Source organism: Campylobacter lari (assembly GCF_001017575.1).
In the GTDB taxonomy this organism is placed as follows: Bacteria; Campylobacterota; Campylobacteria; order Campylobacterales; family Campylobacteraceae; genus Campylobacter_D; species Campylobacter_D lari_C.
The window spans coordinates 573516-804201 of sequence record NZ_CP011372.1 but is presented as its reverse complement, the minus strand read 5'-3'; the positions used below and the strand labels follow the sequence as shown (position 1 = coordinate 804201).

Annotated in this window: 242 protein-coding genes, 4 tRNA genes, 1 other RNA gene and 2 pseudogenes (2 of these 249 only partly in view); 93 read left to right on the top strand and 156 right to left on the bottom strand. The window is 29.1% G+C overall.

Annotated elements, in window-relative coordinates; genetic code table 11:
* Together CD56_RS04270 and CD56_RS04265 are read right to left on the bottom strand one after the other, a co-directional pair.
* Nucleotides 1–293, bottom strand: the 5' end (the start) of a protein-coding gene (locus tag CD56_RS04270) for a response regulator transcription factor (RefSeq protein ID WP_039618324.1). Its footprint begins 382 nt before the window's first position; the window shows 293 of its 675 coding nt (coding positions 1–293); its start codon is at nucleotides 291–293; the stop codon falls past the left edge of the window.
* Between the two features lie 12 nt (nucleotides 294–305).
* Nucleotides 306–1724: a DegQ family serine endoprotease gene (locus CD56_RS04265; RefSeq protein WP_047208292.1), complete on the bottom strand. Its 1419-nt coding sequence runs from the start codon at nucleotides 1722–1724 to the stop codon at nucleotides 306–308.
* Nucleotides 1725–1873: 149 nt separating this feature from the next.
* Here CD56_RS04265 and CD56_RS04260 point away from each other — a divergent pair, with 149 nt between their 5' ends.
* The 17 genes from CD56_RS04260 (at nucleotide 1874) to CD56_RS04175 (ending at nucleotide 16837) form a co-directional block, all read left to right on the top strand.
* Nucleotides 1874–2746 carry a co-chaperone-curved DNA binding protein A gene (locus CD56_RS04260; RefSeq protein ID WP_039628332.1) on the top strand — a complete coding sequence of 291 codons (873 nt, stop codon included), beginning with the start codon at nucleotides 1874–1876 and terminating at the stop codon, nucleotides 2744–2746.
* Nucleotides 2747–2758: 12 nt separating this feature from the next.
* Entirely contained in the window at nucleotides 2759–3133 is a 375-nt protein-coding gene (locus CD56_RS04255) for a heat shock protein transcriptional repressor HspR (RefSeq protein WP_039618318.1), read from the top strand.
* Nucleotides 3134–3154: 21 nt separating this feature from the next.
* Entirely contained in the window at nucleotides 3155–4780 is a 1626-nt protein-coding gene (locus CD56_RS04250; protein WP_047208291.1) for a cation:proton antiporter domain-containing protein, read from the top strand.
* Nucleotides 4777–5109, top strand: coding sequence for a hypothetical protein (locus CD56_RS04245; RefSeq protein WP_047208290.1), 333 nt, complete (start codon nucleotides 4777–4779; stop codon nucleotides 5107–5109). The genes CD56_RS04250 and CD56_RS04245 overlap by 4 nt, the downstream gene beginning before the upstream one ends.
* Entirely contained in the window at nucleotides 5106–5732 is a 627-nt protein-coding gene (locus CD56_RS04240) for an HAD family hydrolase (RefSeq protein ID WP_047208289.1), read from the top strand. The genes CD56_RS04245 and CD56_RS04240 overlap by 4 nt, the downstream gene beginning before the upstream one ends.
* A 3-nt stretch (nucleotides 5733–5735) precedes the next feature.
* Nucleotides 5736–5999, top strand: a complete 264-nt coding sequence (locus CD56_RS04235; protein WP_039618310.1) for a DUF2018 family protein — start codon at nucleotides 5736–5738, stop codon at nucleotides 5997–5999.
* Nucleotides 5996–6436, top strand: coding sequence for an exporting protein (locus CD56_RS04230; RefSeq protein ID WP_069106908.1), 441 nt, complete (start codon nucleotides 5996–5998; stop codon nucleotides 6434–6436). Before CD56_RS04235 ends, CD56_RS04230 begins: the two co-directional genes overlap by 4 nt.
* A gap of 47 nt (nucleotides 6437–6483) precedes the next feature.
* Nucleotides 6484–7377 (top strand): polyprenyl synthetase family protein, encoded by an 894-nt coding sequence (locus CD56_RS04225; RefSeq protein ID WP_047208288.1) that lies wholly within the window; start codon nucleotides 6484–6486, stop codon nucleotides 7375–7377.
* Nucleotides 7377–8684 carry a glutamyl-tRNA reductase gene (gene hemA / locus CD56_RS04220; RefSeq protein WP_047208287.1) on the top strand — a complete coding sequence of 436 codons (1308 nt, stop codon included), beginning with the start codon at nucleotides 7377–7379 and terminating at the stop codon, nucleotides 8682–8684. The genes CD56_RS04225 and hemA overlap by 1 nt, the downstream gene beginning before the upstream one ends.
* The gene (locus CD56_RS04215; RefSeq protein WP_144412008.1) at nucleotides 8671–10371 is read left to right on the top strand and encodes a proline--tRNA ligase; all 1701 of its coding nucleotides are present in this window, start codon (nucleotides 8671–8673) and stop codon (nucleotides 10369–10371) included. Before hemA ends, CD56_RS04215 begins: the two co-directional genes overlap by 14 nt.
* Nucleotides 10368–10766, top strand: coding sequence for an FxsA family protein (locus tag CD56_RS04210; RefSeq protein WP_047208285.1), 399 nt, complete (start codon nucleotides 10368–10370; stop codon nucleotides 10764–10766). The genes CD56_RS04215 and CD56_RS04210 overlap by 4 nt, the downstream gene beginning before the upstream one ends.
* Nucleotides 10757–11683: a hydroxymethylbilane synthase gene (gene hemC / locus CD56_RS04205; protein WP_047208284.1), complete on the top strand. Its 927-nt coding sequence runs from the start codon at nucleotides 10757–10759 to the stop codon at nucleotides 11681–11683. Before CD56_RS04210 ends, hemC begins: the two co-directional genes overlap by 10 nt.
* A complete protein-coding gene (locus tag CD56_RS04200) occupies nucleotides 11684–13477 on the top strand; it encodes a menaquinone biosynthesis decarboxylase (protein ID WP_047208283.1) in 1794 nt (597 codons plus the stop codon).
* 120 nt (nucleotides 13478–13597) lie between these two features.
* The gene (locus tag CD56_RS04195; protein WP_047208282.1) at nucleotides 13598–13945 is read left to right on the top strand and encodes a FlaG family protein; all 348 of its coding nucleotides are present in this window, start codon (nucleotides 13598–13600) and stop codon (nucleotides 13943–13945) included.
* Nucleotides 13946–13947: 2 nt separating this feature from the next.
* Nucleotides 13948–16236 carry a flagellar filament capping protein FliD gene (gene fliD / locus CD56_RS08085; RefSeq protein ID WP_052768372.1) on the top strand — a complete coding sequence of 763 codons (2289 nt, stop codon included), beginning with the start codon at nucleotides 13948–13950 and terminating at the stop codon, nucleotides 16234–16236.
* A gap of 17 nt (nucleotides 16237–16253) precedes the next feature.
* Entirely contained in the window at nucleotides 16254–16625 is a 372-nt protein-coding gene (gene fliS / locus CD56_RS04180) for a flagellar export chaperone FliS (protein ID WP_039618295.1), read from the top strand.
* Entirely contained in the window at nucleotides 16622–16837 is a 216-nt protein-coding gene (locus CD56_RS04175) for a hypothetical protein (protein WP_039618292.1), read from the top strand. Before fliS ends, CD56_RS04175 begins: the two co-directional genes overlap by 4 nt.
* Here CD56_RS04175 and rnpB read toward each other — a convergent pair.
* The 8 genes from rnpB to CD56_RS04140 all read right to left on the bottom strand — a co-directional run bounded on the left by rnpB (nucleotide 16832) and on the right by CD56_RS04140 (nucleotide 23087).
* Nucleotides 16832–17155, bottom strand: an RNA gene (rnpB, locus tag CD56_RS08140) — RNase P RNA component class A. The genes CD56_RS04175 and rnpB overlap by 6 nt on opposite strands.
* A 26-nt stretch (nucleotides 17156–17181) precedes the next feature.
* Nucleotides 17182–17721: a hypothetical protein gene (locus CD56_RS04170; RefSeq protein ID WP_047208281.1), complete on the bottom strand. Its 540-nt coding sequence runs from the start codon at nucleotides 17719–17721 to the stop codon at nucleotides 17182–17184.
* The gene (locus CD56_RS04165; RefSeq protein WP_047208280.1) at nucleotides 17684–18694 is read right to left on the bottom strand and encodes a hypothetical protein; all 1011 of its coding nucleotides are present in this window, start codon (nucleotides 18692–18694) and stop codon (nucleotides 17684–17686) included. Before CD56_RS04165 ends, CD56_RS04170 begins: the two co-directional genes overlap by 38 nt.
* The gene (gene era / locus CD56_RS04160; RefSeq protein ID WP_039628319.1) at nucleotides 18684–19556 is read right to left on the bottom strand and encodes a GTPase Era; all 873 of its coding nucleotides are present in this window, start codon (nucleotides 19554–19556) and stop codon (nucleotides 18684–18686) included. The genes CD56_RS04165 and era overlap by 11 nt, the downstream gene beginning before the upstream one ends.
* A complete protein-coding gene (hslU, locus tag CD56_RS04155; protein WP_039618284.1) occupies nucleotides 19553–20872 on the bottom strand; it encodes an ATP-dependent protease ATPase subunit HslU in 1320 nt (439 codons plus the stop codon). The genes era and hslU overlap by 4 nt, the downstream gene beginning before the upstream one ends.
* On the bottom strand, nucleotides 20869–21411 hold the full coding sequence (gene hslV, locus CD56_RS04150) for an ATP-dependent protease subunit HslV (protein WP_047208279.1): 543 nt from the start codon (nucleotides 21409–21411) through the stop codon (nucleotides 20869–20871). Before hslV ends, hslU begins: the two co-directional genes overlap by 4 nt.
* Nucleotides 21411–21854 (bottom strand): 50S ribosomal protein L9, encoded by a 444-nt coding sequence (rplI, locus tag CD56_RS04145; protein ID WP_039618280.1) that lies wholly within the window; start codon nucleotides 21852–21854, stop codon nucleotides 21411–21413. The genes hslV and rplI overlap by 1 nt, the downstream gene beginning before the upstream one ends.
* A 12-nt stretch (nucleotides 21855–21866) precedes the next feature.
* Nucleotides 21867–23087, bottom strand: a complete 1221-nt coding sequence (locus CD56_RS04140; protein ID WP_047208278.1) for an argininosuccinate synthase — start codon at nucleotides 23085–23087, stop codon at nucleotides 21867–21869.
* A gap of 113 nt (nucleotides 23088–23200) precedes the next feature.
* Here CD56_RS04140 and CD56_RS04135 point away from each other — a divergent pair, with 113 nt between their 5' ends.
* Genes CD56_RS04135 through CD56_RS04115 form a run of 5 tightly spaced genes read left to right on the top strand, consistent with a single transcriptional unit; the run spans nucleotide 23201 to nucleotide 26442 of the window.
* Complete coding sequence (locus CD56_RS04135; RefSeq protein WP_039618276.1) at nucleotides 23201–23449, top strand: RNA-binding S4 domain-containing protein; 249 nt, start codon at nucleotides 23201–23203, stop codon at nucleotides 23447–23449.
* On the top strand, nucleotides 23446–23853 hold the full coding sequence (gene tsaE / locus CD56_RS04130; protein WP_039618274.1) for a tRNA (adenosine(37)-N6)-threonylcarbamoyltransferase complex ATPase subunit type 1 TsaE: 408 nt from the start codon (nucleotides 23446–23448) through the stop codon (nucleotides 23851–23853). Before CD56_RS04135 ends, tsaE begins: the two co-directional genes overlap by 4 nt.
* The gene (gene lptB, locus CD56_RS04125) at nucleotides 23846–24571 is read left to right on the top strand and encodes an LPS export ABC transporter ATP-binding protein (protein ID WP_039618272.1); all 726 of its coding nucleotides are present in this window, start codon (nucleotides 23846–23848) and stop codon (nucleotides 24569–24571) included. The genes tsaE and lptB overlap by 8 nt, the downstream gene beginning before the upstream one ends.
* Nucleotides 24571–25818, top strand: coding sequence for an RNA polymerase factor sigma-54 (locus tag CD56_RS04120; RefSeq protein WP_039628316.1), 1248 nt, complete (start codon nucleotides 24571–24573; stop codon nucleotides 25816–25818). The genes lptB and CD56_RS04120 overlap by 1 nt, the downstream gene beginning before the upstream one ends.
* A gap of 6 nt (nucleotides 25819–25824) precedes the next feature.
* Entirely contained in the window at nucleotides 25825–26442 is a 618-nt protein-coding gene (locus tag CD56_RS04115; RefSeq protein WP_047208277.1) for a YggS family pyridoxal phosphate-dependent enzyme, read from the top strand.
* Here CD56_RS04115 and CD56_RS04110 read toward each other — a convergent pair.
* The 9 genes from CD56_RS04110 to CD56_RS04070 form a co-directional block, all read right to left on the bottom strand.
* Nucleotides 26435–27466 (bottom strand): UDP-N-acetylglucosamine--N-acetylmuramyl-(pentapeptide) pyrophosphoryl-undecaprenol N-acetylglucosamine transferase, encoded by a 1032-nt coding sequence (locus CD56_RS04110; RefSeq protein ID WP_047208276.1) that lies wholly within the window; start codon nucleotides 27464–27466, stop codon nucleotides 26435–26437. The two genes, CD56_RS04115 and CD56_RS04110, sit on opposite strands and share 8 nt — an antisense overlap.
* Nucleotides 27463–28068 (bottom strand): serine O-acetyltransferase, encoded by a 606-nt coding sequence (gene cysE / locus CD56_RS04105; protein ID WP_047208275.1) that lies wholly within the window; start codon nucleotides 28066–28068, stop codon nucleotides 27463–27465. The genes CD56_RS04110 and cysE overlap by 4 nt, the downstream gene beginning before the upstream one ends.
* Nucleotides 28065–29894 (bottom strand): biosynthetic arginine decarboxylase, encoded by a 1830-nt coding sequence (speA, locus tag CD56_RS04100; protein ID WP_047208274.1) that lies wholly within the window; start codon nucleotides 29892–29894, stop codon nucleotides 28065–28067. The genes cysE and speA overlap by 4 nt, the downstream gene beginning before the upstream one ends.
* Nucleotides 29891–31117, bottom strand: a complete 1227-nt coding sequence (hisS, locus tag CD56_RS04095; protein ID WP_047208273.1) for a histidine--tRNA ligase — start codon at nucleotides 31115–31117, stop codon at nucleotides 29891–29893. Before hisS ends, speA begins: the two co-directional genes overlap by 4 nt.
* Nucleotides 31110–31694, bottom strand: a complete 585-nt coding sequence (gene tmk / locus CD56_RS04090) for a dTMP kinase (RefSeq protein ID WP_047208272.1) — start codon at nucleotides 31692–31694, stop codon at nucleotides 31110–31112. Before tmk ends, hisS begins: the two co-directional genes overlap by 8 nt.
* Nucleotides 31685–32164, bottom strand: coding sequence for a pantetheine-phosphate adenylyltransferase (gene coaD, locus CD56_RS04085; RefSeq protein ID WP_080956334.1), 480 nt, complete (start codon nucleotides 32162–32164; stop codon nucleotides 31685–31687). Before coaD ends, tmk begins: the two co-directional genes overlap by 10 nt.
* Nucleotides 32164–32742: a UbiX family flavin prenyltransferase gene (locus tag CD56_RS04080; protein ID WP_047208270.1), complete on the bottom strand. Its 579-nt coding sequence runs from the start codon at nucleotides 32740–32742 to the stop codon at nucleotides 32164–32166. The genes coaD and CD56_RS04080 overlap by 1 nt, the downstream gene beginning before the upstream one ends.
* Nucleotides 32739–33407, bottom strand: coding sequence for a flagellar basal body P-ring formation chaperone FlgA (gene flgA, locus CD56_RS04075; RefSeq protein ID WP_047208269.1), 669 nt, complete (start codon nucleotides 33405–33407; stop codon nucleotides 32739–32741). The genes CD56_RS04080 and flgA overlap by 4 nt, the downstream gene beginning before the upstream one ends.
* 71 nt (nucleotides 33408–33478) lie before the next feature.
* A tRNA-Gly gene (locus CD56_RS04070) sits at nucleotides 33479–33553 on the bottom strand.
* Nucleotides 33554–33660: 107 nt separating this feature from the next.
* On the opposite strand from CD56_RS04070, the gene CD56_RS04065 reads away from it, so the two are divergent.
* A complete protein-coding gene (locus tag CD56_RS04065) occupies nucleotides 33661–33957 on the top strand; it encodes an invasion antigen C (protein ID WP_039668370.1) in 297 nt (98 codons plus the stop codon).
* 30 nt (nucleotides 33958–33987) lie between these two features.
* Here CD56_RS04065 and CD56_RS04060 read toward each other — a convergent pair whose 3' ends face one another.
* On the bottom strand, nucleotides 33988–35148 hold the full coding sequence (locus CD56_RS04060) for a molybdopterin molybdotransferase MoeA (RefSeq protein ID WP_047208268.1): 1161 nt from the start codon (nucleotides 35146–35148) through the stop codon (nucleotides 33988–33990).
* Complete coding sequence (gene murA / locus CD56_RS04055) at nucleotides 35145–36401, bottom strand: UDP-N-acetylglucosamine 1-carboxyvinyltransferase (protein ID WP_047208267.1); 1257 nt, start codon at nucleotides 36399–36401, stop codon at nucleotides 35145–35147. Before murA ends, CD56_RS04060 begins: the two co-directional genes overlap by 4 nt.
* 306 nt (nucleotides 36402–36707) lie before the next feature.
* Here murA and CD56_RS08450 point away from each other — a divergent pair, with 306 nt between their 5' ends.
* A complete protein-coding gene (locus CD56_RS08450) occupies nucleotides 36708–36836 on the top strand; it encodes a hypothetical protein (protein WP_265183176.1) in 129 nt (42 codons plus the stop codon).
* A 2-nt stretch (nucleotides 36837–36838) separates the two neighbouring features.
* Here CD56_RS08450 and CD56_RS04045 read toward each other — a convergent pair whose 3' ends face one another.
* Genes CD56_RS04045 through CD56_RS04035 form a run of 3 tightly spaced genes read right to left on the bottom strand, consistent with a single transcriptional unit; the run spans nucleotide 36839 to nucleotide 39003 of the window.
* A complete protein-coding gene (locus tag CD56_RS04045) occupies nucleotides 36839–37207 on the bottom strand; it encodes a hypothetical protein (RefSeq protein ID WP_039628305.1) in 369 nt (122 codons plus the stop codon).
* Nucleotides 37208–37252: 45 nt separating this feature from the next.
* Entirely contained in the window at nucleotides 37253–38320 is a 1068-nt protein-coding gene (locus CD56_RS04040; RefSeq protein ID WP_039628304.1) for an integrase/recombinase, read from the bottom strand.
* Entirely contained in the window at nucleotides 38320–39003 is a 684-nt protein-coding gene (locus tag CD56_RS04035) for an aspartate/glutamate racemase family protein (protein ID WP_047208266.1), read from the bottom strand. Before CD56_RS04035 ends, CD56_RS04040 begins: the two co-directional genes overlap by 1 nt.
* Nucleotides 39004–39096: 93 nt before the next feature.
* On the opposite strand from CD56_RS04035, the gene CD56_RS04030 reads away from it, so the two are divergent.
* Nucleotides 39097–39297 (top strand): hypothetical protein, encoded by a 201-nt coding sequence (locus CD56_RS04030; RefSeq protein WP_047208265.1) that lies wholly within the window; start codon nucleotides 39097–39099, stop codon nucleotides 39295–39297.
* 421 nt (nucleotides 39298–39718) lie between these two features.
* On the opposite strand, the gene CD56_RS04025 is transcribed toward CD56_RS04030, so the two are convergent.
* Both CD56_RS04025 and CD56_RS04020 read right to left on the bottom strand, forming a co-directional pair.
* The gene (locus CD56_RS04025; RefSeq protein WP_047208264.1) at nucleotides 39719–40210 is read right to left on the bottom strand and encodes a SixA phosphatase family protein; all 492 of its coding nucleotides are present in this window, start codon (nucleotides 40208–40210) and stop codon (nucleotides 39719–39721) included.
* The gene (locus CD56_RS04020) at nucleotides 40207–40737 is read right to left on the bottom strand and encodes a rhomboid family intramembrane serine protease (RefSeq protein WP_047208263.1); all 531 of its coding nucleotides are present in this window, start codon (nucleotides 40735–40737) and stop codon (nucleotides 40207–40209) included. The genes CD56_RS04025 and CD56_RS04020 overlap by 4 nt, the downstream gene beginning before the upstream one ends.
* A gap of 114 nt (nucleotides 40738–40851) precedes the next feature.
* Between CD56_RS04020 and CD56_RS04015 the strand changes: the two genes are divergently transcribed.
* Complete coding sequence (locus tag CD56_RS04015; RefSeq protein WP_039618237.1) at nucleotides 40852–41262, top strand: PepSY-like domain-containing protein; 411 nt, start codon at nucleotides 40852–40854, stop codon at nucleotides 41260–41262.
* Nucleotides 41263–41266: 4 nt separating this feature from the next.
* Here CD56_RS04015 and CD56_RS04010 read toward each other — a convergent pair whose 3' ends face one another.
* Both CD56_RS04010 and ybeY read right to left on the bottom strand, forming a co-directional pair.
* Nucleotides 41267–42235 carry a DUF3298 and DUF4163 domain-containing protein gene (locus CD56_RS04010; RefSeq protein WP_047208262.1) on the bottom strand — a complete coding sequence of 323 codons (969 nt, stop codon included), beginning with the start codon at nucleotides 42233–42235 and terminating at the stop codon, nucleotides 41267–41269.
* Entirely contained in the window at nucleotides 42236–42646 is a 411-nt protein-coding gene (gene ybeY / locus CD56_RS04005; protein WP_047208261.1) for an rRNA maturation RNase YbeY, read from the bottom strand. It lies immediately after the preceding gene.
* A 52-nt stretch (nucleotides 42647–42698) separates the two neighbouring features.
* Here ybeY and queC point away from each other — a divergent pair, with 52 nt between their 5' ends.
* Together queC and CD56_RS03995 are read left to right on the top strand one after the other, a co-directional pair.
* The gene (queC, locus tag CD56_RS04000) at nucleotides 42699–43367 is read left to right on the top strand and encodes a 7-cyano-7-deazaguanine synthase QueC (protein ID WP_047208260.1); all 669 of its coding nucleotides are present in this window, start codon (nucleotides 42699–42701) and stop codon (nucleotides 43365–43367) included.
* A 60-nt stretch (nucleotides 43368–43427) separates the two neighbouring features.
* Nucleotides 43428–44000, top strand: a complete 573-nt coding sequence (locus tag CD56_RS03995; RefSeq protein WP_039618228.1) for a YceI family protein — start codon at nucleotides 43428–43430, stop codon at nucleotides 43998–44000.
* 41 nt (nucleotides 44001–44041) lie between these two features.
* Here CD56_RS03995 and CD56_RS03990 read toward each other — a convergent pair whose 3' ends face one another.
* The 6 genes from CD56_RS03990 to mobB all read right to left on the bottom strand — a co-directional run bounded on the left by CD56_RS03990 (nucleotide 44042) and on the right by mobB (nucleotide 49220).
* Nucleotides 44042–44785: a substrate-binding domain-containing protein gene (locus CD56_RS03990; protein ID WP_047208259.1), complete on the bottom strand. Its 744-nt coding sequence runs from the start codon at nucleotides 44783–44785 to the stop codon at nucleotides 44042–44044.
* A gap of 61 nt (nucleotides 44786–44846) precedes the next feature.
* Complete coding sequence (locus CD56_RS03985; protein WP_047208258.1) at nucleotides 44847–45788, bottom strand: hypothetical protein; 942 nt, start codon at nucleotides 45786–45788, stop codon at nucleotides 44847–44849.
* Nucleotides 45789–47675 (bottom strand): methionine--tRNA ligase, encoded by a 1887-nt coding sequence (gene metG / locus CD56_RS03980; RefSeq protein ID WP_047208257.1) that lies wholly within the window; start codon nucleotides 47673–47675, stop codon nucleotides 45789–45791. It lies immediately after the preceding gene.
* Nucleotides 47676–47688: 13 nt separating this feature from the next.
* Nucleotides 47689–47883, bottom strand: coding sequence for a hypothetical protein (locus CD56_RS03975; protein WP_047208256.1), 195 nt, complete (start codon nucleotides 47881–47883; stop codon nucleotides 47689–47691).
* The gene (locus CD56_RS03970) at nucleotides 47883–48731 is read right to left on the bottom strand and encodes a class 1 fructose-bisphosphatase (RefSeq protein WP_039628293.1); all 849 of its coding nucleotides are present in this window, start codon (nucleotides 48729–48731) and stop codon (nucleotides 47883–47885) included. Before CD56_RS03970 ends, CD56_RS03975 begins: the two co-directional genes overlap by 1 nt.
* A gap of 9 nt (nucleotides 48732–48740) precedes the next feature.
* Nucleotides 48741–49220, bottom strand: coding sequence for a molybdopterin-guanine dinucleotide biosynthesis protein B (gene mobB / locus CD56_RS03965; protein WP_047208255.1), 480 nt, complete (start codon nucleotides 49218–49220; stop codon nucleotides 48741–48743).
* Nucleotides 49221–49306: 86 nt separating this feature from the next.
* Here mobB and CD56_RS08270 point away from each other — a divergent pair, with 86 nt between their 5' ends.
* Nucleotides 49307–49801, top strand: coding sequence for a hypothetical protein (locus CD56_RS08270; protein WP_143297039.1), 495 nt, complete (start codon nucleotides 49307–49309; stop codon nucleotides 49799–49801).
* Here the strand turns inward: CD56_RS08270 and CD56_RS03960 are convergent.
* The 3 genes from CD56_RS03960 to gltX are packed head-to-tail and all read right to left on the bottom strand — an operon-like array spanning nucleotide 49689 to nucleotide 52911.
* Nucleotides 49689–51326 (bottom strand): lytic transglycosylase domain-containing protein, encoded by a 1638-nt coding sequence (locus CD56_RS03960; protein WP_080956333.1) that lies wholly within the window; start codon nucleotides 51324–51326, stop codon nucleotides 49689–49691. The two genes, CD56_RS08270 and CD56_RS03960, sit on opposite strands and share 113 nt — an antisense overlap.
* A complete protein-coding gene (locus CD56_RS03955; protein ID WP_012661430.1) occupies nucleotides 51327–51614 on the bottom strand; it encodes a YggT family protein in 288 nt (95 codons plus the stop codon).
* A gap of 1 nt (nucleotide 51615) precedes the next feature.
* Nucleotides 51616–52911 carry a glutamate--tRNA ligase gene (gene gltX / locus CD56_RS03950; RefSeq protein WP_047208254.1) on the bottom strand — a complete coding sequence of 432 codons (1296 nt, stop codon included), beginning with the start codon at nucleotides 52909–52911 and terminating at the stop codon, nucleotides 51616–51618.
* Nucleotides 52912–53044: 133 nt separating this feature from the next.
* Here gltX and CD56_RS03945 point away from each other — a divergent pair, with 133 nt between their 5' ends.
* On the top strand, nucleotides 53045–53467 hold the full coding sequence (locus CD56_RS03945) for a PepSY-like domain-containing protein (protein WP_047208253.1): 423 nt from the start codon (nucleotides 53045–53047) through the stop codon (nucleotides 53465–53467).
* Nucleotides 53468–53488: 21 nt separating this feature from the next.
* Here the strand turns inward: CD56_RS03945 and CD56_RS03940 are convergent, their stop codons facing one another.
* From CD56_RS03940 to CD56_RS03920, 5 genes are all read right to left on the bottom strand, one after another.
* Nucleotides 53489–54022 (bottom strand): HyaD/HybD family hydrogenase maturation endopeptidase, encoded by a 534-nt coding sequence (locus CD56_RS03940; protein ID WP_047208252.1) that lies wholly within the window; start codon nucleotides 54020–54022, stop codon nucleotides 53489–53491.
* Nucleotides 54019–54711, bottom strand: a complete 693-nt coding sequence (cybH, locus tag CD56_RS03935; RefSeq protein WP_047208251.1) for a Ni/Fe-hydrogenase, b-type cytochrome subunit — start codon at nucleotides 54709–54711, stop codon at nucleotides 54019–54021. Before cybH ends, CD56_RS03940 begins: the two co-directional genes overlap by 4 nt.
* 15 nt (nucleotides 54712–54726) lie before the next feature.
* Nucleotides 54727–56442 (bottom strand): nickel-dependent hydrogenase large subunit, encoded by a 1716-nt coding sequence (locus CD56_RS03930; RefSeq protein ID WP_039618199.1) that lies wholly within the window; start codon nucleotides 56440–56442, stop codon nucleotides 54727–54729.
* A 2-nt stretch (nucleotides 56443–56444) separates the two neighbouring features.
* Entirely contained in the window at nucleotides 56445–57584 is a 1140-nt protein-coding gene (locus CD56_RS03925) for a [NiFe] hydrogenase, small subunit (RefSeq protein ID WP_039628286.1), read from the bottom strand.
* A 159-nt stretch (nucleotides 57585–57743) separates the two neighbouring features.
* A complete protein-coding gene (locus tag CD56_RS03920; protein WP_047208250.1) occupies nucleotides 57744–60317 on the bottom strand; it encodes an ATP-dependent Clp protease ATP-binding subunit in 2574 nt (857 codons plus the stop codon).
* A 206-nt stretch (nucleotides 60318–60523) separates the two neighbouring features.
* Here CD56_RS03920 and CD56_RS03915 point away from each other — a divergent pair, with 206 nt between their 5' ends.
* The 10 genes from CD56_RS03915 to CD56_RS03870 are packed head-to-tail and all read left to right on the top strand — an operon-like array spanning nucleotide 60524 to nucleotide 68225.
* The gene (locus CD56_RS03915; RefSeq protein WP_047208249.1) at nucleotides 60524–61840 is read left to right on the top strand and encodes a S41 family peptidase; all 1317 of its coding nucleotides are present in this window, start codon (nucleotides 60524–60526) and stop codon (nucleotides 61838–61840) included.
* Nucleotide 61841: 1 nt separating this feature from the next.
* Complete coding sequence (gene purC, locus CD56_RS03910; protein ID WP_047208248.1) at nucleotides 61842–62555, top strand: phosphoribosylaminoimidazolesuccinocarboxamide synthase; 714 nt, start codon at nucleotides 61842–61844, stop codon at nucleotides 62553–62555.
* 8 nt (nucleotides 62556–62563) lie between these two features.
* Nucleotides 62564–62800, top strand: a complete 237-nt coding sequence (gene purS, locus CD56_RS03905; protein ID WP_039618190.1) for a phosphoribosylformylglycinamidine synthase subunit PurS — start codon at nucleotides 62564–62566, stop codon at nucleotides 62798–62800.
* On the top strand, nucleotides 62797–63447 hold the full coding sequence (gene purQ / locus CD56_RS03900; RefSeq protein WP_047208247.1) for a phosphoribosylformylglycinamidine synthase subunit PurQ: 651 nt from the start codon (nucleotides 62797–62799) through the stop codon (nucleotides 63445–63447). Before purS ends, purQ begins: the two co-directional genes overlap by 4 nt.
* On the top strand, nucleotides 63441–64646 hold the full coding sequence (locus tag CD56_RS03895; protein WP_052768371.1) for an SH3 domain-containing protein: 1206 nt from the start codon (nucleotides 63441–63443) through the stop codon (nucleotides 64644–64646). The genes purQ and CD56_RS03895 overlap by 7 nt, the downstream gene beginning before the upstream one ends.
* On the top strand, nucleotides 64624–65313 hold the full coding sequence (locus CD56_RS03890) for a lysophospholipid acyltransferase family protein (RefSeq protein WP_047208246.1): 690 nt from the start codon (nucleotides 64624–64626) through the stop codon (nucleotides 65311–65313). Before CD56_RS03895 ends, CD56_RS03890 begins: the two co-directional genes overlap by 23 nt.
* Nucleotides 65310–65678, top strand: a complete 369-nt coding sequence (gene crcB / locus CD56_RS03885) for a fluoride efflux transporter CrcB (RefSeq protein WP_047208245.1) — start codon at nucleotides 65310–65312, stop codon at nucleotides 65676–65678. Before CD56_RS03890 ends, crcB begins: the two co-directional genes overlap by 4 nt.
* A gap of 11 nt (nucleotides 65679–65689) precedes the next feature.
* Nucleotides 65690–67519 carry a molecular chaperone HtpG gene (gene htpG / locus CD56_RS03880; RefSeq protein WP_047208244.1) on the top strand — a complete coding sequence of 610 codons (1830 nt, stop codon included), beginning with the start codon at nucleotides 65690–65692 and terminating at the stop codon, nucleotides 67517–67519.
* Nucleotides 67516–67848 carry a rhodanese-like domain-containing protein gene (locus tag CD56_RS03875; protein WP_039628276.1) on the top strand — a complete coding sequence of 111 codons (333 nt, stop codon included), beginning with the start codon at nucleotides 67516–67518 and terminating at the stop codon, nucleotides 67846–67848. The genes htpG and CD56_RS03875 overlap by 4 nt, the downstream gene beginning before the upstream one ends.
* 2 nt (nucleotides 67849–67850) lie before the next feature.
* The gene (locus CD56_RS03870) at nucleotides 67851–68225 is read left to right on the top strand and encodes a rhodanese-like domain-containing protein (RefSeq protein WP_039618177.1); all 375 of its coding nucleotides are present in this window, start codon (nucleotides 67851–67853) and stop codon (nucleotides 68223–68225) included.
* Between the two features lie 12 nt (nucleotides 68226–68237).
* Here CD56_RS03870 and mog read toward each other — a convergent pair whose 3' ends face one another.
* The 18 genes from mog to CD56_RS03780 form a co-directional block, all read right to left on the bottom strand.
* A complete protein-coding gene (mog, locus tag CD56_RS03865) occupies nucleotides 68238–68765 on the bottom strand; it encodes a molybdopterin adenylyltransferase (protein ID WP_047208243.1) in 528 nt (175 codons plus the stop codon).
* Nucleotides 68766–68767: 2 nt separating this feature from the next.
* Nucleotides 68768–70366 (bottom strand): AAA family ATPase, encoded by a 1599-nt coding sequence (locus CD56_RS03860; RefSeq protein WP_047208242.1) that lies wholly within the window; start codon nucleotides 70364–70366, stop codon nucleotides 68768–68770.
* Nucleotides 70356–71612 carry a tRNA (N(6)-L-threonylcarbamoyladenosine(37)-C(2))-methylthiotransferase MtaB gene (gene mtaB, locus CD56_RS03855; RefSeq protein WP_047208241.1) on the bottom strand — a complete coding sequence of 419 codons (1257 nt, stop codon included), beginning with the start codon at nucleotides 71610–71612 and terminating at the stop codon, nucleotides 70356–70358. Before mtaB ends, CD56_RS03860 begins: the two co-directional genes overlap by 11 nt.
* Nucleotides 71609–73138 (bottom strand): mechanosensitive ion channel domain-containing protein, encoded by a 1530-nt coding sequence (locus CD56_RS03850; RefSeq protein ID WP_047208240.1) that lies wholly within the window; start codon nucleotides 73136–73138, stop codon nucleotides 71609–71611. The genes mtaB and CD56_RS03850 overlap by 4 nt, the downstream gene beginning before the upstream one ends.
* Entirely contained in the window at nucleotides 73135–74193 is a 1059-nt protein-coding gene (aroB, locus tag CD56_RS03845) for a 3-dehydroquinate synthase (protein WP_047208239.1), read from the bottom strand. The genes CD56_RS03850 and aroB overlap by 4 nt, the downstream gene beginning before the upstream one ends.
* 7 nt (nucleotides 74194–74200) lie before the next feature.
* Nucleotides 74201–75607 (bottom strand): COG3400 family protein, encoded by a 1407-nt coding sequence (locus CD56_RS03840; RefSeq protein ID WP_047208238.1) that lies wholly within the window; start codon nucleotides 75605–75607, stop codon nucleotides 74201–74203.
* Nucleotides 75608–75674: 67 nt separating this feature from the next.
* On the bottom strand, nucleotides 75675–77600 hold the full coding sequence (locus tag CD56_RS03835) for a ShlB/FhaC/HecB family hemolysin secretion/activation protein (RefSeq protein WP_235375845.1): 1926 nt from the start codon (nucleotides 77598–77600) through the stop codon (nucleotides 75675–75677).
* Between the two features lie 83 nt (nucleotides 77601–77683).
* A complete protein-coding gene (locus tag CD56_RS08080) occupies nucleotides 77684–81085 on the bottom strand; it encodes a two-partner secretion domain-containing protein (RefSeq protein ID WP_052768370.1) in 3402 nt (1133 codons plus the stop codon).
* 25 nt (nucleotides 81086–81110) lie between these two features.
* Complete coding sequence (locus CD56_RS03825; protein WP_052768369.1) at nucleotides 81111–83435, bottom strand: hypothetical protein; 2325 nt, start codon at nucleotides 83433–83435, stop codon at nucleotides 81111–81113.
* 501 nt (nucleotides 83436–83936) lie between these two features.
* Complete coding sequence (locus tag CD56_RS03820; RefSeq protein ID WP_047208237.1) at nucleotides 83937–85157, bottom strand: MFS transporter; 1221 nt, start codon at nucleotides 85155–85157, stop codon at nucleotides 83937–83939.
* Between the two features lie 2 nt (nucleotides 85158–85159).
* Complete coding sequence (locus CD56_RS03815) at nucleotides 85160–85957, bottom strand: cysteine ABC transporter substrate-binding protein (RefSeq protein WP_407712415.1); 798 nt, start codon at nucleotides 85955–85957, stop codon at nucleotides 85160–85162.
* A gap of 106 nt (nucleotides 85958–86063) precedes the next feature.
* On the bottom strand, nucleotides 86064–86801 hold the full coding sequence (locus tag CD56_RS03810; RefSeq protein WP_039618156.1) for a pathogenesis-associated glutamine ABC transporter, ATP-binding protein: 738 nt from the start codon (nucleotides 86799–86801) through the stop codon (nucleotides 86064–86066).
* 1 nt (nucleotide 86802) lies between these two features.
* The gene (locus CD56_RS03805) at nucleotides 86803–87462 is read right to left on the bottom strand and encodes an amino acid ABC transporter permease (protein WP_047208235.1); all 660 of its coding nucleotides are present in this window, start codon (nucleotides 87460–87462) and stop codon (nucleotides 86803–86805) included.
* Entirely contained in the window at nucleotides 87455–88102 is a 648-nt protein-coding gene (locus CD56_RS03800) for an amino acid ABC transporter permease (RefSeq protein WP_047208234.1), read from the bottom strand. Before CD56_RS03800 ends, CD56_RS03805 begins: the two co-directional genes overlap by 8 nt.
* Nucleotides 88103–88145: 43 nt before the next feature.
* Nucleotides 88146–88748 carry a nitrosative stress-response regulator, Crp/Fnr family gene (locus tag CD56_RS03795; protein ID WP_012661401.1) on the bottom strand — a complete coding sequence of 201 codons (603 nt, stop codon included), beginning with the start codon at nucleotides 88746–88748 and terminating at the stop codon, nucleotides 88146–88148.
* Nucleotides 88741–90564, bottom strand: coding sequence for an ATP-dependent DNA helicase RecG (gene recG, locus CD56_RS03790; protein WP_047208233.1), 1824 nt, complete (start codon nucleotides 90562–90564; stop codon nucleotides 88741–88743). The genes CD56_RS03795 and recG overlap by 8 nt, the downstream gene beginning before the upstream one ends.
* Complete coding sequence (locus CD56_RS03785; RefSeq protein ID WP_047208232.1) at nucleotides 90554–91774, bottom strand: M16 family metallopeptidase; 1221 nt, start codon at nucleotides 91772–91774, stop codon at nucleotides 90554–90556. Before CD56_RS03785 ends, recG begins: the two co-directional genes overlap by 11 nt.
* Entirely contained in the window at nucleotides 91774–92820 is a 1047-nt protein-coding gene (locus CD56_RS03780; protein ID WP_039618147.1) for a dehypoxanthine futalosine cyclase, read from the bottom strand. Before CD56_RS03780 ends, CD56_RS03785 begins: the two co-directional genes overlap by 1 nt.
* Before the next feature lie 105 nt (nucleotides 92821–92925).
* Here CD56_RS03780 and CD56_RS03775 point away from each other — a divergent pair, with 105 nt between their 5' ends.
* On the top strand, nucleotides 92926–94119 hold the full coding sequence (locus tag CD56_RS03775; protein ID WP_039618146.1) for an MFS transporter: 1194 nt from the start codon (nucleotides 92926–92928) through the stop codon (nucleotides 94117–94119).
* Here CD56_RS03775 and CD56_RS03770 read toward each other — a convergent pair.
* Nucleotides 94116–94898 carry a CheR family methyltransferase gene (locus CD56_RS03770; RefSeq protein WP_039618144.1) on the bottom strand — a complete coding sequence of 261 codons (783 nt, stop codon included), beginning with the start codon at nucleotides 94896–94898 and terminating at the stop codon, nucleotides 94116–94118. The two genes, CD56_RS03775 and CD56_RS03770, sit on opposite strands and share 4 nt — an antisense overlap.
* A 9-nt stretch (nucleotides 94899–94907) precedes the next feature.
* Nucleotides 94908–95459, bottom strand: coding sequence for an MCP protein-glutamate methylesterase (locus CD56_RS03765; RefSeq protein ID WP_039618142.1), 552 nt, complete (start codon nucleotides 95457–95459; stop codon nucleotides 94908–94910).
* Between the two features lie 140 nt (nucleotides 95460–95599).
* Here CD56_RS03765 and rpiB point away from each other — a divergent pair, with 140 nt between their 5' ends.
* The 6 genes from rpiB to ychF are packed head-to-tail and all read left to right on the top strand — an operon-like array spanning nucleotide 95600 to nucleotide 100042.
* Nucleotides 95600–96037 (top strand): ribose 5-phosphate isomerase B, encoded by a 438-nt coding sequence (rpiB, locus tag CD56_RS03760; protein WP_047208231.1) that lies wholly within the window; start codon nucleotides 95600–95602, stop codon nucleotides 96035–96037.
* Nucleotides 96034–96366 (top strand): hypothetical protein, encoded by a 333-nt coding sequence (locus tag CD56_RS03755; RefSeq protein WP_039618138.1) that lies wholly within the window; start codon nucleotides 96034–96036, stop codon nucleotides 96364–96366. The genes rpiB and CD56_RS03755 overlap by 4 nt, the downstream gene beginning before the upstream one ends.
* The gene (gene apt, locus CD56_RS03750; RefSeq protein WP_047208230.1) at nucleotides 96363–96902 is read left to right on the top strand and encodes an adenine phosphoribosyltransferase; all 540 of its coding nucleotides are present in this window, start codon (nucleotides 96363–96365) and stop codon (nucleotides 96900–96902) included. Before CD56_RS03755 ends, apt begins: the two co-directional genes overlap by 4 nt.
* 1 nt (nucleotide 96903) lies before the next feature.
* A complete protein-coding gene (locus CD56_RS03745) occupies nucleotides 96904–97497 on the top strand; it encodes a DedA family protein (protein WP_039618134.1) in 594 nt (197 codons plus the stop codon).
* Nucleotides 97494–98945: a leucyl aminopeptidase gene (locus CD56_RS03740; protein WP_047208229.1), complete on the top strand. Its 1452-nt coding sequence runs from the start codon at nucleotides 97494–97496 to the stop codon at nucleotides 98943–98945. The genes CD56_RS03745 and CD56_RS03740 overlap by 4 nt, the downstream gene beginning before the upstream one ends.
* Nucleotides 98942–100042 carry a redox-regulated ATPase YchF gene (gene ychF / locus CD56_RS03735; protein ID WP_047208228.1) on the top strand — a complete coding sequence of 367 codons (1101 nt, stop codon included), beginning with the start codon at nucleotides 98942–98944 and terminating at the stop codon, nucleotides 100040–100042. The genes CD56_RS03740 and ychF overlap by 4 nt, the downstream gene beginning before the upstream one ends.
* A 31-nt stretch (nucleotides 100043–100073) precedes the next feature.
* On the opposite strand, the gene CD56_RS03730 is transcribed toward ychF, so the two are convergent.
* From CD56_RS03730 to CD56_RS03665, 16 genes are all read right to left on the bottom strand, one after another.
* Nucleotides 100074–102005 (bottom strand): ShlB/FhaC/HecB family hemolysin secretion/activation protein, encoded by a 1932-nt coding sequence (locus CD56_RS03730; protein ID WP_235375844.1) that lies wholly within the window; start codon nucleotides 102003–102005, stop codon nucleotides 100074–100076.
* Nucleotides 102006–102157: 152 nt separating this feature from the next.
* Nucleotides 102158–105619, bottom strand: coding sequence for a two-partner secretion domain-containing protein (locus CD56_RS03725; RefSeq protein WP_047208227.1), 3462 nt, complete (start codon nucleotides 105617–105619; stop codon nucleotides 102158–102160).
* Nucleotides 105620–105644: 25 nt separating this feature from the next.
* Nucleotides 105645–107969: a hypothetical protein gene (locus tag CD56_RS03720; protein ID WP_052768369.1), complete on the bottom strand. Its 2325-nt coding sequence runs from the start codon at nucleotides 107967–107969 to the stop codon at nucleotides 105645–105647.
* Nucleotides 107970–108480: 511 nt separating this feature from the next.
* Nucleotides 108481–108918, bottom strand: coding sequence for a hemerythrin family protein (locus CD56_RS03715; protein ID WP_052768368.1), 438 nt, complete (start codon nucleotides 108916–108918; stop codon nucleotides 108481–108483).
* A complete protein-coding gene (locus CD56_RS08315; RefSeq protein ID WP_158339227.1) occupies nucleotides 108905–109066 on the bottom strand; it encodes a hemerythrin domain-containing protein in 162 nt (53 codons plus the stop codon). The genes CD56_RS03715 and CD56_RS08315 overlap by 14 nt, the downstream gene beginning before the upstream one ends.
* 8 nt (nucleotides 109067–109074) lie before the next feature.
* Nucleotides 109075–109308 carry a hypothetical protein gene (locus CD56_RS08185; protein ID WP_080956332.1) on the bottom strand — a complete coding sequence of 78 codons (234 nt, stop codon included), beginning with the start codon at nucleotides 109306–109308 and terminating at the stop codon, nucleotides 109075–109077.
* Between the two features lie 85 nt (nucleotides 109309–109393).
* On the bottom strand, nucleotides 109394–109666 hold the full coding sequence (locus CD56_RS08180; protein ID WP_080956331.1) for a hemerythrin domain-containing protein: 273 nt from the start codon (nucleotides 109664–109666) through the stop codon (nucleotides 109394–109396).
* 179 nt (nucleotides 109667–109845) lie between these two features.
* Complete coding sequence (gene cmoA / locus CD56_RS03705) at nucleotides 109846–110550, bottom strand: carboxy-S-adenosyl-L-methionine synthase CmoA (RefSeq protein WP_047208226.1); 705 nt, start codon at nucleotides 110548–110550, stop codon at nucleotides 109846–109848.
* Nucleotides 110540–111391, bottom strand: coding sequence for a bifunctional riboflavin kinase/FAD synthetase (locus CD56_RS03700; RefSeq protein ID WP_047208225.1), 852 nt, complete (start codon nucleotides 111389–111391; stop codon nucleotides 110540–110542). The genes cmoA and CD56_RS03700 overlap by 11 nt, the downstream gene beginning before the upstream one ends.
* Entirely contained in the window at nucleotides 111357–112079 is a 723-nt protein-coding gene (gene tlyA / locus CD56_RS03695) for a 23S rRNA (cytidine-2'-O)-methyltransferase TlyA (protein WP_047208224.1), read from the bottom strand. The genes CD56_RS03700 and tlyA overlap by 35 nt, the downstream gene beginning before the upstream one ends.
* Complete coding sequence (gene ligA / locus CD56_RS03690; protein WP_047208223.1) at nucleotides 112069–114024, bottom strand: NAD-dependent DNA ligase LigA; 1956 nt, start codon at nucleotides 114022–114024, stop codon at nucleotides 112069–112071. Before ligA ends, tlyA begins: the two co-directional genes overlap by 11 nt.
* A 2-nt stretch (nucleotides 114025–114026) precedes the next feature.
* Nucleotides 114027–115169 carry a dihydropteroate synthase gene (gene folP, locus CD56_RS03685; protein ID WP_047208222.1) on the bottom strand — a complete coding sequence of 381 codons (1143 nt, stop codon included), beginning with the start codon at nucleotides 115167–115169 and terminating at the stop codon, nucleotides 114027–114029.
* Entirely contained in the window at nucleotides 115156–115767 is a 612-nt protein-coding gene (locus tag CD56_RS03680; RefSeq protein WP_047208781.1) for a DNA polymerase III subunit delta', read from the bottom strand. The genes folP and CD56_RS03680 overlap by 14 nt, the downstream gene beginning before the upstream one ends.
* Nucleotides 115768–115808: 41 nt before the next feature.
* Nucleotides 115809–116345 (bottom strand): HobA family DNA replication regulator, encoded by a 537-nt coding sequence (locus CD56_RS03675; RefSeq protein WP_047208221.1) that lies wholly within the window; start codon nucleotides 116343–116345, stop codon nucleotides 115809–115811.
* A complete protein-coding gene (locus tag CD56_RS03670) occupies nucleotides 116346–117548 on the bottom strand; it encodes an aspartate kinase (protein WP_039618106.1) in 1203 nt (400 codons plus the stop codon).
* The gene (locus CD56_RS03665; protein WP_039618104.1) at nucleotides 117548–118018 is read right to left on the bottom strand and encodes an RNA pyrophosphohydrolase; all 471 of its coding nucleotides are present in this window, start codon (nucleotides 118016–118018) and stop codon (nucleotides 117548–117550) included. Before CD56_RS03665 ends, CD56_RS03670 begins: the two co-directional genes overlap by 1 nt.
* An 80-nt stretch (nucleotides 118019–118098) precedes the next feature.
* Here CD56_RS03665 and hemW point away from each other — a divergent pair, with 80 nt between their 5' ends.
* The gene (gene hemW / locus CD56_RS03660) at nucleotides 118099–119148 is read left to right on the top strand and encodes a radical SAM family heme chaperone HemW (RefSeq protein WP_047208220.1); all 1050 of its coding nucleotides are present in this window, start codon (nucleotides 118099–118101) and stop codon (nucleotides 119146–119148) included.
* On the opposite strand, the gene CD56_RS03655 is transcribed toward hemW, so the two are convergent.
* Complete coding sequence (locus CD56_RS03655; RefSeq protein ID WP_047208780.1) at nucleotides 119145–121205, bottom strand: TonB-dependent receptor; 2061 nt, start codon at nucleotides 121203–121205, stop codon at nucleotides 119145–119147. The genes hemW and CD56_RS03655 overlap by 4 nt on opposite strands.
* Nucleotides 121206–121398: 193 nt before the next feature.
* Between CD56_RS03655 and CD56_RS03650 the strand changes: the two genes are divergently transcribed.
* Entirely contained in the window at nucleotides 121399–122157 is a 759-nt protein-coding gene (locus CD56_RS03650) for a HugZ family heme oxygenase (protein WP_047208219.1), read from the top strand.
* Between the two features lie 14 nt (nucleotides 122158–122171).
* On the opposite strand, the gene arsB is transcribed toward CD56_RS03650, so the two are convergent.
* The 4 genes from arsB to CD56_RS03630 are packed head-to-tail and all read right to left on the bottom strand — an operon-like array spanning nucleotide 122172 to nucleotide 124900.
* Entirely contained in the window at nucleotides 122172–123185 is a 1014-nt protein-coding gene (arsB, locus tag CD56_RS03645) for an ACR3 family arsenite efflux transporter (RefSeq protein ID WP_047208218.1), read from the bottom strand.
* Nucleotides 123185–123592, bottom strand: a complete 408-nt coding sequence (locus tag CD56_RS03640) for an arsenate reductase/protein-tyrosine-phosphatase family protein (RefSeq protein WP_047208217.1) — start codon at nucleotides 123590–123592, stop codon at nucleotides 123185–123187. The genes arsB and CD56_RS03640 overlap by 1 nt, the downstream gene beginning before the upstream one ends.
* A gap of 1 nt (nucleotide 123593) precedes the next feature.
* Nucleotides 123594–123914 (bottom strand): ArsR/SmtB family transcription factor, encoded by a 321-nt coding sequence (locus CD56_RS03635; RefSeq protein ID WP_047208216.1) that lies wholly within the window; start codon nucleotides 123912–123914, stop codon nucleotides 123594–123596.
* An 8-nt stretch (nucleotides 123915–123922) separates the two neighbouring features.
* Nucleotides 123923–124900 carry a permease gene (locus CD56_RS03630; protein ID WP_047208215.1) on the bottom strand — a complete coding sequence of 326 codons (978 nt, stop codon included), beginning with the start codon at nucleotides 124898–124900 and terminating at the stop codon, nucleotides 123923–123925.
* 149 nt (nucleotides 124901–125049) lie between these two features.
* On the opposite strand from CD56_RS03630, the gene tatB reads away from it, so the two are divergent.
* Genes tatB through queA form a run of 3 tightly spaced genes read left to right on the top strand, consistent with a single transcriptional unit; the run spans nucleotide 125050 to nucleotide 127200 of the window.
* On the top strand, nucleotides 125050–125442 hold the full coding sequence (gene tatB, locus CD56_RS03625; protein WP_039618091.1) for a Sec-independent protein translocase protein TatB: 393 nt from the start codon (nucleotides 125050–125052) through the stop codon (nucleotides 125440–125442).
* A 2-nt stretch (nucleotides 125443–125444) separates the two neighbouring features.
* Nucleotides 125445–126185, top strand: coding sequence for a twin-arginine translocase subunit TatC (gene tatC, locus CD56_RS03620; RefSeq protein ID WP_047208214.1), 741 nt, complete (start codon nucleotides 125445–125447; stop codon nucleotides 126183–126185).
* Nucleotides 126172–127200, top strand: coding sequence for a tRNA preQ1(34) S-adenosylmethionine ribosyltransferase-isomerase QueA (gene queA / locus CD56_RS03615; protein ID WP_080956330.1), 1029 nt, complete (start codon nucleotides 126172–126174; stop codon nucleotides 127198–127200). The genes tatC and queA overlap by 14 nt, the downstream gene beginning before the upstream one ends.
* Here the strand turns inward: queA and mrdA are convergent.
* The 12 genes from mrdA to CD56_RS03555 form a co-directional block, all read right to left on the bottom strand.
* On the bottom strand, nucleotides 127193–129019 hold the full coding sequence (mrdA, locus tag CD56_RS03610) for a penicillin-binding protein 2 (RefSeq protein ID WP_047208213.1): 1827 nt from the start codon (nucleotides 129017–129019) through the stop codon (nucleotides 127193–127195). The two genes, queA and mrdA, sit on opposite strands and share 8 nt — an antisense overlap.
* A gap of 2 nt (nucleotides 129020–129021) precedes the next feature.
* A complete protein-coding gene (locus tag CD56_RS03605; protein ID WP_047208212.1) occupies nucleotides 129022–129513 on the bottom strand; it encodes a hypothetical protein in 492 nt (163 codons plus the stop codon).
* A complete protein-coding gene (yihA, locus tag CD56_RS03600; protein ID WP_039628248.1) occupies nucleotides 129503–130102 on the bottom strand; it encodes a ribosome biogenesis GTP-binding protein YihA/YsxC in 600 nt (199 codons plus the stop codon). The genes CD56_RS03605 and yihA overlap by 11 nt, the downstream gene beginning before the upstream one ends.
* Complete coding sequence (gene lptA, locus CD56_RS03595; protein WP_039628247.1) at nucleotides 130099–130557, bottom strand: lipopolysaccharide transport periplasmic protein LptA; 459 nt, start codon at nucleotides 130555–130557, stop codon at nucleotides 130099–130101. Before lptA ends, yihA begins: the two co-directional genes overlap by 4 nt.
* Nucleotides 130539–131045, bottom strand: a complete 507-nt coding sequence (locus CD56_RS03590) for a hypothetical protein (protein WP_047208211.1) — start codon at nucleotides 131043–131045, stop codon at nucleotides 130539–130541. The genes lptA and CD56_RS03590 overlap by 19 nt, the downstream gene beginning before the upstream one ends.
* Nucleotides 131036–131524 carry an HAD hydrolase family protein gene (locus CD56_RS03585; protein ID WP_047208210.1) on the bottom strand — a complete coding sequence of 163 codons (489 nt, stop codon included), beginning with the start codon at nucleotides 131522–131524 and terminating at the stop codon, nucleotides 131036–131038. The genes CD56_RS03590 and CD56_RS03585 overlap by 10 nt, the downstream gene beginning before the upstream one ends.
* Before the next feature lie 4 nt (nucleotides 131525–131528).
* Nucleotides 131529–132368, bottom strand: coding sequence for a septal ring lytic transglycosylase RlpA family protein (locus tag CD56_RS03580; RefSeq protein ID WP_047208209.1), 840 nt, complete (start codon nucleotides 132366–132368; stop codon nucleotides 131529–131531).
* Entirely contained in the window at nucleotides 132304–133455 is a 1152-nt protein-coding gene (locus CD56_RS03575) for a membrane-bound lytic murein transglycosylase D (protein WP_039628244.1), read from the bottom strand. Before CD56_RS03575 ends, CD56_RS03580 begins: the two co-directional genes overlap by 65 nt.
* A complete protein-coding gene (locus tag CD56_RS03570) occupies nucleotides 133455–134252 on the bottom strand; it encodes a TatD family hydrolase (RefSeq protein WP_047208208.1) in 798 nt (265 codons plus the stop codon). Before CD56_RS03570 ends, CD56_RS03575 begins: the two co-directional genes overlap by 1 nt.
* Nucleotides 134243–135487 (bottom strand): bile resistance response regulator CbrR, encoded by a 1245-nt coding sequence (gene cbrR, locus CD56_RS03565; protein ID WP_047208207.1) that lies wholly within the window; start codon nucleotides 135485–135487, stop codon nucleotides 134243–134245. Before cbrR ends, CD56_RS03570 begins: the two co-directional genes overlap by 10 nt.
* Nucleotides 135488–135549: 62 nt before the next feature.
* Entirely contained in the window at nucleotides 135550–137064 is a 1515-nt protein-coding gene (locus CD56_RS03560) for an AAA family ATPase (RefSeq protein WP_047208206.1), read from the bottom strand.
* Nucleotides 137064–137894, bottom strand: coding sequence for an NAD(+)/NADH kinase (locus CD56_RS03555; RefSeq protein ID WP_047208205.1), 831 nt, complete (start codon nucleotides 137892–137894; stop codon nucleotides 137064–137066). Before CD56_RS03555 ends, CD56_RS03560 begins: the two co-directional genes overlap by 1 nt.
* 85 nt (nucleotides 137895–137979) lie before the next feature.
* On the opposite strand from CD56_RS03555, the gene aspS reads away from it, so the two are divergent.
* The 9 genes and pseudogenes from aspS to CD56_RS03510 all read left to right on the top strand — a co-directional run bounded on the left by aspS (nucleotide 137980) and on the right by CD56_RS03510 (nucleotide 148262).
* Nucleotides 137980–139731, top strand: a complete 1752-nt coding sequence (gene aspS, locus CD56_RS03550) for an aspartate--tRNA ligase (protein WP_047208204.1) — start codon at nucleotides 137980–137982, stop codon at nucleotides 139729–139731.
* A complete protein-coding gene (locus CD56_RS03545) occupies nucleotides 139728–140300 on the top strand; it encodes an adenylate kinase (protein ID WP_047208203.1) in 573 nt (190 codons plus the stop codon). The genes aspS and CD56_RS03545 overlap by 4 nt, the downstream gene beginning before the upstream one ends.
* A 10-nt stretch (nucleotides 140301–140310) precedes the next feature.
* Nucleotides 140311–140829: an inorganic diphosphatase gene (ppa, locus tag CD56_RS03540; RefSeq protein ID WP_039618061.1), complete on the top strand. Its 519-nt coding sequence runs from the start codon at nucleotides 140311–140313 to the stop codon at nucleotides 140827–140829.
* 35 nt (nucleotides 140830–140864) lie between these two features.
* Nucleotides 140865–141896, top strand: coding sequence for an OmpA family protein (locus CD56_RS08075; protein WP_052768367.1), 1032 nt, complete (start codon nucleotides 140865–140867; stop codon nucleotides 141894–141896).
* 78 nt (nucleotides 141897–141974) lie between these two features.
* Nucleotides 141975–144587, top strand: a complete 2613-nt coding sequence (locus CD56_RS03530) for a valine--tRNA ligase (RefSeq protein WP_047208202.1) — start codon at nucleotides 141975–141977, stop codon at nucleotides 144585–144587.
* Nucleotides 144588–144590: 3 nt separating this feature from the next.
* Complete coding sequence (locus CD56_RS03525) at nucleotides 144591–145547, top strand: methionine ABC transporter ATP-binding protein (RefSeq protein WP_047208201.1); 957 nt, start codon at nucleotides 144591–144593, stop codon at nucleotides 145545–145547.
* Nucleotides 145548–145549: 2 nt separating this feature from the next.
* Nucleotides 145550–146206 (top strand): annotated as a pseudogene (locus CD56_RS03520) (methionine ABC transporter permease); the annotation flags it as partial.
* A 9-nt stretch (nucleotides 146207–146215) separates the two neighbouring features.
* Entirely contained in the window at nucleotides 146216–147421 is a 1206-nt protein-coding gene (locus CD56_RS03515) for a glycosyltransferase (protein ID WP_047208200.1), read from the top strand.
* Between the two features lie 70 nt (nucleotides 147422–147491).
* Complete coding sequence (locus tag CD56_RS03510) at nucleotides 147492–148262, top strand: MetQ/NlpA family ABC transporter substrate-binding protein (RefSeq protein ID WP_047208199.1); 771 nt, start codon at nucleotides 147492–147494, stop codon at nucleotides 148260–148262.
* 28 nt (nucleotides 148263–148290) lie between these two features.
* Here CD56_RS03510 and CD56_RS03505 read toward each other — a convergent pair whose 3' ends face one another.
* Nucleotides 148291–149475 (bottom strand): acetate kinase, encoded by a 1185-nt coding sequence (locus CD56_RS03505; RefSeq protein WP_047208198.1) that lies wholly within the window; start codon nucleotides 149473–149475, stop codon nucleotides 148291–148293.
* Nucleotides 149476–149483: 8 nt separating this feature from the next.
* The gene (gene pta, locus CD56_RS03500; RefSeq protein WP_052768366.1) at nucleotides 149484–150953 is read right to left on the bottom strand and encodes a phosphate acetyltransferase; all 1470 of its coding nucleotides are present in this window, start codon (nucleotides 150951–150953) and stop codon (nucleotides 149484–149486) included.
* Between the two features lie 85 nt (nucleotides 150954–151038).
* On the opposite strand from pta, the gene flgH reads away from it, so the two are divergent.
* Nucleotides 151039–151740 (top strand): flagellar basal body L-ring protein FlgH, encoded by a 702-nt coding sequence (gene flgH, locus CD56_RS03495; protein WP_039618049.1) that lies wholly within the window; start codon nucleotides 151039–151041, stop codon nucleotides 151738–151740.
* An 11-nt stretch (nucleotides 151741–151751) separates the two neighbouring features.
* Here flgH and CD56_RS03490 read toward each other — a convergent pair whose 3' ends face one another.
* The 6 genes from CD56_RS03490 to CD56_RS03465 are packed head-to-tail and all read right to left on the bottom strand — an operon-like array spanning nucleotide 151752 to nucleotide 157570.
* Nucleotides 151752–153152 carry a Mur ligase family protein gene (locus tag CD56_RS03490; RefSeq protein WP_047208197.1) on the bottom strand — a complete coding sequence of 467 codons (1401 nt, stop codon included), beginning with the start codon at nucleotides 153150–153152 and terminating at the stop codon, nucleotides 151752–151754.
* Complete coding sequence (locus tag CD56_RS03485) at nucleotides 153145–153888, bottom strand: alpha/beta fold hydrolase (protein ID WP_047208196.1); 744 nt, start codon at nucleotides 153886–153888, stop codon at nucleotides 153145–153147. The genes CD56_RS03490 and CD56_RS03485 overlap by 8 nt, the downstream gene beginning before the upstream one ends.
* A gap of 2 nt (nucleotides 153889–153890) precedes the next feature.
* Nucleotides 153891–154106 carry a type II toxin-antitoxin system Phd/YefM family antitoxin gene (locus CD56_RS03480; protein ID WP_039618043.1) on the bottom strand — a complete coding sequence of 72 codons (216 nt, stop codon included), beginning with the start codon at nucleotides 154104–154106 and terminating at the stop codon, nucleotides 153891–153893.
* A gap of 2 nt (nucleotides 154107–154108) precedes the next feature.
* The gene (locus CD56_RS03475; protein WP_047208195.1) at nucleotides 154109–155149 is read right to left on the bottom strand and encodes a D-alanine--D-alanine ligase; all 1041 of its coding nucleotides are present in this window, start codon (nucleotides 155147–155149) and stop codon (nucleotides 154109–154111) included.
* A gap of 16 nt (nucleotides 155150–155165) precedes the next feature.
* Nucleotides 155166–155717 (bottom strand): Holliday junction branch migration protein RuvA, encoded by a 552-nt coding sequence (ruvA, locus tag CD56_RS03470; RefSeq protein WP_047208194.1) that lies wholly within the window; start codon nucleotides 155715–155717, stop codon nucleotides 155166–155168.
* Nucleotides 155714–157570: a flagellar assembly protein A gene (locus CD56_RS03465; protein ID WP_039618037.1), complete on the bottom strand. Its 1857-nt coding sequence runs from the start codon at nucleotides 157568–157570 to the stop codon at nucleotides 155714–155716. The genes ruvA and CD56_RS03465 overlap by 4 nt, the downstream gene beginning before the upstream one ends.
* 125 nt (nucleotides 157571–157695) lie before the next feature.
* Between CD56_RS03465 and murJ the strand changes: the two genes are divergently transcribed.
* From murJ to rseP, 9 genes and pseudogenes are all read left to right on the top strand, one after another.
* A complete protein-coding gene (murJ, locus tag CD56_RS03460; RefSeq protein WP_052768365.1) occupies nucleotides 157696–159150 on the top strand; it encodes a murein biosynthesis integral membrane protein MurJ in 1455 nt (484 codons plus the stop codon).
* Complete coding sequence (cysS, locus tag CD56_RS03455; protein WP_047208193.1) at nucleotides 159150–160532, top strand: cysteine--tRNA ligase; 1383 nt, start codon at nucleotides 159150–159152, stop codon at nucleotides 160530–160532. The genes murJ and cysS overlap by 1 nt, the downstream gene beginning before the upstream one ends.
* Nucleotides 160525–162288 carry an ABC transporter ATP-binding protein gene (locus CD56_RS03450; protein WP_047208192.1) on the top strand — a complete coding sequence of 588 codons (1764 nt, stop codon included), beginning with the start codon at nucleotides 160525–160527 and terminating at the stop codon, nucleotides 162286–162288. The genes cysS and CD56_RS03450 overlap by 8 nt, the downstream gene beginning before the upstream one ends.
* A gap of 51 nt (nucleotides 162289–162339) precedes the next feature.
* A complete protein-coding gene (locus CD56_RS03445) occupies nucleotides 162340–163398 on the top strand; it encodes a quinone-dependent dihydroorotate dehydrogenase (RefSeq protein ID WP_047208191.1) in 1059 nt (352 codons plus the stop codon).
* Nucleotides 163395–164636 (top strand): M16 family metallopeptidase, encoded by a 1242-nt coding sequence (locus tag CD56_RS03440; protein ID WP_047208190.1) that lies wholly within the window; start codon nucleotides 163395–163397, stop codon nucleotides 164634–164636. The genes CD56_RS03445 and CD56_RS03440 overlap by 4 nt, the downstream gene beginning before the upstream one ends.
* Nucleotides 164637–164638: 2 nt before the next feature.
* Nucleotides 164639–165535: a 4-hydroxy-tetrahydrodipicolinate synthase gene (gene dapA / locus CD56_RS03435; RefSeq protein ID WP_039618026.1), complete on the top strand. Its 897-nt coding sequence runs from the start codon at nucleotides 164639–164641 to the stop codon at nucleotides 165533–165535.
* Complete coding sequence (locus CD56_RS03430) at nucleotides 165535–166314, top strand: enoyl-ACP reductase (protein ID WP_039618024.1); 780 nt, start codon at nucleotides 165535–165537, stop codon at nucleotides 166312–166314. Before dapA ends, CD56_RS03430 begins: the two co-directional genes overlap by 1 nt.
* Before the next feature lie 51 nt (nucleotides 166315–166365).
* A pseudogene (gene pgsA / locus CD56_RS03425) lies at nucleotides 166366–166897 on the top strand (CDP-diacylglycerol--glycerol-3-phosphate 3-phosphatidyltransferase).
* Nucleotide 166898: 1 nt separating this feature from the next.
* Nucleotides 166899–168005: an RIP metalloprotease RseP gene (gene rseP, locus CD56_RS03420; protein ID WP_047208189.1), complete on the top strand. Its 1107-nt coding sequence runs from the start codon at nucleotides 166899–166901 to the stop codon at nucleotides 168003–168005.
* Here rseP and CD56_RS03415 read toward each other — a convergent pair.
* The 16 genes from CD56_RS03415 to CD56_RS03340 all read right to left on the bottom strand — a co-directional run bounded on the left by CD56_RS03415 (nucleotide 168002) and on the right by CD56_RS03340 (nucleotide 186061).
* Nucleotides 168002–168832 (bottom strand): inverse autotransporter beta-barrel domain-containing protein, encoded by an 831-nt coding sequence (locus CD56_RS03415; protein ID WP_047208188.1) that lies wholly within the window; start codon nucleotides 168830–168832, stop codon nucleotides 168002–168004. The two genes, rseP and CD56_RS03415, sit on opposite strands and share 4 nt — an antisense overlap.
* A gap of 12 nt (nucleotides 168833–168844) precedes the next feature.
* Nucleotides 168845–169642 (bottom strand): methyl-accepting chemotaxis protein, encoded by a 798-nt coding sequence (locus CD56_RS08525; RefSeq protein WP_257939411.1) that lies wholly within the window; start codon nucleotides 169640–169642, stop codon nucleotides 168845–168847.
* Between the two features lie 550 nt (nucleotides 169643–170192).
* Nucleotides 170193–170696 (bottom strand): PAS domain-containing protein, encoded by a 504-nt coding sequence (locus CD56_RS03405; RefSeq protein ID WP_047208186.1) that lies wholly within the window; start codon nucleotides 170694–170696, stop codon nucleotides 170193–170195.
* Between the two features lie 66 nt (nucleotides 170697–170762).
* On the bottom strand, nucleotides 170763–172598 hold the full coding sequence (gene mnmC, locus CD56_RS03400; RefSeq protein WP_047208185.1) for a bifunctional tRNA (5-methylaminomethyl-2-thiouridine)(34)-methyltransferase MnmD/FAD-dependent 5-carboxymethylaminomethyl-2-thiouridine(34) oxidoreductase MnmC: 1836 nt from the start codon (nucleotides 172596–172598) through the stop codon (nucleotides 170763–170765).
* Nucleotides 172595–174598, bottom strand: a complete 2004-nt coding sequence (locus CD56_RS03395) for an N-acetylmuramoyl-L-alanine amidase family protein (RefSeq protein ID WP_047208184.1) — start codon at nucleotides 174596–174598, stop codon at nucleotides 172595–172597. The genes mnmC and CD56_RS03395 overlap by 4 nt, the downstream gene beginning before the upstream one ends.
* Nucleotides 174591–175688: a nitronate monooxygenase gene (locus CD56_RS03390; protein ID WP_039628221.1), complete on the bottom strand. Its 1098-nt coding sequence runs from the start codon at nucleotides 175686–175688 to the stop codon at nucleotides 174591–174593. The genes CD56_RS03395 and CD56_RS03390 overlap by 8 nt, the downstream gene beginning before the upstream one ends.
* The gene (gene tyrS, locus CD56_RS03385; protein ID WP_047208183.1) at nucleotides 175688–176890 is read right to left on the bottom strand and encodes a tyrosine--tRNA ligase; all 1203 of its coding nucleotides are present in this window, start codon (nucleotides 176888–176890) and stop codon (nucleotides 175688–175690) included. The genes CD56_RS03390 and tyrS overlap by 1 nt, the downstream gene beginning before the upstream one ends.
* Before the next feature lie 13 nt (nucleotides 176891–176903).
* Entirely contained in the window at nucleotides 176904–179093 is a 2190-nt protein-coding gene (locus CD56_RS03380; RefSeq protein WP_047208182.1) for a RelA/SpoT family protein, read from the bottom strand.
* Entirely contained in the window at nucleotides 179077–179295 is a 219-nt protein-coding gene (locus CD56_RS03375; RefSeq protein WP_039618002.1) for a DNA-directed RNA polymerase subunit omega, read from the bottom strand. The genes CD56_RS03380 and CD56_RS03375 overlap by 17 nt, the downstream gene beginning before the upstream one ends.
* A 9-nt stretch (nucleotides 179296–179304) precedes the next feature.
* The gene (gene pyrH, locus CD56_RS03370; protein WP_047208181.1) at nucleotides 179305–180030 is read right to left on the bottom strand and encodes a UMP kinase; all 726 of its coding nucleotides are present in this window, start codon (nucleotides 180028–180030) and stop codon (nucleotides 179305–179307) included.
* A gap of 55 nt (nucleotides 180031–180085) precedes the next feature.
* Nucleotides 180086–181261: a murein hydrolase activator EnvC family protein gene (locus CD56_RS03365; protein ID WP_047208180.1), complete on the bottom strand. Its 1176-nt coding sequence runs from the start codon at nucleotides 181259–181261 to the stop codon at nucleotides 180086–180088.
* On the bottom strand, nucleotides 181258–182064 hold the full coding sequence (locus CD56_RS03360; protein ID WP_047208179.1) for an ABC transporter permease: 807 nt from the start codon (nucleotides 182062–182064) through the stop codon (nucleotides 181258–181260). The genes CD56_RS03365 and CD56_RS03360 overlap by 4 nt, the downstream gene beginning before the upstream one ends.
* The gene (locus CD56_RS03355) at nucleotides 182051–182707 is read right to left on the bottom strand and encodes a cell division ATP-binding protein FtsE (RefSeq protein ID WP_039628217.1); all 657 of its coding nucleotides are present in this window, start codon (nucleotides 182705–182707) and stop codon (nucleotides 182051–182053) included. Before CD56_RS03355 ends, CD56_RS03360 begins: the two co-directional genes overlap by 14 nt.
* A gap of 33 nt (nucleotides 182708–182740) precedes the next feature.
* Nucleotides 182741–183931 (bottom strand): tRNA (guanosine(46)-N7)-methyltransferase TrmB, encoded by a 1191-nt coding sequence (gene trmB, locus CD56_RS03350; RefSeq protein ID WP_047208178.1) that lies wholly within the window; start codon nucleotides 183929–183931, stop codon nucleotides 182741–182743.
* Nucleotides 183931–185145 carry a fibronectin type III domain-containing protein gene (locus CD56_RS03345; RefSeq protein ID WP_047208177.1) on the bottom strand — a complete coding sequence of 405 codons (1215 nt, stop codon included), beginning with the start codon at nucleotides 185143–185145 and terminating at the stop codon, nucleotides 183931–183933. The genes trmB and CD56_RS03345 overlap by 1 nt, the downstream gene beginning before the upstream one ends.
* Nucleotides 185099–186061, bottom strand: coding sequence for an RluA family pseudouridine synthase (locus CD56_RS03340; protein ID WP_047208176.1), 963 nt, complete (start codon nucleotides 186059–186061; stop codon nucleotides 185099–185101). Before CD56_RS03340 ends, CD56_RS03345 begins: the two co-directional genes overlap by 47 nt.
* A 72-nt stretch (nucleotides 186062–186133) precedes the next feature.
* Between CD56_RS03340 and CD56_RS03335 the strand changes: the two genes are divergently transcribed.
* Nucleotides 186134–187243: an FtsW/RodA/SpoVE family cell cycle protein gene (locus CD56_RS03335; protein ID WP_047208175.1), complete on the top strand. Its 1110-nt coding sequence runs from the start codon at nucleotides 186134–186136 to the stop codon at nucleotides 187241–187243.
* A 52-nt stretch (nucleotides 187244–187295) separates the two neighbouring features.
* A tRNA-Ile gene (locus CD56_RS03330) sits at nucleotides 187296–187372 on the top strand.
* Nucleotides 187373–187611: 239 nt separating this feature from the next.
* Here CD56_RS03330 and CD56_RS03325 read toward each other — a convergent pair.
* Both CD56_RS03325 and CD56_RS03320 read right to left on the bottom strand, forming a co-directional pair.
* Nucleotides 187612–187687 (bottom strand) — tRNA-Met (locus CD56_RS03325).
* Between the two features lie 13 nt (nucleotides 187688–187700).
* Nucleotides 187701–187775: transfer RNA gene (locus CD56_RS03320), tRNA-Gln, on the bottom strand.
* A gap of 107 nt (nucleotides 187776–187882) precedes the next feature.
* On the opposite strand from CD56_RS03320, the gene CD56_RS03315 reads away from it, so the two are divergent.
* Entirely contained in the window at nucleotides 187883–188905 is a 1023-nt protein-coding gene (locus CD56_RS03315) for a bifunctional 3,4-dihydroxy-2-butanone 4-phosphate synthase/GTP cyclohydrolase II (RefSeq protein WP_047208174.1), read from the top strand.
* On the opposite strand, the gene CD56_RS03310 is transcribed toward CD56_RS03315, so the two are convergent.
* The 5 genes from CD56_RS03310 to CD56_RS03295 are packed head-to-tail and all read right to left on the bottom strand — an operon-like array spanning nucleotide 188895 to nucleotide 194261.
* Complete coding sequence (locus CD56_RS03310) at nucleotides 188895–189845, bottom strand: SAM-dependent methyltransferase (protein WP_047208774.1); 951 nt, start codon at nucleotides 189843–189845, stop codon at nucleotides 188895–188897. The genes CD56_RS03315 and CD56_RS03310 overlap by 11 nt on opposite strands.
* Before the next feature lie 2 nt (nucleotides 189846–189847).
* On the bottom strand, nucleotides 189848–190654 hold the full coding sequence (gene pgp3, locus CD56_RS03305; RefSeq protein ID WP_047208173.1) for a peptidoglycan metallopeptidase Pgp3: 807 nt from the start codon (nucleotides 190652–190654) through the stop codon (nucleotides 189848–189850).
* Nucleotides 190651–192645, bottom strand: a complete 1995-nt coding sequence (glyS, locus tag CD56_RS03300) for a glycine--tRNA ligase subunit beta (RefSeq protein WP_047208172.1) — start codon at nucleotides 192643–192645, stop codon at nucleotides 190651–190653. Before glyS ends, pgp3 begins: the two co-directional genes overlap by 4 nt.
* A 33-nt stretch (nucleotides 192646–192678) precedes the next feature.
* Nucleotides 192679–192819, bottom strand: a complete 141-nt coding sequence (locus CD56_RS08355) for a hypothetical protein (RefSeq protein WP_087685579.1) — start codon at nucleotides 192817–192819, stop codon at nucleotides 192679–192681.
* Nucleotides 192819–194261, bottom strand: coding sequence for an alanine/glycine:cation symporter family protein (locus CD56_RS03295; RefSeq protein ID WP_047208171.1), 1443 nt, complete (start codon nucleotides 194259–194261; stop codon nucleotides 192819–192821). The genes CD56_RS08355 and CD56_RS03295 overlap by 1 nt, the downstream gene beginning before the upstream one ends.
* 221 nt (nucleotides 194262–194482) lie before the next feature.
* Between CD56_RS03295 and CD56_RS03290 the strand changes: the two genes are divergently transcribed.
* Together CD56_RS03290 and CD56_RS03285 are read left to right on the top strand one after the other, a co-directional pair.
* The gene (locus CD56_RS03290; RefSeq protein ID WP_047208170.1) at nucleotides 194483–195235 is read left to right on the top strand and encodes an amino acid ABC transporter permease; all 753 of its coding nucleotides are present in this window, start codon (nucleotides 194483–194485) and stop codon (nucleotides 195233–195235) included.
* The gene (locus CD56_RS03285; RefSeq protein ID WP_047208169.1) at nucleotides 195228–195956 is read left to right on the top strand and encodes an amino acid ABC transporter ATP-binding protein; all 729 of its coding nucleotides are present in this window, start codon (nucleotides 195228–195230) and stop codon (nucleotides 195954–195956) included. Before CD56_RS03290 ends, CD56_RS03285 begins: the two co-directional genes overlap by 8 nt.
* Here CD56_RS03285 and CD56_RS03280 read toward each other — a convergent pair.
* The 15 genes from CD56_RS03280 to CD56_RS03210 form a co-directional block, all read right to left on the bottom strand.
* Nucleotides 195953–196420, bottom strand: a complete 468-nt coding sequence (locus tag CD56_RS03280) for a tRNA (cytidine(34)-2'-O)-methyltransferase (protein WP_047208168.1) — start codon at nucleotides 196418–196420, stop codon at nucleotides 195953–195955. The two genes, CD56_RS03285 and CD56_RS03280, sit on opposite strands and share 4 nt — an antisense overlap.
* A 185-nt stretch (nucleotides 196421–196605) precedes the next feature.
* Nucleotides 196606–198243, bottom strand: a complete 1638-nt coding sequence (locus CD56_RS03275; RefSeq protein ID WP_047208167.1) for a hypothetical protein — start codon at nucleotides 198241–198243, stop codon at nucleotides 196606–196608.
* Nucleotides 198240–198713 (bottom strand): hypothetical protein, encoded by a 474-nt coding sequence (locus CD56_RS03270; RefSeq protein ID WP_047208166.1) that lies wholly within the window; start codon nucleotides 198711–198713, stop codon nucleotides 198240–198242. Before CD56_RS03270 ends, CD56_RS03275 begins: the two co-directional genes overlap by 4 nt.
* A complete protein-coding gene (locus CD56_RS03265) occupies nucleotides 198700–198921 on the bottom strand; it encodes a hypothetical protein (RefSeq protein WP_047208165.1) in 222 nt (73 codons plus the stop codon). Before CD56_RS03265 ends, CD56_RS03270 begins: the two co-directional genes overlap by 14 nt.
* Nucleotides 198893–199234: a hypothetical protein gene (locus CD56_RS03260; RefSeq protein WP_047208164.1), complete on the bottom strand. Its 342-nt coding sequence runs from the start codon at nucleotides 199232–199234 to the stop codon at nucleotides 198893–198895. The genes CD56_RS03265 and CD56_RS03260 overlap by 29 nt, the downstream gene beginning before the upstream one ends.
* 239 nt (nucleotides 199235–199473) lie before the next feature.
* Nucleotides 199474–199941 carry a DUF5675 family protein gene (locus tag CD56_RS03255; protein ID WP_047208163.1) on the bottom strand — a complete coding sequence of 156 codons (468 nt, stop codon included), beginning with the start codon at nucleotides 199939–199941 and terminating at the stop codon, nucleotides 199474–199476.
* Between the two features lie 14 nt (nucleotides 199942–199955).
* Nucleotides 199956–201131 carry a hypothetical protein gene (locus CD56_RS08070; RefSeq protein WP_052768364.1) on the bottom strand — a complete coding sequence of 392 codons (1176 nt, stop codon included), beginning with the start codon at nucleotides 201129–201131 and terminating at the stop codon, nucleotides 199956–199958.
* Nucleotides 201128–201502: a DUF1353 domain-containing protein gene (locus CD56_RS03245; RefSeq protein ID WP_047208162.1), complete on the bottom strand. Its 375-nt coding sequence runs from the start codon at nucleotides 201500–201502 to the stop codon at nucleotides 201128–201130. The genes CD56_RS08070 and CD56_RS03245 overlap by 4 nt, the downstream gene beginning before the upstream one ends.
* Nucleotides 201483–201980: a hypothetical protein gene (locus tag CD56_RS03240; RefSeq protein ID WP_047208161.1), complete on the bottom strand. Its 498-nt coding sequence runs from the start codon at nucleotides 201978–201980 to the stop codon at nucleotides 201483–201485. Before CD56_RS03240 ends, CD56_RS03245 begins: the two co-directional genes overlap by 20 nt.
* Nucleotide 201981: 1 nt before the next feature.
* Nucleotides 201982–202620 carry a DUF4376 domain-containing protein gene (locus CD56_RS03235; RefSeq protein WP_047208160.1) on the bottom strand — a complete coding sequence of 213 codons (639 nt, stop codon included), beginning with the start codon at nucleotides 202618–202620 and terminating at the stop codon, nucleotides 201982–201984.
* A 10-nt stretch (nucleotides 202621–202630) separates the two neighbouring features.
* On the bottom strand, nucleotides 202631–205051 hold the full coding sequence (locus CD56_RS03230) for a hypothetical protein (RefSeq protein WP_052768363.1): 2421 nt from the start codon (nucleotides 205049–205051) through the stop codon (nucleotides 202631–202633).
* A gap of 1 nt (nucleotide 205052) precedes the next feature.
* Nucleotides 205053–205238 (bottom strand): hypothetical protein, encoded by a 186-nt coding sequence (locus CD56_RS03225; RefSeq protein ID WP_144411983.1) that lies wholly within the window; start codon nucleotides 205236–205238, stop codon nucleotides 205053–205055.
* Entirely contained in the window at nucleotides 205225–205623 is a 399-nt protein-coding gene (locus CD56_RS03220) for a hypothetical protein (RefSeq protein ID WP_039625773.1), read from the bottom strand. Before CD56_RS03220 ends, CD56_RS03225 begins: the two co-directional genes overlap by 14 nt.
* On the bottom strand, nucleotides 205620–206636 hold the full coding sequence (locus tag CD56_RS03215) for an SU10 major capsid protein (protein ID WP_039625771.1): 1017 nt from the start codon (nucleotides 206634–206636) through the stop codon (nucleotides 205620–205622). The genes CD56_RS03220 and CD56_RS03215 overlap by 4 nt, the downstream gene beginning before the upstream one ends.
* An 87-nt stretch (nucleotides 206637–206723) precedes the next feature.
* Nucleotides 206724–207449: a Rha family transcriptional regulator gene (locus CD56_RS03210; RefSeq protein WP_047208158.1), complete on the bottom strand. Its 726-nt coding sequence runs from the start codon at nucleotides 207447–207449 to the stop codon at nucleotides 206724–206726.
* Nucleotides 207450–207592: 143 nt separating this feature from the next.
* Here CD56_RS03210 and CD56_RS03205 point away from each other — a divergent pair, with 143 nt between their 5' ends.
* The 3 genes from CD56_RS03205 to CD56_RS03190 all read left to right on the top strand — a co-directional run bounded on the left by CD56_RS03205 (nucleotide 207593) and on the right by CD56_RS03190 (nucleotide 209377).
* Complete coding sequence (locus tag CD56_RS03205) at nucleotides 207593–207820, top strand: hypothetical protein (protein WP_002863613.1); 228 nt, start codon at nucleotides 207593–207595, stop codon at nucleotides 207818–207820.
* Between the two features lie 519 nt (nucleotides 207821–208339).
* On the top strand, nucleotides 208340–208546 hold the full coding sequence (locus tag CD56_RS03195) for a hypothetical protein (protein WP_047208156.1): 207 nt from the start codon (nucleotides 208340–208342) through the stop codon (nucleotides 208544–208546).
* 9 nt (nucleotides 208547–208555) lie between these two features.
* Nucleotides 208556–209377, top strand: a complete 822-nt coding sequence (locus CD56_RS03190; RefSeq protein ID WP_047208155.1) for a hypothetical protein — start codon at nucleotides 208556–208558, stop codon at nucleotides 209375–209377.
* A 117-nt stretch (nucleotides 209378–209494) separates the two neighbouring features.
* Here CD56_RS03190 and CD56_RS03185 read toward each other — a convergent pair whose 3' ends face one another.
* From CD56_RS03185 to CD56_RS03125, 14 genes are all read right to left on the bottom strand, one after another.
* Nucleotides 209495–213040, bottom strand: a complete 3546-nt coding sequence (locus tag CD56_RS03185; protein WP_047208154.1) for a putative barnase/colicin E5 family endoribonuclease — start codon at nucleotides 213038–213040, stop codon at nucleotides 209495–209497.
* Complete coding sequence (locus tag CD56_RS03180; RefSeq protein ID WP_047208153.1) at nucleotides 213037–214194, bottom strand: hypothetical protein; 1158 nt, start codon at nucleotides 214192–214194, stop codon at nucleotides 213037–213039. Before CD56_RS03180 ends, CD56_RS03185 begins: the two co-directional genes overlap by 4 nt.
* A 63-nt stretch (nucleotides 214195–214257) precedes the next feature.
* Nucleotides 214258–214617, bottom strand: a complete 360-nt coding sequence (locus tag CD56_RS08065) for a hypothetical protein (RefSeq protein ID WP_052768362.1) — start codon at nucleotides 214615–214617, stop codon at nucleotides 214258–214260.
* 13 nt (nucleotides 214618–214630) lie between these two features.
* The gene (locus tag CD56_RS03170) at nucleotides 214631–215272 is read right to left on the bottom strand and encodes a hypothetical protein (RefSeq protein ID WP_052768361.1); all 642 of its coding nucleotides are present in this window, start codon (nucleotides 215270–215272) and stop codon (nucleotides 214631–214633) included.
* Nucleotides 215262–215468 carry a hypothetical protein gene (locus CD56_RS03165; protein ID WP_047208152.1) on the bottom strand — a complete coding sequence of 69 codons (207 nt, stop codon included), beginning with the start codon at nucleotides 215466–215468 and terminating at the stop codon, nucleotides 215262–215264. Before CD56_RS03165 ends, CD56_RS03170 begins: the two co-directional genes overlap by 11 nt.
* Nucleotides 215465–216961, bottom strand: coding sequence for a portal protein (locus CD56_RS03160; RefSeq protein ID WP_047208151.1), 1497 nt, complete (start codon nucleotides 216959–216961; stop codon nucleotides 215465–215467). The genes CD56_RS03165 and CD56_RS03160 overlap by 4 nt, the downstream gene beginning before the upstream one ends.
* On the bottom strand, nucleotides 216951–217214 hold the full coding sequence (locus CD56_RS03155; protein WP_039625751.1) for a hypothetical protein: 264 nt from the start codon (nucleotides 217212–217214) through the stop codon (nucleotides 216951–216953). Before CD56_RS03155 ends, CD56_RS03160 begins: the two co-directional genes overlap by 11 nt.
* The gene (locus tag CD56_RS03150; RefSeq protein WP_047208150.1) at nucleotides 217204–218496 is read right to left on the bottom strand and encodes a terminase large subunit domain-containing protein; all 1293 of its coding nucleotides are present in this window, start codon (nucleotides 218494–218496) and stop codon (nucleotides 217204–217206) included. The genes CD56_RS03155 and CD56_RS03150 overlap by 11 nt, the downstream gene beginning before the upstream one ends.
* The gene (locus tag CD56_RS03145; protein WP_235375843.1) at nucleotides 218487–218864 is read right to left on the bottom strand and encodes a DNA-packaging protein; all 378 of its coding nucleotides are present in this window, start codon (nucleotides 218862–218864) and stop codon (nucleotides 218487–218489) included. The genes CD56_RS03150 and CD56_RS03145 overlap by 10 nt, the downstream gene beginning before the upstream one ends.
* Nucleotides 218854–219240, bottom strand: a complete 387-nt coding sequence (locus CD56_RS03140) for an endodeoxyribonuclease RusA-like protein (RefSeq protein ID WP_039625747.1) — start codon at nucleotides 219238–219240, stop codon at nucleotides 218854–218856. Before CD56_RS03140 ends, CD56_RS03145 begins: the two co-directional genes overlap by 11 nt.
* On the bottom strand, nucleotides 219237–219902 hold the full coding sequence (locus tag CD56_RS03135; protein ID WP_047208149.1) for a hypothetical protein: 666 nt from the start codon (nucleotides 219900–219902) through the stop codon (nucleotides 219237–219239). Before CD56_RS03135 ends, CD56_RS03140 begins: the two co-directional genes overlap by 4 nt.
* Before the next feature lie 7 nt (nucleotides 219903–219909).
* A complete protein-coding gene (locus tag CD56_RS03130) occupies nucleotides 219910–220899 on the bottom strand; it encodes a hypothetical protein (protein ID WP_235375842.1) in 990 nt (329 codons plus the stop codon).
* A gap of 179 nt (nucleotides 220900–221078) precedes the next feature.
* Nucleotides 221079–221249 carry a hypothetical protein gene (locus tag CD56_RS08310; protein ID WP_158339224.1) on the bottom strand — a complete coding sequence of 57 codons (171 nt, stop codon included), beginning with the start codon at nucleotides 221247–221249 and terminating at the stop codon, nucleotides 221079–221081.
* On the bottom strand, nucleotides 221246–221467 hold the full coding sequence (locus tag CD56_RS03125; RefSeq protein ID WP_039625743.1) for a hypothetical protein: 222 nt from the start codon (nucleotides 221465–221467) through the stop codon (nucleotides 221246–221248). The genes CD56_RS08310 and CD56_RS03125 overlap by 4 nt, the downstream gene beginning before the upstream one ends.
* Before the next feature lie 112 nt (nucleotides 221468–221579).
* On the opposite strand from CD56_RS03125, the gene CD56_RS03120 reads away from it, so the two are divergent.
* From CD56_RS03120 to CD56_RS03080, 9 genes are all read left to right on the top strand, one after another.
* Nucleotides 221580–222314: a S24 family peptidase gene (locus CD56_RS03120; protein ID WP_047208147.1), complete on the top strand. Its 735-nt coding sequence runs from the start codon at nucleotides 221580–221582 to the stop codon at nucleotides 222312–222314.
* 15 nt (nucleotides 222315–222329) lie between these two features.
* The gene (locus CD56_RS03115) at nucleotides 222330–223052 is read left to right on the top strand and encodes a S24 family peptidase (RefSeq protein WP_047208146.1); all 723 of its coding nucleotides are present in this window, start codon (nucleotides 222330–222332) and stop codon (nucleotides 223050–223052) included.
* Entirely contained in the window at nucleotides 223049–223819 is a 771-nt protein-coding gene (locus CD56_RS03110) for a hypothetical protein (RefSeq protein ID WP_047208145.1), read from the top strand. The genes CD56_RS03115 and CD56_RS03110 overlap by 4 nt, the downstream gene beginning before the upstream one ends.
* A 302-nt stretch (nucleotides 223820–224121) precedes the next feature.
* Entirely contained in the window at nucleotides 224122–224502 is a 381-nt protein-coding gene (locus CD56_RS03105) for a hypothetical protein (RefSeq protein WP_047208144.1), read from the top strand.
* Nucleotides 224499–225092 (top strand): hypothetical protein, encoded by a 594-nt coding sequence (locus CD56_RS03100; protein WP_047208143.1) that lies wholly within the window; start codon nucleotides 224499–224501, stop codon nucleotides 225090–225092. Before CD56_RS03105 ends, CD56_RS03100 begins: the two co-directional genes overlap by 4 nt.
* Nucleotides 225093–225107: 15 nt before the next feature.
* On the top strand, nucleotides 225108–225530 hold the full coding sequence (locus CD56_RS03095) for a protein-export chaperone SecB (protein ID WP_047208142.1): 423 nt from the start codon (nucleotides 225108–225110) through the stop codon (nucleotides 225528–225530).
* A 6-nt stretch (nucleotides 225531–225536) separates the two neighbouring features.
* Nucleotides 225537–226211: a DNA/RNA non-specific endonuclease gene (locus tag CD56_RS03090; protein ID WP_047208141.1), complete on the top strand. Its 675-nt coding sequence runs from the start codon at nucleotides 225537–225539 to the stop codon at nucleotides 226209–226211.
* 155 nt (nucleotides 226212–226366) lie between these two features.
* Entirely contained in the window at nucleotides 226367–226882 is a 516-nt protein-coding gene (locus CD56_RS03085; protein ID WP_047208140.1) for a Panacea domain-containing protein, read from the top strand.
* The gene (locus tag CD56_RS03080) at nucleotides 226873–227160 is read left to right on the top strand and encodes a hypothetical protein (protein WP_039625734.1); all 288 of its coding nucleotides are present in this window, start codon (nucleotides 226873–226875) and stop codon (nucleotides 227158–227160) included. Before CD56_RS03085 ends, CD56_RS03080 begins: the two co-directional genes overlap by 10 nt.
* Nucleotides 227161–227280: 120 nt before the next feature.
* Here CD56_RS03080 and CD56_RS03075 read toward each other — a convergent pair whose 3' ends face one another.
* Nucleotides 227281–227757: a hypothetical protein gene (locus CD56_RS03075; RefSeq protein ID WP_047208139.1), complete on the bottom strand. Its 477-nt coding sequence runs from the start codon at nucleotides 227755–227757 to the stop codon at nucleotides 227281–227283.
* A gap of 162 nt (nucleotides 227758–227919) precedes the next feature.
* On the opposite strand from CD56_RS03075, the gene CD56_RS03070 reads away from it, so the two are divergent.
* From CD56_RS03070 to CD56_RS03050, 5 genes are all read left to right on the top strand, one after another.
* The gene (locus tag CD56_RS03070; protein WP_047208138.1) at nucleotides 227920–228195 is read left to right on the top strand and encodes a hypothetical protein; all 276 of its coding nucleotides are present in this window, start codon (nucleotides 227920–227922) and stop codon (nucleotides 228193–228195) included.
* A 588-nt stretch (nucleotides 228196–228783) separates the two neighbouring features.
* A complete protein-coding gene (locus tag CD56_RS03065; RefSeq protein WP_047208137.1) occupies nucleotides 228784–228987 on the top strand; it encodes a hypothetical protein in 204 nt (67 codons plus the stop codon).
* Nucleotides 228987–229238: a hypothetical protein gene (locus tag CD56_RS03060; protein WP_047208136.1), complete on the top strand. Its 252-nt coding sequence runs from the start codon at nucleotides 228987–228989 to the stop codon at nucleotides 229236–229238. The genes CD56_RS03065 and CD56_RS03060 overlap by 1 nt, the downstream gene beginning before the upstream one ends.
* Entirely contained in the window at nucleotides 229228–230088 is an 861-nt protein-coding gene (locus tag CD56_RS03055; protein ID WP_047208135.1) for a lambda-exonuclease family protein, read from the top strand. The genes CD56_RS03060 and CD56_RS03055 overlap by 11 nt, the downstream gene beginning before the upstream one ends.
* A gap of 1 nt (nucleotide 230089) precedes the next feature.
* A protein-coding gene (locus CD56_RS03050) for a hypothetical protein (RefSeq protein ID WP_047208134.1) crosses the window boundary here: on the top strand, nucleotides 230090–230686 show its 5' portion. It continues 120 nt past the right edge of the window; 597 of the gene's 717 nt are visible here — the first part of the coding sequence; its start codon is at nucleotides 230090–230092; the stop codon falls past the right edge of the window.

Below are 230686 nucleotides of genomic sequence, written 5' to 3'. Positions count from 1 at the left end.
TAATCATCAGCACCCAAATCAAGCGCAGCAACCTTATCGCTAATATCATGTCTTGCACTTGAAATGATAATAGGTGTATCATATTTTTTACGAATTTCTTCACACACTTCAAGTCCATCAAGCCCAGGCAAGCTTAAATCTAAAATGATTAAATCATAAGGATTTAAAGCAAGTCTTGAAAGACCTATATAAGGCTCATGAGCAATATCTACTTTCATATCAAATTGCTCTAAATATTCAGCTATAATCTCTGCTAATTCTAAATCATCTTCTATCATTAAAATATTTGTCATTTTTTTCCTTTCTTAAAAAAGTAAAGCTCTAACCATACCGCCTCTATTAATCCAAATTTTAACATATTCTTTGCCTTTATTTAATTCTAAAACCTTAGATAATTCTTTAAAATTTGAAACTTCATATTGATCAATACCTATAATAATATCACCTTGCTCAAAGCCTATTTTTTCTGCTTTTGATTTTGGAGTAACTTCAGTGATTAAAATACCACTAATATTTTCAGGTATGCGGTATTGTTGTTTATTTTTAGAATCAAGCTCTACTAATTTCAAACCATCAATATAACCTTTTTCATATTGTAGTGATTTTTCATCTGTTTTTAGCATAAATTTAGCTGTTTTGATTTTATTATCTCTTTCATAAGTTACTTCTATAGCTTGTTTTGGATCAATACTTCCTATATAATTTTTTAAATCCATAGGACTTTTAATCACAGTCTTATCTACTTTTATAATCAAATCGCCTCTTTTTAATCCTGCATTATAAGCTGCTGAGTCTTTTTGAACTTCTGTTATTAAAGCACCTTCTTGATTAGTATAAGCTTTTTTAATATCTTGAGTTAAAGCGCCTATAACTACACCTAAATATCCTCTTTCTATTTTTCCATGTTCAATGAGTTTTTGCGCAATAGATTTTGCCATATTAGAAGGGATTGCAAAGCCTATACCATTGTTTCCACCACTTCTTGAAAGTATAGCTGAATTAATTCCAACTAAAGCTCCTCTGCTATCTACTAAAGCTCCACCTGAATTTCCAGGATTAATTGAAGCATCAGTTTGAATGAAATTTTCATATTGATTTAAACCTATATTATTTTTATTTAAGGCTGAAATAATCCCACTTGTAACACTGCTTCCAACACCAAAAGGATTACCCAAAGCAAATACTACATCACCTTCTAATAATTTATCCGAATCAGCAAAAACAACTGCAGGTAAATTTTTTGCTTCTATTTTTATCACCGCTAAATCTGTTTTAGGATCAGCGCCGATTAATTTAGCTTTATATTCAGTACTTGAATCAGGCAAATTTACAGTGATTTTTTCAGCACCTTCTATAACATGATTGTTTGTTATAATATAGCCATCACTTGAGATAATTACACCAGATCCAAGTGAACTTACTACTTCTTTTTTATTCTTTTTACTTTTTGGAGCTTGTGGAAAATCAAAACCAAAAAATTGTTTAAAATAAGGATCATTGAAAAAATCATCAATCCCAAAGGAATTACTTTGAACGGTTTTGGAAGTTGAGATATTGACAACTGAATTTTTAACTTTTTGTATAGAATCATGATAAGAAAGTATAGTATTTTGATTATCAGTTGGTAAAGATCTTTTTACATTATCATCTGCTTGCTTAAAATCAATACTAGCACCAAAAAGAGTAGTTGCTAATGCCAAAGAAAGAATCATAGTTTTTTTCATGTATTATCCTTTGTAAAATCAATTTATGCAAGTATAAAATTTTATTTTTACACAATTGTAAATAAAACCTTTAGTTTTAAAACTTATAAAAGTTGATTGACTAAGACTAAAGTTTATGATATAATCTTATAAAAAATAAGGGATAATAAATGAGTAATAGTTTATATGAAACACTAGGTGTTTCGCAAAATGCTAGCGCAGATGAGATAAAAAAAGCTTATAGAAAATTAGCAAGACAATATCACCCAGATATCAATAAAGAAGCAGGTGCTGAAGAAAAATTTAAAGAAATCAATGCCGCTTATGAGATTTTAAGCGATGAGAAAAAAAGAGCTCAATATGATAGATATGGTGATTCTATGTTTGGTGGGCAAAGTTTTCATGATTTTTCAAGAAATGCAGGCGGAGCTGATATTAATGATATTTTGAATAATATTTTTGGCGGGGGTTTTGGAGGATTTGGTAGAGGTTTTAGCTCTAGTAATAATTTTAGAAGTGGTTTTGGCGGCTTTGGCGGCTTTGAAGAGGATTTAGACTTACAAGCAAGTGTTAAAATTCCTTTTGAAAAAGGAATTTTAGGTGGTGAGCATACCATAAATATCAATAATGAACAAGTTAAAATCAAAATTCCACATGGTATAAAAGATGGCGAAAAGCTACGCATACGAGGTAAGGGAAAAAGCTTTCAAGGACAAAAAGGAGATTTGATTTTAAAAGTAGAGCTTGAAAAAAGTGATGAATATGAAAGAGAAGATGATGATTTATACAAAAAAGTTGAAATTAGCCTAAAAACAGCACTCTTTGGAGATAAAATCAGCGTACATACCCCAAGAAAAGAAGTTAAAATCACTATACCGCCAAATTCTAAAAATAATCAAAAAATCAGACTTAAAGGCTATGGAGTACAAAATAGAAAAACAGACCTTTATGGGGATATGTATTTAATTTTAAATGTAAAAATACCTGATATTAATAGTCTTGATCCTGAATTTGTAAAAATTTTAGAAGAAAAATTACCTTAAAAGGAGTATGCAATGGAGCATAGTTATGATGAACCGGTGTATCTTATAAGTGTTGTTGCAAAGGTCTTAAGCATACACCCACAAACTCTAAGACAATACGAAAAAGAAGGTTTAGTTGAGCCAAGCAGAACCGATGGGAAAATGAGACTATATTCTCAAAAAGATATAGATAGAATCAAAATGATTTTACGCTTAACAAGAGATCTTGGAGTTAATTTGGCTGGTGTTGATGTGATTTTAAAGCTAAAAACAAAAATTGATGAGTTTGAAAATACCATTGAAGAACTAAGATTGGAACTTGATAGAAGAGATAATCCTTCAAAATCAAGAGCAGTAGTTAAGCACAGAAGTAATTTTGATTTAATTTTTTTAGAAAAAATGAAATAATAGAATAAAAAAGGCTAATTAGTGGAAGAGTTTTTAAATGTCTTTTTAGTTGCAGTTGCTTTTGCTGTAATTTTAAATGTAATTTTAAAAAAATTTGGTATTCCAACTATTATAGGCTATATAGCTACAGGTTTATTTGTGCGTGAATTTTATGGTTTTAGTACTAATGAAATCATTATCCATGTAGCTGAGTTTGGTATAGTTTTTTTAATGTTTACCATAGGACTTGAATTTTCATTTAAACATCTTTTAGCAATGAAAAAAGAAGTGTTTTTAAATGGAAGTTTGCAAATGCTAACTTGCGGTTTGGTTTGTACTTTACTTGTAACTTATATTTTAGGTATAGCAAACCATATAGCAATGATAGCAGGTTTTGCGCTAGCTTTATCATCCACTGCTATAGTTTTAAAAATACTTAATGATAGTGGTGATATCAATGAAGAATATGGCCGAAAAGCTTTGGGAATTTTGCTTTTTCAAGATATTGCTGTAATACCACTATTATTAATGATTGATATATTTAGCTCTCAAAATGCTGATATTTCAAAGCTTTTACTTACAACCCTAGTTAGTGCTGTGATTTTACTTGTTTTGCTTTATTTTATAGGCAAGTATCTTTTTACTTATGTTTTAAAATTTATCATTAAGACTAATGCAAATGAAATTTTCATCGCTACAATTCTTTTTACAGTTATAGGAGCAAGCTTTTTAGCACATTCTTTTGGTTTTTCATATTCACTTGGGGCATTCATAGCCGGAGCTTTGATAGCTGAAACTAAATACAAACACAAAATAGAAGCAGATTTGGTTCCTTTTAGAGATTTACTTTTAGGATTTTTCTTTATTAGTGTTGGTTTGCAAATTGATTTTCACATAGTTTTTGAAAATTGGTTTTTGATTTTTGTTTTTGTAAGCTTGGTATTATTAATAAAATTTATTGTAATTTATGGACTTTTAGCTCTTTATACAAGAAAAAGAGTAGCTTTGAAAACTGCTTTAAGTATTTCTCAAATTGGAGAATTTGCACTAGCAGTGTTTTCACTAATGCAAGTTAATTCATTATTAGATGAAAAAACAGCACAAATTTTTATTATAGTTTCTATTATCACTATGGTTGCGACGCCTTTTATTTTAAATAATCTTAGAAAAATAGCCAATGTAGCTGAAGGTGAACAAAATGATATGGCTAAATTTTATCTATGCGATCAAAAAATGAAAGATCATTTTATTATTTTTGGTTATGCAAGATTAGGCCAAGAAGTGGTGCAAAAGATTAAAAAAACAGGTATTCCATATCTAGTTTTAGAAAGTGATTTAAATTTAGTTGAGCTTGGACGTAGTAGAAATGAAAATGTATTTTTTGCAAATGTAGCCCAAGTAGAAACACTAAAGGTAGCCAATATAGAAGAATGCTCAGTTGCTATTATAACCATAAGCAATGAAGCTAAACTTGATATGCTTTACCAAGTGCTTTCTAACTTTAATAAGCCCATACAAACGGTTTTAAAAATAAGTGGTACAGGTGCTAAGATCATTTTCCCACATACTGATAAACATTTACACATTGTGGATGCTGAAGCTTCAATAGCTAGAAATTTAGTACAAGAAGCATTACAATGTAGAATCAATACAAGTGCAGCAGAATGAAAAATGATGAAAAAGCTTTAAGAGTTAAATACGTAAGAGCTTTAGAAAAATTTACTAATTCTGCTGTAAGTGCATTAAAAAGGGAAGATTTTGATTTAACACTTTTTAGAGAAAGAATGCAAAAAAATGCTAAAACCTTTGAAAAAGTTCAAGCAGTGTTTTTGGATTCTACCTATACTAAGGCTTTGGAGATTTTTGTAAATGAGTGTTTAAATGAGAGTTTAGATCAAAAAACCTTGGCTTCAAAAGCCAATGCCTTATATAAGCTAAAAAATAACCAAAGTTACAAAAAAGACAAGCATAAAATTAAATTTAAGGATGAATATTGATAAATGTGATTTTTGATATGGATGGCACGCTTATAGATAGTGCTAATGCTATAGTATGTGCGGTAAATGAAATAAGAGCGGATTTAAATTTAGAACCTTTGAAAAGAGAGTTTATTTTAGATACTATCAACACTCCTGGGCAAAATTATGCTAAGATTTTTTACGGGGTTGATATTTACTCACATACTAGTTTTAAAGAAGGTTATGAGAAGTATTTTATCAAGCATTATGATCAAAGCGTGGTGCTTTTTGATGGTGTGCTTGAGGTTTTGGATTTTTGTAAAAAAAATGATTGTTATCTAGCTATAGCTACTAATGCGCCTCAGGAAAGTTTAGTACCTATTTTAAAAAAACAAAACATTCTTTCATATTTTGATAAAATATTAGGTGTTAGTTATGGTATAGAAGCTAAGCCTGATCCTATGATGTTAAGATTAATCGCAGATGAAGCAAAATATGAAAAAAGTATTTTTATAGGCGATAGCTTAAAAGACAGACTTTGTGCTAAAAATGCTAAGATGAATTACATACATATTTCTTGGCAAAAAGAAATTAAAGATTTAGATGAAGCTAACGATAAAACTACTTTAATAGAAAAAATTCAAACTCACATGAAAGGTTAAAAAATGGATATTTTTGATGAAATGTTTGCAAAAAGCCCTAAAGAAAAATTTATCGAAACAATAAAATATGCAAATTTAGGTGCATTAGAAAATGTTTTAGAAAAATTATTAGCCGATCATATCGCTATGATAGAGCTTTTAGAAAAAAATAATTTAAATGAAAGCGATGTGGCGCAATTTCAAATGGAAAATTCACTCTTAATAGATGAGAGAAAAAACGATTTTTACATAGGATTAAGCGCTGAAATTTTAGGGCATGAGGGTTGATTTTGCGTTTATTTTTATCTTTATTTTTGATACTTAATTTTTTAAAGGCTGAAGTATTTTTTGATTATACTTATAAATTTACCTTAAGTAAAGATGAAAAAGCAAGTGTAAAAATAAAAGAAATTGACTATCCTGATGAGATTTATTATTTTGACTTTTCATGGACTTTATTTGATCAAACTAATATCATTGTTCATTCAAGATATAAAAAATACCCTAGACAATTTGTGATGTCTTTAAGAAGAAATTTAAACTGGGTAGATCAAACCTTAGTACCTGATTATAAAAATCCTCATATAGATAGAGCAAGATTGATACTTGAATTTAGTGATTTTAAAAAAGGTGAAGCTATTTTTACTGTGTATATAGAAGATAAAGATAAAAGATTAGAAGTAGAATTTTTAGACCCTAGAAAAGCCTCTCTTAATCAAAACTAAAGTAAAATTTAATAAAATATAATTATAAGAAAACTAAGGAAAGCATAGTGCAAAAGATCGATCAATATATGCATGAATTTTTATCTGAATTAAACTACAAGCCTATTTTAACCATGAGTTCAAAACTTCAAGGTGGTAAAAAATTACGCTCAAAACTACTTTTAAAAATAGCTGGGGAAAGTGATATTAGCTATAAAATCTGTGCTATTATAGAGTTAATTCATGCTGCAAGCTTATTGCATGATGATGTGATTGATGAGGCAAAATTAAGAAGAGGAGTAAAGTCTATCAATGCACAATTTGGAGCTAAAAACGCTATCATGCTCGGAGATATCTTATACTCAAAAGCCTTTTATGAGCTTTCTTTAATAGATTTAAAATTAGCAAAAATCATTTCTAATGCTGTTGTTATGCTTTCTGTTGGTGAATTAATGGATGTAAATTTAAGCGAAACTTTCAATACCGATAAAAACGCTTATTTGCAAATGATATACAATAAAACAGCCATTTTAATCGAAGCTAGTGCAAGGTGTGGGGCTATACTTGCTAATTTAAATGAAGATGATTTCGCAGAATATGGTAAAAATTTGGGTTTAGCTTTTCAAATTGTAGATGATATTTTAGATATTAAAGGTGATGAGCAAACCTTGGGAAAACCTGCTATGAATGATTTTAAAGAAGGTAAAACCACTCTTGCTTATATGTATTTGTATGAAAAATTAAATCCACAAGATCAAGAAATACTTAAGTCTTATTACAAGAAAGATTTAAGTGTGGATGAGCTTGCTTGGATTAAAAATAAAATGCAAGGATATGAAATTTTTAATCAAGTTGGTCAAGAACTAAACACTTATGCAAATAATGCTTTAAAAGCTATAGCAAAATACAATATAAAAGATTTAGAAGATATTATTAAAAGTATGATAGAAAGGGAATTTTAATGCATTATTATTGTATCAGTTTTACACATAAAAATACAGATATTGCTACTAGAGAAAAACTTTCCTTTTCTAATGAAGATAAAAAAAGAGAGTTGTTAAAGCTAATTCATGCTAATAATAAAATTTTAGAAAGCTTAGTGCTTAGTACTTGTAATAGGGTTGAAATTTTTCTTTTTGTTGGGGATATTGAAAGCATTAATGAGCATATTTTAAGAACGCTTAGTTTGCTTTGTGGAGTTGATAAAGAAAATTTAAGCACTAAGGCTGATTTTTACGAAGATAGTGGGGCTATCCATCATTTATTTTCTGTGGCAAGCTCACTTGATAGCTTGGTTATTGGTGAAACACAAATTGCTGGACAATTAAAAGATGCTTATAAATTTGCTCTGCAAGAGCAAAGATGTGGTGTGCATTTAACTAGAGCAGTGCATTATGCTTTTAAATGTGCGGCAAATGTTAGAAATCAAACCGAAATTTCTAAAAATCCTATTTCAGTTGCTTCAGTAGCAGTAGCAAAAGCCAAAGAACTCCTAAATTTAGAAAATAAAACTGCAGTTGTAGTAGGTGCAGGGGAAATGAGCGAACTAGCCTGTAAGCATTTATTAAATGCTAAGGCCAAAGTATTGATATTAAATAGAGATATACAAAATGCCCAAAAGCTTTGTGAGGATTTGGGTGAAAATGCAAGTTGTGAAAGTATTGCAAATTTAAAAGAAGCGCTAAATCAATATGAGATATTTTTTAGCGCCACAAATGCTCCGCATGCTATTATAACTAATGATTTATTAGAAGAAAAAGATTATAAAAGATATTTTTTTGATATAGCGGTGCCTAGGGATATTGATGTAAAAGCAAATGAAAAAAATATAGTCTATGCTGTTGATGATTTAGAAGAAGTTGTAAGAAAAAATTTAACTCTAAGAGAACACCAAGCCCAAATTGCTTATTCTATAGTAGGAACTATGACAAATGAATTTTTTCAACATCTAAGCAAACTAGCAACCCTGCCTTTAGTGAAACAACTACGTTTACAAGCTGATAAAATTGCCAAAGAACAATTACAAAAGGCTATAGATAAAGGATATTTAAAACACTCAAACCATGAAGAAGCAAGAAAGCTTATAAGACAAGTAATGAATGCCTTTTTACATCATCCTAGTGTAAATTTAAAAAAGCTAAGTGGAACTATGCAAAATGATTCAGTAGTTAATGCTATGCGTTATGTGTTTGATTTAAAAAATGAAAATATGGAAGGTTTAAACCTTTATAAATGTGAATTTAATTTGGAGAATAATCATGAAATTTAGTAAATTTTATGCCATAAGTACAAAAGAAAATCCAAAAGACGCTACTTTACCAAGTCATATATTTTTAGTTAAAGGTGCCTTTGTAGAACAAATTGGAAGTGGTTTGTATAATTTTTTGCCTTTAGGAAAAAGAGTTTTAGATAAGATTAAAAATATCATCAAAGAAGAAATGGATAAAGCGGGAGCTTTAGAAGTAAATTTAAGTTTTAATACTCCAGCTGAACTTTGGAAAGAAAGTGGGAGATTTAACGTTTTTGGCAAAGAGCTTTTACGCTTTAAAGATAGAAAAGAAAATGATTTTGTCTTAGGGCCAACTCATGAAGAAGCTATGGTGGCTTTAGTAAGAAATAAAATAAATTCTTACAAACAACTTCCTTTACATTTATATCAAATAGGACTTAAATTTAGAGATGAAGCTAGACCTAGATTTGGACTTTTAAGATGTAGAGAATTTTTAATGAAAGATGGTTATAGTTTTCATGCTAATGAAGCTGATTTAGACAAAGAATTTAATCTTATGCATGAAACTTATAGTAAAATTCTTACAAGATTAGGACTTGAATTTAGAGCTGTTGAAGCTGATAGCGGGGCTATTGGTGGAAGCGGTTCAAAAGAATTTATGGTTTTGGCTAAAAATGGCGAGGATGATATATTATTATGTGAGCATTGTGATTATGCTGCAAATATTGAAGCAGCAAAAAGAGCTAAAAAAAGTTGCGAAGATGAAAGACCAGAAGCTGACTTTGCTACACAATTTCACACTCCAAATGTAAAAACTATAGAAGAATTAGCAGAATTTTTTAAAATTAATCCTTACTATACTATTAAAGCTATTGCTAAAAAAGCTATTTATGAAAATGAAGAAAAAATTGTAGTATTTTTTATACGCGGTGATGATGAATTACAAGAAGTTAAAGCACTAAATGCAGCAAATGCACTAGAATTAGTTGATGCAAGTGAAGAAGAATTAGAAAAAGCAGGTTTAGTGCCAGGATTTATCGGCTTTGTAGGATTAAATGGAGTTGATTTTTATATTGATCATGAGCTTGAAAATGAAACAAATATGATTATTGGAGCAAATAAAAAAGATTATCATTTAGTCGGAATCAATGTTGTAAATTTAAACAAAGAACGCTTTAAAGATCTTGCGGCGGTTAAAGAGCATGATCTTTGTCCAAAATGCCAGCACAAGCTTAAGCAAAGCAAGGGTATTGAAGTAGGACATATTTTTAAACTTGGAAATAAATACTCAAAAGCAATGAATGCAAGCTATTTAGATGAAAATGGTAAAGCTCAATTTTTCACTATGGGTTGTTATGGTATGGGTGTTAGTCGTTTGGTTGCGGTTGCCATAGAAGCAAGCCATGATGAAAAAGGCTGTATTTGGAATAAAACTTTAGCTCCTTTTGTTTTAGATATCATCGTTTCTAATATAAAAGATACAAAAGCTATGGAATTTGCTGAGCAAATTTACACTCATTTTAGAGATAAAGAAATTTTATTTGATGATAGAAATGAGCGTTTTGGTGTAAAGATTAACGATTTTGAATTAATGGGCTTTCCTTATGCTTTAGTTATAGGCAAAGGCTTAGAAAATAATGAAGTAGAGTTAATCCATAGAAATACCTTAGAAAAACAAGTTTTAAAAACCCAAGAAGTAATTTCACACTTAGAGAAAATTCTATGATAGCAAGAGTAAATATAAGTGCATTTTTGATTTTAGAATTGATTGCTAGTATTTTATTTATAGCTTTTTTTGGTTTTTTAAATTTTTTTATGATAGTTTTTGCAAGTATGTTTTTAGGAGCAATGTTTTTAGCAAAGACTTGGACAAATCTCATTACTATGCAAAATACTAACACGAATTTATTTGGTATGATTAAATTATTTTCCTTAACTATAGTAGGAATTTTACTTTTAATACCAGGAATTTTAAGTACATTTTTAGGAATTTTGCTTTTATTTTTTATGATGGCACTAAAACTTTTTACAAAACAAAAAAGAAAATATCATCATCATACAAACAATGAAGAAGAAATCATAGATGTAGAAATCATACAGGAGCATAAAAAATGCAATTAATTATCGCAACAAGAAAAAGCCAACTTGCGTTATGGCAAAGTGAGCATATAAAAAATAAATTATCGCAAACACATTCTGAATTAGAAATTTCTTTAGAGGGTTTTAAAACAAAAGGTGATGTTTTACTTGATTCACCTTTGGCTAAAATAGGTGGAAAAGGACTTTTTACAAAAGAACTTGAAGAAAGTATGTTAAGAGGTGATTCGCATTTAGCCGTGCATAGCTTAAAAGATGTTCCTAGTTTTTTTCCAAAAGGTTTGGTTTTAGCTGCTATTTCAAAAAGAGAAGTTGTAAATGATGCTTTTTTAAGTGATTATTATGAGAGTTTAAATGCTCTCCCAAAAGGTGCAAAAGTAGGTACAACAAGTCTTAGAAGAAGAATGCAACTTTTAGCGTTAAGACCTGATTTAAACATCATTTCTCTAAGAGGTAATATTAACTCACGCTTAGAAAAACTTAAAGCCAAAGAATTTGACGCTATTATTTTAGCTTTAGCTGGTATTAAACGCTTAGGTTTGGATAAAGAAATAAAATACATTAGGGCTTTTGAGCTTGATGAGATGATACCCGCAGCCTCCCAAGGAGCCTTAGGTATAGAAAGCATTGATGATAAACAAATTTTAAAATACCTTGAATGTTTAAATGATGAAAATGCCTTTATAGAAACCCACGTAGAAAGAGATTTTATAAAAACTCTAGAAGGTGGCTGTCAAGTACCTATAGGAATTAACGCAAAAATCATTGATGAAAAAATAGAAATTCGCGCCATAGTAGGCTTACCTGATGCAAGTAAAATTCTCAAAGAAAAAAGAGTGATTGATAAGCAAGATTACACTAATGCAGGCGAACTTTTAGCTAAAGAAATGATAGCAAAAGGCGCAAAAGAAATTTTAAAAGAAGCAGAGAGTATGATATAAATGCAAAAATTCGTAGAGCTTTTAGAAAAAAATAATTTATTAAAAACCATTCATGAGCCTGTTGATATTGATCTTGAAATGGCACATTTAGCTTATATAGAAGTTAAAAAAGAAGATTCAAAAGCCTTACTTTTTACTAATGCAGTAAAAAATGGTAAAAAATACGATTATCCTGTCCTTTTAAATACTTTTTGTAATGAAAAAGCTTTAAAATTAGCATTTGAAAAAGACTATGAGGAAGTAGCTAAAGAAATTAACTCTTTGCTTAAAATGCATATACCACAAAGCTTTGGTGCAAAATTAAATTTTTTCAAAACCTTACTTGATTTAAAAAATATTCCACCAAAACGCATTAAAAAAGATGGAGAATTTAACCACAAAAGTTTAAATTCTTTATATGATATACCTATTTTAAAAACTTGGGAAAAAGACGCTGCGCCTTTTATTACCATGGGGCAAGTTTACACTCAAAGCTTAGATAGAAAACAAAATAATCTTGGAATGTATCGTTTGCAAGTGGTTGATGAAAAAACATTGCTTATGCATTGGCAAATTCATAAAGATGCGAGCCATTTTTTCCATGAGTATAAAAAAGCAAATCAAAAAATGCCAGTAAGCATAGCCATAGGTGGAGATCCTTTATATATTTGGTGTGCTCAAGCACCTTTACCAAAAGGAATTTTTGAACTTTTACTTTATGGCTTTATCAAGAAAAAACCTGCCATTTTGGCAAAATGCAAAAGCAATCATCTTTATGTGCCTTATGATAGTGACTTTGTGATTGAGGGCTTTGTAGATCCAAATGAATTCGCACCTGAGGGACCTTTTGGAGATCATACGGGTTTTTACACTCCGGTTGAGCTTTGTCCTATTTTAAAAGTAGAAAAAATCTTTGCTAAAAAAAATGCGATTTATCAAGCTACTGTTGTGGGAAAACCACCTTTAGAAGATAAATACATGGGGCTTGGCACAGAAAGAGTTTTTTTACCTTTACTTCAGACAAATGCCCCAGATTTGATAGATTACAACATGCCTGAAAACGGAGTTTTTCATAATTTGATCTTGGCTAAAATAGAAGTAAAATACCCAGCTCATGCAAAACAAGTTATGCATACTTTTTGGGGAGTAGGGCAAATGAGTTTTGTAAAACATGCTATTTTTGTTGATGAAAATGCACCTTGTTTGAAAAATTATGACAAACTCATACCTTATATACTCAATCGCTTTGATGAAGAAAAATTACTTATTAGTGAAGGAATTTGTGATCAACTCGATCATGCCTCAAACACTTATTGTTATGGTGGTAAAGCGGGGCTTGATGCGTGTGGTGATGAGAAAAAAGTTGAACTTGAAATTCTAAGTGATGAGGCTTTACTCTCACTTTTTAAAGAAAAAGATCAAAGTATTTTAAAATTAAAGCAATTTTACACCCAAACCTTTGCTCCAATTTGTGTGATTTTGATTGATAAAAAAGAAAAAATAACTCAAGTTTTTGAAAGATTACAAACTTGTAAAAAGCATTTTAGAATCTTGGTTTTCTTAGATACAGATGCTATTTTAGAAAATCCTTATATGCTAGTTTGGCGTGTGGTAAATAATATCGATGCAAAAAGAGATATATTTATCAAAAAAGATTGCGTTGCGATTGATGCAACAAATAAAGGATCATTAGAAGATTATCATAAAGAATGGCCTTTAATGACAAATTGCTCCAAAGAAGTTATAGATAGACTTATTGCTAAAAATTTACTTCCAAATGATGAAAAATTATTCAAAAAGTTTGAAATTTTCTAATTTTAAACTTTTTGAGAACACTTTTTGCTTGTAAGAAAATATAGATTTTTAATCTAAATATTAAGTTTTTTTAAATTATGTCGATAGAGTATTTTAAAGTCTTTTAAAAAGGAGTTTAAAATGGACATTAGCAATAATATTCAAAGAGATGCAAATGTAGCTCATTTTAACACAAAAAGCGTTGAAAAAGCACCTCAAGAGAATAAGCAACAACAAGTTAATTTAAATGATCAAGATGAGAATTTAAATGAAAAACTAAAAAACGTGACAGAAAAGCTTAATAATCAAATGGAAACACTAGGAACAAATGTACGTTTTGCATTTAACGACAAAATCAATGAAATGTATATAAACGTAACTGAAAAAGACACGGGAAAACTTATACGTAAAATTCCTAGTGAAGAAGCAATGAAATTAATAGAACATTTTAAAGGTGTTATTGGTACTATTTTTGATAAGGAGAGCTAATTATGGCAGTAGGTAGTTTAGGTAGTTTAGGGATAGGTTCTGGTGTTTTAACAAGTGATACGCTTAATAAACTTAAAGAAGCGGAGATGAATGCGAATTTAAAATTTTATAATTCGCAACTTGAAACTAATGGATTAAGACAAAAAGATTTAGCAGAGCTTGAAGCTAAACTACTTGCATTTCAAACGGCTGTAAATAGTCTAGGAGATGCTTCGCAGTTTAATCAAAAGAAAGTATCTCCCAGTGTAAGCGGGGATAGTGCTGCTGCGAGTTTAACCGTAGGATCTTTATCTAATCTTACCAATATGAAAGTTATTGTGGATCAACTTGCTCAAAAAGATGTATATCAAAGTAATGGTTTCAGAGATAAAACTTCATCAGTACTTCAAAATTTAGGTCTAAGTGGCACTAAATCTTTTACAATCACACAAGATGGAAAAGAATATAAAATAGAAATTGATCAAAGCACTACAGTAGCTCAACTTGCTGAAAAAATCAACTCTGCTACAGGGGGTAAGGTAGAAGCTAAAATAGTTAATACTGGAGATAAAGAAAACCCATATCGTTTAGTAGTACAAAGTAAAGATACTGGAACGCAAAACAATATTTCTTTTTCAGGTGATGAAGATCTCTTAAAGGGTATGGGATGGGAGCTTGATAAAAATAGTATTAGCGCTGGTGGTTTGTTTGGTTTTAGAGAAAATGGAAATAGCGATAAAACTCAAATCGGTGGAAAAATTACTGGTAGTACCTCTGATAAATTATTAGCCTCTGGTGAAAAAACTTCTTTAACTTTTGTAGTTAAAAACGGCGATACTTATGATAGGTATACCATAGATATCGATGAAAATACCACATATGATAGCTTAGCTGAACAAATTAGTAAAAAGACTAATGGTAAGGTTAAATTAGAATTAACAGATACAGGAGCAACTTTCAAAACAACCAATGGGGCTGAGCTTGGAATTTTTGATGGAGGTTATGCTGTAGATGAAGATGGTAATATTGACAAGGCAAATTATACTAGAGATGACAAAGCTACAAAATTATTAAGTGAAAAATTTGGAATTAACTTAGATACTAGTACGCCACAAGGTTATAATGTTTCTAAAGATAATAAAAATCATATCCAAAAAGGCATGGATGCTATCTTTAGTGTAGATGGCGTTCAAATGACTAGACCAACTAACACTATCACAGATATAAGCCCAGATACTACTTTAGAGCTTAAACAAAAAGGTGAAATAAGCTTTAATGTAACTCAAGATACAGCTGCTATAGCTGAATCTTTAGAAAGTTTAGCAACTGCTTATAATGATTTGATGTTAAATCTTACAGCAGCTACAAAATATGATCCTGATGCGGGGACAAAAGGAAATTTTGTAGGTGTTAATGCAATCTCAAATATAAAATCTCAAATTAATAATATTTTACTTCAAACTATCACAGTTGATGGAACAATTACAGTTGGAGATAGCGAGACTTCGGAAGGGACAAAAATATCATCTAAAGTTAGTTTATCTTTGGCTGATTATGGGCTTACTATATCTAATGGAACCATGACTTTTGATTCTTCTAAATTTAATACCAAATTTAGTGAAGATCCAGAAATGGCCGAAAGATTTTTTGTAGGAAGTAATGGTTTTGAAGATATAAACTTAAGCGGAGAAAAGGTTGGAGGATTTGCAAGCAAAAACCCAAATGGTATTGATTTTAAAGACTCTGAATTTAAAATTATTTATAATGAAGAAACCATAGATTTAACCAAAACAAAAAATGGCGATCCTTTTGTGCTAACGGGAAGCACAGATGAAGAAATGGCTCAAAATTTAGTTGATCATATTAATAGCTTTGGTCTAGAAGGCTTAGAGGCCAGTTTTGAAATTATCAATCAAGGAAGTCCTGACCAAAAAATTCAATTTAAAATTAAAGGAACTTCAGGAAGTGATTTGGAAATTCAAGGCAAAGAAGACTTTTTAAAACAATTTGGATTAAGTCCTAAAACTATGTATTCAAATTGGAAAGAAGAAACCGGAACTTTTGGTGTGCTTAAAAACACCATGAGAGAGATGATGAGTTCAGAAGGTTCTTTTGGTGGGTATAAAGCTTCTTTAACAAAAGAATCAAAGAATTTGAATGAAACCATAGAAAATACAAAAAGCTCTATTGATACAAAATATGATACTATGTGGTCAACATGGGCAGCATATGATAGTATTATTTCTAAATTAAACAATCAGGCAAGCGTTATTGCTAATATGATTAATGCAGCAAATAATCAAAATTCTTAAAACAAGAAAGGATTTAAATGGTAAATAGTGCAGTTTACAATGCATATTCACAAAGCCAAGCAGGTGTAGAATCTCAAGAAAAACTTATAGAGATGTTATACGGAGGGATTCTACGCTTTGCTAGTAGAATAAAAATAGCCATACAAAATGAAAATATTGAAGAAAGAGTGTATTATGTAAAAAGAGCCAGTGCTATTTTTGTTGAGCTTATTAACTGTCTTGATTATGAAAAAGGCGGGGATGTAGCACATTATCTAAGTGGTTTATATACTAGAGAATTACAACTTCTTTCTTTAGCAAACATAGAAAATAATGAGGCTAGAGTAGATGAAGTAATAAATGTAGTAAAAGGCTTATTAGAAGCTTGGAGGGAAGTACATCAAAAATGAGCGAGAAAAAATGGATAGATGAGTTTAAATTAGCTGTATATACTGAAGATGTGGAAAAAATAGTTAAACTCATCGAAAAACCTGACTTTAAAGATTATCCCAATGAGGCTTTAGCGCTTACCAATGAAGCAATAGCTTTCATGAAAAAAAAGCAAGATGAAGTAGCTATTAATTTACAAAAACTCAAAAAAGCTTCTGCTTATATGAAGTAAAACATGGCGATAAGCCGAGTTCTGTCAAGAGCGATCATTTATCTAGACTTGTTTTTGCAAACAAGCTCAAGCGAAGGGTTATATTATAAGACTAAAACCACCCCTTCTTGCTGCAGATTGGGTTTACATAGCTAGCTTTGTTACCAAAGCTACTGGTAGGCTCTTACTCTACCGTTTCACCTTTTCCATAAAAATATGGTAGTATTCTTTCTGTTGCACTTTCCCTTAGGTTACCCTAGCCATCCATTAGATGGAATCTTTGTCTTATTGCAGCTCGGACTTTCCTCTTCAAAAAGAAGCGATCGCTTGCCATGTTTAGATAAATTCTACCAAAAAAATTATTTTTATACCAGAGCAAAAATAAGATTTAGTGTAATTTTTAATTTATTTTCATATTTTACAAGTTCTAAATTTTTAACTTTTATATAAGGATCTAGTTTTTGTAAAAATTGCATTAAAAAATAAAAATCACTAACAAAACTCAATTTTAATTCATAATAAGCAAAATATTCATCTTGATTTTTATAGCTTTGAATTTGCAAAGATTGCACTCCATTAAGATTCTTTTCTATATCCTTTAAAATATTTTGATAATCTTTATTTATACTTAAAAACGAGCGATCATTATAAGATATATTTTCATCTTCTTTTAAATCAGAAATCATTTCTTGTTTTTGCTCGTATTTTGTTTGTAAAACATATAGTTCATCTTTTGATAACTTCATTTGTTTTTCAAAATAGTCAAAAACACCCATATAAACCATGAAAAAACCAAAGACAAAGGCAACTATCAAAGCTAGTGTAAATTCACGATCAGATAACTTAGCAAAGATATTTTCTAAATTTTTATAAAGATTTTTCAAAAACAAGAGTGATTTTTCCATTATTAACTTCTTTATTTTTTAATACAAAATGATGCTTTTTAAAATCTTCATAAAATTCATAGTCATTTTTAAGCTCTATAATAAAATCATTATTTTTAACATGCAAAGCCTCTATATGAGCTTGATGAAAATTTAAAACTTTTAAAAAATCATAAAAATCTTTATAACAAAGTGTATTTGCATAAAATTTTTGCAATAAATCAACCTTTAACTCATTTTCTTCTTGTAGTTTTTTAAACTCATGATTTTGCTTTTGATTTATTTTTACCTGTTCTAAAATATCATCTTGCTTTTTTATTAAATTTTCATATTTTGTTTTCTCATTTTCATAAAATGATTTTTGTGTATATAAATACAAGGGATAAGCTAAAGCTAGCAAAACTCCACAAACAAAAGCCAATAAAATCTTAAAACTAAAAGATTTCAAATGATTTATTTTTTCTTTGTTGGTAAAATTAATCTTGACTTGATCGCATTTTTTTAACAATTTTTGATAAAAAATATTACTATTAAATTTATCAAAACCGCTAAGATTTTGAGTATCATCTATGCTTATAATGTGCTTATAGGTATTTTTTAATTTTTCTTCATATATTTTACCATAAACATTTAATGGTATAACTTTACAATTTTGAAAATCACACCCCAAATACTCCACTAAAACTATGTATTTTTCCTTAAACAATAATGCAAGATTTTCACCATTTGTATTATTTTTAAAATACACTTCAAAAAGTAAGGGTTCTGGGATTATATAATCAATATCTAGAATATCTTCATATTTGCACAAAAATACTTGAGTAAAAGATTTATCTTGAAAATACTTTAACTTATAAGAAAAATCATCTTTAAGACCAAGCTCTTCAAAACTCTTTTTTAAAATTTCATCTTCACTAATAGGATTTGCAAATTTAATATATAAAAGCTTTTCATAAGCAAGAAAATCTTTTAGAATTGTTTTCTTACTCATCATAAAGGATTTTCTTAAGGTTTTGCTCGTTTTTGTGCCAATTTTTCTCAAGTTGAACGAATAATTTTAGCATTACCTTTTTTTGTGCTAATTTTTCTATTTTAACCCTAGCTTCTTTACCTATACGCTTAATTGTAGTACCATCTTTACCTAGTATCATTCCTTTGTGAGAATTACTATCTGTAATGATAGTGGCATTGATATAATAAATTTGCTCTAGTTCTTTGATTTTTTCTATTTTGACTTCAGTACTATAAGGAATTTCATCACTTAAATTTTCATATATAGCTTCTAAGATAAAATCTCTATAAATGTCCTTTTCATTTGTTGTAGTAATAAACTCAGGATCAAAATAATACGGATGTTCAGGCAAATACTTAATCATCTCATCTAAAAGAATTTTTTTATAAAATTTTTGCTTTGCAGAATAGGGGATAATAGCACTAAAATGTGAGCTAAACTGAGAATACTCGCTTAATTTTTTAAGCAAAACTTCTTTTTTTACTAAATCAACCTTATTGATTAATACAATATGCGGTACTTTAGGGTTTAAACTTAAAAAATTTTCATAATCTTTAATATCATCATAAATACTAGCTACAAATAAAATCACATCACAATCTGCAATGCTTTTAATCGCCAAATCAATCATAAGCTGATTCATAGCCTTAGAGCTTGCATGCAAACCTGGTGTATCTATAAAAATAAGCTGATGATTTTCATGCATTATAATCGCATTGATCTTTCTTCTTGTGGCATTTTGCTTATGAGAAACCATAGCCACTTTTTCTTCTAATAAAGAATTTAGGATAGAACTTTTTCCCGCATTAGTTCTACCCACTATGCTTATAAAGCCACTTTTCACAAGATATACCTAGCTAAATCTTTATTTTCTATGATATCTCCAAGTTTAACTTGCACTTTAAAATCATCTATTTTATATACTTTACCTGCATATTCATCCGCTTCAAAACTAATATCCTCTAAAAGTTTTTCCACTACTGTATGTAAGCGTCTTGCACCAATATCTTGCATTTCTTCATTAGCCTTGCTTGCTATTTTTGCTATTTCTCTAATAGCCTCATCTTCAAAAACAAGCTCTACATTTTCAGTTTTTAAAAGCTCAATGTATTGTGTTAGTAATGAATTTTTAGGTCTTGTTAAAATAGCATATAAGGCATCCTCATCTAGCGAATCAAGCTCAACTCTTAAAGGAAAACGCCCTTGAAGTTCAGGGATTAAATCACTTGGTTTGCTTAGATGAAAAGCACCTGCTGCAATAAATAAAATATGATCAGTTTTTAAAGGACCAAATTTAGTTTGTATAGTGCTACCTTCAACTATAGGAAGCAAATCTCTTTGCACTCCTTCTTTGCTTGGATCTTGGCGGTTTGAATTTGAGCTTGAAACTGCTACTTTATCTATCTCATCGATAAAAATAATCCCTTCATTTTCAGCTCTTCTTAAAGCCTCGCCTTTAATACTTTCCATATCAAGAATTTTCTCACTTGCTTCTTGAGCTAAAGCTATTCTTGCATCTTTTACCTTCATTTCTTTTTTAACTTTTTTATTACCCACACCAATAACTTTTACTATATCTTGCATAGCACCCATTTCAGGTGGTAAATTTGGATTAGTATCAAATACACTTTGTGAAATTTCAACTTCTATTGTGCTATCATCTAAATCACCAGCTTTTAATTTCACGCGCATTTTTTCTAAAGAATTTTGATACTCTTCTTGTTTTTCTTCACTAACACCCTTTGGTAAAGGTGGTAAAAGTTTTTCTAAAATCTTATTTTCTATAAATTCATTAATCTTTTCTTTGTTTTTTTCTTTTTCTTCATTTTTTACTAAATTTAAAGCAGCATTAGCTAAATCTCTAACCATGCTTTCTACATCACGCCCAACAAAACCAACTTCAGTATATTTACTTGCTTCAACTTTTACAAAAGGAAGTCCCATCATCTTAGCAAGGCGTCTTGCAATCTCTGTTTTACCAACCCCAGTTGATCCTATCATTAAAATATTTTTTGGCATGATATCATCTTGAAGTTCAGGGCTAAGCTGCATTCTTCTATAACGATTTCTTAAAGCAATTGCTATGATTTTTTTGGCATTTTTTTGCCCAATTACATAATCATCTAAAAATTTTACAATCTCTTTTGGAGTTAAATTCATTTATCATCCTCAATTACATAAGTTTTAATATTTGTATTTGTATAAATGCAAATTTCACCAGCAATTTGCAAGCTTTCTTTAACTAATACTTCCTCATCTAAACTTGAGTGTTTAGCTAAAGCTCTTGCAGCAGAAAGTGCATAGTTGCCTCCACTACCAATAGCAGCTATAGCGCCATCTTCAGGCTCAACTACATCTCCAGTTCCTGAAAGTAAGAATATATGATTTCTATCTAATACTAGCATCATTGCTTCAAGTTTTCTTAGATATTTATCCTTACGCCATTCTTTTGAAAAATCTATTGCAGCTTTTAATAAATCACCCTTAGAACTAGAAAGTAGTTTTTCAAACATATCAAAAAGATTAAAAGCATCAGCAGTGCTTCCTGCAAAGCCTGCCAATACTTTCCCATTGTTTAATTTTCTAATTTTAACCGCATTGTTTTTTAAAACAGTGTTTCCAAAACTTACTTGTCCATCTCCACCAATTACAGACTTATTTTTACCTTTATAAGCTAAAATTGTAGTTGCGTGAAACATTATTCTCCTTTAACTTCTAGCTTAAACACAGCATGAATTGCATGGCCTAATTTTGCTGAAATTTCATGCACACCAAGTTCTTTTATAGTATCACATTCTAAGCTTTTTTTATCAAGCTCTATGCCTTTTTGATCCTTTAGTGCATGAGCGATTTCATCTTTAGTAACCCCGCCAAACAAGCTTCCATTAGCTCCTACAGGCTTAGCTATGCAAATAGTGATTTTAGATAATTCTTCTTTTAATTTTTCCAAATTTGCAAGCTCAAATCTTAAATTTTCTGCCTTTTTCTTTTGCTCTGCTTCATACTGTTTTAAAACTTCATGTGTAGCAGCTTTAGCAAAACCTTTAGCAATTAAAAAATTTTGTCCATATCCATCTTTTACTTCTTTAACTTCTCCTGCTTTTCCTAAACTTTTTACATCTTTAATCAATAATACTTTCATTGTTTTCCTTTTTTAAAATTTTCTTCCATTTTTACCTGCGATGATAAATCTTAAAGCATTTAATCTTATAAAACCTGCTGCATCTTTTTGATCATACACAGCATCTTCTTCAAAAGTACAATAAGCCTCACTAAATAAACTATCATTCGCACTTTCTCTACCTATTACCATTACATTACCTTTATATAATTCAAGTTTAACTTTACCATTTACATATTTTTGTGACTCATCAATTAAGGCTTGAAGCATTAATCTTTCAGGTGAGAACCAATAGCCATTATAAATCAAACTTGCATATTTTGGCATTAATTCATCTTTTAAATGCGCTGCTTCTCTATCAAGAGTGATACTTTCTATAGCACGATGTGCTTTTAAAAGTATGCTTCCACCTGGGGTTTCATAACAACCTCTACTTTTCATACCAACATAGCGATTTTCGACAATATCAAGACGACCTATACCATGTTTTGCGCCAAGTTCATTTAGCTTTGCTAAAAGCTGCGCAGGGGACATTTTTTCTCCATTAATAGTACATAAATCGCCTTTACTAAACTCAAGCTCTATTACTTCACTTTCATTTGGAGTTTCTTTTAAATCTTTCACCCAGCGCCACATATCTGCTTCGGGTTTAGCCGCAGGATCTTCAAGTACTAAACCCTCATAAGAAATATGCAATAAATTTGCATCCATAGAATAAGGTGATTTACCTGGTTTTTTAGCTATATCAATACCATGTTTTTGCGCATAAGCTAAGAGTTTTTCACGGCTATTTAAATCCCATTCTCTCCAAGGAGCAATGATGGCTAAATTTGGATTTAGCGCCAAAGCACCTAATTCAAAACGCACTTGATCATTTCCTTTACCAGTTGCTCCATGACTAATAGCATCTGCTTTTGTTTTATTTGCTATTTCTACTAAAGCTTTTGCTATCAAAGGTCTTGCTATACTTGTACCTAGTAAATATTCTCCCTCGTAAATAGCATTTGCTCTAAACATAGGAAATACATAATCTTTTACAAATTCATCTTTTAAATCTTGAATAAAAATATTTTCTTCTTTTACACCCAAAGAAAGTGCTTTTTTTCTAGCAGGCTCAAGCTCTTCACCTTGTCCAATATCTGCTGTAAAAGTTACCACTTCACATTTATACTCATCTTGTAACCATTTTAAAATTATACTTGTATCAAGTCCACCAGAATATGCTAAAACCACTTTTTTGATATCTTTTTTCATTGTCTTTCCTCTTTGTAAAAATAATTTTAAAATTTAACGAATTTAGCTTAATATAATGTAAAATATTTAGACATTTTATAACATTTTCTTGTATTTTTTGATAAAATATTTTTATGAGAATAGATAAGTTTTTAAATGTAGTTAATATTACTAAGCGTCGTGCTATTTCAGAAGATATGTGCAAAAGTGGCGTAGTAAGTATAAACAATCAAGTAGTTAAAGCTAGTAAAGAAGTAAAAATTGGCGATGAAATAAGCATTAAATTTATAGAATATACTAATATCTATAAAGTCTTAGACATACCAACAACCAAAAGCATACCAAAAGCTATGCAAGAAAAATATGTGGTAAAAATTCAATGAAAGAAATGATTTTAAGTCAAAATGAGCTTTATAAGCTTTGTGAAATTTTGCCTAAAAACGGAGTTATTTTACTTCAAGGGGATTTAGCAAGTGGTAAAACTACTTTGGTGCAAAACTATGCTCAATTTCTTGGAATAGAAAAAACACTTAATTCTCCTACATTTTCTATCATGCAAGAATATGATTTTCAACAAGGTAAAATGTATCATTATGATATTTATCAAGAAGGTTTTGATGGACTTTTAAAAAATGGTTTGATTGAAAATTTTTTTGAAGAGGGTTTGCATTTGGTAGAGTGGGGTGATGAAAAATTAAAAAAATACTTAGATAAATATCAAATTTTTAATATAATTTTACAAATCATTCCTTATGAAAGTAAAAGAAAGTATATAGTACATGAGTAAGCTAGAGGCTAGAAATTTAGAAAAAATCATTAAAAAAACTAAAATCATACACGATGTTTCACTAGAAGTACAAAGTGGGGAAGTTGTTGGACTTTTAGGGCCTAATGGGGCAGGAAAAACTACAAGTTTTTATATGATATGTGGGCTTATTTTACCAACAAGCGGGCAGGTGTTTTTAGACTCACAAGATATCACAAAAGAACCGCTTAATAAAAGAGCAAAGCTTGGCATTGGGTATTTACCTCAAGAAAGTAGTGTTTTTAAAGACTTAAGCGTAGAAGAAAATTTACTTTTAGCCGCCCAAGTAATATATAAGGATAAAAATTTATTAGAACAAAAGATAGAACAAATGCTAGAATTACTTAGCATAGAGCCTATTAGGCACAGAAAAGGTATGAGTTTAAGTGGGGGTGAAAGAAGGCGTTGCGAAATCGCAAGATCGCTTATGTGTGATCCTAAATTTTTACTTTTAGATGAACCATTTGCTGGTGTTGATCCTATCGCAGTGAGTGAAATTCAAAGCTTGATTAATGATTTAAAGGCTATGAATATAGGTGTTTTAATCACTGATCATAATGTAAGAGAAACTCTAGCAATTTGCGATAGAGCTTATGTGATTAGAAGCGGAAGGTTGCTAGCTAGTGGCAATGCTAATGAAATTGCGCATAATGAAGATGTTAAAAAATACTATCTTGGAAGTGAGTTTAGACTTGAATAATGCTTAAACAAAAAACCTCTATAACACAAAAAGCAAAACTATCACAAACCTTAAGATCTTGGCTTCCTATATTGCAAGCTAATATTGAAGATCTAAAAGAAAGCTTAGATGAATTTGCTAAAGAAAATCCTTTTATAGAGATCAAAGAAAACTCAAGTATTACAAACAATCAAAACAAGTATTATCAAGAATATTTTAGTAAAAATACCACCACGCAAATGATTGATACAAAAAGCTTAGAAGTAAAAAATGTGTATGAACTTTTAAGCGAGCAAATCATACCACCATTTTTTCCTACTAAAAAATCCCAAACCATTGCTGAAAAAATCATAGAATGTTTAAATCATGAAGGTTATTTTGAATATGATGAGGAAATTTTAGGTGAATTTGATCCTTTAGAAGTAGAAAAAATCAGGCAAAGATTTAAATACCTTGATCCCGTTGGAGTAGGGGCAAAAGACAATCAAGAAGCTTTTATTTTTGCATTAGAGCATTTTGACTTAGATGATGAGCTTTATGAGTTTTGCAAAATGTTGATTTTAAATTTAGAAAATGCAAAAGATTTTATCAAAGATCCTTTGTATAAAAAGGCTATAGCGATAATTAAAAAAATCTCTATTCCGCCTTTTTTAGAATATTTTGAAGAGAGTATGGAAATCATTCCTGATATATTTATTTATCAAGAAAATGGTGAAATTAAAATTAAAATTAATGATGATTATTACCCTGAAATTGCTTTTGAAGCAGATGGTTTAGATCATGAGTTTTTAAGTGCTTATTTAAAAGATGCTAAAAATTTAATCGATGCATTAGCTATGCGTAAAGCTACCCTTTATAAACTAGGGCTTATGATTATAGAATATCAATATGATTTTTTCATGGGCGGGGATATTAAACCTATGCAGCTTAAAGACTTAGCGCAAGATCTTGAAAGAAATGCTTCTACCATCTCAAGAGCAATTGCAAATAAATACTTAAGTTGTGACAGAGGCTTAATACCCTTAAAGTCTTTCTTTACCACTGCAGTGGATGATGGTGAAACTTCTAATGCAACTATTAAAGATTTTCTTAGTAATTTAATAAAAAAAGAAAATCCTAAAAAGCCTTTGAGTGATTTGAAAATTCTTGAACTTACTCAAAAAGAATTCCCAAGTGTACAACTAGGGCGTAGAACTATCACAAAATATCGTATGCAACTTGGCATAGGAAGCTCAAGTGAGCGTAAAAAATTATATGAATTGATGTAGGAAAAGATGAATTTAGAAAGTATTTTTGAAAAAACCATAAAACAAAATGTGCGTTTAGTAGCAGCTAGCAAGTATGTTCAAGATGAACAAATTCGAGAGCTTTTTAAGCAAGGTGTTGTAGAGTTTGGAGAAAATCAAGTCCAAGCTTTAGCTTTAAAAAAAGAAAAACTTCAAGACTTAGAAATCAAATGGCATTTTATAGGCAATCTTCAAAGTAATAAAATCAATCTTTTAATCAAACAAAACCCATTGCTTTGGCAATCTTGCAATGGTTTAAAAAGCGCCAAAGCCGTAGATAAAAGACTTGATTATAAATTAGATACTTTATTAGAAATTAACACTGCCAATGAAAGTTCTAAAAGTGGCATAGAGCAAAATAAGGCCATAGAAGAGTATTTGCAAATACAAGAAGAGTGTAAAAAATTAAATCTAGTAGGCATTATGTGTATAGGCTCTATAGATGAGGAAAAAGTTCAAGAAAGTTTTGAGCAAACTTTTAAAATCTATGAAAATTTACAAAAACACGGGGCAAAAATTTGCTCCATGGGTATGAGCGGGGATTTTGAACTAGCTATAAAATGTGGCTCAAATATGGTGCGTTTGGGGAGTATTTTATTTAAATAAACCCCATTTGTTTTGCTTTTTCTATCATAAAATCTGCACCATTTTCACTTTTTAATTCTTGTAAGGCTAAAGATTTTTCTTCTAGTGAGAAATTTTCTACCAAATTTAAAAATTGATGTTTTTCTTCTTGGGTTAAAATTTCACATAAATTACGCTCTTTTAAATACAAAGCATTAAAATACTGATGATTTTTAGCTGCATAGGGATAAGGTATGAAAATACAAGGAAGTAAATTTGCACTAAGCTCAAAAAGACTACTTGCACCTGATCTTGATATAGCTAAATCTGCTTTAGAAATTTTATCTATAATGTTTTTATCAAAGTCAAAAAGATCTGCATTGACATTTAAATCCTCATAAGCTTTTTTACATCTTTCATAATCATTCTTACCACATTGATGAATGATATTTATACCTTTTTCTTTAAAATATAAAGCATTTTCTAAAGCAAGATCGTTTATAAATTTAGCCCCTTGAGAGCCACCAAGAAAAATAATATTTTTTAATTCTTTTCTCACTCTTGCTTTTTGAGAAAAAATCTCGCTAATAGGATAAGGGCAAAAGAAAGTATTTGCTTTATTAATTTGATCATCAAAAGCAGTAAAAAAAGCTTTAGAAAAAGGCTTTAAAAGTGAATTTAAACTTCCCATTTTTGAGTTTTGCTCATGGATTAAAAGTGGGATATTTGCCATTAAAGCACCAAAAGCACCTGGAGCACTGCTATATCCACCCACGCTAAAAACTGCTTTAATATTATGTTCTTTTAAAATTTGTTTTGTTTTTCTTGCAAGTTTTATAATATGTAAAAACGATTGAACCTTAGCTAAGCCTTTTTTATTAACAACGCCTTGAGAGCTTAGAAAATATTTTTTATAAAAGCCATTTTCATTTTCAAACCAAAGTCTATCTTGGCCATTTTCACTTCCTATGTAAATACACTCTAAACCTTGTTTTCTTGCACTTTGCAATAAACATCTAGCTATAGCTAAATGCCCTCCTGTACCTCCACCTGTAATTGCTATCATTTATCCTCTTTATTTAGCTTTTCTTCTAAAATAGCAAGCCTTGCTTCTAATTTAGCGATTTTTTCTTCATAATCAATCTTGCCATGTTCTTTAATATAAGCAGGTATACCAATAGCTGTTAAATTTGCCTCAACATCTTTTAATACAACTGCATTTGAGCCTATTTTTGCATTTTTACCTATGGTAATATTGCCTAAAATTTTAGCACCAGAACCTATTACTACGCCATCTTCTATAGTGGGGTGTCTTTTGGTATTTTTATCTAAACTCGTTCCACCCAAAGTAACACCTTGATAAATCAAAACATCATCACCTATAATAGAAGTCTCACCAATCACAACCCCACTTGCATGATCTATAAATATCCTTCTACCCAAATGCGCCCCAGGGTGCAAATCAACTCCGGTAAAAAACTGCGAAATTCCACTAATCATTCTTGCTATTTTTTTAAAACCTTTTTGGTAAAAAAAATGTGCAAAACGATAATTTACCACAGCCCAAACACCAGGATAGTTAAAAACTAATTCCACGCAAGATCTATATGCAGGATCTTTTTGCTTTGGCATAGAAAAATCTTCTTTGATTAGTTTAAAAATACTCATTTAGAACCTATGCTTTTTAAATATCCATTATCATTTAAAAATAAATAAATTTCACCCAAAATATGCTTTTTTTGATTTTCATTAACAAGTTTTGAAGCATAAATTTTTTCATTAATATTATCCATAATTGCATGAATATCATAGTCAAGATCTTCTAAGGTATCTAAAATAGATTGAGCCTCTAGTACGCTTTCTATTTCAAAACCCTTTTCATTGATACTTATACAAGCTTCGGTTGGATGTGTAAAAAGATTATGCTTCATACCAAGGACTTCTTGATAAGCTCCCACTAGGAAAAATCCCAAAAAATAATCTTCAGCTTCTACATCAATATCATGCAAAAACAAAGGATTATCTTTAGAATAAGAAATTTCTCCATCACTATCGCAAGTTATATCCCATATACTTGCACTTCTAGTTGGCTTTTTATTAAGTCTATCAAGTGGCATGATAGGGAAATTTTGCTCCAAACCCCAAAAATCAGGTAAAGACTGAAATACTGAAAAATTCACTAAATATTTTTCTTGTACTTCATTTTGTAAACTTGATAAATCAGCTTGATCACCCACCAAAGAAATAGCTTTTCTCATAATCAAATGCACTAAAATTTCACTATTAGAGCGATCTTGTAAATCTACATAACCCAAATCAAACAAGGTTAAAATACTCTCCATATGATCAATACTATCATGTAAATACTCAAGTGCATTAGAGGCTTTAATGTTTTTATACAAATCATAAAGTTCATCAATAAGTTTTGGATTTTTATCTTTTAATAAAAGCTTGCTTTCTGTGTATTCTTGAGAAAAAAGCTCTAAAACAGGCGCTACTAAAACAGCATGATTAGCCGCTACAAAACGCCCACTTTCTATAAAAATATCAGGCTCTAAATCTTTTTTTTGCTCTGCAATGCTTTTTAAAATAAACACAACATCGTTTGCATACTCACTTAAGGTGTAATTTCTGCTTGTTTCGTTTTTAAACTGAGAGTATTCTACCGCTAAACCTCCACCAAGATTAATAGCTTTTAAATTTTTTGCCCCCATTTTTCTAAGCTCAGTGTAGATATTGCCCGCTTCATTTAGAGCTTTTTTTAAAGGATGAATTTCAGTAATTTGTGAGCCTAAATGAAAATGTATCATAGTAAATTGATCTAAAAGCTTATTAGCTTTTAGAAGATTTACTGCTTCAATAAGCTCAGTAGATGTTAAACCAAATTTTGAATTTATACCACCACTTTTTGCCCAAATTCCTACTCCAGCTGAATGCAAACGCACCCTTAAGCCTATATTTGGCTTTGGCTTGAAACGATTTTTAGCAATTTCAATCATTGCTTCAAGCTCATTAAGCCCTTCCATAGTTAAAGTGATATTATGACCCATTTCACACGCTATAAAGCCCATATTTATGAGTTCTTTATCTTTAAAGCCATTAACTGTTATAGGAGCGCTTTCATTATTATAAGCCATAGCTAGTAAAAGCTCGGCCTTGCTTCCTGCTTCTAAACCATAGTTGTATTCTTTGCCTAGATTGACTAAATTTTTTACAAAACCTGGATATTGATTAACTTTTAAAGGATACACAGCATTAAAAGAACCTTTATAGTTAAATTCTTTTTTTGCTTTAGAAAATTTTTCATAAATCTGCTCAATTTGCTTATGGATTAAATGAGGAAAACGAAGCAATAATGGCCCCTTATAACCATCATCACGCAAAGTATTTACTATATCTATAATGGCAGGTTTTTTACCATGATTTACACATACTTTGCCATTTTCGATAATAAAATTATTCGCACCCCAAATATTAATACCATAATCAATCATAACTCATTCTCCAAATTTGATAATTTTATATTTTTAGTATCTTTATTTTCTAAATTTTTATAAAAAATCTCTTCTTTTTGCACTTCATCTTCGCCTATACACAAAAAGATTTTAGCATTAGCATTATCTGCTTGGTTTAAATGCTTTGCAAGTTTTTTTGCTTCATAACTTAAATGCACTTTATGTTTTTTTCTTAAAGTATTTGCTAATTTAAAAATAGTATCTATATAAGCTTCATCCATAGCACAAAGATAAATTCCTTCTCTAGCTTTTACGCTTTGTTTTTGCTCTAAAATAGCCATAATCCTTTCTATACCCATAGCAAAACCCACGCCATAGCCACTTTTACCATCTAAGTATTCAATCAGTCTATCATATCTTCCACCACCTGCCACAGCAGCCTTTGCACCGATTTCATCGCTAACAAACTCAAATGCACTTTTAGAATAATAATCAAGCCCGCGCACTAATTTCTCATCACACTCAAACTCAACATCATTTTCTTTTAAAAGTTTTTGCAATTTTTCATAATCTTTTTTACAACATGAGCATAAATTTTCACTTAGTTTTGGCGCATTTTCGATTAAACTTTGACAATGATCATTTTTACAATCAAGCACTCTAATAGGGTTTAAGTCTTTTCTTCTTAAGCAATCTTCACAAAAACCTTCTTTAGAATTTAAAAAAGCTATGAGTTTTTCTTTATATACACCCATACATTCTTTACAGCCTAAAGAATTAATTTTCAAACTTGTGTGAATTTCTAAGCGTTTAAAAATTTCATTTAGCATTAAAATAATACTCGCATCCTCATATACACTTGCTATACCAAAGCTTTCTACACCAAATTGATGAAATTCACGCAATCTTCCTTTTTGTGGCCTTTCATAGCGAAACATAGAGCCATGATAAAACCATCTTTTAACACTTTGAGCCTTATCCATTTTAGCTTCTATGTATGATCTTACCACTCCAGCTGTCCCTTCAGGCCTCAAACACACATCATTGCCTGCTTTATCAACAAATTCATACATTTCTTTACCAACTATATCAGAGCTTTCCCCAACACTTCTTTTAAAAAGCTTAGTAAGTTCTAAATGCGGACAATTAATAAAAGTAAAACCATAGTTTTTAGCCACTTCTTCACAAGTTTTAACTACTTTTTCATAAAGAATAGCTTGGTCATCTTGTAAATCTTTCATTCCTTTTAAAGCATTAATCATCTATAAATTCCTTAATCTTTTCATGTAAATTTTCAATACTCAAAGAAGCATCTAATTTTAAAATTTTTATATCTATTTTAGTTTTTAAAAACTCTAAAGTTTCTTCTAAAGCTTTTTGTATATTTAAAAAATATTCAATCCCTCTTTTTTCAATACTATCTAAATCTTTTTTAGAAAGTCTTTGTGCGATAAGCTCTTTAGAACCATGCAAAAACACAACCTTTTGTGGAAAAACTCCACCTGTGGCAAAAGAATTTAACTCAAATAAAATATTTTGATCAAAATCACATCTTGCATAAGCCATATTAGAAATAAAACTACGATCTGAAATGATAAGTTTGTTTTTATTATGCGCTAAATACATGTCGATTAAATTTGCTCTATCTGCTAAAAAAAGCAAAAGCTCAGCCTTTTTAGAAAATTGCATTTTACTTTCTAATAAAATTTTTCTCAAATGCACCCCAAGCTCACTTCCACCTGGTTCTTTAGTAAAAAATGCATTATGAAAATATTTTTTCAAAAGCTCTATTTGCGTGCTTTTACCCACACAATCAACCCCTTCAAAAGCTATATACAATCTCTCTCCTTTAATAAAGGTATAATTTCTTTTGGCACAAGCTTACTCACATCGCCATTATGCATACAAATTGATCTTACTATGGAGCTTGAAATAAAAGAATTTTTTAAATTTGGCATAAGATATATAGTTTCAAAATCTTCCCAAAGCATGTGATTTGCATAACCAAGTTGTAATTCATACTCAAAATCACTCACCGCTCTTAAGCCTCTTATAATGATATTTATTTGCAAATTTTTAGCAAGATCTACTAGTAAGTTATCAAAAGTTGTAATTTTAACATTTTTTAAGTCTTTTGTGGCAATTTTTACCATTTTTTCTCTATGCTCTAAGCTAAACATAGGCTTTTTACTCTCACTTTTAGCTATGGCAACAACTACTTCTTCAAACATCTTACTAGCTCGAATGATCACATCTAAATGTCCATTAGTGATAGGATCAAATGTCCCTGGGTATATACAACTAGCCATCATTGCCACCTTTGGTATAAATTATGCTCAATATTTGCTAGATCAAGCCATTTTCCTATGATAAATTCATATAATTTTTCCAAATTATCAATCTTAGCATAACTTGCTATTACAGGGGGAGCAATGATAACTCCGTAGCTAGAAAGTTTAGCCATTTGTTCTAAATTTAAAGTAGAATAGGGCATTTCCCTTACCCCAAGTATGAGTTTTTTACGTTCTTTTAAAGCCACTCCTGCAGCTCTTGTAAGTAAAGTATCATTTATACCACAAGCAATTTTTGCCAAAGTATTAATCGAGCAAGGTGTGATAAAAGTCGTTTCTATGCCAAAAGATCCGCTTGCAACGCATTGACTAATATCTTCATTATCTAAAAAATTTACATGTTCAAGCTCAAATTTATCTTTTATGTGTTGCAAAAAGTCTATATTTTCTAAAAGAGAATTTTCTTTTGTAAAGCTTATTTTTGCATTTTTACTCACAATGGCATAAATTTGCCCTTTTTCTTTTAAATGTTTTAACAATAAAAAACCAAGTTCACAAGAACTAGCCCCGCTAATACCTACTAAAATTTTTTTCATTTTAGCTCCACATAATTTTTACTAATAACTTTACCATGCACGACTTTTCCATCTTTGTTTTTAAGGCGAATTCTTTGGTTTAAATTCCCACTTTGCAAGGCTTTTAATTCTATTATCATGCTTAAATCCCCATCTTTGATAACCCCGTAAACAGAATCATTTCTTTGTATAAGGGTTTTGGTTTTAAACATATTATATTTTAAAATAATATTTTCTCTTATATTACTTTTGGCTATTAAATTTGCGATTTCATCTTTTTTTAATACACCTTGGGGAGCTTTATCAAAAGGAATTTTTAAAATTTTAAAACTAGCAGGACTTAAATTTTCATTACGCGCAATAGGGCGCTTGGTTTGTAAAACTTCCAATTTTGCCTTTAAAAAATACTTAAAAAATATATTTTTTTTAAACTGCTCTGGAGTTTTAAATTCAGCCTTTACAAAACCATCTGCTCTATCAAAATTATGATTACCTAGTTTTAAAAAAATGTATTGATTAAAATCAGCAGGTAAACTTGATTGAGTGTTAAGATCTAAAGAAATGATTTCTAGTTGTGGATAATTTGTCTTAAATTCTTTAATCAAAGCTAATTTTACTTCATCAAAATTCGAAGCAAAACTTAAAGTATAGAAAAATAAAACTAGAATGATTTGCTTAAAAAACAATACAGTAACCTTTTATAAAAATATATTAATCGTATAATACATTAAAAAAGTTTGATTTTAGTTAAAAGAAGTGGAGCGGGAAACGAGATTCGAACTCGCGACCCCAACCTTGGCAAGGTTGTGCTCTACCCCTGAGCTATTCCCGCATTTTGAAAGTAGAGTGTGATTTTATCAAAACTTTATTTTATTGTCAAGTTTTTAAAATTAAGGAATGTTTTTTGCTTGTGATTATTAAATTTTAAAAGGAGTTCTCATGCAAGTAAATGATAAAAATAGTCCACTAGCCCTAAATAATATGACAAAAATCAAAGAAAAAAACACATCTTCAGATGAATTTCAAGCTACACTTAATGCACTTAAAGACAAAGAAGAAAAAGAGTATAAAAAAGATAGCAACAATGCTTTTAGTAATACAGATTTAAATATAGGTTCAATTTCTAAAGATTATAGTGTATATGCTTGGGAGAAATTACGCCAAAGCAAATACCAAAAAAACGAAGAAAATATCTTAAATAATCTTTTTAAAACCTTAGATAAAGCAAGAAGTTAATCATTCAAAATAGGGTAGTGTAATACCCTATTAAATTTTTAAAACTTTAACTTCTTGATCTTTTGCTAATTTTGTGTCATCTATTTGCGTGATTAAAATATGCGTGTTTTCACATAAAGGTTTTAGCATACCTGAGCCAAATTTAGCTTCACTTGGTTTAAAATATCTATCGACTAATTTTCCAAAAGCAAAATCATTTCTTTGGCCTTTGAAATTTAAATCTTTAGTTAATCTTGCTTTATCAAATTCCAAAAGTTCTTTACCATAAAGTAAATTGAGTATATTTTTTGCAAAAATATGTGTTGAAACTAAAGAGGCCAAAGGATTTCCTGGTAGGGCTAGAAAAAGCATATCGCTTTTGCTAAAAAGTTTTACATGCTTGCAAAGTTTAGCATTTACTTTTTCAAAAATAGGGCTAAAATCACACTCAAGCAAAGCTTGTTTGATAAAATCAGCCTCACCCACGCTAGCTCCACCACTGCTTATAAGCATATCAAATTCTTTATTTTCTAAAAGCTTTTTATATGCATTTAAATCATCTTTTATAAGTCCTAAATACTCAACATCAGCATAATCTTGCAAAATAGCATAAATACCAAAAGCATTTGCATTATATATGCTATATTCATTAGCATTTTCCCAAGGTTCTACAAGCTCATCTCCACTTGAAAAAATCCCAATACGCATTTTCTTAACTACTTTTAGCTCATAAATTCCTTGAGCAGCAAGCATAGCTATCATACCTGAGGTGATTTTTTGCCCCTTTTTAAACAAAAGCTCTCCAAGCTTTGCTTCCTCGCCTTTAAAACGGATGGCATTGTTTTCTTTAGCGTTTTTAGCATTGAGCTTTTCATCTTCAAGCAAAGCTTCTTCAAACATTAAAATGGTATTTGCATTTTGAGGAATTTTAGCTCCTGTCATGATTTTATAGCATTCATTTTTTTCTATAATATAATCATTTTTATCGCCTGCTAAAATGCTTCCTTTTATTTCTAGCAATTCATTCTTATGTGTATAATTTAATGCATAACCATCTAGGGCTGAATTATCAAAAGCTGGTAGGTTTTTTTTCACAGAAACATCTTCATATAAAATACACCCCAAAGCTTGCGTCAAATTTACTCTTTGAAATTCATTTTTTGCTTTGATTTGTTCTTTTAAAAAATCTAAAGTTGCAAAAATATCTCTCATTCTTCAAGCCTTCTTATACTTGCACCTAGTTTTTTAAATTTTTCTTCTAAATTTTCATACCCTCTATCAAGATGATAAATTCTATGAATTTTGCTTGTGCCTTTAGCTGCTAAAGCTGCTAAAATCAAAGCCGAAGACGCACGCAAATCAGTAGCCATAACATCAGCTCCTAAAAGCTCTTTAGTACCATTTATAGTAGCAATATGCCCATTTAATCTTATATCAGCTCCCATTCTTAAAAGCTCACTTACATGCATAAAACGATTTTCAAATAATCTCTCATCAATAATACTTGTGCCATTTGCTTTTAAAGCTAAAGCCATAAATTGTGCTTGCATATCCGTTGGAAAGCCTGGATATTCGCTAGTTAAAATTTCAACTGGCTTGATTTCTTTGGCAGGATTTATACTAATACTATCTTCATTAATATCAAAGCTAAAGCCCATTTGCTCTAGCTTTGCTAAAACTGCGCTAAGATGGCTTGCATTGACTTTTTTTAGAGTGATTTTTGAGTTAGTGATAGCTCCTGCACACAGATAAGTTCCTGCTTCAATACGATCAGGAATGATTTCAAAAGGTTTAAATTCTAAAAGCTCTCCACTTGTGCCATAAATTTCAAGCTCAGAAGATCCTATGCCTTGTATATCAAGCCCAGCTCTAGCTAAAACCTCACAAAGTTGCACCACTTCAGGCTCTTTAGCGACATTTAAAAGTCTAGTTTTACCATGAGCTAGGGCTGCTGCCATGATGATATTTTCACTACCTGTAACAGTGATTTTATCAAACATCACATCAGCACCTTTAAGCCCTCCACTAGCTACTACATAACCTTGTTTAATCTCAATATTAGCTCCCATTTTTTCTAAAGCTAAAAGGTGTAAATCAATAGGGCGTTGGCCTATAGCACAACCTCCTGGTAAAGAAACTTCGCAATTTCCAAATCTAGCTAGTAAAGGCCCTAAGGTAAGTATAGAAGCACGCATTTTACGCACGATGTCGTATTTTGCTATGGTTTTATTTAGATGTTTTGTATTTATTTTCGCAAAATTGTCTTTAAAAGTATAATTTGCTCCTAAGTTTTCAAGCAAAGAAAGTAGGGTGCAAATATCTGCTACATTTGGTAAATTTGAAATTTGCACTTCATTTTTAGCTAAAATACTTGAAGCTATCAAAGGAAGCGCAGCGTTTTTTGCACCGCTTATTATCACTTCTCCATTTAACTTTTCAACACCATCAATCTCTAAATAAGTCATTAATTTTCCTTAAAATATATACATAATGATATAATAATATTTTACTACAAATATTATATAAATTAATAAGATTAAAGGTGTTATTTGGACTTTTTTGAGCTCTTGAAGTGGCATTTTTCTTTGAGTATTAAGCTTATCATAATAAAATATGGCTTGTTTTTAATCATAGGTTTGACTAGTTTATTTACTTCTTTTTTGCTTTTTGTCCTACTACAAGGAAATATCCCAAAACATGATTTTTCTTTAAATTCCTTTTAGCTATGAGCGCGATTGTGTTTATAGATACAATAGGGGCTTTTAGCTAGCATGATAGCTTGTATAAAACCTGTGGCTGCTGCTTTTGTGAGTTTTTTATTTTTAGGGACTATTTATGGCATGATTGATCTTTTTGCTTTGGTTATTCTTAGTGTATTTTTAAACGCTAAAAAGCATTAAAATCATTGCATACTTTGCATAGCTTGATCTAGCATTTGCATTATCCTTGCATATATACTTTGCATTTGCGAATTTAAACTTTGAATTTGAGAATTGATCATTTGAGCTTTTTGTGGATCTTGGCTTGATTGTAATTTAGCATTTAATTCTGCTATTTTAGCTTGTATTTTAGAAAGTTCTTTATAAAGTTTACTTAACTCATCTTCTGATTTTTCTCCATTTTGACTTTCCTTAACGCTTTTTTCAAGCTCTTTTATACCTTGAGTAAATTTAAACTCTATAAAATTCTTATTTTCTTTGCTTTCTTTTTCTTCTTTTTGAGTATTTAAAATATAAGGATTAATTTTACTAATATAATCATTTATTTGCATGATATATCCTTTCTTTAAGGATATATCGGATTTTTTTATAAAAACTTAAGTTCTATCGTGAAGTTTTTTTGCTACTTCTGCGGCTAATTTTAGCTTTTCATTATCAAAATGTGTGTAAATTCTTGAAGTATTTAAACTTGCATGACCTAGTGCTTCTTGGACTAAAACTAAATCTTTTTGTTTTTTATAAAGTAGGGTAGCAAAAGTGTGTCTTAGCATATGAGCTCCGTTTTTTTGCTTGCGAATTCCTGCTTTAAATAAAATTTGTTCTACTATACGCGAAACATAAGCTTGGGTTAGGGCTTTACCATTGCGATTGACAAATAAAAGTCCATCACAAGAAAGATAATTTACTCTTACATCTTTTAAAAGATGTTCTATAAGCTCTTTTTTAATCATCACAACGCGATATTTATTGCCTTTAGCTCTAATGCGTATAATATAAAGATCATTTTCTTCGCTAATATCTTTTAATTTTATATTAATAGCCTCACTAACCCTAATTCCTGTAAAAATGATGATTTTAATAATCAAACGATTGCGTATGGTATTACTTTTAAAATCTGTATTATCAATAGCATCTAAAAATTTACTCACTTCATCTTCGCTCATATACTCAGGTAGTTTAACTCCTTTAGAGCCACTCACACCTGCCCAATTTTTAAGGTTGATATCAAAAATATGTGCTTTTTGATCTTCTTCGTTTTGTTTATCTAAAAATGCAAAAAAATTAATCACAGCTATACGATAATTTTTTTTACTCGCATCAGATAAAGAAGCGCTAATACTTGCTAAAATTTCCACTAAAAGCTCTTCATCAATTTGTTTTAGCGAATAAAGCTTGTAAAACAACAAATATTCATAAAGTTTTTTCAAAGGATTAAAATACGTATTTACACCGCTAAGTCCTGCATTTCTTGCTTTTTTTACATAAGCATCAAGCTCTTGTATATTTTTAACACCCTTACTTAGAGCTAAATTTACTACAGCCAAGGCTTGAGGGTCTTTTAATTCCTTATTTGATAAAGAATTAAGCTTAAATTTCACATACCTACAAAGCCAAAATAAAAATGACTTTTCAAAATTTTCTTCACAATCTAGAGGATATTTCATCACTCATTCTCCAAGGCTTTCAAAGTAGCCATTTTAGCATGGATATAAGCACTATCAAATAGTTTTTTAGAGCTTTCTTTTACAATCAATCCAAGTTCAGTGCAACCCAAAATAACTCCTTGAACTTGTGGAAATTGAGCAATCAAATTATCTAAATATTTTTTTGAGTCCTTATTTATAACACCTTTACAAAGCTCATTGAAAATAATATCATTAAGCTTTAAAATATCATTGCTTTTAAGGATAAAAACTTCAATCTTTGAGTTAATTAAAAGTTGTTTATAAAAATCTTCTTGCATAGTGTATTTTGTTCCTAGTAACAGCACTTTATCGATTTTTTGCTCTTGAAGCTCTAAAAGCATAGCTTTAGCTATATGTAAGATAGGAATTTGAATGTTTTTTTGTATGTTTTCATAACATTTATGCATAGTATTAGTACAAATTAATATAAAATCAACTCCGCATTTTTGCAAAAGTAGGGCATGTTGGGTTAAAATTTCACTTGCTTTTTGCCAATCATTCTTACGTTGACATTCTTCTATTTCTTCAAAATCAACGCTAGTTAAAACTATCTTAGCACTGTGTAATTTTCCTAATTTTTCATTTGTTAATTTATTGATTATTTCATAATAGCTAAGTGTGCTTTCATAACTCATTCCACCTATTAAACCTATGGTTTTCAAACTTTTTTCCTTTAAAATTAATATAAAAATTATAAAAAAATCTTACTTAAAAAATATCAAGCTATAATTATAAAAACAAAATAGGGTGATGACATGTTTTTTAAGAAAAAAACTACGCAAAGGCAAGTAAACCAAAACAATACCTCAAAACAAAACAATACTTCAAACAATGACTTTGCACAAGAAAAAAGACTTTATGAATTTAGAGAAAATATGAAAAAACTTAGCAAAGATGAAAATAGTGCCAAACTTTTAGCAAAACAACTTTCAAGATTAATCCTAAAATCCAAATAAAACCAAAAATTCCATACAAGCTAAACTTTTATATTTATTTTCCTTTTTACTCATCATTTTAGCTTTTTTAGTCTATAAAAATATTTTAAATTAAACTTAATATATATGTAAAATTATATGATAAATAGTAAAATCTTGAAATTATATATATTTTGTATTGAAAACTATAATTTTCAAACTTTTATATTTATCTACACTTTCATAAGTAAAATGTATTTTAAAATACCTATAATATAGTATTTTAAAGCATTTTAATTTTTGAGTGAAAATAACTTATCCATAAAAAAATAAGTATAATTTTTTGAAAAATATTATAAGTTATTTTATGTAACTATGAAAGACTAAAGATGTGTATTTTTTATTTCAACTAAATTTTAGTTTGTATTTTTGCTTAAATAAAATTGAAGTTTAAAAATGTAGATTAGTTATTTTCTTGACTTTTAGGATAATCAAAAAACACAACTTCCCCACTGTATTCTTTTATATCTTTAAATTCTTTTATATCAAATTGCATACATAAAATAGCAGAAGTTGGAAAGTTTTCTAAATCTATATGAGCTAAATATTCACAAAGTTCTTGCAATAAAGGATTATGCATAATTAGCACTACCCTACTCTCTTTTAATTCTTTTATAAATTTTAATACATCTTCTAAATTACCATCATAAAAGTTTTTTTCTATCTTAATATCTTTTTCTTTTAAAGAAAAGCTTTTGCAAAATTTTTGTGCTGTTTTTATACAACGCCTAGCAGGACTTGAAATAATGCTTTGAGCTTTAAATTCTAAATCTTTAATCCTATAAATCATAGTCCTTAGATCATCTTTTCCACTAGAACTAAGCTCTCGTTGTAAATCTTGTTCGCAGTTTTCTTTTTGAGCTTTAGCATGACGGATAAAATAGATATATTTCATCTTATAACCTTAAATTTACCCAAAACATATCCACATATAAAGCCGAAAATATGTGCATACCAAGCTATATTTACACCCATAAAAATAGGTATAAAACTCATTAGTAATATAGCTACGATAAGTCCTTTAGTGGCGGTTTTATCCAAATATGCATAATATCCCATTAAAACACATATAGCACCACTTGCACCCACTACATTTACAAAACTACCATCAAAGCTTAAATACACATAAAAAGCACTAAGTAAAGAGCAAAGAATTCCACCGATTAAATAAAGCAAAGCAAATTTGAAACTTTTTAAGTATTTTTCAAGCATAGAGCCAAATTGAAAAAGTACTATCATATTTAAAATCAAATGAGGCCAATTTCCATGCATAAACATTGAGCTTAGAATTTGCCAGTAAAATCCTTGAAAGAAAAATAAATTTAAACCCAAAATAACATCTAAATTTGAAGATCCAAAATAAAGATAATTAATAAAGACAAATATCACAGTATTTAAAGCGATTAAAAAAGAAGCTACCATTGCCCTACTTTGTATTTTTAATAATTATAACAAAAAGCTATTTAAATTCTAGCTTACACATAAAATTCACACTAATAAGGTACAATATCGTCAAAAAATAAAATAAGGTTAAAAATGAAAAAACTAGCTTTGGCTTTTTTTATCGCTCTAAATACTCTTAATGCAGGTATAGTCATAGCACCCGATTCTTTACCGGTAAACATCAAACAATTTATTAAAGATTATTTTAATGCAGAAATAGGTCTAGTAGAGCAAGATGGTTATTCCTATGAGATTTATTTAAGCGATGGAACCGAAATTGAGTTTTCACTTAATGGAGAATTTAAAGAGGCTGAAAATTTTAGATCGCTAAATTACGCAATTTTGCCTCTGGCAATACAAAATACCATTAAAAATACTTATCCCAATACAACGATTATAGAAATAGAAAGAAAAATTTCTTATTATAAAATAAAACTTAATAATCAAATGAAACTTTACATAGATAACAATGGAACGATTTTAAGACAAAAATTTGATGATTAAAGGCTTATTTGATTTTACTCAAATAAGCCAATTTTGAATTATTTTTCCAAAAAGGTTTTAGCTCATCATAACTTATAAAAATTTCAACTGCTCCTGTTGAATATGGAGCTATATCATAAGGCTCCCATATCAATACTAATCCGTTTTTTCTCACTTCGAAAATTTCACTTATTTTAAGCTCTTTAATATCAAATAATTCATTTTCATTATATAAACTTAAAATTTTTTGCTTAATCATATTCTGAAAATCTTCATTTTCTATTTTTAACTCATTTTTCAATCTAAGAAGTTTCATATCATCAATACTATAAGTTTTTCTTAAAAAATTAGTCATACCATGAGCACCACCTTTATACTCATAGATATTTTTTCCCAAAGAGATAATATGCTCATCTTGATAAAATATATAAGCTTGAGAAAAAAACTCATTATTAGAAATATCTTCTTTATTCCATTTATCAAAACTTTCTTTTGCTTTTTGTTTTAATGAATTTTTATCCAAATTCTCATTAAAATCATCAATAATTTTTTCTAAATTTTTATTTTGACTTGATAGTTTTAATACATCTTCACTAAAATCAAACTCAATACTCTTATTATCTTCTACTTGTTTTTGTTCTTTAAGTGATAATTGATAAATGCTTGCATTGGTTTTATTAGCTAAAAAGTTAAATTCTTTTTTTATACCATCTATTTTGCACAAGGCTTCAAATTTATTTTTATGTGTATCTTTTAAAACACAAGTTCCAAAATCTGTTATATCTATATAATACTCATCATTTTTAGCACTACCCCAAAAACTATATTGCTTTTGTTTTGTTTGGACAAATCCATAGCTAGTATTACTTTTGCTAGAGCTATACAGATGAATATCAAAATCCTTTCCTTTTAAAATATTTAGTGTAAATGTATTTTCATTATAAGCATACAAACTCGCATATAAACTTAAACTCAAAGCAATTTTTTTAAACATTTATTCTCCTTGCACTCTTACAATTAAACTTTTTGGCAATTTAAAATATTCAATCCATTCTTGTTCTTTTTGCCTCATTTGCCCTTGATCTATCTCATGATCATAACCTTGTAAATGAAGCATTGCATGAATAAAAAGTAATGCCATTTCTTCTTTTTCGCTATGTTTATATTCTGTAGCCTTTTTACTTACTTCATCTAAATTTATTACTATACTTCCAAGTAAATTTTCATAATTTTGCACTAAAGGAAAAGACAAAACATCTGTAGTTTTATCTACCCCTCTTTGATTAAGATTGATTTCATGCATGGTTTTTTCATCTACCAAAACAAGTTCTATATTTTGATCACTCATTTTTTGAGCAATATTTTCAAGAAAAGAAATATCCATTTCTTCTTCGCAAAAAATCATTATTATCCTTTTGATTTTATAATTTCAAATTATATCAAAATTAAGGAAAAGTATGAAAAAAGCTCTTTGTATTATAAGTGGCGGTATGGATAGTACTTTGTGTGCGTATTTAGCTAAAAAAGAAGGATATAAAATCATTGCTTTACATTTTGATTATAACCAACGCACCATGTTTAAAGAAAGAGAATGTTTTAATAAAATTTGTGAAAAACTTAATATAAAAACAAAATATATTTTAGATGTTTCATTTATAGCAAATATTGGTGGTAATTCTTTAACGGATTTAAATTTAGAAATTCCCAAAGAAAAACTACACGAAAAAGAAGTTCCAAATACTTATGTTCCTTTTAGAAATGGTATTTTTTTATCCATTGCAGGAGCCATAGCTGAAAAAGAAAAATGTGAAAGTATTTTCATAGGAGTAGTGCAAGAAGATAGCAGTGGTTATCCTGATTGCAGTGCAAATTTCATACAAAAAGCAAGTGAGTTTATCAATGAAGGAACTACAAAAACTTGTAATGTTACAATTAAAACCCCATTAGTTCATCTAAGTAAAAGACAAATAGTTGATTTAGCCTTGAAAGAAAAGGTAGCCTTAGAACATACTTGGTCTTGCTATGAAAGAGAAGATAAAGCTTGTGGCAAATGCGATAGTTGTTTATTAAGATTAAAAGGTTTTAAAGAAGCTAATGCAAAAGATTTTATAGAATATGTTTTATAAATTTACTTTCATTTTATTTTCATTTGTATAATAACTATTTTTAAATATTAAGGAGAAAACATGAAAAAATTACTACTTGGTTCTTTTTTAGCTGCTTCTATTTTAGCAGGCAATGCTTTAAGTAAAGAATTTAGCTTAGACAAATCACATACAAACGTAGGATTTAAAATCAAACATTTACAAATTAGTAATGTAAATGGAAATTTTAAAGATTACGATGCAGTAATTGATTTTGATAGTGCTAAATTTGAATTTAATAAACTTCAAGCAAATGTAAAAGTTGCTTCTATAAATACTGAAAATAAAGCAAGAGATGCTCACTTACAGCAAGATGATTTTTTTAAAGCAAAAACTCACCCAAATATCACTTTTACAATGAGTAAATATGAAAAAATTTCTAACGAAAAGGGTAAAATGTATGGTTCATTAAACATTGCTGGTGTAACTAAAGATATCGTTTTAGATACTGAAATTGGTGGGGTTATTAAAACAGATAGCGGTAAAGAAAAAGCGGGCTTTACTTTACAAGGACAAATCAAAAGAAGCGATTTTAAATTTGCTCCAGATACTTCTAGTTTAACACTTAGTGATGAAGTGCAAATCAACATCGAAGCAGAAATTAATGAAAAATAATTCAATAAAAGCATTTTACATTAAAGTAAAATGCTTTTAATTTATTTAGCTAACCAACCTTCTTTTTCCCATACTTTTTGCGCTTCTTTACTTTGTGTAAATTCTATAAATTCAGCTACTTTTGGATTTTTCAGACCTTTTTGTGTTGGTACTATTTCAGCGGCTCTATAAATAATTGAGTTTTTATCTGCTTTAATAAATTTATTTTCTTTCTCACCAACTGCTTTAATCCAATGTGTCCAAATAATTAAAGCGTCAATATTTGGATTATTTTTCCACTCATCAACTGCTGCTTTTGAATTTTTAGCATATACTTTGATGTTTTTTCTAAGTTTTTCTAGATTTTCAATTTTTCCTGTTTTTAAAGCCATATCTTCATACAAGCCAACCTGCCCTGCTCCATCAACAACCATAACATTAACACCATCTTTTAAAAGGTCTTCAAATTTTTTAATTTTTTTAGGGTTATTAGCTCTTACAATCATACCCGAACCCCTAGCATTTAAAACCTGAACATCTTGTATTTTAATTTGTTTTGGCATTGCTTTAATAAATCCATCCATCATAGATGTATTACCAGAATAAATAATATCAGCATCCATTTTGGCTTGTTTGATCCATTTAGGTGTTGGCCCTGCATTAACGATAACTTTTTCTCCATGTTTTTCTTCAAATTGTTTAGCAAGTTCTTTTAAAACAGGAGCTGGACCACCTGGACCATAAACTAAAATTTCAGCATTTAATGCAGCTGCAGCAAATAAACTTAAAAATAAAAATTTTTTCATATTTTTCCTTTAAATTAATAAAATAAAATTATAAATATAGCTTTTTAAAGTTGATATTTTTTTAATCAAATAAACTAATGTTTTTTTCTTGAGCAAGAAAGTATTCTAAAAAATCTTCTTTGTTTTCTTTGATCAGACAATATTTAAAATCAAAAAATTTCTTTAATTCATTTAAATTTGCATAAGAAAAATCACAAAATAGTGAATTTTTTAATGCTATTTTAAAATCTTTAACGCCTTGAAAATTTTGTGCTATAAAATCAAAATCTTTTTCATTTTCTACAAGTAAAATTACTCTAGAACTACCCCCAAAAGCACAAATTTCATTTTTTGAGTTCAAAAAATAGGCTTTAAAAAGTTCTAATTTTTTATCATTAAAACAAAAAGATAATTTTTGACTTTCTATAAATTCAATAAAACTAGCAAAAACATCTGCATAAAAAAATGCAAACTTTAAATCTTTAAAATACAAATTTTTACAAAGCAAACTCGTTTGAAATAAAGACTTAGAACCTAAAATTTCATATTTACAAGCTTTTAAGGTATGAAAATTTGATTTTAATTTTAAAATAAATTTTTCATCATCAGAACAAAAGAAAGTTTTTTCTTTTGAATTTTTTAAAAGATCAAAATCTAGTAAAATATTTGAGTGTAAGACTTTAAAATTAAATGCCTTTGCAAATTTTAATTCTATATGGTTACAGTATAGAAATTCATAAGATTTTTCTTCACATAAAAATCTAAAAAGTCTAAAAATAGCTTTTTCAAGATCATCAACTTGAAGATAAAATACATCTTTATCTTCAAGACTTAATTTCTCCTCGCTTACTATAACATAGGCACCAAGTTTTATAGCAAAACTTGCTTGTTCATTATTTTTAGCAAAAAAAACACTTGCTTGTTTGACTTTGTTTAAATCTATACTAAAATCATAAACACTAGAAGTTGCTCCATGATTTAAAACTTGGGCATTAATAAGCTCAATAAAATTAGAAATATTCATCTAGCCTATTAAAGCTCCATTTTCAATAAAGCTTTGTGGGCTAATTAAAACTAATTTTTCACCTTTTTGGGCACTTAAAATCATACCTTGACTTTCATGGCCAAAAATTTTAGCTTTTTTTAGATTGGTAATGACACAAACTTGCTTGCCTATTAATTCACTAGCTTTATAAAATTTAGCAATACCAGAAAGTACTTGTCTTAACTCGCCATTTTCAAGCTCAAGTTGAAATTTTAAAAGCTTTTCACTGCCTTCTATATTCTGACAATCTTTTACTAATGCTACTTTAATTTCGATTTTTTTAAAATCATCGATTTTAATTTGAGGCAGACTTGGCTTTTCTTCTACTTTTTCTTCTTTTTTGCATTCTTGGGTTAATTCAACTTTTGGAAATAAAGCTTCACATGTACTTGATTTTAAATCGCACAATTGATTATTTAAAATTAATTTTTGGTAATTTTCATTTGAAATTTCAAAATTTAAAGCTTTGGCAATTTTTAAAGCTGTTTTTGGCATAGCAGCTGAAAGTAAAATAGTAACTTTTGTTAAAATATTAGCACACAAAGCCACTAAGGCATTAGCTTTTTGCATTTGATCATTTTTAATTAAATTCCAAGGCTCATATTTGCTAATACTTAAATTTGCTAAAGATAAAGCCTTGAAAAGCTCTTCTAAATAACGATTTGGCTGGATATTTTCTAAAGCATTGATTGCATTGTCTAAATACTCTTTGCATTCATTTAATTCTTGATTAAAATGCAAATTCACATCTTTGCATTCAATAATATTTTGAGAATACTTAGCACTCATACCAATAATTCTATTTAATAAATTTCCAAGCTCATTGCTTAATTCTGCATTGATTCTAGTGACTAATGCTTTTTGTGAAAAATCCCCATCATTACCAAAAGGAACTTCTCTGAGCAAAAAATACCTAAAAGCTTCTAAACCAAAAGTATCTGCTACTTCTTTAGGTGCTACTACATTGCCTTTAGATTTGCTCATTTTTTCACCATCTTTAGTCCACCAACCATGTGCTGCTACAAATTTAGGTAAAGGAAGTTCTAAACTCATCAAAAACGCAGGCCAATACACTGCATGAAAACGCAAGATATCTTTACCTACAAAATGAATATGAGCAGGCCATAGATCCATATTTTTATCATCAAGTCCATAACCCAAAGCACTCACATAATTCATCAAAGCATCAAGCCAAACATACACCACATGTTTTTCATCATTTAGTTCTTTTGGAAGCTTTATACCCCATTCAAAACTTGTTCTTGTAATAGAAAGATCTTTTAAACCACTTTCTACAAAGTGGATCAATTCATTAGCCTTATTTTTAGGTAAAATCGGCTCTTTTTCTTTATACCATTTAAGAATTTGATTTTGATATTTAGAAAGCTTGAAAAAATAACTTTCTTCTTTTAAAAGCTGTGTTTTTTTACCACAATCTGGACAATGACACTCATTTACAAGCTGAGTTTGAGTAAAATAACTCTCACAAGAAACACAATAAAAGCCTTCATAAGTTCCTTTATAAATATCACCTTTATCAAACATTTTTTTAAATGCTTTTTGTACACTTAATTTGTGATTTTCATCTGTAGTTCTAATGAAATAATCATAAGAAATTTCAAACTCATCCCAAAGTTTTTTAAACTTAGAACTAATTTCATCTGCATATTCTTTAGGGGTAAAATTTCTAGCACTAGCAGCTTGCTCTATCTTTTGGCCATGTTCATCTGTACCTGTTAAAAAGAATGTTTTTTCTCCTTGCAAGCGATAAAATCTAGCCAAAGTATCTGCTATAATCGTAGTGTAAGCATGACCTATGTGTGCCACATCATTTACATAATATATCGGAGTAGTAATATAACGCATTTTAAACCTTTAATTAAAAATCAAATCCACCTTCTTTACCTTTAGACATACTCTTATAAACTGCATCAATATACTCTTTTCTTAAAGAGCATTCAAAAATCATAGAGCAAGGTAAACAAGATTTTAAGTTTTTATCGTTTTGACAAGTTTGAAGTTCATTTTTTTTAACTTCCAAAGCTAGTTCAAATTCATCTTTAACTTCAGTCATTAAAGCCCTTTATAAGCTTGTTTTAATTTTTCAATTTCATATTTTGAACCCAAAAAGCATGGCGTACTTGCATGGATTTTTTCAAATTCTAAATCAAGTAAAGAATCATTTTCTCCATTAGTAGAAAGCCCTCCTGCTTTTTCAAAAATAAAAGCAAAAGGAAATACCTCAAAATATGCTCTTAATTTTCCATTTGGCGCATCACTTGTTGCAGGATATGAAAATAATCCTCCACCTTTGAGTAAAATTTGGTGCAAATCACTCACCATAGCACCTGAATATCTTAAACGATATCCTTCATCAAATAAAGCTTTTATAAAAGTTCTATGAGTATTTGACCAATTTTTTTGTGTCCCACCGCTTGCATTTAATTTGCCTTTTTCGTTTAATTTTAAATCCTTGACAAAAATAAATTCATCATTTTCATTTAACCTATAAAGCTTAGGAGTATCTATGCACACTATAAGCTCTAAGCGCACACCATAAATAGCATAAACTGCTGCTTTTAGGTTTTTTGCACTAGCCTCTTGCTCATAAATAGCAAAAATAGAACCTATAGCAAAATTCACATCTACCAAAGATGAACCATCTAAAGGATCATAAGCAACAATATATTTTTCATTTTCATTGATTAATAATTGCTCTTGCTTTTCCTCGCTAATTAAGCTTTTTATACCTTTGCTTTGCTTTAAAATTCTAGTGATAATCTCATCGCTTTTTACATCAAGTTTTAATTGATTATCTCCGGTTGCATTTTGAGAAGTAGTATAATCAAAATCTTTTAAATATCTAAGTTCTTTTGAAATTTCAATCACTGCTTTTTGTATATCGTTAATTAATTCTTGCATATTTTACCCCTATACTTTGTTTGAATTTTTTAATATAAAATCACAAATACTTTCCAAATCATCCAAATAGAGCCAAGTTAAATTTTTATTTTCGATTTTCTCATAGCTTGCAATAGCCTTAGAATAAGCAAAATAGCTCTCATCTACTTCTTTGCAAAAAACACTAATTCTTGGCATATCTAAGGTTTTTAAGCCCTCTATAAATAAAAAATCAAAATCCCCTAGCTTAGAAATAGCTTCATCTAAAGTGCTTGGAGAATGTGTAAATAAAGTTGTCCTTGTAGGACTTAAAACCATTACATCAGCACCGCTTTGAAAAAATTTAAAACTATCTTTTTTTGCTATATCAAAACTTGCTTTATCTTTTGGATCATGTTTTATAATACATACTTTATAATTTTGCTCCATAAAATACTTAGCAACTTGAGTTATTAAAGTTGTTTTACCTGAATTGGAAGGCCCGCTAAAAGCCATTGCTAATCTTTTCATAACTTCCTTAAATCAAAGAAAATAAACAAAATTATATCTTTTTAAAAGTTAAAAGCTTATAATTATAAAAAAATTAGGAATAAAATATGAAAAAAATTTATATGATTATTTTTTTAACACTTATTTTTACTGCATGTTCAAATAAAACCCAAAAACAAAGTGAAATCGATTTAAAAAGCCAAACTCTTATGTATGCACAAAAAATCAATTTTAATTATAAAGATAATCGAGTAGTAGCTTTGTTAAGTTATCTAAATCCTGTATTAGATGAAAAAAGTCAACAAGAAGTTTTTGTGCTTAGTTTTTTACCAAATATCAATATCAAACAAGAACAAATTTCAATACTCATAGATGGAGAAAAAACTAACTTAAAAACCTTAGATCAAAATGATGAGTTATTTAAATACATCATCAAAAGTGATTATGCAAGTTATTACAAAATCACCCTTGATGAGTTAATACAAAAACCTATTTTGAAACTTGATTTGTGTTTTGAGAATCAGTGTTTTGAGTTAAAGTTTCAAAAAATTTCGAAATCGGTGTATTATCGTTCAGAAGATGCAAATACACAATATAATTAGCTAAAACCTTTTTAGCATACACCCTACTTTCTGCATAAGGAACAAGCTCCATAGATAAAAATGGTTCGTACTTTCCAGCTCTAAACATATCTTCTCTTTTGAGCATTCTAGTGGTAAATCCTATACCTCCATTATAAGCATAAGCCACAAATACTGGAGAATTAAGTTTAGATTCTAAATAATCTAAATGATGATTTGCAAAAGTATAAGCTGTTTTTGGATCAAAAAGCATATCTTGATCAAAATTTGGAATTTGTAACTCTTTATTGCCTATATGATTAGCCAAAAATGGAATAAATTGCATAATACCCAAAGCATAAGAAGTTGAAATTGCTGTTGGTATAAAACGACTTTCTTGTCTAGCTAAAGCTAAAATCATAGCCTTTCTTTGTGTAGAATAATCTTTTAAATACTCAAAATAAGGCATAATAAAATAATGTTTTTTAAAACCCTCAGCTCTTTCTTTAATATAAGCATAAATAGCAATATTTTCTTTAGTATAAAAATCTTTTGCAAGCTTTTTTAGCTCATTAGGAGTACCTTTTGCAATTTCTTTTGCAAGTTTTTGCCAAGCAAAAGGATCTTTCATATCAAAATCATTTTTTTGTTTTTTTGGCTTTAATTCTTCTATTTTAGGCAAAGGTAGACCCTTTAACTCCCTTGCATAAAGACTATAAATATTTAAAGAATCACTTTGAGCAAGCTCATCAAGATACTTTTTATCTTGAGTGATTAAATAAATCCAAAAATTTGCATTATCTGCTAAAGGCTTACTTTTAAAAGTATCTTTTGCTACTTGAAAAAACTCTAGTGCTTTTTTATCGTCATTTTCTAAAATAGCATTCACACCCAGATAAAAAGCATTATCTTGAAAAGTTAAATTTGCATCCACATTGACCAAAGATTTTCTTATCAATGGACTTTTTTTCTTAATGATAATTTCTTTTACAAAATTTGTAAATTCTTTTTCTTTTGCTAATTCATCAACAAAATCTTTTTCTAAAAAAAAATCCTTTTTATCTTTTAAAAAACCATAAATTTTATAAAAATTTACACTATCATAATTTAAAACCGCATAACTTAAAGGATCTTTAGCATCAAAAGCTTCTAAGAGTTTTACTAAATTTGGATTATCTTGTGGGATAATTTTTTTCATTTCATTACGCGTTGTAGTATTAAGATCTTGTATAAAAGTTAAACTATTTAATCTTATAAGCTGACAAGTAGCATTAGCATCTAAGATATTTTGTGTGTTAAATTTATAACAAGCTTCATATTCTTTATTATACCCCAAAGGTGGAATGATCGCTTCAATAGCATTTTTAATACGCCCTGCATAACGATAAATATGTTCTTTTAAACCTTCAACTTCTTCTTTTTTAAATTCATTTTTTTCCAATAAACGATATAAATAATAATCCTTAGCTAAAGAATTTGGTTTTTGCTCTAATTCTTTATAAGAATACATAGCACTATTTGCAAAAACTACTCCAGCTAAAAGCAATACTACACTTTTTTTCAACACTTATAAACTTCCTAAAATTAAATTTGATAAAAATATTTGAATAAATTTTAACCCTAAAATAATAATCAAAGGTGCTAAATCAATGCTTCCTATAGTAGTAGGAATAAATCTTCTTACAAAAGCATAAGCAGGATTAGTTAAACGATATAAAATTTGCACTATAGGATTATAAGGATCAGGTCTTACCCAAGAAATCAATGCAGCAATAATTATAATCCACACATAAATTTCAATCACTAAAGAAAAAATTTGTACCAAAGACACAATCAAACTTGTTCCAACTCCCATTTTACTCCTTTATAATTTCTTTAACAAAAGGTTTAATTAAAGTATAAATTTCACTCATTTCAGGTCCGTGAGTAACCCCTGTTAATACTAAACGTAAAGGCATAAAGAAATTTTTACCTTTTAAATTTGTTTTTTCCATCAAAATCTTTTTAAACTCATCGTATTCTTGAGGCAAATCTAAATCTTTTAAAACCTCTTTAATCAACTTACATTCATTTTCAAATTCATTATAATTTTTAACTGCAAAAATAGCTTGTATTTTTTCTTTGATTTCATTTAGAGTGCTAGCTTCTTGAGTGTAAAATTTTGCAAGCTCTGCTACATCTTTACCTAAATTTAACAAAGAATTTAATTTATCATTATCAAGCATTTTTATATGCTCACGGTTAATTTGCATTAAGCGCTTAGTATCAAATCTTGCTGGAGATTTTGAAACTTTTTTCAAATCAAACCATTCTATAGCTTCTTCTAAAGTAAAAATCTCTTTTGGGGTTTTATTACCTAAAAGGATTAAATAATTTGCAATAGCACTTGCTAAATATCCATTATCAAGCATCCATTTCACACTAGAATGAGCCTCTCTTTTGCTCATTTTAACACCCTCTTCATTTAAAATGATAGGTAAATGTGCATAAGTCATACTTTTATCATAACCCAAACTAGTTCTAATATGTTCTTGTTTAGGAGTATTTGAGACATGATCTTCTCCCCTTATAATACAAGTAACACCTTCTAACATATCATCAACCGCACAAGCAAAATTATAAGTTGGGGTTTTATCCGCTCTCATAATCACAAAACTATCAATATCATCAGGATTAAAACTAATCTCGCCTTTAATATAATCAGTAAATTGCATTTGAGATTGAGGTTTTTTAAGACGGATTACAAAAGGTTTTTCACAATTTAACACATCAATATCTGCTAATTTTTCACAAGTGCCATCGTATCTATATGCTTGATTTTTACTTTTAGCTAATTCTTTTTTATGAGCTAATTCATCCTCAGTGCAAAAACAAGCAAAAGCTTTTTTTTCACTTACTAACTTTAAAGCCATTTGACGATGAAATTTCAAATTTTCACTTTGTATATAATAATGCTGCCAAGTTATACCAAATTCTTTCAAAATAGTTTTTATTTCTTCTTCTTTTCCAGCAATATTTCTAGCATTATCCGTATCTTCAATACGCAAAATAAAATCAGAATTTTCTTGTCTTGCTTTAATATAATTAAACAAAGCTGCTCTTAAATTTCCAATATGTATATCTCCAGTAGGCGATGGTGCAAACCTATACATTATTTATCCTTTTAAAACTTTTTTATCATTATACAATTAAATACTTGCTATTTATTTTAAAAAAACAAAGTTCACACAAAATTCACTTAATATTTATATGATTTCACAAATAATTCAATTTAAAGGATAAAAAATGAAATTAAAAATAGCTTTAATGGCATTAGCTCTAGCAAGTTGTGTTTTTGCTAAAGATATGGTTGTAGGTGTAAATGCTTTACCGACAAATTCTAAAAATTTTATACAAAAACACTTTATAGGCTCAAACATAGCTTTAGTTAAACAAGATATTGATAGCTTTGATGTTTATTTAGACAATGGAACTGAACTTGAGTTTTTCATCAATGGAGATTGGAAAGAAATTGATGCAAAATACAGACCGATTGATACTTCTTTTTTAAATCCAAATGTTTTAGCAACGATTAAGAAAATGCACCCAAATGCAAGTATAATTAAAGTTGAAAAAGAAATTCAAGGCTATAAATTTAAACTAAATAATATGATGGAAATTTATACTGATGCAAATGGAAATTTCTTAGGACAAAAATTTGATGATTAAAAATTAAGCTAAGCTTTTTGCTTAGCTTTTATAAGAATTTAGAGCAAGCTCTTGTATATTATAATTAGCAACTCTCTCATAAGTAAAGCCTTTCTTCTCTAAAAAATCAAGTAAAATTTTCTCCATTTTTTCTAAAGCATTTAAGACTTCTTTTGAAAGTTCAAAACTCAATGGTTCTATGCGTTTTGGCACACAGGCTAAAATTTGAGTTTTAGGCAAATCTCCCATAAGCTCCATATATTGTAAAGTTTGAAGCATTTCAACCTCATGTGCACTACCACTCCAATTAACTTTTTTTGGCATTGCATCATAAGGAAAGAAAAAAATATCTCCGATCTTAGCATCATCTGCTGCAATACAATCAATCACAACCATTTCATCATAATCAGCGATGATATAACTAAGTTGTAAAGCCAAAGTTCCACCATCTACAAAGCTCACTGAGTCTTTTTCGTGATAAAACTTATAATTTTTTTCTAGAAGTTTGCAAAGATGAACGCCTAAGCCCTCATCTGCAAACATAATATTACCAATGCCTAAAATTAGAAGTTTCAATGATTTTCTCTTACAAATTTATAACCACTAAAGATAGCATCTAAAGCACCATCTTTGCCTTTAACCGAGTTAAACACAGCCATATAAATATGCACTGGAACAAAAATCAACACAACCCACATTAAAATTCTATGGTAGGTTCTAACATCAGCTAATCCACCTAGCATTACCTCAATAGGTCTTAAGATATTGTATAAAAATCCACCCAAGCCTTCATGATATACATGCATATAAAGGATTAGACCTGTTAAAATAAGCCCAAACATAACAAGATAAAAGAAAAAATAAGTTGCAAATTGCAAAGGATTATATACGCCTTGTAAATGCGGGTGCTTTCCTAAGAAAATGTAAAATTTAATCTGCTCTATCCATAATTTTACATTAAAAATATCTTTGATACTTCTTCTTTCATTTGCACTTTTTGAATCAAAAAAGAACAAATATGTTTTAAAAAGCACACAAGCTATCATAATAAAACCAAAAATTTGGTGCACCATGCGGTATTTTGCCTGCATGAATAAAGTTGGCTCAGATGAAATAGAAGGAGATTGAAATACATAAGAAATATAATATCCAGTTCCCACCAAAATCACAATTGCAACCGCTCTTAACCAATGTGTGAAACGAAGGCCGATACTAAATTCATACTCGGCCTTTCTGTTTGATTTTAAGGAATGTTTAGAATCCATACTAAAGTCCTTTCCTTATAAATTTACATTTACTTTATACTCGCTAAGATTATTACCTTTAGTATCCATTACATGTACAGCACATGCTATACAAGGATCATAAGAGTGAATAGCTCTTATTACCTCTAAAGGTTGTTTAACATCAGCTAGTTTCATACCGATAAGACATTGCTCATAGCTACCGCCTACTCCATTTGCATCTTTTGGACTTGCATTCCAAGTAGAAGGTACTACTGCTTGCCAATTTTCAATTACACCATTTTTAATTCTACACCAATGACTCAACGCACCACGAGGCGCACTTCCCATAAATCTACCTTTGTATTCTTTATTTTTATCGATTACATAAGTAGCACAAGTACTTTCATCTGTTTTTAAATTTTCAACCAAAGAATTAAATGCTTTTAAACCATGATCAGCAATGATTTTAGCTTCAATCGCTCTAGCACCCGTTCTTCCTAAAGTACTCATAAGTGCTTTAACTGGTAAATTCGTAGCTTTTAAGAATGAATCAACCGCTTCTACTACGATTTTATTACCCTTAGCATAATTAACTAAAATATTTGCTAATGGTCCAACTTGCATAGGTAAATTTTCATATCTTGGAGCTTTAATCCAACTGTATTTGCCTTTGGTATCAAATACCTTACTATGAACCATATTGCCTTTATCATCAATACTTTCACCATCAATTAAGCCTGTATAGTTTGGATTAGTTTTACCATCATAAGGATGTAAAGCTTCATTGTCTGCATACCAAGCTCTTGTAGCTTCCTCGGTGATTTTAGCTTCATCTACTTCTTCAACTTTACTCAAATCACCATTTCTAATAATACCACCTTCAAACAACCACTCATCACTTGAAACCTGGAATTCTCTTTCAGTATAGAAGTTATTTACCCCTACATCATTTAGCACACTTGCTTCTTTAGAATAAGCTTTTGCTGCCATGATTAAATCCGGATAATAAGCACGATTAATAAAATCAGCTACTTCTTGGAATTTAGTCATATATTCAGCCATTCTTGATGGATTTAAAAGATCCATAACACAAGTTACACCACCTACTGTTAAGCTTTGTGGATGAGGATTTTTAGCACCAAAAATCGCCATAGCTTGAGCTATTGTTCTTTGAATTCTTAAACATTCCAAATAATGCGAAAGTGCAATAAGGTTTTGCTCAGGAGTAAAGCGATAAGTTGCGTGTCCATAATAAGCATTTGCAAATGGTCCAAGATTTCCTTTATCTACAAAGGTTTTTAGTCTTTGTTGTACTTCTAAAAGTTTATCTGCACCTGTTGCATAAGGCATGTCAGTGTATTTAAACGCTTCATCGCTTGCTTTTTTCACATCAGCACTTAAAGCACTTACAACATCAACAAAATCAAGCCCATGAAGTTGATAAAAATGCACAGGATGATCATGCATATATAAAGCTGCATTCATTAAAGTTCTAGTTAAAACAGCATTTAATGGTGGAGTAATACCTAAAGCATTTTCCACTGCAATAATCCCTGCTCTATAATGTGAAAAAGTACAAACACCACAAATTCTTTGAGTTAAAAAGCCTGCATCTCTTGGATCACGACCTTTTACAATAGTTTCTAAACCTCTCCATAGAGTTGATCCTGAATATGCTTCTTTAATGACATTATTTTCATCAACTACCACTTCAACTCTTAAGTGTCCTTCTATTCTAGTAAGTGGATCTATAATAATTCTTTTTGACATTCTTAATCCTTATTCTTTTCTAATGAAGCAATCACAGCATGCGCAGCAACAGCAACACCTGTTACACAAAGCACACCTATACCAATTTTATCTGAAATACTATCCGCACCCAAACCATAAACAGTATCAAATAATCTTCCTGCCATCACTTCTTCAAAAGGTCCCATAGTATCCCAAAAATCCGGTTCAGAACAACCTATACAACCATGTCCAGCTTGTACCGGCCATGAAGTATGTTGATTAAATCTTTCTTTTGAGCAGTTATTAAAAGTATAAGGTCCTTTACAACCTACCTTATAAAGACAATATCCTTTTTTTGCCCCCTCATCACCAAATTGTTGCACAAACTCACCCGCATCAAAGCGTCCTCTTCTTTCGCAAAGATCATGAATTCTTAAAGCATAAGCCCATTTTGGCCTATTGTAAGCATCAAGCGCTGGTAATGTTTGATACAATATATAATGAATCACATTACCTATAATGTTTTTCTCGCTTGGAGGACAACCTGGAACATTAATAACTGTTTTATTTGTAACTTTACTTAAACTCACAGCATTACTTGGATTAGGTCTAGCAGCTTGAATACCACCAAAAGCTGAACAGGTACCTATAGCAAAAATGGCCAAAGCATTATCACAAGCTTGTTGTGCTATTTGTTTTCCTGTTTTACCGTGTGGTCCTATGGTTAAAAAGTTTTCTGTAGCACCTGTTGGTATACCACCTTCTACCATTAAAATATATCTGCCTTTATATTTTTCCATAGCAGCTTCAAGATTATGCTCAGCTTGCCAACCTGCTGCACCCATTATAGTTTCATGATATTCTAAAGAAATATGATCAAAAATCAAACTATCTATAGTAGGAGCATCACTTCTTAATAAACTCTCAGAACATCCTGTACATTCAGCCATATGAAGCCAAATCACTGGAAGTCTATCACTAAGCTCAGCAGCTCTTGCAACTACTGGAGTAAAGCTAGCAGGTAGTGCTAAAAATGCAGTCATTGCACTAGCCCATTTCATAAAATCTCTTCTTGAAAAACCTGATTGCTCTAAAGCTTTAGAGATAGAAATCTCATTTTTCAAAAGAGGAAGTTTTTCTAATGCGTCTAAACGGCGATTAAAAATATCTAAATCACTCATTTGTTGTTCCTTAAATATAGAAATATCATTAAAGATTTTAAAATATTTATTGTTAAGAATAGATAAAAAATAATAATTTTTTAAACAAATATACGAAGTATTTACAATTTAATGTTAATAGGAGATTTTTACTCTAAAATAAGCAAGTATTGCACTTGCTTATTGTTTAATAATGACAATCTCATCGTTTTTAGAATCTATAATAATCTCATCATTTTCATTTAATTCATCCGATAATATCATATCACTTAATTTATCTTCTACCATATCATATAAAGCTCTTTTTAATGGTCTTGCGCCAAAATCTACATCAAAACCAACCTTTGCTATCAACCTAGCAGCATTATCGCTCAAACTTGCTTTAATACCTTTATTTTCAAGACTTTTTTGTAAGGTATTAAAAAGCAATTTAACTATTTTTTCAGCTTCAATTTCCCCTAAAGGATTAAAAGTAATAATATCATCTAAACGATTTAAAAACTCAGGTCTAAAAAAGCTTCTAAGGGCTTCTTTAATAGCCTTTTCTCTTTCTTCGCCCTTTAACTCCATAATAAAATTTGCACCTATATTAGAAGTTAAGATAATGATAGCATTAGTAAAATCAACCGTTACACCTTTACTATCTGTAGCCCTACCATCATCTAAAATTCCCAAAAGTATATTAAATACATCTTTATGAGCTTTTTCTACTTCATCAAATAAAATCACACTATAAGGCTTTCTTCTAACAGCTTCAGTTAGCTCCCCGCCTTCTTCATGCCCTATATACCCTGGAGGTGCACCTAAAAGTCTTGATACGCTATGTTTTTCCATAAATTCACTCATATCAAAACGCACCATAGCTTTTTCATCATCAAATAAAAATTTAGCCAAAGCTTTTGCACTTTCTGTTTTACCTACTCCAGTTGGCCCTAAAAACAAAAAACTTCCTATAGGCTTAGTTGCTTGATTTAGCCCTGCTTTATTACGCTTAATAGCTTTAGCCAAGGCACTTAAAGCCTCATCTTGCCCTATGACACTTTCTTGCAAATACTCTTGAATGTGTAAATATTTTTGCTTTTCAGATGTAAGCATTTTTTGCACGCTAATACCCGTCCATTTACTTAAAATGTCAGCTACTAAATCCTCATCTACTTGATTTTTAAGCAAAACTCCTTCTTGGGTCATTTGTTTCCATTTTTCTTCTAAATTTAATACCTCTTTTTCACACTCTAAAATTTTGCCATATTCTATTTCAGCAGCTTTTTGGAAATCTCCTTTGTTTTTAGCTAAAATAGCTTCATTTTTTAAAGTATCGATTTCTTTTTTCTTTGCACTTATGCCATTAAATACTGCTTTTTCATTTTCAAATTTAGCATTAAGTTTAATTTGCTCTTCTTTTAAATTTGCTAATTCTTTTTTGATCTCTTCTAATCTTTTTTCGTTAGCTTCGTTTTCTTCCATTTTTAAAGCTTCGTTTTCTACTTCTAAGCTTTCAATTTGTTTTCTAACCTTTCTTAATGAATTTGGCTCACTTTCTATTTGCATTTTTAATTCTGCTGCGGCCTCATCAATTAAATCAATCGCCTTATCAGGTAAAAATCTATTAGCTATATAACGCTTAGATAGTTTTGCAGCTGCTACTAAGGCACTATCATTAATAGTTACATTATGATGAATTTCTAATTTTTCTTTTATACCTCTTAACATTGCTAAAGCTTCATTCACGCTAGGTTCAGCTACATTTACAGGTTGAAATCTTCTTTGCAAAGCCGCATCTTTTTCAAAATATTTTCTATATTCTTTTAAGGTTGTAGCGCCTATAGTATGAAGCTCACCTCTTGCTAAAGCAGGTTTTAAAATATTTGCTGCATCCATACTTCCTTCATTTGCACCCGCACCTACAATGGTGTGAATTTCATCTATAAATAAAATAATATTTTTATGTTTTATTACTTCATTTACAACAGCTTTTAATCTATCTTCAAATTCACCTCTGTATTTTGCTCCTGCTATTAAAGCACTCATATCCAAAGCTATGACTTTTTTATTTTGCAATGAAGTAGGAACATCTTTTTTTACTATCCTTTGTGCTAAAGCTTCTACTACAGCAGTTTTTCCTACCCCTGGCTCACCTAATAAAATAGGATTATTTTTAGTTTTTCTGATTAAAATTTGCATTAATCTTTGAATTTCTTCTTCTCTGCCTATAACAGGATCAAGCTCATTGTTTTTAGCTTTCATAGTCAAATCAATACCAAATTTAGACAAAGAATCAAGCGTTTCATCGCTTGTTTTAGTTTCTATTTTAGCTCCAGCTCTAATGAATTCTAATTCTTTTTTAAACTCATTTAAATCTACAAATTGAGATAAAAGTTCTTTAACAACCCCATTTGTACTTTCTGAGACAAGCCACATATCCACAGCTAAATAACTGTCTTTGTTTTCTAAAGCCAAGCCTTTTGCTTTTTCTAAAGAATTAATAAATTCATTTGAAAATTTAATATTATCTTTATTTACATTTGAGCTAGTAGGAAAAAATGAAATTTTACTTTTTACTTCTAACTCAAATGCCTCTTTAGAAACATTTAATTTATTAAAAACTTGATTTAGTAAACTTGAACTATCAACACTTAAAGCCCATAATAAATGCAAAGGTTTTATTTCACTATTCTTAGAATGAATGGCTAAAGAAATCGCACTTTCTATATTTGAAAGCATAGAATCTGTTAAAAAATCTTGTATATTTGCCATTTTTACTCCTTTTTACTTTTATATGAAGTGTATTATATAACTTTAGTCTATTATTGTCAAGTTTATTTAGTTATATTTATAAATAATTTTTTATATATACACACTAATATCATAAAAATATTTACTTTATTTACGATTTTTTAAGCAAAAATAACTAAAATTAGACAATTATTTTATGAATTCATATTTATTTTGGAGTTTTTCCTTTGAAGACAAAAAGAAATCTTATTATCGCAGCTAGCATTTGTAGTTTAGTAACTGCTTCTTTTATTTTTACGAATTTACAAGCTAAAAACCCCGCTCCTAGTGAAGCAGAAAAGAAAATAGAAGCTTTATCTAAACTCACAAGAACCATGTCTATCATAGAACAATACTATGTTGATGATGTTAATTATACAGATTTGGTTGATAAATCCATAGCAGGTTTGCTAACAAATTTAGATGCTCATTCTTCTTTCTTAGATGAAAAAGGCTATAAAGAACTTAAAGAACAAACTAATGGAGAATTTGGAGGACTTGGCTTTACTATTACGCAAAAAGATGGAGCAATTAGCGTTGTAGCTCCTATAGAAGGAAGCCCAGCAGATAAAGCAGGCATTAAAACTGATGATATTATTTTAAGAATTAATAACGAATCAACCTTAGGTATGACTTTAAATGAAGCTGTTTCTAAAATGCGTGGAGAACCTAAGACAAAGGTTACTCTAACTATCTATAGAAAAGGCGATGCAAAACCATTTGATGTTAATTTAAAAAGAGATATTATAAAAGTAGATAGTGTTTATACAAAACTAATTGAAAATGAAAACTTGCTTTATTTAAGAGTGACTAATTTTGATAAAAATGTCGTAGATGAAGCTAGTAAAGCAATCAAAAAACATTCTAATGTAAAAGGAATTATACTAGATCTTAGAACTAACCCAGGTGGTATTTTAAATCAAGCTGTAGGTTTGGTAAATCTTTTCGTAGATAAAGGAGTCATTGTCTCACAAAAAGGAAAAATAGAAAGTGAGAATGTAGAATTTAAAGCAAATCCTAGTAAAAAAATCACCAACGCACCTTTAGTAGTGCTTGTAAATGGTGGTAGCGCTAGTGCAAGTGAGATTGTAAGTGGGGCTTTACAAGATTTTAAACGTGCTATTATAGTGGGTGAAAAAACCTTTGGAAAAGGTAGTGTGCAACTTATATTACCTATGGATGAAAAAGGTAAAGAAGGCTTAAGACTTACTATAGCAAAATATTATTTACCAAGTGGTAGAACCATACAAGCTGTCGGGGTTAGTCCTGATATAGAAGTATTCCCAGGAAAAGTAAGTAAAGAAGAAAATCATGGCTTTGAAATCAAAGAAAGCGATCTAAAAAAACACCTACAAGCTGAACTTGATAAAATCGGACATCAAGAAAAGAAAAAAGATAACAAAGAAGATAAAAATATCATCACCAAAGAACAAATTGATAATGATATACAGCTAAAAACAGCAATTGACGCAATCAAAATTTTAAACATCACAAAAGGAGAGTAAAATGGCAACAAAACTAGATCTTTTATACGAGGGAAAAGGTAAAAAAATGTTTAAGACTGATGATGAGAATGTACTCATCACAGAATTTAAAGATGATTTAACTGCTTTTAATGCAGAAAAAAAAGGTAATGAAGCAGGAAAAGGTGCATTAAATTGTAAAATTAGCACTGAAATTTTTCATCTTTTAGAAAAAGAAGGTATTAAAACACATCTAGTAGAAACTATCAGCGATAAAGAACAAATTGTTAAAAAATGCAATATTATACCTATTGAAGTTATTACTAGAAATGTAGCTACAGGATCTTTGACAAAAAGATTAGGTATTAAAGAAGGCACAATTTTACCTTTTGCTGTAGTTGAGTTTTGTTATAAAAATGATGATTTGGGCGATCCTATCATCAATGACGAGCATTGTTTGATTTTAAATTTAGTAAAAAGTGAAAAAGATTTAGAATTAATCAAAAATACCGCAAGACATATTAATTCTATCTTAGTTAAATTCTTTGAGTCCAAAGGATTAAGATTGATTGATTTTAAATTAGAATTTGGTATTGATAGCGAAGGAAATATGATACTAGCTGATGAAATTAGTCCTGATAGTTGTAGATTTTGGGATAGTAAAACTAATGAAAAATTAGACAAAGATCGCTTTAGACAAGACTTAGGCAATGTAAAAATGGCCTATGAAGAAGTATTAAAAAGAATTTTAAGTTAGGAAAAAGAATGAAAGTAACTGTAAATATCACACTTAAAAATGGGGTTTTAGATCCCCAAGGCAAAGCTATAGAAAAGGCTTTGCATTCTTTAGATTTTAATAACATAGCAAATGTTAAAACCTCAAAACAAATTAGTTTTGATATAGCTTGTGATGATAAAGAAGAAGCTTTAAAACAAGTTGATTTGATGTGTAAAGAATTACTTGCAAATACCGTGATAGAAGATTATGAGATAATATTATGAAAGTAGCTATTATTCGTTTTCCTGGAACTAATTGTGAGTTTGATACAGCTTATGCTTTTGAAAAACTAGGCGTAAAAACTGAAATCATTTGGCATGAAAGACAAGATTTTAGTGCGGATTTAATCGTTTTACCAGGTGGATTTTCTTATGGAGATTATTTAAGATGTGCAGCTATTGCAAAACTTGCTCCTGCTATGAAAACACTTAAAGAACATGTGCAAAAAGGTGGCTATGTCCTAGGTATTTGCAATGGTTTTCAAATTTTATTAGAACTTGGTCTTTTAAAGGGAGCTATGAAACATAATAATAGCCTAAGTTTTATTTCTAAAATGCAAGCATTGCAAGTAGTATCAAACAATAATGCTTTTTTGAAAAATTTCCAAAAAAATGACATTATAGAATTACCTATTGCTCATGGAGAAGGAAATTATTTTAATAGCGAAGATGGTATTAAAATGCTAGAAGATAAAGATATGATTTTATTAAGATATATCAATAATCCAAATGGCTCCTTAAGCGATATAGCTGGAATTTGTGATGAGAATAAAAAAATCTTTGGACTTATGCCACACCCTGAAAGAATGTGTGATGATATACTTGGCTCAAAAGTAGGACTTAAAATGTTTGAAGGATTTTTAAATTGCTAAAAACCTTCAAAGTTTTTTGTATTTTTTTACTAGCGTTTAATTTATATGCTCAAGAAAATAGCGTTTTTGAAGATTACAATACCTTAGAAAAAAATTACAATCAATTGGACGATCAAGCTAAGCAAATATATCAAACTATCGCTCCAAGCGATGAGAGTAATTACGAAAGTAAAATCAATGATGAAAATTTTATTCCTCAAGGCTCTTTGGTATTAAATGCAAAAGAATACACTGATGAAGCTTTCATAGATGAAGCTTTTGCTATAGATCTTGAGGTTATTACCACAACTAATGTAAGTTTTGATTTAAATGTGAGCTTTGAAAAAAATGATGATATGCTTTGGATTAATCCTAATCCCATTTGGGAGCAAAAGGCTAATTCATATCATACAAAATTATGGTTTGAAGCTAAAAGTTTAAATGCTAATTTAAATAAAATCATCGTTTCTTTAAGCAGAAATGATCATATTTTTCAAAGCTCATCATTAATTATAAAACCTATTAGACTTAAAAAAATTGATGCTCCTTCTAATAAATACTCACACATAGTTGCAAGTAATTTAGAAGTAAAACAAATAAAAGCAAGTAGTTTTGATAATGATAATATAATTTTATTCATAGAACTTGCAGGAGAAAATACAAATCTAGCAAGTTTTAATATAAAAGATATTCAAAAACAAGGTATAGAAGCTATTAAAGGTGATTTTGAAAAGCAAAGTGGGTTTTATTATGCTATTTTAGATAAAAGCAAAACGCGTTTTGATTTTTCTTATTTTAATTTAAATTCTAAAGAACTAAAAGATTTTTCCTTAAAAATAGAACTTAAAGAAGATAGTATAAGCACACAAAGTGATTTAAATCCAAAAACCAATGACTTTAATTTTTACAAACAAGTGTTTTTATGGAGCTTGTGTGGTATTTTTGCTTTATGGTTTGTATTTAAGAAAAGCTATGTAGCTTTAGGTTTAGCGATTTTAGCTCTAATAGCAAGTTTTTTAGCCCAAAATAACATATATAAAGCTATATTAAAAGCTGAAAGTAAAGTGCAAATTTTACCAACTCTAAATTCAACTCATTTTTATTCTGGAAAATATAAACAAGAAGTAGAAGTGCTAGATTCAAGAGATGAATATAAAAAAATTTTATTTAATAATGGAAAAATAGGCTGGGTAAAAAGTGAAGATTTATCAAAGATTTAAAGCTTTAATATTTTGGATTGAATTTATTTTATCTATTATATTTTTATGTATTGCCTTTTTATTATTACAATCACAAGAAAAAATTTGGAAAATCAGAAAAGCATGGTCAAAACTGCAAAAATATATAATAAATTATAAAATCCAAACTCAAGGTTCTATACACCCTCAAGCTAATTTACTTTTAATCAATCACCAAAGCTTGTTAGATATAGTTGTTTTGGAAGATCTATGTCCAAAAAATATATCTTGGATAGCCAAAAAAGAACTTGGCGAACTCCCTGTTTTTAAAACTTTGATTAAAAAACCTAAAATTATTTGTATAGATAGAAGCCCAAAAGGTCTAGTAAAACTTTTAAAAGAAGCCAAAGAAAGACTAAAAGAAGATAGAATCTTAGCTATTTTTCCAGAAGGTACAAGATCTAAAACACAAAAACTTTTAAAATTTAAAGTTGGAGCTAAAATTTTAAGTGAAAAACTTAAGCTAAAAGTCCAACCTGTGGTAATTGTTGATTCAGCTAAAATTTTAGATACACAAAAATTTAGTGCAAAGAGTGGCATTTTAAAAGTAGTGTTTCTTGATCTTGTTGATACAAGCAAAGAAGATTGGCTTGATCAAACTAGAGAAAAAATGCAAACAATCTTAGATAACGAAAGGTCAAAAGCTTGATTAGTACGGTTTTGGCTGTAGGTTTTGGTGGCTTTTTAGGAGCCATATCTAGAATGCTTGCTAGTAGCTTTTTTAATAAAATCATTCCACATGATTTTCCCTATGGCACTTTACTTGTTAATATTATAGGTTCTTTTTTAATGGGCTTGTTTTTTTCTTATGCAAACTCTAAAGGTGTGCATATTTTTACTAAAAGTTTAATTAGTACGGGTTTTTTAAGTGCTTTTACGACTTTTTCAACTTTTTCTTATGAAAATTTGTTATTTTTGCAAAGTGGTGATTATTTTCACTTTTTTCTAAATATTATTTTAAATGTTATCCTTTGTCTTTTGGCAGTGTGGATTGGTTTTTTAATTTTTAAATAAAGGAGATATAAATGCAATTTCAAACTGAAGTTAATCAACTTTTACAACTTATGATTCATTCTTTGTATTCAAACAAAGAAATTTTTTTAAGAGAGCTTATTTCTAATGCAAGTGATGCACTTGATAAACTTAGCTATTTAAGCGTGAGTGATGATGCTTATAAAAATTTAAAATTTGAACCAAAAATTCAAATCAACTTCAATCAAGAAGCAAAAACCCTAACCATAAGCGATAATGGCATAGGTATGAATAAAGAAGATTTGATCAATCATCTTGGAACCATTGCCAAAAGTGGTACAAAAAGCTTTTTAGAAAACTTAAGTGGCGATGCCAAAAAAGACTCTCAACTTATAGGACAATTTGGCGTAGGCTTTTACTCTGCTTTTATGGTAGCTTCTAAAATAGAAGTTTTAAGCAAAAAGGCATTAGATGATAAAGCTTACCTTTGGACTTCTGATGCTAGTGGTTATGAAATAGAAGATGCAAATAAAGATGAACAAGGCACTTGTATAACCTTGCATTTAAAAGATGAAGAGTTTTTAAACTCATATCGCATTGAAAGTATAGTAGAAAAATACTCAAATCATATACAATTTCCTATTTTTATGGAAAAAGAAGAATATTTACCATTAGAAGAAGGTGAAAAAGAACCTAAAAAAGAATTAAAAAACACTCAAATTAATACAGCAAGTGCTTTATGGAGACAAAATAAAGCAAGCTTAAAAGCTGAAGATTATGAAAGATTTTATGAGCAAAACTTTCATGACTCAAACAAACCTATGCTTTATATCCACACAAAAGCTGAAGGTTCTATAGAGTATAATTCTTTATTCTTTATACCTGCACAAGCTCCGTTTGATTTATATAGAGTAGATTATAAAAGTGGTTTAAAACTTTATGTTAAAAGAGTTTTTATAAGCGATGATGATAAAGAATTATTACCAACTTATTTAAGATTTGTACGCGGGATTATTGATGTAGAAGATTTACCGCTTAATGTAAGCCGTGAAATTTTACAGGAAAATAAAATCTTAAAAAGCGTTCAAGAAGCAAGTGTTAAAAAAATCCTAGCAGAACTTAAAAAATTCAAAGAAAAAGATAAAGAAAACTATCTTAAATTCCATGAAAACTTTGGAAAAGTTTTAAAAGAAGGTTTATATGGTTTTGGTGAAAATAAAGACGCTATAGCTAAGCTTTTATACTTTAAAAACTCAAATAAAGAAGAATTAATTGATCTTGAAGAGTATAAACAAAACTTAGCTGAAGGTCAAAATGAAATTTTTTATATTAGCGGAAAAAATGAAAAACTTTTAAGAAATTCTCCATTACTTGAAAGCTATAAACAAAAAAATATCAATGTTTTATTGCTTGATGAGGAAATTGATACCATAGTTATGCCTATGATGAATGAATTTGAAGGCTTAAAATTTAGTGCTATTAACCATCTAGCTAGTGAAGAAACTAGCGAAGAACAAAAGGCTGAATTTGCAAGCTTACTCATCAAAATAAAAGAAGTTTTAAAAGATGAAGTTGAAGAAGTAAAACTTAGCCAAAGACTTTCAAATAGTCCAAGTTGTATTGTTTATGATCAAAATAAACCTGATTTTGCTATGCAACAAATTCTTAAACAAATGGGGCAAGAACAGCAAGTTAAACCTATACTTGAAATTAATCCTAATCATGAAATTTTAAAAGCCTTAAAAGAAAATGATACCTTAGCTAATGAAATGGCACATATTCTTTTAAATATGGCTAAACTTAGCGAAGGTATGGGTATAGACAACCCTAGTGAATTTAACAATGCTTTAAGCAAAATCATTTCTAAGGCTTTAGAAAAATGAAAAATATAGCTATTTCTAAAGATATTTTACACGAATTTTGCATTATAGATGTAAGAACTCCTAGCGAATGGAAAAGCGGGGTTATAAAAGAAGCTATACTCATCGCACTTTGCGATGATAATGGCTTTATGAATGAAAATTTCATCCAAGAGTTTAAAGAAAAAGTAGATTATCAAAATAAAAACATAGCCTTTGTATGTGCTACAGGCTCAAGAAGCAAACACACTGCTATGATGATAGAAGATGCTCTAGGTATAGAATGCACTAATTTAGATGGTGGCATGGTAGCGCTTTTATCACAAGGTTATGAAGCAACAAAAGAAGGTTGATTATGAAAAAAATATTTTTATCTTTGGCACTTTGTGCTAGTTTTGTTTTAGCAGAAGTTAAAAATATTGATATTAACGCAGGAATTTTAGAAAATTATCAAGTAATTGATGTTAGAAAACCTAGCGAATGGGCGCAAACTGGTACTATAAAAAATGCCATTAAAATTAGCTTTTACAATGAAGATGGTAGCTTAAATGAAAATTTCATCGAGGAAATTAAAAAGATTTCAAGTGACAAACCTATCGCTATAGTTTGTAGAAGTGGTTCAAGAAGCGCTAAAGCTTCTGCTTTACTAGATCAAAATGGCATAGAAGTTACTAATTTAAAAGGCGGTATGAACGCACTTTTATCGCAAGGTTATAAAACCTCAAAGTAAGTCTAGCTAGACTTACTTTTTCTTTGGTCTAAATACAGAAATTACTTCTTCATTATTTTCAATATAAGCTCCACCTATTAAATCCACACAATAAGGTATAGCAGGAAATATAGGCTCAATGCATTCTCTTATAGCTTTTGGATTACCCGGTAAGTTAACAATCAATGATTTTCCTTTTATACCCGCGCTTTGTCTTGAAAGTATAGCTGTTGGTACATATTCTAAGCTTTTTGCACGCATTAACTCCCCAAAACCTGGAAGCATTTTATCACACACTGCTTGTGTTGCTTCTGGTGTCACATCACGCAAAGCAGGCCCTGTACCCCCTGTAGTAAAAATCAAATCACATTTTACTTCATCAGCCAAATAAGCTAATTTTTCTATGATTAAATCATACTCATCAGGAATTAGCTCATAATAAAAACTTTTTTCATTTTTTATATAAGAATCTAAAATTTTTTCTATCTCTACTCCGGATTTATCTTCATAAACTCCGCTACTTGCTCTATCTGAAAGTACTAAAATTCCTATTTTTACCATTTTTACTCCATTATGATTTTTTCTACATCTTGTTTTTCTATTTTTTCATTTTCTAAAAGAATGTTAGCTAATCTCACTACTTTTTCTTTCATTAATTCTAAAAATTCTTTCACTTCTTGCTTTTGCTCTTGTAATAAACCCTCATTTGCCATAGCAAAAGTTTCCATGAAAGTAAGCAATTCTTTAACCTTCAAAAGATCACTTTGTGCATTAGTATAGCTTTCATTAAAAATAAGCTCCATGGCAACTGAGCCTGCTAGAAAAACTTTTATTTTGTTTAGCAATTCTGATTTTGATTTGATGGTATTTTCATACTCTTTAAATCTATCTTCTATCAAAGTAATTTTTTCAAATTTAACATCAAAATAAAAAGCACACAAAGCTTTAGCTGCTTGGTATGTGGCTTGAATTTTTCTTTCTTTATCACTTAGAGAGAAAATCTTTTTTTTACCCATTAAAACCTTATTAAGCACTGCAAAAAAATCATTTTCTTCTATTAAATCTGATTTTCTTCTTATAGCATTAATAGCCGCTTCATTAACTAAAGTCTCTAAAGCTGCTCCGCTAAAACCCACACTAGCTTTTGCAATTTTTTCTAAATCTACACTAGATTTTTTTTCTTTCATATAATTTTGTAAAATATGCATTCTATCTTTAAAATCAGGCAAAGATATAAAAATTCTTCTATCAAAACGCCCTGATCTTAATAACGCATTATCCATAAGATCGATTTTATTTGTAGCGGCCATTACTATAACCCCACTATTATCTTCAAATCCATCCATTTGAGTTAAAAGTTGATTTAGAGTATTATCTCTTTCTACATTAGAAAAATCTCCCCTACTTTTACCAACTGCGTCAATTTCATCTATAAAAATAATACTTGGAGCCTTTGATTTAGCTTTTAAAAAAAGCTCTCTAACTCTTTTTGCGCCCATACCTACATAAATTTCTACAAAACTAGCCCCACTTTGATAAAAAAATGGCACCCCAGCTTCGCCTGCTACTGCTTTTGCTATCAAAGTTTTTCCCACTCCAGGAGGCCCTACTAATAAAACGCCTTTTGGCATTTTTACGCCAAAATCTTTATATTTTTGAGGATTTTTTAAAAAATCAACGATTTCTAAAAGCTCTACCTTAGCCTCATCAACACCTGCTACATCTTTAAATTTAACTTCACTTACTACATCTTGTATAGTGTTATTTTGTTCATTTTTTTCTAAAATATTTTTTTCTAAAGAAAGTAAATTTTGCCTATCTTTATTTTTTTTATTAAGAAAAAGTAAAAAACTTACAAGAAAAGCAAGCAAAATAAAGATCAAAAAAAACTCACTTAAATTATAATCTTTAGCATATTCTAAAGGAATTTTTTGCCATAAAGCATTTAAATCCACTACATCTTTAGCAATTAAAAAATTTCCTTCTTTGCTTTTTAATAATATTTCATTATTTTCTACTATGGCTTTTTGGATCAAATTTTGCTCTAAAAGCTCTTCGTAAGCAGCTTTACTAATATAATCAGGTTGATTTTTTATAAACGCAACTATTACAAAAACACAAAGCAATAAAAATGAAGCTAAGATAATCTTTTTATTTTTCATCCTCTAGCCTTACATAGTTACAATCTTCTTTGCATTCATATTTTTCAATATTTATCCATTGTTTAGCAATATCTTCTTTGCTTGTAATTTTGATTTTATTAAAAAACTGATCATAGCCTTCATAAAAATCATCTTTTTTACTTTCTACTAAAATTTCTAAAGTACCTTTTTGACTTTTTCTAAACTCATAATTATTTTGTGCGACTATATCTTTTAAAATATTTAATCTTTCTTTGGCTATTTCACCATTAATTCGCTCACTCATAGAAGCAGAATGCGTTCCATCACGCGGTGAGAAAATAAAAGCATGAATATGCGTAAGTTTAAATTGCTTGAAATTTTCTAAAGCTTCTTGCCATATTAATTCACTTTCTCCAGGGTGCGCTACGATAAAGTCTGTTCCTAAAGCAAAACCTTTTTGACTTAACTCATTAAACAATGCTAAATCATTTTGCGTATGTGATCTTCTGCGCATTATACGTAGCATTTTCTCATGAGTATGCTGCAGAGCAATATGCAAATGCTTTTCAAGCCAAGGCTCATCTAAAATTTCTTTAAAACTCTCATCAATTTGAGCAGGCTCCAAACTCCCAAGCCTTACTCTTTTTATGCCATTAATCTTACCTATTTCTTGTAATAATTTTCCAAGTGTGGTTTTATCTTTTAAACCATAGCTTCCTATATTAGTACCTGTTAAAACTACTTCACTATAACCATTTTGAGCTAAAAGTTTGATTTGTTTTATTATTTCTTCACTTGGCATACTTCTTGATTTACCCCTAACACTTGGGATTATACAATAACTACAAGCAAAGTCACATCCTTCTTGAATTTTCACAAAAGCTTTAGTGTGATTTTCATAATTACTTACAATTTTTGTATCAATAAAGCGTAAATTTCCAAGCTCATAAAAGGCTTTATCTTGTGAGATTAGCTCATTGATTTTATCTTTATTAGAAGCTCCTAAAACTCCAAAAATTTCTTTTTTATCAAAAAAATCCTTTCCCTTACTTACAGCACCACAACCTGTAAGTATAACCTTAACTCCATTTTTCTTTACACCATTAATATAGCTTCTAAGCCCACTATCAGCACCATTTGTAACTGTGCAAGAATTTATCACTATCACATCAGCTTCTTGCTCATTTTGTGTGATATCATGATCTTTAATGTAGGTTTTTAACAATTGTGTATCATAAATATTGGTTCTACAACCAAAAGTTTTAAAAAATACCTTTTTTTTCAAATATCTTCCTTATTTTCTATAAATTCATGTTTTGCCATATATAAATTTTGCGATGGATAAGCTATTTTTATATCATGATGTTTATTAAATTCATTAATTATTTCTTTGCTAATATTACTTCTTAAAATCAAAGCCGCATAAGAATTTGTCATATACCAAGCAGAAATTCTCATACCATAACCTTCTAAAAATGTAAAAAATCTAGGCTCTACTTTAGGATTTCTAATGCTATATTCATTTCTTAATTTACTCATGGATTCTTTGGCTAACTTTGTATAGCCTTTAGAAGCTTTTGTGACAATTTCTTCTACTATCTCTAAAGCTTTTTGATGATTTGAATCAAAAGTCAAAGTAATATCAAGTCCATCCCAAACTGTCTTCATTCCATGATGGGTATAATTTGATATGAGATTAGTAAAAATAAAATTATTTGGTATAAAAATTATCCTACCACTTCTTCTATTATCTGTATAAGTTAGCAAAGAAATATCTTCATATAAAGTTATTCTCAAAAATGAAATATCAATTATATCACCAATATAATGCGTGTTATTTTGAAAAACTCTAACTCTATCGCCTACTCTAAAACTCCCACCAAAAACTATCACACACCAACCAAGCATAGACATAAACATATCTTTCATGGCAATAGCCAAACCAGCAGAAGCAAACCCAAGTACAGTAACTAAATAACTGATATTTTCAATATAACCAAAAAGCAAAATTAAAATAATCACATTAATATTAATAAAATTAATAATTTTATTTGCTGTATAAAAACGATCGTTATCGCCTATGTATTTTCTAGCTATAAATTTGAGTAAAAATGCTATAGCTATAACAATAATAATAGCCAAAACTATATTAAAAGCTCTTACACCTTGAATTTTAATAGAAGCAGTTGTTTTTTCAATCTCTTCTTGGATTTTTTTCTCATACACAGAATAAGAAATTTCTCCAAAACGTAAGGTTTGCGAGAAATCCCTTACCATTTGGTTAGAAGCTTTTAAGTATTCATCATATTCTTTACTAGGAGCTAACTTAGCTATCTCAGCTACCAAAACATTTTCTTTTATAAGCTCATCTAAGGTTTGCTTAAAACTATTTAAAAGATTAATATACTCTTCCTTATCACGTCTTAGTTTTTTTATGTGCGAATATGCTGAAATAATAGCTAAAGGATTGGTGAGCTTGTCCATCTTATCGACTTCTTCAGGTGCTAAAACCATCTTAGAGAAATTAGCGCTCTTATACTCACTTAAAAGCTCTAATCTTTCTTTTAAAATCAAAATTTGTCTTTCTATTATACTTTTATTACGCTCATTAGCCTTTAAACTTTCTTTTTCCAAAGTTAAAATTTCATCTTGGGTTTTTTTATAAATATTAAAATTATTATATTTGATTACCCAAGTATTGTATGCTAGATTATTATGTAACTCATTTAATTTTTGCTCTAAATGTTTTACATCATCTTGCGCTAAAAGCAACACAAAAGGCAAACATAAAATCAAAAAAAACTTTTTCATGCAAACACCTCTAAAGCGTGTAAAATATCTTCTTTAGATATATCATTTTTTATGCAAGCTTTTCCCAAGCCACAAGCTAAAATGAAATTAATCTTTTGATAATGCGTTTTTTTATCCAAGAAAAAAGCATTATAAAAATCATGTATATTTGGAATTTTATAAGATATGGGCAATTTAAATCTCACAAGTAAATTTTGTACCCTTTGACATTCTTGCTCATTTAATAACCCTAAATTTAATGCTAAAATATTTGCCATATTCATACCTATAGCCACAGCTTCACCATGTAAGTATTTTTTATACTCTGTTTGATTTTCTATAACATGAGCAAAAGTATGACCGTAATTTAAAAGCATTCTTAAGCCATTTTCTTTTTCATCTTGCGAAACCACATTAGCTTTAAGTTCTATGCTTTTTTGAATGATTTGAGCCAAGACAATATCATCTAATTTAGCGTTTAAAAATTTATTCTCATCTAATTTTTCCAAAAAAGATAAAATTTCCTCATCAAAAACCACAGCCATTTTAATAAATTCAGCCATACCAGCAGCTAATTCTCTTGAAGGTAAAGTTTTCAAAAACTTACTCTCACAATAAACTGCTTTTGGCTGATAAAATGTGCCTATTAAGTTTTTGCCAAATTTATTATTTACTCCGGTTTTACCACCCACACTTGCATCCACGCAAGCTAGTAAAGTTGTAGGGATATTAATAAATTCTATCCCTCTTTGATATATGCTTGCTACAAAACCACCCATATCAGAGATCACACCACCACCAAAGCTTATAAGCAAGCTTTTTCTATCTAGCTTATAAGTACACATTTGATCTAAGATATATTCTATGGTTTGTAAATTTTTATATTCTTCACCATCTTTGATTTTTATAACAAAAAGCTCTTTAGCATGGATTTTTTTCAAAAGTGTATCTAAATGTAATTTTGCAACTAATTCATTAGTTAAAATCACCACTTTAGTATCAAAATTCAACTCTTCTAGTTCATTTATATAGACATTATAACTTGTATTTTTATCTAAATTTACCTTAACTTGCATTATTTTCTCACAGCGATGGTATAAATAATTGATAATTTTTATTCATCTTATAATATATCGTATTTAAATCTGTTTTTAAAATTTTATTAAAATTACTACCTAAAATTTTTTCATTAAATGGTACAAAATGCAATACATTTTGTTTGTAAGAAAATTTATTGATAGGATTATGTTCTTTTTCTTCTATCAAAAGTAATTTTTCATCGTGAAGCTTTGAAAGGCTTTCAAAATATTGATGATATTCAAAAATTTCTGCTTTATTTAATTTTAAAGCATAATAATACAAAGCAAGTCCTAGTTGAATTTGCTTATTTAAATCAAGCATAATAGAAGCAATACCCTCCACATCATCAAAATTTGAGCTTAAAACTACTGATGATTTCAAGTCAGCAAAGTCCCCTTTACCAGCTTTTAACACAGGAATTTTTAAAGTAAAAAGAAAACTTTTTTCTTTTTCAAAAAGATAATCTTCCACCACTAGCAAACCTATGCTAGTATTTTCCACAAAAGGTTTGATATTTTTTATATTTGTACTTTCATAGTCAAATATCACTTCGGTACTATTTTTATGCAAGGCTTTAAGTTTATAATACATAGGAGTTAAAGTGGGATTAATCACTTTAAAATAAAGTTTTTTACTATTAATCCTTATATGCAAAAGCAAGCTTGCAAAAATAAGCTTTTCTATAGCAAACTCACTCATTTTTTTCATATCTATAATACAAAGTATATTATCCCCAAAAGGCGATGGGAAGCGTCCTAAGCTTGTTTTAACATTAGTAAAAACACTTTGTAAAACTTTAGGATCGCCTACGATTAAAATACTATCATTTGGCATCAAAATAAGCCCAGGTCTTGCTAGGATAAATTCATTATTTCTATAAACCATTACAATTTTGAAACGTTTTTGACTAATAGAACTTATATGCCTATATGCAAAGCTTGATCCTGCAGGAATTCTAACCTCCATAATCTCACCTTGTCCAAGTCCTATAAATTGAGCAGTTGATGGCATATTATCCAAACAACCTGTTAATCTTGTGCTTAAAGTATCATAGATATTAATCACTTCACAAAAATTATCATCAATTTGACTATTCCATAAATCCATGATAACTATATTTAATCTTGAATGTAATTTTCTTAAATTTTTATAACAAGCTAGCATATCAGCTTCTTCTTGCATATAAATGATAGCTTGATGGAAATTTTCCTTTAGCAAATTTTCTAACTTAATCAAACTAGTAGGATCAAACTTGTAAAAAGAAATTTGTTCATTTTCTAAGCTTAAATCTACGCTTTCATCATTATAATAAACAACACTCAAGGACTCTTTAAAGGTTTTATTGCTATGAATTTTCTTTAAAAAATCCTTCGCATAAACTCCATCAGCTAATAATAAAATTTTATTCATTTATACCTCTAAAATACAAAATATAATTATAGCAAAGTTATAGTTTATATTTTAAAGTTTTAAATTTTTAAAAATACACCCCACCACTTAAATATAATTTCATTCTATGATCATCATCGTATTTATATTGATGTAATGCTCTAGCTGCATCAAGTTTTATATAATACTCATTAGTTTTATTATAAAGTATTTGTAAACCTACTGCATCTAAAAAATGCTCATCTGCTAATCTATCCCCTGAAGCTTTTTCATACCAAGCATAACCTACATCATAAAAAGGCGTAAAATAAAAATTCGTATTTGGCATATTTATTCTTATACCAAAGTTAGCTACTATGGTATTATCTCCATCACCTTCGCCATTATCATAAGCTCTTACTCCATAAGCTCCACCTAAAGAGGAACTCTCAGAAGAATCTAATTCAAAATTCCCTAATACCTTTTGATAGTTTATATTTAAAGTATGAGTAATGTATTCATTAATACTATAATAATTATTCACACTAGCATTGAGTTTTCTAAACCAACCAAAGCCTCCGCTTTTAGAAATATATGGTGTCAAAGAATTGCCATCATCATATACCTTACCCACACTTATCTTAGCACTATAACTTAAGGTGTTATTTTCAAAGCCTCTAAATAAACCTTCTAAACCCATACTACCTACATTAGAATGCTTATCAAGAGTTAAAAATCCTGCTTTGGTATCACTAAGTATCTTATGATAAATACTTGAAGTAAAATATAAAGAGGAATTAGTATTAATCCATACAGGATAAGAAAAGTCTATACCAAAATTTCTAGAAGTACCATAAAAACCTGCATCTTTATAATCCCCACCTAAAGAATAAGAGCCTTGAGATACGCTTGGAGTGATTTTTAAATTTCCTAAAAAGAAAGTATAACTTGCTCCATAGTTGATTTGATTTTCATTACTTGATTGTAAGTAAAAATTATAATAATCTCCCATATTAAGTATGGAATTAAATCCCATACTAATACCAGCTCTAATATCCCCTGCACTTTCAATACCATAATTATCAGTATATAATAATACATTAGCCTTAGTATCAGGCACTACTTCTATAACTACATCAGTTTCTCCTACATTCTCTCCTGCTTGTAAGCCTGCTAGGGTTTGTACTCCATACATTTCATTGACTTTATACACACTATCTTCTATTAACTTAGTAGAGATGATTTTACCTTTGATTCTTTCATTAAGCTTACTTTCTATGAAATAATCTTTTATAGTAGTTTTATTCTTTACTATATACTTACCTAAGGTTCCTAAGGCTATGTTTATTTGTACACTATCTTCAAATTCTTGTTGGGGTACATAAGCTGTTGCTGCAGGATAGCCATTAACTTGGAAATAATAAGCAATGATATTAGATATATCTTGTAAATCTTGTAAGCTAAATTTTCTAGTACTAAACTCACTAATAAGTAATTGTAAATCTTCTTCTTTAATACCTAGCTTTTTAAAGCTAGTGTTTTCATTAGTGATAACAAATTTGTATTTGGTTATTACTTTTTTAGTGGTGGTGTTAGTGTTAGAATTAGTAGAGTTAGTGTTAGAACTATTATTGGTTTGGTTGTTTGTATTGTTATTAGTTGAGTTAGAATTGTTAGTTTCATCTTTTACACTAGTATTAGTTTTATCATTGTTTGTATTAGTATTAGTTTGGTTATTTAGATTGGTAGTGTCATTATTAGTTTGATTGTTAGTTTCCTCATTAGCTTCATCTTCTTGATTGAATTTTTCTTTTAAAGCTTTCTTTTTTTCTTCAAAGTCTTTTTTAGCTTCTTGGCTTTTTATATAATCATCTTTGGTTTTTAGATTTTCTTTGATAGCTTTGTTTTGAGGGAGGTTTCTATCAGGGGAGAGTTCTATAACCTTTTCTATATCATTTTTAGCTATGGTAATACTTCCATTATTAGCATAGACTAAAGAGCTAATTGCTATAGTACTAAGTAAAAGTTTTTTCATGATTGTTTGTTCCTTTTGGTTAATAATGTATTTGTGTTGAAAAAATATAAAATAATTCTTGGGAAATAGTTTCCCAAGAATTATTAGTGTCCTACTGCGCAAGGGTTCATAGTTTTAAAATGATCACTAACTATACAAGTAACTGATCTAAGTTCGCCATCTGTTTCACCTATTTCTTTTTCTTCATCCTCTTCGTGTTTTATTAAATTCAATGCAGTAGTTTGCTCAAAATCTAAATCTTGTTCAGGTAATTCAGGTTTTGGATCAGGATCTTTTCCACCATTTCCATTTGGTTCATTTAGGTCAGGCTTGATTAATTGTGTATAGTCAAATTTGCCTAAAATCACAAAATGCTCGTTTGATTCTTTACTAGATTGAGCTTGCCATTTTTCTAAAATATTTTGACTATTATCAATCTTAGTTGCTAAAGATTTACTATGATTTTCTAGATTTTCTATATTCTTTTTAAGAGATTCAAGCTTAGCATCATCTCTTTCAGCTTTATTGGCATTGATTAAATCCACATAAGCATTGTATTGTGAAATAGCTTCTTTTAAAGCTGCTTGAGTGTCTTTAAGATCTTGTAACAAGTTATTTGTAGAATCAACTAACCACTTAAGACCATTTTCTTCATTTTTTAAAAAATCAACTATAAGATTTTGCTCGTAAGATAAAGTTTTTTTGACATTATCTTGAATTCTCTTGTTTGCACTTTTTGTCGCTTCATCTTTTAAAATTCCATTTTTTTCAGCATTTTCTAAACCATTAGTTTTATAAGCTAGTAAAAAATCCAAACTTTCGACAACTTCTTTTGCTTCTTGCTCGCTTTTACTTACAAGCAAATGATTTTTTATAAAATCAATTCTTTCTTCTTTTGTGCTATTAGAATTTAGTTTATCATAAGCTTTTATTAATTCTTCTAACGTTTTAATATCAACAAAATAATATTTCTCTGTGATATCTTCTATAATCTCTTTTTTGATAGTTTCTTCAAAAAGATCATCTTTTTGATCGTTTTTTTCTAAAATAGCAATTTCACTTTTTATTTTTTCTACATCTGGTAATTCAAGCGACACTTTTTGATTACTCTCATATGTTCCTACATTTGGTTTTGTAGTTTGGTCTTTTGTCTTAAATTCATTATATTTTTCTTGTTCTTGGCCTTGTTGATATTTTTTTAAATTTACACCACTATAGTTTTCGTTTCTTGCGTTTGAAAAAGTTTTTTCTTCATAATAAAAATTCAAATTATTAAAAGATATCTTAGAAGAAGTATTTTTTAAACCTATTATTAATCCCAAACTTTCGCTGCCGCTTTTATGTATTGAAAATCTTGGATCAAAAAATAAATTAATATTAGAAAATGAAATTTCAGCATTTTTATTATCTTTAATTTCTCCTATAAATCCACCTATTCCATGATAATTTTCACCGCTAAACTCGATTTGTTTTATTCCATCTATAGTTATATTAGTAAAAGTGTTTTTTATATTTTCTGTTCCATAACTACCAATATATCCTATAAATCCTCCAGCAGCACTTCTGAAGGAGTTAGGGTTGTTTTGTATTAAATCTATAGATTTTATAGCTACATTATTTACTTTAATTTCGTGCGCAGCATTATTATATGCCGTAGCACCAGCAAATCCTCCTACAACACTACCCTCAATAACTCCAATATCTTCTATAGATATTGTATCATAGATTCCAGCTAGGAGTTGACCAGCAAATCCTCCCCCAGCAGAACCACCTTTAATATTTTTAATATTTTGTATTTTTATATTGTAAAATTCTGTATATCCCGGATAGTTATCACTATTACCACCCAAAGAACCTAGAAAACCACCAGCGTTAGATCCTAAAATATCACCTATTTTAAAAATAGAAATATTTTTAAAATTTAAACTATGATTGTTGCCTGCAATGCCTAAGAAACCACCAGCGTTATAGCCATTTATTGATGCTATATTATTAATATATATATTTTGAAATATTGTATTTGTAGAAAAAGCGGCTCCTAAAAATCCACCTACACCAAATGAATTATAACTAGCTATACTCGATATCTCACCAATTTTATTAAGTTCTATATTGCTAAATTCTATTTTAGAACCACTGATACTGCCTGCAAACCCGCCCACATTAAAACTACCATCTTTAGCAGAATCTATCTTACCTATATTTCTCAATGATATATTTTCTATCTTTATATTATCTCCATTAACTGTCCCAATAAACCCGCCTATTCCACGATAATCTGAAAATCCAGAATAAGAATTTATCAAAACTCCGCCACCTTTATAATCAACATCAACATTTTTTATAATCGCATTACTTCCTACCAAGCCGAATATTCCAGCGTAGTTTATTTGATTTTGTGTTAAAATATTGATATTTTCTAACTTATATCCCTGTCCATCAAAAATTTTATTAAAAGCACTGGCATATCCCACTATCATATTAGCGCAACCAAGTCCATCTATACAATAATTTGCATAGTTTTGCCAATCTTTACCTTCCTGACCTTTACCCTGATTACCTTTAAAATCAATATCACTAGTTAATCTATACTCACTAGCTATATTTCTAAAAACACCATCTTTATTTTCATTCCACCCTTTAGCAAAGTGCCACCAGTCAACATCAGAGCCTATGCCTACATATTTATATACTTTAAAGTTATTATTTGTGTTTGTATATTTATCAAACACTTTAAACGAGTTAGGATTATAATAATATCCACTAGCATTTAAATACATAGAACCTTCAAAATTATTACCATTGCTTCCCTTGATATTTAATTTGCCAAGTTTATTACCATTAATAGAGCTTACATCAACATAAACCTCATTGCCTTGTAAGGTTATTTCATTAGCTGAAATTTGTTTTGAGTGTTCTCCTAAATTTTTATCATAGTCAGCATATGCATTAGACACTACTTTATTACCTTGTAAAACAACGCTAGCAGCATTGATTTCACCTCCCATATTTACTACATTGCCACCATTTGGTTTAAACACAGGGGAAAAGCTTAAACCGTCATTGAAATTTTTCATATTAGCAAATTTCCACATATCCCCATCGCTCATCGACGAAGTCGAAGCCACAAAGCGATTAGCATTGATAGTTCCTGTTTTAGTAATGATTACTCCATTAGGATTGATTAAAAAGACATTATTACCACCTGCATTTAATAAACCTTCTATGGTAGATTTACTAGTACCATGAGCAATGTTTAAGTAGTTTTGCCCATCACCTTTAAAATTTACTCTTTCGCCAGCGCCTATATTAAAGCCACCACCCCATTGGATAACATGATTACCACTTGCTGTCGTTCCAGTGATATTCATAGTATTGCCAGATGTTTCTATCTTTCCACTAGTCCCATGAGTAAATTTACCTCCACTAGGTAAAGCCATTAGTGGAGAAAATAACATTGATACAGTTACACCTGAGAGTATGATATGATTTGCTAACTTTTTCATAATTAATCCTTTTTGGTATATTGCTTTAGTTTAAATTCACTACTATGCTTTTTGCATCTTTACTTACACTTAGAGTATATTTAGCTTTTTGAACTTTTGCTTTGATGTTTTTATGTAAGCTTTGATTATTTTTAGTAATAGTTTCTAATAAGCTTTGTAAGTCTTTTTGATTTAGTTGTTTATTGTTTGCATCTACAAAGCCTTTTTCACTTTGCATTAAAATAAAGCTTTTATTTTTTACATTATTGTTTGTATATACATTAATAGAACTATCTTTAGAAAGATTAATAGCTTCTTTAGCACTTAAATAAGTTTTAGTATCATCTTTTAAGATAAAGCTATAATGATCAAAGTTATTGATAGTATTTGCTTTTATATTTGTATTTAATACTAAATGATTATTAGTGCCACTTTTATGCATTAGAGCTTTTGATACAAAGTTATTATCTTCTTTAGTTTGTAAAAAGCTACCTGCTAATACATCTATATTAGTATTATTAAAAATATTAGTATTACCACTTAGATATAAGGTATTATTATAGCTTTTATCATTTTCACTATATACACCAGAAGCACTTATAAATATAGCTTTGTTGTTTTTATACTCATCTATATTTAAATTATTTATATGAGTATAATTATCATGAGTGTTCTTAGCTATACCTGCACTAATTACTACTTCACCTTCTCTTTTATCAGAAGCTGTGCCTAGGGCTAGATTATCAAAGATAAAAGTATTATTAGCACTTTCAGTATTAGCATTAATAACATAAACATTAGAACTAGCCGCACTTGAATAATCTTTAATATTTAAAGTATTATCATTAGCATTTTCATTAGCTCTTAAAATGATTTTAGAACCTTTATCTATATTAGAAGCATTTGATAAAGATTGCACAAGATTATATTTTATAGTGTTTTTTTCTAAATTATCAGCTTCTATAATAGCAGTGAGATTTCTACCTGATTTTACATTATCTAAAACTATACTATTAGCATTAGCACTACTTGCATAATAATCTTTATCATTTAAACTAACCTTGCTTACTCCATATAAATATAAAGGCATAGCAATGTTTGAGTTTTTAATATTAATGCTATTATTATTTGCTTTAGAACTTAGAGTTTGTGCTGCTGTGATTTGAATTTTATCTTGATGATTTTCAACAGTAATACCTTGGGTTAAATCCCCATTGATATGAATACTATTTCTATTAGCTCCTTTAGTCGCTACCCCACCATAAAGATTAAACTCATTTTTACCTGTAAAATTAGAATTAATTTCAAATGGTTTTTTTAGATTAATGCTAATGCTATTATCATTAGCTATACCATTATTAGTAATACCTGCATAAAAGTCTAAAAGAGCTTTTACCTCTACATTAGTATTTAATGCTAATAAGGTTTGTAAGTCTTTTATATCTATGGTGTTTTTATAAGCATTACCTTGTATGATTTTACCCCCATAGATTTCTCCTACTAAGACAGCATTATAAGCTAATGGGGTATTTTTAGTATCTACTCTTAAATCTAGTTTTAAATCATTGATTAATACACTATTATTACTTACTTCATAGCTTTGATTATTATTAACATCCACAAAAGCTCCTCCTAAGTGAGTAGCAGCTGATGTTGAATATGCTCCACTTGGACCATGGACTAATAAAGAAGCTCCATCTATAATAACTTTATTATTTTTAGCATTAGCATTATAAGTAATGGCTCCATTTACATGAGTCATTCTCTCATCAAAGATATTATCCCCTAAAGTGCTTTGTCTATAAGGGGTAGTATGAAAGTCTATCTTTACGCCTTTATTTAATATAACTGTATTATTATTAGCATTAGCATCCACACCAAAAGCACCTAATACATAAGGAGCACCATTTAAAGGTAAGGTATAGGTGTTTTCAACACCCATATTTACATAGGCATCTTTTAAGAAATTTAAAGTATTATTACTTACTTCACCTTTTCTAGCTATAGCTGGAGTGATTAAAAAATTATATTTATTATCCAAACCACTAGCTTTAGGATTAATTACTTCTTTATCGGTAGGTTTTAAATAATATACTGAAGATAATTCCCCTGCTTTTAATACTAAGGTATTATTATTAGCTTTTGCATTAAAAGTATAAGCAGAAACTAAAAAAGGTATATAGCTAATTTGATTTAGGGTAGTATTAGCTGAGTTAGAACTATGAAATCCATTAACTACAAAAATATCTTCTTTAATACTTGGAGTAAGTATGTCTTGCTTAAAATATAAATCATTCATTTTTGCATGAGCTTTATCTTTAGGATTATCATAGATTAAAGTGATATTTGAAAGATTTTTATTAGTAGCCATTTGACCATAGAAGTTTTTACCACTTAAGAGTTTATAAGTATCAAGATTATAATCATAGACATCATTGTTCTCATAATGGTGTTTTTTAATTATATAAGCATTAGAAGTTTTATCATAATTTGCTTGGGTGGCTGCTTCTAAAGAACTTAGTGAAAAAATAGTAAATAAAGAAAGTTTTAAAAGATTAGAGTTTTTATAGTTTTTTAAAGAATTTAAAGTATTTGAGTTAAAACGAAAATTATCGTATCCCCCCCCCCGTGAGGCGATTTTTAGCTGTGCTTATATGCATTGAAAAAGTCCTTTCGAAAAATGATTAATGTGTTTGATTGATTTATTGCTTGTTAACAATGAATTATTTTTGTAATCATTATTACTAATATAATAATAACAATTAAGAAATGTTAATACTATATTTATAAATTTAAGCTTAAAGATATTTAAGATAAAAATTGTTTGAAATTTATAAATATCCTAAAAATAGCAGTTTGAAAGAAAAAAATATTATAAAATTTTAATATATTTTTTTACCAAAAACATACTTATCAAACTAGTAATAAACACAAAAAATATATAAAAATAAAAATATTTCTCATACATAAAATTAACGATAAAGGGTGTTAAAAAGCCTAAAATCGCATAAGAAATATTATAAGCAAAAGAAAGACCGCTTGATCTTAACTCTGTAGTAAAAATTTGAGTCATAAAAATAGGAGCAAAAGTTATAATACCTTGTGCAAAACAAGCAAGCAAATAAAATAACAAAAACCACTCATTATAAAAGCTAAAAGCTATACCAAAAATTCCAAAAATTAAAGTGAAAATCAAACAAATTTTAAAATGTCCTAATAAATCAGCCAAATAACCTTGCACTAAACTTCCTAGTATGATCATCACTATGGCCAAATTTTGATATGTCAAAGCAGTAGTTTTACTAACTCCCAATAAGCTTTCAAAATATTGTGGTAGTATCATTAAAGTAGCTACTCCGCTTGTTAAAACCACAGTAAGTAAAGCGCATATTAACATACTTTTCTTATGTGTTTTTAAAGCTTGCAAAAGTGGAAAATTTAAAATTTTTTCTTTTTCTTTTATGTTTTTAAAAGCTGGTGTTTCGTTAAGTTTTGTACGCAAAAATAAGGCTAAAATACCAAAAAATCCTCCTATAAAAAAAGGAATTCTCCAAGCAAAGCTTTCTACTTCTTCTTTATCAAAATACGCATATATACTTAAAGTCGCTAAATTTCCGAGTAATAAACCTAAAGTTAAAGTCGCTGAAATAAAACCAAGTGCCAAGCCAAGTCTTTTTTTACTCACAAATTCGCTCACAAAAATCCAAGCACCACTCACTTCAGCTCCTATGGCTAGCCCTTGAGCTATCCGTATGATAAAAAGCATAAAAGTAGCTAAAAGTCCTATGCTTTCATAAGTAGGTAAAAAGGCCAAAACAAAACTTGGTACGACCATTAAAAGCATACTGACATAAAAAACATTCTTACGCCCTTTAATATCTGCAAAATGTGCTAAAACAACAGCACCAAAAGGTCTAGCTAAATATCCTGCTCCAAAGGCTACATAAGTATAGATTAATGGCCAAAAATCATCGTTTTGAGGAAAGAAAATTTTTGCAAAAACACTTGCAAAGAAGATAAATAAAACAAAATCATAAAATTCTAAAATACCACCTAAAGAAGCATAGATGGTATTTTTAAAGGCTTTTTGCATTATTAAATTTTGCCACCTTCTATTACTACATCATCAGCTTTTATATCATCGCTAAAAAATGGCTTTAAGGTTTCATCATAAGCTTTGTGAAAAAACTGCTCATTTTGTAATTTTACAATCAAATCATTGATAAATTTCAACATAGCTTCATCGCCTTTTTTTACAGCAGGAGCTATAACATCATGATTTCCAAGTTCTTTAATCACTACTTCAAAATTGGGATTTTCTTTAGCCCAAGCAAAAAGCAATGCATTATCATGACTTAGCGCATCGCCTCTTTTACCGATTAAAGCTGCAAAGGTTTCTGTGTTTTGATCAAATTTAATCGTTTTAATTTCTGGCATATTTTTTGTAAAATACGCATCAGCTGTTGTACCTTTATTTAAAATCAAAGTTTTGCTTTTTAAATCATCTATAGTTTTGATATCTGATCCTTTAGGAGCTACCACCCCAAGAGCAACTTTCATATAAGGAAAAGCAAAATCCACCACAGCTTCTCTTTCTGGAGTTTTAGTAAAATTTGCTAAGATTAAATCTACTTTATTTGATTCTAAAAATTCTACTCTGTTTGCTGCTTCAACTAAAACAAATTGTACTTTAGACTCATCCCCTAAAAGTTCTTTAGCAATACGCTTTGCAAAATACACATCATAGCCTTGATTTTTTCCTTGAGCATCTAAGTAACCAAATGGAGGTTTATCACCAAACACACCTATGCGGATAGCACCTTGCTGTTTGATTTTCTCTATAGAGTTTTCATTAGAGCTTGAATTTGAGCATGCACTAAAAAAAAGTGCCATTAAAAACGATAAAAGAAAAATCTTTTTCATATTTTTTCCTTATGATTGAAATTTAAATTTTTAAACCTTATATTAATTTTTTAAACAAATCTTTTCTAAAATAAAATTAACGATGAAAATCAAACAAATTGAGAAATTTCTTCGCACGATCAGTTTTTGGATTTTCAAAAAATTCATCGGGCTTTGAAATTTCTACTATTTTTCCATCATCCATAAAAACTATTTTATCAGCAACTGCTCTAGCAAAACCCATTTCATGTGTAACTATAAGCATAGTCATACCATCTTTTGCTAAATTTAAAATCACGTCTAAAACCTCACGCACAATTTCAGGATCAAGCGCTGCTGTAACTTCATCAAAAAGCATGATTTCAGGATTCATACAAAGGCTTCTAACTATGGCTATGCGTTGTTTTTGTCCACCACTTAATTCTTTAGGATAGGCTTTTAATTTATGCAAAAGCCCTACTCTATCAAGCCAGTATTTAGCTTCTTCTAAAACCTCTTCTTTTTTTCTTTTTTGCACCTTTAAAGGCCCTAAGAGTATATTTTGCTCCACATTTAAATGATCAAAAAGTTCATAAGATTGAAATACCATGCCTATTTTTTGGCGAATTTGAGTCCATTTTTTATAATTTTTATCAATTTTTTCATCATCTACAAAAATAGCCCCATCAGCCATTTCTTCCAAACCATTAATACATCTTAAAAGCGTAGATTTCCCACAACCACTTGGACCTAGTATAACCACTACTTCTTTTTGATTTACTTCTAAATTTATATCTTTTAAAACATGATGATCATCATAGTATTTTTGTAAATTTTGTATTTTTAAAATGCTCATATTAGCTCCATTTTTTCTCTAAAAACTTTGAATATACCGACAAAGGATAGCAAAGTATAAAATAAATCAATAAAATCAAACCATAAATCACAAAAGCAGCATAAGAGTTTTGAAATAAATTTAGCTCGATCACTTGTTGGCCTACTTTAATAAGCTCTATACCGCCGATGAGATAAATCACTGAAGTACTTTTGATAATTCTTGTAAAGAGATTGATACTCATTGGTAATAATCTTCTTAAAGATAAAGGTATAATGATAAAAAGATAAACTTCAAATTTATTAAAACCTAGTGAAAGTCCTGATTCATACTGGTGTTTTGGTATGCTTGATAAAGATGATCTAACCAAATCCATCATCTCAAACACGCCCCATATACTAAAAACAATAATACTTGAACCCAAAGCACTCAAATGCCATCCAAACCATTTCGCCAAGCCAAAATGCACTATAAAAAGCCAAACAATCAAAGGCATAATACGCACAAACTCAAGCATAAAACGACAAAAAGCATAAAGGATTTTATTTTTAGAATGCATTAAAATTCCAAAAAACACTCCCCCTATAAGTGAAATCAAAACACTAATTAACGAAAGCTCTAAAGTAACCTTTAAGCCTTGTGCTAGTCTAAAAAAGGTATCTTGATTTAAAATTTCAAACATAATTTAACCTTTTTTCTATACGGTTTAACACTAAAGATAAAGGTAAAATCAAAATCAAATAACAAAACACCAAAGCAAATAATGCTTCATTACTTTTATAATAAAGCCCTATAAGATCTTTAGCCACATATACTAAATCCGCTAAAGCAATAATACTTACCACTGAAGTTTCTTTGAGTAAAAAAATGATATTAGCACTAATGCTTGGCATAGCTATACCCAAAGCTTGAGGTATGATTACATAACGAAAATTTTGCCATTTACTCAAACCCAAAGAAAGTCCTGATTCGTATTGTTGTTTTTTCACCGCTTCCATACCCGCTCTTAAACTTTCAGCCATATAAGAACCACCTAAAAAACTAAGTCCTATCACAGCACATGCAAAAGAACTAAGGTGTATCCCAAACTCAGGCAAAGCATAATATAAAAAGAAAAGTTGGATTAATAAAGGTGTGTTTCTTGAAAATTCTATGTAAATTTTACAGATTGTATTTAAAAAAGAAAATTTAAAATAACTTACTCCCACACAAAATAAACCTACTAAAAATGAAAAAAACACCCCATAAATAGCAAGTTTTAAAGTAAGCCAAGAAGCTTGTATAAACATAGGGCTAAACTTGATTAAAAAATCAAAATCCATAAAACCTTCCATACTTTAAATACAATATTGTAACAAATAAGACTTAAAAAGACTTAATTAAATTTTGCATTTTTTCTTTATTTAAAATTGCTATTTTACCTTTATTTGTACAAATAAGCTCATTTTGTTTTAATTCTTTTAAAAAACGTGACAAGGATTCTGGGGGTAAATTCAAAATCACAGCGATTTCTTTTTGTTTTAAATTTTGTAGTTTTTCTTCATTTTCTAGTAAAAAGCTGACTAGTCTTGACTTTAAATCCAAAGATTTTTGTCTGATGAAATTTTCTAAAATTCGAATTTTACCGATTAAAGAAGTCAGAAGCAAAAAGCTAAATTCTCCATTTTCCAAGCATAATTTTTTAAATTCATCAAAATCAAAAACACAAATTTCACAATCTTGCTCACAAATAGCATTAGCTGGGTAATTAATACCTTCAAACACAGGCATTTCGGCTATAAAATTCACCGGAGTTAGAGTATGCAGTGTTAGTTCAAAACCCTTTGCATTTACCTTATATATACGTACTTTTCCACTTAGTAAAATGTAAATTTTATTTGCTTTTTCACCTTGAAAAAATAAAATATTCCCTTTGTTAAAATGTTTTTTCTTGCCTTTAGAAATTAAAATTTCAAAATGTTTATCCATTTTCTTTTTCCATATTTTTAATACTTTCTTTTGCTTTTAAAACTAACTCTTCATCATCTGCAAAATCAAAGAATTTAAAATGATTACCATGCTGCACTCTACCATCTAGCAAATCCCCACTTAGCCTATTTTTCAAATCAAGCTCAGCTATTTTAAATCCATCTAAAGTTTTAGCAAATTCAAGCAAACGGCTTGGAATTTCTTTTTGCTTAGTGTATAAATAACAAAAGCTCTCAAGCCCTACTCTACCTACCCTACCTCGAAGCTGATGTAAGGTAGCAAGCCCAAGTCTTTCAGCCCCAACAACTACAATAACGCTTAGTCTTGGCAAAGAAATCCCCACTTCAACCACCGTTGTAGAAAGCAAAATCGTGCCTTTTTCTCTAAATTCTTGTAAAATTTGATCTTTATTTTTATCTTTTCCATGGGTTATATAAACATTTTTATATTTGTTTATCCAGTATCCTTGTGCTTGTTCTAATGATAAATAATCTATATTTTCACTTTCATTTACCAAAGGATAAATGATGATTACTTGGTGATTTTTAGCTAGTTCATCATCGATTTTTTTAAGCAAATATTTAAAATCTTTATCTTGTATGCAAAAAGTTTTGATGTCTTTTTTAAAAGGCATTTGTTTAATAAAACTAAAATTTACAAGCTCACTTTGTATCATAGAAAGCGTTCTTGGTATAGGCGTAGCAGAAAATTGCACGATATGTGGAGCATATTGAGAGTTTTTACTAAGCTCGCTTATTTTTTGTCTTTGATTAGAACCAAAGCGATGTTGCTCATCTATCATCACTAAAACTGCTTCAAATTCTTCTTGATGAATGAGCGCATGTGTACCTATGATAAAATGAGCTTGTTCTTTTAATTTTGCTAAATCTTTATCTTTTTTACCACCTTTTAAAAGCAATACATTAACAAAATCAGGCAAAAGTCTTTTTGCTTCATGATAAATTTGCTCTGCTAATATACTAGTTGGAGCCATTAAAATAGCCTTTTTAGGATATACAAGCAAACTTGCAGCAAGTATAACCAAAGTCTTACCACAACCCACATCGCCCATCACCACACGCCTTTTAGCGACTTTACTTCGTAAGTCTTTTTTAATATCTTCTATCGCTAAAAGCTGATCATTTGTAGGGTTAAATTCTAAACCCTTAAGCCAAGAGCTTATATCAAAAAGTTCTATTTTATAAGCATTTTGTGATATTTTTTTGCCCTTTAAACGCCTTAGATGATTAAAAATTTCTATATATTTTAAATCTTTAACTATGGAGTTAAAATTTTCATAAAGAATCAAATCATCGTAATTGTGCAAATTTAAAAGCAAATTAATGTATTTTTGTTCTAAATTTAGCGCTTTTAAATTAGTTTCATTGACATATTTTAAGATAAGTTTTTTTATGCTTTCATCTTTAATAGAGCTAATTTGGTATTTAGGGACTATTTGACCTATATTTTTTACTATTTTTGGGTTTATAAACTGCCAAACTCCATTAAAAAAATTCATCTTTGCATGGATACAAACTAAAGCATTATGTTTAAAAATTTTAAAATGCCATTTATTAGGATGAAAGATTACTATATTTGCTTTTATACCCCATTCTAAACATTCACAAAGTATAAAAAGCTGAGAGTGATGATTTTGCGTGCTAATAATTTTTACATTTTGGGTACAAAATGCATCTTTTGGAAACTTTGAAATTCTAAAATCATCAAATTTTTTAGGCAAAATCAAAGCCAAATCGATACAATTTTTAACCCCTAAAGCATGAAGTAGTTTTAAATCCTTTTCTTCAACTTTCATTTTCTATACTTGCAAAACTCACTTTTGTAATTTCACTATGTGTTTTAATAAAGTCATTTAACTCATCTAAGGTAGTGTTTTTGATCTTTTGCATTTCTTCTTTTAAATTTCCAAGTTTTAAACCATGTAAATATTCATTTAGCATTATATCTAGTCTTTTAGCCAAACTTTCATATCTTAAAGGCATAGAACCTACTAAAAATTGCTTAGCTAATTGAAATTCTTTTTCATTTACTCCATTTTGGACAAAGTTTTCAAAAACTTCCTTAACTAAAGTTTTAGCCTCATTAGAGCTTTCATTTTTAGTTTGCAAATACCCAAAAACTCTACTATAATTTAAATTTACATCAAGCATAGCATATGCTGAATATGCCAAGCCTCTTTTCACACGCACTTCTTCCATCAAACGCGAACCAAAACCACCTTGACCCAAGATAAATAAAGCAAGTTTAGCTAAATACATTTTCTCATCATTAATTTGCATATTAAATGGGGAGCAAAAGTATATATAAGCTTGCTCGGTACTTTTTTGCTCACTTACTTCTATACTCTCATCAATGAGTTTGTAATTTTTATTTTGATTTGGAGTGTTTCTTTTTAGAATTTGGCAAATTTTTTCTGTTTTAACTTTCACTTCATCTTCTTTAACATCTCCACCAAAAACAAATAAAGCATTATCAAGTACTAAATTTTCACTCATAAAATCTTGCAATTCTTTTAAGCTAATCTTTTCTATGCTTTCTTTAGTTCCATCAAGACCACTAGCAAAAATTTCATCTTTGAAAACATTTTTATTTAAAAGTCTTTTTGCTTGATAATCATAATCAGTATTTAAACTTGCAAGCTCACCTAAAGCTAAAGTTTTTAATCTTTGTAAGATTTTTTCATCAAAACGCACATTTAAAAACAATTCTTGCAATTTTTCTAAAGCAAAATCAAAATGTTCTTTCAAGCACTTAATACTAATTTGAAAATGCTCAAAACTAGCCTTAGCGTAAAGTTCTATAGCACGGTATTCTAAACTTTTAAAAAACTCATCATTACTTCCTTCGTTTAAAATCCTAGCAAGCATACTTGCACAACCTCTATTGTGTTTTTCTGCTATTTTTCCACTATTTTTAAAAATGAGTTTGAAAAATACTACAGGAAGCTCGTTTTCATACTCATATATTATGTCTATTTTAGTTTCATTAAAGTCTAAATTTAGCATTAAAACCTTTCTAAAATATTATAAGCTGTGTCGCGTTTAGCAGGTAATTCTCCTATATCTTTGATAAGTTCTATCATTTGTTCTTGATTCATTCTGTATTTTGCACCCGCTGCGGCTACGACATTTTCTTCCATCATAGTTGAACCTAAATCATTTGCACCAAATTTCAAAGCAAGTTGACCTATTAAAGAGCCTTGTGTTACCCATGAGCTTTGTAAATTTTTAAAATTATCCAAATACAACCTTGCTAAAGCTAACAATCTTAAATATCTATTAGAACTTTGCTTGATGATTTCAGGATGTTTTTTAATCAAAGGAGTATTTTCGCTTTGAAATGACCACAAAATAAAAGCTCTAAAACCATTTGTTTTATCTTGTAAATTTCTTAAATGATCAAAATGTTCGATGATTTCCTCATCATTCTCAACCGTACCAAACATCATAGTAGCAGTACTTTTCATACCTATATTATGTGCACTCTCATGCACCCTAAGCCAAGTAGCTGTGTCACATTTGTGTGGTGCTATAATATCTCTTACTCTATCGCTTAATACTTCAGCACCTGCTCCAGGTATAGAAAAAAGTCCTTTAGCTTGCAGTCTTTTTAAAACCTCTTCAATAGAAATTTTAGAAACTCTTGCTATATAAGCTATCTCTACTGCTGAAAAACCATGCACAGTGATGGTTGGATAATTAGTTTTTATATAAGAAAGTAAGTCTTCATACCATTCTATTTTAAGTTTTGGGTGTACTCCGCCTTGAAATAAAATTTGCGTTCCACCTATGGCTTGTAATTCTTCTATTTTTTGTCCTATTTCTTCGTATTTTAAAATATAAGAATCATCATCTTTTTCTTTTCTACAAAAAGCACAAAAATCACAATCAATACAACAAATATTTGTGTAGTTTATATTTCTATCTACCACAAAAGTAGTTATTTTTTCAGGATGAAGCTCTAATTTTTTCTCATATGCCATTGCACCTAGTTCATATAAAGGTGCATTTTGGAGTAAATTTAATGCTTCTTTTTTGCTTAATCTATTCATTATTAACCTTTTTTATAAAAAAGAATTATTATAACATTTAAATGTAAAATAATCTTAAAAACGTTATAATCAAGCCCTTTAATTTCATATATTCATAGGATGTTCATGACTTATAGGTCTTTACTTAAAAATAATAAAACTTTTCGCCTTTTAGCAACAGTACAATTTATAAGTTATTTTGGTGCGTGGTTTTCTCAAGTGGGTGTTTTTACCCTTTTAACCAAAGAACTCCAAGCACCTGCAAATATTATAGGTTTTTCAGCTATTTTTGTTTTTTTACCTTCTATTATACTTGCACCTATAAATGGAGTTATAGTAGATAGATTTAAACCTAAGAATTTATTGCTAACAATGATTAGCATTGAGATGATTTCTATTTTTATGCTAATTTTTGTAAATTCTTTAGCTATGCTTTGGTTTTTATACTTTTTAACCTTTGTGCGTATGGCTGTTGCAAGTATGTATTTTCAAACAGAAATGTCAGTTTTACCTAAAATTTTAACCCCGCAAGAATTAAAACTAGGTAATGAGCTTCATAGTATTATATGGGCTGTATCATATGCTTTGGGTATGGGTGCAGCAGGACTTTTTATAGATCTTTTTGGAGTAAAACCAGCTTTTATAGCCGATACTTTAATGCTATTTTGTGCTATGCTTATACTTAAAACTTTAATCCTACCTGATGAAAAAAACACCACACAAAACAATCTTTTTATACTAATCAAAGAAGGTTTAGCTTATGTATTTAGTAATAAAAAAATCATTCATTTGATTTTGCTTCATGGAGTTGTAGGGATAACTGCTTATGATGTTTTAATCACACTTTTAGCTGAATATGAATACGCAAAAGTTATTTCTATACCTTTAGCTATAGGAATTTCTAATGCTATAAGAGCCATATCTTTACTCATAGGTCCTTATGTGCTTAGTCCTTATATTAACAAAAATACTTTAGTGTATTTATACTTAGCACAAGGCATAGGCATCATGCTTTGGGCTTGCTTGCAATTTAACTTTTATCTTGCCTTCATAGGCTTAGTGATGGCAGGTTTTTGTACTTCATCTTTATGGAGCTATACTTATACACTTTTACAAAATGATTGCGATAAAAGATATTATGGTAGAGTAATCGCTTATAATGATATGGTGTATTTAACCTTTAGTGCAATTATTGCTTTCTCAACAGGGTATTTATTTGAATTTTATGGAGTAAAATTAAGTCATTTTACTTTTGGCTTAGGAGTATGTTTTATCTTTGCGGCGATTTATTGGTGGTGGTTTAATAAAAAATATAATTAATCCACCTTAGAATAATAAACCCCACCTGCTGAAAAATTCTTATCAAAATAAGCTGTCTCAGGTACAAGATCTGACTTGCCTGGGTAAATTCTACCCTCTCTATTTAATATCTTATAAAAACGTTCCATAAGTCTTATTTTGAAATCTTGATCAAAATATATCATCATATTTCTTGAAAAAATCACATCAAATTTTCCAAGCTTAAACAAAGAATCATCAAAAACATTACAAAGTTCAAAACGACATCTACAAGCTAGAGTTTCTTTTTTAAGATGATACATTCTATCTTTTATATCAAAATAACGCGTTTTTTGCATAGTGTTTAATCTAGCCACAGAGCGCTCTGAATATATCATTTCATTGCACTTATCTATCATTTTTTTATTAATATCTATACCAACTATATTCATACCCTTGATGAAATTCTCACTTGCTAAAATAGCTAAAGAATACACTTCTTCACCACTTGAGCATGGAGCACAAAGTACATTTACAGGTCGATCAAGAGATTTGATATAAAAAATAACATCTTTTAATTGCTCTAATTCTCTAAAAAAATAAGTCTCACAAACTGTAATAAAATCCATAGTTTCTTGCTTTAGATTTCTTTGAAACTGCACTTTTTCATTTAATTCACTAAGACTATTTAAACCCAACTCCTGTAAAAATTTTGGAAGCTTAATTAGTAAAATATCTCTTTTAGTGCTTAAATTATTTCCGCTTATTTGTTCTACTATTTTCACAAAATCATGCATTTCATTTTCTGTAATTTTAATCATCTTTTCATCCTATGATTTTATAAAATTTGTTATTTCTTTTTTAAGTTCTATTAAACTCATGGGTTTTAAATTTGGATTAGTATCTCTAGCTTTTTTTGGCATTCCATATACTATGGAATCTGCTTCATTCTCGCACAAACACCTTACTCCAACCTTATAAAGTTCAAATAAAGACTTAGCACCATCATCGCCCATTCCTGTCATAATCAAAGCTAAAATTTTATTATACTTACAAAGATTTACAGCAGAATGAAATAAAACATCAATTCCTGGATTAAAACTGCTTGTTTCCTCAGTAGCATTTAGCACCGGTGTATTATTTCCACTTAAAACCATATTTCTTTGGCAAATATAAATTTTATTTTTTAAAACTTCTTTATCACTTGGTATGATCACATCGCTTTTTGCTTCTTTGTTAAATTGATTTACAAAAGAAGGGATAAAAGCTGGGTTCATGTGCTGAGCAATTACCACTGCACAATCTTTAAGCTCTACATCGTTTAGCAAAAACTTTAGCTGGCTTGGACCGCCCGTTGAAGAACCAATCAATATAAGCTTCATTTTAAACCTTAAATAATTATTGTCATTATATCAAATAAATATTTGAAAACATCAAAAAATAATTATATATAAGAAAGAAAAATTTTAATTAAATATGATAAAATTAATACTTTAAATTTCAACGATAAAGTGATTATTAAATGTTAAGAGAAAAAATTTACATAGCAAGCGATCATGCTGGTTTTGTTTTAAAACAAGAGATTATCAATTTTTTACAAGAAAAAAATATAAACTTTGAAGATTTAGGACCTTTTAGTGAGGATCGTTGTGATTATCCTGATTATGCGCATTTATTAAGCTCTAAAATCGATGAAAATAGTTTTGGAATTTTAGTTTGTGGCTCAGGCATTGGTATGAGTATAGCAGCAAATCGACACAAAAATATACGCTGTGCCTTATGCAATGAACCTTTAAGCGCTAAACTCTCAAGAGAACACAACGATGCAAATGTTTTAGCTTTAGGAGCTAGGTTAATAGGAGTAGATATGGCCTTTGAAATTATTTCAAATTTCATCAATACTTCTTTTAGTGGCGGAAGACATTGTGTACGAATTAGTAAAATAGAGGCAAAGTTATGATTTTAAGTTGGCTTGTATTAACTGTATTAATTTGTGTTAGTATTTATATGACTATTATGCTACTTTACTACAAAACCTTACTTCATAAGGAAAAAGTGGCAAAAGAATTTATAAAAAACAATCTTGATGATACTGAAATAGTCATTAGAAAGCTACAAGTACAGCTTCAAAGAAGTTTAGGTAATATTGATATTCTAACCGAAGAATTAAACAAAAGCAAAGCAGATTTAACCTCTCTTAGAACAAGAAATTCGCAATATCGTATTGAAAATGAAAAATTAAGACAAAGAATTAAAGAATTAGAAGCAAAAATCGAGGCATTATTATGATAAAAGAACAAGATAAAAAATATTTATTAGATAGTATTAGAGCTATTAAGGATTTTCCAAAAGAAGGGATTATTTTTAGAGATATTACAACTTTATTAAATAATAAAGAAGCATTTGCATTTTTAATGGATCACTTAGTAGAAAAGTATCAAAATGCAAAGCTTGATTATATCGTTGGTATAGAAAGTAGAGGTTTTATTTTTGGGGCTGCTTTAAGTGCTAGATTAAAATTACCTTTTGTGCCTATTAGAAAACCTGGAAAACTACCTTCAAAATACCTGCAAGAATCTTATAGCTTAGAATATGGCAGTGATACTATAGAAATTCACATCGATGCTTTTAATAATCAAAAAGCAAATGTTTTACTTATAGATGATCTTATCGCTACAGGTGGTACAGCAATAGCCGCTGTTAAACTCATAGAAAAACTCAATGCAAAATGTGTTGAAGCTTGTTTTTTACTAGAATTAAAAGATCTTGATGGGGCTAAAGAATTAGCTAAATTGACTTCTGTTTATAGTGTTTTAGAGGTATAAAATGGAAGAATTTTTAAAACAACTTTTATATGATTATAAAAACTGGGCTTACATCATCGTGTTTTTATGGTGTATACTTGAGGGAGAACTTGCGCTTATTTTAGCAGGTATTTTCGCACACGAAGGACATGTAAATTTAGGCCTTATAATCTTCATAGCAGGTTTAGGTGGTTTTGTAGGCGATCAAATATATTTTTACATAGGAAGATATAACAAAAAATACATTCAGAAAAAACTCCGCACTCAAAGGCGTAAATTTGCTATAGCGCATTTACTTTTGCAACGTTTTGGCTGGCCTATTATTTTCATACAAAGATATATGTACGGCTTTAGAACTATTATACCTATGAGTATAGGACTAACACGTTATAGTGCCAAAAAATTTGCATTTATTAATCTCATTAGTGCTTGGGCTTGGGCCGCTATTACCATTTTACTAGCATGGTTTTTTGGAAAAGAAATTTGGCTAGCTGTAGAATGGGCTGGAGACCACTGGTATTTTGCAGTGCCTATTATTGCTGGTTTTTTACTTGCTTTGTTTTTAGGTATGAAACAAATAGAAAAATCTATACTTAGAAAAAGGACACATAAATGACATTTAATTTTAAAGAAAAAAGTATTGAATCTATCAATGCTGATTTTGAAATCATATTAATACAAGATAAAAAAATAGAAAAATATACTCAAAGTCAAGAGCTTTTTAAAATTTCAAATTACAAAGGTGAAGGAATTTGCATAGATATGCAAAATAAGATTCTTTATAGCGAACTTAAGAGTTTAGAATATGAAGATATAAGATTAGCTTTTGCAAGTGCTTACATGGCTTTAAAAAAACTAGAAATCAAAAGCGTAAAAACAAAAAGTGTCGTAGGAAAATGTGTAGTAAATAGCTTTAATGCTATGATTCAAGGGTTTACTTTTGGTGCTTATGAATTTAACAAATACAAAAAAGAAAAAACGCCAAGCAAGCTAGAAAATATCTTCATTTCAAAAGATGAAATCAATGAAAAAGCTTACAACCTAGAAGAAGCTTGCATAGGAATTGATTATGGTCAAGCTTTTTCAAACGCTTGTGATTTTGCAAAAGATATTGTTAATGAAATTCCTCAAGTTTACACCCCAGCTAAAATGGCTGAAGATGCTCTTAGCTTAAGTCAAAATGATTGCAAGATTTCATGTAAGATTTATGAAAGTGATTTTTTAGAGCAAGAAAAAATGCAAGCATTTTTAGCAGTAAATCGCGCTTCGATCCATCCACCAAAACTCATTCATCTTTCATACAAACCAAAAAATGCAAAAATGAAAGTAGTGTTTGTAGGTAAAGGGTTAACTTATGATAGTGGTGGACTTAGTTTAAAACCTGCTGATTATATGCTAACGATGAAATCTGACAAAAGTGGTGGTGCGGCCGCAATGGCTATCATCAAAGGTGCAAGTGAATTAAACATTGATATAGAAGTGCATTCTATCATCGGTGCAACTGAAAATATGATAGGTGGAAATGCTTATAAACCTGATGATGTACTTATTTCAAGAGAAGGTGTGAGTATAGAGGTTAGAAATACCGATGCGGAAGGAAGATTAGTTTTGGCTGATTGTCTTTCACTTGCTCAAGATCTAAAACCTGATTTATTAATAGATCTTGCTACTCTAACTGGAGCTTGTGTAGTAGGACTTGGAGAATACACAAGTGCTATCATGGGAAATAATGAAGATTTGCAAAACGAATTTTATAAAGTAAGTAAAAAAAGTGGAGATTTGGCTACTATTTTACATTTTAATCCGCACTTAAAAGAGCTTATAAAATCAAATATAGCAGATGTTAGCAATACCTCTTCAAGTCGTTATGGTGGTGCTATTACTGCAGGGTTGTTTTTAAATTCTTTTATTAGAGAAGAATACAAAGACAAATGGCTACATTTAGACATCGCAGGGCCAGCTTACCTAGAAAAAGCTTGGGGTTATCATAATTTTGGTGCAACCGGTGCAGGTGTTAGAATGTGCCTTTCATATTTACTTTATCTTTCAAGGAATAAAAAATGAGTTTATCAGTTGGTATAGTGGGACTTCCAAATGTTGGAAAATCTACGACTTTTAACGCACTAACAAGAGCACAAAATGCTGAAAGTGCAAATTATCCATTTTGCACCATAGAACCAAACAAAGCAGTAGTGCCTGTGCCTGATCATCGTTTAAAAGAACTAGCAAAGATTGTCAATCCACAAAAAATTATACGCTCAAATATAGAATTTGTTGATATAGCAGGCCTAGTAGCTGGCGCTAGCAAAGGCGAGGGTTTGGGTAATAAATTTTTATCCAACATACGCGAAACAGAGATGATTTTACACATCGTGCGTTGTTTTGATGATGAAAATATCACCCATGTTGCAGGTAGTGTTAATCCTGTGCGTGATGTGCAAATCATAGAAACAGAGCTTATACTAGCAGATATAGAACAACTTAGCAAAAAAATAGAAAAACTCACCAAAGGTGCAAAGGCTAACGAAAAAGGTGCAAAAGAAAGTTTAGCTTTAGCTAATGAGCTTTTAGAGCATTTAAATCAAAACAACAGTGCAAGTTCATTTCCAAATAAAAATGAAGTCTATCATGCTCTTATAAAAGAACTAAGATTGCTTTCAGCTAAGGAAGTAATATATGGGGCAAATGTAGATGAGAATTCCCTTTTAGAAGATAATGAATTTGTAAAAGATCTTAAAGAATTCGCAGCAAAATCAGGCCATGAAGTAATCAAGCTTTGCTCTAAAATAGAAGAGGAAATGATAGCTTTAAGCGATGAAGAGCATTTTGAGTTTTTAAAATCTTTAGGCATTGAGCGTAGTGGGCTTGAAGTAGTTATACGCACAGCCTTTTCAAAGCTTAATTTAATTAGCTATTTTACCGCAGGACAAGTAGAAGTGAGATCATGGACTATACAAAGAGGCTGGAAAGCACCAAAAGCAGCAAGCGTGATCCACAATGACTTTGAAAAAGGTTTTATCAAAGCTGAAGTGATTTCTTATGAAGATTATATCGCTTGTAAAGGCGAAAGTGGTGCTAAAGAAGCAGGAAAACTACGCCTTGAAGGGAAAGATTATATCGTACAAGATGGCGATGTAATGCATTTTAGATTCAATGTTTGATAAAATTTGCAAGCTGTTTTAGCTTGCAATCTCAAAAATACACCCCACCACTTAAATATAATTTCATTCTATGATCATCATCGTATTTATATTGATGTAATGCTCTTGCTGCATCAAGTTTTATATAATACTCATTAGTTTTATTATAAAGTACTTGTAAGCCTACTGCATCTAAAAAATGCTCATCTGCTAATCTATCCCCTGAAGCTTTTTCATACCAAGCATAACCTACATCATAAAAAGGAGTAAAATAAAAATTAGTATTTGGTATATTTATTCTTATACCAAAGTTAGCTACTATGGTATTATCTCCATCACCTTCTCCATTATCATAAGCTCTTACTCCATAAGCTCCACCTAAAGAGGAACTCTCAGAAGAATCTAATTCAAAATTCCCTAATACCTTTTGATAGTTTATATTTAAAGTATGAGTAATGTATTCATTAATACTATAATAATTATTCACACTAGCATTGAGTTTTCTAAACCAACCAAAGCCTTTGCCTCCACTTTTAGAGGTATCTCCAAATATAGTAGTACCATCATCATATACCTTACCCACACTTATCTTAGCACTATAACTTAAGGTATTATTCTCAAAGCCTCTAAATAAACCTTCTAAACCCATACTACCTACATTAGAACTTTTATCAAAGGTTAAAAGATCTAAGGTTACATCACTAAGTATTTTATGATAAATACTTGAAGTAAAATATAAAGAGGAATTAGTATTAATCCATACAGGATAAGAAAAGTCTATACCAAAATTTCTAGAAGTACCATTAAAACCTAAGCCTTCATAATCCCCACCTAAAGAATAAGAGCCTTGAGATACGCTTGGAGTAATTTTTAAATTTCCTAAAAAGAAAGTATAACTAGCTCCATAGTTGATTTGATTTTCATTACTTGATTGTAAGTAAAAATTATAATAATCTCCCATATTAAGTATGGAATTAAATCCCATACTAATACCAGCTCTAATATCCCCTGCACTTTCAATACCATAATTATCAGTATATAATAATACATTAGCCTTAGTATCAGGCACTACTTCTATAACTACATCAGTTTCTCCTACATTCTCTCCTGCTTGTAAGCCTGCTAGGGTTTGTACTCCATACATTTCATTGACTTTATACACACTATCTTCTATTAACTTAGTAGAGATGATTTTACCTTTGATTCTTTCATTAAGCTTACTTTCTATGAAATAATCTTTTATAGTAGTTTTATTCTTTACTATATACTTACCTAAGGTTCCTAAGGCTATGTTTATTTGTACACTATCTTCAAATTCTTGTTGGGGTACATAAGCTGTTGCTGCAGGATAGCCATTAACTTGGAAATAATAAGCAATGATATTAGATATATCTTGTAAATCTTGTAAGCTAAATTTTCTAGTACTAAACTCACTAATAAGTAATTGTAAATCTTCTTCTTTAATACCTAGCTTTTTAAAGCTAGTGTTTTCATTAGTGATAACAAATTTGTATTTGGTTATTACTTTTTTAGTGGTGGTGTTAGTGTTAGAATTAGTAGAGTTAGTGTTAGAACTATTATTGGTTTGGTTGTTTGTATTGTTATTAGTTGAGTTAGAATTGTTAGTTTCATCTTTTACACTAGTATTAGTTTTATCATTGTTTGTATTAGTATTAGTTTGGTTATTTAGATTGGTAGTGTCATTATTAGTTTGATTGTTAGTTTCCTCATTAGCTTCATCTTCTTGATTGAATTTTTCTTTTAAAGCTTTCTTTTTTTCTTCAAAGTCTTTTTTAGCTTCTTGGCTTTTTATATAATCATCTTTGGTTTTTAGATTTTCTTTGATAGCTTTGTTTTGAGGGAGGTTTCTATCAGGGGAGAGTTCTATAACCTTTTCTATATCATTTTTAGCTATGGTAATACTTCCATTATTAGCATAGACTAAAGAGCTAATTGCTATAGTACTAAGTAAAAGTTTTTTCATGATTGTTTGTTCCTTTTATTTATATATTTTTAAAATTAAGAGTTTTTGTTTTTTAATATTTATTATTGATTAATCAAAATATTATTTAATACGAGTATTCATTAATATACTCGTTATTATTGCTAGGATATAGCTATCCTAGCAAGTATTTTTTACAACCCTCCAACTATACATGGATTCATAGTTTTAAAGTTATCACTTACTATGCAGATTTTTCCTTTTTGCATAAGAGAAGTTTCATCCACCTCTTCAGTTTCCTCATCTTCATCTAAAGCATTATCACCTATTAAATTAAGAGAAGCAGTTTGTTCGAAATCCATATCAGTTTCAGGTAAATCTGGCTTATTTGGATCTTCCCCATCACCGCCATCTCCAGTTATTTCTTTTAAGTTAGGATTGGTATTTAATATTACATTGGCAAAAGCACCAACTACTTTAAAATTTTCTGTGTTATTGTCATTTTGCCAAGTAGATAGTTCTTTTTGATTTTCATTGATTAAATCTGCTAAAACTTGACTATCTTTCATTAAGGTATCTATTTGGTTTTTTAGTGCAATAAATTCTGGATCATTTTTATTTGCTAAACCTTTATTGATTAAATCTACATAAGCATTGTAAGCTTTAATAGCATTATCAAGTTTATTTTGCATAGCAATAAGATCTTTTAAATATCCATTAGAAGCATTCACTAAAGGTTTTAAATCTTTTTCAAGTTTATCGATTTTATCTTTGATGGTTTTGGTTGTATTATTTACTTGGCTTAATATTTCATTTTTAACGCTAAAGCCATTTCCTTCAAATTTATCTTTTGAAGCAGTGTTTAAACCATTCTTTTCATAAGCTAAAAGAAAATCTAAGCTTTGAACTACTTCTAAAGCTTTAGTTTTATCACCACTTAGAAAATATTTAGCCACAAATTCAACCTTTTGATCTTCACTCATTTTAGAATAATTTGCTTTATCTTCTAGCATTTTTAATAAATCACTTATTTGCAATTTATATTTTCCATTGGTGATATCATTAATGATTTCTTCTTTGATTATTTCTTGAAGCAAATCATCTTCATCTAGCTTTGCATCACTTCCTTCTCCACCTTCTCCACCTTCACCTATGGTGCTAAATTTAGGATCTGTTACTTTAAAGTCAGTGGTAGTTTTAAATGATTTAGAAGCTTGATCATATTGTATTCCTGTGGTTGCTTGAGCGGAGGTGATGAAGTTATCGTATTGATTTTGGGAGAAAGTTAAATTGTTATTATATTTATTATCTGTATAGTTATCATAAGCTGAAAATAAATCTTTATCATAATAAAGAAAAATATTTCCTTTGAAAATTACATTATTATCAGAAAAAGCAGTGTCACTTTCATTGTTATAAATAAAGGCTGTTTTAAATCTTAAATCTTTCCTTTTGTCATTGCTTATAGTTAAACCATCTAAAGACACAAAGATATTTTCCAAGGTAGCATTTTTAGCTTGCTCAGCAAAAATACCTATATTTCCATAATATGGATCACCATAACCACCACTAACATATCCATCATATTTTATATTACCTATATTATGAATGATTATGTTTTTAAAAGTTGAATTTCCAGAAACATAACTATTCCCTATTTGACCAGCAAACAAAGATAAAAAATTCACATCATATACATCAATCTTATCTATATTGCTTATAGATATATTTTCATAGCTTCCTTTTAAAATTTCACCTGCAAATAAACCGGTAAACTCACCCTCGTAAAATTTTATAAATTCAATATCATTTAGTTTAATATTTTTAAATTCTCCATCTTCTATAAGACCTATAAAACCACCAGAACTTTCAGCTCCAATGGTAGCCGAAAGTTCTCCTATATTGTTTAAAGTAATATTTTCATATTTACCAGCGTTTGATTTTACTATAAAACCTCCAACACCTTGCTCTGCTGTTATTTTTCTTATATCATCAAGTAAAATATTTTTAAATGATACCTCATTGGCTTTATGACCCCAAAAGTTGGCTATAAAACCACCGGTCCAAGTCCAGCCGCCTATTTTCTCAAAATCACTTAGTTTAATATTTTCAAAAATTATTTTATCAACTGTAGGAGCGTAAGTACCGGGTTTTCCCACATAACCTATAAAACCTCCAGAATGCTGACCAAAAATACTATTGCTCCTGTAAATATTTATATCTTTAAAAATGCCTGAACTCGCATAACCAGCAAATCCTCCAGCACCATTTTCTCCTTCAATCTTTGTCAACTCTTCAATAGATATTCTTTCATAGCTTCCTCCTTTAGAGCCATCTATAACCCCTACAAAACCTCCTGCATGGCTAAATACAGAATCTACTTGTTTTACATTTTTAACAGAAATATCATAAAAGCTTCCATCTTTTGAAGCACCTGCTATAGTTCCGGTGGCTTTATCGCCTTTCATATTGATATTTTCAACTTTTAAGTTTTTGACAACACCACCATTTCCAACTCCACTAAAAATACCTATATAATATTTTCCATGTGTTTTATTATTACTACTGTTATAAATAGAAGCATCTAGCATAATATTACTCAAAGTATAACCATTACCATTAAAAGTAGATGTAAAGGATTTACTCCAACTATCATCTGTATACCCCACCATATATTCGGGTTTAAAATCATTTTTAAAGTCTATATCATCTATAAGTCTAAATTCTTTAACACTTCTGGTACCATCTTTACCGCCTCTATCATTATTCCAAGCATCAGCAAATATAGCCCATTCATCTACTGAGTCTATAGTAAGGTATTGTTTGAAGTCTTTTATTTGAACTTGATTTTTAGTTTCTTCGTTATTATTATCTATATAATTAGTTAAAGTAAAACCATCAGCACCTACAAACTTATAACCACCTTCTTTAAATGCACTCATGCTAGCTGCTATGCTAACACTTTTTAAAGCTGTAAGGTAATTAGTTTTATTTTCTGCAAAAGAGCCAGGATTTAATACTAAATCATTTCCAACTAAATGTGTAGTTGAGTTTTTATTTCCTACTTTACCACCTTGTATATCTACCTTATTCCCTATAAGTAATACATTATTAGCATTAATAGTACCCATATTTACTACATTGCCACCATTTGGTTTAAACACAGGGGAAAAGCTTAAACCGTCATTGAAATTTTTCATATTAGCAAATTTCCACATATCCCCATCGCTCATCGACGAAGTCGAAGCCACAAAGCGATTAGCATTGATAGTTCCTGTTTTAGTAATGATTACTCCATTAGGATTGATTAAAAAGACATTATTACCACCTGCATTTAATAAACCTTCTATCATAGATTTACTAGTACCATGAGCAATGTTTAGGTAGTTTTGACCACTTTGTCCTTTTCCAAAATTAACTTGTGCATCTTTACCTATACTAAAGCCACCACCCCATTGTATGACTGAGTTTTTTCCATTACCCATAATATCCATGTTATTACCATTAATATTTATAGTCCCGCTAGTCCCATGAGTAAATTTACCCCCACTAGGTAAGTGATTTGGATTAAGTGGTTTATCTGCTGCCACCATAGGTGATAATAACATTGATACAGTTACACCTGAGAGTATGATATGATTTGCTAACTTTTTCATAATTAATCCTTTTTGGTATATTGCTTTAGTTTAAATTCACTACTATGCTTTTTGCATCTTTACTTACACTTAGAGTATATTTAGCTTTTTGAACTTTTGCTTTGATGTTTTTATGTAAGCTTTGATTATTTTTAGTAATAGTTTCTAATAAGCTTTGTAAGTCTTTTTGATTTAGTTGTTTATTGTTTGCATCTACAAAGCCTTTTTCACTTTGCATTAAAATAAAGCTTTTATTTTTTACATTATTGTTTGTATATACATTAATAGAACTATCTTTAGAAAGATTAATAGCTTCTTTAGCACTTAAATAAGTTTTAGTATCATCTTTTAAGATAAAGCTATAATGATCAAAGTTATTGATAGTATTTGCTTTTATATTTGTATTTAATACTAAATGATTATTAGTGCCACTTTTATGCATTAGAGCTTTTGATACAAAGTTATTATCTTCTTTAGTTTGTAAAAAGCTACCTGCTAATACATCTATATTAGTATTATTAAAAATATTAGTATTACCACTTAGATATAAGGTATTATTATAGCTTTTATCATTTTCACTATATACACCAGAAGCACTTATAAATATAGCTTTGTTGTTTTTATACTCATCTATATTTAAATTATTTATATGAGTATAATTATCATGAGTGTTCTTAGCTATACCTGCACTAATTACTACTTCACCTTCTCTTTTATCAGAAGCTGTGCCTAGGGCTAGATTATCAAAGATAAAAGTATTATTAGCACTTTCAGTATTAGCATTAATAACATAAACATTAGAACTAGCCGCACTTGAATAATCTTTAATATTTAAAGTATTATCATTAGCATTTTCATTAGCTCTTAAAATGATTTTAGAACCTTTATCTATATTAGAAGCATTTGATAAAGATTGCACAAGATTATATTTTATAGTGTTTTTTTCTAAATTATCAGCTTCTATAATAGCAGTGAGATTTCTACCTGATTTTACATTATCTAAAACTATACTATTAGCATTAGCACTACTTGCATAATAATCTTTATCATTTAAACTAACCTTGCTTACTCCATATAAATATAAAGGCATAGCAATGTTTGAGTTTTTAATATTAATGCTATTATTATTTGCTTTAGAACTTAGAGTTTGTGCTGCTGTGATTTGAATTTTATCTTGATGATTTTCAACAGTAATACCTTGGGTTAAATCCCCATTGATATGAATACTATTTCTATTAGCTCCTTTAGTCGCTACCCCACCATAAAGATTAAACTCATTTTTACCTGTAAAATTAGAATTAATTTCAAATGGTTTTTTTAGATTAATGCTAATGCTATTATCATTAGCTATACCATTATTAGTAATACCTGCATAAAAGTCTAAAAGAGCTTTTACCTCTACATTAGTATTTAATGCTAATAAGGTTTGTAAGTCTTTTATATCTATGGTGTTTTTATAAGCATTACCTTGTATGATTTTACCCCCATAGATTTCTCCTACTAAGACAGCATTATAAGCTAATGGGGTATTTTTAGTATCTACTCTTAAATCTAGTTTTAAATCATTGATTAATACACTATTATTACTTACTTCATAGCTTTGATTATTATTAACATCCACAAAAGCTCCTCCTAAGTGAGTAGCAGCTGATGTTGAATATGCTCCACTTGGACCATGGACTAATAAAGAAGCTCCATCTATAATAACTTTATTATTTTTAGCATTAGCATTATAAGTAATGGCTCCATTTACATGAGTCATTCTCTCATCAAAGATATTATCCCCTAAAGTGCTTTGTCTATAAGGGGTAGTATGAAAGTCTATCTTTACGCCTTTATTTAATATAACTGTATTATTATTAGCATTAGCATCCACACCAAAAGCACCTAATACATAAGGAGCACCATTTAAAGGTAAGGTATAGGTGTTTTCAACACCCATATTTACATAGGCATCTTTTAAGAAATTTAAAGTATTATTACTTACTTCACCTTTTCTAGCTATAGCTGGAGTGATTAAAAAATTATATTTATTATCCAAACCACTAGCTTTAGGATTAATTACTTCTTTATCGGTAGGTTTTAAATAATATACTGAAGATAATTCCCCTGCTTTTAATACTAAGGTATTATTATTAGCTTTTGCATTAAAAGTATAAGCAGAAACTAAAAAAGGTATATAGCTAATTTGATTTAGGGTAGTATTAGCTGAGTTAGAACTATGAAATCCATTAACTACAAAAATATCTTCTTTAATACTTGGAGTAAGTATGTCTTGCTTAAAATATAAATCATTCATTTTTGCATGAGCTTTATCTTTAGGATTATCATAGATTAAAGTGATATTTGAAAGATTTTTATTAGTAGCCATTTGACCATAGAAGTTTTTACCACTTAAGAGTTTATAAGTATCAAGATTATAATCATAGACATCATTGTTCTCATAATGGTGTTTTTTAATTATATAAGCATTAGAAGTTTTATCATAATTTGCTTGGGTGGCTGCTTCTAAAGAACTTAGTGAAAAAATAGTAAATAAAGAAAGTTTTAAAAGATTAGAGTTTTTATAGTTTTTTAAAGAATTTAAAGTATTTGAGTTAAAACGAAAATTATCGTATCCCCCCCCCCGTGAGGCGATTTTTAGCTGTGCTTATATGCATTGAAAAAGTCCTTTCGAAAAATGATTAATGTGTTTGATTGATTTATTGCTTGTTAACAATGAATTATTTTTGTAATCATTATTACTAATATAATAATAACAATTAAGAAATGTTAATACTATATTTATAAATTTAAGCTTAAAGATATTTAAGATAAAAATTGTTTGATTTATGAAAATTTATTTTTTATATACCTTTAAATAAGCATTTAGACTGATTTTTTCAGTCTAAATTTTCTTCTAAAAAATTAAAAATTAATTCTTTTGAGCATTTTTTACATTTATAAGCTATATTTAAATACTTAATTTTTACATGCAATCCATAATCAAGCTTATGAATCATATCTTTACAACCACAAATATACTCAAATTTATCATCTTTTTCTTGCTCTTGTGTTTTGTTTTCATTCTCCAGACTTTTTTTAAATTTGTTAATCCTCATATCATGCTCTACAATATGCTCTAAAAGCCATATTGAGACAATTTTGTAAAGTTTTTCTTTAAGATCGTTTGTGCTAGCACATTCACTAAGCAAAGCACTCATATCTTTGATGATTTTTTTATGCATTGCTTTGTGTTCTGATAAATACGGGTAATTTATTGAGAGCATAAACTCTTCTTCATCTTTAAAATGTGTTCGCATATATTCAAAAAAAATCACTTAACAACTCTTTAATCTCTGTTTTATAAATATGCCTATTTAAAAGCTTAGCAGTTTTTTCTGCTAAAACAAAAAGAGTTTGGTGTTGTAAATCTATGTCCTCATTTTCAATACTGTATTTATCATTCCATATAGGGAATGCTTCCACAAAAAACCTTAAGCAATACGAATGGTTTTTTTACAAACTTTACAATTGTATTTTGCCCCATCAAGAATTTGCAAATACACGCTATGAGGAATTTTATGTTTTTCATTTAAGCAACCACAAACATAAATAATATATTTTGGAATAATTTCTTCAAAAGTACTTTCAGTAAATGAAGTATCTTTTTCAAAAGTACTTTCTTTTGCTTGAAGTTGTTTTTGTTTTTCATATTTGTGGTATTTCATATCTTCTTTTAATATATGCTCTAAAAGCCATTTTTCTGTGATGATATTAAGCTGTGCTTTAAATTCATTGACTGTTTTGATATTTTTAACTAAGGTGACTAATGATGATGTAATTTCTTGATGAATTTTTTTTATGATGTTCTAAATCAGGATAAGCAATACTTTCCATATAAGCTTCTTCATCTTTAAAATGAGTCTTTACATACTCAAAAAGCTCGCTCAAAACACTTTTAATCTCACTTATACTTGCGTGATTTTCAGCGATTAGATAAGCTTTTTTGGCTATATCAAATAAAGCTTTATGTTGCTCATCGATGGTTTTATTGTGTACACTATATTCTTTTGCCCATTTAATCATAAAAGTCCTTTTTTACAATATTTTTTTTTACAATCAAGCAATAAAAAATAATAAACACAAAAAAACGGGCAAGATTATATAATAAATTTTCAATATTTGCAAGATTATTAGAATAAAATTTATAAAATATTTAAAATAGAATAAAAAATATCTGATTTAATTAAAACATGGTATTTTAATCACTTAAAAGCTATGAAAGTTTCAAAATTTACCCATTTAAACACACTTTCTACTTTAGAAAATCCTGCTTTTTTAAGCATGGTTATATTTTCATTTTGGGTATAAGGTATGAGGACATTTTCCAAAGCTTCTCTTTTAGTGGAAATTTCTAGCTTGCTATAACCTTGCTCTAGTTTATACTGCTCATAAATTTGTATCATTTTTTTAGCTATTTTTACATCTTCATAGAGAATTTTTTCACTAAACACAAACATACCATTTTCATTTAGGTTTTGATAGATTTTATCAACTAATTCTTGTCTTTTAGGTGGGCGGATAAACTGCAAAGTATAGGTGGCGATGAAAACATCATTTACAAAAAAATCAAAATCATCTAAATTTTTTTGATAAAATTTCACCCTAGCTCCAAAGGCTTGACATTTGTTTTTGGCGATCTCTAACATAGCATTAGCTTCATCAACCCCGCTTAAAAGAAAATCTTTTCTTTTTTCATAAAGTGCAAGCAATAAACTAGCCGTAGAACAGCCAAGATCACAGATTTTTGCATTTTGTGGGGCAAAATGATCAATGAGTTCAACTATGAGTTTTAAATTTTGTGTATAAAAAGGTACAGACCTTGACACCATATCATCAAAAACGCTTGCTACGCTTTTATCAAATTCAAATTGTTTTTCTAAAGGTTTTTTAAAAATTTCATCTTTCATTTAATTTTCCTAAAATTTCTTTTGCTTTTTTGATATCTTTGCTAATTTGAGCTTTTAATAAAACTAAGTCATTAAATTTCTCATTATCTCTTATATAGTCAATGAAACTTAACTCCACTGAAATTGCTTTTGTGTTTGTAAAATTTTCATCTAAAATATGTGTTTCTAGAGCAAAATTTTCATCAGTAGATCTTATGCCTATAAAGCTTACACTATGATAGCTTTTATTTTCAATCTTTACCAAAGTCGCATATACGCCATCTTTGGGTAAAAAGAAGTCTTTTGCATATAAATTTAAAGTTGCAAAAAGCTCTTTAGCACCTATACCTTGGCCTTTGATGATATTTGCTTGTATAATATAAAACCTACCTAGGAAATTTTTAGCTTCTTTGACTTTAGCTTCTTTAAGTAAGGTTTTAATCATACTTGTATGCACACTTTTGTTTTGAATTTTAAACTCATCCACAATGATGGTGTTTATACCACAAAGGCTTTGTATGTCTTTGGCGCTACATTTTCTTTCTTTGCCAAATTTAAAATCATAACCTACGATAATCTTTTCTAGCTTGGGAAATTCTTGCTTTAAAAGCATTAAAAAATCCTCGCCTTTATAATCTTTGATTTTATAAAAATCACAAAAAAACATAGGAAAATCAACTAAATTTACTCTAAAATCCTTAGGCGTTAAGGCTTCTTTTTCTTCTTTTGTGATGATAAACAAAGCTCCGTTTTCATCTAAATGCTTAAAAAGCTCAAAATGCCCCAAATGCATACCATCAAAACGCCCTATGGCTAAATTTGTGATCTTAGTTTTTTCTATAGGCGTAGAAAAACTCAACATTACCTTCTTTTCCTTTTAAGTGCGACTCTTGACTTACTTGTAAGATCCAGCCAAGCTTTGCACAAGCTTTTTCAAAACTTTCTTTGGCAGCTTTAATAGTTTTAGCATCTTTTACAACTCCATTTTTATCGCGTTTAGCATTTTTACCTACTTCAAATTGAGGTTTAAAAAGCAAGATGATAAGATCTTTAGCAAGTTTATCTATATGATAAATCAAATGCGTTAAAGAGATAAAACTCACATCACAAGTGATAACATCATATAAAATTTCACTTTTAAACTCACGCAAATCAGTATTTTCACAAATTTGGATATTTTCTAAATTTCTTAAGCTTTCATGAAGTTGGTTAGAACCTACATCTAAAGCTGTAATGTGTTTAGCATTATTTTGATGTAAAATTTGCACAAAGCCTCCAGTTGATGAGCCTATATCCAAACAAATTTTATCTTTTATAACAAATACATGCTCCTGTAAAAAATGCTTGAGCTTAAAAGCAGCTCTGCTTACAAAAAGCTCTTCTAAAAGCGTGAGTTTTAAACTCTCATCTTCTAAAGGATTTTGGCAAGTGATTTTAAAAGAGGTTTTTTTAAACTCGCCATTGAGTAAAATTTGTTTGTTTTCTATAAGCTCGCAAGCTTTATTACGAGAAATGTTTAATTTTGCACTTACAAAAACATCAAACCTCATCAGCACCGCCTAAAAGAGCATTAAACTCAGGCTCATCAATACATTTAACCCCTAAACTTTGAGCCTTTTCAAGCTTTGAGCCTGCTTCGCTTCCATATAATACAAAGTCGGTTTTTTTAGATACGCTTGAGCTTACTTTTGCTCCAAAGCTTTCGATTAGTTCTTTAAAATGATCGCGTGATTTGCTTAAAGTACCTGTGATAACAAAGGTTTTATTAGAAATATTTTCATTTATAATAAGCTCTTTTTTCTCATCCTCTAAATGCAAAATTTCGTAAAAATGTTTAATACGATTTGCATTGACATGGGTAAATTCTTCTAAGCTTTTAGCCATTTGCTCACCAAAGCCTTCTAAATTTGCATAAGCTTCATAGCTTTGCATAAACCATTCAAAGCCAAAGGATTGTGCTAGCTTTTTAGCTGCCACTTCTCCAATATGCTCTATACCCAAAGCAGTGATAAACCTTGATAAAGAGCATTTTTTTGCATTTTCAATGGCGCTTAAAAGATTATTGATTTTTTTCTCTTTAAAGCCTTCCAAGCCTTCAAAATCGCTGTATTTTAAGAAAAATATACTTTCTATATTAGTGATTTTTCCTTCTTTAAATAAAAGCTCGACGATATTTTCTCCAAGGCCGTCTATATTTAAACACTTTTTAGATACAAAATGTATAATGGAATTTACAAGTCTTGCCTTGCAGTCTAAGTTTTGGCATTTTAAAAAAGCACCCTCATCTAAAAGCTCACTAAAACACTCAGGACAAAGAGTTGGTTTAGTAATCTTACTTTCTAAACCATCACGCCTTTGGGTAAAAACTTTAGTGATTTTAGGTATCACATCGCCACTTCTTATCACACTTACACTATCACCTATCATCACTCCAAGTCTAGCTATCTCATCAAAATTATGCAAGGTTGCAGACTTTACTACAACCCCATCTAAATTTACAGGTTCTAGCACTGCCACAGGAGTGATCACTCCGCTTCTTCCAACTTGTAAATTAACCCCAAGCAAGGTTGTAGTTTTTTCCAAAGCGGGAAATTTAAATGCAGCCATAAATTTTGGAAATTTCACAGTATAACCCAAAAGCTTACAATGAGCTAAATCATCTACCCTTACAACCATACCATCCATCATCATAGGCTTTTGATCTCTTTTTTCTAAAAGCTCATGATATTTTTCCAAAACCTCATCTAAAGTTTTCACACAAAAAACAAAATCATCTTTTAAAAAACCAAGACTTCTTACAAACTCCATCACTTCAGAGTGCTTGCTAAATTCTAAAGAATTCTCCCCCACTCCCCAAGGATAAAATTTTAAATTTCTTTCTTTTGTAATGCTTGTATCAAGCTGTCTTAAAGAGCCACTTGCTGCGTTGCGTGGATTTGCAAATAAACTTAAACCATCTTTAGCTCTTTTTTCATTGATTTTTTCAAAATCTTCTTTTAAAATTACCACTTCGCCACGAATTTCTATCTTGTCTTTATAAGGAATTTTTTGAGGTATGTTTGATATTTCTTTTACATTTAAAGTAATATCCTCGCCTACTTCTCCATCGCCCCTTGTAGCACCGCTGATTAAAATACCATTTTCATAAGTAAGATTTAAACTTGCTCCATCAAATTTAGGTTCTATGAAAAAATTAAACTCACATTTAGCTCTTTTTGCCCAAGCTCTAAGTTCAGCTTCATCAAAAACATCTTCCATAGACCACATTTTTGCACTATGTGCAAGTTTATGAAACTCACTTTGTATAGTCGGGGCGATATTTTGCGTAGGAGAATCTTTAGAAATCTTTTCTTGATGAAGCGTTTCAAATGCTTTTAACTCTCTTATAAGTTTATCGTATTCTTCATCACTCGCTAAAGGCTCATCATCTTCATAATAAGCCCTCATCCATTCTTTTGCTAATTTTACCTTTTCTAAATACTCTTGATAAGTCATCACTACTCCAAAGAAAGTTCATCCATAGCTTTTGCAAGTTCAAACATTTGTTTATGCTCATACACATCATGCACTCTTATAATACTTGCACCATTTTTGAAAGCCTCCAAATGCAAATAAAGCGTACCAGCTAGTCTTTGCTCAACACTTGAATTAAAATAAGCATTTATCACACTTTTCCTACTAGCTCCAATTAAAAGTTCTTTTTCAAAGCGTAAAAAATGCTCTAAGTGTTTGATTAACATCATATTATGCCAAGGACTTTTACCAAAACCAATGCCAACATCTAAAACCACATCTTCTAAACCAAGCTCACTTAGCCTTTCTAGCTTTTGCGCAAAAAAATCATCAAGCTCGGCTAACACATCTTCATAATGTGGGTTATCTTGCATATTTTGTGGGGTATTTTGTATATGCATGAGTGTATAAGTGGCTTTGTATTTTAAAGCTAGTTTGGCTAAATTTTCATTTTTAAAACCAGTAATATCATTAATAAGCTTAAAGCCTTTATTTAAAGCATATTCTAAACAATACTCATCAAAACTATCTAAACTAAAAATACATTTTTCATAAAGTTTTTCTTTATAGATTAAATCTAAGGTATTTTTTAAACGCTTAAACTCTTCTTCTTTCCCACAATACACACTACCAGGTCTTGAAGAAACCGCACCTATATCTATATAATCAGCCCCTTGAGAAATCATAAGTTCTATTTTTTCTAAAACTTCATTTTCTTTAACCCTGCTTTGAGCATTAAAACTATCTTCATTGATATTCATCACACCCATAATTTTTGCATATTTTGGTTTAGTGAAGTTAGACTTTAAAAATAGTGCTAAATTTTTAAGCTTAAAATCTTGTAATTTTTCTTTTTCTATAAGCTTTTTGGCTTGATCTTGCGTTACCATAAGCAAGGCATTAGTATGTTCTTTACCTAGTATAACTTCTTTATGTGTTACAAGCTCAGCTCCAACTCTTAGTGCATCTTGCTTGAGTATATTTGCAGCAGGCGCTCTTAACTCTTTAATAAGAAAAAAATGAATTTGAGTTTTTTCACTCATAATTTTCTCACCCGCTTTGTGTGGTTTTATATATTTAGAAATTTGTTCAAAGTCTGTGTTAGGATTGATTTTAATGATTTTCATTTTTTCTCTCGTGTAAAATTAAAGCTATGGTACTTAGTAAAATAGTTGGCTTTGCATTTAATTTAGCTAACTCATAAGCTTTGTAGAAAAATTCGATTTCTTCATCGTTTAATTTTATATCTTGTTTAAAGCACTCATGGCTTAAAGCACTAATTAGCTCTAAACACTCATGCTTGTCTATATTTTCATATTGTTTTAATAATGAAGCAATTTGAGCAAGATCTATTTTTTTAAGATCCAAATTTAAAGATATTTTTTCTTTTTGAATTTTATGCTTTTCTACGATAAATCTTGAAAGTATAGTAGGCAAAAAAACATTTTTTGAAGGAGCTACGATGATAAAATATACATTTTTTGGTGGCTCTTCAAAAAGCTTTAGTAAAAAATTTTGCGCTTCTTCACGAAAAGATCTAGCTAGTATAACAATGATTTTAGCTTGTGCTTCAGCTACATAGCTTTCTTTCATAATAGCTTTTGCGGTTGCTTGAGCGTTTTTATCATAGGTTAAGTCATTTAGTCTTAATTCTAAGTCAGGATTTTTAGGTATGAAAAATTTAAGATTTTTTGCTCCATATTCTTCTGTGAGTTTTTCTTGCATTAGTTCAAAATCATTATGAATAATGATTTTATTTCTTAGATTCAAATTTCTACCTTAGAAAAAAGTACAGCCTCTAAGCTTTGTTCAAATACTTTATATAAAGAAATAAGTTTATAGTCTAATTCTTTATCACGCGAGGAAAGATAAAAACTATTTTGCAATTGCTCATCAAAAAGCCAAAGCATACTTTCTGCTTTAGAATTAGCGATTTTAAATTTAAACCCTGTATTGGTTCCTATATAAAAAAAAGCATAACCGTTAGGAAAAGAAATACTCAAAAGATCATTAAGCAAATCTATATCTTCTTGGGTATTACAAGCTTTATTATAAATTCCTTTTAAAGACACAAAAGGCACCAAAGGTCTTGTAGAACTGGCGTTAATTTGGCTTAAAAAATACTCTTCAAACCAAGCTCTTTGCTCATCAGTAATCACAATAAAAGTATAACCTTGCAAAAGCAAAGCTAACTTAGAAGCAATCAAAGGCGACCATTCAAGACGCCTTTCTTCTAACCAACTTGTATAAGTACCATTTTCTCGGATTTGTTCTAGGGTAAATTTTAAAAAACTATTGCTCATTTATACATCTAGTTTATAAACTTCATGCAATACTCTTACAGCCAATTCGCCGTATTTTTCATGCACGATAACTGAAATTTTAATTTCACTTGTAGAAATCATTTGTATGTTAATATTTTCATTTGCTAGAGCTTTAAAAGCTGCTGAAGCTACCCCAGAATGTGATTTCATACCCACACCCACAACTGAAACTTTTACCACAGCACTATCTGTTTCTATATTAGCATTAGCACCTAAAACTTTTTTCATAGCATTAGTTGCTAAATCAAGCTCGTTTTCAGGCACTGTAAAGCCTAAATTTGTAGCTCCATCTACTCCGACATTTTGGATAATCATATCCACATTGATATTTTCATTTGCTAAAGTTCCAAAAATTTCAGCAGCAATACCTGGTTTATCATCAATATTTCTTAAAGTAACCCTTGCTTGGTTTTTATCTAGTGCTATACCACTAACCAAAGCCTGTTCCATATTTTCCTCCTTAGTAATAATCGTCCCTTCATTTTCATTAAAGCTACTTCTAGTAACTAATTTCACATTTAATTTTTTAGCAAGCTCTACAGAGCGGTTTTGTAAAACTTTAGCTCCTAAACTTGCAAGCTCTAGCATTTCTTCATAAGAAATTTTATCTAGCTTTTTAGCCTTTGGTTCAATTCTAGGATCGGTAGTATATACTCCATCTACATCAGTATAAATCTCACATAAATCAGCATTTAAAGCCCCCGCTAACGCAACTGCACTTAAGTCGCTTCCACCACGACCCAAAGTAGTAACATTACCCATTTTGTCAATACCTTGAAAGCCAGCAACTACTACGATATATCCTTCATCTAAAGCTTTGTTAATATTTGTAGTATCAATGTGTTCAATTCTTGCTTTAGTATAAACATCATCTGTAATAATCCCTGCATTGCGTCCGGAAAATGCAGTGGCTTTTAAACCCATTTCATTTAATGCAATAGCAAGTAAAGATGAAGTTACGCGCTCACCACTACTTAAAAGCATATCCATCTCACGACCTGAAGGGTTTTTACTAAAATGGTGTGCAAAATCGATAAGCTCATTAGTCACTCCACTCATCGCAGAAACTACAACAACTAACTTATCGCAAGTTTTTTTACTTTTTGCTACTCTTTTAGCAACTTCATCAATACGCTCAAGCGTTCCTACGCTTGTTCCCCCATATTTTTGTACGATCAGCATTAAATATACCCCCTTTCTTTAAAATATTTTAAAACCTTAATATATATAGGTTTTTTAAAATGGTTAATCATATCATAAACATCTTCTAATGAAGCAAACTTATATGCATCAAATTCAGGATTTTTAGTATTTAAATTAACAACAGCTTTATTTTTCAATCTAACTAAAAAATATTTTTGACTTTGGCCATCATAAGGATACATTTTTTGTGCAACCTTAGCTGGAAAATCATAACTAATCCACTCAGGATGTTCGGCTAAAATTTCAACCTCATCTGTACCTATTTCTTCTTTTAATTCTCTAAACAATGCACTTTTAGCATCCTCCCCCTCATCTATACCACCTTGAGGAAATTGCCATATATCTTCCATATCATTACGTTTAGCAAGTAAAATTTTACATTCAAAAGGATAAGCTGATGATAATATTATAGCAGCTACATTTGGCCTATATTTTTTTTCTTTTTCCATGATTTTCTTATCCTTGACTTTTAAATAATATAATTCTAACAAAAAAATACGAATTTATAATCACATTTTAAAGAAGTTTTATGCATTTATATATACATATACCATTTTGCGAAAGTAAGTGTTTTTATTGTTCTTTTACCTCGCTTAAAAAAAAGGACTTTGAAAAAGATTATTTAAATGCCTTAATGCAAGATATAAAATATCAACTAGATTTTTTCAAGCTTGATAAAAATTCCATAAAGACTGTTTTTGTAGGTGGTGGTACGCCTAGTTTAATGGAAGTTAGTTTTTATGAGAAAATATTTATTTTTTTACAAAGTTATTTACACAAAGATAGTGAAATCAGCATAGAAGCAAACCCCAACTCGAGTAATTTTTCTTGGCTTAAAGAGATAAAAAATTTAGGTTTTAATCGTATTTCTTTTGGAGTGCAAAGTTTTCATGAAAAAAAATTACAATTTCTTGGGCGTATTCATGATCAAAAAAGTATTTTTACTAGTATAGAAAATGCAAAAAAAGCAGGATTTGATAATATAAATTTAGACTTAATTTATGATACAAAACTTGATGATAAAAAAATGCTTGATTATGAAATTTCCAATCTTGCCTTACTTGATATTAGCCATGTAAGTGCTTATAATCTAACTATAGAAGAAAAGACAAGATTTGCTAAAAAATTTCATTTTAAAAAAAATGCACCACGTCTTGCAAAGTATTTTATTAAAGCGATTGAAAACCTTGATTATAAACAATATGAAATCAGTAATTTTGGACAAATTTGCAAACACAACCTTGCTTACTGGCAAGGAAAAGACTATATAGGCTGTGGTTTAAGTGCGGTAGGATTTTTAAAAAATCAAAGATTTTATACTAAAAAAAGTTTAAAAGATTATATAGCAAATCCTTGTTTTAGAGAGCTTGAAAATTTAAATTCAAAAGATTTGCGTTTAGAACATATTTTTCTAGGGCTTAGAAGTATTATAGGGGTAGATGAAGCAAAGCTAGAACCTTTAGAAAAAGATAAGGCGATTTTTCTTAACAAAAAAGGAAAGTTAGTCTATAAAAATGGAATTTTTTATAACACCAACTACCTTTTAAGTGATGAGCTAGCTTTATATATTAGTACTTAATCAAGGATATACCTAAACTCAGCATAGTAATTTCTACGCTTGCCTAATAAATATTGATCATTTATACTATCTTGATATGTAAAATACTTTTCATCAAATAAATTACGTATACCAGCAGACATTTGAAAATTTTTATAATTATAACTCAACCCAATATTAGTTATCATATAATCTTTAATCCAATTACTTTTAATTATCTTTCCACTATTTTCATCAACAATACCACCTTCCTTAGCTTTTGAGTAATAACTCAAATCAATAAAAGTATTTAAATTTGAATTCAAATAATAATCAATACCAAAAAATGTTTTTATTTTAGACACATAAGGAATTTTCATCCCATTGTTTATGCCTTTAGAAATTTTTGCATCAATATAAGTCAATCCTTCTTTAAATATTAAAGTATCCTTTATGATTTTTTGTTCTGTATTCAACTCCATACCAAAACGTCTTGTCTCCTCTATGTTATAGTATTTCCACCATGAACCAGAGATTGAGTGCGGATTTCCAATATATGAAATTTCATCTTTGCTTTGAGTATAAAACATTTTCAAATTTATGCCATAAAAATTCCACAATAAGTCATTAAATCCAATTTCAAAGCTATTGAAAATTTCAGAATTTAAGTCAGTGGAATAATATTTTTGATTTTTTTGTTCTTTATTTACTAGTTGGGATGGATTTGGAGAAATAAAACCTTTTTCGTATTTAAAATATATAATTCCAGTGTCTGAATATTTAATACTAGGTGTTAACTCTAAAGCAAAATTACTACTATTTGATTGAGAACTAAACTCTAACAACTCGTCTTTAGGGAAATTAGCAGATGGGAAATTTACATCCATTTGATTTCTAAAAGATCTATTTGTTTTATAACCACTCCATTCATATCTAAAACCACTCAATAAGGTAAAAACATCGTTAAAAGAGTGAGAATTTAAAGTAAAAAATGAATGACTTTGCTTATTCATATCCATCAATGTCGTCATATTGTGATATAAAATGATATTTGGGACATTATATTGCAATAAACTTTTACGCTTAGCATTATGATTTAAAAACTCATAACCAGAAATAATGTTTGAATTATGCAAATAATAATATTTAGCTTTAAATTTTACCCCAAAAAGATCATCTTTAAATTCACTTCCATCTTGATATGCTTTAACACCCATTAAAGAGACTGTATCTTTTAAGTATTGAACTTTTTGTCTTTGTAAGAAAGTTTCAAAGGAAAATTCTAAATTATCTTGCAAAAATAAATCATATTTAATGCCCAATTGAGGCATAGTTGTTTTGACTATATTTTCATCTTGATTTATTGTATCTTGCTTGGAGTTGATTTGAGAATACGTTAAATATCCTTTATTTGTGTCTGTATTTTGAAAATAATTATAATCAAGCAATAAAGTCCCATTATCGCCAACATGGGTAAAAATATTTGCATTAGCATAATACCCTTTTTCATGATATCCTTGTATAAAACCATTTTTATTATAAGCTTGCATATTTAAACCAAAAAATACACCATCTTTTATCATTTTACTCATATTAAAACCAAAATTTCCACCATCTATTCCACTTCTTTGGCTTTGAAAATTCGTATTAAATGAAAAATACTCTTTCTTTGCTTTTTGAGTAACTATATTAACAACACCGCCTTTGGCACCATTTCCATATAATATAGAACCACCACCTGGAATCACTTCTATTCGTTCAATATTGTTAATATCAATACTATTAATAGGTGCTATATTATGAGAACTATCTAAAGTGTTAATAGATTTTCCATCTACCATAATTTTTACAGCTGTATTTGATTTATTACCTTGACCCCTTATATCAATACTAGACCCTAAACCAAAATTAACAAAATTCACTTCTGGTATTTTTTCTAAAGCTTGAGTAATAGAATTAAATCCATTTTTAGAAATCCATTTTTTATCTAAAACAATCATATTTTTTAATCCATTATCAATATCTTCTTCAATTTCAGCGATTGCAATAGATTGTTCTAAATTTATATTTGCTTCTTCACTATGTGCGCTTAAAAACATAACACTTGCATATAATAAAACAACAATTTTATATTTATTCAAAATTAATCCTTATTATAATAATGATAATTTATATCATAAAAAATGCGAAATATACTCTCATTTAAATTAAAAATAGATAAAAAATTATTTAAGAAGTTTTTAAAATGATAATTGATATATTTTCTCAAAAATAAATAAAAAAAGGGGAAGTATGGATTTTAAAAATATCATATCTCATATGAATTCGCATCACCAATCTAATCTAATAGATTTATGTAAAAATTTTTCTAATTCCAAAACAATCAAAAATGCTACATTGCAAAGTGTTGATTTTGAAGGATTAGATATTATCTATAACAATAATCAAACATTACGTGTTAATTTTCCAACAAAAGCTGATGAAAATTCTATTAAAGATGCAATCATAGAACTTTGTTTAGGCGCAAAAAGCGATAACACAGAAAATATCCATCAAGAAATTAATGAATTTATTGCTCAATATAACTCTATCATTTTAGCAACACTAACAGAAAATGGCGAAACTACTTGCTCTTATGCTCCATTTTTTAGATTTCAAACTGAAAATTATATTTACATTAGTCAAATCAGCGAGCACTTTAACAATATCAAAGCAAATCCAAAAAATATTGAAGTGATGTTTTTAGAAGATGAATGCAAAGCAAGCTCGGTAACATTAAGAAAAAGATTGCGCTATAAAGCAAGTGCAACCATACTCGAAAGAAACAATGATTTTGATAAAAAATATGACGAATTTGAAAAACAAGTAAAAGATGATAAAGCAGTAAAGATGATCAGAACAATGCTTGATTTTCATTTGATTAAACTTGACTTTCACAATGGACGCTTTGTGAAAGGATTTGGGCAAGCTTATGATATACAAGATGGTAAAATTATTCATATTAAGGGTAAACATCCCCATAAATTCTCTCATAAAAATCAACACCACTAATTTTAGCGGTGTTATCAATATTTAAACTTCAAAGCCCATTTAACAAGTAAAATCAAAACAGGCACTTCAATCAATGGGCCTATAATAGCAGCAAATGATTGTAATGAGTTTATACCAAAAGATGCAATGGATATAGCTATGGCAAGTTCAAAATTATTACCACTAGCGCTAAAACTAATAGCTGTGTTTTTTTCATAGTTTAAACCAAGTTTTTTACTTATAAACCAAGAACTATAAAACATTATCACAAAATATAAAAACAAAGGAATGCAAATTTTAAATACATCCAAAGGTAAACTAAAAATATCTTTTGATCGGTAAGAGCACATAATAATGATAGTAAAAAGTAAAGTAATAAGCGTAATAGGACTAATTTTAGGTAAGAATTTTTGCTCAAACCATTCTTTGCCTTTTAAACTAATAAAAATAACCCTACTTAAAATCCCTAGTAAAAAAGGCAAACCAAGATAAATTGCCACATTTTTCAAAATTTCATCCATTCTTATTTCTAGGTTATTTTGAAAACTCAAGCCTAAAAGAGAAGGAAAAAATTCTAAAAATAAGTACACATAAAAAGCAAAACACAAAATTTGAAAAATGGTATTAATACCCACCAAAGCAGCAGTGTACTCTTTATCAGCCTTAGCTAAATCACTCCAAACTACCACCATAGCTACACAACGAGCTAAACCTATGATGATAATACCTTGCATATAATCAAGATCATTTTTTAAAAACACCCAAGCTAATATAAACATCAAAATAGGACCAAAAATCCAGTTTAAAAACAAAGAAAGTATTAAAGCTTTAAAAGAATGAAAAATTTTAAATATTTTTTTATACTCAACCTTAGCCAAAGGTGGATACATCATTAAAACCAAGCACACCATAAGCAAAACATTATTTTGATTATAATTAAAACTCTCCCAAAAATTTGTAATATTAGGAAAGATAAACCCCAAAAACAAACCTAAAGCCATAGCTATAAAAATCCACAAAGTCAAAAATCTATCTATAAAACCAAGCATTAAAGCTCTCCTTGTGTGATTTTTTCTAAAAGCTCTTTAAGTTTTAATTCCAAGCTTTCCACTACTTTAATAAAATCTTCATCTTCAAAACCACTAGGATCTTCTAAACCAAAGTCAAAATGAAACTTTGCTTCAATGTTTGGACAAACCACCCCACAACCCATTCCTACAACAATATCTAAATCCTTAGGTAAACTATCAAAACCCTTTGCCTTATAAGAACTTATATCAAGTGTATATTTTTGCTTTAAAATCTTTATAGCCTTAGGATTAATTCCCTTAGAAATATCACTTCCTGCCGAATAAATCTCTAAATTTAAACCAAGTTCTGTAGTCATTTTTTTACATAAAGCTTCAGCCATTTGAGATCTGCAACTATTATGAATGCAAATAAAAGCTATTTTCATTTTATTCCTTAGGGCATTCACAAGAAAATCTTTTAAGCTCAGGAAGTTTCATAGAAAGCTCATCGATGTTTTTTAGTATATCATTGCAAAAATTATTTAAATTTTCTTTTACTCCATAATACGCCCAAACACCTTGTCTATCTACTTCTAAAAAATTAGCCTCTTTTAAAATTTTTAAATGCCTTGAAAGCCTTGATTGACTCATATTTAACGAGCTTTGTAGATCGCATACACAAAGCTTTCCATGTTTTTGTAAAAAAGCTAGAATTAAAATCCTACTTTCATCATTAATTGCACTTGTTATTTTTAAAAACTCTTGCATAAAAATCCTTATATAAAAAATATTAAAAGCCCAAAGCTAATTGCTATAAAAACTATCATACTTGCAAATAAAACCAAAAAGCTTGTTTTGAAAATTCTTTTAAGCAAAATAAGCTCAGGTAAAGAACACCCTGCTCCTGCTATTAGAAAACTCATCATTATACCAAGTGGAATTCCGCTAGTAGTTAAAGCTAGTGCTACAGGTATCATAGCAGTACAATTCATATAAAGTAAAACTCCTATAAAAGCTGCTATAAATATGCCAAATACTCCATAATCTTTCATATAATTTTGGAAAAAATCTTGTGGGAAAAAGCCATGTATAAAAGCTCCAATACCCATACCTATAACAATATAAGGTAATATTTTTTTATACTCTTTAAAGCTTTGCATAAATAACATTTTGATTTTATTGTCTTTTGTCTTAGCCTTAAATTTCAAAACTTTACCGCTAACTTTAGAATTTTTAACAAAAATAGAACTAGGTTTTTGACAACATGAGCTTTGAAAAGTATTATTAGAACAACATGATTTTTGCTCTAAATCATTTTTTAAAAAGTCTTCATTAAAAAATTTTCGAGTGTTTATTTTAGAAACACAAAAAGCAAGAAATAAAATCACGAAAAATAAAAATCCCACGTATAATAAGGATATTTTTAAACCAAAACTTACTACAAACATCACTACTATAATAGGATTAATTAAAGGCGAGGTGATTAAATAAGCTATACATACCCCAAGTGGAATTTTAGCTTTTAAAAATGCGTTTAAAAGCGGTATGCTTGAGCATGAGCAAAATGGAGTTAAACAACCTAAAAGTATGGCTTTTATATAGCTTGTAAAAGAATCTTTCTTTAAATGCTCATTAAAAAATTTAGCATAGCGCTCATTTAAATAAGCAATAAGCATACTAACTAAAATAAACAAAACAGATATTTCTATAAATAAAATCAAAAAATCTTTTAAAATAAAAACTAATTTTTCCATGCTTTTCCTTTTTATTTTTAAACAAATATAACAAAAATATATTAATATATCAAGATATATTTATATATTAATATGATAAAAGTAATAATATTTTTAAGTATTTTTATGTAAAATGTAAACCATATATTCAAGCGAAAGAAGATAAAATAATGAGTTTTGGTGAAATTTTAGTTATTTTAGTTGTAGCTATTTTAGTGCTTGGGCCTGAAAAATTACCTTCAACTATAGTTGAAATTGCAAAAATTTTAAAAGCCATTAAAAGCAATATTGATGAAGCAAAAGCAAGTATTAATAAAGAACTAAAAATAGCAGAATTAAAAGATGAAGCACAAAAATACAAAGATGAATTTTCACAAACTAATGAAAATATCAGAAAAAAACTAAGTTTTGAAGAATTTGATCAACTCAAAGAAGATATTTTAAATAATACCAAAGAATTAAAAAGTGAAATTAATGATTTAGAAAAGGATATACAAGAACTTTCTAATCTTGAAGAAAAAATTCAAAAAGATGAAAAAAATACTCAGAAAATGGAAAGCTAAGAATGTTTGAAGAATTAAAACCACATTTAGTAGAACTTAGAAAAAGATTATTTATAAGTGTTGCTTGTGTTGTTGTGATGTTTTTTGTATGTTTTAGTTTTAATAACTATATCATAGATATACTAAAAGCACCTGTTGAAGCAGCCTTACCTGAAATTTCAAGACAAATGACCTTCGTTGAGTTACAAGAGCCTTTATTTACTGCGATGAAGGTTTCGTTTTTTACAGCTTTTTTGATTTCTTTACCGGTTATTTTTTGGCAGTTTTGGAAATTTGTAGCACCCGGACTTTATGATAATGAAAAAAGATTAGTAGTGCCTTTTGTAAGCTTTGCTAGCATTATGTTTGCACTTGGTGCTTTGTTTTGTTATTATATAGTTATACCTTTGGCTTTTAAATTTTTGATTGATTTTGGGGTGCAAACCCAAGATTTTAAGCCTTTAATTAGCATAGGTTTATATGTAGGCTTTTTTACTAAATTAGTAATTGCTTTTGGTTTAGCATTTGAAATGCCTGTAATAACCTTTTTCTTTGCTAAACTTGGACTTGTTGATGATACTTTTTTGAAAAAACATTTTAGAGTTTCTGTTTTAGTGATTTTTGTTTTCTCAGCTATGATGACACCACCTGATGTTATATCGCAATTTTTAATGGCTGTGCCTTTGTGTGGACTTTATGGGATTTCTATTTATATAGCTAAAAAAGTTAATCCTAGCCAAAAAGAAGATGATGAAAATGATTGATAAAGATCTTTTGCTTTCTAGTTATGATTATAACTTACCTAATGAACTTATAGCAAATTTTCCTATTTTACCCAAAGAAAATGCCAAGCTTTTAGTATATGAAAGATATAAAGATCAAATTTCACATTTACATTTTAAAGACTTAGCTAAAATTTTACCACCTTGTGAAATCATCTTTAATGATACTAAAGTCATCAAAGCAAGAATTTATGGAAACAAAGAAAATGGTAGTAAAATAGAACTTTTCATTAATCATCCTTTAAAAAATAATGATTTTTTAGTGCAAATTCGGGGTAAGGTTAAAGAAGGACAAATTTTATATTTTGAAAATTCTTTAAAAGCTAAAATCAAAAAATTACATGATGATGGTACAAGAGAAGTAAAGTTTTCTAATAATGAAAAAGAGCTTAATCATCATGAAGTTTTTGAAATTTTAGAAAAAATAGGCCATGTGCCTTTACCGCCTTATATTAAAAGAGCAGATGAAGCACAAGATAGCATTAACTATCAAAGCATTTTTGCTAAAAATCAAGGCGCAGTTGCTGCACCTACTGCAAGCTTACACTTTGATGAAGCGATGATCAATGAACTTAAAAAAAATCATAATATCCATACTATTACACTACACGTTGGCGCAGGAACTTTTAAAGGTGTAGAATGTGAAGATATACGTAATCATAAAATGCATTCAGAATTTTTTCATATTGATGATGAAACTTGTGCTTTGATTGATTCTTCTAAGAAAATACTAGGCGTTGGTACCACTGTTACTCGTTGTATAGAATATTATCATAGAAAAAAAATAAAAGAAGGTTTTTGTGATTTGTTTTTACACCCGCAAAATACCCCGCAAAGACTTGATTATTTACTTACTAATTTTCACTTACCAAAATCAACTTTAATTATGCTTGTAGCGGCATTTATAGGTAGAGAAAAAACCTTAGGGCTTTACCATGAAGCCATAGAAAATAACTATCGTTTTTATTCTTATGGCGATGGAATGCTAATTATTTAGTCTTTTTCTTGATATATTTTTTATCAATATAACCCAAATCTATAAGTTTTTGATAAATTTTAGCCAGTATAGGCCCTCCTGTACTACTACCACTTTTCCCATGTTCGATTAAAACTACCACTACATATTGTGGCTTTTCATAAGGTGCATAAGAAGTAATCCAAGCATGAGATCTTAAAAAATACTCCAAATCCTCTTCTTTAATACGCTTTTTTTCACTTTGAGAAATTCCAACTACTTGTGCTGTTCCTGTCTTGGCTGCTATAGTAATAGGCGAATTTCTTAAAAATCTTGCTGTAGTTCCACCATCAACATTGGCAACTTCATACATGGCACGCCTTAAAAGTGGGAGTTTTGATAATTCAAAAGTCGTAAAAACACTTTCATTATTGTCAAAATTTATCTTAGTAACATTATCATCAACACTATGTAAAAAATGTGGTGTGATATTTTTCGCTGTAGCAATCATAGCTGTAAATTTAGCCACTTGCATAGGAGTAGCAAGAAAATCACCTTGCCCTATGCTTGTATTTAAAGTTTCACCTTGATACCATGGTTGGTTGTATTTTTCTTTTTTCCATATTCTATTGGGAACTGTTCCTATGAATTCATTAGGTAAATCAACTCCTGTTTTTGTACCAAAACCTATCCTTTCAAAAACAGAACTAATAGTATCAATACCAACTTCTAAGGCACCTTTATAAAAATACACATCACAGCTTTCTCTAATAGCATCATTCATATCTACATAACCATGACCTATAGCCTTCCAACATCTAAATTTTCTACCACCAAGCTCAAAGTTAGAATCACACAAATATTTGTGATTTTCGCTTACTTTTCCACTATCTAAAAATGCTAAAGCTGTACCCATTTTCACAACAGAACCCGGAGGATAAAGACCATTAATAAGTTTATTAGTAAAAGGATGGTTTAAATCATTAGACAAACGATCCCACTCCTCTTGAGTGATGCCTGTTACAAAAGGATTGAGATTGTACTCAGGAAAACTTCCCGCTGCTAAAATAGCCCCACTTTTTACATCCATTATTATAGCTGCACCTGCTAAATTTTCAAAAATACTAGCTAAGTATTCTTGCAAATCAAGATCAATGCTTAGAGTAATATTACTTGATATAGGTTTTTTGTAAGAAAGTTCTTCTATTTCTTTATTTAATGCATTTACCTTGCTAACCTTTTCACCCTTTTGACCTTGCAAAATTTCATTATAAGAACGCTCTATACCACTACGCCCTACATAGCTAGTCAATCTTGCAATTTCATTTTCATTCATATCATTTAGATTTGCTTTTCCAACATAACCTATAACATGGCTAGCTAAAGCATCATAAGGATAAAATCTTTGAGTGGTAGATTTAACTTGCATATTTTCACGCAAATTTAGCTTAGTAAAATGTTTAATCATCGCATCATATTCTATAAATGGAACCACTTCTATATAATCTTGATTATAATAAGAATCCGCTTTCATATAAACTCTTTTGAGTTTAGTGGCATTTAAATCAGGAAAAGCTCCTACTATAGCTTGTAATTCTTGTTCTAAAAGATTTCTATTTTTCTTTTTTATATACAAATATGGTTTTATAGAGATCGAAAAACCTAATTTATTTACTGCTAAAGGTCTACCCTTTATGTCTAAAATTTGTCCTCTTACGGGTGCTAAAAACTGCGTTTTAATAGCATTTTGCTTGGCTATTTCTTCATAATAAACATTAGATTTTATACTTATATAATATACTCTAGCTAGTAAAAGCATAAAAAAGCAAGCTATAAAGCCCATTACTAAACGCATACGCATAATTAGATTTTTCCTTTAAAAATAATAAAAGAAATCAAAGCTTCAACAGTAAAAAACCATAAATACTCAATACCAAATTTTAAAATTTCATTATTATCTAAATATGCTAAAAACACATCAAAAAGATAGATGAAAATATAAGCACATAAAGTGAATATAACGAGCAAATAATGCCCTAGTTTTAATTTGCTTTTAAACCAATCCACAAAAAAATGATAAAAAATAAAAAAAGCTATCCATGAGCTAAAAAGATAAAATCCATGAATAACATCAATTAATAAAAGATAAAACAAAGAAAAATACCATCTAAAATCAAGTTTATTAAGGGTTCTTTCTTTTTCTTTTAAAAGCACTATCATATAACAAAAAAATACCCCAAATAAAGGAGGCATCCAGTAATACACAGAGCTTAATACTTGATAAAAAATCAAAGATAGATAAAAAAATAAATAAGAAAAATCAAATCTATTTTTTACTAAATTTCTACTCCTCATTAAAACCCAAGCTCTCTAAAATGATTTTTTGTTCTAATTTATCAATACCACTTTTTTTCAAATTTGACACCAAAATGGCATTTTTATTTGCATTTAAAATTTTTGCTTTTTGACTTTGATTGAGCTTATCTGCCTTTGTAAAAACTGTTATTTTTTTTTGATCTGCTCTAATAAAAGAATCTAAATATAAATCTAAATTTGTATCAATATCTAAATTATCATGCCTTGAATCTATCAGATGAATAAAAAGCTTGATAGAACTGCGCTCTTTTAAAAACTCATCTAAATTTTTATTCCAAATAGCCTTAGTTTTTTTGCTCACTTTAGCATAACCAAAACCAGGCAAATCAATAAATACTAGTTTAAATTTATCTTCATCTTTTTTACAATCAACTTCAAAAAAATTAATGAGTTGTGTTTTGCCTGGAGTTGAAGAGCTTTTTGCTAAATTTTTATTCTTACAAAGAGTATTAATCAAAGAACTTTTACCCACATTAGAGCGTCCTAAAAAAGCTATTTCAGTGTATATAGGTTGTGGGGCTTCATCTATTTTAGAAGCAGAGATTAAAAATTTAGCATTTAGTATCATTCTTTTACTTCAAATACAAATTTAGCGGGTTTTTTATCTTTACTCACTACTCTATAAGTCATATTTTTTCTATCTACTATGATTTTATCCCCTATGAGTTCTTTTTTTGTTTGCATTTCTGTAATTTTTGCATTGCCATTAATCTCATATGTATCCTTAGCTACATTATAAATAAACTCATCACCACTTCCATGATAAGTTTTATCTTTCATCATGATTTTAAATTTAGCATCTTTAGTGGCTATATATTTAACAGGCTGTTTGTTCTTCATATAAATAACCAATTTTTGCGAATTTAAAACATCTTTGCCTTTTTTAACTTCCACATCACCTGTTAATACACTTGTTTCATTTTTTTCATCTAAGTAAAAATCTTTAGCGTAAACTTCTATTTTTTGTGCACCAAGTGCAAATAAATTTAACAAACACAAAAAAATTATTGCTCTAAAAACCATGCTTTTATTCCTTGAATTTTTAATTCTTTTTGATTTACATCATATAAAAAACTATCCCCAAAAACTTCATTTAAACCTATATATGCTTTAAAATTATCATTAGAAAATAAAATTTTATTTTTCATATCATAAGTTGCTTTTTGGGTAAAAATAGAAGTTTGATTATGATCAAAATAGCTTACATTGCCTTCTAAAATGGATTTTTCTTCATTTCTTACTAATAAATCTGAACTTAAATTATAATCAAGCGCTTGTACTTTAAAATCATCAAAAATATCTTTATCTTGGTATTTTACCCAACGACTTGCCTGATATGTAGCCTTAATTACACTAGCATTTAACTCATAATCAAGCACATCAAAAGCTTGCATATTTGCCACATCTACCTTTTGTGGTTTTATGGCGAATAAATACGGATCTTGGGTACTTAAAATCACCATAACAAAGGCGAATAAACTCATTAATATAGCAAAAATTTTTATCGCCAAAGTTTATCCCATTGAGCTTGCATACTATTATGTTCAATCAAAATTTCAATCATCTCACTCACCGCTCCATTACCACCTTTTCTATTTAAAACTTTATCAGTTTTCAAAGCCTTGTGTGCATCTTTTGGTTTGAAGCTATATCCAACTGCTTCAAGCAAACTCATATCATTATAATAATCCCCAATAGCAGCACATTGAGAAAAATCTAAATTTAATTTTTCTAAAATTTCTTTAGCACAAGCTAGTTTATCACTAATACCTTGATAGACTAAATCAATTTTTAAATCCCTAGCTCTAAAATATACACACTCGCTAGTCCTACCTGTAATAATAGCAACTTTTTTACCAAGCTTTTGCCAAGCTTCAATTGCTGCGCCATCTTTTACATTAAATTCTTTAATCTCACCATAATTTTGTGTGTAGATGATTTTACCATCTGTTAAACAACCATCTACATCTAAAAAAATAAGTTCTATCATGATTTTACTCTCTTACTATAAACGCACCTGGGAAAGATCCACTATCAGCAAAATCTCTTGCTTCTTGCTCACTTCTAAAACCTTTTAAAAATACTCTATGTAAGCCATCTTTAGCACTTGTTTGTATTGTTGAAGTATAAGAATTATAGTTTTTATACCTACTTGCTATTAGCTCTGCGCCACTTTTATTTCTAAATGCTCCAATTTGCACCATAAAAGATCCACCTTGGAAAATATGACCACTATCAGCAATCTCTCCACTGCTGCCTAAATTAGAATTAGTATGCACCGAACCCGAACTTGCACTTGTTCCAAAGCCAATCACTTCAAGTCTTACAGGAGCTGTTCCTGCTTGAATCATATCTATATCTCTTGCAGCCATATTAGATAAGTCTATAATCCTACCTGCTACAAAAGGTCCTCTATCGTTAATCCTAACAGTGGTTTGACGATGATTTTTTAAATTAGTTACTTTTACTATGGTATTCATAGGTAAAGTTTTATGAGCTGCGGTATATGCGTGTTGATCATAAGTTTCACCATTAGAAGTTTTTTTACCATGAAAACCTGGTCCATACCAACTAGCTATACCATCAGCAGTCTCACCTACTTCTACTACTGTTGGATAATAAGTTTTACCATTAATAGTGTAAGGTTTCATAGTGCCTTTTAAGCTTGTATTATTATGCTTTATACTTTTAAAATCTCTTTCTGGGTAATACACAGTAGGCGTGCTAATAGGTACCATACTACAAGCACTAAATAAAACGCCTACACAACTAACGACTAACGACTTTTGTATGAGAGTTTTTTGATATTTTTTGAGTTGTTTTGATTTTTGCATTATTATTCTCCTTAATTTTTAACACAAGTTTTTGATTGATATTGATTAAATTTCCTTTGATTTTATTATATTCTTTAATGCTTTCAACACTTATTTTATGTTTTCTTGCAATAGTATAAAGGCTATCACCCTCTTTTACTATATAAATTTTTGTATGCGGAATGGTTGTATCCACCTTAGCTAATTTTACATTCTCTAATGCCTTTTCTACCGCTACGCTTTTACTTAAAGGAATGTACATATAATAATCTTTTTTATCAGGTGGAGTAAAGTCATAATTAAAATGTGGATTATAACGTTTAAATTCATTATAAGACATTTTAGCTACTTTAGCAAGCTCTCTTAAAGAAACACTTGGGGGAACTGAGATTTTTTTAACTTCACTTGATAGAGCATAATTAAGCAAGGCGCTATCTTGAGAAATTAAAAAATCATTATTATTAGCCAAAAATGCCATAGTAAGAATTTTTCTAATAAAAATCCTAGTTTCTAATGGCAAGTATTTTTTATCAGGATCAAGTAAAACCCTCAAATCATCACTTTTTGCTTTTTTTATAGCTTGACGTAATTTACCATCACCACAATTATAAGCTAAAATAGCCAAATACCATTTTCCAAACTGCTCTTTTAATTGTTTTAAATAAGCAATAGCTGCATAAGTTGATTTTACCAAATCTTTTCTCTCATCTACATAAGGATCTATCCTTAAACCCAAAGTTTGTGCGGTTGGTTTCATAAATTGCCAAACACCTACTGCTTTAGTTCTTGAAATACTATGAATTTTTAAACCAGATTCTACAATCGCTAAATACAAAAATTCTTGAGGAATATTTTCTTTTTCTAATATTTTGCGGATAATCGGGGTGATTTTATAAAATTCCCTCATCGTATCTACTAAAGTTTTAGAATGCATATCCATGGAAGATTCTTTAAATTCTAAAAAAATCATATCACTAAGATAACTTGCTTCTATATCTAAATTTCTTAAGATTTGTGCCTGCTGTGTGTAATGCTCTGGAGTAAATTGTAAGGCCTTAGCATTTAAACATAATAATACTAAAATAAAAAACAAAAAGCTTTTTTTCATTATAAACCTTGGAAAAACAAACGATTAGCGTTAAAATTAGTAAGTTTTATTATTTCATTTTTTGATAAATTTAAAAGTTCGGCCATTTTTTGAGCTACAAAATGCGTCAAAATAGGATCATTTACCTTGCCACGATGTGGTTCTGGAGTTAAATAAGGCCCATCTGTTTCTAAAACAAGCTTATCTTTTGGAATTTTAGGTAAAATTTCTACTAGTTTTTTTGCATTTTTAAAAGTTAAAACCCCACCTATACCAAAATAAAAACCATTATCTGCTAACTGAAGTAAAAGCTCACTAGCATTAAAACAATGCAAAACACCACCTTGTAAATCCTTTGCATATGTTTTTAAAATATTAAAACTATCTTCATTAGCCTCACGCACATGCACAATCAAAGGCTTTTTATATTCAATAGCTAGTTGAATTTGAGCTATAAAAACTTCTTTTTGTTTTGCTTTTATTTCATCTTCATCAGCCTTTAAACGATAATAATCAAGCCCACACTCACCCACTGCAACACATTTTTTATCATTTATAAATTCTTTTAAAATATCTAAATCAAAATCATCTATATCATAAGGATGTACCCCACAAGAAAAATACACATTTTTATAATTATGCGCAATTTCTCTTGCTCTTGGCAAATCTTTTATATCTGCACCAGGTATGATGATTTTATCTACTCCATTAGCAAAGGCATGATTTAACATTTCATCTAAATATCCAAAATAAGCTTGACTATCTAGATGACAATGTGTATCTATGATTTTTTCATTAAAATCACAATCTAAAAACATACCTCTACCCTATTTTTACCATTAGCCTTAGCTAAATCTAGTGCCTTTTGAGCATTATTAAGCAAATCTTGCATTTGACTTGTTTTAATTCCAAAAGCAACCCCAACAGAAACACTATAATCTACTTCATCTAGAGCTATTAAGACACTTTCTTTGGCAATATTTACTCTTATATTTGAAAAAGCTTTCAATGCTTCTTTATTATCTGTATTTTTTAAAAGTACGTAAAATTTACCATCTTCAATTCTAGTTGCTAAATCCATACCACGAATTTGATCTTTGATTTTTTTAGCAGTGTGTTTTATCACTCCATCACCGCAATCATAGCTTAACTCATAATTGATTGTTGCAAGATTATCAATATCAATTAATGCCAAAGCCATTTCTTCATTTTCTTGCATATCTTCTAAATAATCTAAAAATCTTTTTTCAAAATTTGCATAATCATCAAGACCTGTTAGCAAATCTTTACCCAAACTGTATTCATCAAGTAAAACACATTTTTGCATATAATCTAAACAATTATTCACTCTACAATTAAGTGATTCTTTTTGGAAAGGTCTAATCACATAATCATTCACACCTTTCCTAAAAGCTCTTGCCTCTAGCGCATCATCTTTATCTCCAACCATAATCACACCAAGTTCTATTTTAGAGTATTTTGAGCGAATTTCTACAAGCAAATCTTCCCCATTAATTACAGGCATAGTTGCATCACAAATTACTAATTTTGTATCAGGATTATCACTTAGATAATTTAGCGCCTCTTCTCCATGTGCTGCTGCTAAAACATTAAAAAGCTGATTATTAAGATTTTTTTTCATTTCCGCACGTAAAGTTACATTAGCAATTGCTAAAATAATTTTAGTTTTATTATTTTTTTGAAGCATTCTAATGGAGCTTAGCATTTCATCAATACAGCTTTCGCTATCTTTTTGAATATAACCTATAATATCTTTTTCCATAAATTTTTTACGTGTTTGACCATCACTGCTTCCAGTAAGCACTATAGCAGGAATATTTTTTTCTAAAACCACATCCACCACTTCTCCATTAGGAGCATCTGGCAAACAAAGATCCACAAAAGCCATAAAATAATCATTTTTTACTAATTCTTTAGCGCTATTCATATCAAAGGCAACATCCACTTTTAGACCTAAAGTATTCTCTACTTTTTTTGCTAAAAGCTTTGTAAGCATTTTATTATCATCAATAATTAAAATTTTTTCTTCCATAGCCAACTCTCTTTGTAATTTAAAACTATTATTATATCATATAGAAAATTTACTTTTTGTTTTTAAAGTAAAGTTCTAGTAAATTCTAAAGCCTCTTGTGTGATATTTTCCCCACTTACCATTCTAGCAAGCTCTCTCACTCTTTCTTCTTTTTCTATTTTTCTTACCCTACTTTCATTTTCTATTTTTTCTACTAAAAAATGGTTACTTGCTTTTGATGAAAGTTGCGGTAAATGCGAAATTGCAAAAATTTGATAAAACTTAGCAAGCTCTTTTAAAACTTCAGCTATACTCATTGCTTCTTTGCCGCTTAAATTTGCATCAATTTCATCTAAAAATATTATCCCACTAGCTTTATTGGTAACATTACATTCAGTTGCAATAAAAGAAAGTCTTAAACGGTTTATCTCACCTGAGCTTAAATTTTTCAAACTAGCTTCATTGATATTTAAACTCACCTCATCTTTACCCAAAATACTTAAAGCGCAATCTTTAAGCTCTAATTTAACTTCTTTCATATAAAGTTTTTCAAGATAAAAATTAAGTAATTTTTCAAGCTCTTTTAATCTTTTTTTACGCAAAGTACTTAATTTTTGGCTTTTCTCATCTAAAAGCATTTTAGCATTTTGTACTTTTTCTTCTAATTCCTTTTTTTCAAAACTTAAATTTTCATAATGAGCTAATTCTGCTTTTTTCTTCTCTAAAGCTTCTAAAGCTTCTTCTATGCTTCCATATTTTGAAATCAAAGAAGAAAGTTTTTCTATCCTATCAAGCACTTCTTCTATATCAAAATCAAAATCATCAAAACTTTGATTTTCCCACACTACCCTTAGTTCATTTAAACACTCTGAAAAAAATGAACTATCAACATCACTAATTTGCAAAGCTTCAACCACTGCCGATTCTAACTCAAAAATTCTACTTGCCCTATTCCAAGCTGCATCGATTTTGTCTTTTTTAGAAAGTCTTTTTTTAAAACTCATTAATTCATCAAATTCGCCAATTTTTGGATTAATGCTTTGGATTTTTTGTATTTCAAAGCTAGTAAATTCTTTTAATTCTCCTACCTTTTTTTCTTCTTCTTGAATTTTTTCTAATTTAGCTTTATTTTCCATATATTCTTTATAAATATTTTTATATTCATTTAAAAAATCTTGAAATTTCTTATCTTCTTTTGATTGCATAAAATCAAGTAAGTTTAAAAATCTTTCATTTGAGAACTCATTATTATCCTTAGCTGAAAGATATTTTACAAATTTCTTAGAAAGCAAGGCTAAATTCTTTTTTGAAATAAGTTGATTATTGATAAAATAACGCGAGCTTTTATCTTTTAAAAGTTTAAATACATTTAATTCTTCATTTTCAATACCAAACTCATCTAATTCAAGCTCATCGTTTAATAAAACTTCCACCATCTTTGCTTCACTCTCACTTAGAGCAAATGCTGCTAAAATAGCCTTAAAAAGTACAGACTTTCCAGCACCACTTAAGCCAGTAAAGACAGTAAGTCCAGCTTCTAAGTCTAATTTTGCTTGTTTAAAACCTAAATTTTCTTTAATCAAAATACTTTCTATCATCACTTACCCCAATTTAACTTTTCTTTTAAAACTTGGAAATAATCTCTATCTTTTTTATGTATAAAACTAAGTTCTTTTTTACTAAGTCCTATAAGAATTTTATCATATTCTTTAGGATCAATCACTTCTTGTCCATCTAAATACAGTAAACAATGCTCAACTTTTAATTCAAGCTCAAATCCATAAGGCAAAACTATAGGTCTTTGGGTTAAAGAATGAGAACAAACTGGCGTTAAAACAAAAATTTCACTCCAAGGATGCACTATAGGCCCACCTGCGCTAATATTATAAGCAGTTGAACCACTTGAACTAGCTATAATCAAACCATCTCCATAATAAGCATTAAAAAGTTTATTTTCAAAGAAAACTTCCACATTTGCCATCAAAGCATTATCACGCGAAAAAACTGCGTCATTAAAAGCAAATTTTTTAATGATTTTATTTTTTTTACAAAGCGTTATTTGAAGCATTTTGGCTTTTTCTATTTTAAAATCACTTTTAAAAAAATCTTTAAAAAAACTTTCTACCTCATTAAAAGAAAGAGCTGTTAAAAAACCTAAGTTTCCTGCATTTATACCCAAAATAGGCTTTTTAGCTTGATAAACTTGTCTGCATAAAGATAAAAGCGTACCATCTCCACCTAGAGAAATCAAAAAATCCAATTCTTGTAAAGCTTTTAGATTAATTTTTTCTTGCTCTAGCAACACAAGCTCTATATTTTTTTGCAAAAAAATTGCTCTTAAAAAATCAATTTGCTCATTTAAATTTGTGTTTAACCTACAAAACAAACCTATTTTTTGAATTTTTTCTATATTTATACATTTTTTCATAAAAAAATTATAACAAAACTTAGCTAAGCAAAAGAATAAAATACTATAATAACAAAATTGAACAAAATTAAGCTAAGGAAAAATTTTGAGAACTCATTATAATACAGAGCTTAACATACAAAATGTTGGCGCGGAAGTAACATTATGTGGTTGGGTAAATTCTTACCGCGATCATGGAGGTGTAATTTTTATCGATCTTAGAGATCGTAGCGGACTTATACAATTAGTATGCGATCCTGCAGATAATCAAGAAGCGCATAATATAGCTTCATCAGTAAGAAACGAATACGTTTTAATAGCACAAGGAAAAATTCGCCCGCGCGGTGAAGGACTTGTAAATCCAAAATTAAAAACCGGAGAAATAGAAGTAGTTATAAACAAACTTACTATTGAAAATGAAAGCGCTGTAGTGCCTTTTGCTATAGGCGATGAAAGCGTAAATGAAGAATTAAGATTAAAATATAGATTTTTAGATTTAAGGAGTAAAAAACTTTATGATAATTTTGCTCTAAGATCAACTGCTTGTATAGCAGCAAGAAATTCTTTATCAAGCATGGGATTTTTAGAAGTTGAAACCCCTATTTTAACTAAAGCCACTCCAGAAGGTGCAAGAGATTATTTAGTACCATCACGCGTACATCAAGGTGAATTTTATGCCCTACCTCAAAGTCCTCAACTTTTCAAACAACTTTTAATGTGTTCAGGATTTGATAGATATTTTCAAATTGCAAAATGTTTTAGAGATGAAGATTTAAGAGCGGATCGCCAACCTGAATTTACTCAAATAGACATAGAAATGAGTTTTTGTGAGCAAAAAGATATCATAGCCATGGCAGAAAATTTACTCAAAGATATTTTCAAAGCTTGCGGAAAAGAAATTAGCATACCTTTTAGACAAATGAGTTATAAAGAAGCTATGGAAAATTATGGCTCTGATAAGCCTGATTTAAGATTTGATATGAAATTTATTGATGTGATTGATATTTTTGCAAAATCAAATAACGAAATTTTTGCAAATATTGCAAAAGATACAAAGAAAAATCGCATTAAGGCTTTAAGAGTTCGAAAAGGCGATACGATTTTTTCTAAACGCCAAATGCAAAGATTTGAAGAATTTGTGCGTAAATTTGGAGCAGCAGGGCTTGCATTTATACAAATGAAAGAAGATGGTCCTAAGGGTCCACTTTGCAAATTCTTTAATGAAGAGGATTTGAATGCTTTAATTCAAAGATGCGAATTAGAAGTTGGAGATGTAGTATTTTTTGGCGCAGGAGCTAAAAAAACTGTGCTTGATTATATGGGTAGATTTAGATTATTCCTTGCTGAAGAAATGAAAATCATTGATGAGGATAAGTTAGAATTCTTATGGGTTATTGATTTTCCTATGTTTGAGCAAAATGATGATGGAAGCTATTCTGCAATGCACCATCCATTTACTATGCCAAAAAATATTGATGAGCAAGACTTAGAAGAGATTAATTCTATTGCACATGATGTGGTGTTAAATGGTGTAGAACTAGGCGGTGGTAGTATAAGAATTCATAAAAGCCCTATCCAACAAAAAGTCTTTAAACTTTTAAATATTGATGAAGAAGAACAAAGAAAGAAATTTGGCTTCTTACTTGATGCATTAAGCTTTGGAGCACCACCACATGGTGGTATAGCAATAGGTCTTGATAGACTTATCATGCTTTTAACAAAATCTTCAAGCATTAGAGAAGTTATAGCATTTCCTAAAACACAAAGAGCGCAATGTCTTATGACTCAAGCTCCAAGCGAAGTAAGCAATGAACAAATGAGAGAACTAGGTATAAGATTAAGGGAGAATACTAAATGAAACAATTATTTTTAATCATAGGTGCACCAGGTAGTGGTAAAACAACTGATGCAAGTATCATAGCTAAAGATGATACAAGCATTACTCATTATTCTACAGGTGATTTACTAAGAGCAGAGGTTGCTAGTGGTAGTGAGCTTGGAAAGACTATTGATAGTTTTATTTCCAAAGGAAATTTGGTTCCTTTGAAAGTAGTAGTTAATACTATCATCACTGCTTTAAAAAATGCACCAACTAACACAATACTTATCGATGGCTATCCAAGAAGTGTTGAACAAATGCTTGAGTTTGATAAGGTATTAAAAAATCAAAGCGAAGTAAATTTAAAAGGTGTTATAGAAGTTAAAGTTAGCGAAGAAGTTGCTAGAGAAAGAGTTTTAGGGCGTGCTAGAGGTGCTGATGATAACGAAGAAGTTTTTAACAATAGAATGAAAGTTTATTTAGAGCCTTTAGAAGAAATAATAAATTTTTATACCAAAGAAGATATCCACCATGTAATCAATGGTGAAAGAAGTATTGAAGCTATCGTAGCTGATATGAAAAATTTAATTAATGATTTATTAAAATAAAGGATAAAAAATGGATATTAGCAAAATCAAAGTTGGAGAAGTACCAAACAAACTTAATGCTGTTATTGAAATTCCTTATGGTTCAAACATTAAATACGAACTTGACAAAGAAAGCGGAGCCATCATGGTTGATCGTGTAATGTATTCAGCTATGTTTTATCCAGCAAACTATGGTTTTATACCAAATACTCTTGCAGATGATGGCGATCCTATTGATGTTTTAGTTTTAAATGAATACCCTATTCAAGCAGGAGCTGTGATTCCTTGTCGTTTAATAGGGGTGTTATTAATGGAAGATGAAAGCGGTATGGATGAAAAATTACTTGCTGTTCCTGTAAGTAAAATTGACCCAAGATATGATAGTATTAAAAGTTTAGATGATTTACCAAAAGCAAGCTTAGATAAAATCAAAAATTTCTTTGAAACATATAAAATGCTTGAACCAAACAAATGGGTAAAAGTAAAAGAATTTGCAGGTATTGAAAAAGCAAGTGAAATTTTAGAAAATTCTATTAAAAATTATAAATAATTAAGTCCTTTTAAGGACTTCACAAAGGATAAAAAATGAAAAGTATTATTGCTTTTAGTATAGCTTTTGTGGTGCTAATAGGCGCTAGTATTGGTTTTTATATGTGGTATTTTGAAGATAATTCAAATACTTATGTATATGATTATAAAAAAAGTAGTTCTTATCAAAGCTACACTCCACCAAGCACTCAATACAATCAAGAAAGAAATAATATAAGTGATAATACTTATCAATCACAACAAACAAATCAAGAGCCTTTAAAAGAAGAAAATCCAGTACAAAACAATCCTACCATAGATGAAAATACAAGCACTCAAGAAGTTGCGCCAACAACCCAAACAAATATAGCTGAAGTTTCTAAAAATGAAACTATCACACCTAAAGCAACCCAAGAAGAAGAAAAAGCTCCGGTTGAAAACAACAAACAAACAAACGTAAAAAAAGAAAAAACAACAAAATATAAAAATACTATGCAAGAATACATTGCAAAAGGCAAAACTAGCAGATATGAGCCAAGATTGAGTGATGATTTTGTTAAAGTTTATGTATTAGATGGAAAAAGTTTAAGTGATTATAGAGTTGATATGTTAAAAGAAATGATTAATCCTGTTAAAGCTAATTCTCAAGATTATAATTTAACTATTTTTATCGATATGCTTTCAAATGACAATATGAAATTAAGCATATATAATAAAGATATTGTTTTTGCTAAAAATAAGAAAAAATACAATTATGTAGATGTTAAAATTTCTGATTTGAAATTTTTATTTGAAAGAAATGGATATAGCGAATACAGCAATGAAAATTTACTTGAAAAAATCAATCAAAACCTAGCAAGAGAAGATATAATCAAAAGAATCAAAATTCAAGGTTATGCAGACGATAGAGGTAGCACTTTTGCAAACTATATGATAGGACTAAATAGAGCAATGAATGTGGCTAAACATTTCTTTAGTTTTACTGAGGTTATAGAAATAGAATCTTTAGGAAAAGATACCTACCCTACTAAAGATAAGTCTGATTCTCAAAGACAAAATAATCGTAAAGTAGAAATTAGTTTTTTATAACTAATTTCTAAATTTCAAAACTTCTTTAACAATTTTAAGCTAACATAACAATTTATTTTCATTCTCAAGGTAACAATTATGTATGATAAATCACTAGAAAAAGAATATTATAAAATTTGCGAAGAACGCGGATATTTTGAAATCAATGGTAATGAAAAAATTCAAGAAAAAGGCAAAAACTTTTGTATTATGATGCCACCACCCAATGTAACAGGTGTTTTGCATATAGGCCATGCTCTAACTTGTACTTTACAAGATATCACAACGCGTTATAAAAGAATGGATGGCTATAAAACCCTTTATCAACCGGGGCTTGATCATGCAGGCATTGCAACACAAAATGTTGTAGAAAAACAACTTTTAGCTCAAGGTGCCAAAAAAGAAGATTTAGGCAGAGAAGAATTTATAAAAAAAGTGTGGGAATGGAAAGAACAAAGCGGTGGTACTATAGTTAAGCAAATGCGAATTTTAGGTATCACTCCTGCTTGGAGTCGTTTACGTTTTACCATGGATGAGGGTTTGGTAAATGCCGTAAAAAAAGCTTTTGTTGATCTTTACGATAAAAAGCTCATCGTGCGTGGAAATTACATGGTAAATTGGTGTACTCATGATGGAGCATTAAGCGATATAGAAGTAGAATATAAAGAAAATAAAGGGAAATTATATTATTTAAAATATTTCTTAGAAAATTCTCAAGAATACATCGTAGTAGCCACCACAAGACCAGAAACTTATTTTGGTGATAGCGCTGTGATGGTTAATCCAAACGATGAAAGATTTAAACACTTAATAGGCAAAAATGTCATTTTACCTTTAATAGATAGAAAAATTCCTATTATTGCTGATGAGCATGTAGATATGGAATTTGGTACAGGCTTTGTGAAAGTAACCCCAGCACATGATCATAATGACTATGAAGTAGGCTTAAGACATAAACTTGAATTTATTACTATCTTTGATGAAAAAGGTATTTTAAATGAACATTGCTTGCATTTTAAAGGCTTAGAAAGATTAGAAGCAAGAGATGTTATTATAAAAGAATTACAAGAAAAAGGTTTTGTTGAAAAAATAGAAGACTATACTAATCAAGTAGGATATTGCTATCGTTGTAAAAATGTGGTTGAGCCATATATTTCTAAGCAATGGTTTGTAAAAAATGAAATCGCAAAAGAAAGCATAGAAAAAGTTAATCTTGGTGGAAGCAAATTCTACCCTGCACATTGGATTAATAGTTTTAATGCTTGGATGAGAGATTTAAAAGATTGGTGTATTTCAAGACAACTTTGGTGGGGTCATCAAATTCCTGTGTATTATTGTAAATGCTCACATGAATGGGCAAGCGAAGAAACTCCAAGCCAATGCCCAAAATGCCAAAGCGCTAATTTCAAACAAGACCCTGATGTTTTAGACACTTGGTTTTCTTCAGGTCTTTGGGCTATGAGTACTTTAGGTTGGGGTAATAAAGACTGGGGCAAAAACACACTTTGGCATGAAGGTGATTTAAAAGATTTTTATCCAAATTCTTTATTAATCACCGGCTTTGATATTTTATTTTTCTGGGTTGCTAGAATGATGTTTCAAAGCACTAATGCCTTAGGTGAGCTTCCTTTTAAAGATATATATTTACATGCTTTGGTTAAAGATGAACAAGGTAGAAAAATGAGTAAGTCTTTAGGTAATGTCATTGATCCTGTGCAAAGTGTGGATGAATACAGTGCTGATATCTTGCGTTTTACTCTTGCTCTTTTAGCTATCCAAGGTAGAGATATAAAATTAAGCAATGACAAACTCATACAAGTTAGAAATTTTACCAACAAGCTTTATAATGCAAGCAAATTTTTACTTTTAAATGAAGAAAAATTTGAAGATTTAGATAAAAGCAAAATTCAAACTAACTTGGCAAAATACATACTGTCTCGTTTTGAAGTATGCGTAAAAGAAACAAGAGAAAATTTAGATAATTACCGCTTTAATGATGCTGCAAATACTTTGTATAGATTTTTCTGGGATGAATTTTGTGATTGGGGGATTGAGCTTAGTAAGGCTGAAAAATCAAGTATAAAAGAACTTGGAAGTATTTTTAAAGAAGCATTAAAACTTTTAAATCCTTTCATGCCATTTATTAGTGAGTATTTATACCATGAGTTAAGTAAAACTTCTATCCAAACTCATGAGTCTATAATGATTTCAAAATATCCTAAATTTAATTCTAGAAATGAAAAAATCGAAAAATTATTTAATATCATTATAGAAAGCATAGTGAGTTTACGCCGTGCAAAAACCCTAGTAGAGCTTGCAAATGCAAAAATTCAAAAAGCTTGTATAAAATTAAACGATGAGAGTTTAATAGCTGAGTTAAAAAATTACACTAATTTTATCTCAACACTTGCAAAATGTGAAAATATCGAGTTTATCAATACAAATTTAGAAAAATCCATCAGAGATGTAAGTGAGAATTTAGAAGTATTTATACCAACTCAAGATCTTGATTTAAGTGGTGTTTTAAATAGACTTAATAGTCAAAAAACAAAACTTGAAAAAGAATTTAACAAGCTAGATGCTATGATGAAAAATGAAAAATTTATCTCTAATGCACCGGCTGCGGTTGTTGAGCAAAATAAAACTCAACTTGAAAGTATTAAAGCTCAACTTGAAAAAATCAATGATGAAATTTCTAATTTAGAAGGCTAATAAGTGATAAAAATACAAAATCTTAAAAAATATTATGGCAAAGAATTAGTTATAAATGATGTTTCTTTAGAAGTTAAAGAAGGAGAAATTTATGCTCTTGTTGGACACAGTGGGGCAGGAAAATCAACTTTGCTAAGATGTATTAATGGTTTAGAAAATTATCAAAGTGGTAGCGTGCAAGTTTTTGGTAAAGAAATAGCTACCTTAAAAGAAAAAGAGTTAAGAGCATTTAGAAAAGATATAGGGATGATTTTTCAGCATTTTGCACTTATGAGTAGAAAAAATGTGTTTGAAAATGTAGCTATGCCTTTAGAAATTCATAATTTTGACAAAAGCACAATTCAAAAAAGAGTTAATGAGCTTTTAGATCTTGTGGGGCTTTTAGCTAAAAGCAAGGCTTATCCAAATGAGCTAAGTGGTGGTCAAAAACAAAGGGTAGCCATAGCTAGAGCTCTTGCTTTAAATCCTAAAATTTTACTAAGCGATGAAGCTACTTCTGCACTTGATCCAAATACCACAAATAACATTTTAGAACTTATTGTCAAAATCAATCAAGAATTTAACATCAGCGTAGTATTAGTAACTCATGAAATGGAAGCAGTAAAACAAATAGCACAAAAGGCTGTATTATTAGAGTATGGACAAATCATAGGTCAAGGGAAAATTGAAGATTTATTCTTAAAGCCAAGTGAAAAAATGCGTGAATTTCTAGGGGAAAGTGATTTTTTACCACAAAATGGAGTTAATGTGCGCTTATATTTTTGCAAAGAAAAAGCAAATCAAAGCATAATCACTCATATGGCTAGAAGTTTAAATATTGATTTTAATATAGTTTGGGGTAAGATAGAAAAGCTAAATAATAATGCTTTAGGAAATTTGGTAATCAATATAGAAGCTAAAGATCAAGAAAAAGTTTTAAATTATTTACAAGAAAATGGCGTTATTTGGGAGCTTGTGTAATGAATTTAGAAGCAATTTTAAGAAATTTTGAAAATATACTTTATCCAGCATTATTAGAAACTCTTTATATGAGTTTTACAGCCACGTTTTTAGCTTTTTTAATCGCACTTATCCCTGCAATTGTGCTTACTGTTACTGATAAAGGTGGCTTGTGGGAAAACAAAAGCATTTATAGTGTGCTTGATTTTATCATTAATATTTTAAGATCCTTTCCATTTTTAGTACTCATTGTAGTTTTAAGTCCTTTTACAAAATATCTCATTGGTATTAGCATAGGAACAACTGCTACCATAGTACCACTTACTATAGGAATTGCACCTTATTTAGCTAAAATGATTGAAAGTGCTTTTAAAGAAATTGATCCTGCTATCATTGAAGCAGCAAGATCTTATGGAGCTAGCAAAGCACAAATTATCTTTAAAGTTATGTTTAGTGAGGCTTTACCAAGCATTATTAATGGTATTACTTTGATTTTAATCATCGTAATAGGATTTTCTGCTATGGCAGGAACTGTTGGTGGTGGTGGTTTGGGTGATGTGGCTATTCGCTATGGTTATGAGCGTTTTAGAACTGATATTATGATTCAAACCGTTGTGATTTTGATTGTTTTGGTTCAAATCATACAATTTATAGGAAATATTCTTTATAAAATCACCAAAAGATAAACAATGAAACATAAACTTGGTATTTTGCTGGCAGCGACTAAAAATTCAAGCTTTACCATAGGAACCTTACTTATTAACATCATGGATGTTATGGGTGAGAAGGTAGATGTATTTTATATTTTACATGATGGTTTTAGCTTGAATGATCAAAATATCATGCAAAAAATTGTTAAAAATAAAACAATTAAATTTATTCCTTTTACTCAAGAAGATTTTTTAGCTACTCTTGGTAAAAATCAAAACGATATTAATAATTTATTTTTCTTAAAAAGATGGACACATATGGCTTTTGCAAGATTTGAAGCTTTTAAGTTTTTAGATGAATGTGAAAGTATTATTTATCTTGATTTTGATGTTTTACTTTTAAAAAGCATAGATGAACTTAGCAAATTAAAAGCTAGAAAATATCATTTTGGTGCAAGATTGGGTAAAACTTTGCTTCTTGAAAGCTTGCCCACAAAAAAAGAATATCATCAAAAACGCACGTATTTAACGGGAATTTTGGTCTTTACCGATCTTATACCAAATCCTTTAAAATGTTATCAGTTTATATATAAACATTTAAACGAAAATATTCAAAATTTAAATGATCAAGGATTGTTTACACTACTAATACTAAAGCATAAATTTAAAATAAAAGATTTAAAAGATACTTACAATGGAAATATTGACTATAGAACCAATTTATCACAAAAAGCTTCTATAACACATGCAGAAGGTAGTAATAATCGTTTTTGGAATAATGTCTTATGTAACCAAACATGGCCTAAATGGCAAGAATACTATGAAAAATGGTTACAACTTGGAGGAAGTAGATATTTAGATGGAGTAAAAGCTATTAACACTCAAGCAAAAGCAAGAGTAAGATATCATTTATCATACAAACTAGGCTATGCTTTTATAGAATGCACTAAAAATAAGAAAAAATTCCTTTTTTTACCTTTTACTTTGTTAAAGATTTACTATAAACACACAAAACTTGCCAAGCAATATCAAAAAGATTTAAAAACAAAACCTTATCTTAAGCTTCCCCCTTTATCAAGTTATGATGATTATAAAAGCGAGGGTATTAAAAACCAAAATACTTATTCTTACAAAATCGGACAAGCTCTCATTAAGGCTCAAAAAAATTGGCACAAAGGTGGTTATATAAAATTTATAAAAGAACTTAAACATTTTGCTAAAGAATACAAAAACAAACAAAAATAAAACTTTTCCTATCTTATTAATATTTTTACAATATAATCAAACATTTTAAAAACTATAAAAAGGAGTTAAAATGAAATTGTTAAAATTGCTCGCTGCAAGCACAATTTTAGGTGCAAGTTTATTTGCTAATGAAGTTATCACTGTAGGTGCAACACCTGTTCCTCATGCTGAAATTTTAGAACAAACTAAAGATTTGCTAAAAAAAGAAGGTTACACATTAGAAATTAAAGAATTTAACGACTATGTTTTACCAAATCTTAGTACAGATAGTAAAGAACTTGATGCAAATTTCTTCCAACATCAGCCTTATTTAGATGAGTTTAATGCCAATAAAGGCACAAAATTAATTAGCGTTGCAAAAATTCACATCGAACCAATGGCTGTTTATTCTAAAAAATATAAAAATATCCAAGATCTTCCACAAAATGCTACTATAGCTGTGCCAAACGATCCGACAAATGAAAGCAGAGCTTTGGATATTATCGCTAGCACCAAGCTCGTTAGTTTTGAAAATAGCGCATTAAAAACTCCACTTGATATTAAAGATAATCCAAAAAATATCAAATTTAAAGAGTTAAAAGCAGCACAACTTCCAAGAGCTTTAGACGATGTTGATTTTGCAGTAATTAATTCAAACTATGCTTTATCAGCAAATTTAAATCCTGTAAAAGATTCTATTTTAATAGAAAGCAAAGAAAGTCCTTACGCAAATATCTTAGTAACTACTCAAGATAATAAAGACAATCCTAAAATCAAAGCTTTAGTAAAGGCTTTGCAAAGTCAAAAAGTAAAAGATTTTATCAATGAAAAATACCAAGGTGCAGTAGTTCCTGCATTTTAAAACAAACCTTGAGTTTTAAAACTCAAGGTTATTTATTTTTAATAAGCTCTGTGGTAATTTTAGCTATTTCTAATTCTTCTTCTGTTGGAACAATTAAAATTTTAATTTTAGAGTCTTTTTTACTAATCTCACCATTTCTAAGCTGTGCATTTTTATCTAAATCTATATCAAATCCTAAATGCGCTAGTCTTTGACAAACTTTTGCTCTAACAATATCATCATTTTCGCCTATACCAGCAGTAAAAATCAACGCATCAACTCTAGGTAAAATCGCAAAATATGAGCCAATATATTTACTCAAACGATAACAAAACATATCAAGAGCAAGTCTTGCTTTTTCGTTATTTTCTTCAATTTGCGCTTCAATATCTCTAAAGTCATTAAACCCACAAATTCCATAAACACCACTTTTTTTATTCATTATAGTATCTAAATCGGATGGATTTAAATTTAATTTTTTTGCTAAAAATGGTAATACAGCAGGATCAATATCACCACATCTAGTTCCCATAATCAAACCTTCTAGCGGTGTAAAGCCCATAGAAGTATCTACACATTTTCCATTTTCTATAGCACAAACACTCGCACCATTTCCAAGATGAGCGCTAATTGCATTAAATTCATTAATATTTTTACCAAGTATATGTGCAGCTTGCTTGCTTACATAAGAATGTGATGTACCGTGAAAGCCGTATTTTCTAACTTGGTGTTTTTCATAAAACTCATAAGGCAAAGCATACATATAAGCATAATCAGGCATGCTTTGATGAAAAGCTGTGTCAAAAACTGTCACATTAGGAACTTTCGGAGCAGCTTTTATCATAGTTTTAATGCCTATTAAATGCGCAGGGTTATGTAAAGGTGCTATGTGAGCAACTCTATCAATTTCTTTTAAAATTTCATCATCTACTAAACAATGTTTAGTTAAATTTGGACCTCCATGAACTATCCTATGTCCACACCCATCAAGCTCATTTAAATCATGTAAAATTCCACTTTGAGCAAATAGTTCATTTACTAATTCAATACCTTGTTCATGATCTTTAATCGCTAATTCTTTTTGGTATTTTTGACCATTTTTTAGATCTTTTAATTCTATTTTAGAGCTTTGCTCGCCTATTTTTTCCACTAAACCAGATGCTAGGGCTTCATCTTTTTCAAAAAGCTTAAATTTAATTGAAGATGAACCTGAATTTAAAACTAATATTTTCATTTTTCTCCTTATTCTTGTGCTTGAATAGCACTTAAAATCACAGTATTAACAATATCTTCTACCAAACAACCTCTACTTAAATCATTAATTGGTTTTTTAAGACCTTGTAAAATCGGGCCAATAGCTAAAGAATTTGCTGTTCTTTGCACTGCTTTATAGCAAATATTTGCCGCATTTAAATCAGGAAACACATATACATTTGCCTTTCCTGCTACTTTAGAATTTGGCATTTTACTTTTTGCTGTTAGCATATCATACGCTGCATCAAATTGTATAGGACCTTCTAGCTCAAGTTGAGGATATTTTTCTTTAGCTATTTTAGTAGCTTCTTTAATTGCATCCACGCTAACCCCACTTCCGCTATCTCCACTAGAATATGAAAGCAAAGCCACTTTAGGATCAAGTCCAAAAGCCTTAGCACTATTTGCACTTACATAAGCGATTTCAGCAAGTTGTTCAGGGGTTGGATTTGGCATAACAGCACAATCAGCAAAAACCAAAACCTTATCTTCTAAAGACATAAAAAACATACCAGAAACCAAACTCACATCAGGTTTTGTTTTGATAATTTGCAAAGCAGGACGAATAGTTTCAGCAGTAGTTGTACTTGCACCACTTACCATAGCATGCGCTTTTTGAGTATGTACAAGCAAGGTCGCAAAATATGTTTTATCTTGTACTAACTTTTTAGCTTCTTCTTTACTCATACCTTTACTTTTTCTAGCTTCATACAAAAGCTCTTCAAATTCTTCATTATATTGAGAATTTTTAGGATTTATAATACGTACACCATCGATATTAATATTTAAACTATTAGCTTTAGCACAAATTTCATTGCTATCGCCTAGTAAAATCAAATCAACAATCTCATTTTGCATTAAAAACTCACTAGCTTTTAATACTCTTTCATCAAAACTTTCAGGTAAAACCACTATTTTTTTATCTGCTTTTGCTTTTTCAAAAAGCTCATAAGAAAATCTTGCCTGAGTTTTATAGGTATATTCTTGTAATAAATCTTGAGTAAAATCTTCATTTTCTTTTAATAAAACAAAGTCACTAAGCTTTTGGCTTAGTAAGAAATTTAACATAGTATGATTTTCATCTTGACTTTTTGCATATAAAGGAGTGTTTAACTCTTTAGCTAAGGCTATATTTAAACTCAAATCACCCATCAAGCCAAAATCATCTATTCCGACCACTATAACAAAATCATTTTCTTTTTTTAATTTTTCATAATCTTGAATTATTTTTTTAAAAAAATCATTTGAATTTTGAGTAAATTTGCTTTGATAATCATTTTTTTCAAAACTACTAAAAAAATCTAGTTTAGTATTAGTTTTTGAGCATATTAAAGCAATTTTTTCTTTATTTTTTTCACAAAAAACAGGAAAATAAAAAGCTATTTTACCTTGAACTTTTCCTAAAGACTGCGTTAAAAATTTCTCATCAACACAATTTAACAAAAACATGGATTTCATTTTTTCCTCTTTTTTAACAAAATAATTGTTTTTTTGTAATATAATAATTTTAAAATTCATCACAATAATATAAGGTTATAAAGCTATGAAATTTAAAAATGTTAATTTTTACTTGTTACCTTTTGTAATGTTTGGTTGTAGTGCTACAGTCGATCCACATATTAATATGAAGCCCCCAACTTATGTAGAAGAATTAGCTCCAAAGCAAAATCATAACACCCAAAGTAATCCTGGATCGCTGTTTGGTAAAGGAGATAATCCTTTATTTTCTGATAAAAAAGCAATGAATGTAAATGATTTAGTTACTGTAGTCATTAGAGAAAATGCTACACAAAACTCGCAAGGCTCTAAAGCTACAAGTAAAAATAATAATGTTAATTTAGGTGGAGGACAAATAACCACTGGTGCTGGACTTAGCAAAGCTAGAGATTTTATCAATGATTATACAAATATAGGCTATACCACAGCAAGCACTTCACAATACCAAGGCACAGGAAGCCAAACTAGAAGTGAAAATTTCCAAACTACTATTTCTGCTAGAGTGATTAAAGTTTTATCTAATGGAAATTATTTTATAGAAGGAAGTCGTGAGCTTTTAATTAACGGTGAAAAACAAATCATTCAGTTAAGCGGGGTTATAAGGCCTTACGATATTTCTCAAGATAATATGATAGATAGTAAATACATAGCTGATGCAAAAATTCTTTATAAAACAGAAGGTGATATAGATAAATCAACGCGTAAGCCTTGGGGGACAAAATTCATGGAAACCATTTGGCCTTTTTAAGCTAAATGGTTTTACATGAAACTTGGCGCATCATTAGAAAATAAAATCAAATCTCCATTTTGGGTTAATTTTGATAAAGTTTGCACAAGTTGAGATTTTTCTTTTAATACATAAAAATCTAATGTAATATGTTTTTGTAAAATCACACTATTAGCTTCTGAAGTAATAATTACAAAATCAAAACATTCATTGATTATCTTACATAATTTTATATTTTCTTCTTCATTAACTTCAACTATACCAGGAGTTACCAAAACTTTTCTTCCATGATAACTTTTGCAAAGCTCATAGCTTTGACTCATACCTTTAAAATTTCCATTAAAACCATCATCTATGATAAATTTAGGTTCTTTAGAAATCACTTGCAAGCGATGCTCTACTGCTTTTAAATTTGATACACTTTTTATAATATTTTCTATTTTTATTCCTAAATAATGAGTAAGCAAAATACATACACTAATATTACAAGCATTAAAAGCACCTAATAAATTTGTATGAAAATCATAAATATCATCATCTAATCTTATTTTAAAATCTAAACCTTCTAAACTTGCCCTAACATCACTTAAACAATCATCATAAAATTCGTTTTCATATAAGGTGCTTGAGTGTAAAAAGTATTTTTCTAAACGTTTGGATTTTAAAGCTTGCAACTTAGCACTGCGGATGTTATCTTGAGTTTTAAAATACTCCAAATGCGCTAAACCAATCTCACCAACTATGCAAATTTGAGGATTTAAAAACTCTGTAATTTCTAAAATATCATTTTGCTCTCTTGCGCCAGCTTCTACGATATAAATTTCAGTATTATTTTCTAAATTTTCATTGATATCTTTTACTATACCCATAAAAGTATTAACACTTCTTGGAGTTTTATAGCACTTAAACTCATCTTTTAAAAGTTCGTATAAAAAATTTTTTATACTTGTTTTTCCAAAACTTGCAGTAATTAGAATGATTTTTAAATTTGGATTATCACAAATTTTTTTATTTGCTTTTTTTATAAATGTATTTTGGTTTATTTTTTCTACTAAAAAGCTAAATAAAAATGCCGCTACTAAAGCTTCTAAACCTATCCAAAAAAATGGCATAAATACTAAAGTAAAAAGCGACAAAAATAAAAAATAACGCTTAATTCTAGCAGTAAAAACTAGCTTTTTATCTAAATTTTTATATAAATATCCACCATATAACAAAGACAAAGCAAAAACTATAAAATATAAATAAAAATTTCCACTATATAAAGAAAACACAAAAGCAAAATAAGGAATTATTAAAAAATATAAATGCCATAAAGGTTTAGCAAAATGTAAAATTATACGTGAGAATTTATAAGAATACCATTGCAAAGCTAAAATCAGGTAAAATCCAAGTAAAAAATTCAAACTTAAAAAAGCTATCATACTAATCATTTTTTAAAAATTCCTCATGTATTTTTTCATTTATAAAATCAGCATGTTTTAAAAAGAAAAAATGATCCCCATCTAATGCAAAAAATTTTCCTTTTTGTGCCAAAGAGTGGATAATCGCTCCACTTTTTAAAGGCGTAGCCTTATCTTCATTACCCCAAAAAATCAAAATAGGGTTTTTAAGCTTTTGAAACTCATTTTCTAAATTTTCATTAACAACCTTCTTAAAGGTTTCATACATCACTTCGCTCATACCTTGAGCGTCTTTGCTAATAAAAAATTTCCTCCAAAAATCCCCATAAGGAAGATTTTTTAAAATTTTAAACAAGGCTATTTTAAACCTCACTTTAAAGCTTTTTGGCAAAACCACACCTGCACTAGAAAGTAAAATCAAACCTTGAAAATTAGCATTTTGACACATAATAGTCGCAACTTTTCCTCCAAAAGAATGCCCCATTAAATAATCTGCCTTTTGCTCAATTGTAGTTAAAAAGTCTTCTACAACCTTGGCATAAGCATAAGAATCCATAGGTGCATCTATGCTTGAATTTCCAAAACCAGGTAAATCTAAATAAATTTGTTTAAAATCATTCAAAGGCTTTTCAAAAGCTTGTTTCATAAGCTCTTTATTAGCACCCCAACCGTGTAAAATAAGAATTGTTTTTTCACATTTTGGATTGATGATTTCATAGCTTAAATTATAAAAATACCCATTAGAATATACTCTAGTTTTTGCCATTTCTAGCCTTTTTTATCTTTATAAATTTTTTCTAAAAGCATTACAGCTTCATTTAAACGCTCATATTCTTCAAAACTTAAAAGCACGGCTTCAAATTTATTATTTTTTACTATCACCACCCTGCTATTTTCACTTTTTTTTGTTTTTTCAAGCATAGTGCTGAAATTTCTTACTACTTCAGTTGCAGTATAAATTTCATCTTTGCTAAAAGTAGCCATGATTATAATTTACCTTTTTGTCCATTAATGCTGTGAATAAAAGCATAATCGATCTTGATTTGCTTTTCTAACTCTATATTTTTTGCTAAATTATTAATTATATTAGTAAAATCTTCAAATAAATAATTTGCCAATGATCCTGGATTTGGATTAATCTCATTTAAATAAACCTCATCATCTATCACAAAAAAATCACAGCGAATCAAAGCTCCTTTAAATAAAGGATTGTAAATTCTCGTAAAATTATCCCTGAGTTTTTGTTTTAATTCTTCGCTAATATTTGCTTCACTCACTTTAGAACTTTCTGAAAAGCCTAAATATTTTTGTTCAAAATCTAAAATTTCATTTTTTCTAGGTTCTTCAATGATAGAAAATTCCATTTTTTCACCTATCATACAACCTGCTAAGTTATATTCTTTAATATTGCTTATAAATTGTTCTACTACAACATCCTCATCAAATTCAAAAGCAACATCTTTAGCATATTTAAGCTCGCTTTCATCTTTAACTATACTTATACCTATGCTACTACCTAATCTTGCAGGCTTTAAAATACAAGGAAAATCTAAAGAAACATTTTGCTCTTTATGCAAATTTAAAACCCTATAATCAAGTGTTTTCACCCCTACGCTTTGTGCATAAAGTTTAGTTAAAACTTTATTAAAAGATAAAACACTAGCTTCTATGCGCGGTCCTATGTATTTTATACCATAAAAATCAAGCAAAGCAGCTATTTTGCCATCTTCACCATCTTTTCCATGTACAATATTTATCGCTATATCAATGTCAAGTTTTTTCTCACCTAACATAGTTTTTATAAAAAAACCACCCTGCTTTAATACTAAGGCTTTTTCTTTTTTATAAGCGCCACTACTAAAAGTTTTTGCATTCATTTTTTCTTCATCTATAAGAAAAAATTCCTTATTTTTATCACAAAATATAAATTTTTTTTGCACTTTGAGTACTTTTTTTAACACCACAGCACTCACAATGCTAATTTCATGCTCATAAGAATTTGCACCAAAAATTACACCATATATCATTATATTTTTCCTTTTATTATGCTAATTTTTTCAAAGCCTCTTTAATAAGCTCACTAGTATTTTTACTCTCACAAGTTCTTAAAACCTTTAAAATATTTTCTTGTTTAAAACCAAGTGAAAGTAAGGCTGCTAAAGCTTGTGCTTGATCTTGATTGGAATTTTCTATATTGATTTTTGCATCACTTAACTCAGCTATAATTCTTTTTGCACTCTTTGGACCAATACCAGGAACCTTTTTAAAAACACTCTCATCGCCATTTTGCAAAGCTGCATAAAAAGTATTAGTATCTAAGCTTGAGCAAAGTGCCATAGCAGTAGTTGCTCCTATACCACTAATTTTAATTAATAATTCAAACATTCTTTGCTCGTTAATGTCTAAAAATCCATATAATTTGTGAGAGTCTTCTTTAATAATTTGAGTGATTAAAAACTCAACCTTTTGACCTTTTTCAAAATTACTTGAACAAAAAAGCGACACATAAACACCATAACTTACCCCACTTAAAGTTTTCAAAATTACAAAAGTAGGATCTTTTTTACTCACTATTCCTTCAATCGCCACTATCATTTAGCTTCTTCCTTATAATTACCAATAGAGCGAATTTCATAAACACTTACTCCATCTTCAGCATCTATTTTTTCAAGCTCAAAACACTCAATCACCTCATCATTACGCGGATGATAGCTTAACTCTTTTCTAGGATTTAATAAAACAAATTTAACCTCGTTTAAGTCCATCCATTTTCCACTTTTATTAATAATTTTTGATTTTAAAAGTTCATCTTGAATTTTTTTAAGCTTTTCTATATTTGTTTTTTCTTCCTCTTTTAGAGTTTCTATCTTATTAGCTAAAATATTTAATTTTTCAATCTTTTGATTAAAATCTTTAATAGTAATCTTATAAGCTTGTGGTATAGCTCTTTTTGCATTCATTAATTCTTTTGCCTTTTGCTGTAAAATTCTCACAGAATCTTTACTCACATGGATAGTATGCTTAGTCTCTTCAATTTCTTTGGCTAAATTTTCTTGCTCTTTTTTTAACTCTTCAATATGCAAGAGTATTTCCTCTCCACTTTTTTCTCTATCAAAAGCTTTGAGATCTTGAATTACAAGTTTATTACCACTTCCTTGAATTTTTTCAACGCGGATTAAACTTTTAGCACTGCATAAACAATTACCACCAAGCTCTTGTATGTAAATTTCATCCGCGATAATCTCCCCACCCACAGCCTTTTTAATATTTACTTTTTTAGCCTTAATAGAGCCATTTTCTAAAGTTTCAGCAAAAACTTCCTCAGCTTCACAATACCCTCTTAAGATATTAACCTCAACCTTTTGCCCTATAATAGTACTTTTATGGTGCATATTGCCTTTAAGAATTACTTTTTTACCTCTTAAAACAGAATCTTGAGCCATATTGCCCACAACCTCTAACTCTTGTGCTTCAACGGTAATTCTAGGGCCTATTGCATCCTCTAAACTATTTGTATTTTTAATCACGATAATAACTTGCTTATCAAAACCCGCCCAAATAGAACCCGTGCTTTTAAAATCAACCTTGTTAAATTCTAAATAATTTTCTATCTCATAAATAGATTTTTTTTGGATAATAAATCCATCTTTTTTGGCAATATATTTTATACTTTCATCATCTTCTTTAACTTCAAAATTATCCGAACAAATAACTTTTTCTTTGTTTGTTTTTGGCGGGAGGGCTTTTAAAATTTTAAATCTTAAATCTTTACCATCACTACCCTCTTTTGGTTTAATCCTCTCAATAGCCACCTCATCTTTTCCTATAGGTGCTACATAGTTTCTATTCATCACATCATTGTGTTTTTTTAAATTTTCTAGATAATGATATTGAATTTCTTCATTTGTAGGCTCTTGTGGATTAACTCCCTTACATACTTCAAATTCAACTTCAAAATCAAATTTTTGCTTTTCTTTAACTTTAGTATTAAAATCAATAATTTGCTTTTTAAAATCAAAAATTCTAAATCCAAGCAAATATTTTTCTTTTATCATCGCTTTATAAATAGCTTCCAAAAGCTCTAGTGCTAATTTATCATGAAAAGCAATAGCTTCACTAGCTCTAACACTAGCTTTTAATAAAGTGCAAAGTTCATTAACATGCAAACTAATCTCAAAAGCTGGAGAGCGTGTAAATTTTTTAAAATAAATTTCTATTTTATATTCTTGTTCTATATTTAAATCATGAATTAAAAATTTTTCATCTTCTTCAAAAATTTTTAATTCTTTTTCATTAACTTTTATCCATTCTTGATTATCATAAGTATAAGAAGTGCTAAAACTTAACAATCTAAAATCAAGTTCATCGACTTCACATTTATTTTCAGAAGCAAATATCAAAAGCTCTTTATAAGGGTCTTTAGTATATAAAATTTTCTTTTCTTCCATAGCTTAAGCTTCCTTATTGTATATAAAATTTTGATTTTAGCAAAAATAAAATCAAAATTTAGTTAAAATTATTGCTATTAAAAAATTTTATAATACTCAAACTAATGTTTAAAGAATGAAAATTAATGAAAAAAAATATTGTTTTTAAAAATTTCATCATCAATGCCTTAGGAATTTTATTTTCTAGAATTATGGGTGTTTTAAGAGATATTGTTTTAGCCTTGTACTTAGGGGCTGGAATTTATAGTGATATTTTCTTTGTAGCTTTAAAAATGCCTGCTTTTTTTAGAAGAATTTTCGCTGAAGGAGCCTTTGGACAAGCCTTTTTACCAAGTTTTTTAAAAGCAAGTAAAAAAGGTGCTTTTTGCATAAATGTCTTATTGCAATTTAGCATTATCGTTTTTTTAACTTGTGTTTTAGTGAGTTTTTTTGCTGAATTTTTTACAAAGATTTTTGCCTTTGGTTTTAATAAAGAAACAATTATCCTAGCTGCACCTTTAGTTTCTATTAATTTTTGGTATTTATTTTTTATTTTTTTAGTAACTTTTTTAGGCTCTTTGTTAAATTATAAACAAAATTTTTTCATCACTTCTTTTTCTGCTTCATTTTTTAATCTTTTTGTCGTGATTGCCGGATTTTTTGTCACTCAAGATAAACCTTTAGAAGCTTTGTATTATTTTTCGTATGCGACTGTTTTAAGTGGTCTAGCTCAACTTATATGGCATATTTTTGCTTTAAAAAACACTAGAATTTTAAAAAGTATGTATTTAAGCATAAAACTTAAAAAAACAAAGACTAGTTTAGATAAATTCCACTCTACTTTTACCCATGGACTTTTAGGCTCTTCAGCAAATCAAATTAGTTCTTTATTAGATACCACTATAGCTAGTTTTTTAATGGCTGGAAGCATTTCGTATTTGTATTATTCTAATAGGGTTTTTCAGCTTCCTTTAGCTCTTTTTGCAATCGCACTAAGTCAAGTAAGTTTTCCAAAAATACTAAGACATTTAAAAGCAAATGAAGAACAAAAAGCCTTAGCTTTTATGCAAAAAGCTTTTGAGTATTTAAGTGTGCTTTTGATTTTAGCTAGTATAGTTGGGATTATCTTAGCTAAAGAAATTGTGGAGTTTTTATTTCAAAGAGGAAATTTTAATCAAGAAGATACAAAAATCACTGCATTTTTATTACAAGCTTATCTTTTAGGACTTTTACCTTTTGGTTTGCAAAAACTTTTCTCTTTGTGGCTTTATGCTAAATTTAAACAAAAAATAGCCGCTATAATAGCCTTTAAAACACTTTTTATATCAGCATTTTTTAGCATAGTGATTATTTTACTCATCAAAGAAGAAGCCTATAAGAGCTTGGGTATTGCACTGGCTTCATCTATTAGTGCTTTTTATTTATTGTATGCTAATATTAAAGAATTTGGTTTTAAAAATCTTTGGGGTATTTTTAGGGTTAAATTTTGGCTTATTAGCATAGTATTTTTAAGTTTATTTGCTTTAGGCTTATTTGAAATTAAAGATATTTTAATACAATTTTTAATTGGAATTTATCATTTTTTTAAAGGTTTATTTTAATGGTTTTTTTTGATAGTGTTTTAAAGAAAAAATGCGAATTTATCCCACATGAGGCAAAAAAAGCAAATATTTATTTATGCGGGCCTACTGTATATGATGATGCACATTTAGGACATGCAAGAAGTAGTGTATGTTTTGATTTTTTAAGAAGAGTTTTACTAGCAAATGATTATGAAGTAGTTTTTGCTAAAAATTACACTGATATTGATGATAAAATCTTAAAAAAAATGCAAGAAAGTGGCAAAAGTTTAGAAGAAATTACAAATTTTTATATTAAAAGATACGAAGAAGATATGCAAGCACTTAATATCTTAGAACCTAATTTTAAACCAAAGGCTACAGCTTATATTGAGCAAATGATTATATATATAGAAAAACTTTTAGAATTAAACCTAGCTTATAAACTTGAAGATGGAATTTATTTTGATACTAGCAAAGATGATAAATACTTTTATATCTCTAAAAGAAATTTAGAAGATAATCAATCACGCTTAGAAGAAAGCGTTACTAAAAAAAATGATAGCGATTTTGTTTTATGGAAATTTGATGAAAAATTTTATCCTGCAAATTTTGGCAAAGGAAGACCAGGTTGGCACACAGAATGCGTTGTGATGATAGAAAGTATTTTTAAAGATAAACTTGATATTCATGCAGGGGGTATAGATTTGCTTTTTCCTCATCATGAAAACGAAGCTTGCCAGTGTCGTTGTAAAAATAATCATGAGTTGGCTAATTTTTGGTTGCATAATGGCTTTGTACAAATTAATGGTGAAAAAATGAGCAAAAGCTTGGGAAATAGCTTTTTTCTAAAAGATTCTTTAAAACTTTTTAGTGGAGAGGTTTTGAGATTTTATCTTTTAAGCGTACATTATAGAGCACATTTTAACTATGCTTTGGAAGACTTACAAGCTGCTAAAAAAAGGCTTGATAAATTTTACCGCTTAAAAAAACGCTTAAACATAAATGCTTTTATAGATGAAAAAACTACCATAGAAAGTGAAGTAGCTAAAAATATCTTAGAAGTTTTAAATGATGATTTAAATGCCTCTAAAGCCTTAGCTTTACTTGATGAGTTTATCAATGAAAGTAATATTTACTTAGATCAAAACCCAAAAGATAAAACTTATAAAATACAATTAGAAAAAACCTTAAAAGAACTTGCTTTTATTTTTGGTATAGGCTTTATAGATACCATAAAATATTTTCAATTTGGCATTAGTGAAAAAAAATGTCAAGAAATAGAAGAAAAAATCGCTCTACGCAACAAGGCAAAGCAAGAAAAAAACTATGCCTTAGCAGATCAAATTCGTGATGATTTAGCTAAAGAGAATATTCTTTTAATGGATACACCAAATGGTGTGGTATGGGAGAAAAATGGATAAAAATTACAAAGAAATGAAGCTTAAAGAGGTATTTACTCGCTTTAAGCCTTATTATAAAGATTATTGGTTTTATTTTGTTTTAGCTATTATAGGTATGCTTTTAACTAGTGGTGGAACAGCAGCTAGTGCATACATCATAGAGCCTATTTTAAATAAAATTTTTATAGAAAAAAATGTTGATTTGCTTTACTATATGCCTTTACTTGTTGTTTTAATTTATGCTTTAAAAAATCTTGGCGCTTATATGCAAGTTTATTATATATCTTATGTTGGGACAGATATTTTAAGAAGATTAAGAGAATTAGTTCTTGGTAATCTTTTGCGCTTAGATATGAGCTTTTTTCATAAATACAGAAGTGGAGAATTAATCAGCAGGTGCACTTCTGATATTGGAGCTTTACAAAATATAGTTTCTACTATCATACCTGAAATTTTAAGAGAAAGTTTAACTGCCATTGGACTTTTAAGTGTTGTAATTTATCAAAGTCCAAAACTTGCTTTTTTTGCTTTAGTTATTTTACCTTTAGCAATTTACCCTCTTGCTATTTTTGCTAAGAAAATCAAAAAAATAGGACGCAATACCCAAGAAAAAAATTCTGATCTTACTTCAAGATTGAGTGAAATTTTTTCTAATATAGAACTTATCAAAGCTTCTAATGCAAGTAAAAATGAAATGCAAAAATTCAGCCAAACTAATAGCGAAGTTTGCAAGCTTTCTTTAAAAGGCATTAGAATTGAAGCTTTAAGTAGCCCTTTAATGGAATCTATGGGTTCAATTGGTTTTGCAATAGTAATTATAGTGGGTGGTAAAGAAGTAATCGATGGAAGTTTAAGCATAGGTTCTTTTTTTAGCTTTACTACAGCTTTATTTATGGCTTATACTCCTATTAAAAGACTTTCTTCACTTTACACAAGATTACAAAATGCAGTAGCAGCAAGTGAAAGAACTTTTTATCTAACTGATTTAGAACCACAAATTAAAGGTGGCGATGAAAAACTTACAGAAAATATCCAAAATATCCATTTTAAAAATGTCTCTTTAAGCTATCAAAAAGATAAAATGGTATTAAAAGGTGCAAATTTTTCTTTTAACAAAGGAGAAATTCTAGCCTTAGTTGGATCAAGTGGCGGAGGAAAATCTTCTATTATTAATCTTTTAATGTATTTTTTTGAAAAAGATAGTGGTGCAATTTTAATCAATCAAAAAGATATTAGTTCTTTTGATATTGTTAGCTTAAGAGAGAATATCTCTTTGGTAACTCAAAATATTTATATATTTAATGACACTATAGCTCAAAATATAGCTTATGCTAAAGAATACGATGAAGCACGTGTAATAGAGGTTTTAAAACAAGCTAATGCTTATGATTTTGTTCAAGAGCTTGGCGGTATTCATACTGAATTAAAAGAACATGGAAAAAATCTCTCAGGTGGACAAAAACAACGCATTGCTATAGCAAGGGCTTTATATAAAAATCCTCAAATTTTAATTTTTGATGAAGCAACCTCAGCACTTGATAATGAAAGTGAAAAAGCCATAGTAAAAACTATAGAGAGCTTAAAAAAGGATCGTTTGATACTCATCATCGCTCATAGACTTAGCACTATAGAAAATGCTGATAAAATTGCTGTACTTGATAAAGGAAAAATAGCTTCTATAGGAAATGATGCTTATTTAATGCAACATTGTGAAATTTATCAAAAATTAAAACAAAAAGTACAAAAAACTGACAAAGATAAAGAAAATGAAAACTAAGAATTATCATTTTTTTAGTACAATATGCTATTTTATAAAATAAGGAAAAATATGACCTATGAAAGCTTAAAACCTTTAATATATAAATTAGATCCAGAAAATGCTCATGCTTTGGCTGAATTTAGCATGCGAACACTAGATTGTATATTTCCCGGGGGGCTTAGTTTTTTTGCAAAAGATTGCGTAGTAAATGATGAATTTTTAAATCAAGAAATTTTTAATCTAAATTTTTATAACCCTGTGGGCTTAGCAGGTGGCTTTGATAAAAATGCCACAATGATAAGACCACTAAGTGCTTTAGGTTTTGGCTTTTTAGAATATGGAACTTTCACCCCAAAACCTCAAAATGGTAATGAAAAACCTAGACTTTTTAGACTTGTTGAGCAAGAAAGTATTCAAAATGCTATGGGTTTTAATAATAAAGGTAAAGATGCTATCGCAAAAGAAGTAAAAAAAGTCTATCCATTTAGCATACCTTTAGTAGCAAATATAGGCAAAAACAAAATCACACCAAATGAAGAAGCTATTAATGATTATATTATTTTATTAAAAGAGTTTAAAGATTTGTGTGATTTATTTGTGATTAATATATCCTCTCCAAATACCAAAAATTTAAGAGATTTACAAAGTGAAGAATTTGTAAGTACTTTATTTAACCAAGCAAAAGAAATCACAAATAAACCTGTGATTTTAAAAATTGCTCCAGATATGAATATAGACAGTGCAATTTCACTTTGCAAAAGTGCTATTAGTGCAAAAGCTGATGGTATTATCATGGCAAATACTAGTATAGATTATTCTTTGATTGATAATACAAGAACTTTTGGTGGAATTAGCGGTAAATTAATCACTAAAAAAAGTGCGACATTTTTTAAAGAAGTGGCTAAAGAAATTTATCAAGATACTATTTTAATAGCAAGTGGAGGCATAGATAGTGCTGAACTTGCTTATGAGCGCATTAAAAACGGGGCTAGTTTGGTTCAAATTTATACAGCTATGATTTTTAAAGGGCCAAGCATTGTTAAAAATATCAATCAAGGTTTAATTGAGCTTTTAAAACAAGATGGTTTTAATCATATTAGTCAAGCTATAGGAGTTAATTTTAAATGATTAATTATAAAAAAATCACCCTTGAAAATGAACTTGAAATTTATACTTTACCTGTAAATAAAAAAAGCGGGGTTATAAGTGTAGATATTTTTTATAAAGTTGGCTCAAGAAATGAAAAAATGGGAAAAAGTGGCATAGCCCATATGCTTGAACATTTAAATTTTAAAAGTACAAAAAATTTAAAAGCAGGTGAATTTGATGAAATAGTCAAAGGTTTTGGTGGGGTGGATAATGCAAGCACGAGCTTTGACTATACGCATTATTTTATAAAATGCTCTAGTGAAAATTTAGATAAGTCTTTATGGCTTTTTGCTGAATTAATGCGTAATTTAAATTTAAAAGATGATGAGTTTCAGCCTGAAAGAAATGTAGTTTTAGAAGAAAGGCGTTGGAGAACCGATAACAATCCTTTGGGATATTTGTATTTTAGATTATACAACCATGCCTTTTTACACCATCCATATCACTGGACCCCGATAGGCTTTTTTAAAGATATACAAAATTGGAAAATAGAAGATATACAAGATTTTCATCAAACTTTTTATCAACCCAAAAATGCTATTTTGCTTGTGAGTGGTGATATTGATGAAGATGAAGTATTTACTTTAGCTAAAAAACATTTTCAAGATATAAAAAATACCAAAGAAATCCCTATAGTTCATGAAAAAGAACCTGAGCAAGATGGTGCTAAACGTGTGATCTTACATAAAGAAAGTGACACACAATTACTAGCGCTTGCATATAAAATTCCTGCATTTAATCACGAAGATATGCCAAAACTTTGCGCATTGAGTGAGCTTTTAGGAAATGGAAAAAGTTCTTTAATAAGTGAAATTTTAATTGATAAATTAGAATTAATCAATGAATTTTATGCTTATGCAAGTGAAAATATAGATGAGAATTTATTTATATTTATTTGTGTTTGCAATGAAGGCATAAAAGCAGAAGATGTTGAAAAAGAGCTTTTAAAAATTCTTGAAGATGTAAAAAATGCTAAATTTGATGATACTATCATGGAAAAAATCAAAAATACTGTAAAAAGTGATTTTATCTTTTCACTAAGCAATGCAAGTAGCGTTGCAAATATTTATGGATCTTATCTTGCAAAAGGTAATTTAAAACCTTTGCTTGATTATGAAAAAAATATAGAAAATTTAAGTAAAGATGATTTAATTCATTGTGCTAAAAAATACTTCAATGAAAACAAATCTACCACAATAATCTTAAAAAAGGGGTGAAAATGGACAATAAAATCATCATAGGAGCAATGACAGCTTTAATAACTCCATTTAAAAATGGAAAATTAGATGAACAAACTTACCACAAACTCATCAAAAGACAAATAGCCAATGGAATTGATGTAGTGGTACCTGTTGGAACAACCGGAGAAAGTGCCACCTTAACCCATGAAGAACATAGAATCTGTATAGAAATAGCATTAGATGCATGCAAGGGAAGTTCTTGTAAAGTTTTAGCAGGAGCAGGAAGTAATGCTACTCATGAAGCTGTAAGTTTAGCTAAATTTGCACAAGAGCATGGAGCTGATGGCATTTTAAGTGTTACTCCATACTATAACAAACCCACACAAGAAGGTTTGTATTTACATTATAAAGAAATAGCAAAAAGCATAGATATACCTGTGCTTTTATATAATGTCCCAGGAAGAACAGGTTGTGAGCTTCAAACAGAAACCATTATAAGATTGTTTAGAGATTGTGAAAATATTTATGGGGTAAAAGAAGCTAGTGGAAGTATTGATAAATGTGTTGATTTACTAGCACATGAACCTAGAATGATACTTTTAAGCGGAGAAGATGCGATTAATTATCCTATACTTTCAAATGGCGGTAAAGGTGTGATTTCAGTTACTTCAAATTTACTTCCTGATATGATTTCAAAATTAACTCATCTAGCTTTAGAAGAAAAATATATTGAAGCTAAAAAAATCAATGATGAGTTGTATAATATCAATAAAATTTTATTTTGCGAAAGCAATCCTATACCTATTAAAGCGGCAATGTATATAGCAGGTTTAACCCCTACTTTAGAGTATCGTTTGCCACTTTGTAAACCTAGTGATTGCAATTTAGCAAAAATAGAAGCGATTATGAAAAACTATAATATCAAAGGATTTTAATGGATACTTTTTTTCAAAATAAAACTTTAGTAATTAGTGGTGGAACAAGAGGGATTGGTAAGGCTATTGTATATGAGTTTGCAAAAGCAGGAGCTAATGTAGCTTTTACTTATAATTCTAATGCAGATTTAGCTCAAGAAATTGTAAAAGATTTAGAAAATAATTATAAAATCAAAGCAAAGGCTTATGAGTTTAACATACTTGAACCAGAAACTTATAAAGAGTTATTTGAAAAAATCGATCAAGATTTTGACAGAATAGATTTTTTCATCTCTAATGCTATTATCTCAGGTCGTGCCGTTGTAGGTGGATATACCAAATTTATGAAATTAAAACCTCGTGGAATAAATAATATTTTCACAGCAACTGTAAATGCTTTTGTTGTTGGAGCACAAGAAGCAGCAAAAAGAATGGAAAAAGTTGGCGGGGGTAGTATATTATCTATTTCTTCAACAGGAAATTTGGTACATATTGAAAACTATGCAGGACACGGTACAGCTAAAGCAGCGGTAGAAGCTATGGCAAGATATGCTGCAACTGAACTTGGTTCTAAAAACATCCGTGTCAATGTAGTAAGTGGTGGACCAATTGACACTGACGCACTTAAAGCATTTACAAATTATGAAGAAGTTAAAAATGCAACTATTAATCTTAGCCCATTAAACCGTATTGGACAGCCTCAAGATTTAGCAGGAGCATGTTTATTTTTATGTTCTGATAAAGCAAATTGGATCACAGGACACACCTTAATCGTAGATGGTGGTACAACTTTTAAATGATTCATTACCCCATTTTGGGGTATTTTCTTTAAACACAAGGATTAATAAACAATGAATTTACCTAATATCTTAGCATTTATAAGGATATTATTAGCTCCACTTTTGTTTTTTTTTGCTTATTAATGATTTTGAAAATATTCATCCTAGTTGGGTAAATTATTTTGCTTGTGTTGTTTTTGGTATAGCTGCCTTAACTGATTTTTTTGATGGTTATATTGCAAGAACTTGGAATCAAACTACAAAACTTGGAGCTATTATAGATCCACTAGCAGATAAAATGCTTGTTTTGGCTGCTTTTTTGGGATTATTACTCACCCAAAAAGCTGATCCTTGGATGATTTATATTATTTTAGTAAGAGAATTTTTTATAACCGGTTTTCGAGTGGTTATGGTGAGTGAAAAATTTGATGTAAGTGCTTCTTTTGCAGGAAAAATAAAAACAACCTTTCAAATGATAGCCATTATATTTTTAATCATGCAATGGCCTTTTGCTAATACATTGTTATTTATTGCTTTAGTGCTTACACTTTATTCAGCTTTTGAATACATACTAGCTTATATAAAACATTTAAAAAAGGTATAATTTGAAATCATATTTATTTTTATTTATTATCTTAGCTATTGGCTTTAAATTTTATTCTTTTAGCTTTTTAATAACACTTTTGGTTATATCTTTTTTAATTTTTTTTCATGAGCTAGGACATTTTTTAGCCGCAAAACACATGAGGGTTGATGTAGAGATTTTTAGTATAGGCTTTGGAAAAGCTGTTTTTAAAAAAACTTACAAAAACACAGAATATCGCTTATCTGCTCTACCTTTTGGTGGTTATGTTAAACTTAAAGGACAAGATGATTTAAATCCTAGTGAAAAAAATTACGAACCAAATAGCTATAATACTCTAAGTCCTCTAGCTAGAATTTACATACTTTTTGCAGGACCGTTTTTTAATTTCTTTTTAGCATTTTTGCTTTATATAGCCATAGGTTTTTTAGGTGTGCAAAAGCTTGCACCTATTATTGGAAATATAGCACCAAACTCAGCTGCACAAAAAGCAAATTTACAAATTGGAGATAAAATCCTAGCTATAGATGGAGTTAAAATTCAAAGCTTTGAAGAAATTGGCAAACTTGTACATATAAAACCAACCTTACTTAGCATAGAACGCGATGGTAAACTCATCAACATCACCCTAACCCCGCAAATTGATCAAGGTTATAATGAGTTTTATCAAAAAGTTCAAAAACCATTAATTGGTATAGCACCTAAGGGTGAGTTTGTTACTATTTATCATCCAGGAATTAGTAGTTTAAAATACGCTTATGAAGAAAGCGTAGAGGCTTCTTTGCTCATTTTTAAAGGACTTGCTAAAATCATCAGCGGGGAGTTAGATGCTAAAAATATGGGTGGAATCATCACTATGGTTGATATAACCTCCAAAGCAGCAAATACTAGCATAGTAGTTTTATTTTTAATCACAGCTTTAATTTCTATCAATCTTGGAGTATTAAATTTACTTCCTATCCCAGCGCTAGATGGAGGACATATACTTTTTAACCTTTATGAGTTAATCTTTAAAAAAGAAGTACCAAAAGTATGTTTTGAATATCTTAGTTATTTTGGCATGGCTTTGCTTTTAAGTTTAATGGTGTTTGTAACTTATAATGATATTACCCGTTTTATGAGTAATTAATAAGTCCTAGTAGCAAAATCATAACGGTTAAATTCGCCTATATTATTTTTACGGTAAAAGCTATTATAAAATTGCTTACTTAAACTTTGCTCATAATTTAGTCTAAATCTTACCCACATTGCTGTTTGATCTTTGGCGCTAGTTTTTTCATCTTGATAATTAAGCGATAAATCCAAAATAGAAATTGGAGAATAAATAATGTTATATTGGTTTTGCAATTCTTTTATATTAGAATTAACATTTAAAACATTTAAATACGGCAAATCAAATATCACTCCAAGTTCTGTACTATCATCACTATCGTTTTCTTTAATCTTATAATGATTAGCATATGCTTTAAAATAGTGACTAAATTGTAATTCAGCACCAAAGCTATTTTTAGTGTAAGCTTCTTTATATTGATCATTAAAATAGTTAAAACCAAAATTAAACTCATCAAATTCATAACGATTGATAAGTCCTAAAGAATAAGCTTGTTCTAATTGCCCTATTCTTGCTTGTTTTTCTAAAAGCAAACTAGCATTATCATAATCTAATATAGAATTAATATTTTTAATATTTACATTTAAAGCATTATAATCCAAACTTGCTTCTGTTTTATCTTTGGAACTTAAATTTAAAACCTGCCCTAAAGTTTTACTAGCAAAAGAACCAAGATCGGTACTTTGAGCTTGATACTCTTGTGGTTTTTGAAAAAATATCTGCTTAGAAACCGTGTTTGCCTTTTGCTCTTTGGTAATATTTACCTCACCCTCGCCTAAACTTTCTTCTAAATTTAAAGCAAACACGTTTATACATAAGCAACTAAAAAAAATGTATTTTTTCACTCAACCTCTTAATTATATATGTTTTTTATATTCTATTTCACTTATCATCCTTTCATTTATATCTTGAATTTGCTTAATTTGAGCATAAATTTTTCTTTCTTCTTTTACTAATTGATTATTTTTTATACAATCAAATAATTTTTCTATATGAGAATTTAGATCTTGATTTAAGATATAAATACTACTAGCAGAATCAAACTTAGCCAAATTTTTTTCTTCTGTATATTCTATTTTAGAATTAATTACACAAGAGCACGCCAAGTAAGTTTTCAAACAACATTCTAAATAAAGCAAAATTTTATTAGTATCTGTGCTTGTTTTGGAAATTTCATCTAATAAAATTTTAGCTTTTTCATCAACACCCATAAAGACTTTTTGAAATTCTTCTAAACTTGAGTTAGAACTTTTAGCAACCTCGTAAGCTTCATTTGTTATATCTTTAATATTACCCATTTGCTCTATAAGCGTTTTAATCATTATAGAAATTTCTTTAGCAGCATCTTGAGTTTTTTCAGCTAAAGATCTAACTTCATCAGCAACCACAGCAAAACCTCTACCATGTTCTCCAGCACGCGCAGCTTCAATGGCAGCATTTAATGCTAAAAGATTAGTTTGCTCTGTGATATCTTCAATAATACCTATAAAAGAAGAAACGCTATTCATCTGCTGAGAGAAAGTATCCATTAAGGTATGAATTTGACCTATATTTACACCTAAATTTGCCAAGTCATTTGAGATTATTTGAGCGTTTTTAGCACTTTTTGAAGAATGTATAGAAATATCACTTGCTTGATCATAAATCTCATGCATAACACTTGCATTATCATTTAATTTTGTATTAATCAAAGCCAACTCTTTTTGTAAAGAATCTGACATATTTTTGGAAACATTTTCCACTATCACACTTCTTACAGATAAATTTTGTGTTTTTTCTATCTCCAATGTTGCTTCATTAATAATTTTAGCATTATATTCAAAAGCACCCATCAAACCTTCCAATCTTGCCTTTCTATAAAATCTTTGTTCTTTGACTGCTAAAACTGCATTAAGAATTTCTCTATTAAAAGCTTCTATTTGATCTGCTAAATCATTCACAACCCAACTTAATTGTCCTACACCAGATTTTTCAAAAGGTATATGTGTAATTCTTGCTTCCAAATTACCTTTTGCAAGTTCATTTAAAACTTGAGTCGATCTTAAAACTTCTTTATTTCTATAATAAGCACTAGCAATACCAAATAGCACTATAGAAGTTCCTAAAACACAAAAAACAAAGCCAAATGTTTTACCTTCCATTATTTCCAATACAGCCATCAAACAAAATAAAAATAAAGCAAAATAATTCACAAATTGATTAATATTATATTGATAAAACCAATTCTTCATAACTCATCCCCTTTTGGCTTAAAATTTCATCTAACATCTTTCTTGATGCTTTCTTCCCACCTTTTTGTTCTTCTAACAATAGCTCTTTATATATTTTTTCTATTTTTTCAACAGCTTCCCTTCTGGGATTTAAGCGCATAGAGTGATAACCAACTATCTCGCCACTAGCGTCAAATGAAGGCGTAATAAAGGCCAAAACCCAATAAAAAGATCCATCTTTGGATAAATTTTTTACGTAAGCAATAACTTCTTTTTTATTTTTTATACCCTCCCAAAGAATTTCAAAAACAACCTTTGGCATATCAGGATGACGCACGATATTATGAGGTTTCCCTAAAAGCTCAAATTCTTTATATCCCGAAAGTAGGATAAAATTTCTATTGCAATATATTATTCTACCAATTTTGTCGGTTTTTGAGATAATAATTTGTCCATCATTAAAGAATTTTTCATTTTTTGTAGGTTGATTTTTTTGCACCTGCCCCCCCCCGTATTTTTAAATTAAATATATAATTATATTTTTAAAAATAAAGCGAAAATAAAATTATTGTTTTCCTTTTTTTAATTGACGTATTAAAAATCTTGCAGGATGAGTAGCGTGCAAAAAATCTTTTTCTATTTTTGGCTCATCAAAGATTAATGCACTAAGCATTCTAGCTCCAATAATAGCACTAGCAAAAGCTCTAGATCCATGAGCAATAGAAAAATACAAAGGAATAAATTCATTTGGTGCTACTTGTCTTTTATTTTTATGCCATAAAAGTGCCTTATAATTTTGCATATAAAAATTTTCATCATAGGCTTGACCTATTATGGCAAATCTATCACTAGAATATGATCTAAATCCTACTTTACCACCCATAATTTCTAAATTTTCACCTTGTAAAAATTCTTTTATATTTTCAATATTTTGCAAATCATCATTTTTTAAAAGCGTTGTGTCTTGATTAAGCCTATCATAACTTGCACCAATAAGTTGCAAATTTAATTCTTCATTGATAGGGCAAATATAGCCTTTTGAAGATAAAGCATGAGAATTTTTTAAAAATGGTTTTAAATGAGTGCATTGACCTCTAACACTACTTAATTTCATATATTTATACTCTAAAAAATTCTTAACATCAGCGCCTTGAGCATAAATTAGCACATCATAATCTTTTAATGTTTTTTGATTGTTAAATTGCAAAGAAAACTTTTCATTTTCATAAGAATAATCTTTAAATTCATACTCAAAAAACACCCTAGCCTTGCTTTTTTGTAAAAGCATTTTCACAAGCTCTTGAGGTTTTATGCAAGCTCCATCTTTTAAAAAAGCTTGATTGTTAATAATTTCAAATAAAACATTATCTTTTTGACTATTAAAACGCTCTTGCATAAGTTCATTATGAGCAAATTCATAAACCCCTTGGGGAATTAAATCTAAAATTTGCCTATAAAATCTACTAGCCTCTAAAAAAGCATATTGTGAAAACTCGCCTAACAAAACATCAGGTTTTAAAATCAAAGAACTTAAAATTCCATTGATATTTCCAGAAGCACCTTTTCCTAGTGAATTTTCTTTTTCAAAAACATCTACTTGAACATTTCTTAAAGAAAACTCATAAGCTATACTAGCTCCGGCTATACCTGCTCCGATGATGGCTATTTTTTGTATCTCTTTTTTCAAACATGGGGTGTTAAAATAAGCAAATTTATCTTCAAACTCAAAGCCATTAAAAACAGCCTGTATCATTTCCCTTTTTCTAAAACCTTTGATTTTTTGTACTTGAAAATTATTATTAATTAAAGCTTTTTTTAAAATGCTTGCAGAGGAAAAGGTTAAAACCTTAGCATTTATTTTTGAATTTTTAGCAACTTTGTTTATAATATCCTCATCAAACATCTCTTGATTTTTAGCAGGAGCAAAACCATCTAAATACCAAATATCAGCCTTAAAATCTAAATTTTGTAACTTTTCTTTAGCATCGCCAAATACTAAATCTAAAAAACAATCTTGAAAATAAAATCTATAAACTCCATCTTTACACGGAGGATAAAATTTAAAAAATTGCTCTAAAAGCTCTCTAAATTCCTCATAAAAACCAAGGTTTTTATAAATTTCTCTTAATTTATCTTTTTCTATATAAAAATTTTCAAAACTAAGATAAAATAGCCTTTGATTTTCTTTTTTTTCTTTTATAAAACGCTTTAAAGTAAGGAAAAAATTTAAACCTATACCAAAACCAAGTTCTGCTACAATAGTTTGTTTGTTTTCAAATTCAAAAGCATTTGTATATATAAATTTGCTTTCGCTTAAACCATCACTAGAATTAAAATAATAATCATCAAAATCCAAAGAAAAAGGTGCATTGTTTTTAATGATAATATTTGCTTTTTTCATTGATTTTTATAAAAATAACTCTCTATACCATTAGCAATGCCAATAGCTAATAATTCTTGGAAATTTTTATTTACTAATCTATTTCTTTCGCTAGGATGACTAATATAACCTGTTTCAATCAATATAGCAGGCATTTGTGCACCCACTAAAACCCAAAAAGGAGCTTCTCTAACCCCACCATCCACAACTTTATATTTTTTTCTTACATTACTTAAAATCTTTTTTTGCACATCAATAGCTAATTTATTTGAAGCAACTATTTTTTCACGATTTAAAAAATTTAAAAAAGTTTGTTTGGAAAAGAAATTCATCTCTTCAAAATCGGATTGATTTTCTAACTCAGCAGCCTTTTTACTTCTTTCGCTTCTTGCAGGCGATAAGAAGAAAGTTTCAATACCCTCAAGAGTTTTAGCTCTTTGTTTATTTGGAGCTGCATTAGCATGGATAGAAATAAACAAATCTGCCATTTTTTCATTAGCCATAGAGGTTCTATCTCTTAAATTTATAAATTTATCCGTACTTCTAGTATAATAAATTTTATACCCACGTTTTTTAAGCTCATTGCCAAGTTTTAAAGCCACACTTAAAACTACATCTTTTTCTCTAACACCCTTATCACCCAAAGTACCTGGATCTTTACCTCCATGACCTGGGTCAATTACTATGATTTTCCCTGATTTTTTAATAGTAGTTTTTGTTGTTTTTGAGGCAGTTTTTGTTGGTGTTTTTTTAACCTTTTTTTCAAAACCTATAAACAATTCCTCATCATCTAAATCAAGATTAGTTTTAAAATCACTAGTAGAATTTAAAACAACTCTTACTGTAGTTTTATTAAACTGTACTATTGTGATAGATTGATTTTTATTAATATCGATTTTTTTTCTATCACCTTCTAAAATAGCTTCAAAGCTTACAATAGAACGATATGTTTTACCATCTTTAAAAGAATTGATTTTAATATCCTCAAAATCAATATCATTGTTTAATTTTAAATTAATACCATTTTTATCTTTACTTGATTTTAAAATATACAAAGGCTCATTTTTAACAACTTCTTTTTTTACTTCTGTTTTTTTAGCTTCTTCTTGTTTTTTAACTATAGGTTTGGGCTCTTCTTTTTTTTCTACCTTTTCAAGTCCCATAAAAAGACTTTGATCTTTAAGCTCTATTTTGATTTTTAATTCCTTTTTTGAACTTAAGACCAAACGCATACTTGTTGGGTTAAATTGTGATACGATAATATCAAAATCTTTAAATTCAAAAGCTCTCTTAGGTCCTTTTAAAATTCCATCAAAATCTGCAACATAACGAAAATTCTTATCACCTTTGAGGGTAAAGTTTTTAACGTCTTTTTGGCTGATTTTTTCACTTAAATCAAGCAAGATACCATTGTCTAATTTTTTAACATCAAGCACAAAAAGCTCTTTTTGCACTGGAGTTTTTTTATCTTCTTTTTTATCTTCTTTTTTATCTTCTTTTTTATCTTCTTTTTTATCTTCTTTTTTATCTTCTTTTTTATCTTCTTTTTTATCTTCTTTTTTATCTTCTTTTTTATCTTCTTTTTTATCTTCTTTTTTATCTTCTTTTTTATCTTCTTTTTTATCTTCTTTTTTATCTTCTTTTTTATTAATAGGTGATGTGGTATTAGTTTCAATTTTTGGTTGTTCTTTTTTTATTTTTTGATCTTGTATAACTTTTAAAGCGTTTTTTAAACGCGAAATTTCTTCTTCGCTTACCCCACTTTCTTTAAGCTCTTGCACATAAGCTTTATCATCAAAACCTAAAGAATTTGAACTTATGATTAATCTTTTTAAAATCTCATTTTTTTCTTCATTATTATCATTAATCACACTTTGTATATACAAAGATTTTAACTGCTGGTGTAATTGTAGTTTTTCTTCTGAATTAGAAGTTAAAAAATTTTGATCAAATTTCTTAACTTCTGCATTAGCAAAAACACTAAGACAAAATAATAAAAAAATAAAAAATATTCTAAGCATCTTCACCATTAACTAATTTTTTCATTAGCTCTTCTACACTAATAAGCTTATCTAGTCTATATCCATTAGCCCCTGTAAAAAATAAGCCTGTTTCTTTTTTACCACTCCAAGCATCATACAATCTATCTGCTATACAATAACCCACCTTAGTAGCTTCCTTGCCTCTGCCACATGGTGCAACACAATTACTCACGCAAGAAATTTTTGGCCCCATTCTTTTATCAACTAAATTTAAAAGATTAGTTCTTACTCCTCTTGCGGGATAGCCAACTGGAGATTTTAAAAGCTCAATATCTTCTTTTTTACAATCTAACAATACTTGTTTAAAATCATCACTCGCATCGCATTCAAAAGTTCCTATAAAACGAGTTCCCATTTGAACGCCACTTGCCCCTAAAGACATCATTTTTTCTATATCTTGCTTATCCCAAATTCCACCTGCAGCGATTAATGGTATATCTCCCCAGTTTTTAATTTCTTGCGCAACTTGTGGTACTACATTTTCTAATTGATATTCATCCATTAAACATTGCTCATAAGTAAAACCTTGATGTCCACCACTTTTTGGTCCTTCAACTATAACTGCATCAGGCAAGCGATTATATCTACTTTGCCATCTTTTGCAGATAATTTTTAAAGCTTTAGCTGATGATACAATAGGCACCAAAGCAACATCAGGATAATCCTGTGTAAATTCAGGTAAATTTGTAGGAAGCCCTGCGCCTGAAACTATTACATTAAAACCAACTTCACAAGCATTGCGTGCAATTTGCGCATAATTATTACTTGCATATAAAATATTACAGCCTAAAGGTGCGTCTTTACAAACCTTTCTAGCATTATCTATCAAGGCTTTTAAACCTGCTTTTGAGTAAAAATTATCACTACCATAAGGTTTTGCATTAAACTCTTTATCTATATGTGTTCTATTTTCATAATATCCAGTTCCTACTGAAGAAATAATCCCTAATCCACCATTTAAAGAAACCGCAGAAGCAAGTTTGTCCCAACTTATACCAAGTCCCATACCACCTTGAAAAATAGGATATTTTATCTCATGCTTTCCAATTTTTAAAGCTTTAAAACTCATCATATTACCTTTAATTTTGCAAATTTTCTTTTTCCAACTTGTAAAATATATTCACCGCTTTCTAGTTGGTATTGTTCATCTTGAACTTTTTCTCCATTAACACTTACTGCATTAGAATTAATCAATCTTCTAGCTGCTGAAGTAGAGCTTTCCATTTTACACTCTACTATAGCTTTTGCTAGCCAAATACTACCTTCCAAGGCAAAACTTGGCATATCACTAGGAAGCTCTTTTGCACTATGAACTTTATCAAATTCTTCCTTAGCTTTTAGCGCATATTCGCTTGAGTGAAAACGTGCAGTAATTTCCAAAGCTAAATTTTCCTTAGCTTTTTTAGGATGTAATGAACCATTTTTAATATCATCTTTTATTTGTGAAATTTCATTTAAGCTTTTTTCACTTAAAAGCTCATAATATCTAAACATTAACTCATCACTTATACTCAAAACCTTAGCATACATATCTTTGGCATTTTCAGTCACACCGATATAATTTCCCAAGCTTTTACTCATTTTATTTACACCATCAAGGCCTTCAAGTAATGGCATCATCATCACCGCTTGCTCTTTTTGGCAATTATATACTCTTTGAAGCTGTCTACCCATTAAAAGATTAAACTTTTGATCCGTTCCACCCATTTCTATATCACTTTTTAATGCAACACTATCATAACCTTGTAAAAGTGGATATAAAAACTCACAAATTGATATAGGACTTTGTTCTTTAAAACGCTTGGTAAAATCATCTCTTTCAAGCATTCTAGCAACACTAAAAGTCGAAGTAAGTTCTACTATACCAGCAGCACCAAGCTCATTTAGCCACTTAGAATTAAAATGAATTTGAGTTTTACTTGGATCTAAAATCTTAAAAACTTGCTCTTCATAGGTTTTGGCATTTTTAAGCACTTCCTCTTTATCAAGCTTTTTTCTTGTAGCACTTTTTCCTGTTGGATCACCGATTTGAGCAGTAAAATCACCTATTAAAAACTGCACTATAGCTCCATGCTTTTGAAGCAAAGCCATCTTACTTAAAACTACAGTATGACCCAAATGCAAATCAGCAGCTGTAGGATCAAAACCAGCCTTTACAAAAAAATTTTCACCTTTTTCATAGTAATTTTTTACTAAAGAAACTAATCTTTCTTCATCAATAATTTCTGCTATTCCTCGTTTAATTTCTTTAATAATTTCTTCAATATTCATTATAAAACCTTTTTTAGTGATTATTATACGCATCATTTAAAGATGTAAAATCCAAGATTTTATATCTAGCTTTTAATCTTTCTTTTACATTTTCAACATCTACATTATTAGGTAATTCAACCTGCACTTCAAAATAATTTGCCACCACGGGCTCTGAATCAGCTGAATTGATACTTAAAACATTAATTTGCATTTTAGCTAAAGTAGTTAGAAAATCTGCTAAAGAACCTTTTTTATTTTCTATAGAAACGATGATTTTGTAACTTTTTATCGAGCTATCATTCCAAGAAACAAAAACCATTTCTTTATTATCTTCTATCATTTTCATTGCTTGCTCGCAAAGTTTATGGTGTATCGTTGCTCCAGTTGAGTGTCTAAAAGCAATGATTTCATCCCCTCTTTTAGGTCTACAACAATAATCAAAATTAATCGTGGTTATTTTATAGTTAGAACCAATTACTATACTTTCAAATTTTTGCTCATTTTGCTCAAATTTAGCTACTTGATTTTGCCCTACATATTTTCTAAGAGCTATAATTACCTCTTTAAAATAATTAAAATCCAAGGCAATTTGTCTGAGCTTTTTGTTAAATTTTTCTTTTTCAAGCCACTCTTCTATAAGCTTAGAATCTTTATTAAATACTGTAGATAAAAGATTTATAGCAATTTTATTATTTAATTCTTTTTTCTTTTGCTTACAAAAATCTCTTATACTAGCCCTAGCCTTTCCTGTTTTAACACTATCTATCCAAGAACATCTAAAAAATTCTTCCTCTGAAGTTTCAATGCTAACTATATCTCCATTTTTTAACACAGTTAAAAGTGGCACTCTCATACGATTAACAAAAGCAGTTTTTGCATGAAGCCCTACTTTAGTATGAACCTCATATGCAAAATCCAAAGCCGTGGCTCCACGCGGCAAAGTAAAAATCTCACCTTTTGGGGAATACACCGCTATATCTTCTATATATAAACTATCTTTTGCATATTCATAAAGCTCAATAGCATCACAATCTTGTATATTATTTCCTTCTTCTTTACCATGCATGGAAATATCTGCAAGCCAATCTAAATTTGGTGTTGTTATGTTTCCTTCTTTGTATTTCCAATGTGCTGCCACGCCAAATTCAGCAGTCTTATGCATATCAAAGGTGCGAATTTGAGCTTCTATAATATTTTTTGCATCAAAAAGTGTTGTGTGTAAGGTTTGATAACCATTTTGTTTTGGCAAGGCTATATAGTCTTTAAATCTTGAGATTAAAGGATTAAAATGCGTATGTAAAATTCCTAAGGCCAAGTAACAATCATAAACTTTTTCTACCAAAATTCTTACACCCAAAAGATCTAAAACCTCATCAAGTCCTACACCTTTTCTTTGCATTTTCAAATAAATAGAATAATTATGTTTAATTCTTTTATGTATAACAAAACTGCCTTGCCTAAAACCATTCTCTAAAAATAACATTTCTATCTTTGAAATAAATTCATTAAATCCAAGTTGAATTTGTTGATCTTTTGCATTTATATAATTATCAATTTGTGCGTACTCATCGGGTAGTAAAAATTTAAAACTTAAATCTTCAAGTAAATTTTTTATACTTGAAATTCCAAGTCTGTGAGCTATAGGTGCATATACTACCAAGGTTTCTTCGCTGATTCTTTTTTGTTTATCTTCTCTTAAAAAATTTAAAGTAAGCATATTGTGTAATCTATCGCAAAGTTTTATTACAAGCACACTCACATCTTCAACACCAGCTAAAAGCATATTTCTAAAAGTTAAAGCAGATTTTGCAAGTTTTTCATTAGAATTAGAGCGTGTAAGATGATCTTCTCTAATACTGACTATTTTAGTTAAGCCTTGAACTAATTTGGTTACCTCTTCACCAAAATTTGCATTTAATTCCTCTTCATTGCAATTTGTATCTTCTAACACATCGTGCAATAATGCAGCGATGATCATAGACTGTACAGGGCTTAAAAATGCCACAAAAGAAGCTACTAATATAGGATGAACTGCATATGGTTCCCCACTTTTTCTAAATTGTCCTTCGTGTTTTTGGATACAAAAATCTACTGCTTTTTCTAAAACAGCAGATTGTGGAAAAACCATAAAAAGGATTTCTTTTGCTCTTTGTAAATCCTTACAATTTTTAACATCATCAACAAGTTTATCTAACAATAACTCATCATTTACTAGCTTCAATAAATCCCTCTAAAACGATTTTGTCTTCTGCTATTTCATGTAAAGCAATGTCGGTATATTTGTATTTATTTTTATCTAAATTTACCAAAGGTTCTGCACCGTTTGCAAGCTCTTCAGCTCTTTTAGCCACTACAAGAGCTAGTTTATATCTATCATCTTTTAATTTTTTTAATGCTTTTGCAGCTATTTGTTCTACTCTCATTTTTTACCTTTAATCTTGATTTTTAACAATAGAGCATAAGCTCATATCGCCTTGAATAATTTTTAATAAATTTCCTTCTTTAAACATATTACATACCACAATAGGCAAAACATTATCTTTAGCTAAAGCTATTGCTGTATCATCCATAACTTTTATATTATCATGTAAAGCTCTTTCATAGCTTAATTCATTTAGCATAATAGCATCATCATATTTTTTAGGGTCTTTATCATAAATTCCATCTACTTTAGTCGCTTTGATGATCATATCCGCTTGAATTTCTACCGCTCTTAAAGTCGCAGCAGTATCTGTTGTAAAATAAGGATTACCTGTGCCACAAGCAAAGATAACTATACGTCCTTTTTCTAAGTGTCTATGTGCTCTTCTCATAATATAAGTTTCACAAAATGCTTCCATTTGGATAGCACTTTGAACCCTTACATCAAGTCCAGCGCTTTCTAATGCTTCTTGCATAGCTATAGAATTAATCACAGTAGCAAGCATACCCATATGATCGCCACTTGTTCTTTTTATAAGTCCATCTCTTGCAGCAGATACCCCTCTAATGATATTTCCACCGCCTATTACTATACCTACTTCAACATTTTCATTAATTAAGCTTTTTATCTCAGAAGCTATGTATTTTAAAATAGAATTTTCTATACCAAACCCATTTTCTCCAGCCAAAGCTTCCCCAGAAAATTTAACCAATACTCTTTTTCTTTTATTGTTCATTAAATTTCTCCTTTGATTTGAAACTATATCAAAATTCGCATTAAAAAAAACTAATTTATTTAATCATCTCTAAAGGATTAATATGAAAATTCTTTTGTGTTACTTCAAAAGTTAAATCACTCTCAACCCTGCCTATAATATAACCTTTTTTAATATTTCTACCTACTTTAACCCCAGGTGCAATTTTATCTAAATGTGCATAAATAGTATGTATACCATCTTTATTTTCGATAATCACAACTTGTTTTAAAGTTGGAGTTGCTTTTGCAAAAACCACTTTACCATCTAAGACATTTCTTACTGCAGCATTAGCGCTATCACTTTTTAAAACTACATTTTCGTTATAAATTTTAATATTATAAATAGGATCTATGTAATTTCCAAATTTTTGTTTTACTGTGTAAGATTCTAAAGGGGCGATTGTCTTAGGACCACTATAGCGCTTGACACTACTTGTTTGATAGCTTGAACCCACTTGTTTTATGTTTGAATTTGGCTTTTTATCTTCTTTTTTTTGTGCTAATTTTTCTTCTTCTTTTTCTTTGATAATTTTTAATTTATTAAGTGTTTTTCTTAATTCTTGTTGTTGGGCTTGTAAATTAGAAAGTTTTCTAGTATAAATTTCTTTATCTGTTTTTTGCTTAGCTATTTCTTGCTCTTGCTTTTTTCTAAGATTTTTAAGCTCATCAATTTGATCTTTATAAACTTTTAAATTGCTATTAATTGTGGTAATTTGTGTTTGTTTTTCTTCTATTTTTTTGCTTATATCTTCATAATCTTTTGAAATTTGGTAAAATTCTTCCTTGAAAATTTTATCTAAAACCCCAACTAATTCTAAAGCTATGATACTATCTTCACTTTCAATATAATTTTTAGGAATTGCCAAATCATAGGCAAAATCTTTAGCAATTAAATCAATTATTTTTCCTTCTATTTTGTTTTTATTTTGCAAAAGATCTTTATTTTGCGCATTGAGTTGCTCTAGCGCTTTTATTTGAGTTTTTACCGAGCTTTCAAGCTTAGAAGTTTTTGAAGTTAAAGTGCTAATTTCTGAAGCAATTTTTTTTAAATTTTTCTCATTATCTAAAATTTCGCTTGCTAAATCTTCTAATTTTTTAGAAAGTTGCTTTACTATGCGTTCATTTTCTTTAATATCTTTTTGCTTTTGTGCAATTTCATTTGCAAATAAAACAGAAAAAGAAAACAAAAAAAGCAAAAAGCATTTTTTCATTTTCTAACCTTAAACATTACAAAATTCACACAAGCAAAACAAACACAAAGCATTGCTAAAAAAATCAAAAACAAATGCGTGAAAATACTTATTTTAGGCAAGCTAATATCCACACTTTGCAAAGCTAGTTTAATGGATTCAAGATCATAAACTTGGGTAAAAAATAATACAAGCAATAAAAATGCTATAAAACAATCAATAAAAACAATCTTATAAAGCATAAAAGATCTAAACCAAAACGGCGCCCCAAGTAAACACATGATTTCAACTCTTTGAGTATGCTCAAAAAGCCAAATTTTCATTTGCTTAAGCAATAATACAAAACTAAGCAATATTATAATAAACAAGAAAAACCATAATAAAAATTTCACTAAAACCAAAAGTTTGTAAATTTTTGTATGTGTTTTCGCAAAAGTTTCTACTTTAGTGATGTTAGGATTTTTTAAAAGCTTATCTTTTAAAGCATTTAGCTCATCTTCTGATAAAAGTTTATTGAGTTTTAAAGTATAAAATTTTGGCAATGTAGCCTTTAAAACTTCTATATTTTTAGCTGATATATCATTTTTAAGTCTATCTATCATTTCATTTGGATTTAAAATTTCTAAAGACTGAAAATGATTTACTTGATCTTCTATGTTTTTTTTATCTAAATGAGTTTTTCCTACTAAAATAATATTATAATCTTTATTTAGAAGTTTTTCATAATGCTCTATAGTTTTATTTGTAATGATTAAAAATTCAAAAGCAAACATCATTACCATTAAAGCAAATATTAAAGAAAGATGATTTTTAAAAGATTTCATTCATTCTCCCATTTTCTATATTAAAACGACGATAATCAAGTCTTAAATTAGTAGGAATTCTATGCGTAACAACTACCACACAAGTTCCAAGTATTTCTCTAGCTGATTTTAATAAAGTCCATATGATATCTGAAGAATACTCATCCAAATTTCCCGTTGGCTCATCGCATAAGAGTAATTTTGGATTATGCGCCAAGGCTCTTGCCATAGCCACGCGTTGTTGCTCTCCACCTGAAAGCTGAGCTGGCTTTTTATCGGCTTTGAAAGTTAAATTTACATGCTTTAAAAGCTTTGCAGCTTGTTCTTTGCATACATTCTTACTATAACCTTTAATCATCAAAGGTAGCATTACATTTTTTTCTACACTAAATTCTTGCACCAAACGATAATCTTGAAAAATAATTCCTATTTTTTGCCTAAGCTGTAAAAGTTCAGCATTAGAAATATCCGTTAAATCATTATTGCAAACCTTTAAGCTTCCACTTATTGGCTCCAAATCCCCATAGAAAGATTTTAACAAAGTTGATTTCCCGCTACCACTTTTTCCTGTAATAAAAACAAAATCATTATCTTTTAGCGAAAAACTAGCATTTTCTATAACAAGTTCATCATAACCAAGACAAAGCTTTTTAGCTTCTATCATCACTGCTTTTTCCTTAATTTATTTTATAAATTATTATTTGATATAAGAATACAATATTTCTCTTAATTTTTCTATAGCTTTTAAATTTTCTTTAGTTTTAAAGGGTTGCTCAAAGATAAATTCTATTTTTTGTGTATTTAAAGCTATATAAACATGTTCAGGCTTGTAAAAAGCACCAAAAGCTATTTTGATGATAAGCTCATCGTCTTTAATGTACATTTTTTCAAAATGCAAGAAAAAATCCTCACCTTTAAAAACCTCATTTTTAAAATTCTTTTTTATATAAACTAATTCTTCTATGCTTAATCTTAGATCTTCAATAGCAAATTTTTGATTCCTGCTTAAACTTTCACTCTTACTAAAACCACTAATGATTAAATCATATATATCTTTATTTTGTCTTTTCCAGCGATCTTCGTATTTGCTTGAAATTTCTAAATTTTCATTTTTTTTGATTAAAGTTTTTAAATGTGAAAAAGTTAAAAAAGTTTCCAAAGTAAAATCAAAATACAAAAAGCTATCCGTTCTTAGTTCAAATTGTCCATTTTCTTTTAAAACTCTAGCGCATTCATTTGCAAAATTTAACCCCACTACCCTACGGTGAGGCTTTTTATCCCAAGGGACAGGAAAATGCAAAAAGATTTTATCTACTAGATTAGATTCAAGTACGCTTAATAATAATCTTGCATCAGTTTCTATTAATAAAACATTATTTAAGTTTTCGCTTAAGGCAAGTTTAGCTACTTGCTCTAATGCAGGGGTGTAAATTTCTATACCAATTATTAATACATCAGGATTTGATCTTGCTTGATAAAGCAAATGTCTACCGCTTCCAAAACCTATTTCAATAAAAATTTGCTTTTTGCTTTTTATTTGCTCTAACAACTCTTTTAAATCATTAGCAATTAAAGGTGTTTTTTGGATTAACCTTGTATGTTTTAACGCCACAGCTTCACAAACTACATCTTGAGTGAAATTTTCTTTAAACACAAGCAAAGCTTTTTGCAAGTACCCAATTTGCGAAGGTTTAGTGTGTTTTTCACCTTTAATAAGCCATTCTTGTTTTTTTTCATCTTTTTTAATCTGCAAAAAAAAGTTTTCTTGCTTTATGCGTGTAAAAAGCAAATCAACATTTTCTCCTTTAGCAAGCCATAAAAATTCAACCTCATCTTTTTCAAAAGGAAGTTGAATTTCTTTTAAAATTTTACACTTAAAATTTGGCATTATTTCACCGCTGTAAATTTATCAGAAGCTTTTGATTCTATACCATTTGCATCAATAGCTATAACTTCATAACTATACACTTTTCCAGGAGCCGCAGTAATATCTTTTAATTGTTTAGATTTAATCTCTTTAAACACAGCATTGCTTCCACCACCACTTCTTTTAACTATATACTCTTTAGCTCTATCATCATTATCAACCCATTCAACTCTAATACCATCATCTTCAACTGCACATAAAATAATACTTGGTGCTAATGGCGCCCCTAAGGTAATACCTTCTACAGGCTCACTTGCTATAGGACTTTCCAAGCCATCTTTATCCACCATACTCACTTTATAATATCTTTTTTCAGCCACACCTTTAACTACATCTTCATAAGTATTTTCAGAAGTTTTAGCTACTATACTAAAAGGTAAAAAGGTAGTTGAACTTGAATAAATTTTATAATAAGCAAAATCAGCATAATCAATTTTATCCCAAGTTAAAATGATTTTTCTTGGTGCATCTTTACTTGCTTGTAAATTACTTACCATAGGAGGAAGGGCTTTGGTAGTTGATTCGACTATCTTACTTGGAGTACTTTTAATACCATCATAAGTTAAAGCTATGATTCTATATTGAAAACTCTCATCAGGCTTTAATGAATCATCTATGTATTCAGCGCTTAAGCGATTTTTAACCCTAGTTAATTCTTTAAATTTCATATCTTTCATATTTGCACGCTCAATGATATATGAATTTACTCTTACATCAGGGTGTGGTCTCCAAACTATTTTTACACGATTTGGCAAACCCACAATAGCTTGTACAAAAGGCACTGGATCAATCACTCTATTTGTAAAAGCTTCTATACTCACGCCATCTTGAGAAACTTGTCCAAGCTCATTAAAAGTTTTCATAGAATAATAATACCTTGTATTTGGCTCTAAATTTGTATCAGTATAATGAGTTTGAAATTTATTTTTAATTTTTGCTATAAGCTCCATAGGTGCACCAGCTGCATTTGCCCTATAAATATAATAGCCTGCTATATTTTGATCATACAATGGTTCCCATTCAAAAGCTATACTTGTAATATCACTTATACTTTTAATATTTGAAATTTTTGGTAAAGTATCATTTACTTGAGCAATTTGAGGCGAACTCATAGTTGTACTACAAGCACTAAAAGCCAAAGCAGAACTTAAGATAATCCAGTGAAGTTTTTTCATCTATCTCTCCTTGTGTAAAATTTTCTTTTAAAATTTGATAAAAATCATCAAACATAGGAGCTTTTATAAACATTAACTCTTTAGTCCTAGGATGAATAAAATAAATCAAATACGCATGAAGCATTACTCTATTATACTTTATTTTTCCTTTATATCCGTATAATTCATCTCCTAAAATATAGCGATTAAAATCTGCCAAATGCACCCTGATTTGATGGGTTCTTCCTGTGTATAACTTAGCAGCTATTAAGGAGCATTTTTTAGCACTTAATAAATTTATAAAATCTGTTTTTGCATTTTTTGCTAAAGGATTTTTGGTATTTGTAGTAATTTTTTTAAGCCTATTATTAGGACAACGCATAATAGCTTTTTCATTACTCATTTTATCATTTTTCAAAGGCAATTCACTCAAAGCAAGGTAAAACCTACCCATACTTTTATCTAAAAGCTGATTTGCTAAAAATTGATGTGCTTGATTGTTTTTAGCTATGATGATAGCTCCGCTTGTGCCTTTATCAAGTCTATGCACAAGCCCTGCTCTATGCTCTCCATTTAAATTTGATAAAGCATAACCCTTATGCAAAAGCCAATCCACCAAAGTCGCTTCTTTAACACTACTTGCACCATGCACGACAACATTAGGAGCTTTGTTTAAAACTAAAACATCATCATCTTCATATAAAATTTCTATGTCAAACTCAGGCATGTAACTTTCTTTGGCTTCTTTTGCTAAAGGTAAAAAAATGCTTATTTCATCTTTTTGTTTTATTTTTTTAGAACTTTTATTTTCTAATTTTTCATTAATATATATGCAGTTTTCTTTGATAAGTTTAGTAACTTGCGAACGACTTTGTTTAAGTATATCTGATAAAAAAATATCCAATCTTTCTTCACAAAGCGATGAAATTTTTAGCATATTATATTTCCTTGTGATAAAATTTGCAATTTTAGCATATAATTACACAATATTTTGTAAAAAAGGTTAGCTTTGATAAAACTTGATAGAAGAATTCTAACGCATTTTGATTTTGTTCAACCTCTTTTAGTGTTACCTATCGTAGCTATATCTTTTCTTTTAATTTATGAAGCAAACACACGCTTAGCTGAAAAGCAATTTATCTATACTTTAGTGGGTTTTGCAGGATTTGCATTTTTTTTCTTTTTACCTTTAAGAAGATTAATGTGGCTTATACCCGTGTTATATTGGATTAATATAGCTTTACTTTTGAGTGTGGATATTTTTGGTGTTGAAAAACTTGGTGCTAGAAGATGGCTTGAGATACCTTTTACGCATTTTACCATACAGCCTTCTGAAATTTTTAAGCCTTCTTTTATTTTAATGTTAGCTTATTTGATTTATCAAAACCCACCACCTCATAATGGCTATGGTTTAAAACAATTTTTAAAGCTAAGTTTTTATATCTTACTCCCATTTTTACTTATAGCAGGAGAACCTGATTTAGGAACAGCTTTAGTACTTTTAATAGTGGGCTTTGGAACACTTTTTATTATAGGAGTAAATTATAAAATTTGGCTTAGTATTGTTTTAGCTATAGCTATAGCTTCACCTATTATTTATAGTGATTTTTTAAAACCTTATCAAAAACAAAGAATTCATGATTTCTTAGCTGAAGAGCCAAGTTACCATGTAAAACAATCCATCATTGCAATAGGAAGCGGTGGTTTGAGCGGAAAAAAGGCTGATGAAGCCACACAAACACATTTTAAATTTTTACCTATTTCTACGAGTGATTTTATCTTTGCATATTTGTCTGAAAGATTTGGTTTTATCGGTGCAGTTATAATCATACTACTTTATACCTTACTCATTTTTCATTTGTTGAGTTTAAATTATAAGCTCAAAGATGATTATTTTACAAGAGTAGTGACAAATTGCATTGCTTTATTTATTTTCATATATGTAGCAGTAAACATATCAATGACCATAGGTTTTGCTCCTGTTGTTGGTATACCTATGCCATTTTTTAGTCATGGTGGAAGTTCTTTTGCTACCTTTATGATTTTCTTTGGAATTTTACAAAATTTAATAACTTTTAGATATTTAGCAATAGAAAAAGCGGTAAAAATAAAATTCTAAATTTAAATTAAGGAAATAAAGATATAATAACATTTTTATTTTAACTTCTGGCGGATTTATAGCTCAGTTGGTTAGAGCAACCGGCTCATAACCGGTTGGTCGCAGGTTCGAGTCCTGCTAAATCCACCATTTTATTTAATCTCGTATTTTTATTTTGGTTAAAACTTTTTTTTAAATTATATTCTATTTTGATTATTTTTATATGTTTTATATTAAAGCCAAAAAGCACATAATTTCAAATTTCTTATATGTTTAATTAGGGTATTAACAATACTCAAGAGACTAATGAAAATCATTAAAAGTAAGATTAACAGTTTTTTATTTACTCTATAATTAATTTAAATTCTTTGAAAAATTTTATAGGGAATTGGTTGCGAAGGGGAGATTTGAACTCCCGACCTTCGGGTTATGAGCCCGACGAGCTAACCACTGCTCTACTTCGCGGCATCATATGAAGTGGATGGGGTAAAGGGATTCGAACCCCTGAATGACAGGACCAAAACCTGTTGCCTTACCGCTTGGCGATACCCCAATAAATGAAGTAATTTTTAAATTAAAAGTGGTATTATATATTATTTTTTACATAATGTCAAGAAAAATGCTATAATATTTTTAAAAATATTATCAAGGAATAATTTTATGGGATATATAAGCATAGAACAAGCTATAAAAGAACTTCAAGATGGCAAGATGTTAGTAATGGTAGATGCAGAAGATAGAGAAAATGAAGGAGATTTAATTTTCCCTGCGCAATTTAGCTCACAAGAAAAAATAAATTTTACCATTACTCACGCAAGAGGTGTGGTGTGTGTAGCATTGAGTGAGAACTTAGCTAAAAAATTTGAACTACCTTTAATGGTACCTAAAAATACATCAAATCACGAAACAGCTTTTACCATAACCGTTGATGCAAAAAATGCAACAACAGGAGTAAGTGCTTACGAAAGAGATATGACTATACAAATTTTTGCTGATGATAATGCAAAGGCAAGTGATTTTGTGCGTCCTGGCCATATTAATCCTTTGATAGCAAAAAAAGGCGGAGTTTTAGAAAGAACAGGCCATACCGAGGGAACAGTGGATTTATGTCGCTTGGCAGGATTAAAAGAAGCATGCGTGATATGTGAAATTGTTAAAGATAATGGAGATATGGCTAGAAGAAGCGATTTGCTTGAGTTTTGCAAAAAGCATGCTATTAATATGATTACTATTTCAGATTTAATCGAGTATCGTTTAAAAAATGAAAGTTTGATTTCTTTAATCAAAGAAGAAGACAGTATTTTAGCAGGTTTTAAAGCTAAAAAAATGACTTTTAAAGATCATAATGAAAATGAACATATAGCTTTTAGCTTTGGCGCTTTGAAAGAATGTGAGAATGTTAAATTTTATCTTAGTGGAAGCGACTTTGAGCTTCTAACTTCTAATAAATTTAATGAATTATTAAAACAAATTGAGTTTTTAAGCCAAAAAGGTGGCGTAATCATTTTCATGAAAAATGAAAAACAAGAAAACACACAATTTAAAAATTACGGCATAGGAGCGCAAATTTTAAGGTATTTAAAAATTTCAAAAATCAAACTTCTAAGTCAAAATACCGATAAAGAATTTATAGGCTTAAAAGGTTTTGGGCTTGATATTACAAGCAGTGATTTTAAAGCTTAAATTCTAAAAACTTAAACTTATCGCCAAAGTTAAACATCAAATTTTTACTTTGGCTGGTAAAGTTTTTACAAATTTGGGGGTTAGTATTTTTAGCATGCTCGATAATTTCTTCTAAGCCAAAGTCAATTAAGGCTTGATTTTGGTTTTTATACTCTAACACTTCAAAGCCCTCTTCTTTTAAAACTTGTAAAAAATGGTCAAAATTTACATTATATGTAATATCACTTTTAGCAAAAAAATCTTTTAAATTCTCTTCAAAAAGATTATACACTTGGTGATTTTTATACATTCTAATACTAATTTTTTCTTCTTTTTTTGCATAATCAAAACATGCAAAAGTTAGTTTTTCACAAGTTTGTTTTAATTTGGATAAAAAAGGCTTATAAGAGATACAAAGCTCACTATTAGTGATAGCATATTTTTCACATTCTTTTAAAAGATCTTCATTCATAAGCTTAAAAACAATGTTTAAATCATCATCAACATATGCCATTGTTCTATCTTTTATAAGTTCACACGCAAAACAATCAAATAATTCATTAGCATAAAAAAAGGCATTTTTAAAATGACATTCTTCTAAAGAATTATAAATTTTCACGTCCAAATCATACTCATCAAAAAGTTTTTTTTGAGCACATCTTAACTTTTCATGTGGCTCTATGATAAAACACTCAATCTGCTCTAAAACATCAGCTCTAAGAGTGTATAAAGCTTGTATGAAATCAAGCATTAAATGCCCTTCATTTGCCCCTATTTCTACAACTTCAACCGGTAAAGTTAGTTTTTTATCATCTATAAGTTCTAAAAAATGGTTAGCTAAGAGCACTCCAAAAAGATTTCCCACACTAACTGCAGTATAAAAATCTCCATTTTTGCCAACACTCACAGCTTGGGAGTAATATTTATCAATCCAATTTTGAAAAAACTCACTAAAAGCTATCATTATAAAGCATTAAATTTAGCGATAAAATCAAGTGGATCAACTTGCACACCATTAACTAAAATTCCAAAATGCAAATGTGGCCCTGTAACCCTACCACTAGCTCCACTCAAACCTACAAGCTCGCCTTTTTTTACCTTTTGTCCTACTTTTACATTAAGTTTTGATAGATGATAATATTGAGAATAAATCCCATATCCATGGTCAATCACCACTGAATTTCCTGCATAGTAACGATTTGAAGCAATCCTTACAATACCATCATTGCTCGCATAAATTTTTGTTCCACTTGCTGCTCTAAAATCAGTTCCGCTATGATAACTTTTAAGAGTATCATTAAACAATCTTGCTTTTCCAAAATCACTTGTAATTTTACTTTCTAAAGGGTATGTAAAATTGCCTTCAAATAAAGCTGTATTAGTATAAGTATTATAAACCTTAATAGCTTCTTGATATTCTTTGCTAATGCGATCAAGTGTTTCTTTAGGTGGATTGACCTTAGAAGCACTAACTTTTAAAAATTCTTTTTTATAGTTTCCTTCGCTAAATTTTATATCAATTTCTTCTTTAGAATTATCTTTAAATTCAGCTATTAACTTTCTATCTTTAGGATTTTTATAAGGCATAGCTATGCTAACAACGATTTTATTTTTATACTCAAAAAAAGGAAGTTTTTTAGAATTTGAACTAACTTGCAAAAAATTACTTTTATCAAATTCTAAAAAAACCACTTGCCCTTTTACAAGCTCAATCTCTCTAGCTTCTAAAGTAAAAATTAAAAAACATAGAAAAAAAAGAATTTTTCTCATACACTAAGCTCTTTAATATCAGCTATTTTTAAAAACTCACGATAAATTGCACACACCAAAGCTTGGCGATTATTTTTGATATTTTCATCTTTGTCATTAATCATCACTTTATCAAAAAAAGCATCAATTTGTGGTTTTAGCGCAAAAAGACTTTCTAAAAGCTCTTGTGTATTATTTTCTTTTGTTTTACACTGCATAAAAGCTTGATATAAATCTTTTTCCTCTTGAGTATTAAACAAATTTTCATTAATTTGAACTTCACTCAATACTGCAATATTCGCCAAACGCTTAAAGGTAGCAAAATTTTGACTAAAATCTGCCTTATTTGCACTTTGAATCAAAGCTTTAATACAAGAATCAATATAAATAACATCATAAGTTTTAGAGCTAAGCACAGCTTTAACAAAAGAAGCATTTACTTCATAAAAAGTATATAAACGCTCTAAGATAAAATCTAATAAAATTTTCAAATCAAAGCTTTTATACTCACTAGCTATTGCTTCTAAAAATATCTTAAGATCAAAATTTTTATTTAAAGCTAGGATAATTTTTAAAACACCATTTGCTGCTCTTCTTAAAGCATAAGGATCTTTTGTACCACTTGGGATTTTTCCCATCGAAAAAAGCCCCATAAGTGTATCAAATTTATAAGCTAAAGCTACAATAGAACTAAATTCATTACTTGGCATAGCTGAATTATCGCCATTTGGAAGGTATTGTTCTTTAATCGCCAAAGCAAGCTCATCGCTCATACCCATAGCCTTGGCATAATAAGATCCCATAATGCCTTGAAGATCAGTAAATTCATACACCATTTGAGTACTTAGATCAGCTTTTGAGTATTCTATGGCTTTTAAGATTTCATCTTTTTGAGTATTAGCAAAAACCTCACAAAGCTTAGCAGCGATTTTTTGTTCTCTAATGATTTTATCTTTTAAGGTTCCAAGTCCTTCAAGATAAACCATTTGGCTTATTTTATCATTATTTAAGCCCTGTGCTAAGTCATTTTTCCAAAAAAACATCGCATCACTTAATCTTGCTCTTAAAACTCTTTCATTTCCATTAATGATTTTAGAATAATCCTCGCAAACCGCATTAGAAACTACAATAAAATGATTGCTTAAAGTATTGTTTTTAAATACTGCAAAATAGCGTTGGTTTTCTCTCATGGAAGTGATGATTACCTCACTTGGGATTTCTAAATACTCTTTTTCAAAATGCCCTAATAATGCCTTTGGATACTCTGTAATAGCTACAACCTCAGCTAAAAGCTCATCATCTTCTGCAATAGTAATATCATTTTCTTTTTCAAGCATCTTTAACTGTTCAATGATAAGCTTTTTTCTTTGTTCTTGATCTAAAATAATATAATTTTGCTCTAAAGTTTTAAAATACTCATCAATATTCGCAAAAGCTATCAAATCATAACTAACACTTCTATGTACAAAAGTACTTTTTGCACTTTTAACGCCATAGCTTTCAAACTCAATCAACTCATCATTTAATACACAACAAAGCGAGCGAATAGCTCTAATAAATTCAAAACTACCATCGCCCCATCTCATAGTTTTACCAAAGCTCAAGCTTTTTAAGAAAGCTTCAATCATTTGAGCTAAAACTGCTTTGCTCTGTAATCCTTGCACTTGTTTTTGACAATACAAGACTTCTTTGCCTTTAATTTCTTTAAATTCAAGCTCTTCTTCTTTTAAACCACTTTTTTCTAAAAAACTAAGCCCTGCTTGAGTAAGCTTTCCATCTTTATAAGCTATCGCCCTAGGTGCACCTATAAATTCCACAAAAGAATCATCTTGTTTTTCTTTAAAATTTTCATGAATAAAAACTAATCTTCTAGGAGTATAGAAAAATTTAAATTCAGATTCTAAATGATACTCTTGTAAAATCTTTTCCCATTTTTTAGTAATATTTGGAAGCTCTTTTAATAAAGGAATAGCAGGAAGTTCTTCTGTGCCTATTTCTATTAACAATTTCATTTTACACTCTTTTTTAAAAATTTTTAGTGTATTTTACCTATTTTTTTTAAAATCTTTCTTTGTTTTTAGTTTTTCTTCTCTTTGTTTAGCTTTTTCTTGCATTTGGCGGTTAAAGCCAAACACAAGAAAAACCATAAAAGCTACAAACAAAGCAATAATAATATAATCTATCATTAGTCCCAACACTCTGCGTTTTTAATACCAAGTTTTGAAGCACTAAATACCGGATCTCTGCCTTGTCTTTTTTGCTCGCTAAAGTCTTTTAATACCTTTTTCACTATACCACCAAGCAATAAAATAGAAATGATATTAATCGTAGCCATAAACGCCATGGTAGTATCAGCTAAATCCCACGCAAATTTTAAATCCATATTTGCACCAATAAAAATCATAAGCACAGCGCTTGCTTTAAAAAGATTGATAATAATAGGATTTTGAGTAAGGTATTTAATATTTGCTTGAGCATAATAATAATTTCCTATCAAAGAAGTAATAGCAAATAAAACTATACTAACAGTAGTAAAATGCACACCTAAATTTCCATAATATTCTTTCATGGATTCTTGCACCAAAGGTAGTGCTGTTAAAATAGGCTTACCATCTACGCCGATATTATTTGCATAAGCAAGTGAAAATAACACTAAAAATCCTGAACTTGTACAAATAATCACATCAATTAATACAGAAAATGCCTGAATAACCCCTTGTTTTGCAGGATGAGTTGTAAGAGCTGAAGCTGCTGCATTTGGCGCTGAACCCATACCCGCTTCATTAGAAAATAATCCTCTTTTTATACCTATAACCAAAGCAGAACCTGCAAATCCACCAAAAATAGCTTCAAAATCAAAAGCACTTTTAAAAATCATAGAAAACACTTCAGGAATTTTATCAAAATTCATAAACATTGCTATGATAGATAAACCAACATAAATCATCGCCATAATAGGAACGATAACTGAGCTTACTTTACCTATTTTAGTATGATCGCCAAAAAACATATAAGCTGCAAAAACAGCTAAAATTGCTCCTATTACAATAGGCCACCAACTTTGAGCAAAGCTTACTTCACTAGCATCAACCATACCTTTATAATAAAACTCAAATGCTGAAGTCATAGTTTGACTTTGAAGACCATTAAATCCATAAGCATAAGTAATGATTAAAATCACCGCAAATATAGCTCCAAGCCATTTTAAATTTAAGGCTTTGCTAATATAATAAGCAGGACCACCTTTAAAACTTTTACCATCACGACTTTTATAAACCTGTGCTAAAGTACTTTCTGCAAAAGCTGAGGCACCACCAAAAAACGCCATAGCCCACATCCAAAACAAAGCACCTGGCCCACCCAAAACAACAGCTACTGCAATACCTGCGATATTTCCTATACCAACTCTTGAAGCTGTTGAAATCATCAAAGCTTGAAAAGGAGTAATATGGTGCTTTTCATGCTTTTCTTGCTTTTCTGTTAAGATATCAAACACATAAGGAAGCATTCGAAATTGCACAAAACCCGTCAAATAACTATAATAAAACCCTGTGACAATAAGTAAAATTACTAAAATAGAATAATACTGATTATTCACAAAGGCAACAAATTGGGATATTAAATCCATATTTATCTCCTTTTTTATAATTTCTGAGCATAAATTTATCATAAAAAAATGAATTTGTCATAAAAAAAATATAATTTTAGGTTAAATTTATTTTATTTTTTAAAGCTATGTGAAAATTTAACTCAAAATACTAGTAATAAAATCACATAAGACACCTTTAAGTAAAAAGAAAACTTAATTTTTATACACTTAGATTTTTAAAATTTTATAAGGTGCGTAAGTTGAAACAAAATACGATGAAAATTTTTGTATTTTTTGCCATTATTGTTTTTTGGGCTTATTTTTCATTCCCTATTGAAATTTTACAAGTTAAAGATCAAAATGGTTTAGCCACAGGTGAATATGCTTATACTATAGAAGCCAAAGCTTATGTTCATAGTTATTTCACAACACTTGGTTTAACAGTGGGTGGAATTTTAATAGGAATAGTGCTTGGTTTTTTCCTAGCATTTTTAAGATTTTTAGAAATCCAAAGTTTAAATTTTATTATAGATGAATACATAGACATTATACGTGGAACCCCACTGCTTTTACAACTTTTAATTTTTTCAGTAGTGATTTTTGCTACTTGGAGTGATAATTTTTATGTAGCTATTATCGCGCTTGGGCTTAATAGCTCTGCTTATGTAGCTGAAATCGTAAGAAGTGGAATTCAAAGCGTAGATAAAGGACAAATGGAAGCAGCAAGAGCAATGGGGCTTAATTATTCTGCTTCTATGAGACTAATCATCTTCCCACAAGCAATTAAAAACATTTTACCTTCTTTAATGAATGAATTTATTTCCTTATTTAAAGAAACTTCAATAGTAGGTTATATTAGTGTTATGGACATTACCATGCAAAGTAAAAGCTTACAAGCAATTTATTATAACCCTAAACCTATTATTTTTACAGGACTTGTGTATTATGTAAGTGTTAAATTTTTAACACTCATTGCAAGATTTATAGAAGTGAGATTAAATAAACATGATTAAAATAGAAAATTTGATTAAAAAATACGGAGATTTAGAAGTTTTAAAAGATATTAGTGTTGAAGTGCATAAAGGCGATATTATTGCTATTATAGGGCCTAGTGGAGGCGGAAAAAGTACTTTTTTACGCTGCTTAAACAAACTTGAAACACCAGATAGTGGTAATATTTATATTAATAATGTCAATATACTTGATAAAAAAGCAGATATCAATAAAATTCGTCAAAAAGTAAGCATGGTGTTTCAACATTTTAATCTTTTTAATAATAAAAATGTTTTAGAAAATTTATGCTTAGCACCAGTACAAACTAAAATCATGAGCAAAGATGAAGCAGTAAAAAAAGCGCGGGAACTACTCAAAAAAGTTGGCTTAAGCGATAAAGAAAGCTATTTTCCTCACAAGCTTTCAGGTGGACAAAAACAGCGTATTGCTATAGCAAGATCATTGATGATGAATCCTGATGTGATTTTATTTGATGAGCCAACTTCGGCTTTAGATCCTGAGATGATAGGTGAGGTTTTAAACATCATGAAAGAAGTGGCTAAAGAAGGTTTAACCATGCTTGTAGTTACACATGAAATGGGCTTTGCAAGAAATGTAGCTAATCGAATTTTCTTTATGGATAAAGGCATTATAGCAGTAGATGAATGTCCTAAAATAGCTTTTGAAAACCCAAAAAATGAAAGATTGAAAGAATTTTTAAATCAAGTTTTAAATCATTAAAATTTTTCAAAAGAGGCAAAATTTTGCCTCAAAGCTTCATAACTCACTATGCCTACACTTGTAGCTAAATTTAAACTTCTGCCACAATCTTTCATCGGTATAGTAATAGCATTTTCCCATTTTTTTTGCATTAAATCCATAGGTAAACCAAAGCTTTCACTTCCAAAAAACAAAAAATCGCCTTTTTGATAATTTACGTCAAAATAAGCTTGAGTGGTTTTAGTTGTTGCAAAGAAAAATCTATCTTGAAATTTTTCATATTTTTTTAAAAAATCTTCTAAATTATCCCATAATAAAGGATTTAACTTTTTCCAATAATCAAGCCCTGCTCTTCTAACCGCCTTTTCATCAATACTAAAAAGTGGATTAATAATATGCAAAGTAAATCCTGCATTAAAACACATTCTACCTATACTTCCTGTATTTTGCGGTATGCGAGGCTCAACTAAGACTATATGAAACATCTTTTTCCTTAAATGGTGTCCCCAGCAAGGTTTGAACTATGCTATAAAATAGCTTATTTATAGATATTTTATACCAAAAAATTCACAAATAGGTATAAAATGGGTATAATTTGCTAAGAACATATATTTTTTTATTTTCCAAAAAGATACTTTAAAATATATTAGACAAAACTTAATTATCTAAATTATATCTCAACATCTTTTTCATTTAAAATATCTAAGGTGTCAAAACTATACCAGTTTTCATTTAGTAGATTTTTAGTTACCATTTCAATATCTTCCTTTGAAGCCTCTCCAAAAAAAACATACTCATCAATATCACTATTTTCATCTAAAGGCAAACTAGCTTCTTTTAAATTAGAGCTTAAAAATATATCACTAATATAACCTATAATATCTAAAGATGTAGCATCTTTATTAATTAAAACATCAACTATAGGGGTTTGATTAGATATTGCTGTATTAATATCAACTCCTATTTTATATCCAACACTTACCAATCCTGCAACAGCTAAAACCAATTTTAAAACTTTATTTATTTTAGCTAAAGAACTTCCATTATCTACTATGCCTAAAAAACTTAATGCGTCTATAACACCTCCAAGCGTACTAAGTGCGATTGTTATATTTGTTATAATTGTAGCCGAAGCTCCGCCTATCATACCACCTAAAGCCCCACCTATAACTCCACCTGTATAAAAACTAATAAAAACAATCACAGCAGAAACAACAGGAGCTATTATAAACTCCCACCATTCCTTATCTTCTTTCACATAAAGATCATACATACTATCCCATAAAATAAACCATCTATCTTTTCTTCCATAAGGCATATTGCTTTCATTATTATAACAAGGCATCAATGAGATATTTTTATAAAAAAAACTACTCCGACTTCTCAAAACAACAGGCTCTTGATAAGCTATATTATTTAAATTAGAAAGAAATGCTAGAGGGTGAAATATATCGCCTAATTTAGAAACATTGATGTTATTGTTAAATGCACTTAAAAAATCAATATTAGATATTTTTTCAGGTACAATAAATACATTTTTATTTAATCTCAAGAACTCATCATAATATGGTCTTAAATTGTAATATCTACCATCTTCACTCTCTACTAAACTTGGCTTAAATTTGTCTTTATCCGGTAAAATAAAATTAGGTTTTACAAGCTCATTATTAACTATATTAGATTTTACAAAAATATATTTTGGCTTCTCAAATATTAATATATATTTTCCAGCATCTTTGTCATAAACTTTACCAACAAGCAATAAAGCATTATAAAAACCGTGCAACTTATCAAAAGTTATTCTATTATATAAATAATAAAAATTCTTTAACTCTTCTTTGTATTTTAAAAGATAGCTAGGGTTTGTAACAACATTTTTTCCATGAAAATCAAAACTAAACAAGCTTAAATTTTGTCTTTTCCTTATAATTTGACAAGTATCATGATATATTCCACTTTTATCTCCAGGGTCTCCTCTATACCACTCATAAGGGTTTTGACCTACAAAAAACTGATTTAACCCCAAATCCCCACTATTATGGTAATTATATGGAGCTCTAGAAGGACTTTTAATATCATAAAAATCAATTCCATAGGAATTTGGGAAGAGCGGGTGATAAATTCTTGTTTTTACAGCCCTACCTTTTCTTATTAATTGTTTATGCAGAAGCTCTACATATTTATGTACAAAGGTAGTTCCGTATAAAAACCAAGCTTGATAGCATTCTACATATCCTATGTCATTTGCATTCTGTGGATATTTAGCTCTTAAAAAATATTTTGGAGTTCTATATTTTTTATCAATCATTTATCTATATTTTCAATTTTTTCTTTTACCCAAGATTCCAACTCTTTTGGTATTTCAAGCCCACCTGCGCTTAGCCCAAAACTATATCCTTGTGCAACTTTTGCCGCTTCTATTCTTAACATATCATCTATTTGTTCTCGTTGTCTATCTATGAGTGCGGGTTTTTTCTTTTCAGTTTCTAGTTGTGCTTGTATAAGTTTTATTTTCTCGCTATTAAGTTCGTTTTCATCGCCTTGCAAAATCATACCCAATGCTGTCGTTTGACTTTGTGCTACTATACTTTGTCCTACTAAAGATAGCGCATTCGCTAAAGTTTTAAACTGCTCTTCGTTTTTAATAACATCATTTTTTATGCTATCATCTAATATCTTTTTTAATTCTCCAAATGGGGATTTTTCCGCCAAGCTTAACTCTAAAATTTCGGGATATATTTTTTTAAATTGATTTAATCTTTGCTCATAATTCATCATTCAACTCCTTAATTTTATCTATATTGATCTCACATTGCTTATAGTGATAAAAAAGCTCACTATAAGCTTTTAATATATCTTTTTCATCTTGCACTATAGGTTTGCTTGCTCTATCAAATTCTAAAAGCTCATTTGGTATTTGCACTTTTTGAATTTGTATTTTGGTTAATACTTGTGTTTTACTCCCACAGCCTATCAAGCATAGCATTAAAAAGCTTAGTAGTGTTAGTTTCATTGCTTTTGGATATATAGTTTTTAACATCATCAACCCTTGTTTTGATTTGATTTTTTTGAGTATTTGCATGAAATAGTGCTTTTAGCTCTTGCTCGTGTCTTATTTTAAGCTCTTGAGTAATCCTTGTGAGTTCATTATTTACACTCAAAGCTAAATTTAAATCACTTTGACTTTTTTCTAATTTTGCGTTTGTGCTATCTAACTTAAGATATAAAAATACATTAAGTATAAGCATTAATGCTAAAGCAATATAAAGCTTTGTGTTTTTAAATAAAAGATTTATCATTTCTTATTTTAGAAGTTTAAGTAAGATTTGAGTATAATTTCAAAGGGTGGAACACCAAAGGTGGCCGCCTTTGGTGTTAATCAACACTCAGTTAGGTGGTGATTAAATTGAACCATAAAATTCTAGTAATAATTATACTACTTTGTATAATTATAGTCAAGGCTTATTAGCTTTGATTTCCCCTTTAAAAAGGGGAGCTAGAATACCACCTTTGGCCTACTTAAACTTTTATCTCCTTTCTAAAATTTATTTGTGATTTCTAATTTTATATTTGATAAATCTTGCTGATATAACAAGTCATATAATTCTTTACAAGCTTGTCTGCTTTGACTTATACTTTCATCACTCTTAGTTAAACCTAGTAAAATACAACCTTTTGTATCTTTGTCTGTATTTCCCCAATGGATTAAAATGTGTCTATCAAAAGGTACATCATCGTTGTAGATATTTACAACGCTATCATCATCGTTTAAAACTTTAACTCCTGCTACTACCCTTTTACCTTTATCATTGAAACTAGATAATGTATGTCTTTTTAGATTATAAACTCCCGCAGGAACTCTTAAGTCTTTATCTCTTTCAACGCCTTCTTTATCTTCTTCTAAAGAAAAACATTCAAAAAGAATATTTTCTTTTTCATCTAAGACTTTAAACTCTCCTATGACACAAGTATTTCTTAAATACTTTCTAGTTAATTTTAGTTTCATTTTGATCCTTCGTTTTATTCTATTTCGTTTAAAAAACTTGATAATGCTTTTGCACCTAAAGATGTTATTTTATTTTCTAGTTCTCTAAATCTTTCATTTAGTTTATCTTCAAACTCATCATAAATAAGCTTATCTCCTTGTATATTAAAGTTAATAGTAAAATCTGTATCTATTTCTTTACTACTTGGATTTAAAGAGTTAAATTCTTTAAAAAGCACATCATCTATGTAGATTTTAATATTTAGATTTTCACTAAAGAAGTTTCCACCCACGCCATACCCCCAAGGAGTGAATTTAAATTCTTTTATAGGTTTAGATAACTCTGCTTCTATAGTATAGAAAGGATCTTTTAATCCATCTTTTGCTAAAAATACACTAATAGCTGTTTTATCATATTCTCTAAAGGCATAATATGGAGTGTAGCGATTGTTATACTCATAGGCTCCATTAGAAGTAATTTTCACTTTAGCAAAAGAACTCAAACTTTCAGTATTGGCATTTTCTAAATTAAATTCAGCAGGTAAAGTGTTAGCATATTCATTTGTTGCTTTGTTTAGTGTTTCATTTTCTATATTGCCCAGTAAAAGATTATTGTTAGAATTATTGATAAATTCTAAAGCATTAATCTTTAAAAACTCATCATCTCCTGCTAATTTTATACCAAGTCTTGAAAGAGTTAAAGTTTTTAAAGGCCAAGCTGAGCTTGCTTGTTTAGTGCTAAATTCTACTTTAAGTTTTTTACCATCAATAATTTGTATTTGTTTTAAATTAGAACTACCACTATCGCCTTTGTCTCCTTTTTCACCCTTTAAAGAAGCTAAAAACTCATCTTCGCTTTTTCCTGCATTACCTTCTTTGTTAAGCCAAATTTCATAAGCACTTTTTCCATCTTCTCCTTTGGCTCCACTATCGCCTTTTAAACTTTGAAGTTGCTCAGGCGTAAAATCTTCATAAGTAAATGCATCGCCTTTTTCGCCTTTTAAACTAGCTTGATTTTCTGTAATATAAGATAAAATACCATCTTTTATACTATCATCTAGATTTATCTTATCTAGCTCTTCATTTATGATTTTTATCAATTCTTCTTTATCTATCTTACCATTTTCATAAAATTGCACCAATTTTTCCATTTTGTTTTTAAGCTCATTTAAGCTTTCATTTTGTGTTTGAATAACTTGTTCTAAACTCATTTTATTCCTTTCAAAAAACATTTAACCACATGGAATGTATTACACGCATGATAAAAAATAAAAGTCTTTACTTTAGAGCAACCAAGCTCACTCATAGCTTCTTTTAAAACTTTATCTGCTAGCTTATAATCATCTTTTGAATATGCTTTTTGGCATAAATAATCATGCACGATGCTAGCACTAAAGTACTCACTTTTATATGGAGGATAAATACTCCAAAAAATGCGTGGCACTGAAGCACCATCACTAATAAAACCTTTTGGCACGATAAAATTTAAACCACACAAACTAACTTCAAATTCTTTTACAACTTCAAATCTATCTTTGCCAAAAGGTTTAACTATAACCCTTTTAAGTGTTTTTCTTATCATCTTGCCTACCCTTTTCTTCTTCTTTTATATAAGTATTTGTTTTTAAAAAACCGCTTGAAAAATTCTTTATTTTCTCAACTGCAATATTGTAAATATCTACTTCAGCTATTGCTTTTCTTGTTTTTATACATTGAATATTAATCATCACAGAAAGGATTTCTCCTAAAATCAAAAAGCTAAAACTATAATCTACAAAATAATATAAAGCATCTATTTGCTTTGCACCCAAAGCAAACATAAAAGGTATTCCTAGCATTAAAAACTTTGACAAAAGATCAGAAAAGGTATAAGCCTTAACACTTTCATTTAAAGCTAAAGTTCTGCAAAAACCTACTATTGCTGAAAATATAAAAATAATAAACAAAGTAAAAGCTTGAGCTTCTTTAATGCCAGTATATGCTAAAAACTGAAAGAAAAAAGCTAAGATAAAAGAACCTCCAAATAAAGCTATATTGGCTGAATTTTCTAAATGCGACATATTAATCCTCCCAAACAATAGCTTCTAAATCTTGCTCAGATTTAGCTTGTTCTATTCTTTCTTTTAATGCATTTGCTTTAAAGATAATTTCTTGGGTATGATAAGCTACACTTGAAGCAAATTTTAAAAAATCTTGCGGTGTAAAAGTTACTTTTTCATCATTTATATCAATCCAAATGATTTCAGAGATTGAGTTAGCTTTACTTTGCATATCAAGCATTAAATTAGTTGCAGCTCCAATGATATTTTGTTTGTCTTCTTTTCTTGTTTGAAAAGTATGCTCATTATAAATAAGTCCGCTTTCTAAAGCTTCATCTCTTTTAGTTTGAATTTCATGTTTTTTCTTTTCTTTTAAAACATTTAGTTTTTCATCTTCTTGTGAAATTGCTAGTAAGTATTCAAAATATAAATTCTCATTTTTATTTGCTAGACAGTATTCCTTAACCGCTTTAGTACCATTTTCAATTTCTTGCGGTGTGATATCGTCTATATATACTGTATTAAACTCATTAGATTTATCTACATCAATGTTTAAATTTCTGATTAATAAAGCTAACTGAGTTTTAACTTCAATGGCCCAACTTAAACTACTTTTATTTAATTCCCCTATATCACTTAAAAATTTTTTACTTATAAGCATTTTATCTCCCTTATTTCGCTATAAAGCCTTCTTTAGTCCATTGATTAAATGGCTGTGATGATTCAGTTGCACCGCCAGTTACTTGCATATCTTTAACATTAATAATACTAGATCCTTTAACATTAGTTACTATACCTTTGCTTTGAGTAATTTTTAATAAGCTACCATTAATAGAAGATGTTCTATTTGCGTATACACCGAATCTATTATCATTTGGTGTTAGGTTTAAATTAGCACTATCTTCTATTACAATACTTGAAAAAGCATCAGAAACCAAACAATCATTTCCTGCTTTCAAAGTAATATCTCCTGTCAGATATACATCAGAGTTAACCAAATATAAAGAATTCCCAAAAGAGTCTATATTAATATTTTTAATCTCTTTTAGTTTTGCATAACTTAATACTATACCTCCTGCAGTAAATGTTAATTTAAAATTATTAAAATCTAAGGTCAAAAAACTATAATCTATATTACTTATATTTAAGCTTCTATCTAAAGTTATATTTTTAGTAAGCTTTACAGTAAGATTAGCTCTGTTCATTCCTATTAATTTAGATGCTTCATTAATAGCTTTTTCTAAATCATTGAAATTAGTAGCGTTCTCAGCTCCATCACCAACAGTCCATTCTAAGTTTTGTGTTAAAAGTTTTTTATACCTACCATCAGCTTGACCTAAATTAATTCCTTCGTTTTCTTTAGTAGCCTCTGGAATACTTATAGGTTTTTCAAAAGAATTATTTCCACTAAATAAATTATCTTTATCTGTTGTTGTGGCTTTTTCTAGTTTTTCCTCAATACCTGCAATATTACCTTCGTTTTTTTCAACTCTTTCTTTTATCCCATTAAAATCTATTTGCGTTATTTTTTCATCTATTGAAGCTATCCCTTGTGTTTTAGCTTCTTCTATACTACTTAAGGCGTTGTCTTTGCTTGTTTCTATAGAAGATAAACTTTCATCTTTGCTAGTATTGATATCAGACAAAGAGCTAGTTTTAGCTTCTTCTACACTCCTTAAGGCGTTTGTGCTTAAAGATGTAAATTCTTGTATTTTTTGATTATAATTAGCATTGAATGCATTTATCAAATTATCTATATTTACTCTTGAAATATCTATAAAATCTTTAAGTTCATTAGCTTTTTCATCAATTGAGGCAATAACTCCTATGCTATCATTTATTACCTTATCACTAACTTCATTCATTTCTTGTAATATTTCATCACGCAAAGCTTTTAATTCTGTCTCATAGATTAACTTGTCATTGCCTAGCTCTTTTTTAGCAACTTCGGCTAGTCCCCCCAAATCTTCATTAGCTATTAAAGCTCTTTGATTAAACCTATCATAACTTTGCTCAAAATGTATTTTATATCCTTCACATTTTGCAACAAGCTCATCAAATTTAACAATAGCTTCATTTTTTGCTGTTTCTATGGATGAGATTACTTGTTCACCTTTTGCTTCTAAAGCTTCGTGTAAACCTTGTGCTTTATTTTCTAAATCACTTTCTAAATTCGCAATTTGTTCTTTGAAATTTTTTATAAGCTCTGAATATGATTTAATGTCGTTTTCAAATTCTTTGTATAAAGCAATAACTTCTTTTAACTCTTCTAAACTCTCTTTGGTTTCTAGTAAAAGATTATAAGCTTGTATTATTTCTTTATACTTTATGCCAACATCATATTTTATTTCATCCAATTTTTTGACACTATCTATCATTTCTTGATTTAATCTTTGATTTTCAAAAAAGATAGTATTTATTTTATTTTTTATAATTTCGCTTGCATCTAAAACTACTTTACTAGCTTGCGATGAAAGCTCGTTTACTTCTTTTTTTATCTGCAAAAGCTCTGGCTTTAGTCCCCTAAGCTCATCAGCACTATAGTTTAACTCTTGCACCAAATCTTTACAATGTTCTAATTCTCTTAAAATATCATCTTTTATTTTTGAGCTTAATTCAAAATATTCTTTTGATAATTTTGTATTATTTGTAGCTTCTGTGATAATGGCTTCTAGATCTATCTTCATACTTTCATATTTAGATAAATCATCTTTTAAGCTTTCAAATACAGGTTTATTTTCTTCTATAAAGCCTTTTATAAGCTCAAGTTCTTCTTTAGAACTTGAAAAATCATTATAAGCTTGCTCTATAAAACTAAAACGCTCTTGCATAATGCTAAATTTTTCATTAACACTAGAAAATTTAGTATCAAAATCTTTTTTATTTTCGCTAAAACTAGTATACATTGTTGAAACTTCTTGTTTTAGTTCTAGTGTTTGTTCATGTAAAGAATTTACACTCTCTTTTAAACCGACAATTTCATCAAGTCTTGTATTGTCTAAAGCTCTAGCTATAGTATCAATTCTTAATAAAATTTGATTAATTAATTCTAGCTTTTCTTTACCTGTTTTCAATTCAGCCAAACTTACCATTTTATTCCCCTGTATAAAAATCGCTATCTTTTATTCTTCTTTGGCAAAAAAACAACAAATCATCCATTGCTTCAAGCCATTTTTTAGTATCCAAATAAGCTATAAAATCTAAGTTTGTAATACTTTTTTCATAATCATCATAACTCTTTGCTCTGATAAATTTTTTATATGTATCACAAGTGTGCATTTTCAAGCTCCTTTCCATCGTTACTAATATAATCATTGATAATTTCATTGCAAAGCTTTAAATACATCACATTTTCGCCTTTGCTCATCAAAAAACATACATAATTAATAACAGCGTAGCAAAGGCTTTCATCTATCATTAAATGTTCTTGTTCATCTTCAAAATTTGGCTCATCAGGGACTATCAAAAATGCATTGTTTCTAGTGTTTCTTAAGACCACTTGGTCATCTTCTCTTATGGTTTTAGTGAGTACACTAGGCTCACATTTGCCACAAATATAATAAAAAGCCTCCATAATATAGGCTTTTATAAATTTATCATCAACACTAGTTCTTTCTTTGGACATTTTCTTTAAGATAATATCCCTAACTAATACACTTTTCATTTTTTAAGCTTTAAAGCTCCACCTTCTACGCCACTAAGCCCAACACCTATAGCAAATGCATCAGCATTTCTTACTTCTAATGTGCTTTGAGTGTAAAATCTTTTTGCTTTTGCTGTTGCATCAGTAGGTACATCTTCAATAAAAGTAGGAATGTAAAGCCCGTGTTTCATAAACTCAAAATCACCTGCTATTAAAACATCACCTAATCCATATTTAGGGCTTAATAGTCTATGTAAGTGAAAATTGATTGTTCCAAAATCTGTCTCAAGGCTCATAACATTTCCAACTAGATTTTTCTCATTTCCAAAAATCCTAGTAGCGAGTTTATTAATAGCCGGTTTTAAACTAGCTCCTAAAAATACATCTTTAGGTGTAGCACCACTATCCCAAATGCTTTGTAAAATTTGACTTAATTTATCTTCAGTAAGCAAGCTAGGAGTTCCGCTCCAATCTTTTGCTTCATCAAATGCTAATACATTGCCTCTTTTTCCACCACTAAAGCTTGTTTCTCCTTTTGCTATATAGTGAAACAATCCTGCCATTTCTCCACTTACACCATTTTGCGCTTGAATATGCTCTTTAAAAACTGATTTTTTAACATCACTATCACGACCCAATCCAAATAAAGCATATTCTATATCTCTTTTATGCTCTTTTGTCTTTTTACCAACTTGATATTCCATCTCATTGCCACCATATTGTTTAGCTTTCATTAAAGCCGTGGTAACTGAAACTTCTGTAATAAAAATTTGTGTTGCATTAGATGTTTTTTGAGTTGTGTTTTTTGTTTCGCCATTAAATTTACTTAATTCCAAATTAGCATTCTTCTTTGGGTCTGCTAATGTGTCTGTAAGCCAAGAATGCAACAGTGGGCTTGTAACACTTGATGTGCCTATTTTGTTTAAAAGTGGTGTCTCGCTTGCACCTATTTGTATAATCTTTTCATATACGCTAGGTTTTAATTTAACATTTTGTGTTGCTGGTGGGGTAAAGTCCATAGATGACAAAGCCATTTTAAAATCTCCTTTGATATTTTTTGGAGATTTTGACAAAAATGGCTATTTCAAAACTAGTATATTTTGAAATAAATTAAAAAACTTTTACCTTCTTAATAAGTTACCCCACTTTTCTTCATATTCATCATAATGTTTATAATAATCAAGCCTAGAATTAAACTTTTCTTCTATACTTTTATAAATACAAAAACCATTTGCTTTGTCTAGTTTATAGTTTTTTCTTGAAACGCTTTCAGCAAATAACATATACTCCCATTTTTTAAAACAAACTATTTCATAATCTTTTGCTAGAAATTTCCTAAGCTCTAATAATTCTTCATTGCTAAGTTTTCTTTTAAAGCTTAGCTCGTTTTTATGTTCTAAATCATACTTTAAAGCTTTAATCTCATTTTCATATTTTAGCTTTTGCTGTTTAAGTTGAGATTTGTAACCTAAGCTCTGTCTAAAAGCTAGTTTTTGCATTTGCTCTTGTTCGAGGTTTTTTAAGCGTTTTTCCATTTCATTGAAAGCATTAATAAAAGCTAACTTCCATTTATAAGCTTTCTCTCCTGTAAACCCCATAACAAGTAAAGAAAAGCCATCTCGAGTGATTTTATAACAAGGTAAAACTCTACCCGTGCTATCAGTATATTTACTCGCCTTAAAATTAAGGTCAGTGAAACTATCCTTTGGGAAAGTTTCAATTTTTGCTATAATATTATCGTGGCGTTTATTAAAAACAGCCGCGATATCTAAAGAGGTAGTCGTTACTTGGTCGTTGGCTACCTCCAACTCTACACCTACGCCATTAATTACAGCTAATTTTTCCATTTTTTTCCCTTTTTGTTTTGATAATAAATACTTATATAAGTATTTATATTTTATATATTATCATTTTTTAATTATTATGTCAAGGTTTAAATAATTATTTAAGTATGTTTTTATATAATATTGCAATTAAATAAGGATAAATAATGGATAGGAATGAATTTAACAGTCTTTTAAAACAAGCAAATTTAACTAAAAAAGAATTTTCACAAATAATTGGAATGCAGTATAGTTCAGTAAATAATTGGGGTAGTTCGCAAGATTTTCCACGTTGGGTAAAAAGCTGGCTACAAAATTATATCAAAAGTAAGTCATATGATGAGATTAAAAATAAAATACTAGACATTGAGAAAATAAATAATATATTTTTGTAAATTTATTTTTTTAAAGCACTTTTAAAAAACTATAGAAAATAAATTTATTTACTCTTTATCTTTTCCTATTAATATTAAGAATAGTTTGAAGATTGAAGCAATTGTAATAAAAATAAATCCTATACACTGTAATATAATATTTAATATAAAAATAGGGATAGAAGCTATCCACATACAAATTTTTGCAATATTATTAGTAATATTATTGCTCTTCTTGTATAAAGCAAAAAATATACCTAACGTAACAAATACAAGCCAAATCAGAAATATTTCCATATAATTCCTTAGTCTACTTTTTCTAAAGTCTATTATACTATATTGTATTAGCTTAAAATCTATCATTAGATGAAATTTCAAAATCTATAAAACCTTTTATAAAATAAGTATAAAATGGTATAAAAATAAGTATAAAATAAGTATAAAATAAGTATAAAATAAGTATAATTTTTATACAGCTTATTATATAACATAATCTCCTATTATGTTATATAATAAATATACGACTGAAGGAAGTAAAAAATGTCAGATTTCTTTTTATTCCCTAAAATTAAAGATAAAGAATTATTAGATTTTTTTGAAAATTTGAAAAATAATGAAGCTTGTTTTTCAAATACTAGTGATATTTATGGAAAAGGTGATATTTGTAATCCAAATTTAAAATCTTCAGATGAAATAAAAGTTACTGATGAAGAAATAGAACAATTTATCAAAGAAAATAACTTATAATTATTAATCATGGCAAATTCTGCACCAATAATTAACAAATTTTTTACTCTGTATGATTATTTTATTCAGCTTGATTTGAAATTATCACTAGTTCATGGAAGGCAGTATTCTTATTATAAAGAAATGCTTTTATTTTGTGTAACTGTTATTATGAATGATTGTATTAAAGAAGCTGATAAAGAAGCAAAATTTATCGAATTTAGGCGCAAAATAGTTAAATTTGTTTTAGAAAATTCTAAAAAATATGATATATCCTGTCAATATAGCTCTACAATAGCTCTTAATAAAAAATTAAATAATTTTTTACAAAATGATAATAAAGTTTATTTGCACGAATTTTTAAAATCAATACAGTTTTTTTTACAATTTAGACAAAAAATACAAAAAGATGGGCGCAAAGTTATTGCTAAAGAAAATATATCTAGAAGAATGTTTTACTATTTTGATTTTAAAGAGAAAGATGTTATGGATAAGATAATTGATAATATTGATTTTAACCATATTGGGAATATTCCAAAACAGGCATTAATAGAATTTAATAATTTTATGTCTCATGTTTGCACCGCCTACTCTTTATCCGATAAAGATGAAAACACTGATATTTTTTTAAAAAATATTGAACGAGCAATAAACCATATTAAACGAGGAACGCTCGATTGTTATAAAATTATAATTAAAGATTATTTTATGCTTGATTATTCAGTTTTGCCTATGAATATTAAAAATCGATTGTTTAACTTAAGAATTAGTGAATATAAAAATTTAGGACACAATAATATTGATATTTTAGTAGAATTTAAAAAAATAGTTCAAGAAATTACCAAAATATAGTATTTAAACAATTAATTTTGTTTTTAGCTTTGTTTGTTAGAATTTTAATTAAGAGTTTAAGGGCAGAATCTCGCCCTTTATAAAAGCAAGAGAGTTGCTACCTTCTTGCTTTTTCTCTTAAATCTTTTCAAAAGCAGTAACAACCCATTTGTTATTACCTATCTTTTGACCTTTTTCGTTCCAACCTTCATTTAGCCCCAATCTATAGTCTTTATATATAATATTAAATCCATTATGGCTTTTCTTTACTTCCCCTTTCTCAACAATCTCATCAATCATTTTTACATAAAAATCAGGGTGTTTATCGATAATATGAGCTAAACCATAGCCTTTATGTTTTATCTTATCTGTTACTTCTCCCCAAACCAAATCAATATCTCCCAAGTCTTTTCTATGAAAAGCACCTGCTACTTGCCCTTGTTTTTCAATGAGTAATTTTTGCAAAGCACCCTTTCCATCATGGTAATACTCTGCGTAATTTTTTCCAAATTCTTTTAAAGGTTTGATGTTTAATTCATTTTCTATTTTAGAACGCATTAGATCAGGTATATCAGCTTTTTTACCTTTATGTGTCTTTTTTTTAGCATTGAGTATAAATTCTCTAGTGACAACATCTAAATTACCCATAACATCAAGATTATAGTCTTTATTCTCTTTTAAAAAATTATCAAATCTTTTCCATTTATCCTCATCATTCTCTTTTTGATTTTTGATTTTTTCATCAAGTTTTTCTTTAACACTTTTCTTGTTTTTCCTATCCTCCTTTAATTTCTCAATTAAGTTTTCTTTAGGTTTATCTTGGGTAGAATGTTTGAAAGAATGCTGTAATAAACCGCCTTCCACATTGGTAGTACTGCCTTTAGTGGTTGCAGGAGTTGGCGTACCTGTCAGCATTTCTTTATTTCTACGATTTAATCTCTCCAAATCTTTATCTTTTGTTTTATTAATGTGTATAATTTTGCCACTATCTTTTTTTATGGCTATATTACCAACCTTATTATCTTTTAAAGGTTTAGCTATTAATGCCACCTCATCATCATAGTTTTTAAAAAAATGCGTAGGATTGTCCTTTATCTCTTTAATCACCCTAAATACATCTGCTTCATTTTTAAACATTTCAGGGTGTTTTTTAGCCATAGCTTTTAAATTCACTACCCATTCATCTTTTAAAATTCCTGTAACATTATTAATCCATTTTTCTACATTAAATTTAGCAGTATAATCACTTTTAGCATATTTAGGATCAGGCTTATCCATATAAAAGTTATCGCCTTTGATTAAATCTTTAACTTTAGCTTTAAATTCGGCATCTAACTTTTGAGCCTGCTCCTTAATATACTTATCCTTTATGCTATTGATAAACTCTTTTGTTTGTGTTTTAAAATCTTGAAAGTTATTAATGTTATTTACCATACGGCGATATTGTATTCTCATTCCTGCTTGTTTTCCAAGCCCAAACATTCTCCCAAAATAAAAAGCTATATAATCACTAAATTGATTAATAAACATCATCATAGCCCTGCCATCTATAGTTGTAGCTATGCTTTTGCCTTGTTTTTCCATTTTTGTTGTAGCTAAAGACTGGTATATTGGTTTCATATTTTTTCTAAGTCGCCCCATAGCTTTTAAGGTTTCCATTTTGATTTTCCCAGTTTCACTCTTTGGATTAAAATGCTTAGTACTTTCTAAAAAACTTTCATAATCTAAAACTTTTTTGCCATCAAACTCTTTTGTGTATTTTGCAATGTTTCTTTTGATAAATTCTTCATCAATTACCGCTATTTCTTGCGGATTTAAGCCTTTAGTTATAGCTTCATAATTTTTATTATCATTTGTATTGTTGATGAGTTTGTTTAATTTTTTACTTATATCCTCTTCGCTACCATCTAGCTTTTTACCAATTTCACTATCATAATATTTTTTGAATTTAGCATAGTCAGATCTTGTTTTTTCTAAAATTTCTTTTGCAAGTTTAGGGTCGCTTGAATTTTTAACCAAAGAGTTTAAAAGTTCATCTTTAACACTATTTAAAAATTCTTTATAATTATAAGATTGCTCGCCTTTTAGTTTGTCACTAATTGCACTAACTTCATCATAAATTTGCTTAACACTTTTTCCATCTAGTTCTCCATTATCTAATCTTTTTAAAAAACTTCTAACAATAGTCGGAGTTGCCTCACTATAAACCCCTGCATTATCAGCTAATTCTCTAAATATTTGTTTATCAATTTCTACTCCATTTGGGTTTAATTTTTCAAGCTTATCTAAGCCTGCACCAAATTCATCATAAGCTCTTTTAGCTCTACTCTCTTTTAAATCGTATAAAATTTTTGCACCAATATCATCACTTATGCCTAGCTCATCTAAAAGAGCCTTGTCACTAGATGATAAGGCATTTAAAAGTTTATTTGCAAGTTGAGGATTGTCTTTTACATTTTGTGCTAATACATTAGCTAAATCATTATCCATAAAAGACATATTTAAAAGTTCTTGGTGGCTAAGTGCTGTTTCTTTTGAGCCTATATTTTTGCTTATTGCGGTTGAAATATCTGCAGTTTTTTGAGAAATATTTTTTACAAGATTATTTTTTGACATATCGGCTATGCTTTGAGCTTTTTTGGCTAAAAGATCCGCATACACATTGCCTTGATTAACTTCTATAGGATTTAAATAAGTATCATTTTTTAAATTATTATAAAGTCCAGTTTGCTTCTCATCTAATATTTCTTTAACATAATTCTTTGTTGTATCCAAACCACTTGAGAGAGCATCGTTTACAAAAGTAGGCATTGCACTTCTAAACCTATCCCCTATGTTTTCTTTTAGATTATTTCCCTTAACAGCTATCCCATCTATCATATCTTTGCCAACAGCTGACCCTGTTTTTGCCATAGCGTATGTATTTTTTAAAGCTCTTGCACCTTTAGCTACTCCGGCAAAAGCTGCATCTCCAACTAAAGAAAGTCCAGCATTTTCCCCCATAAGCATAAGAGCTTCTTTTAAATTTGCTTCCTGATTTGTATCTTTTGTGTTCCCATAATAATCATATCCAGCCCCTAAAGATGCACCTAATGCACCCCCAGCAACCATACCAACTCCACCACCTAACATACCACCGCCAATTGCACCTGCTGTTCCTAGTGCTACACTAGCACCATTATCTCTAATCCCACGATATAAGTCACCTATTAGGCTTCCTTGAACCTTAGCATAATTGCCTTTTACATCTTTAACCCAATATGAACCATCGCTATCTTGTAAAAGTTTTCCTCTTCCGGATTTTTGAAGCTCATCTCCTAAATCTTTCATAAATTGATTGCTTTTTCTCGCCACTTCGTTATCATCAGCAAAAATAGGTTTAGAAGCATTAAATTGAGATTGTTTATCTAAAATATAATCACTTAAATCATCAGCATTCATTTCCTGATTATTTTCATAATCATACAAATCTCGCTTGTATTGACTAATATGCCCGAGTGGATTTGTTAGATTTTGGTCTTGTATATTATATATTGAGATATTATTTCTATTTTGTGTAATTGCTTTATCTATGTCATTTCTTAACTCATCTAAATAATCATTCTTATCTTTATTATCCTGCTGCAAAAAAGCTAAAATATCACTTTCTCTTGGTTTTTCTTTTAAAAATTCTCTTATGCTCATTTTACTAACCCCTCTTTTCTTAGTTCTTCCAAGCTTACTTGTTTTCTTTTTCCTACGCTGTTGATTAAAATAACATTTCCATTAGAATCAGGTTCAGAAATTTGTGCCTCAAAGCCTCCTAAATTCACATCATAAAATTTTTGATTATTAGCAAACGCTAATAAGTTATGAGAATTTTGCTGAGCCTCTTTTGTTTTTTGATTTTCTACTGTAATTGCTTTTTCGCTAGGTTTGTCATACTTCTCATCCCAATAAAACGCTCTAACCTTTGGGGCATATTCATTATAAAAAGCTATATTGTTTTGATATTCCTCTATAGCAGTTTGCTTTTGAAAGTTTGTTTTTGCATTTCCTAATTTTTCTGACAATTCTAAACTATAAGCTGTTGGTGCATATGCTAACCACTCTCCTACTAAATCTTGTGCCACTTTTTGGTTATTTGCTTCTAGAATATTGCCATTTATAGGGAAATTTGCTTGTATATTCTCTAAATTCCATTTAGCATTTTTTCCTCCTCTCATTAAATCAGTTATCACTCTTTGTAAAAACAAATCACTAGCACTATTTAAATCAGTACTCTTGCTTCCCCATCCACCAAAAATTCTATTTACAGCACCATTCCAAAAACCATGGGTTGTATCATATGTCTCTCCTCTATTAGAAGCCATATCCAAAAACTGAGCAGCTGCTTTTGTTCTAAAATCCCCTAAATGCTGTTTATCTGTAAAATTCTGTCTCGTTGTATTACTATTTGTTATATTGTCAAATAGTTTTTGTTCTTGTTTTTTTGCATTGATTTCGTTTTCTATTCTTTGCATTTCTAATAAAGTTTTTTGATTATTTATGTCTCTATAAAAAGATTGCGAATTAAATTCTTGTAAAGCTAAATTATTCTTTATCCTATCTTGCTCCATAGCATACTCAAAAGCTCTTTCCTTTTGCAATAAATTATTATTTAAAAAAGCATTATTGATCTCATTTTGTTCTTGTCGAGCTTTTAACTCTTCATCTCTTTGCGCCAAAAGTCTTCTTTTGTTTTCTTCTTCTCTATATTGTTTCATACTATCGTATAAAACTCCACCTACTTTTCCTGCATTTTGGATTACACCAAGACTTGGGTTAAATACTACTTGCTGTGGGTTATAATGTGCCATTTTTCTACCTTTATTTAATATCTAAAATAAAGGATTTAAGGTAACCCCTTAAATCCATAAACTTTAACTAGCCCAAACTTCTTTTAAGTTATTTTCTCTATTTTGTCTTCTTCTAAGCTCCTCTTGTGCTAAGTATTTGTTAAAATTGTAAGCATCTTTTTGAAGCTCAAAATTCTTTTTTGCCATTTTCTGCTCTTCATATCCACCCCAAAGTCCTCCGGCAAGTCCACCAATGTCTATAAGCCTATCAAAATTAGTTCTTGCTCCATTTTTTGCTATTTCTTTATTCCCCCATTTACTAAAATTATCAAAACCTTTGCTTAGAAAATCAGTAAATGAAAAACTATCAACCTTTGGAGCCTGAGCTTTAACTAAGTTTTTTGAAAAATCAAAACCATTATTCATTAATGCTGCAAAATTCATTAAATACCCCTCTTTAAGCTAAAGATAATAATTCTTTTCCTAAATCAATATTAGAAATATCATCACCTTTTTTTATTTTTGAGTTAAAATCACTCTCGCCACCTGCGTAATTTGATCTAGGTAAGCTCTCATCTGCCTTTTTACTAATATCTTTTTTATAAACCATAGCCAAAAGTGTTCTCCAGCTTTGTAAATCTCCACTTGCTAATCCACCAAGTTTGTTTGCTAATTCTCCCATAGTTTTTAAGTCAGCATTTGGATACTCTTTTCTAATTGTTCTTTCAACCTCCATGTATTTAGCACGCAAGCTTTCTTCCTCATCTTTTTGCTTAGCTTTTGCTTCTAATTCATCTAGTTTTTTAAGCCTTTCATCAATTCCTCCAAGCCCTAATTGCTTTAAATACTCTTTCCTTTCTTCTTCTTCTTTACTTGGCTTATTTTTATTATTAAGCAGTGCTAAGCTTTCTTTTAAAGTTTTAATTTCATTTGCTTGCTCTTTTAAAAGTTTAGATAAATCTTGATTATTTTGTTCATCTTGTTCTACTTGCTCTACTTCTTGTTCTTCCTCTTTGTTTTGAGTGGTTTCTTCATTGTCATTAAGTGAGTTTAAAAGTTCATTTAAAGCATCATTTTCATTCATTTGTTCATTCATCATCTTCTTCCTTTAGTAAATTTATTATCGTGTCTAAAAAAGCCATTTGCTCTAAAGCTTTTAGCCTATACTCTGCTGTTTGTTGTTGGTTTTTTGCCATTGCAAAACATTCTTGGTATTTTTTATCTATAAAATCAACTAGCCTCTTACCTCCTTTTGTTTGTTGTATATCAAAATTTAAATCCAATAAAATCTTCATTGCATACCCTTGTTGAAAGCAAATAAAGAATTGACATTTTTTATCCCCAAAATAGGCAAAAGTTCTTTAACTAACTCTTCATTAGCTTTAACAATTCCATATGCACTTTGCATATCACCTATACTCATATACATTTGATAAAGTTGTGAAAATACTTGCATACTTGCTTGAAGTCCTGCTCTTCTAACTTCTTTATTCATAGCTCCAGTACCTGTTTGTATATTAAATCTAAAACTAGGTATATCCTCTCTTGTAAACCCATTAAAAAATTCATCATTTCCATACTTAAATACTAGTTTTGCAAATCTATCAAACAAAGGCTCTACAAAAGTCTCATTATATGATCTAATATAATCTGCACTTCTTCGACCACCTTCTTGTGCTTTTATGCTAATCTCAGTAGCAGTTTCATTTTGTGCAGTTTGCGCACCGTTATTTTGTGGGCTAACACCAGTAACCTCTGTGATTTCACTCTCTAAGAGTTCTAAATTAACCCCCGAGCTACTTATATTCGGTGTTGGCAAAAAACCAACACTTGAAGGCTCTGTAAGATATATTGGCTTGCCAACAGTCTCTAAGTCTTCTCTTGAAACTCCGGCAGATTTTTGAAGTATTATTTTTGGGTTTAATGCACTTCTCATTGCATCTATTAAAAGATTTCTTGTGATATTTATTTCCTTTTGCAAAGACAATGCACTTGACATAACAGGTTCGCCATAAGCACACACATATTCTTCATTGTCTATTGTTTTTAATTGTGGAAGCATTGACCCCCAAACAAAAGGCTGTCCATCTTCTAAAACCACATCATCGCGCAACAATTCCTCTTCTAAAAGTGTTGAAACAACCCATTTATCATCATCTTTTTTCACATAAATATCATATAACTTAACCTTTTTAAACTCTTCATTTTTGTCAAAATGCACATCTATATTTGTCTTTTGATAAAATCCTAATTTTTGCCTTTGCTTAATTTGTGCGTGTGAAAGATAAATCTCATTTACAATAAAACTGATATCATCATTATTTAAAGCATTTGGATCAAAATAAACCTCATCTATACCAACTCTTTCAATACGAGGCATACCCTTGTGCCAAGTTACTTTTGCTATTGATGTTCCTGTTGTTAAAACATCTAAAAATAAAGGCTGAAAGAGCTTAAACAAATTAATTTCTCCTGTATAAAAATCTAAAGCTCTTTGCCACATAGCTATAATTTGCTCATCTGAATTAATATAACTTTCAATATCTGCCATTCTCTCACTGTTAAAATACACATCATTTAAAGCAGTTATTAAATATTTAATTTTTGCATTAATCTTTGGTATAAAGATGCAAGATTTGTTTCTTTTTTCATAAATTTCTTTTTTTTCATTTTTTAATAAATATGCATCTTGCAAGGCAGAAAAATAAGGCTTGTATTTTTCATAAGCATTTTTACTTTCACTTATAAGTTTTACTAAATATGTAATTTTTTCTTCTTTATTTCTCATTATTAATTCTCCATATGGTAACTTTACTAAGCTTTGTTAGCTTAGCAATATCATCATCACTCACACCTTTTTCTTTTAAAATTTTCACCATTTCTCTCTTGTATTGCTTTTTAGAAATATTTCTAAAACCCCCAAAAAGATCTAATATCCACTTAGCCAAAATTATTTTTATAACATCATCTTCTTTCTTAGCTAACTCTTTAATTTTAAGCGGATCTATATTCTCATATACCATTAAAAACTCACCAGCCATCATAACTCCAATCTTCACTAGTATTGTTTTTTGGGTGCAATTTTTCAAAGAAAGTTAAAGCTAAAGCATCACTAGTATCAGGGCTTTTTCCGTAATCTTTTTTTATCTGTTCTTTTGCCTTTATCTTTAAAAGCCCCTTATCAGAATACTCATATTCAATCATGCGTAAATCTTTTTTTAGCTCATCATCTTTGATAATTTGCATATGTTTTATGTTTTTAGCCAAAGTAAAATACATTTGCGCTCTTTTGTTTAAGTATTCATTGTTAGTTGCAGAATTTGCAGAATTTGCCTCAAATACAGGCAAGCCATAATCACTCAATATATCATATACACCAACTCCAAGCCCACAAGTATCTATAAAAATACCTCGTGGCTTTTCCTTGTCTTTATTAAATTCTGCTAAAACAACATTTGCTAAAGCACTAATACTAAGCCCACTATATTTTTTAATTTCATCTACAACAAAACCTTTTCTTTTGACCAAAACGCTCTTATCATCTCCATATCTTGCTACATCAAGTCCCCATATATTGTCTCCTTGCATTTTTTGCATATCAAAACTAATAACATTCATACTTTTTTCAATATCACTTAAAGCAAAAAGTTCTGCACTAGAGTTATCTATAAAGTCTCCATAAATTTCTTGTTTAACTACTTCGCTATCTTCTCCGCCTACTTCTTCGATTAGCTCTTTGATTTGATCTTTACTCAAAAAAGGATTATCATAACTTGAGAACTGAAAATGTTTCCAATTTTCATCACTTAATTCTTTTTTACAAAGCTCATAAAAAAGATTTTTTCCTTTAGGAACTCCACCTATAATCGCTCTTGATTTAGGATTATCAAGCAACATAGGGCGTATGGCGTTGTACCAAAGATACTCCCCTTTAGAGCCTTTTAAGATAATTCCTGCTTCGTTTAAAATTACCAAATCATAGCCAAAGCCTTCTATATTTTCAGGTCTTTCAGCACTTCTCATATGAAGCACAGCATTATTTAAAATAAGTTTTTTATCTTGAACGCTCCAAGAATAAAATTCTTTTGGGAGTTTTTTTAGCTCAGGCATAAAGTAAAGCTCGAAATAATTTTGTAAGTTGCTTTGAACCGTGTCAACCCAAAGAACATTTAACCCCATTAAAAGATTTTCTATTACATATTTTGCACTTCCTCTTGTAAAACCCAATCTTCTACCCTTTGCTACTGTTATAAAGCGTGGATTTTTATCATCAAAAACTTTAAGTTGTGCCGGAGTGTAAGAAAAATCAAGTTTTAATTGCATTTAACTTCACTTCTTATGATTTCTATTTTTTGAACACTATCACTAACCACTTCTTGTTTATCTACATAGCCATGATTGTTTTTAAGCAAAAACATGCTTATGCTAGGAGTGTAAGTGCCTATCAAAGAATGATCTATTATAGAGCTAGCACATCTTTGTTTAGCCATTTGAATAATTTCTCCAAATTCTGCATCTTTCTCCCAAATACTAAGAGTTTTTGTCGTAACACCTAAAAATACAGCTAGACTTTCTATTGTCTTTGGCGCATAAATAGTTTTTTCTTTTGTTTCAGCAAGTGGTGTATTTGTAGCAAAAAACTCATCAACTTTTTGCTCTAACTCATCTTTTGTTAATACTTTATTGCTCATAAGATAATCCTTCCTTAAAATCATATTGGCTAATTTCTAAATCCAAAAAAGCCTTTTTAAAAGCAACAATTTCATATTTCCCTTTTAACACGTTCTTATCATTTTCAAACAGCGCATCCAATACGGCTTTTACGATATTATCTGCATCACCATGTTTTTTATTGTTAAAACCTATTTTTAAAGAAAACTCGTATTGCTTTTTAGAGTCAAAAGCTTGATTAGGGCTTATTCCATTTTGCTTTCTAAACTCAATTTGCAAGAGTTTTTTAAAATCTAAATACTTAAGATAATCTTTGCAAACAAACTTGGCTCTTTGAGTTGTTCTTTTATAAGGCACAGGGTTATTTTTAAGCTCTAATTTTAAAGAATAGCTCATCGTATTACCTTTTCTTTATTTTTGCTTAAATAATTAAAATTGGTGCTGGTTTTTTCTTTTAGTTTTTGAGAAAACTTTTCCAAATTTTGCAAGTGCAATATTTTTTCTTCTTCTTTTGTTTTTTGATGGCAAAGTTCTGTTTTTAATTCTATCTTTTGAATATCCAAGCTCAAATCTTTACCAACTCTATGCTGATTTTTAAACATGAAGTCTATAAGCGCCTCTTTAAAATACCCATCTTCCACCAAAGACCCATCGTGATATGTTAATTCTTTAAAGCCATTTATACATATTAAACAATCATTTGAACTATTTTCAAGTTTTACTTTATTTTTGAAACTATCATAAGCAAAATATTCATATGTAAAATCATTTTTATATAATCTAAAAAAAGCTCTTGACTTGTAATTTCTAAAAAGCCATTTTAAAAAACTTTCTTTATTCTCAAATCGTTCTTTAAACTCAAGTTGTGCTATCTTGCAAACAATTCTAAGTTTTTCATAAGTAGAACCGATGATTTTTTCACTCATACATGTCTCAAAATAATAATCTAAAAAAACATGTATATCTTTGACATCTTTTAAATATCTGCCCACTATATCCACCGCTTGAGCTTGATTAAGCTCTAACAAATTCATTAAAATTTTAACTTTTTCTTTCATTTCACCCTCAACTAATACTTACTACATCAATATATTTTTGTTCTTGACTATCTTCAAATCCATAATAATCCATCAAAGAGCTCACCACACAAGCTTCAGCCTCTTTTTTTCTAACTTTAAAAGCATTTTTTCTTAATGCATTTTCCTTTGCATATTTGAGCCAAGTATGTAAGCTACCAGCAACAGAAGCCATTTTTTTGTTGCCTCTCTTCCACTGCCTAACATCCCAATACTCTATAAAGTCTTCAGCCAAACTCTCATCAAAGCAAGTATTGTGTTTTTGATTAAAGGTATTAATCTGCTCCATTAGATCATCTACACTAGGTTTTTTAAATTTACCCATGCTAAACTCCTGTGTTTTTAAAGCTCCAAAATCAACAACAAAAAAAGTTCGCGTAGCGTTATTATTTTTATTTGTATTCTCTTTATTTTCTAAATTTTCTAAATTTATAAATTTATTATTATTTATATTTATATTATTTTCTTTATACGCGTGCGTGCGTGTTTCTATATATAGGGAATTTTCATTTTTTTCTTTTTCCGTATTCAAATTTCCGACTACGGAAGAAGTATTATTTTTAAATATTTTGCTTGGTTTTTTATCAGCACTTTTAAGCTTATATTCAGTTTTGTTAAAATGCTTAATTATTTCATTGTTTTCATCTTTTAAAATCCACTCATAATTAAATCTATGATAATTTGTTTTTTTAATTTGAAGTAGATTAAAATTGATTAATTCATCTTTAGCAAGTCTTAATCTTTGCAAGCTTATTCTTGTATCTTTTTTGATTAAAATAAGTTCTCTTAAGTAAATTTCACTTACTAAAGTTTTTTCACTCATTCTCTTAAGCTGTAAGTAAAGAGCCAAAGCATCCATACTTAAGCCACCATAAAAAATCGTATTAGCTACTTTTGTAAAACCTCTTCTAGCTCTAAGTGGCTTTTTATCTCCTAAAGCCACTTCTAAACTAGCTTTAAAATGCGGTATACTCATCATTTTTCCTTAATTTATTTCCTCTTGGCTGATTTATATTTATCTTTGAACTTTTGATGTAAAAAATGAGATAAAGAATAAATAAAAACTCCGATTAAAAATCCTATACTAAGACCCGAAAGCAAGTAGTTAATCACACTCATAAAACATCCTTAATTTTGTTAAAAAATTTAATGCGATAATTAAATGCCACCAGCAACCACAATCGGTTTAACTTCAATGCTATCTTCATAAAAAGCATTCAGCATTTTTAAAATCTTAGCTTGGTCACCTAAGTTATGCTTTCTCATGATTAAAAGTATTTCTTTTAAATCCATAGAAATATCTTCAATTCTTTTGTTTTGCTCTTTCACTCACACTCCTTTTTTGGTTTTCTTCCTCTTTTTGGTATATTTGTAAGATTAGAACGCACATCTACCCAAAACTCATGTGGAATTCCATATAACCTTTTAAACTCTATTTGTTTTTTAAAAGAAGGGCGTGTTTTATTAGTTCTAATTTTTTTAATACTTACCAATGAATAATGTTGTTTCATTAAATTAGTAAATTTCATAAAATCAATTTTTTTCATAACTGAAGTATAAAATAAAGAAACTTAATTAATATTTAATTTTGTTTCTAAATTAGGAACGATATTTGCATGAATAAAAGAGTATAATTTTTATACCAAAAAAGGAGATAATTTGGGAAGAAATGGTGATATATTTGATTTTGATTTTGATACCGAGAAATTTAAATTCTATCTAAAAAACAGAAGTAAAAAAGTAACATATCAAGACTTGGTAGAGATTTTGTATAAACATGGCATAGAAAGCACAGAGGCCACGGTAAAAAAATGGCTTATGACTAAAGAAGACAATAAAACTAAACCTAAGCCAAAATACATAAAAATTATATGCGAAGAACTTAACATACCATTTGATGAAATCATCATACAGGAAGTTTTTGAGAAAAACAACAATATTTTTAAAATACCAACTTTTGAAATGCCTGCAGGTTGTGGCTCTATGGGGGAATTCGACCCAAACTTTAAAATTGTCAAAGAAATAGATATACCAAAAATTTTTATTGAGCAAAAGTACCCAAACTCTAAGCATTTGAGAATTTTTAAATGCTTTGGCGATAGTATGCAGCCTAAATATAATAGCGGCGATTTTGTTATCGTGGACATGGTGGATGGTAGAAATATTATCAGAATTGATGGTATTTATGTCTTTAGACTTGATAAGGCAGTTTATGTTAAAAGATTGACATTTATGCCAAACAAAATAATAGCAAAAAGTATAAATCCTGATTACGAAAGCTTTGAAATAAATAAAAACGAGATAGAAAGTGGTGATTTTGAAATTTTAGGTAAAACTTGTGGAAGAATTGCATTTGAAGATGGACTTTTATTAAATAACCAAGGAATTTGCTAAAAAATAAGGAATGCGATGTTTTATAAATTAAACAAAGAATATTTAACAGAAGTGCTGAAAGAGAAAAAAATCAGTAGAAGTAAACTCGCTCAAATGCTAACAGACAACGGCTATGAAATATCATTAGATGGCATAGCCTATTGGTATAGATCTGAAAACAACCAACCTGAAAATTATGAAAATGTTATAAAAATTGCTCAAGTGTTAAATGTTCCAATAGAAAAATTAGCACCAATAAACGATAATATAAAAACAAATATAATTCCCTTGTTAAAAAAAGACAATCAAATCGAATTTAAATACTATCCTGATATTTCTGCTTCAGCTGGATATGGAGTTTTAGCACAAGATATAAATTATACTAGTATTTGTGTTGATGGAAGTTTTCTAAAAGAGATTTTAGACATTCCTATAAAAAAAAGCTACGATATTATAAAAATAAATGGCGATAGCATGGAGCCACTTTTAACACATGGAGATTTTGTTGTTATTGATAGAAGCAAAAATACTCTTGGCACTATATCGAGTGCTGATATAGTTATTTTTAGACAAGGCGAAGATCTATATTGTAAAAAAATTAAAAAAGAAGCTTTTTGCGATTTTATTTATTTAGTATCTGAAAACAAAGACTACAAAGAAGTTAAAATTAGCGATTTTGTGCAGTGTGAAATTATAGGGGTGGTTGTATCAAAAATGACAGTTGAAACCTTTAAAAATTTTATAGAAGTGGTGAGATGAATTTAAATAAAATAATAATCTATATAAAAAATCCTTTTATATTATCATATATTATAGGAATTTTTGTTCTTATTTTAAGTGTTAAAATCAATAATTTGATTATAATAACTATGGGATATCTTTTATTGATTATTCCAGCATTTATAGATTTATATAAAATTACCAAAAGAATTAATATTGCTAAAATATATAATTTGTTTGTTTTTTTTGGAGTATATCTTGTAGCTGAATTTTGTTCGAGAGATATAATTTATAATATAGTAGATCATACTCCAGATAGTTATAGTTATACTATTAATATTTTTAATATTATAATTATTATTCCAATAATAATTATATGTACAATGTTTGCTTTGTCGCTATTGTTTATAGCACACTTTTTAATACCAATGTTATCAGATATAACTAAGTCTTTATTTTTTTTAAATCTTAATTTTCTAGTCCAAAAAATTTTTAATTTCATAATAAAAACAACTCATTTTAAAAATAAATTACATATTGATTGTTTTGTATTTTTTGGAGTTACAACTATTTTACAGTGTTTAAGTTTTTTTATAATTGGTTATTTTTATGTATTTAATTTTTCACCTAATATTATTCATATAGCTTCATACTATAAAAATAACACAATATGTTCAAAAGTTCCACCTAATGCTTATATACATTTACTAGGAGATAATAAAGTTTCAATATCACCATTTAATGAAAAATTTGTATTTCATTTGGACAAAAATAGAGATAAATTTATAACTAGAGATTGTAATTAAGTAAGTATAGCGGTTTATATTTTCTAATGCCAAAATATTTTTAAATCAAATTGAAAAGGTGTAAAAAATTTAAATAAAATTATTAAAAAAATAAAACTAATTAAATTTTTAACAAAAAATTCGATATACTTTTTATCAATTAAAATTTACCAAGTTAGTTAAATTTGTTTAAATGAGTGTTGATTTTGAAAAATGGAAAATCGATTTGTTTTTTTTTGATGGATATACAAGGTTAAATGTTAAAATCAAATCCTGTAATTTTCAGAAATGATAATCAAATATAATTTTATAGAGTTCGTAGGGTGGATACAAAAATAAAAAAAACGGATGAATGGGAAGAAATAGGTATTAAAGATTTTAATGATGTTTTATATGCAGAAGAATTAAAATATGATAAAATAAACGAAATTTATAAATTACCAAATCATGAAATATGCACAAAAAAGAAAAATAGTAAAAGCCGTTTTAAATTAGAAATAGATCAAATAGTGATTGAAAGTGATAAAATAAAGATAAAAGAGGTTAATATGAAAAAAATAAAATATAAAGCTTTCATTCTTTATAAATCTATTTTAGAACAAAAAGAAAGACTTATTTACGTTTATAAAAAGAATAATGATACAATGTACATCCCAATAAAAAATAGAAATTATTTTATAAAGGAAGAAATAAAAAAACAATGAAAAATATTCTTAAATTACTTAATAAAAGAGAACAAAAAATATTGTTAGAAAATAAAAATCTTATTAGTAAGCTTTGGAAAATTATCCCAGAGTCAAACAAGCGACCAATGGGAGCAATGGAAGTTATTGATATTGTAAAAAAGGAAAATTCCTTATTAAATATTGATTCTATATGTAAAAAATTTAGCATTATTTTAAAGAAAAATATGAAGCTAAAAAAATATAACTCGAAATCAAAATTTGATGGCAGCAACATTACAATAGAATATAAAGACCAGAAAGAAATTCCTGAACAATTAGGGCATATATTTCAAAATTTCTTAAGTGGTATTTACTTCCAATATCCACCAAAATACAATTTAAAAACAATTGATTTTTATGAAAAAAAGGCTAAAAATTTTGCAAATAACTTAAATATGCTGATTGCAAGATACGAATTGATATGTGGTTTTAAAAAGCATTTTGAAATAAAAGATAGTTTTAAGAAAAAAATATATTTAGCCAAGAATAAGCAATATTTACCAATTAATAAAATACAAAATGAAAATGAAGAATCTAAAATTACCTATGGTTTTAGTAAAGCAGCTTGAATATAAGGAGTTACAATGAGAGAAATAGAATCTGGCATATTTAAAATTTTATCAATAGAAATAAAAAAATTTAATTTTGAACAAAATGGAGTGCCAGATGATTCTGGCACTATCAATTGTAAAAACAACATAGGTGTCATTGCGCATCAAAAAGATGACAAGAAAAAAGATATATTTTTAATCCAATTAGATTTAGATATTCAAGCAGATAGCGGTAATGAAAGTGTTTATAATATATCAACATCGATACTATCATTAATTGCTTTTGAAACTAAAGATGAACAAAATAAAATTCTTCTAAACAATGCTGTTGCAATAATGTTTTCATATTTAAGACCAATGATAGCCCAAATAACAATGCTATCTGGCTTCCCGCCTTATCACCTACAACCTGTTAGCTTTGAGGAATTTAGAGTTAAAATTATAAATGAAAAATAACAACAAATGAAAAAACTTATAATTATATCACTATTAACAACTCTAGCCTTAGCTAATTACACACAATATAAACCGAGTGAAGATTTTGCAAAGTATTTTACTACACAAAATTGCTCTCAGGTTTTAGATAAATTTTATTATATTAATTGCTATGATTATAACTACAAAGGCACTAAAGCAGTAGCTTATAAATTAGAAGCAGATAATCTAAAAGGCGAACAAATCAAAAAACGCCCGCGCTTTGAAGATGATACAAATATACCTAAAAAATATCGTACCACTTGGAGTGATTATAAAAATAGTGGTTATGATAGAGGACATACCCTTTCTAATGCCTCTATGAGAAAAACTACTCAAGCTCAAAGAAGTACATTCTTAATGAGTAATATTACTCCGCAAAATCCACAAATTAATCAAAAAGTATGGAATAAGATTGAAAAAAGAGAAAGACAAGTAGCTTTAAAGCTTGGAGAAATTGAAGTTTTAAATTTAGTTAATTATGATAGCAACCCACAAAGAATAAAAAATCAAATTGCTATTCCAAACTCTTATATCAAGATTATAAAAGGTAATAATTTTAAAGAATGCTATAAAGTTCCAAATTATGAAGTCGATAATTTAAGTATAAAAAGATATAAGTTTAATTGTGATGTTTTAACTAGCAATAATCATCAGTCTTAAACGATTTTTTAGTTTAAACTATAAGATAATATAAGATAATATAAGATAATATAAGATAATATAAGATAATATAAGATAATATAAGATAATATAAGATAATATAAGATAATATATGATATGATATTATATTTATATCCTAAAATAAGGTAAAAACTATGAAAGCATTAGATGTTGCAAAATACTTTTTATTCTTAGCAAGAAGTAAAGAAGCTGGCGATACGCTATCAAATTTAAAAATACAAAAAATGCTTTATTATGCACAAGGGTATATGCTTGCCATATTTGAAAAACCACTCTTTGATGATAGAATAGAAGCGTGGAAACATGGCCCTGTAATTAGAACAGTGTATGAACAATTTAAAAAATATGGATCAAATTCTATCTCTTTTGATGAACTTGAAGATTTTGATACAGATTGTATTGCTGACAATAAAGATGCCCATGAGCTTTTAGTTCTTATTTTTGACAAATACGGTTCTATGGGGGCTTGGGAGCTTAGAGAAAAAACCCACGAAGAATATCCTTGGAAAAGTTCTTATGTTGCAAGTCTTGGAAATGAAATTACACAAGATACAATAGCTACTTTTTTTAAGGAAGAAAATAAAAAAGAAGCATTAAGACTAAAAGAATTACAAAAAAATGATATGGAAATTAATGAATTATGGCCTTAATTAATTTTAGATATTTCTTAATTCTTCTTTCTAATATGACTGATATAGATATAGAAATTTTACTTGAACACAAAAACGAATTACTTAAATACTTATCTCATCTAGGAGATAGTAGTGTTTTTGAAAAAGATAAGTGTTTTAAAGCTTTAAATAATATAGAGCAAGACTACTTTATTTGTATTGGTTTAACAGACAATGAAAAACAAAAAGATTTCTGTAAAAGTGTTTTTATTATCTTAAGAGATCATTGGAAAAAATTTAATTCTACTTTCTATTAACACCAAACTATTCTCTCAATACCCCATCAACCTTTTATATCCATCACAGCCAAGTTGATAACCGCCATCACAAGCTAAGCCATAGTATTTTTTTGCTTGTTTAATGATTATCCACGAATATTATTCTATCTTTCCAAACCTTTTCTCATATTCTGCTAATTTTTCTTTTAAAATATTCGTTTTGTTTTTATTGCGTTTTTCAATTTCATTTATTAATTCTTCCATACATCTCAATTTTTCTCTTGAGGTATATATATCCAAATAATATCCCTTACCCTCTATTTGCAACGCATCAATAGCACGCCACAATACTGCTATAACAATACCTATAACCCATCCATGATTGTATTCAAAAATTATCGCAAACAAAATAAATACTAAAAAATATTTCAAATAAGCTAATATATTTAAAAATACACTTGCATATATATCAAAAAATTCATATTCTGATTTTTGTCTTAATGTATCATAATATTTAAGTTTTTGTTTTAATTTTTCGTATTCATTTTTAAATTTTTGTTTTTCAAAATCTTCCTCCAAATTTTTTTCCAATTTTTCCAAACCTTTTTTATATAACCAATTTCTAAATAAAGCCATTAAATTAATTCCTCATTGTCTCGTTTTTTAAAAATTATATCATAAATACATTTTTTAAAAAGTTTCTAAATAATATACTATTTTAAATTTTAATTAAGTTTCGTTATTATATACTTTCTTCATCGAAACAAATGAAACCTAAGAAACAAAAAAGGATTTAAAATGTTAGATAGTTGCTGCCTTGATTTAGAAAAAAGAGAAAGAGAAGTTGATACTCTAGCTAAAGAGCTTATGCATGATGAGAGTATGAGTGGTAAAAATCTTTTTTATCTTAAAGATTTGATAGAAGATTTTATAACAGATCTTGAGTGCAAAATGCAAGATTGGGAGTTTTCAACTTCTTTAGAAACTTACAAAGAAAATATTGAGTTTGAGATTTGGGATTTAATATCCAAAGTAAAGGAAAAGCAAAAAACTTTAAATGCTATTAAAGCTTAACAAAGTCTTTTACTAAAAAGACTTGATTAAGCTTTTGACTGCTTGGAAATTAAGCTTTACTATCGCGTTGATAGTTCTTATAGCAGAAGGGTTAGCAAGTTATCCAAAAACTTGGCTTAGTATAAATGTTTATAGTGCTATTTTATGTTTTCTTGCACTTTAAAAATGACAGAAAACTAAGGGTTTAAGAAAAATTTTGTATAATTATAAAGTTTAAGTTGCTAACTTATCTCGGTGTTGAGAAAGGAGGCTCTAAAATGTTAGATAAAATTTTAACAATTTTAATCTTAATCTTAGAGCTAATTAGAGAGCTTATAAAACTCTAATACTTTTTAACACAGATAAATTTTAACTAAATCCGCTTAGCATAAACTTAAACAATTATACAATACCGAGATTTGCGGATTTACTCGGCTTTCTTAAACCCCTTTTTATACTCAAATGAGCGCAAAGGTTTTTGTTTTGATTTTACATCACATTCATTAAGTTTTTTTCATTGCGATTACTCCTTAATTATAAACAATAAGACATATTTTTTCCTTTTTGCTTTGCGCTCTTTTGAGTATAAAGATTTTGAAAGGAATATCAATGAGAGCAGAAGTAATAAACAAAAAGGCATACGTTCGTTTTGATGATTATGCAAATGAAGTCAGCGAATATAAAAAGAAAATAGTTTTATTAGAAGAAAAACTAAAAGAAGCCAAAGACTTATTTAAAAGTGAAAATAACTTAAGAATGGCTATAGAATTTGAAAACATTAAACTATTAAGCTTATTAACAAAGGAACTTTGATGTTGTTATTTTTCAAAAAAGATGATGATTTAAAAATAAAGCTTTTCAAAGCCCAGCATCATATCAGGCTTAAAAACAAGGCAATCAATCAAAGCTTATTAGCTTTAGAAGAAAAAGAAAAAGAGCTTAGAAAACTTCACTCTTTTAAAATAAAAATACTTGATGAGTTAGGGCTTATAGCTATGGATAACGCTGAAGAATTAGCAATTAAAAAAATAAAAACACTAAAGGAGAAAACAAATGAAATATAAAATCATAGAATTAGAACAAGGCTCTAAAGAATGGCTTGAGTTTAGAAAAGGAAAAATCACAGCTAGTATAGTCGCTTCTTGCATTGGTGAAAAAGGTGCTTTTTTAAGCAAAGAAAAGGCAAAAGAACTTATACAAGGACTTTTTGAGCCATATACCAATAAAGCCATGCAAAAAGGTAGAGAGTATGAGGAATTAATCAGAGCAAAAATGGAATTTATGATAGGAAAAGATATAACTCCTATTGTTATTCAAAGCTTAGAAAATGATCTTTTTATGGCTTCTTTAGATGGTATAGATGATGAAAAAACAATATACGAGTTTAAATACTCAACTAACAACGAAGAATACGAGCAAGTGTTAAAATTTAAAAAACCTAGCCCAAAATACTACGCTCAAGTCCAATTTCAACTTTTTGTAGGTGGTTTTGAAAAATGTGTTTTTGCAGTCTTAAATGAGAATGATGATTTGACTTATTGTGTTGTTAAAAGCGATAAGGAATATCAAGATTTTATGCTTAGAAAAATAGATGAGTTTATAAAAGATTATCTCGTTAATCAAAAAAGCGACTACAAAGAACTTAATGATGCTCATGCAAAAGAATTGGCCTTAGAAATAATTAGACTTGAAAGCACAATGAAGCCTATAAAAGAAAAACTAGAAGCTCTTAAAAAAGAATTTATAGAGCTAGCAAATGGCGAGAAAGTTAAATGTTTGGATATTAGTGTTTATCCGCAAAATAGAACAACGATTGATTATAAAGGCTTTTTAGATTTTACTAAATTAGAAATCCCAAAAGAATATATAAAACAAAGTACCTCAATGTGTTTAAAAATCAAAAAAGGAGCATAAAATGAGCGAATTAGTAGTAGCTGAAAAAACACAAAAAAATAATTTTAACTTTAATCCATATGAATTAGCGCTAGTTAAAGGAGATTTATCAAAATTAAGTGATGAAGAAAGAACTTCTTATGTAAAAAGTATTTGCGATAGTTTAGGCATCAATATGTTAACTAAGCCTTTTGAGTACATTATACTTAATGGCAAATTAACTCTTTATGCAACAAAAACAGCAACAGATCAGTTAAGACAAATCCATAAAGTATCTATCACTAAAACAGAAGCTAATCAAATTGGAGATATTTATATGGTTACGGTTTATGCTAGCACTCCAGATGGTAGAACAGATTGCGACACAGGAGCTTTAAATATTAAAAATTTGGGCGGAGATAACCTAGCAAATGCTTTAATGAAAGCCATAACTAAAGCTAAAAGGCGCGTTACTTTAAGTATTTGCGGTCTTGGAATGTTAGATGAGAGTGAATTAGATACTATCAAAGACTATAACAATACTAAAGCAACGCTAATAAAAGATGAAGCAAATGAGCTAAAAAAACTTGGGCTTGAACTAAGAAAAACATTAGAGGATATGGGTTTAAATAAAGAAGAA

What these genes read in the sequence shown, in the direction of transcription:
- CD56_RS03585 (WP_047208210.1), bottom strand. Translation starts at nt 131,524, where the DNA reads ATGATAGAACTTATTTTTTTAGATGTAGATGGTTGTTTAACAGATGGT.
- CD56_RS03635 (WP_047208216.1), bottom strand. Translation starts at nt 123,914, where the DNA reads ATGCAAGAGTTTTTAAAAATAACAAGTGCAATTAATGATGAAAGTAGG.
- CD56_RS04080 (WP_047208270.1), bottom strand. Translation starts at nt 32,742, where the DNA reads ATGAAAAAAATTTTAGTAGGTATTAGCGGGGCTAGTTCTTGTGAACTT.
- CD56_RS03530 (WP_047208202.1), top strand. Translation starts at nt 141,975, where the DNA reads ATGTATGATAAATCACTAGAAAAAGAATATTATAAAATTTGCGAAGAA.
- arsB (WP_047208218.1), bottom strand. Translation starts at nt 123,185, where the DNA reads ATGCTTGGTTTTATAGATAGATTTTTGACTTTGTGGATTTTTATAGCT.
- CD56_RS03730 (WP_235375844.1), bottom strand. Translation starts at nt 102,005, where the DNA reads ATGAAAAAACTTTTACTTAGTACTATAGCAATTAGCTCTTTAGTCTAT.
- CD56_RS03555 (WP_047208205.1), bottom strand. Translation starts at nt 137,894, where the DNA reads ATGAAAAAATGTATAAATATAGAAAAAATTCAAAAAATAGGTTTGTTT.
- CD56_RS03775 (WP_039618146.1), top strand. Translation starts at nt 92,926, where the DNA reads ATGACTTATAGGTCTTTACTTAAAAATAATAAAACTTTTCGCCTTTTA.
- CD56_RS03755 (WP_039618138.1), top strand. Translation starts at nt 96,034, where the DNA reads ATGATTTTAAGTTGGCTTGTATTAACTGTATTAATTTGTGTTAGTATT.
- CD56_RS03515 (WP_047208200.1), top strand. Translation starts at nt 146,216, where the DNA reads ATGAAACATAAACTTGGTATTTTGCTGGCAGCGACTAAAAATTCAAGC.
- CD56_RS03485 (WP_047208196.1), bottom strand. Translation starts at nt 153,888, where the DNA reads ATGGCAAAAACTAGAGTATATTCTAATGGGTATTTTTATAATTTAAGC.
- CD56_RS04025 (WP_047208264.1), bottom strand. Translation starts at nt 40,210, where the DNA reads ATGAAATATATCTATTTTATCCGTCATGCTAAAGCTCAAAAAGAAAAC.
- hemC (WP_047208284.1), top strand. Translation starts at nt 10,757, where the DNA reads ATGCAATTAATTATCGCAACAAGAAAAAGCCAACTTGCGTTATGGCAA.
- CD56_RS03125 (WP_039625743.1), bottom strand. Translation starts at nt 221,467, where the DNA reads ATGAAAAAAATTGATTTTATGAAATTTACTAATTTAATGAAACAACAT.
- CD56_RS04265 (WP_047208292.1), bottom strand. Translation starts at nt 1,724, where the DNA reads ATGAAAAAAACTATGATTCTTTCTTTGGCATTAGCAACTACTCTTTTT.
- cybH (WP_047208251.1), bottom strand. Translation starts at nt 54,711, where the DNA reads ATGGATTCTAAACATTCCTTAAAATCAAACAGAAAGGCCGAGTATGAA.
- CD56_RS03860 (WP_047208242.1), bottom strand. Translation starts at nt 70,366, where the DNA reads ATGAAAAATAAAAAGATTATCTTAGCTTCATTTTTATTGCTTTGTGTT.
- CD56_RS03345 (WP_047208177.1), bottom strand. Translation starts at nt 185,145, where the DNA reads ATGAAAAAACTTCACTGGATTATCTTAAGTTCTGCTTTGGCTTTTAGT.
- CD56_RS04120 (WP_039628316.1), top strand. Translation starts at nt 24,571, where the DNA reads ATGCTTAAACAAAAAACCTCTATAACACAAAAAGCAAAACTATCACAA.
- CD56_RS03650 (WP_047208219.1), top strand. Translation starts at nt 121,399, where the DNA reads ATGGATTTTAAAAATATCATATCTCATATGAATTCGCATCACCAATCT.
- CD56_RS03225 (WP_144411983.1), bottom strand. Translation starts at nt 205,238, where the DNA reads ATGCACACTTGTGATACATATAAAAAATTTATCAGAGCAAAGAGTTAT.
- CD56_RS03115 (WP_047208146.1), top strand. Translation starts at nt 222,330, where the DNA reads ATGTTTTATAAATTAAACAAAGAATATTTAACAGAAGTGCTGAAAGAG.
- CD56_RS03955 (WP_012661430.1), bottom strand. Translation starts at nt 51,614, where the DNA reads ATGGGAGTTGGAACAAGTTTGATTGTGTCTTTGGTACAAATTTTTTCT.
- CD56_RS03190 (WP_047208155.1), top strand. Translation starts at nt 208,556, where the DNA reads ATGGCAAATTCTGCACCAATAATTAACAAATTTTTTACTCTGTATGAT.
- hemW (WP_047208220.1), top strand. Translation starts at nt 118,099, where the DNA reads ATGCATTTATATATACATATACCATTTTGCGAAAGTAAGTGTTTTTAT.
- CD56_RS03815 (WP_407712415.1), bottom strand. Translation starts at nt 85,957, where the DNA reads ATGGCACTTTTTTTTAGTGCATGCTCAAATTCAAGCTCTAATGAAAAC.
- CD56_RS03195 (WP_047208156.1), top strand. Translation starts at nt 208,340, where the DNA reads ATGTCAGATTTCTTTTTATTCCCTAAAATTAAAGATAAAGAATTATTA.
- CD56_RS03575 (WP_039628244.1), bottom strand. Translation starts at nt 133,455, where the DNA reads ATGAAAAAAAGCTTTTTGTTTTTTATTTTAGTATTATTATGTTTAAAT.
- CD56_RS04200 (WP_047208283.1), top strand. Translation starts at nt 11,684, where the DNA reads ATGCAAAAATTCGTAGAGCTTTTAGAAAAAAATAATTTATTAAAAACC.
- CD56_RS04065 (WP_039668370.1), top strand. Translation starts at nt 33,661, where the DNA reads ATGCAAGTAAATGATAAAAATAGTCCACTAGCCCTAAATAATATGACA.
- CD56_RS04235 (WP_039618310.1), top strand. Translation starts at nt 5,736, where the DNA reads ATGGATATTTTTGATGAAATGTTTGCAAAAAGCCCTAAAGAAAAATTT.
- CD56_RS03285 (WP_047208169.1), top strand. Translation starts at nt 195,228, where the DNA reads ATGATTAAAATAGAAAATTTGATTAAAAAATACGGAGATTTAGAAGTT.
- CD56_RS03945 (WP_047208253.1), top strand. Translation starts at nt 53,045, where the DNA reads ATGAAATTAAAAATAGCTTTAATGGCATTAGCTCTAGCAAGTTGTGTT.
- trmB (WP_047208178.1), bottom strand. Translation starts at nt 183,931, where the DNA reads ATGCCAAATTTTAAGTGTAAAATTTTAAAAGAAATTCAACTTCCTTTT.
- CD56_RS03440 (WP_047208190.1), top strand. Translation starts at nt 163,395, where the DNA reads ATGATTAATTATAAAAAAATCACCCTTGAAAATGAACTTGAAATTTAT.
- CD56_RS03450 (WP_047208192.1), top strand. Translation starts at nt 160,525, where the DNA reads ATGGATAAAAATTACAAAGAAATGAAGCTTAAAGAGGTATTTACTCGC.
- cysS (WP_047208193.1), top strand. Translation starts at nt 159,150, where the DNA reads ATGGTTTTTTTTGATAGTGTTTTAAAGAAAAAATGCGAATTTATCCCA.
- CD56_RS04165 (WP_047208280.1), bottom strand. Translation starts at nt 18,694, where the DNA reads ATGATGAGTAAGAAAACAATTCTAAAAGATTTTCTTGCTTATGAAAAG.
- CD56_RS03155 (WP_039625751.1), bottom strand. Translation starts at nt 217,214, where the DNA reads ATGGCTGGTGAGTTTTTAATGGTATATGAGAATATAGATCCGCTTAAA.
- CD56_RS03840 (WP_047208238.1), bottom strand. Translation starts at nt 75,607, where the DNA reads ATGAATAAAATTTTATTATTAGCTGATGGAGTTTATGCGAAGGATTTT.
- mnmC (WP_047208185.1), bottom strand. Translation starts at nt 172,598, where the DNA reads ATGAAAAAAGCAAATATTATCATTAAAAACAATGCACCTTTTTCTTTG.
- CD56_RS08355 (WP_087685579.1), bottom strand. Translation starts at nt 192,819, where the DNA reads ATGATAGATTATATTATTATTGCTTTGTTTGTAGCTTTTATGGTTTTT.
- CD56_RS03230 (WP_052768363.1), bottom strand. Translation starts at nt 205,051, where the DNA reads ATGGTAAGTTTGGCTGAATTGAAAACAGGTAAAGAAAAGCTAGAATTA.
- CD56_RS03100 (WP_047208143.1), top strand. Translation starts at nt 224,499, where the DNA reads ATGAAAAATATTCTTAAATTACTTAATAAAAGAGAACAAAAAATATTG.
- CD56_RS03605 (WP_047208212.1), bottom strand. Translation starts at nt 129,513, where the DNA reads ATGAGGAGTAGAAATTTAGTAAAAAATAGATTTGATTTTTCTTATTTA.
- CD56_RS03160 (WP_047208151.1), bottom strand. Translation starts at nt 216,961, where the DNA reads ATGAGAAATAAAGAAGAAAAAATTACATATTTAGTAAAACTTATAAGT.
- tatB (WP_039618091.1), top strand. Translation starts at nt 125,050, where the DNA reads ATGAGTTTTGGTGAAATTTTAGTTATTTTAGTTGTAGCTATTTTAGTG.
- CD56_RS03850 (WP_047208240.1), bottom strand. Translation starts at nt 73,138, where the DNA reads ATGAAAAAGTTTTTTTTGATTTTATGTTTGCCTTTTGTGTTGCTTTTA.
- CD56_RS03780 (WP_039618147.1), bottom strand. Translation starts at nt 92,820, where the DNA reads ATGAATAGATTAAGCAAAAAAGAAGCATTAAATTTACTCCAAAATGCA.
- CD56_RS03365 (WP_047208180.1), bottom strand. Translation starts at nt 181,261, where the DNA reads ATGAAAAAATGCTTTTTGCTTTTTTTGTTTTCTTTTTCTGTTTTATTT.
- CD56_RS03970 (WP_039628293.1), bottom strand. Translation starts at nt 48,731, where the DNA reads ATGCAAGAATTAATTAACGATATACAAAAAGCAGTGATTGAAATTTCA.
- CD56_RS03065 (WP_047208137.1), top strand. Translation starts at nt 228,784, where the DNA reads ATGAGAGCAGAAGTAATAAACAAAAAGGCATACGTTCGTTTTGATGAT.
- purQ (WP_047208247.1), top strand. Translation starts at nt 62,797, where the DNA reads ATGAAAGTAGCTATTATTCGTTTTCCTGGAACTAATTGTGAGTTTGAT.
- CD56_RS04010 (WP_047208262.1), bottom strand. Translation starts at nt 42,235, where the DNA reads ATGTTTAAAAAAATTGCTTTGAGTTTAAGTTTATATGCGAGTTTGTAT.
- CD56_RS04245 (WP_047208290.1), top strand. Translation starts at nt 4,777, where the DNA reads ATGAAAAATGATGAAAAAGCTTTAAGAGTTAAATACGTAAGAGCTTTA.
- CD56_RS03465 (WP_039618037.1), bottom strand. Translation starts at nt 157,570, where the DNA reads ATGGAAGAAAAGAAAATTTTATATACTAAAGACCCTTATAAAGAGCTT.
- CD56_RS03055 (WP_047208135.1), top strand. Translation starts at nt 229,228, where the DNA reads ATGAAATATAAAATCATAGAATTAGAACAAGGCTCTAAAGAATGGCTT.
- CD56_RS04015 (WP_039618237.1), top strand. Translation starts at nt 40,852, where the DNA reads ATGAAAAAACTAGCTTTGGCTTTTTTTATCGCTCTAAATACTCTTAAT.
- CD56_RS04045 (WP_039628305.1), bottom strand. Translation starts at nt 37,207, where the DNA reads ATGCAAATAAATGATTATATTAGTAAAATTAATCCTTATATTTTAAAT.
- pyrH (WP_047208181.1), bottom strand. Translation starts at nt 180,030, where the DNA reads ATGAACAATAAAAGAAAAAGAGTATTGGTTAAATTTTCTGGGGAAGCT.
- CD56_RS08450 (WP_265183176.1), top strand. Translation starts at nt 36,708, where the DNA reads ATGATAGCTTGTATAAAACCTGTGGCTGCTGCTTTTGTGAGTTTTTTA.
- CD56_RS03085 (WP_047208140.1), top strand. Translation starts at nt 226,367, where the DNA reads ATGAAAGCATTAGATGTTGCAAAATACTTTTTATTCTTAGCAAGAAGT.
- CD56_RS03680 (WP_047208781.1), bottom strand. Translation starts at nt 115,767, where the DNA reads ATGCAAGAAAAACTCACAGAAGAATATGGAGCAAAAAATCTTAAATTT.
- CD56_RS03185 (WP_047208154.1), bottom strand. Translation starts at nt 213,040, where the DNA reads ATGAGCATAAGAGAATTTTTAAAAGAAAAACCAAGAGAAAGTGATATT.
- CD56_RS03060 (WP_047208136.1), top strand. Translation starts at nt 228,987, where the DNA reads ATGTTGTTATTTTTCAAAAAAGATGATGATTTAAAAATAAAGCTTTTC.
- speA (WP_047208274.1), bottom strand. Translation starts at nt 29,894, where the DNA reads ATGATTGATTATGGTATTAATATTTGGGGTGCGAATAATTTTATTATC.
- mrdA (WP_047208213.1), bottom strand. Translation starts at nt 129,019, where the DNA reads ATGCGTATGCGTTTAGTAATGGGCTTTATAGCTTGCTTTTTTATGCTT.
- cmoA (WP_047208226.1), bottom strand. Translation starts at nt 110,550, where the DNA reads ATGAAAGATGAAATTTTTAAAAAACCTTTAGAAAAACAATTTGAATTT.
- CD56_RS03490 (WP_047208197.1), bottom strand. Translation starts at nt 153,152, where the DNA reads ATGATTAGTATGATAGCTTTTTTAAGTTTGAATTTTTTACTTGGATTT.
- queC (WP_047208260.1), top strand. Translation starts at nt 42,699, where the DNA reads ATGAAAAAAGCTCTTTGTATTATAAGTGGCGGTATGGATAGTACTTTG.
- CD56_RS03210 (WP_047208158.1), bottom strand. Translation starts at nt 207,449, where the DNA reads ATGGAAAAATTAGCTGTAATTAATGGCGTAGGTGTAGAGTTGGAGGTA.
- CD56_RS03640 (WP_047208217.1), bottom strand. Translation starts at nt 123,592, where the DNA reads ATGAAAATAGCTTTTATTTGCATTCATAATAGTTGCAGATCTCAAATG.
- CD56_RS03080 (WP_039625734.1), top strand. Translation starts at nt 226,873, where the DNA reads ATGGCCTTAATTAATTTTAGATATTTCTTAATTCTTCTTTCTAATATG.
- CD56_RS03985 (WP_047208258.1), bottom strand. Translation starts at nt 45,788, where the DNA reads ATGAATATTTCTAATTTTATTGAGCTTATTAATGCCCAAGTTTTAAAT.
- cbrR (WP_047208207.1), bottom strand. Translation starts at nt 135,487, where the DNA reads ATGGAAGAAAAAATTTTAATTATTGATGATAATAAAATGCTTACAAAG.
- yihA (WP_039628248.1), bottom strand. Translation starts at nt 130,102, where the DNA reads ATGATACTAAATGCTAAATTTTTAATCTCTGCTTCTAAAATAGATGAA.
- CD56_RS03235 (WP_047208160.1), bottom strand. Translation starts at nt 202,620, where the DNA reads ATGCTTATAAGTAAAAAATTTTTAAGTGATATAGGGGAATTAAATAAA.
- CD56_RS04040 (WP_039628304.1), bottom strand. Translation starts at nt 38,320, where the DNA reads ATGAAATATCCTCTAGATTGTGAAGAAAATTTTGAAAAGTCATTTTTA.
- rpiB (WP_047208231.1), top strand. Translation starts at nt 95,600, where the DNA reads ATGTTAAGAGAAAAAATTTACATAGCAAGCGATCATGCTGGTTTTGTT.
- CD56_RS03265 (WP_047208165.1), bottom strand. Translation starts at nt 198,921, where the DNA reads ATGCTATGCTTGATAGGCTGTGGGAGTAAAACACAAGTATTAACCAAA.
- mobB (WP_047208255.1), bottom strand. Translation starts at nt 49,220, where the DNA reads ATGAAAAGATTAGCAATGGCTTTTAGCGGGCCTTCCAATTCAGGTAAA.
- CD56_RS03920 (WP_047208250.1), bottom strand. Translation starts at nt 60,317, where the DNA reads ATGGCAAATATACAAGATTTTTTAACAGATTCTATGCTTTCAAATATA.
- CD56_RS03150 (WP_047208150.1), bottom strand. Translation starts at nt 218,496, where the DNA reads ATGCAATTAAAACTTGATTTTTCTTACACTCCGGCACAACTTAAAGTT.
- CD56_RS03295 (WP_047208171.1), bottom strand. Translation starts at nt 194,261, where the DNA reads ATGGATTTAATATCCCAATTTGTTGCCTTTGTGAATAATCAGTATTAT.
- CD56_RS03130 (WP_235375842.1), bottom strand. Translation starts at nt 220,899, where the DNA reads ATGATGAGTATACCGCATTTTAAAGCTAGTTTAGAAGTGGCTTTAGGA.
- CD56_RS03170 (WP_052768361.1), bottom strand. Translation starts at nt 215,272, where the DNA reads ATGATGAATGAACAAATGAATGAAAATGATGCTTTAAATGAACTTTTA.
- CD56_RS03800 (WP_047208234.1), bottom strand. Translation starts at nt 88,102, where the DNA reads ATGGATTTTGATTTTTTAATCAAGTTTAGCCCTATGTTTATACAAGCT.
- coaD (WP_080956334.1), bottom strand. Translation starts at nt 32,164, where the DNA reads ATGGCTAGTTGTATATACCCAGGGACATTTGATCCTATCACTAATGGA.
- CD56_RS03665 (WP_039618104.1), bottom strand. Translation starts at nt 118,018, where the DNA reads ATGGAAAAAGAAAAAAAATATAGGCCAAATGTAGCTGCTATAATATTA.
- cysE (WP_047208275.1), bottom strand. Translation starts at nt 28,068, where the DNA reads ATGAGTATTTTTAAACTAATCAAAGAAGATTTTTCTATGCCAAAGCAA.
- CD56_RS03870 (WP_039618177.1), top strand. Translation starts at nt 67,851, where the DNA reads ATGAAAAAAATATTTTTATCTTTGGCACTTTGTGCTAGTTTTGTTTTA.
- CD56_RS03875 (WP_039628276.1), top strand. Translation starts at nt 67,516, where the DNA reads ATGAAAAATATAGCTATTTCTAAAGATATTTTACACGAATTTTGCATT.
- CD56_RS03270 (WP_047208166.1), bottom strand. Translation starts at nt 198,713, where the DNA reads ATGATGAATTATGAGCAAAGATTAAATCAATTTAAAAAAATATATCCC.
- CD56_RS03720 (WP_052768369.1), bottom strand. Translation starts at nt 107,969, where the DNA reads ATGGCTACTAATAAAAATCTTTCAAATATCACTTTAATCTATGATAAT.
- CD56_RS04175 (WP_039618292.1), top strand. Translation starts at nt 16,622, where the DNA reads ATGAGCGAGAAAAAATGGATAGATGAGTTTAAATTAGCTGTATATACT.
- CD56_RS03390 (WP_039628221.1), bottom strand. Translation starts at nt 175,688, where the DNA reads ATGAGTTTTAAAGCTTTAAAAATTGGAAAGCATGAGATAAAATATCCT.
- ruvA (WP_047208194.1), bottom strand. Translation starts at nt 155,717, where the DNA reads ATGATAGTGGCGATTGAAGGAATAGTGAGTAAAAAAGATCCTACTTTT.
- CD56_RS08070 (WP_052768364.1), bottom strand. Translation starts at nt 201,131, where the DNA reads ATGAGTTTAGAACAAGTTATTCAAACACAAAATGAAAGCTTAAATGAG.
- CD56_RS03355 (WP_039628217.1), bottom strand. Translation starts at nt 182,707, where the DNA reads ATGATAGAAGCTAAAAAGCTTTGTCTTGGTTATGATGAACTTGTTATA.
- recG (WP_047208233.1), bottom strand. Translation starts at nt 90,564, where the DNA reads ATGAAAGTTGAAGAAAAGGATTTAAAACTACTTCATGCTTTAGGGGTT.
- CD56_RS04255 (WP_039618318.1), top strand. Translation starts at nt 2,759, where the DNA reads ATGGAGCATAGTTATGATGAACCGGTGTATCTTATAAGTGTTGTTGCA.
- murA (WP_047208267.1), bottom strand. Translation starts at nt 36,401, where the DNA reads ATGACTTATTTAGAGATTGATGGTGTTGAAAAGTTAAATGGAGAAGTG.
- gltX (WP_047208254.1), bottom strand. Translation starts at nt 52,911, where the DNA reads ATGTATAGGTTTGCACCATCGCCTACTGGAGATATACATATTGGAAAT.
- CD56_RS03725 (WP_047208227.1), bottom strand. Translation starts at nt 105,619, where the DNA reads ATGAAAAAGTTAGCAAATCATATCATACTCTCAGGTGTAACTGTATCA.
- CD56_RS03240 (WP_047208161.1), bottom strand. Translation starts at nt 201,980, where the DNA reads ATGTCGCATTTAGAAAATTCAGCCAATATAGCTTTATTTGGAGGTTCT.
- CD56_RS04110 (WP_047208276.1), bottom strand. Translation starts at nt 27,466, where the DNA reads ATGATAGCAATTACAGGTGGAGGTACAGGAGGGCATTTAGCTATAGCT.
- CD56_RS03825 (WP_052768369.1), bottom strand. Translation starts at nt 83,435, where the DNA reads ATGGCTACTAATAAAAATCTTTCAAATATCACTTTAATCTATGATAAT.
- CD56_RS03340 (WP_047208176.1), bottom strand. Translation starts at nt 186,061, where the DNA reads ATGCTAAAAATTTCATCGCTTTGTGAAGAAAGATTGGATATTTTTTTA.
- lptA (WP_039628247.1), bottom strand. Translation starts at nt 130,557, where the DNA reads ATGGTTTTTAGAGCAATAATTTTTTTGTGTTTGTTAAATTTATTTGCA.
- CD56_RS03090 (WP_047208141.1), top strand. Translation starts at nt 225,537, where the DNA reads ATGAAAAAACTTATAATTATATCACTATTAACAACTCTAGCCTTAGCT.
- CD56_RS04060 (WP_047208268.1), bottom strand. Translation starts at nt 35,148, where the DNA reads ATGAGAGATATTTTTGCAACTTTAGATTTTTTAAAAGAACAAATCAAA.
- CD56_RS03675 (WP_047208221.1), bottom strand. Translation starts at nt 116,345, where the DNA reads ATGAGCAATAGTTTTTTAAAATTTACCCTAGAACAAATCCGAGAAAAT.
- CD56_RS03205 (WP_002863613.1), top strand. Translation starts at nt 207,593, where the DNA reads ATGGATAGGAATGAATTTAACAGTCTTTTAAAACAAGCAAATTTAACT.
- hslV (WP_047208279.1), bottom strand. Translation starts at nt 21,411, where the DNA reads ATGTTTCACGCAACTACAATTTTAGCTTATAAAGGTAAAAATAAGTCT.
- CD56_RS03810 (WP_039618156.1), bottom strand. Translation starts at nt 86,801, where the DNA reads ATGAGCATTTTAAAAATACAAAATTTACAAAAATACTATGATGATCAT.
- CD56_RS03280 (WP_047208168.1), bottom strand. Translation starts at nt 196,420, where the DNA reads ATGTTTCATATAGTCTTAGTTGAGCCTCGCATACCGCAAAATACAGGA.
- fliS (WP_039618295.1), top strand. Translation starts at nt 16,254, where the DNA reads ATGGTAAATAGTGCAGTTTACAATGCATATTCACAAAGCCAAGCAGGT.
- CD56_RS03275 (WP_047208167.1), bottom strand. Translation starts at nt 198,243, where the DNA reads ATGATTGATAAAAAATATAGAACTCCAAAATATTTTTTAAGAGCTAAA.
- ybeY (WP_047208261.1), bottom strand. Translation starts at nt 42,646, where the DNA reads ATGATTTTTTGCGAAGAAGAAATGGATATTTCTTTTCTTGAAAATATT.
- CD56_RS08185 (WP_080956332.1), bottom strand. Translation starts at nt 109,308, where the DNA reads ATGAAATACCACAAATATGAAAAACAAAAACAACTTCAAGCAAAAGAA.
- CD56_RS03430 (WP_039618024.1), top strand. Translation starts at nt 165,535, where the DNA reads ATGGATACTTTTTTTCAAAATAAAACTTTAGTAATTAGTGGTGGAACA.
- tyrS (WP_047208183.1), bottom strand. Translation starts at nt 176,890, where the DNA reads ATGAATATTGAAGAAATTATTAAAGAAATTAAACGAGGAATAGCAGAA.
- CD56_RS03135 (WP_047208149.1), bottom strand. Translation starts at nt 219,902, where the DNA reads ATGAAAGAAAAAGTTAAAATTTTAATGAATTTGTTAGAGCTTAATCAA.
- CD56_RS08065 (WP_052768362.1), bottom strand. Translation starts at nt 214,617, where the DNA reads ATGAATTTTGCAGCATTAATGAATAATGGTTTTGATTTTTCAAAAAAC.
- folP (WP_047208222.1), bottom strand. Translation starts at nt 115,169, where the DNA reads ATGAAAATCATTAAAATCAATCCTAACACAGACTTTGAACAAATTTCT.
- CD56_RS04260 (WP_039628332.1), top strand. Translation starts at nt 1,874, where the DNA reads ATGAGTAATAGTTTATATGAAACACTAGGTGTTTCGCAAAATGCTAGC.
- CD56_RS03070 (WP_047208138.1), top strand. Translation starts at nt 227,920, where the DNA reads ATGTTAGATAGTTGCTGCCTTGATTTAGAAAAAAGAGAAAGAGAAGTT.
- CD56_RS03180 (WP_047208153.1), bottom strand. Translation starts at nt 214,194, where the DNA reads ATGGCACATTATAACCCACAGCAAGTAGTATTTAACCCAAGTCTTGGT.
- CD56_RS03580 (WP_047208209.1), bottom strand. Translation starts at nt 132,368, where the DNA reads ATGCAAAAATCAAAACAACTCAAAAAATATCAAAAAACTCTCATACAA.
- CD56_RS03835 (WP_235375845.1), bottom strand. Translation starts at nt 77,600, where the DNA reads ATGAAAAAACTTTTACTTAGTACTATAGCAATTAGCTCTTTAGTCTAT.
- CD56_RS03545 (WP_047208203.1), top strand. Translation starts at nt 139,728, where the DNA reads ATGAAACAATTATTTTTAATCATAGGTGCACCAGGTAGTGGTAAAACA.
- ppa (WP_039618061.1), top strand. Translation starts at nt 140,311, where the DNA reads ATGGATATTAGCAAAATCAAAGTTGGAGAAGTACCAAACAAACTTAAT.
- CD56_RS03075 (WP_047208139.1), bottom strand. Translation starts at nt 227,757, where the DNA reads ATGGCTTTATTTAGAAATTGGTTATATAAAAAAGGTTTGGAAAAATTG.
- purC (WP_047208248.1), top strand. Translation starts at nt 61,842, where the DNA reads ATGGCAACAAAACTAGATCTTTTATACGAGGGAAAAGGTAAAAAAATG.
- CD56_RS03505 (WP_047208198.1), bottom strand. Translation starts at nt 149,475, where the DNA reads ATGAAAATATTAGTTTTAAATTCAGGTTCATCTTCAATTAAATTTAAG.
- CD56_RS03140 (WP_039625747.1), bottom strand. Translation starts at nt 219,240, where the DNA reads ATGAGCTATTCTTTAAAATTAGAGCTTAAAAATAACCCTGTGCCTTAT.
- mog (WP_047208243.1), bottom strand. Translation starts at nt 68,765, where the DNA reads ATGGTAAAAATAGGAATTTTAGTACTTTCAGATAGAGCAAGTAGCGGA.
- CD56_RS04170 (WP_047208281.1), bottom strand. Translation starts at nt 17,721, where the DNA reads ATGGAAAAATCACTCTTGTTTTTGAAAAATCTTTATAAAAATTTAGAA.
- pta (WP_052768366.1), bottom strand. Translation starts at nt 150,953, where the DNA reads ATGAAATCCATGTTTTTGTTAAATTGTGTTGATGAGAAATTTTTAACG.
- CD56_RS03510 (WP_047208199.1), top strand. Translation starts at nt 147,492, where the DNA reads ATGAAATTGTTAAAATTGCTCGCTGCAAGCACAATTTTAGGTGCAAGT.
- CD56_RS03990 (WP_047208259.1), bottom strand. Translation starts at nt 44,785, where the DNA reads ATGAAAAAATTTTTATTTTTAAGTTTATTTGCTGCAGCTGCATTAAAT.
- rplI (WP_039618280.1), bottom strand. Translation starts at nt 21,854, where the DNA reads ATGAAAGTATTATTGATTAAAGATGTAAAAAGTTTAGGAAAAGCAGGA.
- CD56_RS03560 (WP_047208206.1), bottom strand. Translation starts at nt 137,064, where the DNA reads ATGATAGAAAGTATTTTGATTAAAGAAAATTTAGGTTTTAAACAAGCA.
- CD56_RS03260 (WP_047208164.1), bottom strand. Translation starts at nt 199,234, where the DNA reads ATGATAAATCTTTTATTTAAAAACACAAAGCTTTATATTGCTTTAGCA.
- CD56_RS03740 (WP_047208229.1), top strand. Translation starts at nt 97,494, where the DNA reads ATGACATTTAATTTTAAAGAAAAAAGTATTGAATCTATCAATGCTGAT.
- CD56_RS03110 (WP_047208145.1), top strand. Translation starts at nt 223,049, where the DNA reads ATGAATTTAAATAAAATAATAATCTATATAAAAAATCCTTTTATATTA.
- CD56_RS08270 (WP_143297039.1), top strand. Translation starts at nt 49,307, where the DNA reads ATGAAAAAAATTTATATGATTATTTTTTTAACACTTATTTTTACTGCA.
- CD56_RS08080 (WP_052768370.1), bottom strand. Translation starts at nt 81,085, where the DNA reads ATGAAAAAGTTAGCAAATCATATCATACTCTCAGGTGTAACTGTATCA.
- CD56_RS03315 (WP_047208174.1), top strand. Translation starts at nt 187,883, where the DNA reads ATGGGATATATAAGCATAGAACAAGCTATAAAAGAACTTCAAGATGGC.
- CD56_RS03255 (WP_047208163.1), bottom strand. Translation starts at nt 199,941, where the DNA reads ATGAAACTAAAATTAACTAGAAAGTATTTAAGAAATACTTGTGTCATA.
- apt (WP_047208230.1), top strand. Translation starts at nt 96,363, where the DNA reads ATGATAAAAGAACAAGATAAAAAATATTTATTAGATAGTATTAGAGCT.
- tlyA (WP_047208224.1), bottom strand. Translation starts at nt 112,079, where the DNA reads ATGAGGTTTGATGTTTTTGTAAGTGCAAAATTAAACATTTCTCGTAAT.
- CD56_RS03670 (WP_039618106.1), bottom strand. Translation starts at nt 117,548, where the DNA reads ATGCTGATCGTACAAAAATATGGGGGAACAAGCGTAGGAACGCTTGAG.
- CD56_RS03475 (WP_047208195.1), bottom strand. Translation starts at nt 155,149, where the DNA reads ATGATATATGGTGTAATTTTTGGTGCAAATTCTTATGAGCATGAAATT.
- CD56_RS03745 (WP_039618134.1), top strand. Translation starts at nt 96,904, where the DNA reads ATGGAAGAATTTTTAAAACAACTTTTATATGATTATAAAAACTGGGCT.
- CD56_RS04140 (WP_047208278.1), bottom strand. Translation starts at nt 23,087, where the DNA reads ATGAAAAAAGATATCAAAAAAGTGGTTTTAGCATATTCTGGTGGACTT.
- CD56_RS03795 (WP_012661401.1), bottom strand. Translation starts at nt 88,748, where the DNA reads ATGGATAAACATTTTGAAATTTTAATTTCTAAAGGCAAGAAAAAACAT.
- CD56_RS03655 (WP_047208780.1), bottom strand. Translation starts at nt 121,205, where the DNA reads ATGTTTTTAAGCGCACATAGTGAAGAAGCAAATATAAATTTAGAACAA.
- glyS (WP_047208172.1), bottom strand. Translation starts at nt 192,645, where the DNA reads ATGAAATTGTTAATAGAAATAGGCACAGAAGAACTTCCTGCTATTCCT.
- CD56_RS08180 (WP_080956331.1), bottom strand. Translation starts at nt 109,666, where the DNA reads ATGATTAAATGGGCAAAAGAATATAGTGTACACAATAAAACCATCGAT.
- murJ (WP_052768365.1), top strand. Translation starts at nt 157,696, where the DNA reads ATGAAAAAAAATATTGTTTTTAAAAATTTCATCATCAATGCCTTAGGA.
- CD56_RS03360 (WP_047208179.1), bottom strand. Translation starts at nt 182,064, where the DNA reads ATGAAATCTTTTAAAAATCATCTTTCTTTAATATTTGCTTTAATGGTA.
- metG (WP_047208257.1), bottom strand. Translation starts at nt 47,675, where the DNA reads ATGCGTTATATTACTACTCCGATATATTATGTAAATGATGTGGCACAC.
- CD56_RS08075 (WP_052768367.1), top strand. Translation starts at nt 140,865, where the DNA reads ATGAAAAGTATTATTGCTTTTAGTATAGCTTTTGTGGTGCTAATAGGC.
- CD56_RS03220 (WP_039625773.1), bottom strand. Translation starts at nt 205,623, where the DNA reads ATGAAAAGTGTATTAGTTAGGGATATTATCTTAAAGAAAATGTCCAAA.
- CD56_RS03395 (WP_047208184.1), bottom strand. Translation starts at nt 174,598, where the DNA reads ATGCTTAGAATATTTTTTATTTTTTTATTATTTTGTCTTAGTGTTTTT.
- dapA (WP_039618026.1), top strand. Translation starts at nt 164,639, where the DNA reads ATGGACAATAAAATCATCATAGGAGCAATGACAGCTTTAATAACTCCA.
- fliD (WP_052768372.1), top strand. Translation starts at nt 13,948, where the DNA reads ATGGCAGTAGGTAGTTTAGGTAGTTTAGGGATAGGTTCTGGTGTTTTA.
- htpG (WP_047208244.1), top strand. Translation starts at nt 65,690, where the DNA reads ATGCAATTTCAAACTGAAGTTAATCAACTTTTACAACTTATGATTCAT.
- CD56_RS04210 (WP_047208285.1), top strand. Translation starts at nt 10,368, where the DNA reads ATGATAGCAAGAGTAAATATAAGTGCATTTTTGATTTTAGAATTGATT.
- CD56_RS03570 (WP_047208208.1), bottom strand. Translation starts at nt 134,252, where the DNA reads ATGTTTTTAGATTGTGATTTTAATGAAAAAATCATAGATACACATTGT.
- tsaE (WP_039618274.1), top strand. Translation starts at nt 23,446, where the DNA reads ATGAAAGAAATGATTTTAAGTCAAAATGAGCTTTATAAGCTTTGTGAA.
- CD56_RS03925 (WP_039628286.1), bottom strand. Translation starts at nt 57,584, where the DNA reads ATGAGTGATTTAGATATTTTTAATCGCCGTTTAGACGCATTAGAAAAA.
- CD56_RS04135 (WP_039618276.1), top strand. Translation starts at nt 23,201, where the DNA reads ATGAGAATAGATAAGTTTTTAAATGTAGTTAATATTACTAAGCGTCGT.
- hisS (WP_047208273.1), bottom strand. Translation starts at nt 31,117, where the DNA reads ATGATTAATGCTTTAAAAGGAATGAAAGATTTACAAGATGACCAAGCT.
- purS (WP_039618190.1), top strand. Translation starts at nt 62,564, where the DNA reads ATGAAAGTAACTGTAAATATCACACTTAAAAATGGGGTTTTAGATCCC.
- queA (WP_080956330.1), top strand. Translation starts at nt 126,172, where the DNA reads ATGAAAATGATTGATAAAGATCTTTTGCTTTCTAGTTATGATTATAAC.
- CD56_RS03480 (WP_039618043.1), bottom strand. Translation starts at nt 154,106, where the DNA reads ATGGCTACTTTTAGCAAAGATGAAATTTATACTGCAACTGAAGTAGTA.
- hemA (WP_047208287.1), top strand. Translation starts at nt 7,377, where the DNA reads ATGCATTATTATTGTATCAGTTTTACACATAAAAATACAGATATTGCT.
- CD56_RS03215 (WP_039625771.1), bottom strand. Translation starts at nt 206,636, where the DNA reads ATGGCTTTGTCATCTATGGACTTTACCCCACCAGCAACACAAAATGTT.
- CD56_RS03975 (WP_047208256.1), bottom strand. Translation starts at nt 47,883, where the DNA reads ATGACTGAAGTTAAAGATGAATTTGAACTAGCTTTGGAAGTTAAAAAA.
- ychF (WP_047208228.1), top strand. Translation starts at nt 98,942, where the DNA reads ATGAGTTTATCAGTTGGTATAGTGGGACTTCCAAATGTTGGAAAATCT.
- CD56_RS03630 (WP_047208215.1), bottom strand. Translation starts at nt 124,900, where the DNA reads ATGGAAAAATTAGTTTTTATTTTAAAAGATTTTTTGATTTTATTTATA.
- CD56_RS03700 (WP_047208225.1), bottom strand. Translation starts at nt 111,391, where the DNA reads ATGTTGAGTTTTTCTACGCCTATAGAAAAAACTAAGATCACAAATTTA.
- CD56_RS03765 (WP_039618142.1), bottom strand. Translation starts at nt 95,459, where the DNA reads ATGAAGCTTATATTGATTGGTTCTTCAACGGGCGGTCCAAGCCAGCTA.
- CD56_RS03445 (WP_047208191.1), top strand. Translation starts at nt 162,340, where the DNA reads ATGACCTATGAAAGCTTAAAACCTTTAATATATAAATTAGATCCAGAA.
- CD56_RS04030 (WP_047208265.1), top strand. Translation starts at nt 39,097, where the DNA reads ATGTTTTTTAAGAAAAAAACTACGCAAAGGCAAGTAAACCAAAACAAT.
- aroB (WP_047208239.1), bottom strand. Translation starts at nt 74,193, where the DNA reads ATGCAAGTTAAGGTAAATTTAGATAAAAATACAAGTTATAATGTCTAT.
- hslU (WP_039618284.1), bottom strand. Translation starts at nt 20,872, where the DNA reads ATGAATTTAACTCCAAAAGAGATTGTAAAATTTTTAGATGATTATGTA.
- CD56_RS03770 (WP_039618144.1), bottom strand. Translation starts at nt 94,898, where the DNA reads ATGATTAAAATTACAGAAAATGAAATGCATGATTTTGTGAAAATAGTA.
- CD56_RS03165 (WP_047208152.1), bottom strand. Translation starts at nt 215,468, where the DNA reads ATGAAGATTTTATTGGATTTAAATTTTGATATACAACAAACAAAAGGA.
- CD56_RS03145 (WP_235375843.1), bottom strand. Translation starts at nt 218,864, where the DNA reads ATGAGCAATAAAGTATTAACAAAAGATGAGTTAGAGCAAAAAGTTGAT.
- CD56_RS03375 (WP_039618002.1), bottom strand. Translation starts at nt 179,295, where the DNA reads ATGAGAGTAGAACAAATAGCTGCAAAAGCATTAAAAAAATTAAAAGAT.
- CD56_RS03820 (WP_047208237.1), bottom strand. Translation starts at nt 85,157, where the DNA reads ATGCAAAAAGCCTTTAAAAATACCATCTATGCTTCTTTAGGTGGTATT.
- CD56_RS08525 (WP_257939411.1), bottom strand. Translation starts at nt 169,642, where the DNA reads ATGCATGAGATTTATGATCAAGCAAGTGATATTTCTATACATTCTTCA.
- pgp3 (WP_047208173.1), bottom strand. Translation starts at nt 190,654, where the DNA reads ATGAGAAAAATTCTTTTTTTTCTATGTTTTTTAATTTTTACTTTAGAA.
- CD56_RS03995 (WP_039618228.1), top strand. Translation starts at nt 43,428, where the DNA reads ATGAAAAAATTACTACTTGGTTCTTTTTTAGCTGCTTCTATTTTAGCA.
- tatC (WP_047208214.1), top strand. Translation starts at nt 125,445, where the DNA reads ATGTTTGAAGAATTAAAACCACATTTAGTAGAACTTAGAAAAAGATTA.
- CD56_RS03095 (WP_047208142.1), top strand. Translation starts at nt 225,108, where the DNA reads ATGAGAGAAATAGAATCTGGCATATTTAAAATTTTATCAATAGAAATA.
- CD56_RS04115 (WP_047208277.1), top strand. Translation starts at nt 25,825, where the DNA reads ATGAATTTAGAAAGTATTTTTGAAAAAACCATAAAACAAAATGTGCGT.
- CD56_RS03785 (WP_047208232.1), bottom strand. Translation starts at nt 91,774, where the DNA reads ATGCTAAATTTAGACTTTAATGAAACTAAAATAGACATAATATATGAG.
- CD56_RS03245 (WP_047208162.1), bottom strand. Translation starts at nt 201,502, where the DNA reads ATGATAAGAAAAACACTTAAAAGGGTTATAGTTAAACCTTTTGGCAAA.
- ligA (WP_047208223.1), bottom strand. Translation starts at nt 114,024, where the DNA reads ATGACTTATCAAGAGTATTTAGAAAAGGTAAAATTAGCAAAAGAATGG.
- flgH (WP_039618049.1), top strand. Translation starts at nt 151,039, where the DNA reads ATGAAATTTAAAAATGTTAATTTTTACTTGTTACCTTTTGTAATGTTT.
- CD56_RS04020 (WP_047208263.1), bottom strand. Translation starts at nt 40,737, where the DNA reads ATGGTAGCTTCTTTTTTAATCGCTTTAAATACTGTGATATTTGTCTTT.
- CD56_RS03930 (WP_039618199.1), bottom strand. Translation starts at nt 56,442, where the DNA reads ATGTCAAAAAGAATTATTATAGATCCACTTACTAGAATAGAAGGACAC.
- lptB (WP_039618272.1), top strand. Translation starts at nt 23,846, where the DNA reads ATGAGTAAGCTAGAGGCTAGAAATTTAGAAAAAATCATTAAAAAAACT.
- CD56_RS03805 (WP_047208235.1), bottom strand. Translation starts at nt 87,462, where the DNA reads ATGTTTGAAATTTTAAATCAAGATACCTTTTTTAGACTAGCACAAGGC.
- CD56_RS04195 (WP_047208282.1), top strand. Translation starts at nt 13,598, where the DNA reads ATGGACATTAGCAATAATATTCAAAGAGATGCAAATGTAGCTCATTTT.